The sequence below is a fragment of the Proteiniphilum sp. genome (assembly GCF_034331125.1).
Classification (GTDB): domain Bacteria; phylum Bacteroidota; class Bacteroidia; order Bacteroidales; family Dysgonomonadaceae; genus Proteiniphilum; species Proteiniphilum saccharofermentans.
On the sequence record NZ_JAXQGC010000058.1, the window covers coordinates 131,344 to 310,795 of the forward strand.

Here is a 179,452-nt window from a genome sequence, read left to right on the forward strand (position 1 = left end):
GGGTGACGGTAAAGAGTTAATAAAAGAGGCATTGCAACGCATTCCGCAGAATTATCCCGATAATCCTCATATGATGGTTGCTTTCTATCGTGAATCAGTTAAGAAGGGATCGAATTATATCTCGCTGGTGGAGACGGTACTGGATATATATAAAGCTACCTATAGTTCATATAGTAATGATCAGGCCAAGATATATATTGGACGCAAGGCCACCGATATCTCTCCCCGCGACACCGTCCTTCTGAAATTTCAGGGAGGTATCAGCGATGCGTTGATGCTTGATATTGCTAAAAACCCGGAGATCGTTTTCGGAACAGATGCATCAGAGTATCAATTTCATATCGAGGGACTGATTAATATCAACGACAAACCACACTATATCATTTCATTTGCACCCCATCCGGGAATAAAAGAAATCCTGTTCAGGGGAAATATTTATCTGGATGCTGCATCCCTCGCCTTCGCCCGTATGGAATTTAATATGAATGTGGAAGACCGCAAAGATGCAGCTAATATATTTATCAGACGAAAACCATCCAAGATGAGGGTGGAAGTAAGCAAGGCACAATATGTAGTGGATTTTACTGAAAATAACGGAAAGTGGTTCTTTAATTATAGCAGTACTGAAGTTTCATTCCGCGTGCGATGGACAAACCGATTCTTCGGCCTGTTTGCCACTACCTACACTATCGGCTCGGAAATGGCTATTACCGACAGATATGACAACAATGTGGTGAAATTCCCCCGTAACGAACGGATCAGGTCTACTGATGTAATCGCTGAAAAGGTGGAACATTTTCTTGATCCTGACTTCTGGGGCGAATATAACGTAATTGAACCAAATCAGGAAATAATGGATGCCGTGAAACGATTGAGCGGGAAATTACGGCGAAGAGCGGAATGATCCCGATAAATCGGGACAGGTAGTGATGATTTGATGATATAGTGATTGCAACTAAAGAAAATTGCAAAACTGTTTGGAATTAGCAAATTTAGGTGTACCTTTGCAACCCAAAAGTTTTATACAATTATATTATTTACAAATCAGTATGTATTTAGATTCTGCTAAAAAGAAGGAAATCTTCGCCAAATACGGGAAGTCCAACACTGATACTGGCTCATCAGAAGCGCAGATAGCATTGTTCTCCTACCGTATTTCGCATTTGACTGAGCATCTCAAGTCAAACAAAAAAGATTATAGCACAGAAAGAGCATTGAAAATTTTAGTCGGTAAACGTCGTCGTTTACTCGATTATCTGATCGACACAGATATCGAAAGATATCGTTCCATTATCAAGGAACTGGGGATCAGAAAATAATTTTCTCAAAAAAGGACGAAAAGAGGATGGAACAATTGTTTTTTATCCTCTTTTTTTATCCTTGATCTTTTGCATTAAAGAAAATTAAACATCTACTCAATGATACAAGCGACCAGAGAACAATATATAACGAATAGAATAACAATTATTTACATATATGCCCTCTATGGGAGACAGATGACAGCGCTTAAAAATATGTTACAGAAATATGTCTTATAACATATTTTTTTATTTTGCAGATTCAAAATAGCGCTCTATCTTTGTATCGATAACCTAAAACAATCTTTTTTACCTTAATGCTGATATCACGTTAACCGATACAAAAGAGGCCTTCTCGATCGAGGGGGCCTCTTTTTTTTAAAATTTTTGGTTATATAAAAAAATATCTATATTTGAGGCATAAATGAGGTGTTTTTCGATTTTTGAACTTTTTCGTTAAGCCAAATGAGCAGAGTCAAGCTTGCTTGAACTATGCCATGGCGAGAATTGAAAATCGAGGAGCGCAGGCGACTCAAATAGTCTAACTTTAGTGAACGTTTTTCTAATAACCTTCCATTATGCTAAAAATACTTATTCTTATTGATTATTCCAGCGAATTCAGTCGCCGGCTGCTCAGAGGGTTGATCCAATATTCCAAGGAACACGGTCCCTGGATCTTTTATCGCCTACCCTCCTACTATAAAACACTGTACGGCAAAGAGGGCATCGTAGAGTGGGCCAAAGAATGGGAAGCCGACGCTATTGTGGCACGATGGGATCATGACGGAACAAATCTGCTGGAGTCATTGAACATCCCTATCCTGCTTCAAAATTACAAAGAGCGAAGTTCCTATTTCTCCAATCTGACCGGAGATTATTTCGGTACCGGAGAGATGGCGGCACAATTTTTCATCAAAAGGCGCTACCGGAATTTTGCATTCTATGGAAATAAGGGTGTGGTTTGGTCACGTGAAAGAGCAGAAGGATTCAGATCTCAAATAGAAAAAGCAGGTGGAAATTATCACTACTTCGAAAGCGAAAATCTGAACGGGGAGGAATGGAGTACAAGCCATATACAACTCGATGAATGGCTCTTGTCGTTACCTAAACCCGTGGGGTTGTTTGCCTGCGACGATAATTTCGCACTGAGGGTATCACAGATATGCAAGATCAACAATATCAGGATTCCTGAAGATATCGCTTTATTGGGAGTAGATAATGACGAACTGATCTGCAATCTGTCCGATCCTCCTATCTCATCTATTGTTACGGATGTGGAAAAGGGCGGATACGAAGCAGGCAGGCTAATCGACAGAATGAGTAACGGAGAAATCAAAGACCCGTTCAATATTATCATCCGGCCGACAAGGTTTGAGCTTCGGAAATCTACGGAGAAGTACGATATCGCGAATGAGTATATTTCTCAGGTAGTGAAATTCATTGAAGATAACTTTATTTCCGATATCAATATTGAGGAGCTCACGGAATTGGTTCCGCTATCCCGGCGTAATCTGGAAGTGAAATTCAAAGATGAAATGGGAACCTCTATTTATCAGTTTATCCTAAGTTGCAGGATCGATTATTTTGCACATTTATTGGTTACCACTGAAAGAACCCTATTCGACATGGCATTGGAGTCAGGGTTCAACGACTGTAAGAATATCGCAAGAATATTTAAAAAGATGAAAGGCTGTACTCCCATCGAATATCGTAAGAAATACAGTGATTCCCGCACCGCATAACGTTATTTGAAAACACAATTACGTTTTTAAAGCATTTCTATACCATATAAAAAAATAATTTTGTGCTTTAAGTACAAGAGGAAGTCCTACTTCCTATTTCTTCAAACTTATAACAATATGAGTAACAATCCTCAAATCAATCATGTACAAGACAGAAGCACTACCATCAAATCGATGATAATACTGGCGCTGCTGTTTTTTATTTTCGGATTGGTATCATGGGTAAACACCATCTTAATACCCTATTTCCAGCTAACTCTTCAATTATCGAATTTCCAGTCCTACCTGGTGACATTTGCCTTTTATATTGCCTATTTGATTATGGCAATCCCTTCTTCTTTTTTATTAAATAAGGTAGGGTACAAAAAAGGGATGATGTTTGGATTATGGTGTATGTCGATAGGAGCTTTGCTTTTTGTTCCGGCTGCTTACTGGCGTATCTATCAAATATTCCTGTTGGGATTATTCCTGTTGGGAGTGGGACTGGCTATTCTCCAGTCTGCGGCTAACCCCTATGTAACTATTGTAGGCCCCATAGAAAGCGCCGCCAAACGGATGAGCATTGTAGGAACCGGTAATAAACTGGCAGGAGTGATTGCAAATCTGATATTTGCAGCCGTCGTTATCAGGGAATCCGACAAAGTACTGATGCGGGATATTGAAGCGGGAAATTACACCGGGGAGGCTTTAGAAACGGCTTTAGATACCCTAATAAAGGGGGTAATGACACCCTACCTCATTTTGGCTATTGCCCTGTTTATCTTCGGTATAATTGTCCGTTATTCGCCTTTACCTGATCTGGATCCCTCAATAGTAAATAAACGATCCGAGCAAGATGAAAATTCACGTAAATCCATCTTACAATATCCTGCACTCATATTAGGAGTGGTTGCCATGTTCTTTCATATAGGAACCCAGATGATCGCATTGGGAACCAGTATTAAATATGCGGGAACTATGGGTGAGAGCCTTGCGGGGCCTGCCCAAAACATACCCTCTTACACTATGTTGCTGACTTTTATCGGTTATTTTTCAGGAATCATGCTTATACCAAAATATCTGAAGCAACGGAATGCCCTCCTGATTTGTGCCTCTATCAATTTACTGCTATCTGTGATGATGATAACCACGTCGGGAACGGTACGGTTTCTTGGGATCACTTCCGATATCTCCCTTTGGTACTTAGTGATGATGGGACTTCCGAATGCCCTGCTATATGCCGGCATCTGGCCGTTGGCAATTAACGGATTAGGAAAATACACTAATCTGGGTTCCGCATTCCTCGTAATGGCTTTAAGCGGTAGCGCTATCATGCCCATCGTTTATAATGCTTTTGTAGAATTAAATGCATCTTTATCTCCCTTTGAGGCAATGAAACAGGCTTATTGGATCCTGATTCCCTGCTTTGCCTATATTGTTTGGTACGCTGCCAGTGGACACAAAATCAAATCATGGAGAAAATAATGTGGAATGATAGAAAGGTGAAAAGGTTTTCCAAATCCCAAATCAAACATCCCAAATTCTTTAGTTTTTAGTTTTTCACTTTTAGTTTTTAGTTTCTATGAATAATCGAATCATCATAAAAAACGGAAAGGTCATTTTCCCTGATAGGATAGAAGAGAATCTGGCTATTGTATGTGAGAACGGAAAAATAATTGACATCGTAAGCACGGAAGCAGTTGTTTTCGGTAACGAAGATATGGTCATTGATGCCCAAAACAAATATGTATCGTCCGGATTCATCGATATCCACACCCACGGTGGTGGCGGACACGACTTTATGGATGGAACCGTCGAGGCATACCTTGGAGCGGCAGAAATGCATGCCAAACATGGAACAACAGCACTGCTGCCTACCACTCTTACCAGTACATTTGAAGAACTGCTGAAAACTTTTGCCACCTATAAAGAAGCGGTAAAACAGAACAATAAGGGAGCCCTATTTCTCGGCCTGCATCTTGAAGGTCCTTATTTCGCATATAACCAACGGGGGGCACAGGATCCCAAATATCTCAGAAATCCCGAACCGGAAGAATACAATAAGATATTGGAAGCATCGGACGATATCGTTCGATGGAGTCTCGCACCGGAACTGCCCGGTGCATTAGAGTTCGGGAAAGTGCTCGCAGAAAAGAATATACTTACTTCTATTGCACATAGCGATGCCATCTACGAAGAGGTAGTGGATGCTTACAATGCCGGATTCAACCATATCACCCATCTCTATTCGGCAATGTCGACCGTCACCCGTCGGAATGCTTTCCGGTATGCCGGGATTGTTGAAGCAGCCTATCTGATCGATAACATGAATGTGGAAATTATTGCCGATGGAGTACATTTGCCCAAATCTCTCCTTCAGTTCGTATATAAATTCAAAGGTCCTGACAAAACTGCACTCGTTACCGATTCAATGAGGGGAGCAGGTATGCCCGATGGAGAATCCATATTGGGTAGTCTCGACAAAGGGCAAAAGGTAATCATTGAAGATGGTGTGGCCAAACTGCCAGATCGTACAGCTTTTGCAGGAAGTGTTGCTACTACCGACCGGTTAGTCAGAACCATGGTAAACATAGCTGAAGTCCCTTTGGTGGAAGCGGTAAAGATGATAACCTTAACCCCGGCCCGCATGATGAAGATAGATCAGCAGAAAGGATCTATTCAGAAGGGTAAAGATGCCGATTTTGTTATTTTTGATAATAATATTAATGTTTCATACACAATCTTGGAAGGAAATGTCATATACCGAAATTAACACGAATGTAATCACATTCACTAAAGGAATGTTGGAAGTAAAAATCTTCCATACGCGAGAGGAAATGGGTAAGGAAGCGGCGGCTAATGTATCGGAGACCATCCGGCAATTACTCGGAGAAAAAGAGGAGATCAATATGATCTTTGCGGCCGCACCGTCACAAAGTGATTTTATGAAAGAATTGATTGCCGATAAGCAAATCCGCTGGGAAAAGATCAATGCTTTTCATATGGACGAGTATATAGGATTGGAAAAAGATGCACCGCAAGGATTCGGAAATTTCCTGAAAGAGCGTATTTTCGATAAAGTCCCGTTTAAAAGCATCCATTATATAAACGGCAGGGCTGAAGATCCTTACGCTGAATGCGAAAGATATGCGGGGTTGCTGAATCAGTACCCGGTAGATATTGTTTGTCTCGGGATTGGGGAGAACGGACACATTGCATTCAACGACCCTCCTGTAGCTGATTTCAATGATCCGAAACAAGTAAAAGCAGTAGAACTGGATATGGCTTGCAGGCAACAGCAAGTAAATGAGAATCTGTTTTCCGGTATAGACATGGTACCGACCCATGCTATTACAGTCACCATCCCTGCCCTGTTGAAAGCCAAATATATGTTCTGCATGGTACCGGCTAAAAACAAGGCTGAGGCGGTCTACCGCACATTAAATGAAGAGATCAGCGAGAAATGTCCGGCTACTATCTTGAGGACAAAAGAAGATGCTTTCCTCTACCTGGATAAAGCAAGTGCATCACTTTTAAATTAAAAAACAATAGATACTGTGTCTTGAATCTTGGTTCTTGATTCTAAAAATTCAATCATTATGAGACTAAAAATTATTTTATCAACTATTTTGTCGGGACTTTTATTGATAGCCCAGGCACAGATAAAGGTAGGAATTATCGGATTGGATACCTCCCACGCCATCGCATTCACTAAAGAGTTGAACGGAAAAGATAAAAAGGAGCAATATAAAGATTTCAGGATTGTGGCCGCCTATCCCTATGGATCAAAAACAATCAAATCGAGTTACGATCGAATCCCCGGCTATATAGAGCAGGTAAAGGAGATGGGAGTGGAGATTGTACCTTCCATTGCCGAACTTTTGGAGAAAGTTGATTGTGTATTATTGGAAACCAATGATGGTAATTTGCATCTAGAACAGGCTTACGAAGTATTCAAGGCCGGGAAGCCCATGTTTATAGATAAACCCCTTGGGGCCACACTCGCTCAAGCCATCGCGATTTACCAACTCTCCAAAGAATACAAAGTTCCTATTTTCTCTTCCTCCGCTGTTCGTTTTACCCCTCAAAATCAAACACTACGCAACGGAGAATTGGGAAAGATACTTGGAGCAGACACCTATTCACCCGCAACAAGAGAATTGACCCATCCCGATTTCGGATGGTATGGCATTCATGGAATAGAAGGATTATTCACTATTCTGGGGACAGGTTGTGTATCGGTAAATCGTATGTCGGCTGAAGGTACAGATGTGGTGGTCGGTTTATGGAACGATGGCCGTATCGGCACATTCAGAGGTCGTCGTACCGGAAAGCATGTTTACGGGGGTACTGTTTTTACCGATAACGGAACAGCTCCTGCCGGAGGATTTGAAGGCTACGGGGTTCTTTTAGACGAAATAGTGAAATTTTTCAAAACCGGAATTCCTCCTGTAACAGAAGAAGAAACATTGGAGATATTTACTTTTATGGAAGCTTCTAATGAAAGTAAACGCAAAGGAGGAAAAATTATTCTGATGGAAGAAACTTATCGTAAAGGCTTAAAAGAAGCCTATCAATTACTTCAGGAATTAAAATAACTTGCAGTAATGAAACAATATCTTAAAATTGTCGCAATAGGTATGATGTTACTATCTTGTGTGCAAAAAAATAACAACGCAACCAAAGAAGAGACAATATTCACAGGGGAAATGGGAGAAATACAATTAATTGTGGTTGCCCCCGGTCATTTTCATGCTAATTTACTCCAAAAAAGCAGCATGCCACAAGTAAACGATTCGGTATTTGTATATGCACCTGCAGAAGATGCAGGAATAAAACAATATCTTTCGGCCATAGAATCGTTCAACCAAAGAGATAAAGACCCTACGAACTGGCAAACTATTGTCTATACGGATGACGATTTCCTGAGTAAAATGGTGACTGACAAGAAAGGGAATGTAGTTATACTTGCCGGTAACAACAAAGAGAAGACCGGATATATTTTCAGTGCCGTAGATGCCGGATTAAATGTGCTTTCTGATAAACCCATGGCAATTAAGCGGGAAGATTTCCATTTGCTCCAAGAAGCGTATGCCAATGCCGAAGCGCACAATGTGCTATTATACGATATGATGACCGAGCGTTATGATCTGCTGAATATCATAGAGAAGGAGCTCATCAATGATCAAGATTTCTTTGGAGAGCTGCAAACAGGCACACCGGAAGATCCTACTGTATATATGGAAAGCGTACATCATTTTTATAAAGAAGTATCCGGAGCACCGCTAATCCGTCCGGCATGGTATTACGATGTGGAACAACAGGGAGAGGGCATTGCTGATGTGACCACACACCTGATCGACTTGCTGTTCTGGAAATGTTTTCCCAATCAATCCATAGAGTATATCCGGGATATCGGGAACATCTCATCCACCCACTGGCCCACCGAAATTACATTGGCACAATTTACAAAATCAACCGGGGAAACCTCTTTTCCCGATTATCTGCAAAAATACCTTGACAACTCCATATTGAAGGTTTATGCCAATGGTACGATCAATTTTGATGTGAAAAATCGGGCGATAGGCTTAAAAGTCATCTGGAACTGGCAGGCGCCGGAAGGTGGCGGCGATACTTTCAGGTCAGTTGTACAAGGAACAAAAGCCATTCTGAAAACGGTACAGGACAAGGAACATAATTTTATAAAGCAGTTGTACGTACAGAAGCCCGAAGGATTAGACGAAAACAAATTTTCCGACAGCATGAAAAAAGCGATCAAAAAAATCCAGACAACTTATCCTTTCGTATCTGTTTCACCCACATCTACTAAAGGAGAGTATCTTATCAATATCCCTGAGGTAAACAGAGAGGGGCATGAATCGCATTTCAAACAGGTTGCAGAAAGTTTTTTCAACTTCCTGGTAAACCGGGATATGCCGGAATGGGAAAGAGCCAATACATTGGCAAAATATTATATCACAACAAAAGCTGTAGAAATTGCAAAAGAAAGGAATTGACAACGGCGGAATTTATTATCCTTCATCAATGATGTTCCATGGCTCATTAAAAAATATAATGGGAACACGCTTTGATTTGCTAATTATAGATCAAGACAGATTGAAGTGCCAAGAAGCCTGGAACTATATAAATTCCGAACTTCAACGACTTGATCAGCTCTTTAATCGCTTTGACAGTGCAAGCGAGACTTCAAAGATCAAATAGGGAAGGTTACAAGACGACACCATTGTATTTGGTGCTTTTGATGAATCTAGATGGAGTAATGAGAAATATATTTTTCCTCTACTTCCTGTAAGATATTCAGATTATTCTTACGGTGCAGATCTGCATGATATTGTTTGTCGTAATGTTAATACATCGGGGAACCATCATGTGCTGATTATTCTTCCCTCAAGGACAAAGATATATAATATTTTCTGCTCTAATATTTCCGATAATCCGAAAGGTGGAAAAAGGAAGATAATACGGATCTACGGAAACGGACAATATGGACAAGGGTTTAAGGCTGGAAATATGTATAATATTTACATGAATGATATTCGTTCACATAAGGCTGATATTGCATTAGAACTTCTTGCTCCTGTATATGATTCGCACTTCAATAAAATCGTTCAACTCAATTATACGGGATTGGATGTTAAAATGGATTCAATTTGCATAAACACGAAATTTACAAATATCCACAAAACACAATCAGTGAAGTAAGTTAAATGTAATTCATTGATAATTAATATAATGATTATTTATAATTGACTTTGGCAGAAATATCCAAAGTAATAAGTATTGTTTAATTTTGTCAGCATCAAAGAATATGAAAGGGAAACTTATAATTGGGCTGGCCAGTTCAAGAAAATCACATTATTTCGCACAGAAGAAGGAAACGGAAGAAAGAAAAACGCCGGAGGAAGCATATATCATATTTTACATACTTCCCCGGCGGAATAAAAAGAGAATTTTCAAAAAACGGTTTATAATTTCATTTCCCAGCCTTTTTGGTATTTCCTACTCCAGAGTTTACCTGCTGCACGGTTGTTGATGACATGTCCGTTCACAGGATCTGTCCTGAACGTGGTCTTTGTGCGCTGGGCAATATTACCTAAATGGGCTAGGGTCGTGCTTATACATCCCACATTGATATCAGCATTCAAAGAGGCTCCTTTTCTGATACCATCCAGGAAGTTTGAAAAATGGAATGAATCAAGTTGTTGAGTGGGATTCGAGATGTCTCCGGCTTTAAACGACATTTCACTGGTTACTTCTTTTACCAGTTTATTCTTCAGATCGTATACCTTATAGGCATTTCCTCCACCAATAACTAATGTACCAGTCTCTCCGTAAAACGCACAACCTACCGAAGATTCTTCAATATTTCGACTATTGCAACTTCGTCCTTCCCATGTAATCAATTTGTCATCTCCATATTCAAGATTAACCACTTGGGTATCGGGGAACTGCCAGTCATCCTGATAAGCATATCTTCCTCCCGAAGAATTTACATAAGTGGGATAAGTAAGATCCATACCCCATCTGAGAATATCTAGAAAGTGTACTCCATTATTTCCTGCTTCACCTGTTCCCCAATTATAAAACCAATGCCAATGGTAATGTAGATAATTGTCTTTGTACTCAGATACTCTCGGTGCTGGACCTTGCCATAATTCCCAATCCAGCCAATCGGGTATAGCAGTAACTTTACCTGTTCCTATGGAAGGTCTGTTATTTACATACCAAGCTTTACCAAAATAAACCTTTCCGATAACCCCCTCCTTTATTTCCTGTACTGCTTTAATTACATTGGGCCATGATCTGCGCTGCATACCTGTTCCTGCAACTACATTGTATTTTTTTACCGCCTCCATCAATATTTCGTCCTCAGCAGGATTGTGACTGGTTGGCTTTTCCAGATATACATGTTTTCCTGCTTTCATAGCCATAAGTGCACCGGGTGCATGCCAGTGCTCGGGTGTTGCAATAATAACGGCATCAAGATCTTTCTTCTCCAATAATTTTCTGATGTCCTTCTCCCCTATTGGTGTATTACCTGCAATTTTTACCACGCTGGAGATACATTTTTCCATGGCACGCTTGTCTACATCGCATACATACGCTATCTCGCAGCCTTTCTCCTTTGCAAATCCTCCAGCCAATGCATTCCCCCGTGAATTCACTCCAACAGCACCCATTCTAATTCTTTCATTGGCGCCGACAATATTGTTATAACTTTTTGCACTGAAGCCAGGTAATACACCTCCGACAGATATGGCAGCAGTGCCGATCGCGACATTCTTGATAAATTCTCTTCTTGTTGTCATAGTATTTATAGTTTATTGAAATACAAATTTATAGAATTTAACCCTGTATTACTTTCCATTTACGACCAAGTATCATCAAAAAACGCAAAACACTTTCTGATTACATCTTTGATTAGTGTTTTTTGATATAGGCATCTAATCCAAAGGGGTAACTCCTTTCTTCAAAATAATATTCCCATATTTTGCAATTTCACCTGTAATAACCACAGCAAATGCCGACTTTGTCCGTTCGTAGAAGGCAAAACGATCAATGCGTTCTATGGGTGCTGCATCGGGATTAGTGATACGGATACTTTCCAGATACGCTTTTTCAACACTGGGATCGAGCGTATCCCCCTCTACTGCATCCATCATCACTAACGGATGTGGGACATAAGTATCTAATTCAAATAAAGGTAGGATTGCAGCTAATATGTCGGGAATGCGAAGTCCATCGGCTCGCAATACCCTACTGTTGAACGATTCTCCGGGAAAATGTGCATCGGCGAGAACGATTTCATCGCCATGCCCCATACGTGATAGAACGGCCAACAACTCGGGACTGATCAGAGGTGAAATTCCTTTTAGCATAGTTATCTCTCTTTTTAGTGAATCATTAATTAACTAATACCATAACTATCACTCTTTTACAAATACCCAATACCCTCTATCACGAATGTATAAAGTGAGTAATGGGCATAAAAAATAAAAGGTAACGTGTGATTTATATGCATAACAAAAAAGCGGCATCTTCTTTTCAAAGATAACCGCCTTATTACCAAGTGACCCCGGAGAGGCTCGAACTCTCGACCCAATGATTAAGAGTCATTTGCTCTACCAACTGAGCTACGGAGTCATTTTTGGGAGGACAAAGGTAGGGATTTTTTCTTTTGAATAAACAACCTTTGCCTGAAATTTTGCAAATTCTTTCCTTAGGGACTGCTCCACAGGATGATTCATCTTTACAGTACAATCCCTAAAAAAGGAACAAATGCGTCAATTTGTTCCTTTTTTATTCTACAATCAACCAAGATATTAGAGGTTGGATAATTCTGATCCGGCTTTGAATTTAGCTGTTTTTTTCGCCGGAATATTGATTGATTTTTTAGTACGGGGATTGATACCTTTCCTGGCACTTCTTTCAGAAACAGAGAATGTTCCGAAACCTACCAATACTACTTTACCTCCACCTTTTACTTCTGCAGAGATAGTTTCGAGGGTAGCATCCAACGCTTTTTTGGCGTCCACTTTGCTAAGGCCCGATTTATCGGCGATAGCGCTAATTAGTTCTGATTTGTTCATAAGAAAACGTAAATAAAGAATTAAACATACATTAAGTCAAGGCTGAGCCTCATTTTGGCGTCAAATATAAGCGATAAATCGAAAACAATCAAGAAAAAAGATAAAAAGTATTTGTTTTTGGTAAAAAAAATCCTTTTATGGGGCAAAAATCCGCATTCTCAACGAAATAATACGTAATTTTGCGCTTCAACAATTAATTGTCAAGAATGGATAATACAAGGAATAGCTTTGCCGGGGTACTTCCCACGGTTACAAAAAATATTATTATAATAAACGGGATTATTTGGCTAGCCCAATTCGTATTGTTTAGAAGAGCTGACATCGACCTGTCGCAACAATTTGGATTGCATTTTGTGGCTTCCGATCATTTCAGGATCTATCAGTTGGTAACCTATATGTTCCTGCACGATCCCCACTCCATTTCCCATGTCTTTTTTAATATGTTTGCCGTTTTTATGTTCGGCAGAACGCTGGAGCAGGTATGGGGTTCAAAGCGCTTCCTGTCCTACTACCTGGTTACCGGTATCGGTGCAGGATTAATACAGATGCTTGTCCTCTTTTTAAGAGTGCAAACGGTCGTACCCGTAGAGATGTTTTCAATGGTAAACAGTGTCACCGTAGGTGCCTCGGGAGCTGTTTTCGGCATATTATTGGCATTCGGCGTGTTATTTCCCAATTCACAACTATTCATCATCCCCTTTCCCTTTCCTATTAAAGCAAAATGGTTTGTGATAGGGTACGGACTGTTGGAACTGGCATTCGGCGTTGCCAATCGTACCGGCGACAATGTGGCCCATTTTGCCCATCTGGGGGGAATGCTCTTCGGAATTTTCATGATTTTGTATTGGAAAAAAAAGGACCGGAAATATGGCAGATTTTATTGAAAGATTGAAACATAGGTATAAGACGGGCAGCGTAATGACGAGGCTTATCTTTATCAACGTATTCGTTTTTATTGTACTAAAGATCATAAATGTCATTTTCACCCTGTTCAACATTTATGCTGTCGACCTAATTACCTTTCTTGGAGTCCCGTCCCATATTCCTCTATTAATGAACAGGATATGGACACTTATCACCTATATGTTCGTGCATGAAGGTTTTCTTCATCTGCTCTTTAATATGCTCTGGCTCTATTGGTTCGGCCAGATCTTCATGCAGTATTTTACCGGACGGACACTGGGTAGCCTCTATGTTTTAGGAGGATTGGCCGGCGCACTGCTCTACGTAATAGCATTCAATACGATCCCTTATTATACGGGAATGGAGAGAGGATGGATGATAGGGGCATCAGCGGCTGTAATGGCTATCGTAATGGGTGCTGCTTTTTATCGTCCCGATGTACAATTAAATCTTCTGTTCTTAGGACCTGTAAAAATTGTCTATATTGCTATCTTTGCATTTGTGCTCGACTTCCTTTCATTGGGAAATCCCATGAATCCTGGCGGACACGTGGCACATATAGGCGGAGCATTGCTTGGTTATTTATTCGCCATCCAATATAAGAAAGGAAAAGATATTACCCGCTGGATAGGTGGAGTAATAGATTGGTTTGTCGGTCTGTTCAAACCACGTAGGCAGGCACCAAGAATGAAGGTGAAGCATGCCCGTCATGAAACCGATTGGGAATACAATCAACGTAAACATACAGAGCAGGAGGAAATTGATGCTATACTGGATAAATTAAAACAATCGGGTTACAGCAGTTTATCATCAGAAGAAAAAAGGAAACTTTTTGATGCGAGTAAGAAATAAAAAAACGGGCTTTAGAGATATGATTAAATGGGCCATCTTTGCTACCAACGTAGCGGCCATTATTCTACTTTTCTGCTCATTCCTTTCATGGTGGGTTTCTCCCCTGAAAACCAACCTATTTTCATACATAGGATTGGGATTTGGCTTCATTCTACTTGCCAATATCGGCTATCTGGTCTTCTGGATAGTTTTTTCAAAATGGAAACTCGCTTTAATCTCATTATTTGCAATTCTTTTCTGTTATAAGCCCGTGACTACATTCTTTCCAATTCACTTTATCAGCAAGATGGAGCCGGAAGGAAGTATCAAAGTATTGACTTATAATGTACAAGGTTTTCCTCATGAGAGAAATAAAGATGCGTCAAAACATCCTATACTCGATTATATTGCAGATACAGACGCCGACATAGTCTGCCTGCAGGAATACTTTGTAAGTAAAACAGGACAGTCTATCTTTTCCCAACGCGATGTGAACAAAATTCTCAATCAGTATCCCTATCGTTCAATCACAGGTTTGGAATCTTCGGGAAAATATCATACCTTCGGGCTGGCATGTTTCTCAAAATATCCGATTGAGAATACGCATGAAGTGGTATTTGAGTCCTCCTACAACGGAGCAGCGGTTTATACTATCAATATAGATGGCGAAAGATATACTGTAGCCAATGTTCATTTGGAGTCGAACAGTATCAAGCCGGAAGATAAAAAACTATATAGCGATTTTCTTCAGAATACCGATTCGGTACGGCTTGAACAAGTGACTAGTAATATACGTACCCGGTTGGGAAGAGCTTACCGTATCCGGGCGAAGCAGGTTGAAAAAGTAAGACAATATATCGACAGACAGAATACCCGTGGTACTATCATCTGCGGTGATTTCAACGACACTCCCATATCGTACACCTATCACAGGATGAAGAGAGGTTTAAAGGATGCATACGTCTCCACCGCTTTCGGGCCGGGCATTACCTATCACGAAGATCTCTTCCTTTTCCGTATCGATCATATTATGCACAGCGACAATATAAAAGCCTATCGGGCAAGAAGGGATAAAATAAAATATTCGGATCATTATCCACTTAGAACCTATCTGAAATTGGAGTGAAAAGGAGGAAAAGTGGGAAGGTAGGAAGGAAAATGGATTTGTTGATTTCAAGATTTGACTACATCGATTGTTAATCCATTATTTCACAATTTCAAGATTAAAGAGTAATTGGTAATTAGTAATCAGTAATTGGTAATTAATCACTTTCAACATCCCAACTCTCAAATCAGAATTAATTATGTACAAGATAAGTAAAGAATTTTCTTTTTCGGCGGCGCATTCCCTTTTCGGATTGCCCGACGATCACCCTTGCAGCCGCCTGCACGGGCACAATTATGTGGTGACAGTCCATCTCCGATCAAAAGAGTTAAACAGGCAAGGCTTTGTCCGCGATTATACCGAATTGAAAATAGTTAAGGAGTATATCGATACCCGGTTAGACCACCGGAATCTCAATGACATTCTCTCGCCGCTCAATTCATCTGCCGAGAACCTGGCAAAAATGTTGTACGACGTCTTCAAACCCCGGATCCCGGAGCTTTACGCCGTAGAAGTAAGTGAGACTCCCAAAACATCAGCGATCTATGAACCTGAATGTGAATGAAATATTTTATTCGCTCCAGGGTGAAGGCGGACGCTCGGGACAGCCGTCCATCTTTATCCGGTTGGCGAAGTGCAACCTGACATGCAGTTTCTGTGATACCGATTTCGAACGGGGCGTGAAGATGACAACAGATGAGGTGCTGCGGGAAATTGAACCGTATGGATGTAAATGGATTATCTGGACAGGCGGCGAACCTACTCTTCAACTCAATGATGCTGTGGTAACTTTCTTTAAGGAAAAAGGATATCTACAGGCTATAGAAACCAATGGAACAAGAAGGGTACCTCAGGGTATCGATTATATTACCTGCAGCCCGAAACAACAATTCGAAAAGGTCAGGGAGTTAATCCCTGAAGTGGATGAATTACGTTTTCCCATCCAGAAAGGGGATCCGTTACCGGATGTCACTATCCTCCCCAAAGCAAAACATCATTTTTTAAGTCCCATTTTCGACAATCATAATATCATTCAGGAGAATATAGATTATTGCGTTTCGCTCGTGAAGGAAAACCCGGTGTGGGCACTCAGCCTCCAGATACATAAACTTATCGGTATCCGTTAATATGAATAAATTTCAGGTAACTATACTAGGCTGCGGTTCTGCTCTACCTACCACAATGCACAATCCGCCGTCGCAATTAGTGGATCTGAATGAAAAACTGTTCATGATTGATTGCGGTGAGGGAACACAGCTTCAGATGAGGAAGTTCAAGGCCCGGATCAGTAAACTTCACAGCCTGTTCATTTCTCACCTGCATGGCGATCATATTTTCGGATTACCCGGACTACTCTCCACGCTCAGCATGTTGGGGAGGACAGGCGATCTGCATATCTACGCACATAAAGAGATTAACCTATTGATAAAGCCGTTTTTGATCTATATGGGAAAACATATGTCATTCAGGATAAAACTGTTTCCACTAAATCCTGAACGGCAGGAACTCCTGTTCGAAAACAAGTCGATCAGAATATTTTCTTTCCCGTTAAAACACCGCATTGCTACAAACGGGTTTCTTTTCGAGGAGAAAGAATCACCCCGGCATATTATCCGCGAGATGATCGATCTTTACCAAATCCCCCTGAAACAAATCCCGGAAATTAAAGAGGGTGCCGATTTTATCACGTCTGACGGCACTATCATCCGAAACGACATACTTACATCGCCAGGTAATCCTCCACGCAGATACGCTTATTGTTCCGATACCGCCTATGCACCCGAAATCGTCCCCTATATAAAAAATGTGGATCTGTTATATCACGAAGCCACCTTTGCCGAAAGTGAACTGATACGTGCCGGAGAAACTTATCACTCAACGGCACGCCAGGCAGCAGAAATAGCGAGAGCAGCCAATGCAAGGCAATTGGTGATCGGCCATTATTCTTCCCGCTATAATGAACTGGGAACCCTTTTAAAAGAGGCTGTCGCTGTATTCCCTAACACTGAGCTTGCCGCTGAAGGAAAAGTTTTTGAATTATAATAATTTATTTTTATAAATTTGTATCATAACATCCCAGGAACAGTGTAAAACCAGCATATATATCATTTTGTTTTAATCGGCCAATTATATGCATAAATTTAATAGCATAATTTCAGTTCTGTTTTTCCTGCTACTTTTACTTTCTTGCCAGGATAATACCGAAAAAAGATATACTATAGGTTTCTCCCAATGTATGATGGACGATGTATGGAGGCAGGCCATGATGGTGGAAATGAACATCGAGGTATCGAATTATGAAAATATTGATATCATTGTCATGGATGCGGAGGAGAATAATCAGAAGCAGATCCGCCAGATCAGGGAATTGATCAACAGGAAGGTAGATGTGCTTATTATCTCACCCAATGAATCCGACAGCCTTACTCCGATTGCCGTAGAAGCGTACCGGGCGGGTATCCCCACGATTATCGCCGACAGGAAAATAAATTCCGACGAATATACCTCTTACGTTGGTGGCGATAGTTATGAGATTGGGAAGATGGCAGGACAACATGCCAGTTCCCTGTTACCTGACAGTGCTACCATCCTTGAAATATGGGGGACAAAAACTACTTCTCCCGCCATAGAGCGTCATCAGGGTTTTATTGATGGGTTGGACAAGTCGAAGGGTTTCAACATCATATCGATAGAAGGGAAATGGCGGCGTGAGATTGCCCGTGATGAAACTGAAAAACTGCCGAGCTATGAAAACATCGATCTTGTGTATGCCCATAATGATGTAATGGCGATAGGTGCCAGAGAAGCAATTATCAAAAGGGATTCATCCCTTATACCGAAAATAAAAATAATGGGAGTTGACGGGGCTTTCGGTAAGGATGCGGGATTAGAAGCCGTTGCCGATGGTCGGATCGACGCATCGTTCCTCTATCCCACCGGTGGAGATGAAGTCATCAAGGTAGCTATGAAGATACTCACAGGACAACCTGTAGAAAAACAATATATCCTCGAAGGCACGAGAATTATAGACAAGCCTACGGCGCAGACCCTCTTATTACAATCCGACCAACTCATTAATTATCAAAACAGAATAGAGCAACAAAGGAAAAACCTTGAATCTATTGTAAACGAATTCAGTATACTTCGGCATTCTTTAATTCTTATTCTTTTGCTGGCTGGATTGCTCTTCCTTTTTTCGATCTATATCTTTTATATCAACAGGAAGATAAAGCGCAGGAATAGTCAGCTCCGGTTGAAAAACGATGAGATAGAGCATCAGAAACAGCAATTGATTATTCTTAATGAAAAAATTAAAGAGGTAAACGATCAGAAAGTGCGATTTTTTATGAACGTGTCGCACGAGGTAAGAACCCCACTCACGCTGATCGTCAGCCCCCTGGAGAAATGGATCAAAAACGTGCAGGACCCGGCTTTACTTGCCGATCTGACACGCATGAAAAAAAATACCGACAGACTGACCCGGATCATTAACCAATTGCTCGACTTTCAGAAAATTGAAAGTGATAAAACACAACTCAACGTTAGTAACAAAGATATCGTCTCGTTCACCTCAACCGTAAAATCACTTTTCGACGAACTGGCCGAAACCAGAAACATCCACTATTCATTCACTTCAAACAAACCTTCTGCCCAATTATGGTTCGATGCCGATAAGATGGAAAAGATACTGGTGAATCTATTGTCAAATGCTTTTAAATTTACGCATGATAACGGAACAATAGCTGTGGATATGCACTGTTACAACGAAAAGATATCCATATCCGTCAGTGACAATGGGACCGGAATAAGCAAGGATAAACTGCCGCTTGTTTTCGATCGTTTCTATACCGATAGTAGCGACAATAAGACGGGTACCGGCATAGGGCTCCACCTTACGCAGGAATTTGTGAAAATGCACGGTGGTAAAATTAGTGTGGAAAGCGATCCCGGAAAAAAAACGGTATTCACTATTGAAATCCCTGCCGGTAAACACCATCTGCCTGAATACAGCTTAATGGAAAACCAAAACGAGATTTTGGAATCTGGGGCAGAATCAATTATCGATGCTGAAAAGACAAGGGAGATAACAGGAAGGAAGTATAATTACACGGTCCTTATTGTGGAGGATGACCAAGGAATCAGGGAATACCTCTCGGAAGAACTGTCGGAAAACTTTCATGTACTGACAGCAGAAAACGGACTGGAAGCATTGCAGCTTATGGAAAAGCAGACAAACATAACCCTTGTTCTGAGTGATGTGTTGATGCCATGGATGAATGGTTTCGAGCTATGTAAAAAAATCAAGGCTTCACCTGTACTGTCGGATATCCCGGTCATCCTTCTTACAGCATTAGGAGAAATAGACCAGCGAATGTATGGTATTGCCGAAGGAGCCGACGATTATATCCGCAAGCCATTCCATATAGAATATGTAAAGGTAAAAATCATACGGTTACTCGAAGAACGCCGTCGTCTGCAAAGGAAGTTTATGCAGACGATGCAAACAGGCGGCATTCCGATAATCGAGAACGACAAGAAAATTGACAGCAGCGATGAAATCTTTATCTCCCAATTTATCTCGCTACTGGAAACGTCGTATGCAAAAACCGACATATCAGTAGAAAAGCTAAGTGAAGAACTGAATATTTCGCGCGTTCATCTATACCGGAAAATAAAGGAGATATCCGGACTGACTCCTGTTGATTATCTGCGCAACTTCAGGCTGAGCAAAGCTGTGGAACTACTTGACAAACGCCGTTTTTCCGTCAGCGAGGTCGCCTATCAGACCGGCTTTTCCTCTCCGGCATATTTCTCGAAATGTTTCAAAGACGTTTTTAACATGACTCCTTCCGAATACATGGAAAAAAAGTAACCGCACTTGCGGAATTCATACCACACACACTCCTAAATCCTGAAAACAGCCCCGGGAACAACCTCTATTCCTTATCATTTTTGTTACATTTCTGTATCATCATTGAAATCCAGGCTGTTTATTTACTCTTCGTTTACAAATTTGACAGCCTTCGTTACATTTTTTATTGGCAAATCCAGGCTCCGCATCTATCATTGTACCCGGAAATAAAACCTGTTTTCAACAATAATTATTTGTGAGCATAACAGCATAACATTGTGAAGTAAGGAGAACTGTTTTTATTACCATTTTAATATATCAGGGGAATCATCATCCGGCGAATACTGTTTTCTTTACGATGAAACACATTCTGCATTTAAGCCCTCCCCTATAAAACGGAAGAATCTATTTCTTTATTCAGAACGAATGTATAGGAATAAAAGCATAGTCTATATATATAATTTTAATTTTAAAACCAGAGATGAAGAAGATGTTAGAAAAACTATCGATTTTATTGATTTTCCTGGCTCTCCCCTTTTTATCATGGGGACAAGAAATTACGATCCGGGGAAACATAGTATCCGCTACCGATTCGGAGCCTGTTATCGGGGCAAATGTCCTTATAAAAGGAAAAAACGTGGGAACCGTAACCGATATAGATGGTAACTTTAGTCTGGAAGCGGGTCGAACCGATGTATTGGTTATTTCCTACATTGGTTTTGAAACATTAGAAATACCTATTGACGGGCAAACGGTATTGAATATCACAATGACCGAAGATATGCAGTTGCTCGATGAAGTAGTAGCGGTAGGATATATCACGCAGCGTAAGGCTGATTTAACGGGAGCCGTTTCGGTGGTAAGCGTGGAAGATATATTGTCCGTTGCAGAGAACAATCCGATGAAAGCACTTCAGGGACGTGTCCCCGGTATGACCATCAGCGCCGATGGCAATCCGAGCGGAGCAGCTACCGTGCGTGTTCGCGGCATCAGCTCCCTCAACAGCGACCAGAATCCCCTTTATATTATTGATGGTGTACCCACGCAAGGCGGTATGCACGAGCTTAATTCAAACGATATTGAAAGTATTCAGGTTCTTCGCGACGCTTCCTCTGCAAGTATCTACGGCTCACGTGCCGCCAACGGGGTTATCATTATTACTACCAAAAAGGGACAGGCCGGAAGAATCCAACTGACTTTCGATGCTTTTCTCACGAGCACTTATTTTAATAACCGCATGGAGGTGCTCAATGCGCGCGAATACGGACAGGCTTTGTGGCAGGCATCGGTAAACGGAGGCGGTAATCCGAACAGCAACAATATCGGTTACAGCTTCGATTGGGGTTACGATACCAACGGACACCCCCAACTCAATAATATTTATCTGGCTAAATATGTTGATAATGACCGGACAATGCTTGCTTCTGACACCGATTGGTTTAATGAAATATCCAAAACCGGGTTGATCCAATCGTATAACATGTCTCTTAGTTCGGCTACCGAAAAAAGCAGTTCCTTTTTGTCCCTGGGGTATTTTTACAACGACGGAACGCTTAAGCATACCGACTTCAACCGTATTTCGGCACGTATCAATACCGATTATAAATTGTTTGACGGCAGGTTGGTTATCGGTGAAAATTTCACATTGAACAGGACAAGTGAAGTACAGGCGCCGGGCGATGTCCTCGACCTTTCTTTAAAGGCATTACCCATGATACCGGTACACACGATAGACGGTGAAGGCTGGGGTGGACCCTCCAGAGGCATGAACGACCGCCATAATCCTATGCGCCTGCTTTATGACAATCGGAATAATGCCTACGCTTATTGGCGTTTGTTCGGAAATACATATGCCGATCTGGAAATAATCAGGGATTTACACCTTCGCACAAGCTATGGCATTGATTACGGCAATTTCTATAAACGTCATATGGTACATTCCTACCGCTCGGGCTTCATGAACAGCGACAATACGGCGGTAAATATGGAACAGGGCCATTGGATGAGATGGACATGGTCGAATACCGCCACTTATCAGAAAACAATTGACAGTCACAGGTTCGATGTGTTGGCAGGTGTGGAAATGAACCGGCAAAGCGACATAAACTTTAACGCTTATACTTCGGGAGAAGGTGCTTTTGCCATCGAAACACCCGAATATATGTGGCCCGGCGTAAGTACCGGAACCGCATCTGTTGGCGGTGGCTCAACAGGGTTTTCCCTGCTTTCCTATTTCGGAAAAGCCAACTATTCCTATAACGACCGTTACCTTGCCTCGTTTACTATCCGGCAGGATGGCTCTTCCCGCTTCGGAAGAAATAACCGTTTTGCCACTTTTCCTGCCGTAACAGCCGGTTGGAGGATTTCGGAAGAAAATTTTATGGAAAATACCAAAGATTACATTTCCGACCTGAAATTACGCTTCGGCTGGGGACAGACAGGAAACCAGGGTATCGATAATCTTGCGACTTACGCGCTCTTCGTTCCTGAATACGGTATCGGAGACCCGACCTGGAATATCATAGATGGTACGGCATACGACCTTGCGGGATCGGGTTCGGGCAATCTGCCTTCAGGATACCGGAAAATCCAGACCGAAAACGATGACCTGAAATGGGAAACTACCGAACAGACCAATATCGGGCTGGATTTCTTACTCTTCAACCAAAGCCTTTACGGTTCTATCGATTGGTATATCAAGGCTACTAAAGATATGTTGATCAATCCCGCTTATATCGGTATTGTGGGTGAAGGAGGCTATCGTTGGGCCAACGGCGCTTCGATGGAAAACCGGGGGTTTGATTTTTCCGCAGGTTACAAAAACAGCACTCCGTTCGGGTTGGAATACGACATTACCGGAGTTATTTCGACATATAAAAACAAGGTCACTTATCTGCCCGAATCTGTAGAGAACTCTTATGGCGGTCGGCCAGGTGACAACATTATCGGTCGTCCTTTAGGCTCTTTCTACGGTTATGTTGCCGATGGTATCTTCCAAAACCAGGAAGAAGTGGATGCACATGTGAATCAGACCGGCAAAGGTATCGGACGCATACGCTACAAAAACGTAAATGACGAAGATAATGAGATCAACGATTTAGACCGTACATGGATAGGCAGTCCGCATCCCGATTTTTCATATAGTCTGAATATAGCCCTTCAGTACAAGGGTTTCGACCTCACCGCTTATTTCCAGGGTGTACAGGGTATTGATGTGCATAACTGGCTCAAAGCACAGACGGATTTCTGGAGTGTGGATGATGTCAATTCCAACAAGGGAAGGCGTCTGCTGGATGCCTGGACGCCGCAAAACACAGGGTCGACTATCCCTGCTTTGCAAACGATCAATACTAACGACGAAGGGCGTTTTTCGACTTATTTCATCGAAGACGGTTCCTACATGAAATTACGCAATTTATCCCTGGGCTATACGCTACCGGCAACTGTTGTTTCAAAAATGAAAATGAGCCGTTTGCGCTTTTATGTCAGCGGACAGAATCTGTTTACCGTGAAATCGAAAGACTTTACGGGGGTAGATCCCGAAAACGCAGGGTGGGGTTATCCTATTCCTACCACATGGACTGTGGGATTGAACGTAATATTTTAATTTTTATCGTTACACATGTTAAATCATTATTATAATATGCAATTAAATAAAATCATCTCAATAGTTGTAGTCATCGTTCTTATGTCGGGATGTGCCGATTTTCTGAATGAAACTCCCAAGGGCGTATTGAGCTCCGATCAGGTAAACGACCCGGAAAGATTATTGACAGCCGCCTATTCGGCTTTGGGTAACGACCATTACGATGTCCCTCTCAGTCTGTGGCCATACGGGACAGTCCGCTCGGACGATGCTTATAAAGGAGGTTCCGGCCCACAGGACATACAGGTGTTCCACTTTTTTGAAGTGTCGAACAATATAATGCCGAATTTTGGCGAAGTGGATCGCTTATGGTTTCAGTGCTATATCGCCATTTCACGCGCCAATAACGCTATTCGCGCCATACAGGAAGCCGAAAACCTCGATAACAAAGAGGAGAAATTGGGTGAAGCGCGTTTCCTGCGCGGACACTTTTACTTTTTGTTAAAAATACTGTTCAAGTATGTGCCTTATGTGGACGAAAATACACCGGTGGATGAGTATGAGACCATTTCCAACAGGGCATTGACCAACGATGGGTTGTGGCAGAAAATAGCCGATGACTTCCAGTATGCCGTCGATCACCTACCGGATGTCCAAGCTGAAACAGGACGTGCCAGTAAACCAGCCGCAGCAGCCTATCTGGCTAAAACCTACCTGTATAAAGCTTATCGGCAAGATGATCCTGAAAAGCATGCTGTAACCGGTATCGATCAGGCGGATCTGCAAAAAGTACTGGACAATACGGAGATCGTGCTTTCGTCGGGTTATACACTGGAGCCTGATTTTGCATTCAATTTCCTGCCGGGAAGTTATGAGAATGGCCCCGAAGCGCTGTTTTCGGTTCAATACTCTAAAGACGACGGAACAAGATTTGGACGCCTGAATTTTTCCGACTTGCTTTCGGTACCGATGGGACTGGGCTGCTGCGATTTCAATAAACCAAGCCAAAGTCTCGTGAATGCTTTCCGTACGACAGGAAACGGACTGCCGCTCGAAAACTACAATACACTGGATCAGTACAGTACGCAGGAACAGTACGATCCACGGCTCTTTCATACCGTAGCTATTCCCGGTCTTCCATACAAATACAATTCCGATCGTATTTATGAGGAAAGTTGGAACCGGAACCCTGCAGATTATTATTTTTATGCTTCGCTGAAAGAAAATGTAGATCCCGATTGCGATTGTTTTATACCGATGGTACCTTTTTACGCCAATTCAAAGAACCGTATACTGATCCGCTTTGCCGATGTACTGCTGATGCGTGCCGAAGCGCTGATTGAACTACACCGGTCATCGGAAGCGTTGCCGTTGATCAACCAGGTGCGCACGCGGGCAAGAAACAGCACGGCTTTTGTTGATTACGCGACAGACAGAATGAATATCGACACATACAGGGACGGTATAAACTGCACATGGGACGAACCTTTTGCCCGTCAGGCTTTACGTTGGGAGCGCCGCCTGGAATTGGCAATGGAAAACGGCCGTTTCTTCGATCTTGTACGCTGGGGAATTGCCGAACAAGCCATGAATCAGTATTATAACGCGGAAAGAACACGCAGACCCTATTATTCTTCCGCCCAGTTTAATGCGGATCAACATGAATACCTACCCATCCCCGAGGCACAAATCAGGTTGAGTAAGTTCATGTACGAACAGAATCCGGGATACTAAAATAAAATAGTTTCCCATATCACACGAAAAATTAAATTTGAATCGTATGAAGACATTAAAAAACATAAGTTTAACGCTCATCATATTCTTAGGCGGCATTTTCACTGCCTGCAATGACGACAAAGGTGATTCACTCGACCTGACGGCTGATGTGGATATCCTCTCATTCAAAGTCAATAATGTGGAAGGGATCATCAATAACGACAATGGAACGATTACCGTTCTGGTGCCTTCAGGTACTGACCTGTCGGCTGTGGCTCCTGTCATCACATTACCCGCGAACGCAACAGTATCACCGGCTTCCGGTGAAGCGCAGAACTTCACTTTTTCAGCAAATACCCCCATAGAATACCGGGTATTCAATGGCAATCTGTACAATACGTATCGGGTAACGGTGATGGAAATCAAAGCAGAGATCACTTCTTTCCGTATCGGAAACCGGAACGGTATCATCAATCAGGACGACAACAGTATCGTGATTTATCTTCCGGAAGGGACGGACGTGACTGAACTAAGCCCTGTGATAGAGTACACAGACGGCGCCGTGATATCGCCTGAGCCGGGTAGTTTTATTGATTTCACTTCGCCTGTCACCTACACACTTGCTTACCAGGGAGAAACATTCACCTATTCCGTGACCGTGATCCCGGGAGAAGAACCCAAACTGCCATTGCTTATTTACAACGGCGAAAATATAATCCCGCATTGGGACGGCTTAGTGGTTACCATAGACAGTCCTTATCCTAACCCAAATACCGGCGGTATCAATAATACACCTTTCTGCGCCTCTTTTGTACGGGATGCAGTTACCGGGGAAGGCTGGCATGGAGGAGCTTTGTGGAATGACAATAAAGTAAACATCGACCCTGCCGAATACGACCGTTTCTCGGTTATGATACTGAAAGAGGTCGCAGGAGATGTGCAACTCGAAATTCAGTCCGATGGTGAAGCCAACAAAGACTGGCTGAGGGCCTGGTATTCCGAAGATCATCTTGGCGAATGGCAGGAATTGGTGTTCAATATCCCGGAGAATCGTACGGCGATAATTAACAATATCCTGGTGATGCCGCATGAACATCCTAATGGTGAGCCTGTAGCTTTCACGACACATCGTATGTATTGGGACGAATTGAAAGCGATCCCTAAAAATTAAGTAAAATATGTATTTTTGTACGTGGCAGGGCAATAATGTCCTCCACGTACTCAACATAAAACAGGTATATGAAACGACAAATGTATTTACTTCCGGTTTTACTCTTCTCACACTTGTTGGCAGGATGTAATGGCGGTAATGACATAATTCCTGAACCTGAGCCCGGTGAGCCGACCGTAGATATGTCCACCACGTGCAGGAACCCACAGGAATCCGGCACGTATCAAACATTCTACAAGCCGGAGCAGGGTTATGTAGGCGACCCCATGCCGTATTACAACGCCGATGAAAAAAGGTTCTACCTGTTTTACCTTTACGAAAATGCCAACAACCATCCCGTCTATCTGACAAGAACTGCAGATTACGCCACTTTCGACGGTTTTATACAGGCGCTACCGGCAGGCGCCACAGGCAGTCAGGAGGAATGGATAGGAACCGGTAGTTTTATCAAAGCGGAAAATACCTATTATGGCTATTATACCGGACACAACAGCAATCTTGACCCTGCCGAGAAAGTGATGCTTGCCACATCTGCCGATTTACTGAACTGGACGAAGCAACCTTCGGCCACCTTTCAGGCGCCAAACGGATTTGACCGGAATAATTTCCGTGACCCGCATGTGTACTGGGATGAGACCCGCGAAAAATATGTAATGCTTGTTACTACACGCAAAGAGGGAAAAGGGGCGCTTGCACGCTATACATCATCCGACCTGATAAACTGGTCATTGATTGAACCTTTAATGGCAACGACTTCCGATAATCCGGCGATATATGAAATTCAAACGGATTCCGAAATTCTGGAATGTCCCGACATTTTCAGAATAGGCGATAAATGGTACCTGGTCTTTTCACGCATCAACCGCGATGAACATCGTAAGACATTTTACCGTATAGCCAACTCACCCGACGGGCCGTGGAGGAGAAGCGAAGACGCTTCAGGACGCCACGAGACTTTTGACGGATTATACCTTTATGCCGCAAAAACGGCGGGTGACGGTACAAACCGCTACTTGTCGGGTTGGTGCTCAACCGGAGGAACGGTAAACAACAACAATGAACTGGATTGGGCGGGATCATTGATAACACATAAGATTGTGCAACAGGCAAACGGACATCTATATCCGGTAATACCCGAGGCTGTAGATGCAAAATTCAATCGGAAAGTCGAATTCGAAAAAATAAAATCAGAAGGAAATGTATCAGGCAATAACGGCTCATACAACATTACCGCTCAAGCCTCCGGGAGAAGCTACGCACTGTTCAACAGGAATAACGGCCCGGTTAAAATCTCGATGAAAATTGACGCATCGGAATCGGATCATTTCGGGTTTTCTTTCGGAGTGTGCGATGATTTATCGGAAGTATATTCAGTCTCCTTCGATCTGACGCCGAACAATCGCTGGAACATGCCTTCCCTGTTTATGTACAACGAAACAGGTTCAAACAGGAAAGAGCTGAATTTTACCCCACTTGTCGTTCCGCAGAATAAGGTTTTTGACGTAAAGATTATTATCGAAAAGTCAATAGCCGTAGTATATGTGAATAACAATACTGCATTTACAAACCGTATTTACAAGATGAATCAAAATCCCTGGACAATCTTCTCAGACAACGGAACTATTAAAGTTACGGAAATAACAATCCGGGAAACACCCTGATTATACTTTACAAGAATCAAAAAGATCACATAGATAGAAAGTTATGAAGAAAATTTTACATTTATTATTAGGATGCAGTGCATTCCTGTTATGTGCTTGCTCCGCGGGAAATACAATAAATTTTGACGTAACCGGAAATTATATCCTGATACCTGTTGAGGACAACGCTCCGGAGTCGGTCGTACAACTCTCAGTGGATGGTGAAAAGATAGGTGAACCGATGTATATCCGTGTTTCGCAGACGAAAACAGACTACTGGATACCCATCGACGTATCGAAATACAAAGACCGGAAAGTCACGCTCACGTTTGAGCACGTAAATAAAACGGATATCGGTTTTTCCCGCATAAAGCAATCCGACAGCTTCGAGTTCGATTACAATGAAACCTATCGTCCGCTTTATCACTTTACACCAAAATACGGCTGGATGAACGATCCCAACGGAATGGTGTATCACAACGGCGAATATCATCTGTTTTACCAATACAACCCTTACGGGTCGCGCTGGGCAAACATGCACTGGGGACATGCCGTATCGAAAGACCTGGTTTCATGGGAGCATCTGCCGTTCGCATTGGCACCCGATTCTCTCGGCTCAATTTTCTCGGGAAGCGCGGTAATTGACAAAGACAATACAGCCGGTTTCGGCAATGACGCGATGATCGCCATCTATACTTCGGCAGGAAAAATTCAGACCCAATCAATCGCTTACAGCCTCGACAATGGACGTACATTTACCACATACGAGGAAAATCCCGTGTTGAGCGATTTGAGCTATCCCGATTTCCGTGACCCGAAAGTATTTTGGCACAACGCTACGAACCAATGGATAATGGCGCTGGCAACCGGACAGACTATCTCTTTCTACGGCTCGGATAACCTGAAAGAATGGGATAAACTCAGCGAATTCGGTGAAGGCATAGGCGCACACGGCGGTGTGTGGGAGTGTCCCGACCTGTTCCCTCTCACATATAACGGACAGACCAAATGGGTACTTTTTGTGAGTATCAATCCCGGCGGACCCAATGGCGGAAGCGCCACACAGTATTTCATCGGTGATTTCGATGGAAAAACTTTTAAACCCGACGCACTCCCTTATCCTCTCTGGCTGGATTACGGACGTGATAACTATGCAGGCGTAACCTGGAGCAATATTCCCGAATCTGACGGACGCAAATTGTTTATCGGATGGATGAATAACTGGGACTATGCCAACCATATCCCGCCGGTTCATTTCAAGGGAGCCAGTACGCTGCCCCGCGAGCTGAAGCTGGCACATAACGGTGAACACCTTGTTGTAGCCAACCCACCGGCAGAAGAGGTGAATGCTTTACGTGGAAATACAAAGAAGATAGATGCATTCACAGTCAACAAATCGCATACGATAGACAATCTGACGGAAGGAAACACGGGTTCCTTTGAGATAGAGATGGATATTGAGGCCGGCAGTGCCTCTGTCTTCAGCTTTATATTAGCCAACGGGAAGGGCGAAAGGACAGTGTTCAGTTTCGATCCCGAAAAGGGCGTATTCGGCATCGACCGGTCGAAAAGCGGAATTGTTGATTTTTCTGATAACTTTGCATCGGAAACCATCAAAGCGCCTCTTGTAAAGAAAAAGAGCTACCAAATCAGGATTTTTGTTGACAGAGCATCGGTGGAATGTTTTGTAAACGACGGTGAGTTGGTGCAGACCAACAGCATCTTCCCTACAGAACCCTATAACTCCCTTTCTTTCGAAAGCGATGAAGAAGTGACAATCAGTAGTATAAATGTGTATCCGATTCGGAGTAAGTGAAAAACTAAAAGTGAAAAAGTGAAAGGTGAAAAACCAGGAGTGAAGAGTGATAATGTGGAAATGTGAAAAGGATAATTAAAGTCTGACATCCCGGATCCCTCTAAAATCAAAAGAGAATTGAAATTGATTATGAAACAGGCAAGGAAAAATAAAGTAATAGTATGAACACGATAAAACAAGAAAAAGTATTTCTAAGAGTGGTTCCCGTCATGCTGGCGTTTTTCGCCATGGGATTTGTCGATCTGGTGGGCATTGCGACTAATTACGTGAAAGCCGATTTCGATCTGTCGGACACGGTAGCTAACCTTTTTCCCTCAATGGTTTTTTTCTGGTTCCTTATCTTCTCCGTTCCCACGGGGATGCTGATGAATAAGATAGGACGAAGAAAAACGGTGCTGTTGAGTTTGGTAGTAACGGCTGCAGCCTTGCTGATCCCGGTTGTGAGTTACAGTTTTGTATCGATGCTCATATCTTTTTCCTTGCTTGGTATAGGAAACACGCTGATGCAGGTGTCTATCAACCCCTTGTTATCGAATATAGTGAAAGGGGATAAGCTGGCAAGTTCGCTCACACTGGGACAATTCGTGAAGGCAATAGCGTCATTCACCGCTCCGCTGATAGCTGCCTGGGCTGCTGCAAGTCTGGGCGACTGGAAGCTTCTTTTCCCTATTTTTATGGCGGTAGCAGTACTGGCCACACTTTGGCTGGGTATTACGCAGATAAAAGAAGAAGAGACAGGTGGTAAAACGTCTACTTTCTTGCAGTGCTTCGCTTTGTTGGGTGATAAAACAATACTACTTTCGTTTCTGGGAATCATGTGCCACGTAGGTATCGATGTGGGCGTGAACGTAACCGCTCCGAAGATACTCATGGAGCGGTTAGGGATGCCGCTTGCCGATGCCGGATTCGCCACCAGTCTTTATTTTCTGTTCCGCACTATCGGATGTTTTACCGGCGCCTTTGTACTGGCACGTTACTCAGCAAAAAAATTCTTTGCCATAAGCGTTGCGTTGATGGTGCTTTCAATGGCCGGACTTTTCATATTCAACAATCTTACGTTCATTTACATCTCCATTGCCCTGGTAGGATTGGGTAATTCCAATATCTTCCCGATAATCCTGTCGAAAGCGATGTTGTATATGCCCGAAAAGAAAAACGAAGTATCGGGCCTGATGATCATGGGGCTTTTCGGCGGAACGGTTTTCCCTTTACTGATGGGGTTGCTTTCCGACACGATGGCTTCACAGACGGGAGCACTCATTGTCCTGACAGTGGGTGTGGTTTACCTGATATTCCTCACATTCAAACTTAAAAAAGGATAAGCTCCGATGTGATAATGTGATGATGTGCTAATTTGTTGATTAATTATTCAGTTACCAAATTATCAAACCTAAAAAAATCGTATGAATTCTTTGACTCTAAAAATAGCAGCCGTATGTGTTTTTCTCTTTGCAGGGCTTTCCCTGTCGGCAGAAGAAATAAAAATCAAGATCGATAAGCAGTATCTGAACCTGCCTGTTTCGCATGATCAGGATCGGAGTAAAATGACCTTCAAAGTAGATGGGGAACCGGACTTGTCGGTAGTGATACGCCTTGCCGCCGGTAATGCGGACTACTGGGTATTTAAAGATGTTTCTCATTTGAAAGGTAAAACTTTAACAATCAGTTACGATGGGAACAGTGAGGGGTTAAACAAGATATTCCAGGATGATGTGATCGTAGGGCAGGACAATCTGTATAAAGAAAAGAATCGTCCTCAATTCCATTTCACAACTCGCCGCGGGTGGATCAATGATCCGAATGGTCTTATATACTATGACGGAGAATATCATTTGTTTTATCAGCACAATCCGTACGAGCGCGAGTGGGAAAATATGCACTGGGGACATGCTGTCAGCAAAGACCTTGTACATTGGGAAGAACTGCCCAGCGCCCTGTATCCTGATCATTTGGGAGGAATGTTTTCCGGTTCTGCGGTAATGGATTATGACAACACAGCCGGATATAACAAAGGCAAAACACCGGCTATGATAGCAATTTATACCGCTGCCGGAGCGGATAAGCAGGTACAGTGTATTGCTTATAGTCTCGACAAAGGACGTACTTTCACTAAATATGAGGCAAACCCCGTAATAGACTCCAGGCATATATGGAACAGTAAGGATACACGTGACCCTAAAGTATTTTGGTATACACCCGGCAAACATTGGGTAATGGTTCTTAATGAACGTGACGGACATTCTATCTATACCTCATCTAACCTGAAAGACTGGAAATATGAAAGCCATGTCACAGGATTCTGGGAATGTCCGGAGTTATTCGAACTTCCTGTCGACGGAAATCCCAATAACACCAAATGGGTGATGTATGGAGCTTCGGGAACATACATGCTCGGATCATTCGACGGAAAAGTATTTACACCTGAAAAGGGTAAATATCAGTACACGACAGGTGCTATTTATGCAGCCCAAACTTTCACTAATATGCCTGACAGCAGGCGCATACAAGTGGGATGGGGACGCATCAGTCACCCGGAGATGCCTTTCAACGGAATGATGTTGCTGCCTACCGAGCTGACACTGCGTACGACAAAAGATGGCCCTCGTCTGTTTAATCTACCCGTAAAAGAAACAGAAACGCTTTTTACTCCTGTCCGTGATTGGCAAAATCTTACCTCTGACAAAGCTAATGATCTGTTGAAAGAGTTTTATAATACAGATTGTCTGCGTATTAAAACTAGAATTAAATTATCACATGCTACAGATGCAGGCTTTAATCTGTTTGGCCAACGCATTGTGGGATATGATATGAATTCTAACACGATCAACGGTGTATTTTATTCTCCTGAGGATATGACCAGCATGGAACTTTCTGCCGATATATATATCGATCGTACTTCAATAGAAGTATTTATCGATGATGGGGCATATTCCTACTCCATGGAGAGAAAACCCGATACAAATAACAAAGAGGGATTCCATTTTTGGGGAAATAACATTGAAGTGAAAGATTTACAGGTTTTTTCTGTAAAGTCGGTATGGAACTAAAATAAACCCCGGATAGGAAAGATTGTTTGGGATTACCGGCAATTTTGATACTTAACATTGTCGGTATTTATCAGAAATATTAAAATGATTATAAACGCAATAAAGCAAGAAACGGTAGAATAAAAATAAAATAATCATATGAACAAAATAATAGTTGGACTTGGGGAAATACTCTGGGATGTATTTCCTGAACGGAAGATATTGGGCGGAGCACCCGCTAATTTCGCGTATCATGTGTCGCAGTTCGGCTTTAACGGTTACGCTCTCAGCGCTGTGGGAAATGATCTCTTAGGAAAGGAAATACTCAATTCCCTGGAAGAGAAAAATCTCAACTATCTGATTGAAACTACCGATTATCCGACGGGAACAGTACAGGTTACGCTTAGTGGCGCAGGTATTCCTCAGTATGAGATCTGCGAGAACGTGGCATGGGATAATATCCCGTTTACCAAACGTACCGAGAATCTGGCAAAGAGGACTTCCGCGGTTTGCTTCGGTTCTCTGGCTCAACGCAACAAAACATCGCGGGAGACGATAAAAAAATTCCTGAAAAGCGTTCCTGCGGACTGTATAAAAATTTTCGATATCAATCTGCGTCAACATTTTTACTCGAAAAACATCATCGAGGAATCCTTAAAGATATCGAATGTGTTAAAGATAAACGACGACGAGATAAAGGTTTTAGCCGATCTGTACGGATGGAAGGAGGCGGACGAACAGAAAATATGCGTGCAGTTACTAAAGAAGTTTGCACTCAATATTGTAATCCTCACCAAAGGTACCGAGGGCAGCTTTGTTTTCAACGGTGAAGGAACATCCTATCAACCCACGCCTAAAGTACATGTGGCCGATACGGTAGGTGCGGGAGACTCATTCACGGCAGCATTTGTAGCTGCATTTATGAATGGGAAACCAATCACAGAAGCTCACCAGTTCGCTGTTGAAGTGTCGGCGTATGTATGCCAGCAACACGGAGCCATGCCTAAATTGGCCGATGCCCATATTGAATTATTTCGGTAAATTTAACCGTCTAAGAAAAACAGAGACATCTAAAAACTTGCGTATTACAAAATAAACAGATCAAAACATGTAAAGTTTTACATTTTTTTATACTTTTGCAGTACAAATGGGACCTCTTATGAAGAGATGTTATTCCTTCCTTTTGATGATATACCTGATCTCGGGAGCCGGTTTACCCTTGTTTGCACAGGGAGATTCGGGCGGGGCTGGTATGGAGGGACTGCAAAACAGACTTGTCTCCCCGGATACTGTGAATATGCAAAACAGAGAAGGATTTCAACATACCGAAAAACTTCAGAATACTACGCAAATACAAAAACGACAGGGATCTCAAAATTGGGAAGATCCACAAGATAAAACTACCATCAAACTGACAGGGAGCCAGCTTATCATTGAGAATCTTCCAGAAGATGGAGTACTCGAAATATACAATATCATGGGAGCAAAAGTATATAATCGTCGCGTAAAAGCAGGTACTAATCAATACATTTTATCCCTTCCGAAAGGTTATTACATCATAAAAATCGACAAATTCACCCGGAAAATCGCTATCAAATAAATTTTCACTATCGTTAAATCTCTTCATTTTGCTACATTTACATGCTTTTTTATATCTTTGCGGTTTAGATATAGTAAAAGTGTTTTTAGGTTTTGTTCTTTACTCTTTAAAAAACGTATAATCATATGAAGATCGCTATTGTAGGTACCAGCGGAGCTGTAGGTCAGGAATTACTCCGCGTACTGGATGAAAGAAATTTCCCGTTGGACGAACTCCTGTTATTCGGTTCGTCGAGAAGTGCCGGAACAACATATAACTTCAGAGGTAAACAGGTCGAAGTGAAAGAATTGCAACACAACGACGATTTTAAAGAGGTTGATATTGCATTCGTCTCTGCAGGTGGAGGTACTTCACTGGAATTTGCCGAAACCATCACCAAGCACGGAGCTATCATGATCGACAACTCCAGCGCATTCCGTATGCAGGATGATGTACCTTTGGTCGTTCCGGAAGTTAATGCGGAAGATGCGCTGAACAGCCCTCGCGGTATCATCGCCAATCCCAACTGTACTACCGCACAATTGGTAGTAGCACTACAGGCAATTGAAGAGATCGCTCATATCAAAAGGGCGCACGTAGCTACTTACCAGGCCGCTTCGGGAGCCGGTGCGGCAGCCATGCAGGAACTGGAAGACCAGTACAAGCAATTAGCGAACGGTGAAGAACCGACTGTTTCCAAGTTCGCCTATCAGCTTGCATACAATCTGATCCCTCAGGTAGATGTCTTTACCGATAACGGATATACAAAAGAGGAGATGAAGATGTACAATGAAACACGCAAGATCATGCACTCCAATATAGAGGTAAGTGCAACTTGTGTACGGGTACCTGTAATGCGTGCGCATTCGGAAGCCATCTGGATCGAAACCGAACGTCCTATTTCTGTAGAGGAAGCACGGGAAGCATTCAGCAAAGCCAAAGGGGTAGAGGTGATCGATAACCCGGCTGCCAAAGAATATCCTATGCCGTTGGGACTTTCAGGAAAAGATCCTGTCTATGTAGGACGTATCCGTAAGGATCTTGCCAATGAAAATGGATTGACTTTCTGGACTGTATCGGATCAGATCCGTAAAGGAGCCGCACTCAATGCCGTTCAGATCGCGGAATACCTCATCAGCCAGAGATAATACAAAGATAAAAGCAGGAAAAATTTATATTGAATAAAGGCCGGTAATTGTTACCGGTCTTTTTTGTACCCATGAAAACAGGTTTTTACACTGCCCACTCGGGCTCCGGAGTCTGTAGAAAGGATAAGCAATCTTTTCAAATGACAAGCGTTCTCACGAAAAAGAAGATAATCAAACCGACTGTCACCAATTTGAGCACGAGCCCTGTAATATAACCGACAAAGGCGCCGGTAGCCTGTTTAACAGCGTGTATAAATTGTGTTCCGGAAAGCAGCCCTCCGGCGAAAGCGCCCACAAACGGGCCAAAAATAATACCCCACGGCCCCAGGAAGAAACCTACCAGCAGACCGATAGTAGCGCCCCAGACCACCTGTTTATTACCTCCCATCTTTTTTGTACCCCAGACCGGCAGAATATTGTCAATAATAGTGACCACGACTGTCAATACTCCCAGGACAATAATGGCTGTCCAAGAGATATCATCTTGTGTAGAGGGAATGAACTTCAATGCCAGCAATCCTCCCCAACTCAAAGGAGGGCCGGGAAGTATCGGTGCAACAGTCCCTACAGCTCCTACGAGCAACAGTAGACCGGCCAGGATAATCCAAATCGTATCTCCCATCTCTATTGATGTATATGTGATCCGCCTTCCTGATGATCATGCTCCAGCAGCACACGGTGAGGCAGAGATCCATGACCGAGTATCTCGATGGGACACGACTCATAAGCATTCAGCAGCCATTCCTGAGATATATCGGTACCCGGATGATAATGCAATCCCTGATTCACACAGGCGATATTCTTCACAAGAGAGATAATCGTCCCTACATCATGCGAAACCAATACAATCGCAATCTCTTTATTGATATCGCCCAGCAATTTATAAAAATTGGTCTCAAACAGCTTATCCACATAGGTACTCGGCTCATCCAGAATGATCAGTTTCGGATTGTCGACAATGGCCCTTCCCAGCAACACACGTTGTAACTGTCCCCCCGAAAGATCTCCAATCGCACGCGACAGCAATTCTTCTATTCCAAGCCTCTCTGCCACCTCTTTTACCTTTTGCCTGTCCGCAGAAGAATATCTCTTGAAAATATTGTTTCCCGGCGTTAAACCTGACAGGATCACCTCCGATACGGAGATGGGAAACTTTTTATCAATCCGGTTTATCTGAGGGAGATAACCAATATTAATTGAGGCTGTTTTTTTACCCTTATCGTAGAAAGTGACGGAACCCGACTGAGGTTTTATCAATCCGAGAATAGTTCTCAAAAGGGTAGTCTTCCCTCCTCCATTCGGTCCGATAATACCGAGGAAATCATCCTGATAGATAGTTAGGTTGATATCCTTTAGCACATTCGGTTTGTTCTCGTAACCAACTGTAAGGTTTGTTATGTCGATCAGTTTACTCATCCGTCTCACGGGCTAAAATGGTGGCAATCCTCAGCAATTCTTCATCCCACTCATACCTGAGCGGATCAATCTCAAACACCTCCGCACCAATCTCCTGTGCAATTACGGATGCATTCTTCGTGTCAAAACCACGCTCTATAAAAATAGTATTGATCTTTTCCTTTCGGGCGACGTCTACAATTTCTTTAATCTGCGAAGGAGAAGGGCTTTTCCCCTCGAACTCAATACTTATCTGATGCAGGCCATAATCGCGTGCAAAATAGCCCAATGCGGGATGATAAATGATAAATGACTTTGAGGGGGCATCTTTCAGCAAATCACGGATCAGGCTGTCTGTCCGTTCTATTTTTACCGACAATGTATCAAAATTGGTCCGGAATGTCTCTTCATTATCAGGATCTAATTTCACGACCGCTTCCAGCATATTCCGGACCAAAACCTTTACGACCCGGGGTGACGACCATACATGCGGATCTACACCACTATGGGCATGCACATGTGCTGTGATGTCTCCATGATGGTGATCATGATCGTGTGCGTGGTCATGTTCCTGATCATGGCTGTGGTCATACCCTTCCATCCTCTCAATACCTTCCGAACAATTTACGATAGCTACATTCGGGTTATTTTCCGCGAGGCGTTTGCTCCAGGCATTCTCAAAACCGAGATCACCCACCATAAAATAGATATCGCTCTTCGCCATATCAACCATTACTGAAGGGGCCGGCTCATATGTCTCAGGGCTTGATCCGGGAGGCACGAGCGTATTGATTGCAAATGCATTGCCTACGATCTGATCGAGGAAGTAACGTTGAGGTTCAATAGTCACCGTCAGCATCCGCTTTCCTTCATTATTATTCCTGGTTCCGGAACCGCATGCCAAAGTCAGTGCCGATAGCAAGATGATATACAGATATTTTTGCATGTGATAATTTTATACTACAAATATAATGAAAGCCGAGAGAAAAGCCAAGCTTGCTTGAGCTTGTCCGAGGCGCATCTTATATTCTACAAAAGTACATGAAATTTTTCTATTTTTGTTTGTCATTCCAACAGAAAGCCCGATAGTTATGCAACATATATTAAAAACAACGGAAGACGGATCGCACACACTATATGTTCCGGAATTGGATGAACATTACCACTCCACACACGGCGCCATTCAGGAGTCGCTTCATGTCTATCTGGAAGCGGGATTGCACCATTGCGATAAATCGGAGATCAACTTATTGGAAATCGGTTTCGGTACGGGGTTGAATGCATTTCTCACCTTGCTCGATACTGAGAAATCGGGTAAAACAGTAAAATATACTACTCTTGAACGATATCCGGTATCGAACACCGAGGCGAAGATGTTCAACTATAGTAAATTGCTGGATCCCTCGCAGGAAGTGAAGTTTATACAACTTCACTCTTCTCCCTGGGAAGAGTGGGTAGAGATAACTCCCGACTTTCATCTGAAGAAGTTGCAAATGGATATCAAAGGATTGGACAAGTTTCAACAGGGAACAGCTTTCGATGTGATTTACTACGATGCCTTTGCCCCTGAAAAACAACCCGGCATGTGGACACAAGAGATATTCAGCCAATTGTATACCCTCAGCAATCAGGGAGCGGTGCTCACTACCTACTGTGCAAAAGGTGCCGTAAGAAGGATACTCCAATCTGCCGGTTACCGGGTGGAACGTCTTCCCGGTCCACCCGGCAAGCGGGAAATTCTGCGGGCGGTAAAATAAAGATTTGATAATCCGTATAAAAATCTATATCTTTGCAGCACAAATCAATAAGTAAGCTCCAATGAAACGAGCATAACAATCATTGTTACATAAGAAGATGATTAAATGCGAGTTCCATATGACACCATTGAGAATAAATAATTTAGTCATATGAAATAAATAATTTCTTTCAAACTTTTATAGAGACAAACCGTAAAACGGTTTGTTGGGTTATTCATCTACTAAGAGAACGTTTTCGTTAAGCTAAATGAGCAAAGTTAAACTTGTTTGAATGTTTTCGATAAGCGATGGGTAGAAGACAAATTTATTTGTATTATGCCGTCGCGAGAAAACATCTAAGTTTACCTGAACTTTGCCATAGCGAGAATTGAAAATCGAGGAGCGAAGGCGACTCAAAACGACTAATTTTAATGAAAGAAATTATGCTTACTATTCAAGACCTATCCTATACTCATCCCGACAAAACTCTGCTGTTCAGTAATATCAATCTAACGGTTAATCCCAATGAGAAAATCGCATTGATTGGAAACAACGGTGCGGGTAAAACCACATTGCTAAGAATCATTGCAGGAGAATTGCAACCCTCGGACGGAATACTGAAAACAGATACGAATCCCTATTATATCCCTCAAATTTTCGGGCAGTATGATCACCTGACAGTTGCCGAAGCATTGCAAATAGATCAAAAGTTAAAAGCTTTATATGAAATCCTGAACGGAAATATTTCAGAAAAAAACTATGATCTGCTTAACGACGACTGGACAATCGAGGAACGTTGTTCTGACGCATTGAACGATTGGCAATTGAGTGGTCTGGATCTATCACAAAAAATCGAAACACTAAGCGGAGGACAAAAGACAAAAATATTCTTGGCGGGTATCTCGATTCATCTGCCTGAACTGGTATTATTGGACGAACCGAGCAATCATCTGGACATTTCAGGAAGACAATGCCTGTATGATTTTATAGAAAACACAAAGTGTACGTTACTCGTCGTCAGCCACGACCGGAAACTACTCAACCATTTAAATATGGTGTGTGAACTGACCAAGCATGGAATAACCGTTTATGGTGGTAATTATGACTTTTACAAAGAACAAAAACAGATAAAACTCGATGCTTTGTCACAGGACATTCAAAGCAAGGAAAAAGCATTGAAAAAAGCCAAAGAAAAAGAACGTGAGACGATCGAACGTCGACAAAAACTGGATGCGCGTGCAAAAAAGGATCTGTCAAAAGCAGGACTACCCAAAATAGTAGCCAATACGTGGAGAAACAGTGCAGAAAAAAGTACTGCCAAAATAGAAGGTACCCATTCTGAGAAAACAGGAAATATCTCACAGGAATTGCAGGAGTTGCGTTCTTCCCTGCCGGAGGCCGACAAAATGAAATTCGGATTTGACCATTCAGGTCTGCATCAAGGGAAAATACTTTTTACTGCCACCGATATCAATTTCAGCTATGGGAACGATAAGTATGTATGGAACGAACCTTTAAGTCTCCGGATTACGAGCGGTGAACGGATAGCCATAAAAGGAACAAATGGATCGGGGAAAACAACTTTAGTCAATATAATTCTTGGAAACCTTATACCTCAAACCGGTATTGCAATTGTTACAGAAAGCAGGTCTGTTTATATTGATCAGGATTATTCACTGATAAACAATAAACTAACAATTTACGAACAGGCAGCATATTTTAATACTTCTGCTTTGCAAGAACACGAAGTAAAGATCAGGCTCCACCGTTTTTTGTTCACTAAAGATGCTTGGGACAAGCCTTGCGCTACATTAAGTGGAGGTGAGAGAATGCGATTAATGATATGCTGTCTAAATATTGCTGACAAATCTCCGGATATAATTGTCCTGGACGAGCCGACCAACAACCTCGATATTCAGAATATCGAGATACTGACCAACGCCATTGATGAATATCAGGGAACATTACTCGTAATCTCCCACGATGAAACATTTCTTGAACAAATAAACATTGCAAGAGTAATCAGCGTTAATTAAGAAATGAATTAAAAGAGACTGATCTGGTGTAAATTGATAAATCGGTGATAACCTTTTCAAAAAACATAAAAAATGATATATCTACTCCAGGAATCATTCATTATTTTAATATAAATAACTATTATGGCAAAAGAAATTAGAACAGAAATAATTATTCGGGCGACATCCGAAAAAATATGGGATATCCTCACCGATTTTGAAAATTATCCAAATTGGAACCCATTTATCACCTTTATAAAGGGGAAAGTTGAAGAAGGGAGTCCCGAAAAAACGATAAACGGGTTTCACGAAATGAACAAAAAACTGAAAGAACTCGCAGAGAAAGAATAATATAATTGCAAACAAACGGCATCTCAAATACAAATGTAATATTATTCCCACTTCGTCATACACAGCATTGTAGATATGCTATCGAAAGATGAAGTTCGCCTTCCGACGATATTGCTGGTTTCGGCTGAAAAATAGAGATTGTTTTACGCCTTGATATTACAACGATGAGAGAAACCAAGATAGATAAAATAAAAAAGTACCATTTACATAAAAACGAACTGGATAAATTACAGTTCGAAATATATCCGTTGGAGAACTATCTTCATCGTAATGAAGAAAACACACAAAAACCCCATGTCCATAGTTTTTATCAGATTCTTTGGTTTATATCGGGAGAAGGAAAACATTATGTCGATTTTAACGGATATGATGTAGAGGCTAATACCCTATTTTTTATCAAAAGAACTTCTGATCAGAGATGAAGACGTACAGGTTCTCCATGGCTTTGAAAGTGCAGAGGATGCAAATGCTTATCTGAAGACTGATCTGTTTACTAATGATGTGGTTACGGCACTTTCCCCTTTATTTGACAAAACGCCCGAAATCAAGATTTATACAATAGCATAGTCTTTGTAAACCAGAGATTTCAAAATAGACACTAAACATGGGAAGATAGGATCTTGAAATCCGATATCTTCCCTTTTTCTTATCCTCGACCAAAAACCATATATTTATCGGTAATATAAAAGAATCTTGTAATAAGGCCAATCCGGAATAAATTGACACAAGGTTTTACGACGAAGAAACTTTTGCTATTTTTGTTCTGACAGTGAACATGAAAGTGCTAACTCTTTGCAATCCTTGGTAAATAAAAAAACCTCAATGGATAACAAGCAAGGACAAAGACTTGACGTTCCAGGATCAAAAATAGATATCATTAACATGGCAAGAATATTTATTATGGGCTCATCGGACGGACCTGGCTTATTGACAGCCCAAATGCTTATATATCAGGAGCATCAGGTCGTACTGCATGCACGCAACGAAAAGCGAAAAGAAGATACTGTCGCCCGACAATGGCCAGATGTTTATGTAAATGGTCTTAATCCTGGCTGGGTATAATCTTTCACTCCAGGAAGAATTTATATCGCTATGCAGGGAAATTACCGGCATTTTGTTTCCGAAATAATGGTGACAAAACCAGAATCATAACACTATACCATCGACCGGCCTCGAATTAATCCTTTAGAAATAGCAATTAATACAGATAATATCTATTTTTGTATCAGGCACAAGTTGATTATATCCGGAAAGTAAACTCTTAAAGCAATAACATATGCGAACATTTTCAGTAAAAGCATTTGGGACAGAAGCCCCCGAAGCAGATTTACAACAGATGAGCATCGACCGCCGAGAACCAACGGTAAAAGATGTGGAGATCGATATTCTATTTTGCGGCGTATGTCATTCCGACCTACATACCGCAAGGAACGAGTGGCATGGGACGATATATCCTAATATACCGGGACATGAGATTGTGGGACGAATCACAAAAGTCGGCGACGGCGTAACCAAATTCAAAGTGGGAGATCTTGCTGCCGTCGGTTGTATGGTAGACAGTTGTCGGGAATGCGAGCAATGCAAGCATGGGAACGAACAATATTGTGAAAACGGAAATATTCAGACATATAACAGTCACGACAAACATCTCAACCGGCAGACGTTCGGAGGCTACTCTGAGCGAGTGGTAGTAGACGAAGATTTCGTTTTACATATCCCAGAAAACCTGGATCTGGCTGCTACTGCACCATTGCTCTGCGCGGGAGTAACCACTTGGTCACCCTTGAAACATTGGAAGATAGGCCCCGGGCACAAAGTTGGTATTGTTGGTATTGGCGGATTGGGACATATGGGCGTAAAGCTGGCGAAAGCAATGGGAGCCCATGTAGTAGTTATCACCACCTCCCCGTCAAAAGTAGCCGACGCCAAACGGTTGGGAGCAGACAAAGTCATCCTATCGACAGACAAGGAGCAGATGAGAGCTAACTACAACACGCTGCACTTTATATTGGACTGCGTTTCGGCTCAACACGACGTGAATGCCTATCTGCGTCTGCTTAAAGTAGACGGCACACTGGCATTGGTCGGAGCTCCCGAACATCCGCTACCCATCGCGGCTTTCAGCCTGATCCCTGCACGCAAGAACTTTGCCGGATCGACCATCGGAAGCATCAAAGAGACACAGGAAATGCTCGATTTTTGCGGCAAACATAATATTACTGCCGACGTCGAATTGATCAATATACAAGATATCAATACCGCCTATGAACGGCTGTTGAAAGGCGATGTGAAATATCGTTTTGTGATTGATATGACCTCTTTGAAGAGTTAAGTCAGACTGATCCTATTTGGAAAGCTAAGTCGGGCTCATCCGGCTTAGCCTCCAATTTACCTATAGGGTTTATCATAAGAAGATAACTATGAACGGAAAACGACTATGAGCTCACTTTTCATCAAAAACATGGTGTGTAACCGCTGTATCATGGTGGTTCAGCAAGAGTTGGAAAAACTGGGGTTAGACGTGAAAAGAATCACGCTGGGCGAAGTGACGCTCGGTAAAGAACTTACATCCGAAGAAAGGAAACAGATAGAATCCGTATTAATCCCGTTAGGCTTTGAGGTGATTGATGACAAAAAAAGCAGGATCATCGAAAAAATCAAAAATATCATTATCAACCTTGTACATCATCATGATAACGATACCAGAACGAACCTGTCCGAACTATTGAGTAGAGAATTGCATCACGATTACAATTATCTGTCCAACCTCTTTTCGGAAGTGGAAGGCACGACTATCGAGAAATATTTTATTGCCCAGAAGATTGAAAAGGTAAAAGAGCTGTTAGTGTATGATGAATTGTCGTTGAGCGAAATTGCTTATCGTCTCAACTATTCGAGTGTAGCTTACCTTAGTAATCAGTTCAAAAAAGTAACCGGACTCACGCCAAGTCATTTCAAACAGATCAGGGAAGACAAAAGAAAACCGCTGGATAAAGTGTGATTATGCCGGCAATACAGGTGTTGCTAAAACTTCGCCAAACACGGAAATAAAATATCACCAAACACGGAATCAAAACTAAGCTAAACACGGAAGTTTAATTATAAAAAAAGGGATAATTCTTTTGGACTATAGGTACAAATAAAAATCGCACTTCCATATGACACACGATCATCTTACGGTGAAAACACCGTTTATTCTCCGCAAAAAATACGGAGAATAATACACCTAATCTACGCGCATTCTACGGAGAATAAACCACATCCGTAAATCTTACAAATCAAATCCATAAAACTACAACAGGATAATCTATTTTTATTGCCAACTTTGCATTGTCAACAAAAAAACGAGGAACTATTTCGACAAGTGGGTGCAATGTGAATTGATTTACTTTGCCAAACGGAAAATTAACAATCGAGGAGCAAGCGACTCAAATAGTCTAATTAAAATTGAACAATTATGGCAACAGACAATACACAAACAATATTTCTTTCGCTGGAAAATGTAGAGAGCGAACACTGCGCACTGATTGTGGATAAGGGATTGTCGCAAGTCAAAGGTGTGGAAGCGCACAAAGTGGAGATCAATAATCGCAGGGCGGCTATTACTGTAAATAACAACGAAACCGTGGCCGAGGCGGTAAAAGCAATCAAAAATCTTGGTTATGGTGTTACCACCGTAAAACACACCTTTCCGGTATTGGGCATGTCTTGTGCTTCCTGCGCTAGCAGTGCCCAAACTATCGTAGAGCATGAACCGGGAGTGGTCAACGCATCCGTAAACTTCGGTACGGGAAACCTTACTGTTGAGTACTTACCCAACATGACCGATGCTGCAAGACTGCAAAAAGCGGTTCAATCTGTCGGTTATGACCTGTTGATAGAAGATGAAACCACGCAGCAGGAAACATTGGAAAATATCCACGCCGAGAAATTCCAAAAGCTCAAAAAGAAAACTATTTGGGCGGTTATACTGGCCTTACCCGTGGTAGCCATCGGCATGTTCTATATGGATATGCCCTATGCCAATGAGATCATGTGGCTTTTCGCCACTCCTGTAGTATTCTGGCTGGGAAAGGATTTTTATATCAACGCGTGGAAGCAAGCCAAACACCGCTCTGCCAATATGGATACCCTGGTCGCATTGAGTACCGGTATTGCATACCTGTTCAGCGTCTTCAACATGTTATTCCCCGATTTCTGGCATCAGAGGGGATTGCATGCACATGTATATTTTGAAGCCGCAGCGGTTATTATCGCCTTTATCCTGTTAGGGCGATTATTAGAAGAAAAAGCCAAGGGTAATACTTCCACAGCAATCAAAAAACTGATGGGTCTGCAACCCAAAACCGTAACAGTAATACGACCCGACGGAATCGAAGAACAGGTCGCTATAGAAAACGTGAATGTAGACGATATCATCGTTGTCAAACCGGGAGAAAAGATTGCGGTGGACGGTATAGTAACGTCCGGTAATTCCTATGTAGATGAAAGCATGCTTAGCGGTGAGCCTGTACCTGTACTGAAAGAAGAAAACGAAAAAGTATTTGCAGGTACAATCAACCAAAAAGGAAGTTTCCGGTTCAAAGCGGTAAAAGTCGGCAAGGAGACAATGCTTGCCCAGATCATCAAAATGGTGCAGGATGCGCAAGGAAGTAAAGCTCCCGTACAAAAACTGGTCGACAAGATTGCCGGTATTTTCGTTCCCATAGTCATTGGCATTGCCATTCTCTCATTTATCCTATGGGTGCTTTTAGGCGGCGACAACAGTGTAGTACAGGGATTACTGGCTGCCGTTACGGTATTGGTAATTGCCTGTCCATGTGCATTGGGACTGGCTACCCCTACCGCTATTATGGTGGGTGTAGGCAAAGGTGCTGAAAATGGCATTTTGATCAAAGATGCTGAAAGCCTTGAGTTAGCGAAGAAAGTAAATACCGTTGTATTGGATAAAACCGGTACGATCACCGAAGGCAGGCCGCAGGTAACGGATATCCAATGGCTGAATAATAATGATTCCACCAAAGATATCCTGTTCAGCATCGAAAAACAATCGGAACATCCATTGGCTGAAGCGGTGATAAAACATTTGGAAGGTGTAGCGATCACTCCCTTGACAAAGTTCGACAGTATCACCGGAAAAGGAGCAAAAGCCGATCATAACGATGAAACCTATTTCACCGGCAACAAGAAACTATTGACGGAGAACAATATCACTATCTCAGATGATTTATTGAAATATGCCGATGAATGGGGAAATCAGGCCAAGACCGTTATCTGGTTCTCAAATAGCAAGCAAGCACTTTCGGTAATTGCGATTTCCGACAAGGTCAAAGAGACATCGATCGAAGCTATCCGGCAGATGCGGGATATGGGCATCGACCTCTATATGCTGACCGGAGACAATGAAACCACGGCCAAAGCTATTGCACAACAGACAGGCATTCATCATTACAAGGCAGAAGTATTGCCTCAGCACAAAGCCGATTTTATCAAGGAACTGCAGCAGCAAGGCAAGGTAGTAGCTATGGTCGGAGATGGTATCAACGACAGTACGGCACTTGCTACTTCGGATGTAAGTATCGCCATGGGGAAAGGAAGTGATATCGCGATGGACGTAGCCAAGATGACCATCATTTCATCCGACCTCACCAAGATACCGCAGGCAATACGACTGTCCAAACAAACTGTAGCGACCATTAAACAAAACCTGTTTTGGGCATTTATCTATAATACGATTGGTATCCCGATTGCAGCAGGCATCCTCTACCCCATCAATGGCTTCCTGTTAAATCCTATGATTGCAGGAGCGGCCATGGCATTGAGTAGTGTCAGTGTGGTAACCAACAGCCTGAGGTTGAAATGGAAAAAGATCAATTCATAACTTATAACTCATAGTTAGAAAAATGGAAAATAAAAAACTTCAATTCAAGACAAACATCAATTGCGGGGGATGTGTTTCCAGAGTAAAACCCGGTCTGGATAGTACGGAAGGTATCCGTGAGTGGAATGTGGACATCGATAATCAGGACAAGATCCTGACCGTACAATCCGAAGGTATCACAGCAGACGAGGTAATCGCCATCGTCCAAAGCAAAGGATTTAAGGCAGAAGCTTTAGATTAAGCTGAATAAGCAACCGATAAACTTGTTTGATTTCGATGTGGTCTTCCGGATTTCATCCAAATCAAGCAAGTTTTTATTTTAATTGATATCCTTTCCGGGATAACCGGCAACACCTATTATCATTTCAAAACTACAGGATGGGAACCATCTCCAGAATAAGTTCCTAATAGACTAGAAATATTATACCATACTTGCAAAAACACGAATTATTCAAATTTATTGAAGTTATAATTACAATAATGACTATATTTTCGGTGTATTGAAATCATAATTACAAAAAACATGAGGAAAAATCAGAGAGTCAATATTTCTCACAATCAGATTTCGGAATATATTCTACGTTTTTTTCTTTGTGGCTTTATAATTCTTACATCTTTTTCAAGACCTTCTCAAACGTATTCAGATTACGGGAAGTGAAAGTATCTTTTAAGTTTTTCCGTCCTAATATTTTCCCGAATTCAGACTCCAATGTGTTTCCTTTCGGTACTCTCCAATAGAAATTGTTTGCTGCTATCAAACCCCTTTCTTCTTCCGTTTTTTTCGACTTTTCAAATTCTTCCATCAGCGTTTTTTCAATGCCTGCAATGCCTGCAAAACCATAAATGTGAAAATCGGGATTGGCATCAAATGGATTTTCAGTAAAAATAGTTTCAACCTCGGTTTTGTCTTTTATGAAAAGAAAAGCATCGTAATTGAAGTGTGTGGACATAGCTTTTTCCAGCAGTGCTTTTAACTCATCTTTTTTCTTATCGGATGAGAACAGGATATTGCCTGATGCCAGGACGGACGACACGTTTTCCATGCCCGTTTTTTCAAATACGGAACAGACTTCTGCCATTTTCATATTCGTTCCTTTTACGTTTACCCCACGCAAAAAGGCACAGAAAGTGGGTTTGTTTTCATCCGATTGGCTGTCATTGTAATTTTGAATATCCGTGCTCATCATTCTCATTTCTCGCAGACTTCTTTCAGTTTTTGCAATGCTTTCGGGTAGTTTTGGTTGAAATAATCTGCATAGCTTTCGACAACATCAATATCAACGGTAAGGATCGTGATGCCGTTGTTTTCCTCAAAAGTGTAATTCTCAAGACCGCCTGTCCATTGCTCTACCTGTTCGCCCGAAGTGATTTCTTTATCCCCGTCCAGTATTCCCGTGGAGCGGATAGAAACGAATTTGTTGGGATTGTTTTCGACAACTTCGGCTATCATTCCGCCTTTTTTACCGTTTTCGTCCGTACCGATGAACAGGATTTTCGAGCCTTTTTCCCAAGTTCCCTCAAAGGTCGAACCGGGGTGAAACAGCGATGTCCAGTGCTCGTAGGTCGTTTTATCGTCCAGCCCGAGCATCGTGCGGTACACCTTTTCGGCAGGGGCTTTTATCTCGGTTTTGAACTGTACCCTTTTCCTGGCAGCGGCAGTGGGAGAGGGCTGTTTTTCCACGATCTCTTTCAGGTTTCGTAAACCTTTGTCGAAGTCCTTGTCCATATTCATAAAGAGGTTCATCAGGTTGAATGGGTAGGGCGATTTTCCCGAAATCCCCCATTTTACGAGGGTTTCGTTGGGCGATTTTTCCCCGACCGTGATGTAGGATTTGTTGGGTTCGTCGCCGAAATCGTAAAAAAACAAATCACTTTCCATTCTTTCGTTTTCCACGATGCGGGTAATGACCTGTGCCCCTTTTCCGAGGGTTTCGCTGTCCCAGCTGTACCTGAAACCGACCGTGCCATCCGTTCCCTCTGCAGTTTTCGTCATATTCGGGTCAGAAAGCTGCCACACCCCGAAATTGTCCTGATTTTTGACGTACCTGATGTATTCAAACACTTCTTTTTGGGGCTTGTTGATAACGATTTCGCCACTGCTTTTGTATTTTTTCGGTACAAAAAGTGCCACAATAAGCGGTATCACGATGAGAATCAGTATTACGATGAGAATTTTTTTTAGCGTTTTCATATTTCAATTTGTTTGATGGTAAATGCTTTTTGTGCAGAAAATTGATATTTAATGTTCGATAACGTCGTATTTACACCAGTTATTCCATGTTGGGATGCAATATCCCTCTATTTTCAAAGAACAGTTCTTATGGTTGTATCGTTCAAAGAAACGAAATAAATTTACCCTTTTCACTCCCTCGTATTTCCAAATACAGGTCAAAAAAGGAATACAGGTTTTATTATTTGACAGGTGCTGTTCTCATATTTGCTATCATTTATAATCAGCTATCTTCGGGGTGTAGATATTATTGGTAAGTATTCAAAGTGAAGTTTATAGCTATTGAAATCTTGATCGGTTACTTGGAGAAAAGAAAATAAACCTGTAATTTTGTTGCAAAATAGATTGGGTTGAAGAAGAAGATTGCCATATCATCCATTGTAGTAGCGATACTTATCGTGCTGGTGGCGGGAGCGATACCGCATCATCATCACGATAACGAGGCAATCTGTTTTCATATGACGCATCATCAGGATCATCAGGATGCTTCGGAAGATGGTGAACACTCGGCTCAAAGCGGCCATAGCTGCCATCACGATCCGACCTGCATCGCTGAAACCACCTATTATACAAATCCCGGCAAGATAAAAATCAAGGCGCCTTCATTTGATAATGGCGATAATCCGGGGCATATTCAGCTTTTCCCTTTGCTTTATCTTGTCTCAGACTTCCTGATAAACCCCGCTTATAATACCTACACAAAACCGAAACAGGGGGAATACTTACTATTTTATACTTCCGCCGAAGTAAGCCGGTTCCACGGCTTGCGTGCTCCGCCTTTCATCCTTTCCTGAATTAACCTGCTGTATTTCATTATACAGGATGGATAGCTATACCCGACTCGAAATAGCTGTCTCTACATTATTTTCTATTCATTATCATGTCACGGAGCAATAAATTTTATCAAAAATGAAGACTTATATTGTAGGCTTATTGATCGCAATGGCCTTGCTTATTTCGGGTTGCCTTTCCGGAAATAAGAACGAATCATCTTCGGATGCAAAAGATGCGCACGAACATCTGCATGACCATGACAACAGTCACTCACACGATCATGACCATGACCACGATCACGACCACTCTTCCGATGGAACACACAGCCACTCAACTAGCGATGGGCACGTCCATTCGACAGGTACGGGACATGACCATGATCATTCATCCGGGGATACGGATGAGATCCACTTCACCCGGCAACAGGCCGAAGTGGTCGGTTTGGAAGTAGAACAAGTAGCACCCGCCCCTTTCAGCTATGTGATCAAGACCAGCGGACAAATTCAGGCGGCACAGGGCGATGAAGTGATTATCGTGGCGACTTCCAACGGAATTGTGTCGTTTACCAATCCCTCTCTCACCGACGGCGGCGCTGTCAAGACCGGCCAGTCCATCGTGACAATATCCGCCAGAAATCTTCTCGAAGGGGATCCATCAACCAGAGCCAAAATTGAATTCGAAACTGCCGAAAAGGAATTCCAACGGGCGGAACTGCTGGTCAAAGACCAAATCATTTCTACCAAAGAATTTGAGCAGGCCCGCCTCCGCTACGAAACCGCCAAGACAGCCTATAATGCACAGGCATCCAATATGACAGCCAACGGTGTGAAGGTCACCTCCCCCATCAACGGATATATGAAGAATAGAATGGTGGCACAGGGAGAATATGTATCAGTAGGGCAACCTATCGCGACCGTCTCCCAAAACAGACGGTTACTATTACGGGCCGAACTGTCGGAAAAACATTACAAGACGGTCAAGAACATTACCTCTGCCAATTTTAAACCGGCTTACGACAATCAGGTTTACAAACTTTCCGATTTGAACGGTCGGCTGTTGTCATTCGGCAGATCAGCGGACGGACAATCATTTTTTATTCCTGTCACATTTGAATTCGATAACGTAGGCGATATTCTGCCGGGCGCTTTCACCGAAATTTTTCTGTTGGCCAATCCGCAAAACGATGTAATATCGGTACCTGCATCATCCCTCACTGAAGAGCAGGGGCTTTATTTTGTCTATCTGCAACTGGATGAAGAGCATTACAAAAAACAGGAGGTTACTCCGGGACAAAGCGACGGAGAGAGAGTACAAATCCTTTCAGGCCTGGCATCGGGAGACAAGGTGGTTGCCAAAGGTGTATATCAGGTGAAGCTGGCGGCTATTTCGTCCGCGATGCCGGAAGGTCATACCCACAATCACTAACCGCAAAGACGAAATGCTATGCTGAATAAAATAATAAGATTTTCGTTGAACAACCGGATGGTTGTGCTGGTCGCCGCGGTTTTGCTTATGGTCGCAGGATTATACACGGCCGGCAATATGGAGGTGGATGTATTTCCCGATTTGAATGCACCAACCGTCGTGGTGATGACCGAAGCACAGGGAATGGCTCCCGAAGAGGTAGAGCGGCTGGTGACTTTCCCGGTTGAAACTGCATTGAACGGTGCAGCCGACGTACGCCGTGTCCGTTCCTCTTCCACTACAGGATTTTCCATTGTATGGGTCGAATTCGACTGGGGAACGGATATTTACCTCGCGCGGCAAATTGTATCAGAAAAGCTCTCTGCCGTAAGCGATGCGCTTCCGGATTATGTCGGGAATCCTACCTTAGGGCCTCAGTCCTCCATTCTGGGTGAACTGATTACCATCGGGTTGACTTCCGACTCTACTTCGCTCCGGGATCTGCGTACATTGGCCGATTGGACAATTCGACCACGTCTGTTATCAACCGGCGGAGTGGCACAAGTTACCGTTATCGGCGGTGAAATCAAAGAATACCAGATATTGTTGAGTCCTGAAAGGATGAAGCATTATAACGTCAGTCTGGATGAAGTGATTAATGTGGTAAAAGAGATGAACCAGAATGCTTCGGGAGGAGTATTGTATGAATACGGGAACGAGTATATCATCCGCGGTATTCTTTCCACGAATCAGATAGATGCATTGGGGAAATCAGTGGTAAAAAGTGTGAACGATGTGCCCATCCTGATTGAAAATATAGCCGATGTGACGATAGGCGACAAGACCCCAAAGTTGGGAGTAGCCTCTGAAAAAGGGAAACCTGCCGTTCTGGTAACGGTCACCAAACAGCCTGCCACAAGTACGATCGAACTGACAGAAAAGATAGATCAATCGTTAGCGGATATTCAACGAACTCTTCCGACCGACGTGAAAGTGAGCACCGATATTTATCGTCAGTCGCGCTTTATAGAGGGCTCCATCAGCAATATCCAAAGGGCATTACTGGAAGGAGGAATTTTTGTAGTGATCATCCTCTTCATTTTCCTGATGAATGTACGGACAACGGTTATTTCACTTGTCACCATTCCTCTTTCACTGGTATCAGCCATTTTAGCTTTGCAGTTTATGGGTCTGACCATTAACACCATGAGTTTGGGTGGTATGGCCATCGCAATCGGCTCATTGGTGGATGACGCGATTGTGGATGTGGAAAATGTATTCAAACGACTGCGGGAAAACCGGCTAAAACCGGTAGAGGAGCGAAGAAGCGTGATAGCGGTTGTATATGATGCGTCGAAAGAGGTACGTATGCCTATTCTCTACTCCACTTTTATCATCATCGCCAGTTTTGTCCCTCTGTTTTTCCTCTCGGGAATGGAAGGACGTATGCTGGTACCCCTCGGGATTGCATTTATCGCGGCACTCTCTGCATCCACTATTGTGGCACTGACATTGACGCCCGTGTTGTGTAGTTACTTGTTGGGAAAATCGAGAAAGGGAGATGATACTCCTGAAAAAGAGGCTTTCGTCGCCAGAAAACTAAAGGGGATTTATCAGCATGCATTGAGATGGTCATTTAACCATAAAAAATGGGTGCTGGGCGGAACCGGCGTCGTCGTACTGGTAGCGATTATCCTGTTCTTCACACTCGGCCGCAGCTTTCTTCCACCGTTCAACGAAGGGTCATTCACCATCAGTGTCAGCACCATGCCCGGTATATCCCTGGAAGAATCAGATAAATTAGGAAGAATAGCGGAAGAGCTGCTGCTTTCGATACCGGAGATACAAACGACAGGGCGCAAGACCGGACGTGCCGAACTGGATGAACACGCTTTAGGTGTAAACCTGTCGGAGATTGAAGCGCCATTTATTTTGGGTAAGCGCTCCAAGGACGAGCTATTGGAAGAAGTACGAGAGAAAATGAAATTACTTCCCGGCGTAAATATCGAAATAGGGCAACCCATATCGCACCGTATTGACCATATGCTTTCGGGAACCAGGGCAAATATCGCCATCAAACTGTTCGGCACAGACCTTAACCGGATGTACGGCATCGGCAACCGGATCAAAGCATCTATCGAGGATGTGGAAGGGATTGCCGACCTGAACGTGGAGCAACAGATCGAACGTCCACAGTTGAAAATAGAACCCAAACGGGAGCTATTGGCAAAATATGGTATCCCGTTACCTGAATTTGGAGAAATCATCAACGTGATGCTGGCCGGCGAAGTCGTTTCGCAGGTCTATGAAGGGAACAATTCGTTCGACCTCACATTGAAAGTGAACGATGAAAGCCGCTCGACCATGGAGCGGATCAGGAATATGATCGTGGATGCCAATGGACGGAAAGTACCGCTGGAGAATATTGCCGAAGTCACCTCTTCCACCGGTCCCAATACCATTAACCGTGAGAACGTAGCCCGTAAGCTGGTCGTTTCGGCAAATGTCGCCGGACGTGATTTAAGGGGAGTTGTCAACGATATCCAAAAAATAGTCCGCGACGAAATCGACTTGCCCGAAGGGTATCATATCGAATATGGCGGACAATTCGAAAGTGAACAGGCAGCATCCCGCATGTTGTTTATCACCTCCATCTTCTCCATTATGGTGATCTTCCTTTTACTCTTTGCCCAATTCAAGAGTGTAAAACAATCGACGGTGATACTGCTGAATCTCCCGTTGGCATTGATAGGGGGTGTATTCGTTATATTCTTCACCAACGGGGAGCTAAGTATTCCCGCTATCATCGGCTTTATCTCGCTCTTTGGGATTGCCACCCGCAACGGGATGTTGCTTATCACCCGGTATAACGATTTACAAAGTGAAGGACATTCAAAATTCGAAAGTGTGATGCAAGGCTCATTAGATCGTTTGAACCCTATCCTGATGACTGCATTGACATCCGCTTTGGCACTGATACCCCTTGTGCTGGGTGGAGATTTGCCCGGTAACGAAATACAAAGCCCCATGGCGAAGGTTATTTTGGGAGGATTACTCACTTCCACCTTTTTGAACGGTTTTATCATTCCTATCATGTATCTGATAACCGGAAGGAAAGTAGTTGAAACAGAGGTTTTACAAGATAAAGAGAATTAACAGTCCCCACAAAATATCGTCAGTCGGATGATTTAGTGGCAATCGGAAATCTTGTAAAAATTGGATAAGATAAAAAACAGAGAAAACAACTAACAGAATTCAAATGAAGACAATCATAGCAACCCTGTTGATACTGTTTACAGGTATCACCCTGAATGCGCAGACAACGATCAATTCCGTATTGGCCTCGATAGAGGAAAACAATACCACATTAAAGTCGCTTCGTGAAAGTGCGGAAGCACAAAAACTGGAAAATAAAACGGGTATATATCTTGAAAATCCGGAAGCCGGGTTCAATTATCTTTGGGGAAATCCTGCAGACATTGGCAACCGCACCGATTTCAGCATTATGCAAACATTCGACATAGCCACTATCACGGGCATGAAAAGCAAAGCAGCCAATAAGCAGAATGTATTGGTCGAATGGCAGTACAAAGCCGACCGTATGAACATCCTTTTGGAAGCAAAACAGTACTGTATCGACCTGATCTACTACAACGCGCTGAAAAAAGAGCTGGATCAGCGCTTACAACATGCCGAAACAATTGCCGCAGGTTACGAAGACCGCCTGAACTCAGGTGATGTCAGCCGTCTGGAATATAATAAGGTACAACTCAACCTTACCAGCGTGCAAGGGGAAATATCTCGTATCGAGGTTGAACGCAATGCATTGCTGGAACAATTGAAAAGGCTGAATGGAGGAACAGACATCCTGCTGGAAGATTGGCAGTACGATGACATCTTGCTTCCACTGCATTTTGACGACTGGTTTGCACAAGCAGCACAACAAAATCCGGTTTTAGCCTATGCCAGACAGGAAATAGAAATAAGCAGGCAACAACTCTCGCTGAGCAAAACAATGAACTTGCCCACCCTCTCTGCCGGATATATGAGTGAAAAAGTGGTGGGAGAACGCTTTCAGGGTCTTTCCCTTGGCATCACCATTCCTTTGTGGGAAAACAAGAACAGGGTAAAACAAGCCAAAGCATCGGTAAAAGCAGCCGAGTCGCGGGAAACAGACAGCCGCCAACAATTTTACAATCAACTGCAGATACTCTATAATCGTACTGCAGGCTTGAAAATAGCGGCTGAAAAATACCGCCAATCGTTGGTAACGGCAAACAATACCGGGCTCTTGAAAAAAGCCCTGGATGCAGGAGAAATATCGCTGTTGGAGTATATGGTAGAGATCGGCTTATATTACGAAACAATCAACCGTGCATTAGAAGCTGAAAGGGATTACCAAAAAGCATTCGCGGAATTATCGGCAGTAGAACTTTAATCGTAGCAGAAAAGGAAACACCAATTATCCGGATATCAGGCATATCATCCAGAAGATTGTAAGGCTAAGGGAACCGTTATTCATTTTTAATTTGGCGATTCCCCTTTTTCATACTATTTTCGCATAATAAAAACGTTCCCGAACTACATCTTTTGGGGCTATAATCAACGTTTTCGTTAAGCTAAATGAGCAAAGCCAAACTTGTTTGAGTTTTGCCATAGCGAGAAAACGACTAATGCAATTGAACGAAAAAATCATGCAACTAACGGCGAAATTAATTCAACTTCTTCCGCTTCAATCCGGAACCGGAAGGAACGGCGAATGGAAAAAACAGGATATTATTGTAGAGACACAGGATCAATATCCCAAAAAGATATGCATTTCTTTATGGGGAAATAAATTCCAGCATGTTTCACTCAATTCGGGTGAACTCTACACCATTGATTTTGATGTGGAAAGCAGGGAATTCAACGGAAGATGGTATACCGATGTGAAAGCATGGAGAATAGAGGCACAAAATACCCAAAACAACACTCCACCTTTCTCTCCAAAAGACGAATATGATGAAATACCCCCACCGGAAAACCCGTTCAATGGCGCGAATGAAGGAGTGGATGATCTACCGTTTTAAATTAATCTGCGAGGGCATTCCGTACAACAAAGTTGGCAGCAAACAAAACGGCGCTCCCGATCCATCACCAAAAGATGAATATGAAAAGGTACCGCCCTAAAATCCATTCAGTGGAGCGAATGATGGGACTTAAACGATTTTTTATCTGTGCGGCCGAAGGGACTCGAACCCCCACGCCTCTCGGCACTAGATCCTAAGTCTAGCGCGGCTACCAATTACGCCACGGCCGCAGGTGTGAAATGTGGCGCAAAGATACGATTTATTTTTCTATCGATCCTCCTTCTCGCAAAATTTTATTGCAATTGTGTATATCTTCTTGGGATATCTCAATTCAATTTTTTTATTCTCCGACGTTCTTCATTGATAGAGGAGCGTGATTGATATCTACTTCGTTCAGCATTGAAACGATACACAATACGGTAGGACCATCTGCATATTCTTACCTATCCAAATTTTGAAAGATCCTCCCCTTTCACCACAGCTTCAATTACCCTCGGGAAATGGGCATATTCCAATGCATGCACCTTTTGAGCGACATCTTCAGGCGTATCTTCAGGCAACACTTCACAGGTAACCTGAAAAATAATGTCCCCCTCATCGTAATTTTCATCTATATAATGGATAGTGATGCCTGACTCCTTTTCACCCGCTTCCACCACAGCCTGGTGTACCCTGCCGCCATACATCCCCTTACCTCCGAATTTGGGCAACAGCGCCGGATGAATATTGATAATCCGGCCGGGATAGGTATCAAGCAACGACTGTGACACTTTCAATAAAAATCCGGCCAATACAATATAATCGATATCATACGAACGAAGCATATCTATTATGGCCGACCCCTCATCGAACTCAGCCTTACTGAATGTAAAAGAGGGGATACCCAGCCGGTCGGCACGTTCATGTACATAAGCATCTCTTTTATTGGAAATGATAAGTGGGACCGATATATCTTCATGTCCGGAAAAATAGCGGACAATATTCTCCGCATTACTGCCACTTCCCGATGCAAACAGGGCGATACGAGTCATAAAAACGGTTGTTTCCTGCACAAAAAAACATAATTTGTGCACTTTTCTTGATTTTAATAGACAAAAATTTGCTCTGTTAGAGAAAATTTGTGTTACTTTGCATCGCAAATTTAAGAATAAATTTTTTTATTTATTAATTAATATCGAAAGTTATGTCTGAAGTAGCACAAAGGGTGAAATCGATTATTGTCGATAAATTGGGTGTTGAAGAAGTTGAGGTTACTGAAACCGCAAGCTTCACCAATGATTTGGGAGCTGACTCTCTTGATACGGTTGAATTGATCATGGAATTCGAAAAAGAATTCAACATTTCAATTCCGGACGATCAAGCTGAAAAGATCTCTACTGTTGGTGACGCAATTTCTTACGTAGAACAACACGCAAAATAATCCATTTTTATGGAGTTAAAGAGAGTAGTAGTAACAGGCCTGGGTGCGATTACCCCCCTTGGCAATGACGTGAAAACCACGTGGGAAAATGCTTTGGCGGGTAAAAGCGGAGCCGGGCCTATTACTCATTTTGATGCATCGCTTTTCAAAACGCAGTTTGCCTGCGAAGTAAAAGATTTCGATCCGAGCGATCTTTTTGATCGTAAAGAAGCCAGAAAATATGACCGGTATGCCCAGTTAGCCATCCACGCAGCCAAAGAAGCGATGGCGGATTCAGGGCTCGATCTCGAAAATGAGAATGTAGACCGTATCGGGGTTATTTTTTCTGCCGGGATCGGAGGAATAAGAACATTCGAAGAGGAAGTTGGGAGTTATTATACCAACATGGACAAAGGGCCACGTTTCAATCCCTTTTTCATTCCGAAAATGATAGCGGATATCGCCGCCGGGCATATCTCTATGATTTATGGACTGAGGGGTCCTAACTATGCGACCGTGTCGGCTTGCGCTTCCTCTACCAATGCAATTGTCGACGCATTCAATCTTATTCGCCTGGGTAAAGCTAATGTCATTGTAACAGGTGGTGCCGAAGCGACGATCAGTCCCTCGGCAGTGGGAGGATTCAACGCCATGCACGCGTTGTCCACCCGCAACGACTCACCGTTGACGGCATCACGTCCTTTCAGCGCCAGCCGCGACGGGTTCGTGATTGGAGAAGGCGGATCGACACTCATCCTCGAAGAGTTAGGCCATGCACTGGCACGTGGGGCTACTATCTATGCAGAAGTAGTCGGTGGAGGCATGTCGGCCGACGCACACCATATCACTGCTTCCCATCCCGACGGATTGGGTGCTAAATTAGTGATGCGGAATGCTTTGGAAGATGCCGAAATGAACCCGGATGAGATCGATTACATTAACGTACACGGCACATCCACTCCTGTAGGCGATATCTCGGAAGTGAAGGCAATCCTCGATGTATTTGGTGAACACAGTTACAACCTGAATATCAGTTCGACCAAATCGATGACCGGCCACCTTTTGGGAGGTGCAGGTGCTATCGAAGCAATGTTCACTATCTTGGCAATCAGGGATCAAATTGTTCCTCCCACCATCAACCATGACGAGGGAGACAATGATCCGGAAATTGACTACAACCTGAATTTTACATTCAACAAAGCTCAAAAAAGGAAGATAAGAGCTGCGTTATCTAACACTTTTGGCTTTGGGGGACACAACGCAAGTGTAATTCTCAAGCAATTCAACAAATAGTGTGTTAAGAAGACTCGTAAAGAGGGTAAAGGCTCTCCCGCACAGAGGGAAAGAGCCTTATCTCTCGTTTTATAACGTATTGGGCTTCTATCCCGACAGGATAGACCTCTATAAAGAAGCCATGACTCACCGTTCTTCGTCCATCCGGTCGGAGAAAGGGCGATGGGTGAATAATGAACGTCTCGAATTTTTGGGGGACGCCATTCTCGATGCCATCGTCGCAGATATCCTTTATAAAGATTTCGAACACAAAAAGGAGGGGTTTCTCACCAGTACACGTTCACGTATAGTACAGAGGGAAACACTCAACAAGCTGGCTATAGATCTTGGACTGGACAAACTTATTGTCTCATCGACCCGTAACCTGGCACATAATACCAATATATATGGTGATGCTTTAGAAGCTCTTATCGGTGCTATATACCTCGATCAGGGGTACCGGGTAGCCAAGAAATTCGTATTTGAAACACTCATCAAACAGCACCTGAATATCGATAAGGTATTGAAAAGTGAAGTCGATTTTAAATCCAGGCTGATTGAGTGGGGACAAAAGAACAGGGTGGAAGTCAACTTTGAAGTGACTGAATCTACCTATGATGCACAAAATAACCCCGTCTTCTTTTCCCGTGTGAAAGTAGGAGGGGCAGAAATTGGTTCCGGAAAGGGATACTCAAAGAAAGAATCTCACCAGATGGCAGCAAAAGTAGCTATCAAAAAGTTACGTGAAAACAACGAACTGCAAGAGGCGCTCGTTGAAACAACAAGAAATGAATCACCCGCCTCCACTACAGAGAACGAGTGATCAGGACTATTTTCACTTACCAGACACCAAAAGAAATACCCATTCGTTTTCCCTGCAGCACAAGTTGGTTATCGGGGGTAACCAACCGGAGTTTACCGGCTACATCAGACAGGGGTACTGCGGTGATTTCTGATCCTATTTTGGCAACCATCCTTCCAAATTTTCCTTCATGGATCAGCTCTGCCGCATGTCCACCCAGCAATGTGCCAAGATTTCTGTCGTAGGGCGACGGAGATCCTCCCCGTTGAATATAACCGAGTACCGTTTCACGGGTTTCATAACCGGTCTGGCTTTCGATCTCACGGGCAAAATAAGTGGCAGGCCGCTCTTTGGTAGGCACCTCTACGCCTTCAGCCACAGCTACAATAGAGTAAGCTTTCCCCATTTCCATCCGCTGGTTGATCTTATCAATAACCACTTTCATATTATATCCTAGCTCCGGCAACAGGATGATATCAGCTCCTCCGGCCATCCCGGCATGAAGCGTGATCCATCCCGCATGGTGTCCCATCAGTTCAATCACCATCACACGACGATGTGAACTGGCAGTAGAGTGTAGCCTGTCGATAGCATCGGTAGCGATATTCACAGCCGTATCGAACCCAAAAGTCACATCTGTACCATATACGTCATTGTCAATAGTTTTAGGTATTCCTACCGCATTCAATCCCAGTTCAGAAAGCATCCAGGTGGTACGTTGTGTGCCATTTCCTCCTATACAGACTAAACAATCAAGCCCCAGCTCATTATAGGCATTTTTGATCTGCTCCCTGTCTTTCTCGTCGGGGGAAGTAATCATTTTACGGAATACTTTCTCGCGTGCCGTACCCAGAATTGTCCCTCCCATATTCAGAATTCCCGAAAGAGACTGATCGGTAAGTTCCACAATGTCTTTGTACAGCAGTCCGGAAAAACCGTTCTGGATACCAATTATCTGCATGCCATAATTATTGATGGCTGTTTTTCCAACGCCACGTATGGTCGCGTTAATTCCCGGGGCATCACCGCCGGAAGTAAGAATACCTACCTTCATCTGAATTATGAATTAAATTTCTAATGACTAATGACCTATCAATCCCAAATCTTGAATCTTTGAATCTTGAATCTGAAATCCTACAAAGAAAACAAAAAAGAGAGAAAAAATGCAGTTTCAATAAAAATATTTTCCGGCAAAAGACTACGGGTATTGTCAGAGGTGGCTATTTTTCATACATTTGGCATAAATGATGGTCGCAGCCCGATCCGAAGCACCCGGACCTCCCAGGATCTGGCGCATCTCTTCGTAGTTGCTGAGCATATTTTGCCGGTAGCTTTGCACATGGAGTATCTGTTTCAGCTCCTTACGAATATTATCTATTGTGAAGAAGCGGGCAAACAGTTCTTTTACAACCTCCCGATTGCATATTAGGTTTACTAAGGAAATATAAGGCGTATGAAGAATGTTTTTAAAGACCCAATAAGTGGTCTTCGGCATAGGTGTTTTGTAGCAAACCACTTGAGGAACATTAAGCAGGGCTGTCTCCAGGGTAGCTGTACCGGAAGTCACTAACGCAGCATCCGACTGTGCCAGAATACGGTAGGTTTGATTAAAAAGTACCTTTGCAGGAGGAAAGGAGCTGATAAAATTGCCATAGAAAGCCGGATCGATACCCGGTGCGCCTGCCACGATCAACTGATAACCGTCCGAATAACCTTTGACCGCTTCCAGCATCGAAGGAAGATTATTAGTGATCTCCTGCTTACGGCTTCCGGCAAGAAGTGCGATCACCGGCTTATTATCCAGATCGTTTGCTTCCACAAACTGGCTGAAAGTTTCCTCTTTATGATCCCGTTGGACAATAGCATCCACTGTGGGATTTCCTACATAATGCACTTTATATTGATGTTCCCTGAAGAAATCCACTTCAAAGGGGAGGATTGACAGCATTTCGTCCACATATTTTTTGAACGATTTTACCCGGTATTTTTTCCATGCCCACACTTTGGGCGAGATATAATAGTAAACAGGGATATTGAGTTTAGTTTTTACATACTTGGCAATCTTGAGGTTAAAACCGGGATAATCGACCAGGATCACCGCGTCGGGATGATAAGCGGCAATATCTTTTTTACAGAACGCAAGGTTCCGCAGGATAGTACGTGCATTTAGCACCACAGGAACAATACCCATAAAGGCCATGTCACGGTAATGCCTTACCAACGTTCCGCCAACTGACTGCATCAGGTCACCCCCAAAGAAACGAAAGTCTGCCTCTTTATCATGTTTCCATAGCGACTGCATCAGGTTGGATGCATGTAAATCGCCCGATGCCTCTCCTGCTATAAGATAATACTTCATCTTAATAAGATTGATTTAGATTGAATGAGGTTGAATGAGGTTGAATGAGGTTGAATGAGGTTGAATGAGGTTGAATGAGGTTGAGGGAGAATAAAGATTTTAGAATTAATTCGTGGGATCATCAAACTTCCTATCTTCTTAGTTCTGATTTCTAACTTTGTCAAATCTTGAAATTATGAAATCGTCAAATCAGTAAATCCCATTGATACTCCACTCTTTCAACTGGGGCAGAAAGTCATAAGCTGTCATATCGATCTTTACCGGTACAACCGCGGCATATCCATTTGCCAAGGCCCACTCATCGCTGTTGTCATTCTCCTCTTCCCAGTTTTCAAAATTACCGGTCATCCAGAAGACATCTCTACCTGATCCATCCTTGGATCGGTGATACTCATTCACCCACTTGCCATGTGTCTGCGTTGTTATCCTGATCCCTTTCACCTCTCCGGCCGGTACATTCACATTCAGGCAAATTCCCCGGGGAAGCCCTTCATCAATTACTATTGATGCCAGTTTCCTGGTGATCTCTTTTGTGAAAGAGAAATCGGCATCAGGTGTAAAATCACACAACGAAAAACCGATAGAAGGCACATCGAAGACACAGCCTTCGATAGCAGCTCCCATAGTACCGGAATAAATAACACTGATCCCGGCATTAGAGCCATGATTGATCCCCGAAACCAATAAATCGGGCTTGCGATCCACAAACTCGTTCAATGCCAGTTTCACACAATCGACCGGCGTGCCGTTACAGGTATAAACGGTCAGATTTTCCTCTTCCCTATGCAATCTTACCCGAAGTGGCTGGCTGGTGGAAATGGCACTCGACATACCCGAACGGTGCGAATCGGGTGCGAATACAATTACTTCTCCTAAATCTCTCACCGCTTCCGTCAATGAAGCGATTCCTTTCGCCTGATACCCATCGTCATTAGTGACCAGGATCAAGGGTTTTCTATTCATCATTCTGTTTCTTTCTCGTTTTTAAGAATTACAAATATAATGAAAGCCGAATGGTAAGCCAAAATTGTTTGAGTTTACCTGAGGCACATCTTATATTCTACAAATATAGTGAAAGCCGAGGGATAAGCCAATTTTTTTTATACCTTTGGCGATTCACAAAACAATTAGTATGAGATGGGACTGACACCCGGTGCCTATGTGCACCGGCGGGTAATTCCATAGGGTTCCCGAACATATCCACAAAAAAACAATGACAATCGTTATGAAGAGATTTGCCACACTTCTTTATCTGTTTCTGGCTGCTTCCCTGATATTTGCACAGGAAGTAAGGCCTGTAAAAAATGTAATTATGATGATCCCCGACGGCACATCCGTAGGGGTCTATTCTGCTGCACGATGGTTCAAGTACTACAATGGTATGGAGGATAAACTGAACATCGATCCTTATTTCACAGGCACCGTCACCACCTTTTCATCTAACGCCCCGATCGGTGACTCTGCTCCCACCGGCTCATGCTACGCAACCGGGGTATTACAACAAACCGGTAACGTGGCTATTCATCCTGAAGTTTCCGATAACGACCTGTTTCCCGTAGATGCATCACGTACTTATCAACCTGCCGCCACAATCCTCGAAGCATCAAAGATTGAGAAAAAGAAAGCAGTAGGATTAGTGGTTACCTGTGAGTTTCCCCACGCCACACCGGCCGACTTCTCAGCACATCATTATAACAGAGGCAACTACAAGGCCCTTGCCCCGCAAATGGCCTATCAGAACATAGACGTGGTGTTCGCCGGCGGTAACAGTATTCTTACCGATGACATTAAAAAACATTTCGTAAATAACGGAACCACTCTCATTCAAAACGATAAAGAAGCATTACTCAATTATAATGGCAATGGGAAGGTTTGGGCGCTATTTGGCGAACGGGGTCTCCCTTACAATATCGACAGGAATCCCGACAAGGTACCTTCACTCGCAGAGATGACTGAAAAGGCTTTAGAAATACTATCGAAGAATGAAAACGGCTTCTTCATGATGGTAGAAGGGAGCCAGGTCGACTGGGCAGCACATGCCAATGATGCAGCCACAATGATCGACGAATATCTTGCTTTTGACGAGGCAGTAGGCAAGGCGATGGCATTTGCCGAAAAAGACGGAAATACAGTAGTCGTGGTTGCCGCAGACCATGGAAATAGCGGTTTCACCATCGGAACAAGGGATTGTCCGGGATACGATAAACTCTCCATAGAGCAACTTTTCGGCACAGTCTCTAAATACCAGTTGAGCGCCAATGGATTGGAATCGATATTGGTCAATACAAAACCCGAAGGGATTAAAGCGGTATTCAAACAATATACCGATATCGATATCACTGATGAAGAACTTGAAACACTACTTGCTTCCAAGAATTATAAAGAAGCAGACTATATGAAAGTCGGGACCAGCAATAACCTGGCACACAACATTGTAAACATATTGAATTCCCGGACCTGTTTTGGTTTCACTACGGGAGGACACACCGGCGAAGAAGTGCTTCTTGCTTCTTACCACCCACAGGGCGATGTGCTCAAGGGACATGTGAAAAATACAGAGTTGAATCAATACCTGCAGAAAGTAACCGGATTGGAGATATCGCTACAGGAATTATCCGACAAGATTTTCGCCAAACATAACGAGGTCTTTGCGGGATTACAATATTCAATTGATAAGAAAGATCCGGACTTTCCGGTACTCCGGGTAAAGAAAGGAAAGAACAGCCTTGAGGTGAAAGCATTCTCATCCGTGGCTACATTGAATGGGAAACCATTCGACATCGGATCTGTAACAGTCTATATCGATAAGAACGATACGTTCTATTTGCCGGTGGCTCTTGCGGAGAAATTATAAATCTTTGGGTCTTACTATAAAACAAAAAAAATCCACTTTATAGGTGGATTTTTTTTGTTTTTTGACAGAAATCATTCTTCTTTCCGGAGTACAATATCTCCCTGAAATGATATCTGCTGTCTATCCGTATCGTTCACACTGAGGCGTGCCATTCCGTTGTCCCATATATCAAAGCGGAATGTAACGGGACGATCCAGGTCACGGAATGTGATCACCACATCCCAATTCCTTTTCTTGTTTCCTTTATCTGCTTTATACTCAAAGTCCGTACTCGTGAAACGATATCCACCTTCTCTCGGATCCATAGGCGCACGGTAGGCGCGGCCATAATAAGGCAGATAGGCTATCACCGTATCTGGCGACACTTTCACATCATAATAGGGTGAAAGATAAATCGACTTGTAACCGGTAGGATAGGCGTAGGTAGCTTTAAATGTAAAATCGGGCACTTTCACCGCATTCCCCACATCGGCTGCCAGTTTCTCTTTCTCAACCGCCGTTTGGGCACTTCCACATGCACAAAAAGATAGAACTGAAAGAAGTCCTGCAATACTAAATAATGATAACTTTTTCATATATATCCTCCTTCATAAATAAAATCCTTTATATAGCAGAAATCACATATCACCAGTGACATAATCATATAATAAACAAAGGAAAATAGTTTTTTGTTTTATAGAAGGGTACCCATCGAAGGGAGAAGATGCGAGAGATATAACAACAGCATCAGCGACAACATACCATATGCCACATAAATATGGTTTTTCGAAATCGTTATTGAGTAGAAATATGCGTTCAGATAAGAGACCAGTGTGAGGGAAAGCGACAAGAAGAAAAAAGTTTCCTGCCAGTACACCATCTGAAGAAGCAATAGAAAAACAATCAGGAAGACCACAAACTGCATTAATGAAAGAGTGAGCGCCTTATCACGACTATATATCCTGATACTGAAAATCATATTGGATATAAAAAACAATCCGACAAACAATACTCCACCCCATTCCAGAATAGAAAACCGGGGGATTTCGGGTATTGAAAAGGAGACAAACTGCAGAAACGGCCTGACGAAACGGGGAATATCATCAAGTAGCCAATAAACAGAGAACAACGTTACGTACACAAGGAAAACACCGAACCAGGACGAAACAAACGAACGAAACTGAGGTCCCCGCATCGACCGCTCTCCGATCCACCATAAGGGAAATAACACAAAGGCATAGATCTGAAACAGTGAAGCCATTGCGATGAGTATGGATGCGCGAAACGAACAAAGATATGGATCCGGTTTCTGATACGACTCCAAAAGTGGGAAGAATGCCAGAAGGACAAAAATAACAGCAATATAATCGCCCGACATCACCAAAAAATAGGGATGAAGGCTTAATAAGAATACCGGTGCGGTAAAAGGCAGGTTTGACCGCGAACGAATAAGATTGAACCTACCGTTTAACAGGGATAGGATCCATGCGATCAAAAAAACAGCCAGCGTAGAAGCAATCAGTGAAACCTGCGGACGGGCAAAGAGATGTGCTATTGGTTCCCACGCATAATTGTCACCGGGAGAGGCAATCCGGGGTAAACCCTGCGTATAGAACAGGGCAGCCCGCATACCTATCATTCCGAAAGCGGCAAGCAGAGGAACAAAACGCCCCTCCACAAAAGCTGCACGGAATGACCTGACGACAGAATGCATGGGCACATTAGATTTTATATACTGAGATCAAAGCCTATATCTTTCCTGAAGTAGCCATTCTCAAAATGGATCTTCGCTATATTCTTATAAGATGTCCCTAAGGCTTCATCCATGGTTTTCCCGTATGAAGTAACGGAAAGCACACGTCCTCCCGACGTAACAATTTTATCCCCCACATTCTTTGTACCGGCATGGAAAACAATGCTATCCTCTACATCATTCAGTCCTTCAATGATTTTTCCATTTTCATAACTTCCTGGATATCCTCCGGAAACCATCATCACTGTCACAGCGTAACGGTCGTCTATTTCCAATACTTTCTCATCTAATGTTTCGGTAGCTACGGCAGTAAATAATTCCAGAAGATCCGACTTGATCAGAGGTACCACCACTTCCGTCTCCGGATCACCCATTCGAACATTGTACTCAATCACTTTTGGCTCCCCTTCAACATTGATCAGGCCCAGGAAAATAAATCCTTTGTAATCTATCTTTTCTTTTTGCAATCCTTCGATAGTAGGCTCCACGATCCGTCTCCTCACTTTTTCCATAAATAGGTCATCAGCAAAAGATACAGGTGACACAGCCCCCATACCTCCGGTATTCAGCCCGGTATCACCCTCACCGATCCGTTTGTAGTCTTTTGCTACCGGAAGAATTTTATACGATCTTCCATCTGTCAATACGAAAACTGAACACTCAATCCCCGACAGGAACTCCTCTATTACCACACTTTTACTAGCCGCGCCGAATTTCCCATTGAGCATCTCCCAAAGCGACTGCTTCGCCTCATTCAGGTCGTTCAGGATCAGGACTCCTTTCCCTGCCGCCAGGCCATCCGCTTTCAACACATAGGGTGAAGGGAGCGAATCGAGAAAAGCATTCCCTTCCGTCACATTCTCAAGAGTAACTGTCTTGAAACGTGCAGTAGGGATATTATAAGTGGTCATAAATCTTTTGGCAAAATCCTTGCTCCCTTCTAATTGAGCACCTTCCCTGGAGGGACCAATCACAGCAATATGACAGATATCTTCGTCCTCATGGAAGTAGTCATAAACCCCTTCCACTAAAGGGACTTCCGGACCAACCACAATCATATCGATATCATTATCAAGTGAAAACTGTCTCATCGCACCGAAATCCGTCACATCAATGGCGACATTTGTCCCTAACGTTGCGGTACCCGCATTGCCGGGAGCAATATACAGATTATTCAGGAGTCTGCTCTTTTGAATTTTCCAGGCCAACGCATGCTCGCGTCCACCGGAACCAAGAAGAAGGACGTTCATATAATTTTCAATTACAAATTAGCAATTACTAATTACCAATTATTAATTACCACTTACAGTATTCTTATTGGCATATTGACACATCGGCACATTAGTCACATTGAATATGCAAAGCTACTAAAAAAATTGAAACTGTAATGTAACGAAATTTGAAATTTGGATGGATAGAGGTGGGAATAAACGGGAATAGACGACCTCTTCCAAAACCGATTCCAATAAGCAAAATTGATTTTGTCCTACGACAATGAGGGAAAATCGTCGGGAGGTTGCTATCTTTGTAACTTCAAGCAACAAACAACGTTCAACGGAGTGAAACGTAGTTAAATATCATAAACATGAGCATAAACCGGATATCAGCCCTTTTTGGTATTCGCTATCCTATCATCCAGGCAGGAATGGTATGGTGCAGCGGCTGGAAATTAGCGGCTGCAGTCAGCAATGCCGGAGGGCTGGGACTGATTGGGGCGGGATCGATGCATCCCGGGACATTACGAGAACATGTCCAAAAGTGCAAGGCGGCCACAGGACAACCGTTCGGGGTGAACGTACCATTGATGTACCCTCAAATCGAAGAGATCATGCAGATTATCCTCGAAGAGAAAGTACCTGTCGTTTTCACTTCGGCCGGCAATCCTAAAACTTGGACAGCGACACTCAAATCGGCAGGAATAAAAGTAGCGCATGTGGTGTCGAGTTCCAGGTTTGCCATTAAATGTGCGGAAGCCGGTGTCGACGCTGTCGTCGCCGAAGGATTTGAAGCCGGCGGGCATAACGGTCGCGAAGAAACTACCACTTTTGCGTTGATACCACAGGTGAGAAAGGCTATAGATCTGCCGTTGATTGCTGCCGGGGGGATCGGCTCGGGCGAAGCGATGGCTGCAGCGTTTGCCCTGGGCGCGGAAGGAGTACAGGTAGGTACACGGTTCGCGTTGACCAATGAAAGTTCTGCCAGTGAAGCATTCAAACAACGGTGCATCTCCCTGAATGAAGGAGATACGGTATTATCACTCAAGAAACTGAGTCCCACACGACTGGTAAGAAATGAGTTCTACCAACAGGTACAGCAACTGGAAGACCGGGGCGCTACCCCCGAAGAATTGCGCGAACTATTAGGCAAAGGGCGTTCAAAAAGGGGTATCTTTGAAGGAGACCTCACAGAAGGTGAACTGGAGATCGGACAGATCGCCTCACATATAAAAGAGATCATCCCTGCAGGGCAGGTTGTCAATGAAATGATCGGGCAATACAACCGCACTATTCATCGGCTATCTCAATTAGTAATTGATAATTGACAATTGGCACATCAGTAACATTGGCACATTCGTAAGTATGCAGTATGAACTTTTTCCATCGGAACGATTCTCTTTTTTCAGCCTGAGCAGCGGTAGTTGCGGCAACAGCTACTATCTGGGGAATTCCCGCTACGGCATCCTGATCGACGCCGGCATCGGTCCGCGTGTCATCAAGAAGCGGCTTGCCCACTATGGGATCGACTTCTCTTCGATCATGGCAATCCTGGTCACACACGACCACTACGACCATATCAAATCGGTAGGCTATCTGGGAGAAAAACTGCATATCCCGGTCTATGCCACCCGTGAAGTACACAAGGCGATTATAAATCATCCCCTTGTCCGCAACAGCCTTAACGGGTCAACCATATATATTGAAAAAGGAACCCCATTTCAAATTAAAGATTTCCAAATCACAGCCTTCAATGTACCCCACGATAGTGTGGATAACTCCGGCTATTTTATCCGGTTCGGCAACCACCGGTTTACTCTCGCCACCGATGTGGGTACCATTACCGACGAAGTAGCTTATTATATTTGCAAAGCCAATCATCTCGTCATTGAGAGCAATTATGATGAAGAGATGTTGAATAACGGTCGCTACCCCTACCCGCTGAAACAACGCATCACCTCCGGATCAGGGCACCTGAGCAACCGGCAAACGGCCGAGTTCCTGGCCGATAACTATTCGTCTGATCTCCGGAATATCTGGCTTTGCCACCTCAGTGGTGACAATAACAACCCGGAACTGGCCTACCAGACTGTAGAAGCACATCTGAGCCGCAAAGGGATCAAGGTGGGAAAACAGGTCTCGCTACAGGTATTACAGCGGAATATATTGTCCTCTAAAACCGATTTTTAAATCCGCACACCAATGTCCCTATCGCCTATACTTTTGTTCACATACAACCGTCCCTCCCATACACTACAGACATTGAAGGCACTACAGGATAACGCCCTTTGTAGTAAAAGTGAACTATTTATATTTTCGGATGGCTACAAGAATGAAACAGATAAAAAAGATGTGGAGGCGGTACGGGAAATCATTCGCCCTATTGAAGGATTCAAGGCAGTTCACCTTATCGAGAATACCCACAATGTTGGACTGGCAAAGAATATTATCGACGGTGTAACCAAGGTGATTGAGGAGTATGGCAAAGTGATCGTGATTGAAGATGACCTGTCAACATCCCCCTATTTTCTCACATTCATGAACGAAGCCTTGGATATGTTCGAGAACGAAAACAGAATCGGACATATACATGGATATTGCTATCCTCTTCCGGAATTGCCGGAAACCTTTTTGATAAAGTGGACAGGAAGTTGGGGCTGGGCTACCTGGAAAAGGGCATGGAAAGAATTCAACCCTGACGGAGAAGCACTATTAAACGAAATAAAAAGTCGCAATCTATCCAGATTGTTTGACTTCAATGGCAAATACCCCTATACCCGGATGTTACAAAGACAAGTAAATGGGAAAAACAATTCATGGGCCATTCGCTGGAATGCTTCCTTGTTTCTGAAAGATATGCTTTCGGTCAATGCCGGAAGATCGTTGGTAAGAAATATCGGATTCGACGGGAGTGGCATACACAGTGGTCTTCAGGATATTTATACTACTCAGCTATATACCGATAGACTAACCATCAATATTCCGGTAATAGAAGAAAATAAGGCAGCACGAAAATCAATAGAAAGATATCATAACAAGACCTATTCGTTTTGGGCAAAAGTAAGACGAAGAATCAAAAGACATTTAAAAATTTGACAGAACCTGCACATCGTCCTACACCAATTTCCGGCTGCATTGCCCTTCCATAGAAGAAAACTTGTTTCGGGAAAGAATACAATATCTTTTTTGAAGAGTTAGGGGCTCAGGCATTAAAAAAAACTCTACTCTATACAGCATATAAAACTGTTTCATTAACAGGGTGGTGTTGCCTGATATAAAGATTGTATTTGGGGTTTAGTTTATGGATATACAGTGGCAATTCCCATAAATCTGCAGGTTTATGGTATATGCAAATTGCTAATTTAGGATTGTATTTTATAATTGTATCCTGCATCCCTTCAAGAGCTGACATTTCTGCACCCTCAACATCCAATTTAATATATGTGATTTCACTACGTTCCTGTTCGGAAAAATAATTGTCTAATGCCACAAGTTTTACTAACTCTTTACCTTTACCAATGCGGGAGCCACTGCCTGAATCTTCAAAAAAAGTTTCTTCACAGGAAGAATACAACCCCAAATTATGCAAAATTACTTTATCGGATAAATTTGTTATGTTTTTTCTGATTTGCTCACAATTACGTTTAATAGGTTCAAATATATGTACTTTATTAAAATATCCGGTAGTCTGTTCGATAAAATTCAAAGCTGTATCGCCAACAAACCCACCACCATCTATAAAAACCTCTTCTGTTGAAAGTTTGATAATATCTTTGGGAAAATACTGTGACGGATCAAAACACACAGTATCTCCAGAACTCAACAACAACTCTTTGGTATTATTGGTATCGTAAAACGGCTTGAGATATTTATAATTTCGCGTCATTCTGCATTTAATGGCCGCATTTAATACATCTCTCGACAAATCATCTGCCAAAACAGATTTCAAATGATCAATCTCATTTTTGTGTTTTTTACATTCTATTTGATATGGGATCCCATAACGAAAATACTTATATCCTAGTTTTTTTCCGATTTCTTCAAGCAATGTTTTCATTGAACAAATATTATTTTAAATTAATTCTATGTCCGGTGGTTTGTGATTAAACTCTCGGAATTTTTATATTTATTTGATTTTCAATATCCATTTGACACTTTTTTCTTTTTTCTTGCCGCAAACCATTGTTCAATTTCTTCTGTCATCTCCAATCTGAATAACTTACATAACCCAATATAGAATAACATAATCAACACCGGGTTTATAACAACAAAAAGAATATCGTTCCCAATATTCCGAGTGGAAAAATAGGAAACTCCCGTACTGATTACAGCCATAAAGAAATAGGGAAATGTATCCTTCACAAAGTCAAGAAGTGAATATTGAATGACCTTTCCCGAAAAAAATACCGACAAAATTAACGTCACAATCATATATACAACCCAACTGATAGCCAGCCCCATAATACCTTTCGAAAAAAAGAGAAGAATTAACAGGAGCAATAGAACTCCTTTTACAACTTCAAGCCCCAGAAAAAAAGCAGATCGTTCTTTTGCGATGAATAACTCGTTAAAAATAATGGTAAAAGGCAGTAGCATTCCGGCCAATGTCAATATCTGAAAATAAGGCACTGAAGCCAACCACTTCTCCTTAAACAAGATATAAAAAGCGGGCTCGGCAATCAGTATCATTAAGAAAGCTATTGGGAATGAGAGAAAAGCAATCGATTTGATCAGCTTTCTCACTACCCTCTTCAAGCGTTCCGTCTGATCGTTGATCTCCGACAAGATTACCATGCCTACCGACCGGAAAGTATTGGAAAGCGTCAGAAAAGGAATTTCCTGGTATTTCTTTGCCTGATTGAAGAATGCCACCTGGTTCATCGGGTAGAATACGGCAATAAGGCTTGGATAGATGTTATTCACCGTGGTGGAAATCATCGACGACAACAGTAATTTATAACTGAATCCGAAAAAGGATCTTAACCGGCCAAGACTGAATTCCGCAACCGGCCTCCATGGTGAATACAGCCACATAAATATCGTCCTGAAAAATGCATATAAAACGATTTGGGCAACCAATGCCCAAACACCATGTCCGGTAAGAGCCAGAACAATGGCAACCACATCTGCTATAAACAAAGCCAGTATATTGGCTTTCGTAAGTCTTTTAAAATCGGCATTTTTAGTCAGAACTACTAAAGGTATCAACCCGAAAGCATTGAAGATAAGAGCCAAGAACATGCCTCTCGCAACCGGAATCAGCGCAGGAGCATTGAACAGGCCGGCAATCAAGGGGCTAAGAAAGAAAAGGAGCAGATATATAAAAACACCCAGTCCTACGTTAAAATAAAAAATGGAGCTGTATTCCGTCGGGGAAACCTCTTTCCGGTTCAACAATGATCTACCGAAACCGCTGTCGACAAGAATAGTGGAGAACGCTGTAAATACAGCCAGCGACCCGATCAATCCGTAAGCATCCGGCACCACGATATTCATCAGCACCAGCATACTCACAAAGTTGAGTATCTGCTGCCCGAACTTATCAATAAAGCTCCAGAAAAGCGAACGGGTTGTTTTTTTCTTCAGTGCGGAATCAGCCATTTACGATATAGATTAATAAACAGGGTAGTCCAATTACATTCAGACGATCTCAAATCATCCTGCAAAAATACGCAACTTTTTGTTACGGGAAGTATCGGTTTTACTAAACATCATTGGATATTATCCATAGAGTAGATCTTTTTGGGCTATCTCGGTAAATATATCCAAGAGGATAATTATAAATTCACTATTTTTGTAATCTTACGTTTGAATATCCGGAAATGAAAGTACTTTTTATCAGTACATACGATATACAGGGAGGAGCGGCCATAGCCGCAACCCGGTTATTACATGCAGTGCGCCATGCAGGATGCGATGCCTCGATGGTGGTGCGTGCCAAACTGGGAAGTGACACGGCGGTATTTACTGCGGGAAGCAAAAAGAGGAATACGTTCCGGTTCTATTGGGAACGTGGTGTTATTTATCTTTACAATCGCCTGTCAAGAGAGAACCTATTCGATGTCTCAATCGCTAATATGGGAGTATCGATTACAAAACTTCCCGAATTCAAAGAGGCTGACGTTATCCATCTACATTGGATAAACCAGGGGATGCTCTCCATCAAAGAGATAGGAAAAATCCTCTCCTCCGGGAAAAAAGTGGTATGGACAATGCACGATATGTGGCCGTTTACCGGCATCTGCCACCATGCCGGCGCCTGTGACGCCTATACCTTCGGGTGCGGGCATTGTCCTTATCTGAAGGCACCCTCCCGAAACGACCTCTCACATATTATTTTCAAACGGAAGCATTCTACCTACTTAACCGGCAATATCACTTTTACAGCATGTAGCCACTGGTTACGGGAGTTGGCCGGACAGAGCCCCCTTACATGGGGGCAGAGGGTCACTTCTATCCCCAATCCTATTGATACCGCCACCTACCGTCCAATGGATAAAAGCGAAATACGTAAAAAACTGAATTTGCCACTTGATAAAAAGATTATCCTGTTCGCGGCAGTGAAGGCAGCCGACAAGCGTAAAGGGATGGACTATCTGGTGGAGGCAGCCGGATTGATGGCACACCATTCGGAAAACCTGCTTTTTCTTATTGCAGGAGGCGGGGGGGAAGAGATAGAAAAACAACTTGCCCTGCCGGCAAGGAGCATGGGATATATTTCTCCCCGACAGATGCCGGAACTCTATAATGCCGTCGACCTGTTCGTCACTCCCTCCCTCTATGAGAACTTGCCCAATACCATTATGGAGGCAATGGCCTGCGGCACGCCTTGTGTAGGTTTTCATATCGGGGGAATTCCGGAAATGATCGATCACCGGAAGAACGGATACGTGGCCAAATACAGAAACGCACGGGATTTGGCAAACGGACTGATCTGGACATTGTTTGAGGCCGATTTCGAAACGCTCTCCATCAACGCCCGGGGGAAAGTGACAGAGGAATACTCACAGGAGAAAGTCGCACAACAATACAAGGAAATTTACGAGTATGAAGGAGAATAACAGTATAACCGATAAAGAATACTGGGACAAGTATTGGAAGAATTACCAATACGACAAGATACCAAAAAAAGTGGTGTTCGAAAGGTTCATGCCGAAGCTGACAAGGGGAATAAACTTTATCGAGATTGGCGGCTTTCCGGGGGTAAATGCTGCCTATTTCTACCGTCGAGGCATCCGGGACGTAACCATACTCGATTTCCATATCAATAAAGAGATCGTCCGCAATTTCGAGAAAATCAACGATTTGCCGGAAGGAACCATCCAATGCATCGACAACGATTTCTTTGCATTTTCATCAGAAAAAAAATATGATGTGGTTTTTTCGTCGGGTTTTATCGAACACTTCGAAGATACACGGGATGCAATTACCCGACATATTGACCTCCTTTCGGAAAAAGGGCAGTTGTTGATTATCATCCCCAACTTCCTGGGTCTGAACGGAGAACTCCAGCGACGGTTCGACAGGGAAAACCTGGACTCCCACAATCTGCAATCGATGAAAATATCCTACCTGAAAGAAATCATGCAGTCATTCAATCTTTATGATGTTTCTGTAGGTTATCTCGGAAAACCAATGGTCTGGCTCGAACCAAAACCGGAAAATCAAAAGAGGAGAAAATGGGTTAAGATGTTGAGCTATGCCCTCAAACTATTCCCTGTAAAAGGGAAATTATTATCTTCGTACATTGCCATATACGCCCGAAAATAATGAAACTATCCGTCATCACCGTCACCTGGAACGCCGAGAAAACGGTTGAACGCACACTGAAAAGCGTGCAGGAACAGACATATTCCCATATGGAGCACTTGATTGTGGATGGAGCATCGGTCGACGGAACATTAAAGATAATACAGGAATATTCAGAGGGAGATTTGAACATACAAAAGGAGGGGAGTATTCTAAACCGGACAAGTGTACAAAAGAGGTTAAAATGGGTCAGTGAACCCGACCAGGGTCTGTACGACGCCATGAACAAAGCCATCGGGATGGCCTCGGGCGATTATCTTTGCTTCCTGAATGCGGGCGATACCTTCTATGCACCGGATACAGTGGAAAGAATGATGCAGTCATTCGACAGGAACAAGCTACCGGATATCCTCTATGGAGAGACAGCCATTGTGGATGATAAAGGCAGCTTTCTCCATATGCGCCGGCTGAAAGCACCCGGCAGGCTCACATGGAAGAGTTTTAAACAGGGAATGCTGGTCTGTCATCAGGCTTTTATTGTGAAACGGGAATTGACGGAGCCTTATGACCTCTCTTACCGCTTCTCTTCCGATTTCGACTGGTGTATCCGCATGATGAAAAAAGCCACCTCTATCCACAACACCCGTCTCACACTGGTTAACTACCTGAACGAAGGGATGACCACGGCCAATCACAAAGCGTCTTTGAAAGAACGTTACCGTATTATGGCAAAATATTACGGACATATCTCCACCTTTTTCCATCACGTCTGGTTTGTGATTCGTGCAGTGCTAAAATAGACAATTTTATTCTTTATGCAACGACGAAAACTAAAGATAGAAGAACTCAGCCGCATCTCCGTCGAGGAATTTCGGGAAGCAGAGAAGATACCACTGGCTGTCGTGCTCGACAATGTACGGAGCCGGCATAACATAGGGTCGGTATTCCGTACCGGGGACGCCTTCCGGATAAAAGAGATTTTACTCTGTGGCATCACCGGCACACCACCCGACGCGGAAATTCACAAAACAGCTCTTGGTGCTGAAGATTCGGTACAATGGCGTTACTTCGAGGAGCCTCTTTCGGCTGTAGAAGCATTGAAAGCAGAGGGATATATCGTCTTCTCCATTGAGCAGGCTGAAAACAGCATCTCGCTGGAGAATATTGAATTGGATAAAGAAAAAAAATATGCGGTGATCTTCGGTCATGAAGTGCATGGTGTCGCACAAGAGGTAATTGATGCATCGGACGGATGCATTGAGATCCCCCAATACGGCACCAAACATTCCCTCAACGTATCAGTGACTGCAGGAATTGTGATATGGGATTTCTTTCAGCGACTAAGGATATAGCAGAAAGTGGAAACAATAGCGGCCCCACTTAGAGGAATTGTTTTAACTCTACACCCTCACCATCAAATTCCGCATAGGAAAAAAGAGTGATCCAGTCGCCCAGCATGATCACGCGGCTCTGCTCAGCAATAGGCAGATCGACCAGAATGTGACGGTGCCCAAATATAAAGTAGTTGATTTCGGGCATCTCTTTTAGCTTATCTTTCGCAAAACGGATCAAGTGCTCCCGCTCCTCTCCCAGATAGGGCGTCATCCCCCCACTCTCACGGCTGCTGTTCGACCATGTGTGCGCCAATGGGATGGTCCATCTGGGATGAATGCCTGAAAAACATTTCTGAAGGAATTTACTGTGAAATAGTTTCCGGAGAAGATGGAACGAACGGGAGTCATCACCCAAACCGTCACCGTGGGCAAGGAAAAATTTTTTCCCTTCTATTTCGGTGATATAGGGTTCCAAATGCAGGATCATCCCACACTCTTTGGAAAGGTAGTCTGTCAGCCACAGGTCATGATTGCCCGCAAAGAAATGGATTTCTATCCCCGAATCGGTCATCTCGCCCAGCTTACCCAGCAAACGTGTAAAACCCTTTGGCACCACATACCGGTATTCATACCAGTAGTCAAAGATATCTCCCATCAGAAAAATCACAGCAGCATCATCCCTCACGCTATCGAGCCAGCGGCATAGTTTTCGTTCCGTCTCAATGGAGTCGGCATGCGATTTGGATCCTAGATGGGCATCGGCAAGAAAATAGATTTTATCTCTCACGGTCAATTATTCAACAATCCCTTTAACCTGTCCTACATCATTCCCAGCTCCAACAATGCTTCCTCGCTCATCATCGACCGATCCCACGGGGGATCGAAAGTGAGATTCAGATCCACTTTATTCACCTCGGGGATCGATTCCACCTTCAATTGCACATCCATCAGGATATAATCGGCTGCGGGACAACTGGGAGAGGTAAAGGTCATCTCAATGGTCACATTATTCTCTTCATCAATATCCACATCATAAATCATTCCCAAGTCATAAATATTCACAGGGATTTCGGGGTCATACACCGTACGGAGCATCACCACTATTTTATCTTGCAAAGCTTGTAATTCTTCGTTCATAATCTCATTTTTTTATTAAACCGATTGCCCGGCATATTGTTTAGTTGCTTCAGATAATTCCTTCATCTGCAAAACTGAAATAACTATCACCACAGACGATAATATGGTCGAGCAGAGAGATATCCATCCACTGGGCAGCCTCTTTTAATTTTTTGGTTAGATGCGTATCCTGGGGGCTTGGCCGGCATTGTCCTGAGGGATGATTGTGTCCAAGAATAATCCCGGATGCATACCGGCTGAGCGCCTCCCTCAGCACCAACCGTATATCTACTACCGTTCCCGAGATGCCGCCACGGCTCACCTGAATAGAACTCAACACCTTATTCGACCGGTCGGTCAGCAATGCCCATGTCTCCTCATGGTTCAAGTCGGAAAGCAGGGGATAGAAATGCTCATAGGCAACCCTCGACGAAGTGATTTTCTTCTTTTGGGGCGTTTCAACGGCCTTTCTCCGTCGTCCCAACTCAAGTGCGGCTATTAAAGTAACCGCTTTGGCCTGACCAATTCCCCGGAAATTATTCATCAGATCTGACACACTCATCCGCGCCAACTGGTTCAAGTCATTACCGGCTTCCGACAAAATATGCTGCGCCAGCTCCACAGCACTTTGTTTATCGTTGCCCGAGCCGATAAGGATTGCCAGAAGTTCCGAATCGGAAAGTACTGAAACTCCTTTCAGCAGTAATTTTTCACGGGGACGGTCTTCCTCCGCCCATTGCTTGATACTTAACTTGCTCATAACGGCTAATTTCCAGAGTAAACAGAGCAAATATACAAAGAAAATCCCGATTAGTTCCTCACTATTAACTTTTAGTTTTTAGTTTATCTCACAAACACCCAGGTATCCTCTTTCGAAAGAGCCGGATAGAAAAAATATCCCTCATAATCGAAACCCTTCACCTCCTCCGGATCAATCAACCTGTTTTTAATGATAAAACGGGACATCAAACCGCGTGCTTTCTTGGAATGCACCACAATCTGCTTCAATGTGTCATTTTCCTGCTGCAGAAACTGGATATCAATGATTTTCGTCCCTTTCGGCAACTTGTTTTTCCTGACTACCTTGGCGTACTCTTTGGATGCTACATTGATGATGGTTTTATCTCCTTTCCGGAGTTTTTTCGAGAGATACTCATTCACCATATCCTGCCAGAAATCGTAGAGTGTCTTATATCCTTGCGGCACAATTTTTCTCTGCATCTCGAGTCTGTAAGGTCTAATTGCATCCAGCGGACGGACAATACCGTATAATCCGGAGATGATATTGAGATGCCGCTGCGCGAAATCGAAATCTTCCGCAGAAAAATCATGGGCATTCAAACCCTTATAAGCAATACCGTTATACGCGAGTGCGGCCGATTGTTTCGGAGTAGACCGGAGATCAAACGTCTGGAAATATTCATATACTTCATGCGCCATTTTGGCGTTGATCTCCATTTCCGTTGCAATCTCCCTTTCCGACAGTCGCCGGCATACAGCTATCAATTCTTTGGTTCTTTCCGGGAATAGCGGTCTTGACGATTTGATGTCTCCCCCTTTACCGGAAAAGTCCATTAACTTGGCAGGTGAAAGAATGATTTGCATATTATTCAGATTATCAAACAATATATATTATACCCAAAATTACAAACAGCTTTGTTACAAACAATGTTGTTACAGCATAAAAGCCAGTACAGAAAATTCATTTCAAGAATTATCAACCTTTCACAGCCCTGTTCAGGAATGCATTGAGTGGATATTGTATTTTGCAGAGTTCCACAAGCCGGTCGATTACCCCATCTTGCAGGAAAAACTCATTTTCGAGAGGATAATGAGTGATAAAGTGTTTATTTTTCAATAGTTCGATTTCCTTAAAATCTTTCGGATAACCCTTTGGAGGATTTTTAAGCCTATCTTCAACAGACAGTTCGGGGAAAGTTTTTTTGAACTTCCGATTATCAAGAATACTCCGTATCTCCTCAGGCTGATGATAAATTTCGTTTCTGATGGATTCCAAAGCAGCCGGGTCGGGACTATAAATACCACCGGCAAAGAATGATTCGTCCGGTTGAATATGGATATAGTAGCCTGCAAACCGGGTTTTCTTTCCCCCGTTTGCTATAAAGGCACTGAGATGGGTTTTATAAGGTGTTTTATCGTGAGAGAAACGGGTATCGCGATAAATACGAAAAACAGACTCATTGGCCGTAACCGATCCGATATCCGGATCGAGTTGGGCAAGCGGCACAATGAGCCTGTTAATAAAGTTTTCAAAATCGGCCCGGATTTCATCATACTCGAATTTATGCTCATGGAACCAGTTGCGGTCGTTATTTATCTGCAACCGGACAAGAAAATCGAATGTATAGCAGAAATCCATAAGCCTGAAGCTATTACAACTACCCTCTGATACGCTCAACGTATGAACCATCACGGGTATCTACCTTGATCTTTTCACCTGTATTAATAAAGAGAGGCACACGTACTTCTGCCCCTGTCTCCACAGTAGCGGGTTTCAACGTGTTAGTAGCGGTATCGCCTTTGATGCCCGGCTCGGTATAAGTCACCTCAAGCACCACATGTGCAGGCATCTCCGCCGTAAGGATAGTCCCACTTTCAGCATGGATCTGTACTTCCACCACATCACCCTCTTTCAGGAACCGCACTCCTTCGATCTGCTCTTCCGGAATGGGGATCTGTTCGAAAGTTTCGGTATTCATAAAGTTATACCCCATATCATCGCGGTAAAGATACTGGAACGGGCGACGTTCAATACGCACCTCATCCACCTTTACTCCCGAGTTGAATGTCTTTTCGAGCACACGACCCGTAGTTACATTTTTCAGTTTAGTACGGACAAAAGCTGCACCTTTACCCGGTTTCACATGAAGAAACTCTACGATAAAATAATACTGGCCATCCAGATCGATGCACATTCCGTTCCTGAAATCAGCAGTTGTTGCCATAAGATATTTATTGTTACTATTTTATATTGATTTAGGCCGCAAAAGTAGTCATTTCAGTCGACATACACAAACGATCCCGGTTAAAGCACGTTCATTCCATCGAGTACCATCTTCGCAATAAACAGCACGAAGATTACCCACATGGTGACTGATATATGTCTGAACTTTCCACTCAATGCTTTCAGGAAGACAAAAGAGAGCATACCGAAGACAATTCCCTGAGCAATACTGAAAGCAAACGGCATCATCACAATGGTGAGAAATGCGGGTAATGCTTCGGTCATATCGTCGAAATTAATCTTCACTACAGAAGTGATCATAAACAGTCCTACCAGAATCAAGGCGGGAGCAGTAGCTGCAGCCGGTACCATCAGGAAGAGCGGGGCAAAGAATAGTGCCAGGGCAAACATGGATGCCGTAGAAAGAGCGGTCAGCCCCGTGCGCCCACCGACAGCTACTCCCGAAGCACTTTCCACATAAGAAGTAACCGTACTGGTACCCAGTACAGCGCCGAAGGTAGTGCCGAGTGCATCGGCAAAGAGAGCGCGCTTAAGCTGAGGAAAGTCACCGTTTTCATCAGTAATGCCTATCTTAGAAGCTACCCCTAACAAAGTACCGATAGTATCAAAAAGGTTCACGAACAGGAAAGTGAATACCACTATCAGCATATCGAAAGTAAAAATTTTCGACCATTCGAATTGTACGAAAATGGGCGAAATATCGGGAGGAAGCGCAACCACGCTTCCTTCAGGAAAGTGTACCAGCCCGAGGATAACTGCGAAAATAGTAGCGGCCGCAATTCCGATAAGAAAAGCTCCGTGCACTTTTTTGTAAAAGAGTACCGCAGTGAGGATAAGTCCTAACAAAGCTACCCATACGTGAGGATTAGACATGGCACCCAATGTGACCATCGTATTTTCATCCTTCACAATCAATCCCGCATTTTGCAGACCGAGCAAAGTGATAAAGAGCCCGATACCCACCGGGATAGCATTCTTAATAGTACCCGGAATACTCTTCACTATCAGTTCACGGATATTGAACAGGGTGAGAAGTACGAAGATAATACCCTGAATAAAGACAGCCGTCAAGGCCATTTGCCAGGTATATCCCAATCCTATCACCACTGAAAATGCAAAAAAGGAGTTCAACCCCATGCCCGGCGCCTGTGCCACCGGCAGATTAGGGATAAACGCCATAAAAAGTGTACCTAATACAGTTGCAAGTGCTGTTGCGGTAAAAAGTGCTGACCTGTCCATTCCCGTCGCTCCCAGGATATTGGGGTTCACCACCAGGATATAGGACATGGTAAGAAAAGTAATGACTCCCGCCACGAGTTCCGTCCGTACAGTTGTCTTATGTTGCTTCAGTTTGAATAATTTTTCCAGCATGATTTTATGGGATTTAGATTAAAAATTCCATTTGGTAGCTATCGTAGGGATAGCATAAAAGCTATTTGTCCCGATAACAAAATTATAACTCACCTCTACCTCACTTCCAATAGCAAATTGGGGTGTAATATTGTACCATATCTGGGGTTCGCTTAGCAAAACCATCTTCTTCCCCTTTTCGTCTCCTTCTCCGGTACGATTCTTGTTTTCACTCCAGATATCCAGGAAACCGGCCAGTGAAAGCTTGCCACCGGCAAGGGTAGAGCTCCATGTAAGTGTCCACTGCGCATCATGGCTTAACTCCTGGAAAGCATTCAGTTTATAAGCCACGTAAGTACTCATGAAAAAATTACCCAGTTGGAACGGATAACCAAATCCACCCAGATAAGAACTTGGAATGGAAAAACCAACGCCATCCAGCCCTCTTACTAATCCCAATCCGCCATTGTATTCAATATGGGGCAGTAAAGGAAAATCGCCAATCTTAAATTCGCGGGCTATCTCGGCATAAGCAAGTCCGGGATTACGTTTGTCGAAATTGAAATCGAAATCCACGAACATGAAAGTACTTCCCCACTGGTCGGGTTTAAACATCTCAAAGGTAGCGGTAAGATAATTGACAGGAGCACCTATCTTATCTCCATACAATGAATGACGGGAATCGAAGTGCAGTTGCAGGTTCTGCGCTTGAATAGTCCCTGCAGCACATAAAATAGCAAGGGATAGAACAATGTTTCGTACCATAAAGACTTTTTGTTTTAATATTTAAGTGAATCCAAAGAAGCCGCAAAAATATTAAAAATATACAAAACAGCCTCATAAATGTGACTCTTTTTCAAGATTTGACTCCGTCGATTTTCCATTTTCAATTCTCTATTTCCAATTCATTTCAGTCCACTCATCCACTTAGCCGCCTAACCACTCAGGCACCTTTCCGCTTTCCCACTTTTCCACATTCCCACTTTACTTTTACATATTATTCTATTATAATTTGTATTTTTGCCTCTCTTAAAAAAAACATCATTCATTATGAGCGAAGAAAAGGAAAAGAGGTTGATGATCTACAACACACTCAGTAGGACGAAAGAACCATTTGAACCGCTGCATCCCCCTCTTGTGGGTATGTATGTTTGCGGACCTACTGTCTACAGCGATATACATCTCGGGAATTGCCGCACTTTCATCTCTTTTGATATGATATACAGGTATCTGCTCCATCTCGGATACAAGGTACGCTATGTGCGTAACATCACCGATGCCGGCCATTTGGAGGGCGACCGGGATGAGGGTGATGATAAATTTGCCAAAAGGGCCAAACTGGAGCAGTTGGAACCGATGGAGATCGTACAGAAATACACTATTGGCTTCCATGACGTAATGGCACTCTTCAACACACTTCCTCCCAGCATAGAGCCGGCTGCCACCGGGCATATAATAGAGCAGATAGAGATGATCAAAAAGATCATGGCCGCGGGGTTCGCTTATGAGGTAAACGGTTCTGTCTATTTCGATGTGGAGAAATACAGCAAAGAGCATGATTACGGCCAACTCACTAACCGAAAGATGGAAGACCTGCTGGAAGGGACACGGGAACTAGGCGGACAGGACGAGAAGCGGGGCAGACTCGACTTTGCCCTTTGGATCAAGGCAAAACCGGAAACCCTGATGCAGTGGCCCTCCCCCTGGGGATGGGGATTTCCCGGCTGGCATATAGAGTGTTCGGCAATGAGTACAAAGTATCTGGGCACTACTTTCGATATACATGGGGGAGGGATGGATCTCCAGGCAACCCACCACACCAACGAGATCGCCCAATCAGAAGCTTGCAACCACACCGCACCCGCCAAATACTGGGTGCATACAAATATGCTCACTGTGAACGGTGCCCGCATGTCCAAAACAGCCGGGAACGGCTTCTTACCCAAAGAACTGTTCACAGGAGACCATCCCTTATTAGAAAGAGGATACTCTCCAATGACAGTACGCTTCTTCATGGCGCAATCACACTACAGAAGTACGCTCGACTTCTCCAACGAAGCGCTACAGGCAGCAGAAAAAGGATACAAAAAACTGATGGAAAGCCTGTCGGTATTAGAGAAATTATCTCCGTCCGCTTCCTCTTCGGTAGATGTCGCTGCACTGGAGGAAAAATGTTATGCCGCCATGAACGATGATTTTAACAGTCCTGTACTGATCGCAAATCTGTTTGAAGGGGTACGTATCATCAATTCGGCTAACGACAAAAAAGAAACCCTTACCGCTGCCGACCTGAAGGCATTGAGAAAACTGATGCATACCTTTATTTTCGAAGTATTGGGATTGCTCGACGAGTCAAAAAGCATGGCCGGCAGTGACGTGATAGAGGGATTGATGAATTTGATTATCGACATCCGTAAAACGGCACGGGAAAATAAAGACTGGAGTACATCAGATAAAATCCGGGATGAACTGAAAGCGATCGGTGTAGAGATAAAGGACACCAAAGAGGGGGTAGAATGGAGAATTTAAAAGACCATCATCAGAATTAACGAAAGCAACTATATTATGTCTGATAAACGAGCAACATTTGTATCAAAAATCGGAGTAATCGCCACAGCCGCAGGATCAGCCGTAGGTTTAGGTAATATCTGGCGTTTTCCCAGCCAGACGGCTGATGGTGGAGGGGCCATTTTTATCCTGGTATACATTGGTTGTATCTTGTTTTTCGGCATACCGCTTATGGTAAGCGAATTCATGGTCGGCAGGACCTCCCGGGCCAATACCGCCGGTGCTTATCACAAACTGGCTCCCGGCACCCAATGGAAATGGGTCGGCAGGCTGGGTGTACTCACCGGATTTGTCATCATGGGATTTTATATGGTGGTGTGCGGCTGGACACTTGTCTATATCTTCCAATCGGTCTCGGGATATCTCTTTGGGGTGGATAATCTTTCGGCCAACTTCATAGAATTGCAAAGTAATCCCGCCAAACAAATCATCTGGATGATTATCTTTACACTTCTCACTGCATTCTTTATCCTTTCCGGCGTGAAGAAAGGGATTGAGCAATCTGCCAAGATTTTAATGCCATTACTCTTCCTGTTACTTATTATACTGGCCATCCGTTCGGTTACCCTTGACGGTGCTATAGCAGGACTCAATTTCCTTTTCAAGCCCGACCTGGCGCATGTAAAATCGACCGTTTTCCTCGATGCCATGGGACAGGCTTTCTTCTCCCTCTCCCTCGGCATGGGTTGTATGATCACTTACGGATCCTACTTCAATGATAAGACTCCACTTGTAAAAACAGCAGTACAGGTTTCCGTTCTCGACTCACTGGTGGCCATTCTCGCCGGTGTGGTCATCTTTCCCGCGGCATTCGCGTTGACAACCAATCCCGGCACCATTGTCGACGAACTGGTAGCCGGCGGTCCGGGATTACTCTTTATCACATTACCCGAATTGTTCAACCAGATGGCGGGTTCTATGATTTGGAGCACCCTTTTCTTTTGCCTGTTGGCACTCGCAGCCCTTACATCCACTATTTCCCTGATGGAGGTAGTCACGGTATATATCCACGAAGAATATCACATTTCACGTAGAAAAAGTACACTATTGGTCACTGCAGGTGTAATCATTTTAGGCATCTTCGCCTCGTTCTCCTCATCGTTTTTCAATTTCCTCGATGTTGCTTCTGCCAAATTCATGCTGCCGATAGGCGGTTTCTTCATTTCTCTTTTCGTAGGATGGTATCTCAACCGCAGACTTGTATATGCACAACTCACCAATGAAAGGACGCTCAAATTTGGCATAGGATTTCTCAGAACCTATATATTCCTGTTACGCTATGTAGTCCCTACTGCCATGCTGGCTATTTTTATCTACGGATTGGCCGCATAACGCGGTAGTTGAAAGAGAAAAAAGTTTAAATCAATTAAAACAAAGTAAAAGCGGAAATAAACCGCTCAACCTTCGGTTTAAAGTATTATTTTTGTATCAATATTTCACCCGCAAATGCCGTTACAATATAAAATATACCCACCCGATGCCCTGCGCACAACCGTGCAGCTTCCCGCATCCAAGAGTATGAGCAATAGGGCACTTATTCTGAATGCCTTGAGTTTGAGTCCTTACCCGATCAGGAATCTGTCGGACTGTGAAGATACACAAGTGCTCATAGACGCATTCAATTCCAAATCCAACCAGTTCGATATAAAGGCTGCCGGTACCGCCATGCGTTTTCTGACAGCTTTTCTGGCAGGAATGGAAGGCGAATGGATCATCAAAGGCTCGAAGCGGATGCATGAAAGGCCCATTTATCCGCTGGTGGAGACACTTATAGCCTTAGGAGCCGAAATTGATTATTTGGAAAAAGAGGGATATCCACCCTTGAAAATAAAAGGTAAAAGGCTAAAAGGAGGCGAAGTCTACCTGTCGGGCAATATCAGCTCGCAATTTATATCTGCCTTACTGATGATAGCGCCCGGAATGGAAAACGGACTGGTGATGCATATCGAAAATGAAATCGTATCGAAGCCCTATATACACCTCACTGTCAGCATGATGGAGAAATGCGGGGTACAGACTAAGTGGGACGGTAACGACATCGTCGTGAAACCGCAGGTGTACAACTCTGTAGAGTTTGTGGTGGAACCGGACTGGACTGCCGCCTCTTACTGGTATGAGATGGTATCCCTTATCCCCGGGGCGGAAGTAACGTTAAAAGGCTTAGGAAGAAACAGCCTTCAGGGCGATTCCAACGTGACCAACCTGTTCAGCGATTTGGGGGTTACAACAGAATTCGTCCCGGAAGGCATTATCATCCGAAATACAAAAAAGGGAACCAAAAAATTTTTCCACGATTTTGTAAATGAGCCGGATCTGGCACAAACTTTTGCCGCCACTTGTTGTTTTAAAGGCATACCGTTTCTTTTCTCCGGGATTCAAAGCCTGAAGATAAAGGAAACTGACAGGGTGGCCGCACTGATCAACGAATTGAAGAAGTCGGGCTACCTGCTTAAGGAGAATGAAATCGGGATGCTGGAGTGGGACGGAGAACGGTGTCTGCCGGAAAAAGAACCGGCCATCGACACTTATGACGATCACCGGATGGCCATGTCACTGGCTCCCGGAGCCATTGTGTCCGGATCACTCATTATCAATGATCCTAAAGTAGTATCCAAATCCTACCCTGATTTTTGGAACGACCTGAAACAGGCGGGATTTACAATTGAAGAAAGGTAATTATTATGCAAAGTTTACTCCTTTTCACAGGCATTATACTCTTTTTCGTTGTGGCACTCACAATCTCCAACTACCTGCAACGCAGGAAAGGGAACAATAAGGAGCGTGAGGCAACTCCCCCTTCCATAAATCTGGGAGATAGCGGCTGTTGCGGTGCACATGAAACATGTGAGCGGGATAGTCTGATCGCTGCTTTTGCAGAGAAACCGGAATATTTCGACGATGAAGAGCTCGACCGGTATGCTCACCGCGATTCTGACGGCTATGCAGCCAATGAAATAGATGAATTCCGGGAAGTCTTTTATTCCGTACTCGACGAAGAAAAGCCACGCTGGATCAGGAGTCTCCAAATGAGGGATATTTCCCTTCCTGACCAGTTGAAAGACGAAGTGCTGATGTTCGTCAATGAATTGAGGGCACAAAAAATGCACGCCTGCTGACCGGATGAATATCATTGAACTCCTGGATTATGCTTTCTTTCGCAATGCTCTGCTAGGCAGTTTTTTTGCAAGTATTGCCTGTGGTATCATAGGCACTTACGTAGTCACCAAAAGATTGGTATTCATCAGCGGCGGTATAACCCACGCCTCGTTAGGAGGATTGGGGATAGGGTTCTATTTCAGCCTCTCTCCCATTTTGTCGGCTATGGTTTTCTCCATATTCTCGGCATTCGGCATCCAATGGTTATCACAGAAACAGGGTGTACGTGAAGATTCGGCCATTGCCGTCTTCTGGTCATTGGGGATGGCCATCGGGATAGTGCTCACCTTCCTCACACCCGGCTATGCGCCCAACCTGTCGGAGTACCTTTTCGGGAATATCCTTACCATCACTCGTAGTGATATTACCGCCCTGCTCGTCCTATCGTTGATCCTCCTGCTTTTCTTTATCCTGTTCTATCATGCTATTGTTTCCGTATCGTTCGATACCGAATTTGCACAAACCCGACGCTTACCCACACAGTTTATCGAATATGCGATGATGCTTTTCATTGCCGTTACCATCGTATTAAGCATCCGGTTGGTGGGAATCGTACTGCTGATGTCCCTGATCACAGTGCCGCAGATGACAGCCAACCTCTTCACGGTGAACTATTCAAAAATAATTTCTCTCTCAATCCTGTTAAGCTTTACAGGTTGTGTAACAGGATTGTTACTCTCCTATTATCTGAATGTACCTTCCGGCGCATTTATCATTTTTGTGCTTATCATGATGTTTTTTATTGCCAAGGCAATAAAAGTTGTTACCGGTAAAACATTAAAGACTGCGCCACAAGAGATACCGTAGAGACAAAAACTCTGTTTATTCCAATAGGGTTGGTATTCCATTTAGTTTCAAACACACGATAGGACAATAAAATTCTATTTTTCGAGTTAATTAAAAGAGATAATTACCCGGAAAGGAGATCACCAGTGTTGTCAACAGAAAGAATAAGGAGGAAAGAAAAAACAGGGCATATACTATGGATATTGGCCTGTATCACTCTTTTTACGGGATGTACCACCAGAAGAAATACGACAGCCACACGTGCCTATCATGAACTCACCACACGCTACAATATCTATTTCAATGCCGAAGAGGCTTACCACGAGATTTTAAAAGGGAGAGCGGAGAATTTTCATGAAAACTATGGGGAATTGCTTCCCTTCTACCCTTCACTCCCTAATGCAGAAAAATCGTCCTCCGAAGGGATTTTCGATCCGGTGATCGAAAAAACCGAAAAAGCCATCCGTGAACACTCCATCACGGCAAAGCCGCGTCGCGATCCTGCTAAAGCCCACTCTCAGGAATACCGGCAATGGCTACGGCAGGAGGAATTCAATCCATTCCTGAAAAATGTATGGATGCTACGGGGAAAAGCCCTTTTGCAGAATGGTGATTATGACGAGGCGCTGACGGTCTTCTCCGGGATGCTGCGCCAGTTCGGTCACGATCCCGACGTGGAGGATGAAACGGAGATATGGATGCTTCGGATATATACGGAAACGGAAAGAACATACGAAGCAGAACAGACAATCTATGCATTAAGAAATAAAAAATTATCCGCAGATATGGACAGATTGTTTGCCGAACATTACACTTATTTTTTGATACGGAAAAAGGAGTTTCCGGAAGCGATCCCTCAATTACAAAAAACCATAGCACAGGAATCCGACCATCTCAGGAAAAAAAGATTACAATTCCTGCTTGGGCAAATCTATGCAATGACCGGGAAAAAGGACAAAGCCCATCGTGCCTTTGAAGAGGTGAAAGGACTTCGTACCCCCTCCGAACTTGTATCAAACGCTACTCTCTGGCAATCAGCTATAGCAAATGACTCTCTGCCACAGGTTTTTCGCCCTTCCGGACCTGATAATAAAGCAGCACAAAAGGAGATGACTACGGTTATGGTTGCAACCGATTCAATTGCCGGAAATACACAGCACAGCCAAAATACCCACGGACGGTTGTCAGAAGGAAGAACTTTAGCGGAAAATGCCGCTTTACACAGGCAATGGCGATCCCGAAACGGATTATGGCAATCAACTCCAATCGGCTCCACTGAGAGTAAGAACGGGCAAGTCATCCCTTTCAATCCCGATAAAAATGGGCTGCATTACCTTTTGCTTACCTTTGCACCTGGTTCGGTCGATAAAAACCAACTTCTCTTCACAATAGCCGATTTCAATTTTTCTCATTTCAAACTCCGCAGATTTAACTTCTCCTATATATATCTGCCGGGGGTAGAAGCACTTCAGATCGAATCTTTCCGGTCTTTTGAAGAGGTATCCCGATACTCAGAGATAATACTTTCCGACTCTCTTTTCCTATCTGCCATTAGGGAAACTACTCCCGTCATCATCTCCGAAGAGAACACGAGACTCATACAATCAGGGAAAAAATTGGATGAATACAATACTTTCTATAAGAAAAATATGGCAACGGCTGCTGTGTCTTTCCAATCAATAATAAAAGATGAAAAGGTAGAAATTGAAGAAAAAAGGGATAAAGAATCGGAAAAGATTGTATCTTTGGAGACATCTCCGGTCACTATTCCGGAACAAAAAGAGATATCCTCTCAACCGCAACCGGTGTATCAGACTGAACGGATAACATCCGGGGAGAAAACTGTCAGGACAGAACCAGCCCGTCAGATTGAACGGGAAACACCCGAATCGCTGAAACGAAAACTCGAAGAAAATGCTGCCAAAGCATTACAACAACAGCAGGGAACAGCACCCCGCAAAAACAGGGAACAATTGATAAAAGAGCGGGAACGGCAACGTGAAGCCAGGGTCCGGCAAAGAGAACAGGAATTAAAAGAGAGACAGCGGAAGCGCGAAGCAGCGCTGAAACAACGCGAGAGGGAAAGGGCTCAAAAAATAAGAAAGTAACAATGAGGGAAATAGTTTTCGCCACCAACAACCAACATAAACTCGACGAGATCCGGAAAATTACAGGAGGACGGTTACGTATCCTCAGCCTCGCCGATATCGACTGTCATGAAGAGATCGAAGAAACAGGCAGTACCCTGGAGGAAAACGCACTGATCAAAGCCGGATTTGTCAGGGAGAAATATGGTTACGACTGCTTTGCCGACGATACCGGGCTGGAAGTGGGAGCACTGGATGGTGCACCCGGTGTCTACTCGTCACGGTACGCGGGAAATGGTTGCAACCCGGCAGACAATATGGATAAATTACTTTCGGCTTTAAAGGGGGCAGAAAATCGGTCAGCACAATTCCGTACTGTGATTGCATTAGTCATCAACGGAAAAGAGCATCTTTTTGATGGAGTGATCAAAGGGAAGATCATCGAAGAAAAACGGGGTACGACCGGTTTCGGATACGATCCCATTTTCATGCCTGACGGGTATGATAAAACCTTTGCTGAATTGGGCAACGAAGTAAAGAACAGTATTAGCCACCGCGCATTGGCTATGGAGAAACTGGTCGGTTTTCTGTTGAAAAATTGAATTGGCTTCATCATCAAATTGTCACTACTTGTCCCGACTTGTCGGGATCGTTAAATCATCAAATTGTCAAATTTTTCACTTTTAACTTTTCACTTTTAACTTAACAACCTATGTCAACCAACATTCGTACAGGCATTATCGGCTACGGACTTTCCGGCCGGGTATTTCATGCTCCTTTTATCGATGTAGTAGAAGGATTTGAGCTCACGAAGATCAGCACATCCGATCCCGAGAAAGAAGCGCTTATTGAAGAACGATACCCTATTACCGCAGTGGTTCCCGACGGGAAAGGGATCATCGACGACCCCGAGATTGACCTCGTTATTGTTACTTCACCCAATACCGACCATTTCCGCTGGGCACGGGAAGCTCTGCTGGCAGGTAAGCATGTAGTGGTAGAGAAACCCTTCACTGTAGATGTAGAGGAAGCCGCCGAACTGATCGAGATCTCCAGACGGCAGCAAAAAATCCTCACTGTCTATCACAACCGTCGTTTCACAAGTGATACCAAAACAGTGAAAAAACTGCTCGATAGTGGTCTCCTCGGTGAAATTGTTGATTACGAAACTCACTTCGACCGCTACCGTACCGAACCCCGCCCGAGAGGTGCATGGCGGGAAGAACCACTACCCGGATCAGGGATTTTCTATGATCTAGGTTCGCACCTTATAGATCAGGCACTCTGGTTTTTCGGTATGCCGGAAGCGGTAACGGCCGAGATCAATTCACAACGCCCCTGGGCAAAAGCCGACGACCATTTCGATGTACGCCTCCACTACCCCACCTTTACAGCCACACTGAAATCGGGAATGATCTGCCGTATTCCCGGAGCTACCTATATGCTTCACGGTACCAATGGCTCGTTTGTGAAATATGGGCTTGACGTGCAGGAGGCAACACTCGACGGAGGCGCCAAACCCGAAGGAAAAGACTGGGGACGCGAACCCGAAAACATCTGGGGTACTATCAATGCCGAGTATAAAGGAGTAAAGATCCAGGGAAAACTGGAAAGTGAACATGGAGATTACCGTGATTATTTCATCAACCTGCGTGACGCTATCAACGGAAAAGTACCTCTTGCCGTCAAGCCTGAAGAAGCCCTCAATGTGATGCGGATCATTGAACTCGCTTTCCAAAGTAGCCGCGAAAAAAGAACTATAACGATTGTATGACAAATCGAACAGAGATTTAACTTTTGTTAGGTAACATTGAAGGATAGTTTTTCATCTATTATAAAAATTACCGCTGCGGCAATCTGTCCGGCGGTAATTTTTATCTTACGAGCCTCTTCAAAATTCATTTTTAACATTCTCCCATTTTTACTATTTTTGTAATTGGGTTCATTGTTGGTTGCGAATGAGAGTTTTAGAAAAAAAGTTTTCCGGATATTTCCATACTTATTACCGTCAGCTTTGCCTGCACGCCTTGCATTTTACGAGTAACGCCGAGGAAGCCGAGGATGTGGTGCAGGAAACATTCGCGAGTCTCTGGGATAAAAGGGAACAGATAGAATCGATCAGGTCGGTGAAATCATACCTCTATACAGCCGTCCGGAATAACTGCCTGACACGTATTCGTGATGCAAAACCTACTACTTCACTCGATATGGTTACCTCCTATGAGGAACTTCCTGAAGAGGATCAGATAAGGCGCGCCGAAATGGAAGCCCGCATCTGGAAAATGATCGATGAACTGCCGGAGCGCCGTCGCGAGATCTTCCTGATGGCAAAACGCGATGGGATAAATTACAAAGAAATTGCCGAACAAACCGGATTATCGGTAAAAACCGTGGAGAACCACGTATTTCGCGCCATGCAATCGCTCCGGAACAAAGACTTCAATGCGTATCTTTTCTTTTTTGCGTAAAATTCTTCACTTTCGAGTGAGGGATTTTTAGCTTTCGTGCATCATATAATAAGAATACTACTTTAATATTTATTTACCCGAATTCCTGACTAAAAAAGGCATGAGGGAAACAAAAAATTAAGATTATGAAAACAAAAAAGTATCTCTTATTAACTAGTACCCTTTGTATTGGGTTAGCATTTGCATTTGTTATTACAAGTTGCAATAGAGATGAAGCTATTGTGGAACAAGCCGGTAATGAAGGGCTTGTGGAGATTATGGGTGTTAGTGTAGAATTGAAAAATAATACATTAACACTGAATAGCGAGAGTGAATTGCAAGACTTAGTATTTAAGTTGAAAGCCTATCAATCTGTTTCAACAAGACAGGGTAGTGATGAAGTTTTCAATAATGACGTAAATAAGACATTATGTATTGATGGTTTTAAATCGCTTTATGATATTTTTGTAGATGCGATGAGAGATGCAGAGTCATACTATGATAGAGAAGGCGGCTACGAGGAATTTAAGAAAAAATATGCTTCTCTTTATTTCCCTGAATATGGGGATGACTATTCTGCTTACCTTCCCGTAAGCGATCCAGCTTTATCTAAATTCCTTAATAGTGATGGAGAAATAATTATAGATGGAGAAACAGTCAACATGAAAAACATTTCTACTTATGAACAGTTAAGAGAGCTTGGTCTAACACCACCAGAGGAAGTCGTGATTATATCAGACGAGGGTTCCCCTTCAAATACTCGAGCAGGAGATGTTTTCTTCCCTGGTGCACCATTTCAGTTGTTACCAGACAAAACATTTCAAATGAACAATAGGCGCATATGGGTTACCCTGGATGATGTGACTGTAGATAATAATGCTAGAACGAAAGCTGGTTTTGATATCTGTTTCAGGAAAAAAGGATTTCTTGGAGCGTGGTATAACCTTTGGGCGCTTACAAAAACTTATGCCCATATTGGTCCTCAGGGACTGAGGGTTGTCGACAATAAAACGATAGACGGTTATTCCTCGCATGATCACTCATTTTTCTTAGTAAACGGCACGGAAATATCCACCCCAACTACTACACCAGGCTATTATCAGAAAGATGTTTATGGAGAGGCCCAGATTTATTACGATGCTTTGAGAGCATATACTTTTATAGTGCCATTGCATTATAGATTTTTCAGATGGTGGTAATTACAAAAGTAAAAATTAAGGTATGTTTTATTGATATATTAATAATGAAGAATAAATTATGAGGGAAACAATTTTACTAAGTTTATCTGTTTTATTCCTATTTTCTTCCCCCGCCATAATGGCACAGGACAAAAAAATAGGATTGCAACTGGAAGCAGGATATGGAATAATAAGCAACAAAGACAATGCCAGTGCGTATCAATTTTTTCTTTCACCTTATTATCGAGTTAATGACAATTTCTCAATGGGGATTGGAGCAGGTCTTATGCAACACAAAAGTACTTTTCCGGAAAGGAGTTATCCGGTATATGTTCATTCTAAATATAGATTGAATACGAACTCGAATTTAAAGCCATTTTTTAATTTAAAAATTGGATATGGCTTTGGCTCAACAGATATGGGAATAGCCGGCATAGATGTCAATGACCTTCAGTACTCCGGTGAAATTAAGTACAGTGCTGATTTTTTCATTTCGCCGTCAATAGGAATAAGCTATGATGTAGTAAAGCAACGTTCTCTTTTTCTTGCTATTTCGTATGATTTGTTGAAAGTGAAGACTAAGAATATGATTCGTCAAGAAAATGCCGTCGTAGATTTAAAACAGTATACTGAAAAAAACAGTTCAATAATTGGATTGAGAGTGGGATACGAGTTTTAGAATTATTATCACCCCTGAATCTTGTACGACAAGTATCATTAAAAAATAGTATTAATTTTGTTGACCAAGATTCGGGGGTAATTTATCTCTAAATATAAGATCGTTATGCGACGGTTAGAAATCGATAAAACAGAAGAATCCGTACGTTTTGTAGCCCGGTACTATCAACCCGGCAGGTTCGATAGCCATAAAGCTTGGCTTCAAATGGGGGAACGTTTAGGCATCACTCCGAAACGGCGGTCACCTATTATGATGTGGCGTGTTGCGGCAGTAGCAATAGTTGTTATCACGGCAGGAATTTTGTATCTCACCGCCGAAAGGGGTGATACGCTCATTGCCGGATACGATCACACTGAATTCACACTTCCGGACAACTCCCGTATTGAGATGCAGGAAGGGGCAAAACTAAAATATGACAGACATTTCGATAAAACCGAACGACGGGTTTCGATGCATGGAGAAATAACGTTCGTTGTTGCCCACAATGAGGCAAAACCATTCATCGTTTCCACACCTACGGCGCAAATAGAAGTACTCGGCACGGAATTTACCGTCACAGCCGATGACGACGATACCCGCCTCAGCGTAGCATCGGGGAAAGTACGGTTCACGCCCGGCAATCCGGTCATCCCCCTTCTGTGTACTGCCGGTATGACCGTGCATTACAGTGCCAGGACCGAAACCGTAAATGTCACTTCCCCCGGCAGCAGGATGGAAATCAACGGTAAGACCCGATCGCTCACTTTCAACAATACAGGACTGAAAGAAATAGTGATGGTGCTGTCACACTTCTATAAGGTACAAATTGAACTACCCGAAAGCGAGTCGGACTTGACATTCAGCTCCTCTTTTACACAAGAAAGCATTATCGAAATTATTAACATCATCAATTTCACACTCGATACGCATATTATACTTGTGGAATAGGGTTCCGGTTCCATATACCTTGATGTAAGAATTTAATAATATGAAACGCTACACTATCTTTCTTTTATTGATTATTTGGTTGAAAACACCGCTTTTCGCCCAGCAAAGGATTACCCTGGATGTACAGAACCAGCCGGTTACCGAGGCGCTTCGGCAAATCGAAAAACAGTCGGGCTACACTTTTTCGTACAGTCCTTCTCTATTGAAAGACTTCCCTAAGGTCACCATCCGGATCACAGATGAACCTCTCGAAGAAGCACTGCAGGCACTTTTCGGAAAGACCAATATCCGTTTTGTCATACAGGGGAAATATATTATCCTGAAAAAACGCCCGAAAGAGGTCACTGTCAGCGGATTTATTTACGACCGGGAATCGCACGAATCGCTGATTGCCGCCAATATTTATGATATGGTTTCGGGACAGGGAGCCGTCAGCAATAATTTCGGATTTTACAGCCTCTCTGTTCCGTCAGGCGAGATAGAGCTCCGTCCAAGTTACGTGGGATATACCTCCGAAAGCTATCCCTTTACGGTAACGAAAGACACGGCGATCCATTTTTTTCTGCAACCGTCCCCACTACTGAAAGAAGTGGTGGTGGACGGCAACCTGAAGAATCCGGTACAACACGTAGAGACAGGTAAGATAAGCCTTAATTCTGCGACACTGAAAGCGATCCCGGCATTTATGGGGGAAAGCGATGTGATCAAGGCTTTACAACAGATGCCCGGAGTGGCGGTGGGTACCGACGGTATGGCCGGATTGTATGTACGGGGAGGAAATGCCGATGAGAACCTCTACCTTGTGGACGGGAATCCCCTCTACCACGTTCACCACCTGCTGGGACTTTTTTCCACGTTCAACCCCGAAGCGGTGAAAACGATGGATTTCTACAAGGGCAGTTTTCCCGCCCGGTACGGAGGCCGCCTCTCATCAGTAGTGGATGTGCGGATGAACGACGGTGACATGAAAAAACTATCCGGAACCTCTTCCATCGGAATCATTTCATCCCATTTGAATCTTCAGGGACCTATCATTAAAGATAAAACGTCGTTCTCGTTCTCGCTCCGCCGCACCTATCTTGACCTGCTTGCCCGTCCGGCAATGTATTTCATCAACAGGAAAAATAAAAGGGAAAATCAGGATAACTATGACAAGGTAGATTTTGCCTATTATTTTTATGATCTCAATGCCAAGATCAATTATAAATTTTCGGATAAAAGCCGCATCTATCTGAGTCTGTACGACGGAAAAGATAAAATTTTCTTCAATAGCAGCGAAATCTCCAAATATTACAACTATAACCCTGTTTATGCTTCCGGCGTAAATGACCCTGACAATGACATCCAATATGAGTATCACAGAAATTCCGATGAAACTTCAAAAATCGACATAGGTTGGGGAACCCGCATGGCCTCCCTCTACTGGGCGTATGCCGTCAACAACAAACTGTTTTCAAATGCCACGCTGGTGTATAGCCGCTATCGGTCGGATATTTCGCTCTCCTATGAAAACAAAGCATCTTATTCCTCAAAAAATCCGGAAACCCAGGAAGAAGAATCGGGTAATACCTATCAATTCTTTAAACCGGTATACAGGTCCGGTATCAAAGATATGGGGTATCGGCTCGATTTTGATTATGCATACAACAATAATCACCTGATCCGCTTCGGGACAGCGTTGCTCCAGCACAATTTCCGTCCGGAGGAAAGCAGGATCTTCCAGATAGAAGAAAATGGGGAAAGAAGCAGGAACGACACCATCACGTATGCCGACGATCGGGTCAGGGTGCAGGAACTATCCTTGTATGCCGAGGATGAGATGGATTTTGGGAAGCGGCTAAAAGTAAACGCTGGCGTGCATTTGTCGGGATTTTTTGTGCAGGGAAAATCCTACCTGAGCGCCCAGCCCCGTCTGTCGGCCCGTTATCTTTTGTCGGAAGACCTCTCACTGAAAGCCTCCTACGGAAGGATAAACCAGTACGTGCACCTGTTGCAAAGCAGCTACATAAGTTCTCCCAACGATTTATGGGTGCCGATCACTAAAAATGTGAAGCCGTTGTCGTCTTATCAGTTTTCGGCCGGGGTCTATGGGAAATACCGCGGTTTTGACCTTTCGGCGGAAACATACTATAAAAGATCGACCAACCAGGTAGAATATAAAGACGGTGCCAGCCTACTTGCCAGCAACACAAACTGGGAAGACCGCATTGCCCAAGGGATCGGAACATCTTATGGGCTGGAATTAATGGCAAAAAGAAGTTTTGGGAACACATCGGGATGGGTTGGCTACACACTGTCGTGGACAAAACGGCAGTTTCCCAACGGGGAGATCAACCAGGGAAAGGTCTATCCAGCGAAGTACGATAATCGTCATAAGATCAATACCGTACTTTTACATCAATTCAACCGTAAGTTCGACCTGAATATTTCATGGATCTACGCCACCGGAAACTGGACCACCCTCCCGATAGAAGAATATATTGATATGGACGGCAGTAAAAAGCAATACGTTCATCAGCGGAACAATTACAAGATGCCCAATTACCAGCGGCTCGACCTGAGTTTCAACTACTATCGCCACAAGAAGAACGGCAGGATGGGTATCTGGAATTTTAGTATCTACAACGTATATGTGCATCATAACTCATTTCTGGTATTGCCTGCCGAAAACTTTGCCCATAACCCCGACACCGCGGACGGCTCCCCGCAAAAGAGTTACCCGGCATACCAGAGTTATTGCATGTTCCCCATTATCCCTTCGTTTTCTTATACTTATAAATTCTGATGAAACCCAACAACAGATATTTTACCATTTTGCTGGCCGGCATGTTACTCGCCCTATCCGCATGCGAGAAAGAGATCAGACTCAACCTAGGTGATCACGTGCCCAAGATCGTGATGAACGGGATCATCTCACCCGATTCGCTCATCGAGATAAGTGTCAGCAAGAGTTTTTTATATACCGATACGCTTTCGGACAGAAGCCTGTTGAAAAATGCCGCGTTAACCTTATTCATCAATGGCGAAGAACGGGAAACGATGCGGATGGTACGGGTAGATACCGTAAGCGGCCACGACAGGCTCTTCGAGTACTCCGCACTGGTAAGTGTATACCGTTCCACTGTATATCCCCAGGCAGGGGACCGGGTGCGCGTAGAAGCATCCGCCGGAGGGCTTCAACCCGCTTGGGCGGAAACCACCGTACCAGTGCCGCCGCAGATCCACCGGATTGACACAACGATCTTCTTCACGTCCAAACAGATCATCAACAACGGCTACTCTTCGGGAGAAGGCTTATACCAAAACATGCGTATCAAGATGGCGGTTACTGCCGGCTCTTCCGGTGCTGACCAGCGTTTCCGGCTTCGACTCAGGTTGATGGCCGAAAAGATCGGGGAGTATCCCGACCTGCCGGACCGTTACCTCTATATATACACAAACGATGATCCGGTGTTCGAGGAAGCTTACCGGAACAGCCTCCTAGAGGATCTGATATCGGAAGGCACTTCCATCGAAGGGATGAGGCATTTCGATTCGGCACTTTTCTCCAGTAAGTTATTTCGTGATAACAGCCATACACTCGATTTTTCAATCACTGATTATTACTATCTCCATACCACTTACGAGGAAAAAGAAGTCGATTCCGGATGGGGTTACCCGATCTATGTGCCTATCAAAACAGAGGTATTCAATCCCCCTATTGAAGTGTTGTTTACGGCCATATCGCCGGAATTGTATCACTATTACCTGACAGGAGATTACGATCCCACCAGCGATGAAGAGTCGTTCAAACTGATTTCCGAACCGGAGATCACGTTCAGCAACGTGCACAACGGCATCGGAGTTGTCGGCGCGGTATCGGCCGCGAAAGCGCAAATCAATATACCCCCGCTCCCCGGAGGAAAGAATGCGGATCCGGGGTATTGACCCGGATATTATATATGCGTGGAAGAGTAGGTATTATCCGCTCCCAATCTTTCACCGAAAGGGAGATTGTGATTCCGGAATATAATCTCCGTTGAGTTTTACTTATAAAAAAAGATACTTGCTCCCGCGATACTGATCACTGCGCCGATTACCTGACGGGCGGTGATCTTCTCTTTAAACATAAAGGCAGTGGGTATAATGATGAAAATAGGTACTAGTGCCATCAACGTGGAGGCAATCCCCGTTTCGGTATGCTGTACGGCGTAGAGCGACAAAGCCACACCGATAAAAGGGCCGAAAATAGTTCCCACAGTGATTGACCTCATGGATGTCCCATCATTCACCGTACGGAAGACCCTTCTCCACCGATTCAGGAAAGTAACCAAAAGGACAAAAGAGAAAAAACCGAATATCGCACGGATTTGGGTAGCAGCCACGGCGTCGTAATCGCCCATCCCTTTCTTACTGAGGATCAATCCTAAGGCTTGCCCTGCTGCCCCTCCCAGTGCATAAAGAAAACCGCGCAAGGGTACATTCAGTTTCAACCCTTTCCCTGCTACAGCGATCATGATCCCCGAGACACTTACTACGATACCCAGAATGCTTTTCGCCGAAAGGATCTCATCCAGAAAGAACCATCCGACCACGGCCGTGATCATGGGGGCAAGGCTCATCACAAGCTGGGATGTACGGGAACCGATAATAGTATAGGATTTGAAGAGGAAGAGGTCACCCAGGAAAAAACCGATAATGCCGGAAATGCCGAGCCATACCCAATTGTAGAGCGTAGCATCCTTTGGAAAAAACATGCCGCGGGTAAAAAGAGTAGTAATCCCAAGGAAGAGTATCCCAAGGAAAAGACGAAGGATGTTCACCGACAAAGAACCTACCCGTCGGCCCGCCTTTTCGAAAAAGATAGCACTCAGCGTCCAGCATACAGCCGTCAACAATGAGGCCATTTCACCAATGTGCGATTGGAAAAGCATAGAGAGATTGGCCGATCTCCTCTTTTCGGGATAAACGGCTCACAAAGGTAAATGAAACGGAAATAACTGCAAAATCACTTAACGGATTGTTTCCACTAATCTTGCTACGGCTTCGTCGATTGTTTTGTCACTGCCCAACAGTGAAATGAATTTGCTTCCGATGATCGCTCCCGAGGCTTCACGACAGGCGGCATTGAATGTATCCTTGTTGGAGATACCAAATCCTATCAGGCGGGGATTTTTGAGTTGCATCGCGTTCACACGACGGAAATAGGCCAGGCTCTCATCCCCGAAACTATTTTTGGCGCCTGTCACCGAAGCAGTCGAGACCATATAGATAAAGCCGGAAGTATGCTCATCTATCAACCTGATCCGTTCTTCCGATGTTTCGGGAGTGATCAGCATAATAATATGCAACCCGTATTTTTCAGCTATCGGCTTATAGGCATCCATATATTCGGCAAACGGCAGATCGGGAATGATCAACCCGTCGATACCGCACTTCGCCGCTTCCGCGCAATAATTATCGAATCCGAACTGCATGATCGGGTTCAGGTAACCCATCAGCACAAGCGGGATCGATACCTCTTCCCGAATAGCGGTCAGCTGCCCGAAAAGGTGTTTCACACTCATCCCATTGTCCAATGCCCGGGCACCGGAAACCTGGATTACCGGCCCGTCGGCCATAGGATCGCTGAATGGTACGCCGATCTCTATCAAATCCACACCCCGGTTTTCCAGCGCTTTGATCACCGGTACGGTGTCATCGAGTTGAGGATATCCGGCAGTAAAGTAAACCGACAGGATACCGCTCTTTTTTTCTTCAAACAATCGATCTATTCTGTTCATTATCTGATTTTCTATTTGATTTTATCTTTTTCTTTGCAACTCCTAAAAAGCATTGACTTCGCTTTATCCCTTTACAGCCCACCAAACTTAAAAGAAGTATGTTTCCGGCTTTATTACTCAGTGAATTATTATCCTATCAACTAACGAAATGCACTTATAAATTTCTGTAATAACTGTGTATTTTTGACAGCAGGCGAGGTTTCAAATCCGCTGTTCAGATCAATACCAACACATTTCGGATGTGAGAATCGTTTTACTTCCTCCACATCTTCCGGCGAAATACCTCCGCTTAACAGAAAAGGCGTACCTCCCTGGTAATCCGAAAGTATCTCCCATCCAAATTTTCTTCCTGAACCGCCATAAAGATCCGTATGCGTATCAAAAAGGAAATAGTCACAACAGTCTTCATACCGTTCCGTCAATTCAGAAGGGAAAGGTTTCTCCGTGGTGATACCGAATGCCTTGATAACGAGAAAATCTTTTTCTTGGAGCGCTTTGCAAAGCTCGGGAGACTCGTCCCCATGTAATTGAAGGATATCCAATCTGTTTTTTTCAGCCAACGTAAGGAGCCGATCGGTATCTTCATTCACAAAGACACCGACCTTTTTTACGCTCTCCGGCAGGTAGGCCAACGTCTTCCCCACATAGCGCGGCGATTTCGGATAGAAAATAAATCCCATCCAATCCGCACCCAACTGTTCCACCTCACGCACGTTCGCTTCCTCTCGCATGCCGCATACTTTGATTATCATATTGTTATTCAATTACTAATTACCAATTACTAACTAGCCAAATCATCACATTAGTCATTACTTCCCGATTTATCGGGATTAGCATATTTAACTACGTTTCACTCCGTTGAACGTTGTTTGTCATATTCGCCTCATTGGTCCTGCCGAATAACTTGTTCGATAAACTCCTTCAGACTTTGCCCGGGATTACCGCTTTTCATAAAATACTCCCCGATCAGGAATCCCCGATAACCTGTCTCCCGTAATTCCCTCACAATCCGCGTATCCGATATACCGCTTTCCGAAATCCATACTGCCTCCCTGGGCAAAAGATCAGCCATCCTGAACGACTTCTGCAAATCGGTCACAAAACTTCCCAGGTTACGGTTGTTGATACCGACAAGTCTGTTGAGCGGCCCGATATGGTCGACTTCCCCCTCATCATGCAGTTCCAAAAGCACTTCCAGTTGCAGTTGATTCGCCAGTTCCGTAAATCGTTTACATTCTTCCCGTGTAATAGCCGCAGCAATCAGCAGTACTGCACTCGCCCCGGAAAGTTTAGCCTCGAACAACTGGTATTCATCCACAATAAACTCTTTCCGCATCACCGGTATCTCCACACCCCCGGTGGCTTGTCGCAGGTCGTCCATTGTTCCGCCAAAATATTTCTCATCCGTCAGTACCGACAGCGCTGAAGCGCCTGCCGATGCATATGCCTTTGCCACTTCGTTCACATCAGCTGTTTGAAACAGCCATCCTTTACTTGGTGAACGTCGTTTGAACTCAGCAATAATCCCTGACTTTGAGTTTTCCAAAGCTGCTTTTAACGAGTAAAATGGGATACTACTCCTCGCCAACTCTTTTTCCAATTCAGAAAGGGGCAGTCTTTCTTTTTGCTCCGCAACTTCTTCTTTTTTGTGAGCAATAATTTCACTTAATATATCTTTCATAATTTAATATGCCAATGTACCAATTAAAATGTCCAACTCTTTTTTATCCTAACCTTCTCTAATCTCCCCGGTCTCCCAGCTTCCCAATCTTCCTGGTCATCCATTGATCTCAATAAACTTCTCCAACGCTTTCAACGCCTTTTTCCCGTACAACGAATCCCGGGCGATTCCAAGGCATTCGTCAATCGGTTTCTCTTGCTCGATTGTCTGGATACCAAAGGCGGCATTAATCAGCACCGCATTCATTTGTGCATCCGTAGCAGTGGCATGCAACACATTCCGGAATATCTGCGAAGCCTCTTCAAGCGTATTGCCACCATACAATTCTTCCTGCGCAACCCGCCGATAACCGAGTTCCTCGGGAATATAAAGTTGTTCTCCTTTATTGGTAATCACCTTGAACTGACTTGTAAGAGATATCTCATCATAACCGTCCATACTGTGTACGATACAGAATTTCTTCTTTTCCTCCTGATAGATATAGCCGTATAACCGTGACATACCCAGGTTATAGACCCCCAGCATCTGGAATTCGGGTTGCACGGGATTTACCAATGGACCCAATACATTGAAGAAGGTACGTACTCCCAGGCTTTTCCTTACAGGGGCGACTGCTTTTAGTGCCGGACTGAACAGCGGAGCATGCAGATAAGCTATATGGCAATTATCGAGGCTTTCACGCAACTTTTCACTATCAGTAGCGAATTTCACACCCTGTTGCTCGATCACATTACTGGCCCCACTGATAGAAGTCGCACCGTAATTACCATGTTTCACCACGTTGTACCCTGCCCCGGCAACCACAAAACAGGCGGCTGTAGAGATATTGAAAGTGTTCTTCCCATCTCCTCCCGTTCCGACGATGTCGAGTGCCCCGTAATCAGACAAATCTACTCCCACCCGCATATCGAGCAGTGCATCACGGAAGCCCAGTATTTCATCCACCGAGATATTCCGCATCAGGAAAGAGGTGATAAGCGAAGCGATCTGCGTGTCGGGTACATCACCTTTTACAATTGAGAACAACACCTCTTTGGCCTCTTCGCGCGAGAGGTAGTGGTAATCGAATAGTTTATATAATATTTCTTTCATTTCTTTAGAATAAAGCATTCCAGAACGTTTTCACCATTCAAAAAATGCGTTGAAACTTTTATTTCTTAAGAGACTGTTTGAGATTTGGGATTTGAGAATTCAACAATTCAACGGTCTAATATCGATTTATTTGTAATTTGTAATTAAAAAAACATCTCAGCTTCCAATAAAATTCCTTATAATGTGAATCCCTTCCGGGGTGAGTATCGATTCGGGATGGAACTGCACACCATGCAAATCAAGCCGCTTATGCTTCATCGCCATAATACTGCCCGCCTCATCCAATGCGGTGATCTCTAATTCTGGAGGAAAATTCTCTCCCGATACGATCCATGAGTGATAGCGTCCCACAAGGATCTCCTCCGGCAAGCCGTGAAAGAGATAATCATTTCCGGTGATCTTTGCCCTTGTCTGTACACCATGAAAGACAAACGGAATATTTTCCAATGTAGCGCCGAAAACCACTCCGATAGCCTGATGGCCGAGACATACACCTAATATGCTCTTCGTTTCGGCATATTGTTCAATCAATGGCAGTAACAAACCCGCCTCTTCAGGGATACCGGGGCCAGGGGAAAGGATAATCTTGTCATACTGTGCTACCGATGAAAGATCGATCTTGTCGTTACGCACCACATCCACATCATTATAACCTAATGATTTTACTGCATGGAGCAGGTTGTAGGTGAACGAATCGTAGTTATCGAGAATAAGTATCTTACTCATTGCAAAAAAGTTTAGGCGTTATACAATGTGACCGCCATATCGATGGCTTTTTTCAGTGCTCCCAGCTTACTATTCACTTCGCGTAACTCATATTCGTCACTACTTTGTGAAACAACACCCGCACCGGCCTGATACCATAACTCGTTGTTTCTGCTTACAAAAGTACGGATAGTGATAGCCTGGTTCAGATCACCATTCAGTCCGACGAAACCGATACATCCACCGTAAGCGCCACGGTTGTGCGACTCAATCCCGGAGATAAGCTGCATGGCACGTATCTTGGGCGCTCCCGAGAGTGTTCCGGCCGGAAAAGTATCAAAAAAGGCTTTGATAGGATCAGCATCCTCGTTAAGCTGACCACTCACGCGTGATACTAAGTGTATTACATGCGAATAGAATTGTGGTTCCTTGAAAAAATCGACCTGCACATCGTAGGCATTCCTACTCAGATCGTTACGCGCCAGATCGACGAGCATCACATGTTCGGCATTTTCTTTCGGGTCATTCAACAGAAAATCCACCGATTTCATATCTTCCTGATAATTGCCGGTCCGCTTTGTAGTTCCCGCAATCGGGTCGATACTGATACGTGATCCGCGGATCTTGCAATGTGTCTCGGGCGATGATCCGAAGATACGGAATCCGCCGAAATCAAAATAGAAGAGATAGGGCGAAGGATTGATGGAACGCAGTGCCCGGTATACCTTGAAGTCGTCACCCGAAAAAGGTTGTATGAATCTCCTTGAAAGTACTATCTGGAAAATATCGCCGCGAAGGCAATGCTCTACTCCGCTGCGTACATACTGCTTGTATTCCTCGTCGGTAATAGTACTCCGCTCCGCTCCTTCTGTAAAGAAGTTGTAGGTGGCAAAATTGCGCTGATTGATCAGCGACTCCACCTTGAAGAGGTTGCTTATTTCCCCTTCTTCCAATAATTCTATCAGGGTAATTTCATCGGTAAAATGGTTGAATACCAACAGGTACTTATAGAGGATATAAAGCATATCAGGGGCATCATTCCTTGCCTCTTTACTTTCACGGACAGGGATATTCTCGGTATATTTCACGCAATTGAATGTAGTATAGCCGAACAGTCCGCACTGCTCTTTATTGTCGCCCGCCACCTCAAAGCGGTCAATAAAATTGCTTAGCGCATCAGAGATGGTAAAATCGCCTGACAGCGGCTTTTGCTCCTCTTTATCGTCCGGAGACAGGAATGTACATATCCCTCTGTTCACCTCTACCCGTGCGATTGGCTTCAATGCGATATAGGATACGCTGTTCTCATTGGCGTGAAAATCAGAACTCTCCAGAAGCGCCGACTGGGGGTAAGCATCTCTTACTTTGAGGTAAATACTGACCGGCGTATGCAGGTCACCCATTATCTTCTTACTATTGGTTTGGAATTTTAATTTCATAAATTTTTTAGACATAAGAGCCAAGAATCAAGACACAAGACTTTTGATTTAGGATATGCCTCATACCGATCCATTGGTAATTAATAATTAGTAATTGGTAATTAAAAACACTTCTAACTTCCAACTTCAGTACTTAAAATAAGTCTCCAGATCTTTTTCTCCTCTTCCCGAGAGTGTCAACACCACAATATCGGCGGGAGAGAATGTAACCTTTTCGAGTGCCGCCAACGCATGGGCTGATTCCAGCGCGGGAATAATCCCTTCGTTCCGGGTAAGATCAAAAGCAGCCTGGAGTGCTTCATCGTCGTTGATGGCCAACACCTGTGCACGCCCTGTCGATGCAAGATGGGCATGTATAGGCCCGATACCGGGATAATCCAGTCCGGCAGAGATTGAATAAGGTTCAGTAATCTGTCCGTCTTCGGTCTGCATCAGAAGTGTCCTGCAACCATGAAGCACGCCCACACTTCCCAGATAGATGGTCGCTGCCGATTCGCCGCTGTCAACTCCCCTTCCACCTGCTTCCGCCAGCACAATACGTACCCTCTCGTCATTGAGATAATGATAGATAGTTCCTGCCGCATTGCTTCCTCCGCCGACACAGGCAAAGAGATAATCGGGATAATCGCGGCCCTCTTCCCGGGCAAGTTGTTCTTTTATCTCACGACTAATGACCGACTGTAGCCTTGCAACCAGATCCGGATACGGATCCGGGCCTATCGTCGATCCAATGATATAATGGGTATCACCCGGATGGGTACACCAGTCACGTATCGCTTCATTAGTGGCATCTTTTAACGTCATATTACCTGAAGTGACCGGCACAACTGTCGCCCTCAGCATCTCCATCTTTTTCACGTTCACCTGCTGGCGCTCCACATCGGTCTTGCCCATATAGACAGTACAGGGCATTTGCATCAGTGCGCAGACAGTCGCTGTAGCTACACCATGTTGTCCTGCTCCCGTCTCAGCAATAATACGTGTTTTACCCATTTCACGGGCAATCAATATCTGTCCGACCGTATTGTTGATCTTGTGCGCTCCTGTATGGTTGAGATCTTCACGCTTCAGATATATTTTGCAGCCATACCGCCCGGAAAGTTGTTTCGAATGGTATAGCGGAGAGGGACGTCCCACGTAATCACGGAGCAACTGTGCATAATCCTGCCGGAAGCGTTCGCTTTCCATAATGCGGAGGTACGACTCTTTCAAATCGGTCACACATTTGTGCAGGATCTCGGGGATGTACGCTCCGCCGAACTCACCGTAATACCCCTTTTCGTCAATTGCATAATTTTGCATATATCAAATTGTTTAATTATTTTCCAAACTGCTATCCGGTTGGTGATCGTATAATGGGACTTATTCCGCCTCCCCATTCATTTCACTATGAAAACCGGCTCTATTATGAAAAAAGCCTGTCGCAGGATTGCGACAGGCTTTTTATATTTCTGATTCACTATAAACGCATGATGCTCTTCCTTACGACTTTGAGAGTTGTAAGTAGCGCCACCAATATCCGTTTAATAATGAATTGTTCATTTTCCTATGAATTTTGTTTGCAAAGAAAAGTGTTTTATGATTATGATGCAATTATTTTTTCGTTTTTAACATTAATCATAGGCTAAACAACCATACAATATTCACAATCAACACGTATCTTATTGCAACTAAAAAATAATATTTTAGTTGCAATAAATATTATTTTTATATCTTTGTGAAGTGAGTAGAAAAGAAAAAATAGTGAAACGTCTTTTAGCTTCACCCAAAGATTTTTCTTTTGATGAAGCGGTCACCTTATTGAAATTAATGGGATTTGATGAGGTGAAGACAGGAAAAACAAGTGGTTCAAGAGTGAGATTTCGGAATGGGTTATTAGGCAAAGAATTTAAAATGCACAAGCCTCATCCCGATAAAACTTTAAAACAATATCAGTTGAACGATATAAAAACTTTACTTCGAGACTGTAACTTAATTAATTAAAAAATGAAAGCAATAAATATTGACACATTGGAATATAAAGGATACACCGGTACGGTAGAGTTTAGCGTACCGGATAAATGTTTTCACGGACGAGTATTGGGTATAACTCACTTGTTTACTTACGAAGGCAACACTTTTGATGAACTGGAAGAAGACTTCAAGGGATGTATAGATGATTATCTATTCGATTGCGAACAAGAGGGAGTGAAACCGCAAAAACCGTTTAGCGGAACACTGAATATCCGTATAGGATCAGAATTACACAAAAACATCGCCCTTGAAGCAAGAAAAAAAGGAGAAACCCTGAATAGTTTTATAAAAAAAGCCTTACAAAAAGTGATGTTGTAATTTTCCACTTGAGGAATGAGAGCGGACTAAAGACTATTTCATTTCAGCTAAAACCAATTTAATCCAGTTCGAAAGTGAATTCGTCATGAGGTTCGGTTCTCCACGCATATTTCTGGGTAGTAGGAGAGATCGCGAACAAAGGTGAGAATGTTTTTACCTTCACGGTTTTTCCATCCGGCAGAAATTCGAGGATACGCAGCCAGCCGTCGCCACCGTTACCATGCCACCCTCCACCAAGGGCCTGGGCATTGAACACCATCTGGCTTACCTTTTTTCCTCCGGCATTTTCATCTACCCTGAAAGCGATGTGGCCTTTCGGATCGTCGGGAATTCCAATATGACCGGCAAAAACCATCTGGATATTCTTCGAGGGTTGCACTAATTTCTGCCATATGGCTTCTCCGTAGTTAGGATCGGGAATCTTATAATTCTCATGTACGATATGATTGTTGTTACTATCCATATAGGAATGCGTGAGAAGGATCACGGTATGATCCGTATACTGCTCTTTTTCAATTACACCTTTCGCCCATTCCAACGCTTCGTCACGCGGTGCAAATTCCAGTACGAGTACCAGAAACTTCCTTCCATGCGGACTGACAAACTCGTAAGCTGCATTTGCCAGTGTAGGTCTCCCTTCAGCATTCATTCCCACCTCACGGAGCATCTTCTGATTCAACCGGTTCTTATTAGGCGGAAAATATTTGTCGAAATGAGTATAACGGTTTTCCGCATTCACAATACCATAATCATGATTACCGATGGTCAGGATATAGGGCAGTTGTCCGTCTAAACGCCCGAAAGCCGAAGATACGGCTCCCCATTGGGATACACTGGCTTGGTTGGCTTTTTTCCCGTCGGGGTTGAACAGATCGTTCTGTTCAACCAGATCTCCGGTACACAATACCATTTCTATGTTCAATGGCTCTATATTATTCGTCACCCAAGCCAGCATCAGATCTAAAATAGGCTGATTGTAATCGAATTTCATATAGGTCTGCACATCGGGAAGAAGGACAAGGCTCCATGAATCTTCATCGCTCAGCGACGGTTTTACATAATCGTCTTGCTGAGCCGGAAGTGTATAACATAATACGGAGGCGACTAAAAGGAGTAACAATGATTTTCTACGCATGATTATTCAGTTTATTAATTAAATGAAACATTTGATAGGGAGCACACTCTATATTTTACAAATATAATGAAAGATGGGAGAAAAGCCAAAACACATCTTATATCCAGAAAATATAGCACAATTAAGCAACAATAATTTCAAAGTTTGCGGAAAACAAAGATTTCTTGTAATTTCGCTGTATATTTCAAATTCAAGATTTCAAATTCAAGATTCAAGATTTCAGGACCAAGAACCAAGACTTTGTAAGTGAAAAATGAATTTTCTTATTCTTCACTTCTTGGACTTCTCCACTTCCGACTTCTTATTCTAACTTCTAATTTCTGAGTTTTAACTTCTAACTTCTATCAATTTATGCATTTTACATCTTTCCGGAAACCCTGTTATCTTCTCTTTTTTATCTTTATAAGTACGGTGGTATTTGCCCAGAAGAAACCTCTTGACCATTCGGTATATGACGACTGGAAAAGTCTACAGAATATATCCCTGAGTGACGACGGACGTTTTGCCGCCACCATTATCAGTCCGCAGGAAGGAGACAGCGTTCTTTTTCTTCACGACCTGAACAGCAGCCGGTCGCTGACAGTGAAAGGGGTAAACAGGTTCACACTTTCACCCGATGGAAGATATACAGTAGGATTGATAAAAGCACCTTTTGCCGAAAGACGGGATGCACGCATAAAAAAGAAAAAAGCGGACGAAATGCCGGAAGACTCGCTGGTTATAATCCGTAATAATTCTTTCGATATTGAAAAAATAACCGGAGTAAAATCGTTCAAAACCTCAGAAAAGGAAATTTCACATATTGCTTACATTATTACCCAGAAAGCCGACACGACCGACAAAAAGAATAAATCGACCAAACCGAAAGAACTGCTGGTAATCCGGAATATATCTACCCAGCATGAAGATACTATTCCAAACGCAAAAGAACACCTGTTCAGCAAATTCGGCAACTCACTGGCAATTATCATTGAACCGGATAAAAAAGACTCGACCGATACACCCGGCGTCCTGTTTTATGATCTGAAGAAAAATATTTCAACACGTATATCCAACGAAAGAGCGGAATATAAATCGCTCGCCTTTGATGAGAACGGAGAACAACTCCTCTATCTGGCGACAAAAGACACCTCGAAAATCGATCAAAAAGTGTTCGATGTCCGCTATTTCCGGAATGGAAACGATTCTGCAGTTGTCCTTGCGGACAGAAACGCTTCAGGGCTTCCCGAAAAATGGATTTTCTCTGAATTCTCTGCTCCCCGATTCAGCAAAAACGGAGAACGGGTGATCCTCGGCGCAGCCCCACAGCAGGCACCCAAAGATACCACTATCGTAGAATTCGAAACGGCGGCACTCGACATCTGGCACTGGCAGGAACCACTGATCCAACCTCAACAGTTGGTGGAATTAAAAAACAAGCAACGTCAAACTTATACGGGAATAATCCTGCCCCATCAACCCAATCGGTTTATCCCCATCGCCAATGAAGAAATGCCTTTCTGTAATATTTCGGATGAGGGAAACGGCCGTTTTGCATTGCTCTGGTCTAATGAACCTTACCAACTCGAAAGCCAGTGGGATATCTCTTCCAAAAACGATACCTGGGTGTGGGACTCCCGCACAGGACAACTACAAACCGTGGCCACCCCCCTGCCGGGAAGGCCCATGATCTCGCCACAGGGAAATTTTGTCTACTGGTGGGATGCTGCCGAACGTCAGTGGTTCGTATATGATAACCGGGATAGATCTACCAGGAATATTACCGGGGATATTCCCGTCAACTTCTGGGATGAGAAGAACGATGTGCCTTCCATGCCCGGTTCCTACGGAATTGCAGCATGGATGGAAAACGATGAGTATATCCTGATCAACGACGCGTTCGACATCTGGAAAATAGACCCCAAAGGAGAGAAAAAACCGGAGAACTTCACCGGTCATGCAGGACGGAACGATTCCATCAGGTTGCGGTACGTCAATACCGACCCGGAAAAGCGGTTTATCAAACCCAACGACCTGCTTCTCCTCTCGGCATTCGATCACATAACCAAACAATCGGGTTATTATACCCTCGCACAAAAAGGGCGCAATCCACTAAAAAAAAGAACAATGGATGCATTTTCGTTTTCATCCGTCACGAAAGCGAAAGACAAAGAGGTGTATGCGTTCCAGAAGAGTAATTTCCATACTTCGCCCGACCTGCACGTCACTCATAATCTCTGGCAATCGACCGAAAAGCTGACCGATATTAATCCGCAAATGCGGGATTATAACTGGGGAACAGCCGAACTCTTCTCCTGGACCTCATTTACAGGCAAACCTCATCAAGGGATCGTATACAAACCGGAAAACTTCGATCCCGCAAAGAAATATCCGGTAATGATCTATTTTTATGAGCAGCATTCCGATAACCTTTACAGCTACTTTGCCCCGGCACCCAGTCGATCCACGATTAATATTCCTTTTTTCGTAAGTCGCGGATACGTTGTTTTCACACCCGATATCCACTACACGACAGGTCAGCCGGGAATGGATGCATACAATTCGGTAGTTGCCGGTGCTGAGGCGCTGGCCGAAAACAGTTGGGTGGACAAAGAGAATATGGCCATACAAGGGCAAAGCTGGGGTGGGTACCAGGTCGCTTATTTAGTGACAAGAACCGATATGTTCAAAGCAGCCGGAGCAGGCGCCCCGGTAGCAAATATGACCAGTGCCTACGGTGGGATCCGCTGGGAATCAGGTCGCAGTCGCCAGTTCCAGTATGAGCAAACCCAATCACGTATCGGAGTGCCTATGAGCGATTCACTCCATCTCTATATCGAGAACTCACCTGTTTTTTATGCCGAAAAGGTCAACACTCCCTTACTGATCATGCATAACGACAAAGACGGAGCAGTCCCCTGGTACCAGGGTATCGAATACTTCATGGCATTGCGCCGCCTGGGAAAACCCGCCTGGATGCTGCAATACAATAACGAAGCGCACAATCTGAAGGAACGTCGCAATGCGAAAGATCTCTCTATCCGTCTGCAGCAGTTCTTCGACCATTATCTGAAAGGTGATCCGGCGCCTGTCTGGATGACAAAAGGTGTTCCCGCTACGGAGAAGGGTAAAACGTGGGGGTATGAGGTTGAAAAGTGAAGAATGAAGAATGAAGAATGAAGAGTGAAGAATGTGACAAGGAGATGGGAGGACGAGGAGATTGAGGAACTGGGAGAATTGGGAGAGGTGTCAATTAAAAAATATTGATAACTGCTGAAAAAGATGTTTGATGAAGTAAAGGAACTGCATGCGCTAAAAGGTGGATCCGACAAAGCTTTCGAGACTATCTACAGACGATATTCCGGAAAGCTTTATAACTTCATTATGACAATTTCTCACGGTGACCGTTATATGGCGGAGGAGGTCGTGCAATCCACCTTCATCAAATTATGGGAAGTGCGGGAACAGATCGAACCGGAAAGGTCGATCCTTTCATATCTCTCAACCATCGCGAAAAATATGCTGATGAATAAATACCAGCGCCAAACAGTAGAATTTCTCTATCAGCAACTGCTATTGAAAGAACAGCCCGCCTATGATACCGCTACCGAAAAAGAAACCGACCGCAAATGGCTCGAGGATTATGTGGATGAGCTAATCGAACAATTGCCCCCGTCACGCAAAAAAATCTTTATTTTGAGCAGGAAAAAAGAGTTATCGACAAAAGAGATCGCGGAAATCATGCAGATATCCGTAAGTACCGTCGAAACACAACTTTCGCTGGCGACAAAATTCATCCGGAAACAGTTCGAAAAAAATTACGACAAACTATTCCTCTTATCGATGCTCTTCATCAATTTAACATAATTAATGATTGACGGATTAGTGGAAAACCGACTATAAACTGTATTTATAAACAGACAGACAAAAGAGATAATGAGAAAGAATCAACATATAGAGCTTTTTGAAAGATACCTGCATAACGAGGCTTCGGAAGCGGAAGAGCAACTACTTGCCGAAATGCTCCGGCATGACCGGCAGATCCATTCTATTCTGGAAGATGGTTTGAGAAATGCCGATCCCGGGATGGACGAAGAAACGTCGAACCGTATGTATGAGCACATCCGCACCTTTATCCCTGTCAAAAAGAAACCACTCTTCGCCCAACCAATATGGAGAAGATCGCTGCGGTGGGCTGCTATTTTTGTCCTACCTCTTATCTCTGCGTTCTCTGTATATTTCCTGATGAACGGCAATATCGCAGGAAACGGAACTCCTGTAACCGTTACTGCCGGCAAGGGCGAAAAAGCGGAAATAACGCTCGCCGATGGCAGCCGGGTTTGGCTCAACTCCGGATCTTCACTCACCTATAATGAAACGTTCAGCCGCAAAGAACGTAATGTATATCTCACCGGTGAAGCCTATTTTGAAGTGACAAAAGATAAAAAACACCCGTTTACCGTCAAAACGAATGAAATGGACATTCAGGCATTGGGAACGGCTTTTAATGTAAGCGCCTATGATACCGAACAGTTCTTCTCATCAGTCTTACTTGAAGGAAAGGTGAAAGTATCAGCCTACGGACAAGAATATATATTGGAAGAGAATGAACGGGCAATATACGATAAAACTAATCACACTCTCACGACCGACAAAGTCTATGCTTCCGATTTCGTGGAATGGAAAAACGGCAACCTCTATTTCCAGAACCGCTCGTTTGAAGAAATAGCCAATACCCTTGCCCGTGTGTTCAACGTAGAAATTGGTTTCGTATCGGAAGAATTACGTCCCATACGATTCTCCGGCACATTGGGAGGAAGCAGTATCCGCAATACTTTGGATATCCTCTCGTTAACCTCCCCCATGCGTTACGAGATGAACGGGACTGTTATTGAACTATATTACGAGAAGTAATAATGCCCATGGGTGCCCCGCAAAATATCTAGAGTTCTCTGCTTTAGTTGTAATAACACGACTTTCAAAATTTAAGTTGAATATAATTACCAGAGTTTTTATCGTTAAAAAAACCTAACAAACGCTAATCGGTTAGCGGTTTTATTTCACTCTTTTGTATTCTAAGTAGCAGGGTAAAGAATTGGTCATCCATTTTTATCCGGCTACCTAAAACAATATTTATTAAATCTATTTATTTATGGGGAAAAGACGATTTTTGAAGAAATATCCTTTTGCAAAGCTCTCCATGCTTTTGCTCTTATGGATAGTAGCAGGTCAGCTATTCGCACAAATTACCGTGAATGTGCAGAATAGACCACTGCGTGAGGCATTAAAAGAGATTGAAAAAGTAAGCAGTTACAAATTTTTTTACAATGAATCCCTTGCCGGGCTGGAAAAGCAGATCAACCTTCAGCTCACCAATTCAAGTATCGATGCCGCTATGCAACAATTACTATCGGGCACCGATATCGAATACAGGCAAAATGAAAACAACATCATTGTATTGGTAAAAAAGGGTGACGGAAGTAGCCAAGACCTGCCATCCGCCACAACACAGCAAAACAGGGTGACTGTAAAAGGAAGGATCATGGATGAGATCGGTGAGCCAATTATCGGTGCCAATATCATTGAGGAGGGTGTCCCCGGTAACGGGACTGTCAGCGACTATGACGGAGGTTTCTCGTTGAATGTCACACGTAATGCCAAGCTGAAAATCAGCTATCTCGGATATGGCGATGTTATCCTCAACACAAGCGACAGAACCACTTTCGATGTGGTGATGCAGGAAAATACAGCCATGCTCAGCGAAGTGGTGGTCACCGCACTCGGTATCAAACGTGAGGAGAAAGCGCTGGGATATTCTGTCCAGTCGGTTGCCGGAGACGGTTTACAGACGGTAAAGGGTGTCGATGTGGGAACTTCATTGACCGGTAAGGTAGCCGGCCTGCTTGTCCGCAACAGCACCGAATTTGCGGAAGCTCCCTCTATCCAGATCCGTGGGGAAGAGCCGCTCCTCGTTATTGACGGTGTACCCTACGCCAATATGACATTACGTGACGTGCCTTCGGACGACATAGAGAGCCTCAGCGTATTAAAAGGAGCCACCGCCTCTGCCCTATATGGTTACAGAGGATCAAGCGGAGCTATCATGGTAACCACTAAAAAAGGATTATCCGCCACAGGCCTTTCTGTCCAGGTCAATTCAGGCACAATGTTCGCTGCAGGCCATTTGGCTATTCCCGAGTTACAATCCGATTTTGGCCGTGTCGTTCGGACCAATGCAGAGGGAAAAGCGGAATATGTCCGTACCGGCGACGGTTCGTGGGGCGCACCTTTAGACGGACGGGAGGTCATCCAATGGGATCCCGTATCGAAAACAATGAGACCGATGCCCTATCTTCCTATCGGAAAGGATAACTTCAGGAATTTCCTTGAAACAGGGTATATCCTGAATAACAACGTCAGCATCGCGCAACAGGGTGAATACGGAAGTTTCCGCACATCTGCCACATGGATCAACAATAAGGGACAATATCCTAATTCAATCTATAACAAACTGACATTCGGTTTGGGCGGTGACATGAAAATCGACAAGTTCCTCCTGGCAGCATCGATGACCTACAATAAGCAGTCCACACCCAACACCGGATTCAGTGGATATACGGGTTATGATCCCATGTACTCGCTCCTCATTTGGTCTGCTCCCGATTGGGACTTAAGGCAATACAAAGACTATTGGCTCATTCCCAATGAGGTGCAAAACAACAGTTACACGGCCGGCAATAACAATCCCTATTTCGACAGATACGAAAGGACGCGCAGCAGCAACAGGGACATCTTTAACGGGTCTGTTTCCATCGACTACAACTTTAACGATTGGCTCAAAGCAACAGCACGGACCGGGTTCGATATATACAGCGATAAAAAGGAAATAACCGTTTCAAAAGGGTCATTTCAGGGTGCGGGGAGTGCGACAGTGTTAAACGGTGGAACCGAGATTTGGGGAGAGTCCCAGAGAGGATCATTCAATACCGGTCTCGGAAGAGGATATAGTGTGAATAACGACCTGTTGATATCGGCCGATAAATCGCTCGGTGATTTCCGCCTTGAAAGTTTTATCGGGGGAACTATCTATTACAGACAGGATGACGGTATTGAAGCCCGCACCCAGGGAGGATTGACCATCCCCGCTTTCTATTCGTTGAAAGCATCCGTCAATCCGGCGGCTGTGAGATCTGTCATTTACAGGCAACAGGTAAACAGTTTATACGGAAGAGTAGGTTTCTCATGGAAGAGTATGGTGTATGCGGAAGCAACATTGCGTAACGACTGGAGTTCGACACTCTCCGAATCGACCCGTTCATACCTCTATCCTTCGGTTTCGGGTAGCTTCATCGCTTCGGAACTGCTGGCTGATTACAACTGGCTTTCATTATGGAAATTAAGGGGATCGTGGACTTCATCCAAAACACCGGCCGGAATATATGCCATCAATTCGGTCTACTCCATCACATCCAATGCGTGGGGTGATTTAAGTTCCGCCGCCTTCCCGACATCGATAAAAGGAACAGATGTACGTCCCGAATCAGCATCAACATTTGAAGTGGGAACCGCCATCAACATCTTCAACAACAGGGCCTCACTCGACGTCTCTTACTATCAGAAGAGAATGTATGATTTCCTCCGGTCGGCAGCCATCAGTCCTGCTTCGGGTTATACATCCAATTTTATCAATATTGACGAAGAGATTACCCGGAAAGGTGTGGAGATCGCGGCCAATGTGACTCCCGTAAAAACAAAAGACCTTCAATGGGATGTAGCACTGAACTGGTCTAAATATGCCCGATATTATACACAGATCGACTCGGTGCATTCCACCGACAAACCGTGGGTGGCCGTAGGAAAAAGGGCGGATCATTATATATTGAACGACTACCAGAGAGATCCGCAAGGAAACATCATCCACAACAACGGTTTACCGTTATATAACTCCTTCACATCACTGTATGGCTATGCCGATCCCGATTGGATTTGGGGCATAGGAACCTCTCTCCGGTACAAGGATTTCACCCTCGGAATCGCACTTGACGGACGTGTGGGCGGAATCGCGCAGACTACCACTGAAATGTATATGTGGAGGGCCGGTTCACATCCCAATTCTGTGGTACCGGAAAGGTTCCTCGATGCAAACAATCCCGGGACCGGTAATTATACCGGACAGGGAGTAAAGGTCGTATCCGGGGAAGCGACTTATGATACTTACGGAAATATCACCAGCGATACAAGGGTCTATGCTCCCAATGATGTGGCGGTAACCTATCAAAGTTACCTGAACGCCTACCATAAGGGTACGGCCTGGGGCGGCTCCCCCTCTCCGGTGGATGCCTATTCGACCACCTTCTTCAAGTTAAGGGAAATCTCTTTGACATACGACTTACCAAGAAATGTAAGCAGTAAGTTCAGGGCAAAAAGTGCGTCCATATCGGCTATCGGGCAAAATGTATTTCTGTGGGCCAAGCAGTTCAAATACTCCGATCCCGATGGCGGTTATGAGAACTTCAGCGATCCCTCGATCCGTTACTTAGGATTCAACTTAAAAGTGGTATTTTAATAAGCAATAAACCATATTTTAAAGAAACAGTATATGAAACGATTCAATAAATATATAACCCGCACGGGGGTTTCTATTTTGTCATTATTACTGCTTTTCGGCTGTAACAATTTTGACGAAATAAATACTAATCCCGATGACACGACCACAGTCAGTGCTTCGCTATTGGCCACCAACGTGATATTGCGTTATACCAGGTTTTCCGGAAGAGACGCCAAAGTAATGATTGGAGATAACGCGCTTCCCAAATACGTGGGATACGCCAATGAAGGGCAAATGGATCAGCAGTACAACAAAATCGGAGGAGGTGATTTTGGCCCGATGACCATACTGCCCAATATTGAAAAGATGATTGAATATGCAGAAGGAGGTATCATGGAGGATTCCTACAAGGGCCTCGGCGCTTTCGCCAAAGCATATACCTTCTACCGGCTTACCATGGAAATGGGAGATATCCCTTATAGTGACGCCGGACAAGGGGCACAAGGTATTTACAAAGTAAAATATGATCCGCAGGAGCAGGTATTGAAAGGCGTGTTGGACGAACTCCGGGCGGCAGATCAATATTTTGCGAACGGAACCATTTTTCAGGGAGATCCCACTCCTTACAACGGTAATCCGGTCAAATGGAGGAAAGCGGTCAACTCTTTTGCACTTAAAGTATTGATGTCTGTAAGCGACAAGGAGTCCATAGGCGGTATCAATGTGAGTTCCCGGTTCGCAGAAATTGTTTCAGCAGGAAATCTTATGGATGCTTCCACCGGATTTTACGGGCTTGCCTACTCTTCCCAAAACAGGCATCCTCTTTCCGGTACGAACGATCTTTTTACCAGCCGGACTATCCTCAGCTCCCTGATGATAGACAACCTGAAGCTACTGAATGACAGAAGGATGTATTATTTCGCCGAGCCGGCAGGAGCACTTATTGCAGATGGATATGGAGCATCCGATCCGGCAGCATACAGGGGTGTCGACGTAGAGATCGCGTATGCCCAAATGAATGCAGGGCACAGCGCCAACCTCTACTCACTGATCAATAAAAGATACCTGCAAGAAGAAGCTTCCGAACCATTGAGGCTTATCACTTTTGCCGAACAGGAGTTGATCCTGGCAGAAGCCGTGCTGAAAGGATGGATATCCGGAGATGCCAAAGCCTATTATGAATCGGGAGTGAAAGCTGCATTGACCGATGTAATGACACAAGCCAACGGCAACGCTGCACATGGCATGCCAATCACGCAGGAATATATCGACGCCTATTTCACCGGTGAAGCGGCGTTCAAATCTACGCTCGATGATCAATTGAAACAGATCTGGATGCAACGTTATATCCTCCAGTTCATGCAAGATCCGAAAAGCAGCTATTTTGAATACCGCCGCAATCAATACCCGGAATTCCCCGTCAATCCGGAAACCAGCCTGAATGAGAACAACAAAAATGGCATTCCCATGCGTTGGCTCTACCCGGCAAGTGAAGCAAGTCATAACAGGGAAAATCTGGAAGAGGCATTGAACCGTCAATACGACGGATATGATGAAATAAACAAAATCATGTGGATTTTGAAATAAACATTTAACTTTGATCGCTTGTTTTAAGAATTGTTCCTGAGCAATTTCAGGGATAACTTCAAAACAAGCGATTTTTTCACCATTATATGATAACCATTATACGATATTTAATGACAAACAAATTACTCTCTTTTATCCTTTTGGCTCCCTTTTTTATTGCCTGCGCCAATAAAAAAGTCGATACGCCCGATTACCAGACTATTATCACCCCTACCGGGACATGGGAACTGGTCTGGAATGATGAATTCAATTACACGGGACTATCCGACTCCACGAAATGGAGCTACGACACCGAAGGCAACAAATGGGATTGGGGCAACAACGAGTTGCAGCACTATACTGCTTACGATTCCCTCAATGCCTATGTGCATGATGGCCTGCTGACCATCACAGCCCGCATCGACAGCATGGGTGGTAAACGCTACACCTCTGCACGTCTTATCACCAAAGGGAAAGGAGATTGGCTTTACGGCCGTTTCGAGATCAGGGCAAAACTTCCCACCGGAGTGGGTACATGGCCTGCTATCTGGATGCTTCCCACCGATAATGTATATGGTGGATGGCCCGACAGCGGTGAAATAGATATTATGGAAAATGTGGGCTATGACCCCGATACTATTGTCAGTACGGCACATACCAAAAGTTACAACCATGTGCTGGGGACTCAAACAAGCGGATACATAGAGGTTCCCACCTGTCATTCCGCTTTTCACACCTATATCCTTGAATGGGAAGAGGACGAGTACCGTGTCTATGTAGATGACCAGCCGCAACATTACACCTTCAGGAACGAAGGCACCGGATTTGCCGAATGGCCTTTCGACCAGCGGTTTCATCTCCTGCTGAATCTTGCAATCGGAGGTAATTGGGGCGGACGGATGGGAGTCGATGACTCACTTTTCCCCCATCATTTTCAGATTGATTATGTAAGAGTATATCAAAAAGTCATTCCATGATACTGGGGGGGCGGTTAAAACCCTCTCTGCCGCATTGCTTCGAAGGTAAGCACGGCAGTAGATACCGAGACATTAAGTGAATCGATTTTCCCACGCATGGGAATCTTGATTCGCTTTGTTGCATTTTTAAGCCAGAAATCGGATAAACCCTCGGCTTCAGTGCCCATCACGATGGCCGAAGGATGTGTAAAGTCTGTTTGCTGATAGAACTCCGCGGCCTGCAGTTCCGCTGCAAATGAACGGATCTTATTAGCCTGCAGCCATACAAACGCCTCTTCGGAAGAGCAAATGGCCGTCTGTACGGTGAAAATCCCTCCCACACTCGAACGCACTACATTGGGATTATAGAGGTCGGTCTGCGGGTCACACACGATCACCGCATCCACCGCGGCAGCATCGGCAGTCCGGAGGATAGCACCTAGGTTACCCGGTTTCTCCACCGATTCAAGGAGTATAAGGAAAGGGTTGTGGGAAAGTATCAGGTCGCCCAGCCCATGCTGTTTCGGTTTGGCCAGCGCCACTATGCCGTCGGAATTCTCTCGGTAGGCAATCTTGGCAAAAACCGGCAGTGATATATCGAACACAATCTCTCCGGAAAGGGAATTGAGCAGGTCGGGGTATTTCGTCTTTTCGAACATCTCCCGGCAAACATACACTGCTTCGGGCCGGTAACCGCTCTGCAATGCCAGCGACAGTTCCCGTGCTCCTTCGATCATGAAAAGCTGCTGTTCTTTCCTTTCCTTACTTTTCGACAGCTTTACAATATTCTTTATTGCCGGATTCTGTAAGCTTGTAATCATCCCCTGTCCCCCACACTATTATTTTATCGCGCGAAGCGCATCATCATCAAAGAGTCTCCTTTTTCAACAGGAAAGTATCAATCACCTCTCGAAACGATTTTTTGGGAAGTGCACCCATGCCTATCTGCGGATCCTGATCCATGGGAATAAACAGGAACATTGGAATACTTCTCGCACCGAACATACCCGCCAGTTCTCTCTCCTTGTCGACATTGATCTTATAGACATAGATATCATCACCATACTCCGCCGCCAGTTCTGTCAGTATCGGTGATACTATTCTGCAGGGACCACACCAGTCGGCATAAAAATCGACTATCGCCGGCTTATCACCCTTATAACTCCACGCCTCCGGATTACTTTCGTAATCGAACACCTTCTCCAGGAAAGTCGCTTTTGTCAACTCTATCGGCTTGACCGTTTCTTTCTCTTTCGGTTCACTTGCGGAGACAGAAACTATCACCATCAACGCTGCAAAAAGTATTGTTATTTTCTTCATTTTTGTTCTATTCCTTATGATTTAATCTTATTTATACCCACTAACCACCCAGGCACTTACGCACCTTTCCACCTATCATATCAACAACAACGTATGGACTAAAGTTTTATCTCAACGTTTAAAACTGAGTACGGTCTTTATACCTGACCGCATTTTTGCTCGGCACGCCGAATTCTTTGGCGGTAATTTCATCGAGCACTACTTTCCATATCTTTACATTCCTGACGGCAGGGGCGGAATAGCTGAATTCCCTGTCGGAGTACTGACGCATGATGCTATTCAACGCCTTCACCTTTTCATCATAATCCTCTTCAAAAACCACCTTCCCGTAACAGATCACACTCTCCGCACGCATCCGGTAGCTACAGGCCACTTCTTCGTCCTGCCACACCAGACCGGGGTCGGTACAAAAAGTAATGCAGACCTGCGGATTTTTCTCTAAAATGGAGATGGAACGCCCTTCCTGTGCGGAATGCAGATATATCACCCCCTTCTCATACCCGAAATTCATCGGTAACACATAAGGTCTTCCGTTCTCATCCGCCATTCCCACGTAACAGAGCCGGCATGCACGGATTACTTTTTCAATGTGTTCCTCTTTCTCTAAAGGATAAGTTCTCATATAGCTTATAATTCTTTGCTCGATGTGGACGGCCCATCTACGGTAAGCACTCCATTCTCGTCGATATTCATCTCGTCGATAAAGACCACTCTCTCATCACCTGTCTTTTGGGTACGTCCGTGATAAACGCAATACATCTTCTTGTTGTCTTTCGACCAGACTATCATATTATGTCCGGTACCGGTCACATCTCCGCCACTGGCTACATTTTTCTCCAACACGGGATTATTTTCTGCCTTGACAAACGGTCCTAACGGATTATCGGCCACGGCGTAACCCACCGCATAGTTTTCTCCTCCGAAGAAATTGGCAGAGTACATCATATAGATCTTACCATTATGCTCAAAAGCAAACGATCCTTCAGTCCAGCGGCGATTGACCTCTCCCGACGTCACGGAACGGCTCTCCCACTCCGTCTGCGGGTCATCCATAGTGAACGGAGGTTGCAGAAGCAATACCGGCTCGCCTATAACGGAAGTAAAATCGTTGGATATCTCCACGCCGTAGACCCAGCTCTCCTCGATCTCGTCAAAGAGGTTCTGCCCACGCGCCCATGCAGCCACTTCACTCTCAACCGGATTCTTATAGCAGCAACGCGAATAATAGAGATAAGTCCTGCCACCGTGTTGCAGGATATTGGCATCGATAATAGGATATCCCGGATCGAACAGGGGGTTGTCGGATATCTCGGTAAAAGGGCCTGTAGGTTGGTCGGCCACCGCCACCCCGATACGGAAATTCTCCAGCTCATCGGTAGGATTCACTTTCCAGTCGGCGCTGAAGAACATATAATAACGTCCGTCGATTTCATATACTTCGGGTGCCCAATAGTTCTTTACTGTCCATGAACCGGGCTGGTCGCCCGAATAGACCTGTCCTTCGAAATGCCAGTCGACAAGGTTATCCGAACTATAGGCACCGAACCCTTTCCCCGCACCGCCCGTCCCGTACATATAATACTTCCCGTCGGAAGCGGAGAGGATAAACGGATCACCAAAAGCCACCGGTAACGGGTTCGAATAGGTGATGGTACCGGAAGAGGTTTTACCCGTATTACGGCAACCTACCAGCGTGCCGGCAAATATACCGGTCAACAGCAAAACAGCAGTTATTCCTTTGCACAGTTTCATATCATTATTCCATTTTTATATTTTCGGGACCTGTTTACCCCGGTCCCGCCTTCCAGGCGATTACTTCTCCGCTTGCACCAATCTCTCGCCAAACCGGTTTATACTCCATCTGCGTAGCAAAGATAAAATAAAAAAAGGAGAACCTGGTCAGGTTCTCCCTATCTATTCCATTCCGGATCAACCCGGCATGAAGAGTGTGTTACTATTTCACTTTATCCACGATAGCCTTGAATGCTTCGGGATGATTCATTGCCAAATCGGCAAGTACCTTGCGGTTGATTTCAATTTCATTCTTGTGCAGCGCACCCATCAGGCGTGAATAAGACATACCGTGTTCACGGGCGGCGGCGTTGATACGTTGGATCCACAAAGCGCGGAAGTTACGTTTTTTGTTTTTGCGGTCACGATAGGCATAGGTAAGACCTTTTTCCCACGTGTTCTTGGCTACTGTCCACACATTCTTGCGGGCGCCGATATAGCCTCTTGTTAATTTCAGAACTTTTTTTCTGCGGTTGCGTGATGCAACATGATTGACTGATCTTGGCATAATGTTACTTGTTTTGAATGATAGCGTCCCTGTCGTACAGGGCTCTTGGCGGCATACATCCTGTTACTAAATCTCTTTTTTGGAAACTTACCCGTGCGGATTATTTCAATCCCAACAGAATTTTAACGCTGTTTACGTCAGACTTGTGAACCAGACCTGTTTGCGTAAGATTTCTCTTTTGCTTTTTAGTCTTTTTGGTCAAAATGTGACTTTTGTAAGCATGTTTCCGCTTGATTTTTCCTGTTCCGGTAAGGGCGAACCTCTTTTTGGCACCGGAATTAGTCTTCATTTTTGGCATTTTGCTCTTTTTGAATTTGTTATTATTATTGTCCCTTTTACCTGTTATCCGGTAAAAAAGTTTGCAAAAGTAATGATTTTATTCTCGTTACGCAAGTAATTTTGGTGATTTTTTATTCTTATGACCTCGATACCTGAAATCCTTTTTTTGACAACTCCATATCTACGAACCGGGATTTCTCGTTCAGCGGGTTTTCATTCAGCACTTTTCTGATGCGCAGTACCGCCTCCTCATCCTTCGCCACCATATAGAGATATCCTCCACCTCCGGCACCCGGCAGCTTGTACCCCAGCGTATAATCCTTCACCATATCGATGATCCTCTCCACTTCCGGCGGATTTGTACCTCTGTCGATCGTTTTCTTCTGTTCCCAGGTTTTCATGATCAACTGTCCGTACCGTTCAAAATCTCCCCGCTGAATAGAGTTTGCCATATCTAACGCATGCACTTTCATTTCATGTAGTATCGACAGGTGCCGTGCCGAATTAAGGAACATTCCCCTTACAATCTCACCCAGAATATTCTTTGCCACACGGGTAATTCCGGTATAGTACAACAGGTGAAAAGGTTTATAAGCCTGGTCTGTAAAGAGAAAATCGGGAAGCCAGCTGATTTGGGGTGTCTGCAGGAAACCACGATCCGACTCCAGTAACTTTACTCCATGGAAGATACCTCCATACTGATCCTGCCATCCGCCTCCACTGGTCAATAGCTGCTCCAGTATTAATGTGTTCGTACTGATATCCTGCTTGTTCCATTGCAATCCGCAGAAATCATTCAGGGCACCCAGCACAGTAGACGCCAGGATAGAACTTGTGCCCAGTCCCGAGCCCGCCGGTATGGCAGCCAGTAACGTCAATTCTATACCTGCTCCGAATGCCTGCAGTTGTTCCGTCAACGTATTCCATCGTTCCGCCGAGAATTCCGGTAGGAACCCACATAAGGCCAGTGCGGCTTTCGGGATAGAGAAAGGAGAACCCAACTGATGGAATGCCCTCAGCCCATCAAAAGATTCCACCACTTCCGTTGCCCCCAGATCAATAGAGCGCAATACGATCCGGTATTCCTTAGATGGCTTCACATATACCTGCAAAGGAGGCTGCCCGTTCAGTTCTATCGCCACATTGACCACATTTCCGCCCGAGTAGAGCGAGAAGGGTGGAGTATCTGTCCATCCTCCCGCCAGGTCGATCCTCACCGGGCTTCTGCCCCATATGATCTGGTCAGGAAATGCCGACAATCCGGGTGAACGTTTTTTGTTGGACAAAGCCTCAATCATCCCGTTGCGCAAAAGGGAGAAAGCCTCCTTCTCCTCTTTGTCCGCAGCCCCGGTCTCTCCAAGGAACGCCAAAAGTCGCGACCTGAACATCCGGTTATGGATATGCTGCATCTCATCAGCCTCCGGCGGCAACAAATCGGGCAGCTCCAGTCCCATATGATGATACTCATTGGCCACATCACTCAGGTCTAATTGATAGAAGACACTCTTTTCGTAGTTCTTCTCCAACATCTTGTAATTCTTACGCCGGAAAATCTCACGTTGGGCATATAACCTGGCAATGGAAGCCCTTTCCATCAACTCGTCTGCCGAAAGGCGTTCAGACTCCATCCAGAGCCTCTTTCCCTCTCCGGAAAGATCGTCGCCGATCATCCATTTCAGCACTGTCTCCATCTCATCCAATTGTTCGAGGCATGGAAACAATTTACAGCGCTGGATATCCTCTGCATCACCCCCCAACACATCGGTGTTCAGGCCCCTCTGCTGTAGCCATTCAACCACCGGTTGTCCCATCCAACACGTTTGCGGATCATCGACTTTTCCTCCGGACCGGTCGTCCATTCCGTAGGGACGTATGGCATATGAGCGGGCGTCAACAGGTACCAAATCAATACATATACCTTCCGGCACATCTAATTGCCAATTGTTTTCCGGCACCCCGGTAATCACGCTATCCGCCTCGACAGTCCACCTGTTACCGAGACAGGAGCTCTCGATCCAGATATTCCGGTTTTTCTCGTTGAAATGAAAATCGATGATGGCATTCTGGGTGAAGATGGCAGGATTAGGTTTAATCTTCCGGTGCATGATCAACCGCTGGTCGAACACCTTATTTTGCAGCGCGAGGGTGGATGAGATCATCTCACGTGTGGTACCGTAATGGTAGAACTCACCTCCCTGCAAGGGAAGTATTTTCACGGAGAGCCGGTTGATTTCTCTGTCAATTTTCTTCGGATCAGTCCCTAATGCCAGGCCAAAGTCGCTATACAGGTCGTAGAACTCCAAAGAGCCCTCTTTCCCGTATGAACGCTCCCTCAGTAGTTGTACTGCCCTGTCGCTCAGCAGCCACATGCCGATATCCATCAGCATCAAATGGGATCGGGATAATTCCTCCAATTCCTGCAACGAAGGCTTCTGCATCACCCTGTCCAGCACCTCGGGCATATCCCTGCGTGCGGCAAATACCCCGTGACGGGTTGCCTGTGACGAATCCACCCATAGGCCGTAGCACACCACATCCGCTTCCGGTATCTCTTGCAAGGGTTCTTCAGAACGGATCAACACATCCCCGCTTGCAATAAAAGTCCGCAGCGAGTCCGGTGCCTGTTTCAGTATCTGTTCATACAGAGGCAGCTGCAATGAAATAAGATCCTGGCGCAACCGTTGTCCCCGTGCCCAGCGAAATACCGGTATCGGCAATCCGGTCTTGCCCGTCACCGCGTAGGAAGGGAGACGCCTGCTCTGTCCACCCGCGTGGATCAGGATCCGTTTTTCGTTGGAAAGCCATGTTTCGAAGTCCGCACCCGGGTTTTCATTCCGGTAACATTCCTCCAGAAGCCAGGTTGTACCGCTTCCCGAACCTAATCGTTTCCCTTTCGGGTCGGAGGTGCAGAACCACTCTTTCCCGCTCCTTTGATGAAGCGCGTGATAATTCTTTGTGGCGTTATGTGGCAGTGAAAGGAGTTTCTTCATTTCAAAAAAATCAGATAGATACAGTATAAGTCGTTCTCTGCAAAAATAATAAAAACCTTTAGATAATATCTGATTTCTTTGAGCACCATTAAAATTATAATAACTCAAAGCGTTTTGATATTCACGGTACGCCTGCTTTTCATTGGTACTCGTAATAATGGGCAAAACATACGGTGTATGGATTGTCTTTTCCTGGTAGCGGTCTATGATCTCCTGTAGACAAGGTTCCACCTTGATACTTAGCCGTATTCCGGTTTTTCTCCGGATGTAAGTCGCAACTCCATGCTGGATATCGGATTTTTGCAAATAGGCCATATCCACGAACGCCATTCCCCGCAAATAGAGACTGACTAAAAAGAGATCGCGGGCATAAGCCAAAACCGGGATTTCTGTCAGATCCAGTTTTTTTTAACTGTTTGATGATTTGTTTGCCCACCGCCCGTTTACGAGTGGTATCTATGCCCGTGTATACTTTCCGGAAAGGATTCCCGGCCGGGACCAATCCGTCGGACACAGCCGAATTATAAACCGCACGCAGGACACGCATATAAAATGAGCTGCTGTTCCGTTTTATTTTACGCTGACGGAGCCATTGTTCATATTCACTGATGAGTATTTCGGTACATGCGGGAAATGGTAAATATTGTTTGCCCAAGAATGCCGCAAAACTACGATATGCCCGCCGGTAATTAAGTGCCGTTCCATGAGCATTTTCCTCTTCTAATCTGCCTATACGTTTTTCCATGTATAAAAAAAAATCTTCTTCGGCAGGTATAAGCGCACGGAACGCAAAAGCGATATCGGCTACATCATAAGGAACGCCGACGGCCTCTTTCCGGGAAATGATGTCATGAAGAACGGCCAGATCGGCATTTATTGCCCTTTGTGCGGCCAACAGAAAAGAGACTTTTTCTCCGTTAATACGGACACGTGCATTCTGTGTATCCCATTCATGAGAATATAGTTTTATGGAAGATGTCAGTTGAACATGCTGTCTGCGATGAATAACCTGATAATAAATCGACCCGGCTTTGCCCGGTACGGTCGATACTCTTAATTTTACACGAATTGTTGCCATAGTACAATATTTTTTAATCCAAAAAATATACATGCAACAATCATACAAAACCTCTCTATAAAAGGTCACAAAGGGGTATTTTCGTCCGAAAAGGCAAAAGAGATGTCAACAGGGCATAATAAGAAATACAGATAAATCTGTTTTCCGACTGTGTTGCTTACCGAAATAGTTAGTACATTTGCCTATCCGGCCAATGACATTGATAACAATAATATGTTTATATACCTAACTCATTGAAAATATTTACTATGAACAGAAGAAATTTTATCAGGGGCGCATCTATACTCTCCACGCTGACTGTTTTAAAGCCTGAAATAGTTTTTGCCACAAACAACAATTCCACAGTAAGGATCGGATTAGTGGGATGCGGCAACCGTGCTGCAGGTATTCTTGGAAGTATGTCGGAAAATGCCAATATCCGTGTCGTTGCGTTGGCCGATCTTTTTGAAGACAAATTAGAGCAAGGTATTGCTTTTGCCAATACGCTCAATCAGAAAAGGAATTATGCTCCAGTCGGGAAAAACAACACCTACTCCGGCCATGACGCGTACCTCAGATTATTGGAGAACAAGGATGTGGATGCAGTCATTATCGCCTCCCCGGGTTATTCACATCCACAGATGCTGGAAGATACGGTTGCCGCCGGGAAACATGTCTATTGTGAGAAACCGATGGCCATAGATGCCGACGGCTGCCAACAGATTATAAAAACAGCACGGAATATAGGGAATCGTCTTTCGGCATTCGACGGCTTCCAGGTCAAGTTCGCCACCCCCTATGCCGAGATGGGCAAAAGAATAAAAAGAGGGGATATCGGGGAGATCGTCACGGTACAGTTATATTATTTTTCATCGGGAGCGCCCATCATTCCACATGAAGGGATGCCATACGACGAAATGCGTATCCGTAACCACTATCATTTCCATGAAATATCAGGCGGCTGCTATCTGGACCAGGCTATCCACATGATCGACACCTGTAACTGGATATTAGGTACTACCCCAATGTATGCCATAGGAGACGGTACCAAAAAGGGCGGACCCGATTTCGGGAATGCATGGACGAATTACCAGGTAATCTATAAATATCCGGGCGACATAAACGTGTCCGTACATTCTGCAAAATTCGGAAAAGTCTTCGGGGATGTATGTGCCCGGTTCATCGGCACGGAAGGTATCGCAGAAGCCCACTACAGTGGCGGCGTTTTCATTAATGGCACACACAAATGGGATTCGGGGATCGTACGTTCTGCAGCAGAGCTCACACCGGAATCGATCGCCCAAGGAGCGAGCTCCTCTTCACTCGACGATGCTGATCCCAATAAGGGAAAAGCATTTATCGACAGTATTACCACCGGGAAATATCTCAACCAGTTGGAATCGGGTTGTAACTCCACCCTCACGGCTATCCTGGGAAGAGAAGCTGCTTCGAAACAAGAGAAAGTGACATGGGATGAACTGGTTTACACCCCACATAGAATTGACCCGAATCTGGACTTAAAACAGTTTACAGGAAAGTGAACGTGAGAAAAATATTGGCAGGAAAACGGTAAAAGCAAGGAGGAAGAACAGTCATTATTCCTCCCCTTTGTTTTCTTTTTTGGCACCGGGTGCCGCCTTTTTAGGAGAGAGCATGATTGACATACGCTTACCTTCCATGATAGGCATATATTCTACCTTGGCATACTCTTCCAGATCGTTGGCGAAACGTAGTAACAATACTTCTCCCTGCTCTTTGAACAGGATAGAGCGCCCTTTAAAAAATACAAATGCCTTCACTTTTGAACCTTCGTTCAGAAAGTTCATGGCGTGTTTCAGTTTAAAGTTGTAGTCGTGATCATCGGTCTGGGGGCCGAAACGGATCTCTTTCACCGTCACCTTTACCGATTTAGCCTTCTGTTCCTTTAACTTTTTCTTTTGCTGGTATACAAATTTCTGGTAATCGATTACCCTGCAGACAGGCGGCTTTGCCGTAGGAGCTATTTCGACAAGGTCTAACTCCTGCTGTTCCGCAATTCTTAAAGCCTCCCTCGTGGGATAGATGCCTTCCTGCACATTGTCTCCTACTAACCGGACTTCCGGTACCCGGATACGCTCATTGATCCGATGTTGCTCTTTTGAGTCTTTTCTCATTCAAAAATTTTAAAAATTAAAAATGAATAATTAAGAATGAATAGTTAAGAGTCGGAATTTTAATTCTTAACTTTTAATTCTTAATTTCCACGATTCATCATTTCTTCCACTTCACGGGAAATTTCTTCGGCAAATGTACTCAATTTTACCGAACCTTTGTCTTCCCCACCCTGTTTTCTTACCGAAACTTCTTCATTTTCCACCTCTTTCTCGCCTACAATCAGCAAATAAGGGATACGCTTTAATTCATTGTCACGAATCTTACGCCCCACCTTTTCGTTACGGTCGTCTACCTCGGCACGGATATCGAATTTCTTCAACTCCTTCACCACGTCGAAGGCATAATCGTTGAATTTCTCGCTGACCGGGAGCACTACTACCTGGGTAGGAGTGAGCCACAGCGGGAACTTGCCGGCAGTATGCTCGATCAATACCGCCACAAAACGTTCCATCGATCCAAACGGTGCACGGTGGATCATCACGGGGCGATGCTTTTGGTTGTCGGCGCCGGTATATTCCAGTTCGAACCGCTCCGGCAGGTTATAATCCACCTGAATGGTACCTAACTGCCAACGGCGCCCCAACGCGTCTTTCACCATAAAATCGAGTTTGGGGCCGTAGAAGGCAGCCTCACCCAATTCCACTTTTGTTTTCAATCCTTTCTCTTCACATGCTTCTATAATGGCCCGTTCTGCTTTTTCCCAGTTTTCATCCGAACCGATATATTTTTCCTTATCGCCGGGGTCACGAAGCGATATCTGCGCTTCGAAGTTAGCGAAGTCCAATGCGTTGAAGATAATGAAGATGATATCCATCACTTTCAGGAATTCATCTTTCACCTGATCGGGCGTACAGAAGATATGCGCATCATCCTGCGTAAAGCCCCGCACGCGGGTCAGCCCGTGCAATTCACCGCTCTGCTCGTAGCGATACACCGTCCCGAATTCCGCCAACCGCAACGGCAGGTCTTTATAGGAACGGGGAAAAGCTTTATATATCTCGCAGTGATGCGGACAGTTCATCGGTTTCAACAGGAATTCCTCTCCCTCTTCAGGAGTTTTGATCGGCTGGAACGAATCCTTACCATACTTGGCGTAGTGCCCTGATGTCACATAAAGTTGTTTATGTCCGATATGAGGTGTGATCACCTGCTCGTAATCGAACTCGCGTTGTATTTTCTTCAGGAAATCTTCCAGGCGGAGGCGCAACTGCGTGCCTTTAGGCAACCACAAAGGAAGACCTGCACCCACGGTCTGTGAGAAATGGAATAATTGGAGTTCCTTGCCAATTTTACGGTGATCCCGTTTCTTGGCTTCTTCCAGCATCACCAGATATTCATCCAGCATTTTTTTCTTGGGGAAGGTAATGCCATAGAGCCGTGTCAACTGGGGACGTTTCTCATCGCCACGCCAGTAAGCGCCAGCAGCAGACAATATCTTTACCGCCTTGATATAGGAGGTATTGGGAAGGTGAGGCCCACGACACAAGTCGGTAAAACTTCCCTGGGTATATGTGGTGATCGTACCGTCTTCCAGTTCGTTGATCAGCTCTACCTTGTAATTTTCATCCCGGTCGGAAAACATACTGACAGCATCGGTTTTGGAGATACTCTTTCGTACGATATCTTCCCTGGCGGCGATCAGTTCCATCATCTTCTTCTCGATGGCCGGAAAGTCGGACTCTTTGATACTCACTCCTTCACCCGGATCCACATCGTAGTAAAACCCGTTTTCTATGGCGGGGCCTATACCGAATTTTATGCCGGGATAGAGTATCTGCAGTGCTTCCGCCATCAGGTGGGCAGACGAGTGCCAATAGGCATGTTTACCCTCTTCGTCTTCCCATTTCAGTAACCGGACAGAGGCGTCGTGTCCAATCGGTCTTGTCAGATCCCATGTCTCACCATCCACACTTGCTGCCAGCACCTCCTGCGCCAGTCGCGGACTGATGCTGTTGGCTATCTCCATTCCTGTCACTCCTTTTTCATATTCCCTGACAGATCCGTCGGGAAAAGTAATCTTTATCATAATTTATGCTCTATTAGCTGAATAAAAACGTGTATTCTCACGTTTAAGAATACAAAAATAGTGATTTTTGTTGTAGTAAACCACATTTACAAATTTACAAATGCAGGATTTTGCCTGTTAACCCACAAAGAAAAGCGGGCATGTTATTGCATCCGTTTAATGATACTATACGATTGCACAATCCCCAGTTCACCGGCTTTACGAAGATCATCAAGCCCGTCACGTGTTTCACCAATGGACAGACGCGATATACCCCGGTTGAAGTAGGCTTCAGCAAATTGAGGTTCCAGTTCAATCGCTTTGGTGTAGTCAGCAATAGCTGCACGGTAGTCTTTCTCAAGACTGAAAATCTCGGCACGGTTGTAATAAGCATACATAAAATTGGGATTCAGGCGGATAATCGCCTCATACTCCCTGAGGATCTCCTCATATTCAATCGATTTGGTAGAGATATCCGGTAATCTGGGTTTACCGGATATACCACTGCTGCCGGCAGATCCGGGGAGATCAATCCCTGTACTTCTGTCCATCATGATCGGATCGCTTTGCAGGCGGTCATATTCCACCTGCTTGGAACGGATTACAGCCCATGCAAAATGGGCGACCAACATTTTTGGGTTCAGCTCAATAGCCCGCCTCATATCTTTCAAGGCATTCTCATAATCCTGCACCAACATAAAATCCATTCCCCGCCCGAAATAGAGCGAAGCATCGCCCGGCTCCCTGTCGATCCTGGCGGAATAGTTATCGATTGAACGGAAGTGCGTCTGTACCTGAAGTTCATTCAACGGCGCATCCCTGTTTGTCATCTTCAGCAACCAACTTAATCCAAGCTCACTATTTGCCTGATCCATTGTTTCGGAGTAATATACGGGACGACGTACTTCAAAATCACGTTCATAATAAGTCAGCACGAACCGCGGTTCCGGCTCGATAGGAGCACTGATATTTTGCACTCTTCCCCTGCTCTGACGCTGGTATTTTGTGTTTTCCGATTCTCCCTTGTCGGCTACCACCAAGAGATTGAACTTCTCAATATCGCGGTCGGCCTGCTCACGGGTATCTTTACTTTCCGACCTTTCCCTTGCCTGTTTGAAAGGTTCAGGATCCGCGGTTGCCACCTTACGGGCTTTAGACTCTTCGGCCCTCGCAATCATATAATCTTGCTCAGATCCCCGCAAGTCATTCAGCTCACGCTTCAACTGCGAACGCATATAATAACCGGTAAAGAAATCGGGATGCTCTTCCAGCACGACATTGAGGTCGCTCAAGGCGCCGGCCTTATCACCCACCTCGTTGTGCAGCATCGCCCTGTTCAGGTAAGCGATAGTATTTTCCGGATCCAGCTCGATCACCTTGTCGAAATCACGTATCGCCCTGTTATTATCGGCAACCTGTGCACGCAGAAGACCTCTGTTAAAACGGGCAATAAGGTTGTTTTCATCCATTTCTATCACCCTGTCGTAATCAGCCATCGCTCCACGCAGATCATTCAGATGATACTTCACCAATCCCCGGTTGATATAATTTCCTTCAAAATAGGGATCTAACCTGATCGCTTCATCCAGATCGGCAAGAGAACTATTATAGTCTCCCTGTTGAAAATGAAGCAATCCACGGGCTGCAAAGGTCTGTGCAGTATATGGATCCTTCTCTATCGCTGTATTCAGGTCGGCCATCGCCTTCGTGGTATCCTCCATCTGGATATACATGTGTGAACGGGCAAGGTATCCTGGGGTATAATCCGGGAAACGTCGTAAAAGCACATCAAAAAACTTCTCTGCAATATCATATTGCTTCAGTTCAATATTAACGATACCCATATTGACCAGTGTAAGCCTGTCTTCGGGATAAAATTCAAGGCTTCTCTGGTAATCCGTGGCAGCTTCCTCATATTTTTCCTGATTCTGGCGTGCAGCACCCCGCAACTGATAAGCAGCCGTATAGTAGGGATTACGCACCAGGCAGTTACTTGCATCTTCTTCCGCTCCCTGGAAATCGTCGAGCATAAACTTAGCTACTGCCCTGAAATAGTAGGGGTCAGCCAGATAAGGCTTGGCCGTGATCACCTGGTTAAAATACTGTATTGCCAGCACGTAATCTTCAAAATATAACGCATTCTTCCCGATCATCATCACACGGTCGGTATTGACCTGCGCAGATGTAGTGAGTGATGTGAGTAAAATAAAGGCAGCAATGATCGTTTTCTTCATCTTTAATCTTTTCAATGTGCGAATATATAGATTTTTCCGCATTTTTTGTCCCGATTCGCCTATTTGAGTGTTTCTTTTTCAATTCGTTTAATGGAACTTATCCCATTTTGCATAACGAATGCTGTCTGTCTTACGATATACACTCTATAATCCTGCTTCCACTCTCCGTTTCCCGTATCGATAGCTTGACGGTATTCTCCGGTAATATTTGTTCCACCAGTTCCGGCCATTCGATAAAGCAGGTATGCCCGCTGTAGAGATAATCTTCATAACCGAAATCAAACACCTCCTCAAGTTTGTGGATACGATAAAAGTCAAAATGGTAAATCGGTTCTTCGTCCCCCCCTTTGTATTCATTGATAATGGCAAATGTAGGACTGGCAACAGTTTCTGTTACTCCAAGTTCTTTGCAGACAGCCTTGATGAAAGTAGTTTTTCCAGCCCCCATGCCTCCGTAAAAGGCAAAAACAGTGCGATCGCCCATTTGATCGATGAATCCCCGTGCTGCCGGTTGAAGTGCCTCTAAATTTTTTATTTCGATTTGCATCAGTTTAATGTGCTAATGTGAATAATATGCTAATGTGCCAATGAGAATAATGAGACTAATTAGTAATTTATCTTGAATTTTGAATCTTGAATCTTGAATCCAACGTTATAACCGGAATCATCATCTCCTCCATAGAGATACCCCCATGCTGAAAACTATTTTCATAATAGGACTGATAGTGATTATAGTTATTAGGATAGACAAAAAAATCATCATTCACTGCAAAAATATAACGAGTGCTCACATTTGGGGATGGCAATCCGGTATTCTCGGGACGAATAATATCAAATAGTACCTTGGGATCGTATCCCAGATTCTTTCCTAATTTATAACGGAGGTTTACTCCGGTCTCCCTGTCTCCGACCACCTTCATCCCTTTTTTCACCCTTATAGAGCCATGATCGGTAGTGAGCACCACTTTATAGCCTCTCTCTGCTATTTTTCCCAACAGAGCCGGTAAAGGAGAATGCAGGAACCAGGACCTGGTAAGTGAACGGTAAGCCGATTCATCGGCCGCAAGTTCCCTGATCATCCTCGACTCTGTACGCGCATGAGAAAGCAGGTCGATAAAATTGAATACCAATAGGTTCAGGTCATATTTCTCCAGCTCCGGAAATCGGGTGACCAACTTTTCACCTTCCAGATTCCTGTTGATCTTATGATAGGAGAAGTGGCAACTTCTCCCCTGTCGCTCCAGATGTGTCTTAACAAATAATTCTTCATGAAGATTCTTCCCTTCATCCTCCGATTCATTTACCCAAAAATCGGGAAACATTTCCGACAACTGTCTCGGCATTAATCCCGAAAAAACAGCATTTCTTGCATAAGGCGTGGCTGTAGGTAGAATAGAAAAATAGATATCCTCCCTACAGGTAAAAAACTCGCCTGCAATATCTTTCACAGCTTGCCATTGATCGAATCGGAAATTATCGATCAGTATAAAAAAGAGCTTCTCTCCCTTATCTATAGTGGGGAATACAAACCGCTCAAACAGGTCGGGGCTCATCACAGGACGGTCAGGATGATCACGGCCGTCTATAATCCACCTTTCGTAGCTTCTCCGGATAAATTTTGCAAATAGACGATTTGCCTCTGCTTTCTGTGCTGCCAGCATCTCACGCATCGGGCTCTGTGTCTGATCCAGCTTCAATTCCCAAAACACCAGTTTTTTATACACAGATATCCAATCGTTCGCCGTCCTGCAATCCTCTATTTCGGCAATCAGAAGGTTAAACAGATCCCGGTATTCCTGTGTAACCACTTCCGTCATACGTTCACCCTGTTCAAGTATTTTCTTTATACTCATCAGCACCTGACTGGGATTGACCGGTTTGATGAGGTAATCAGTGATCTTTTTTCCGATAGCGCGATTCATTATACCTTCATCCTCGCTTTTGGTAACCATCACCACCGGCATTTCAGGATAGGATGAATGAAGTTCCGCAAGGGTTTCCAGTCCTGACAAGCCAGGCATCTGTTCATCCAGGAAAACAATATCAAACCGTTGTGAACGGCATAGTTCAATCGCATCACGGCCGTTATTGACACACTGCATCCCATATCCCTTCTCTTCCAGAAAAAGAATATATGGTTTCAGGAGATCTACCTCATCATCTACCCAGAGCAATCGTGCTTTGACCATCCGTTTGAGTCCTCTTAATCTACTTGTTATCGAAGATTGAACTATTTCGTTAAGCTAAATGAGTATAGATAAGCTCGCTTATTTTTGCTATAGCAAGAATTGAAAATCGAGGAGCCTGCGACTCAAATAGTCTAATGAAATTGAACAAATGTATCTATTTCCACGGTAACTCACAATTTTTTTACTTTTTTTGGGACTCCATCCTGACTATACGGAATTTTATAGATCATCATTCTATTTATCGTATGAAAAAGCTTATATTTGTAGCTATTGAACTATTAGAGCAGAAATAAGACTTGCTTTGGTTTACCGAACGCAGATGAGGATCAATTTTAATAAACTATATAATTTAAATTTATGCAGATGCAAACAACAAGACTATCAATTGTTATCCTACTGGCCTTTTTGGCAGTAAGTTGCGGACAACAGTCCGGTGAGATTTTCAATGGTAAAGACCTGTCGAACTGGAATTTTGTCGTCGAAAACAATGCGATACCGGGAGACCAGGTATACACGGTGAAAGAAGGAGTGATCTCGATAAAAGGCGAGCCGCTCGGTTATATGTATACAAAAGAGAAGTACCGCAATTTCACGCTCGAGTTGGAATACCGTTGGGCGGGAGAAGCAAGCAACAGCGGAGTTTTTATTCTGATTGAAGATCCTGCGAATCCATTCCCCAGGGGGATAGAATGCCAGTTGATGGCCGGAAAGGCTGGTGATTTCGTATTACTGAATGGCTCCGACCTGAACGAGTACACGCTACCCGAAGGAGTAACGGAGCGACCAAAATTTCCTGTGATCGAGAAACTACATCCTTCGAGCGAAAAACCTGACGGAGAGTGGAACAAAGTACAGGTTACAGTAATAGACGGTGCCATCTCGGTCTATATCAACGATGTATTACAAAACGAAGCGACCAGCAAGGTGAAAGAGGGACACATAGGTCTCCAGAGCGAAGGTAAAGAGGTACAATTTCGTAATCTGGTGCTCAGGGAAGCATAAGAGAGTGAAAAGGTGAAAAGGTGAAAAGGTGGAAAGGTGGAAAAGAAGTGAAGAAGAAAAAAGACAGAATAGAATAAGAATAAAAAATAATTAACCACTTATAATCATGAATTTATCAGCTGCAACAAGACAGTATATTGACCTGGAAGAGAAGTACGGGGCACACAATTATCATCCTCTGCCGGTAGTACTATCCCGTGGGAAAGGGTGTTATGTCTGGGATGTGGATGGAAAGAGATATTTCGATTTTCTATCGGCTTATTCCGCGGTAAATCAGGGACACTGTCACCCTAAGATTGTAAGGGCCCTGAAGGAGCAGGCAGAGAAACTTTGCCTTACTTCCCGCGCCTTTTACAACGATACACTGGGGCCATACGAAAAGTTTATTCATGATTATTTCGGTTATGATAAGGTATTACCGATGAATAGTGGCGCCGAAGCGGTGGAAACGGCATTGAAACTGGCCAGGAAATGGGGTTATCTTAAAAAGGGAATTCCTGAAACGGAAGCAGTCATTATAGCATGTGAGGGCAATTTTCACGGTAGGACTATCTCTATTGTCTCCGTCTCCACCGATCCCGACGCCCGTGCCGATTATGGACCTTATACTCCTGGATTCGAGGTCATTCCTTACAACGATCCGAAGGCCCTGGCCTCTGCTTTAAAGGAGAAAGCAGATTCTATTGCCGGATTCCTGGTGGAGCCTATCCAGGGGGAAGCAGGCGTGAATGTACCGGACGACGGTTATCTGAGGAGTTGTTACGAACTCTGTAAAAAGCATAATGTGCTCTTCATTGCCGATGAAGTGCAGACCGGTATTGCCCGAACCGGTCGGAAACTCTGTTGCGATCATGAAGGGATCCGCCCCGATATAGTAATCCTGGGAAAAGCCGTCTCTGGTGGCGTACTACCCGTCTCAGCAGTGTTGGCCGACGACGAAATCATGCTTACCATCCAACCCGGCCAGCATGGCTCCACTTTCGGAGGGTTCCCTCTCGCCTGCAAGGTAGCAACCGCAGCATTGGAAGTAGTGGAAGAGGAAAAACTGGCTGAAAAAGCCGGATACCTGGGCCAGATCTTCCGTGAAGAGATGGAGAAGATAGGAAGTCCGTTCATCAGGCAAGTGAGAGGAAAAGGGTTGCTCAATGCAGTCGTCATAGAACCGTATAACGGCAAACAGGCGTGGGATGTCTGTCTGAAGATGGCTGAAAACGGGCTGCTGGCGAAACCGACCCATGATCATATTATCCGCTTTGCTCCACCATTAGTAATCACTGAAGAGGAACTGAAGGAGGCGATCGATATTATTAAGGAATCAATCAGATCACTGGAAACCAATTGATAAATGATTAGTTAATGTGATGATTAGAACTAAGAAGTTAGAAAGAAATGGAGAAGTCCAAGAAGTGGAGAAACCGGTAGGGCGGTGGATAAAGTGAAGAGTGAAAAACTAAAAGTGGAAAGGTGGAAAGGTAATTTAATTGAAAATTAGTAATTCTCACATCCCAAATCTCACATCCTACATCCCAAATCCCAAATTAGTCTTGGTTCTTGGCTCTAAAAATTAATTTTTATGCAGACAACATCCAAAATACTGATGGTTCGTCCCTTCAGGTTTGCCTTTAACGAAGAGACAGCACAGAACAACTACTTCCAACAGGCGGGGGAGTCCGGTTCTGTAGCCGTTAAAGCGCTTGAAGAATTTGATGCTTTCGTGAGCCAGCTCCATGGCAAAGATGTAGATGTGACGGTTGTACAGGACACACCCGAGCCATGGACTCCCGATTCGGTTTTCCCAAATAACTGGTTTTCGTCGCATATCTCCGGAGAATTGGTGCTCTACCCCATGTTCGCTGAGAACCGTAGACAGGAAAGAAAACGGGAGGTGTTGGACTTACTGACCCGAAAAATGAATCACCGCAAAGTGATTGATCTTACACACTGGGAAAAGGAGGACGAATTTCTGGAAGGTACAGGAAGTATGGTGTTCGACCGGGACAAACGAATTGCATATTGTTGCCGTTCACCACGCACTTCGGAGAAAGTGTTGGCGGACTTTTGCGCACGATTGAATTATGACGCCGTAGTATTCAATGCAACCGACAAAAACGGGAACCTTATTTATCATACCAACGTGATGATGGCAGTGGGCAACCAGGTAGCGATTGTCTGCCTCGAGTCGATCAAAGATGATAATGAACGACAGAAAGTGGTTTCCAGACTGATCTCTGGGGGAAAGATCATTGTCGATATCTCTTTGGATCAGGTAGTCCGGTTCGCGGGAAATATGCTTGAAGTAAAGAGCCGGAACGGCCAACCAATTATGGTGATGTCGGCTTCCGCCCGCAATGCCCTGACGGCATTACAGGAAACGATCATATCGACCTACAACACCATCTTGTCTGCTCCATTGTCGACCATCGAGACAAATGGAGGAGGATCGGCACGATGTATGATAGCCGAAATTTTTTATTAAAACAGAAGCTTTTACATTTTTTTTATTTACTTTGCAGAATGAATAATTTCGTCAAGCATATACAAATGCCATTCGCCAGTTAGCGGATGACGATGTCAGGCTTGTAAACGAGTTCATAATCCAGCATTTTTCAACCCAATTAATCAAAAACTATGTCATTCAGATCAGAACTAAAAGAATTCTTAATGCGCGGCAGCGTGGTAGACATGGCCGTGGGTATCGTGATCGGCGGCGCTTTCGGGAAGATCGTTACATCTTTCGTGAACGACATCCTTATGCCACCACTCGCATTGATCTCAGACCAGGGACAATTCGTAGACCTTAAACTTGTTTTAAGACAGGCAGTAATGGACGGCACAGAAGTGGTTACACCTGCCGTTACCTGGAATTACGGCGCTTTCATTCAGACGATCGTCGACTTCCTGATCATCGGTGCGGCCATTTTCATGGTGATCAAAGCAATGAATTCTCTGAAGCGAAAGAAAGAGGAAGTCCCTGCACCTCCTCCCGAACCGACCAAGGAAGAGACATTATTGACGGAAATCCGTGACTTGTTAAAGAACAAGTAGTTAAAAAGCATACCATGTTATCCGGAGCGAAGCGGGCCAATAAATTTACCAAAACTGAAAATCCGCAACGCCCCGGGACAGGGTAGCTGATAATCCGCAAAAGAATTACTGGATCTCCGGAAGGTATTTCCAGTAACGTTTTGGCATGTGCTGCCGTTGCAGTTTAAGATTGATACGCTCCTTAATTGTGATACTCTGAAAATATTCTTTCCACATTTTTTGAAAAAAAGCCTCTTCGTCAGAGAGCTTCTCATTGTCGAGTTTGCCTGATTTTAGTTCCACAAGGTCTTTTTGAGAGAAGGTTATCTCCTGCACTGTATGCGTATCATAGTATAGGCCTGTATTTCGCACGGTATCGTAAATAATCCAGGGTTGGCCGGCATAGCGCGATTTAAAATGCGGCACGATCAATGAAAGTACATTGTAACGTGGCGAGACCGGAGCAAACCAGATACCGTCGGCTGTCTCCTGAAAACGGACGAACTGGATCAGTTTATGGGCATCAGTACCCACTTTCCCGGCAATATCCTTGATTCGAAGTACGTCATCATCGCCAAAATTCATCTCAATACCCTGTGGATGATCGATATTTTTACGGATATACCGGAACAGCAGCATTGCTGTATCCGGTAGTTCCGACAACCAGACACTCAACAGCATATTTTGTGCGAATTTCGATATTTTTTTCTCCAGTCCTTTCCAGACCCGCTTCGATTTCTCTTTTTCGGTATCTACATAGTACTGTTCATCTATAAACAAAGGCTTCTGGTCGGATTCGGAGAGGATCAGATCGGGAAATTTCTTCTGCTCATACGCGAAAAACACGCACGAAAGCAATCCGTCGAAAGTATGGTCATATATAAAAAGGATCATTTCATTTTGGCATATTGGCACACTATCAACCTACTCTCCCCAATCGATTGAATACTGCAACAGTTCCGCGGACATTTTCTTCTGCTTTTGGGAAACCTGACGACGTACATACTGCGGCGTAAGTTCGTTGACGGTCTGCATCGGTAGTTCACGACACACTATAAAATAGCGGGCTCGTTTCATTACTACACCGATTTTCTTCAGTTGCTCTGAAGTCAGCCTGCCATACCGGCGCGAGGTGACGATCAGTTTAGCCGACTTGACACCGATGCCCGGCACGCGAAGGATCACCTCATAAGGAGCTGTGTTCACATCAATCGGGAAAAATTCGGGATGACGTAACGCCCAACCCATTTTGGTATCCACATCCAGATCCAGATCGGGATGGGTATCATCCACCAGTTCCGCAGCCTTGAACTCATAGAACCGCATCAGCCAATCGGCCTGATACAATCGGTTCTCACGTACCAGCGGGGGTTTGGCCAGCGCAGGCAGGCGGCTATCCCCGGAATTCACAGGAATATAACCCGAATAATAGACCCGCTTGAAAGAAGGACGTTTGTAGAGAGCTGAAGCCAATGTGAGTATCTGTTTATCATTGTCGGGCGTAGCGCCGATGATCACCTGGGTACTCTGTCCTGCCGGCACGAACTTAGGTGCCGAACGGAATTTTTTGCGATCCTCGGCACTTTCCAGCATCCCCTGCTGGATAAACCGCATGGGAGCGAATACGCTTGGGTAATCTTTTTCGGGCGCAAGCAATTTCAGGTTCTGCTCCGACGGAATTTCGAGGTTCACGCTCATACGGTCGACCAGCACTCCCGCCTGTGCGATCAACTCGCTACTTGCACCGGGAATGGTTTTCATATGGATATACCCGTTGAAACGATGTACTTCACGCAGGAGTTTCACCACACGCACCATCCGCTCCATCGTATAATCGGGATTGCGCATCACACCGGAACTGAGGAAAAGTCCTTCGATATAATTCCTACGATAAAATTCAATAGTCAATCCTGCCAATTCTTCTGCTGTAAAAGCCGCACGTTTCACATCGTTGCTCCGTCGATTGCCGCAATAGGCGCAATCATAAATACAATGATTGGTAAGCAGTATCTTAAATAACGATATACAACGCCCATCAGGAGTGAAGCTGTGGCAGATGCCCCATCCTGCTGCCGTACCTATCCCTCCCTTCACATTGTTACGCGAGGTGCCGCTGGATGCGCAAGATACGTCATACTTGGCAGCATCGGCAAGGATCTTCAGTTTTTCGAGCGTCTTTTCGTTCATTTTGTATACAACAGATTTTGGCATTTTTCTCAGAAAATGCTCTCCGGGATCGGGAATTGACAAAGTAAAACGGGTACCGCTACTTCTTACCCGATTGCAAAGAAAAGAAATAGAAACCAGATTGACGAATTTAAAATCTTAAAAAACATATCATTGTCAATAAGTTATTAACATATTGACTCCCAGGTAAAATAAGTATTTTGTAAAAATATTTTCCTATTTTTGTAACCGATCCATTAGAGTTGCAGTCCTATGAATGAAAGCAAATTATTATTCACTTTTAAAATGTAACAATTATGTGGGCAGATTTAATACCGGCTCTTGCCATTACGTGCACTATAGGTCTTCCGGTTGTAGCCGGATGGGTATTAGGATTACAGTGGATCAAAAGCCGCAACGCCGAGCGAATGGGGCTTATTAACCAGGGAATTATTCCACCGGACAGTCCGAGAAAAAAATCGGATCCTAACCGGTTGGTATCACTAAGAAACGGGATTGTACTAATCGCGCTTGGAATTGGGATCATGGTAGGATTTCTTTGTTCAGAATATCTCGTTATCGGTCGGGGCAATGAGTTTTGGATGACCGGAGCAAGTATTGTCTTCTTTCTCGGTATTGGCTATCTGGTCTATTTTCTGGTGGTACAAAAAATACCGGTCAGCCGGTTAAAGGAGGAAGCTGAACAGGAATAACCGTTTACGATGAACGAGAATCAACGTGTGCAACAAGTGCTTTCGGGCAATTCTTCCGCATTCGCATATTTTGTCGAGACTTATCAGGACATGGCGATTACCATTGCTCACCGGATATGCGGCAATATGCAGGATGCGGAAGATGTCGTGCAGGAGAGTTATGTAAAGGCATACAAGAATCTTCATAGCTTCCGTTCGGAGAGTAAATTCTCTACATGGCTTTACCGCATTGTCTACAATACGGCAGTCACCCAGACAAAAACACAGATATGGACGGATAGCGGGGAGATGCAAGCGGAAAGTACCCTCTTTCCGGTTGACAACAGCCTGCAGGTCGATATGGAAGAAACGGAACGCAAGGAGATGGTAGCCAATATTCTGCAAAAAATGCCTAAAGGAGACGCACTACTGCTTACGCTCTATTATATGGAAGAGAATCCTGTCAAAGAGATCGCCAAAATTACCGGGCTGAATGATTCCAATGTAAAAGTGAAATTGTTCAGGGCAAGGAAAATATTTAAGGAGTTATGGGTAAAACGCTATAAAGAAGCACTATTCATGGAGGAGACATGATGGAAGAAAAGAAACATACACAAAATGAGGAGCATCTTATCCGTGGGATGATGCAGGGTGCAAAACTAAAAGCATCCGATAATCTGAAATATCGGATCATGCAACAGATAGAGACCGAGCAGGCACTCACTCCATCGAAAATAAGCGACCGGAAAGAATCCGGCAATATACTGAAAGAATTCGGATCGATCTTCGGCACGATGTATGGCGTGTTGGCAGTGATGATTGCAGCAACATACTTCCTCTTCGGCCAGGAATACCTGTTCAGTCCCCAATTCCTAGGTACAGTGATCCTGGTTGCGTCCGTTTTCAGCCTGTTATGGTTGATTTCACGCCTTGATTCACATCTACAGAGAAAGAAAAAAATAGAGAACAAGTAAATCGGCCTGCATTCAATCAACCGCACTTAAATAGCATACAGGTAAAATTATTGCTTCATTAAAATTTCACGTGCTTTTTGCAGCATCTCGGGCGATTCTGCAGGCGGGTAACGCAGGTCGAGTGACCTGAACAGCTCAAGGATGATATCACCCACCGCCACACGTGCAAAGAATTTCTTATCGGCAGGAATCACATACCATGGTGCATAGGGCTTCGAGGTCTTCTCCAGCATCTCCTCAAATGCTTTTTCGTAATCATCCCACTGCTCACGAGCCTGCAAATCAGCCGTACTGAACTTCCAGTTTTTGTCGGGTTCATCAATACGGGAAATAAAACGCTCTTTCTGCTCCTCTTTCGATACGTTTAAAAAGAATTTAAGGATACGCATACCGTTGCGGTAAAGGTGTCGCTCTATCGCATTAATATCTTCGTATCGGGCATTCCAAAACTGTTGATCGATATTTTCTACCGAACCATATCCGGGGATACGTTCGTTAAGTATCCATTGCGGATTGACTTTTGTCGCCAGCACATTCTCATAATGCGAACGGTTGAAGATCTCTATCATCCCACGCTGGGGTAAAGCGATATAGTGACGCCAGAAATAGTCGTGTTCCAATTCGTTCTTGGTGGGTGTTTTAAAGCTGTGTACCCGACACCCTTGCGGATTGATACCCGACATCACGTGACGGATCACTCCATCTTTCCCGGCAGCATCCCGCGCCTGAAGGATGATCAACAACGAATACCGGTCGTCGGCATAGAACATCTCCTGGAATTTCTTCAACTCTTTGATGTTCCGCTTAATCTCCTCTTTGGCGGTCTTCTTGGTATATCCTCCATCTTCGCAGGTAGGGAAATCTTTCAGGGTGACTTCATCTCCCTCCTGCACACGGAACTTACTGTAATCGAAATTCATACCGCAATATTATTTGTTTTGCCCCACGTTACCGCCTACCCCTTTCAGTAGTCCCTGATAACGGTTATCATCGGAGATAATCTTCAATCCTTCCATAAAGATATCGTTTTCTTCATTGATGATCCTGAAAAATGCGGAAGAGTCATATAGATCCCTGGCCATCAATGCTTTTAATTGCTTAAAAATCAACGGGCGGGAAGAGGCGAATTGTTCTTCATCCCACTCGATATTCTCTTCGGAAGCTAGTTTCATCAATTTTGGAATCACACCTTCCGTTATCATATATTCTGCTTTAAACTTATTTATATCAGGATATTTCTGTAGTAACTCCCGGCGATGGTTGTCCACTTCCGCTATAGCGACCTTGTTGATCACACCCAATCCGTTTAATCTGCCGTGCAGCACAGTGCCGGCCGTCGTATCGATCGGTACAAAATAATCGGGCATAATACCACCTCCGCCATATACCGTGCGTTTATTCACCAATGTCGTGTACTTGAGGGAATCGGGGAAATGGATACTGTCGGCCTGGAACAGTTCACCGTGATTGTAACGATTCACAAAATCCATATTATATGCATCCTGGTCTCCATTCTCGTACGGTTTCTGGATGCTTCTGCCGGTCGGCGTGTAATACCTGGCCACGGTCAACCGGATCATGGTCCCGTCGGGAAGTGGTAACTGGCGTTGTATCAATCCTTTTCCAAACGTCCTTCTCCCGACTATCACACCTCTGTCCCAATCCTGAATGGCGCCGGCCAGGATCTCACTTGCGGATGCCGAGGCCTCATTGACCAATATCACCAGCTTTCCCCCTTTCAGTTCATCATCACCCGTGGCATTCATTGTATAGCGCGGCTGATTCTTTCCTTCGGTATAGACAATCAGTTTGCCGTCTCCCAAAAATTCATCCACTATATCATTGGCTGTCTGGAGTATCCCCCCTCCATTATCAGTCAGATCCAGGATGAGGTGGTCCATACCCTGCGCCCTCAACTCCTGCTCTGCCTGCCGGAACTCATCACCCGAAGTGATGCCGAAGCGACTCAGACGGATATACCCTATATCATCGGCCACCATATAGGAAGCATCGATACTGGTGATAGGGATCCTATCCCGGACAATCCGGAAAGGCATCAATTCCGGCACACCTCTGCGGAGCACTTTTACATTCACTTCAGTCCCTTTAGGGCCCCGAAGCATAGACACGACATCCTGGTTATTCTTCTTCACCCCGGCAATAAGCGTATCATTCACATAAATGATCTTATCTCCCGGCATAATACCGACCTTCTGCGACGGGCCACCGGAGATAACCTCCATTACATAGAGCGTATCGGTCAGCATATTGAACGATATACCAATCCCATCAAAGTTCCCCTGTAAAGGCTCATTCATGGCCTTCACCTCCTCCTTATTGAGATAGGTGGAATGCGGATCCAGTTCTTTCAACATGCCGCGTATGGCCGCTTCGGTCAGCCCTGAGGCATCCACATCGTCCACATACAGCCCCTGAATAAGTTGGAGGGTTCTCTCTAACTTGACACCTTCGGGTGACGGTCTGAATTGGGCATAAACACATCCGGTTAAAAACAGTGTACCTAAAACAATCGGTATTATTCTTTTTAGCATTTTTATTTTTTTGAGAGGTTTTATTCTTTTAATTCGATTCATCAGACAATCTCTATCCTTGTTTTCATTTAACGAAATAGTCCATTAAAATAACTCCATCCCTTCCGGGATAAAGCCACTCACATCGTACCCGTAACGCAGCAATTCCCTTACATGGGATGAACTGACATGGGTCAAGGCAGGTTCCGTAAATAGTACAAACGTCTCAATTCCCGAAATAGTTCGGTTCATGTCGGCTATCGTTTTTTCATATTCGAAATCTATTACCGACCTGATACCCCGTAAAATATATTGTGCACCCACCTTTTGTGCAAATTCTATGGTGAGGGAGTCGTAACTCTCCACCCTTACCCGCGGTTCGTTTTCGTATAATCCACGGATCATCCTGAGTCGTTGATCCAGGGGGAAAAATGACTTTTTCGCTTCATTAATCCCTATGGCGATCACAATTTCATCTACCAGCGATAATCCCCTTCTTACGAGCGACTCATGACCTATGGTGAAAGGGTCGAACGTACCGGGAAACAAGGCGATTCTATATTTAGCAACATCCATCTGAGACATATTTATTGGGGATGTGGGATTTGAGATGTGGGATGTGGAAATTGATTAATTACCAATTACTAATTACTAATTACAAATCAACCAATCACCTAACCACCTTTCCACCTTAATCAAGCGACCTCATCTTCTTCAACAACCAGATTTTCAATAATAAAAGATTGGCGTTCAGGAGTATTTTTGCCCATATAGAATTCGAGCAATTCTTTCAGAAGGTCTTCTTTACGCATGGTTACCCTATCCAGTCGGATATCCTCACCGATAAAGTTACGGAATTCGTCGGGCGATATTTCACCCAGCCCTTTGAATCGGGTTATTTCGGGGTTGGGTCCCAGCTCTTCAATAGCACTGAGGCGCTCTTCCTCCGTATAACAATAAAGAGTTTTCTTTTTGTTACGCACCCTGAAAAGAGGTGTTTGCAAAATATAGACATGCCCCTTTTTGATCAGGTCGGGGAAGAACTGCAGGAAGAAGGTAAGCAGCAGCAGGCGGATATGCATCCCGTCGGTATCGGCATCGGTAGCAATGATCACTTTATTGTACCGCAAGCCGTCCATATTTTCCTCAATATTGAGTGCCGCTTGCAGGAGGTTGAATTCCTCATTCTCATACACGATCTTCTTTGTCAACCCGAAGCAGTTCAGGGGTTTTCCCCTTAGGCTGAATACCGCCTGCAGGTTGGGGTCACGGCTTTTAGTGATGGAGCCGCTGGCTGAGTCCCCCTCAGTAATGAAGATGCAAGTCTTATCCCTGTCATCCCCTTTGGCATCGTTGTAATGGATACGGCAATCTCTCAGTTTCTTATTGTGCAGATTGGCTTTTTTCGCCCGCTCGCGAGCCAGTTTGGTCACACCTGCTATGGCTTTACGCTCTTTCTCCGAATCAAGTATCTTTTTCTGTAGTACCTCTACAGTATCAGCATTCTTATGCAGATAATTATCCAGTTCTTTTTTGAGGAAGTCGTTAATATGTTTGCTCACTGAGATACCATTGGGTGTCATCTCCTTGGAGCCGAGTTTCGTTTTTGTCTGCGACTCGAACACCGGCTCTTCCACCTTGATACTGATGGCTGCTACCATACCGTTACGAATATCAGAGTACTCAAAGTTACGGTTGTAGAACTCTTTGATCACACGTGCAGTCGCCTCCCGGAAAGCAGCAAGATGGGTTCCTCCCTGAGTAGTATGCTGTCCGTTGACAAACGAATAATACTCTTCACCGTACTGGTTGGTATGGGTAATTGCCACCTCTATATCTTCACCGAAAAGATGGATAATAGGGTAAAGTTCTTCGGAGGTAAGGTTTTCGTTCAGCAAATCTTCCAACCCGTTTTTCGAGCTGAATTTTTTATCGTTGAAAACAATGGTCAGGCCGATATTCAAAAAAACATAATTCTTCAGTAACGGCTCAATATGTTCGTCGCGGTAATGATACTCTCCAAATATTTCCACGTCAGGGGTAAAACTCACATAAGTCCCGTTTGGATTTGTGGTCGGCACAATCTCCCTGTCATTCGAGAGCACACCCTGCACAAACTCCACCGCCTTCATTTGACCCTCCCGGAAACATTCCATTGCAAAAGAAGAAGAGAGCGCATTTACAGCTTTAATACCCACACCATTCAATCCCACAGACTTTTTAAATGCCTTGGAATCATATTTGGCGCCGGTATTCATTTTGGAGCAGACATCCTTCACCTTTCCCAATGGTACCCCGCGGCCATAATCACGTACTGTCACGCTTTCATTCTCGATGGTCACCTCGATCGTTTTTCCGTATCCCATCATGAACTCATCAATGGCGTTGTCCAATACTTCCTTCAGCAATACATAGATACCATCATCGGACGAAGTACCATCCCCCAGCTTTCCGATGTACATTCCGGGACGCCGGCGGATATGTTCCTGCCACTCTAATGTGACAATATTCTCTTCCTGATAGTTATTTTCAATTACTTGTATTTCTTTTTCTGTTTCGTTCACTTTTCTATTTCCTCTTTCATAAAATTAGGCGTTTTGAGTCGCCTTCGCTCCTTTATAAATTTTTTATAAATGCTCTCCGCCTTTTGTGTTGCTTTGTTTCCAGACTATTCCACATGGAATGCACTTTACTGTTTATTTCCAGTTCGGGGTTACTCTCGGCATATTCAAATCCCAATCGGTTGGCTGCCGGGATAAACTCGTTGAACATTAGCGCATTCAGCCCTTTACCCTGATATTCGGGATCTACCGCCACCATTAACAAGTCGAGCACGTTGGTATCTTTTCCTTTTAACGCTTTGTAGAGGTGATACCAGCCGGTAGGCACAAATCGGCCTCTGGCTTTTTGTAATGCCTTGGCAATACTGGGAAGGCCTATGCCCACCCCTACCAGTTTATTGTCTTCCTGGCGAATCACCAATGTGAGGAATTCCAAACGAAGCATCGGGATATACATATCGACGTAATAATCAATCTGCCGGTCGGTCAACTCCACATATCCATAAAGATCTTTATAGGCACGGTTGATCAACTTAAAGATATCCCTCGCGTAGGGCAAAACATCCTTCTTACTCTCGAGATGCTTCACATCAAGCCCGAAACGTTTTTTTACGATCTCCGAGGCGCGCAGGAACCGCTCCGGCATCTCTTTGGGAATGGTGATAAGAAATTCAACCCAATCCTGATCCTTCACATACCCTATACGCTCCATATGACCTATATAGTAGGGATAATTGTATATGGTAGAGAGGGTACTTATCTGGTCGAATCCCTCTACCAACATCCCTTCGTGGTCGAGATCTGTAAAGCCGAGCGGCCCGTGTATCTTGTCCATCCCCCTCGACCGGGCCCAACTCTCAGCCGCACCGAAAAGGGCATCCACCACCTCACTATCATCAATAAAATCCACAAACCCGAATCGCGCATTCCGTTCGTTCCATCTCTCATTCGCCTTATGATTGATGATAACAGCAATTCGGCCTACGATCTTATCATCGCGATATGCAAGGAAATAGATCGCATCACAATGATCGAATGCCGGATTTTTACTCCAGTTGAGTGTGGCTCTCTCATCGTAGATCAACGGAGGAACAAAATATTCATTCCCTTCATAGAGATCGATACCGAATTGGATGAATTTCTTCAAATCATCTTTCGTTCTGACTTTATTGATTATAACTGACATGTTTTGCTTTCTGTAAATATGATTTTTACACCGATGGCAAAGATAGTGATTTTTTTATTGAAAGATCAACAGGATTTTTATTCTTTCAACTTCTCCTTATATATCTGCCATCTGTCTATTACATCACGTACATAATTGATCGTTTCATCTGCCCTGAAATAACCGTTCTTACAAACCGGATCGCTGTAATACTGCTCTAAACGTTTCAATTGCAGATAACGTTCCACATTCCCTTCCCAAACCTCTTTATCACCACCGTATTTTTCGGTGAGCGCCAATGCATCGAATACATGGCCGAGGCCTCCGTTATAAGCAGCTAAAGCCATTTTTATTCTCTCATCAGGGTTATTTATAAAACGGAAAATGTGAAGCAGATTTTTCAGGTATTCCGTACCTGCACTTATGTTTTTCTCAGGATCAAAAAGTTGCTCTCCTTCTGCACCCAATGAAGCGGCAGTAGCCGGCATTAATCCCATCAGTCCTGTAGCACCCGCCCATGATTGTCCTTCCGTCTCGAATCTGGACTCCTGATAGGAAACCGAAGCAAGCAGCCGCCAGTCGATTCCCGACTCTTTCCCATATCGTTTGAAATAGGAATCAAAAGGGGAAATAACCCCATGGCCGGAAATCTCCCGGAAAGAGGGTCTTAAGAAGACGGAATATCCTTTTGTTTCTTCAAAATAGCGTTTGATGATCCGTAGAAAAGCAGTCCCGGAAGAGCGGCTCTTCATCCAGCTGTCCAGCGAATCAGCAAGCAGAGGGGTATCTTTTCTTACCACCCACGAAGAGCGCTGGTCGAAGCTGACCGGAAGATCCACATTCAAGTTTCCGAAATAGGTGTGATTGAGCATGGCCAGGTCATCGTCAGCCACTGTATAGGCGATCTCTCCCCGCGAAACCATCCGGATCAGATCTTCCACAACAATAGTGTCACTGTCTACCCTATCGATCAGAACACCTCCTCCCAGTTCGTCATTAAGGTTATTTATCCTGTCCAGGTATTTCGACTTATCGATCACTGTCACCCGCTTACCGATCAAACCTGTTACATCGGTCAGCAGAGTATCGCCCTGTCCCGCACGTTGTACCAGCACCTGATGCGATATCTGCTGGAGCCCGCAATAAAGTACCGAGTCTTTCAAAGCATTTGTGACCGGCATACTGTAGGCAATCAGATCGGCCTCCTTATTCTGTAGCATTTGCAACATAGCACCTGTATTTCCGGCGACTATGATCTCCGGGACTAACCCGTGATATTTGCAGAAATCACGAATCATATCGTAATGGTATCCCATGGGTTGATCCCGGTATATGAAATAGGAAGTGGATGTATTCAGAGTCAGTATGCGTAATGTATCCGACTCTACAATCTGAGGAAAATCGTACGTCCTCTCCTGTCTGCCCAAGTTTCCGCATGACAGGCACAGGATAACGGGAAACAGTAAAAACAATAGAGCTTTGCTCATATCCTGTTTAAGTTAAAAACCGGGGCAAATATAGTGAAAGCCGGGAGAAAAGCCAAGCTTGCTTAGGTTTTTCCGAGGCGCATCCTATATTATGGAAATTTAGTGAAAGCCGAGAGAAAAAACAAGCCGCCCTTGTAGAGGCAGCTTGTCCCGAAATTAAGAAAGATCAAATGACGGGTGGTTTTATTCATACGCTATTTCACCGTGTTCGGAGATATCGAGCCCGACAGATTCGCTTTCCTCACTCGCCCTGATGCCGACTATACTATCCACAATCTTGAATAATATCCATGTCATGACCGCACTGAATGCAATCGTAGCAACAGTCGCCACGACCTGTATCCATAACTGGTTCCAATCACCGTAGAGCGCTCCCTGTGCTCCCCCTTCACCAGTAATCGCCTGTGTGGCAAAAATTCCGATCAGAAGGGAACCAACGATTCCCCCGATACCATGTACTCCGAAAGCATCCAATGAATCATCGTAACCTAACTTGGGTTTCACATATGCCACCATAAAGAAGCAAACCAAACCGGCCACCAGACCAATGACAAAAGCGCCCAATACGCCGGAAGAGCCGGCAGCAGGCGTAATGGCGACCAGACCGGCAATAACGCCCGTACAAAAACCAACCACAGTCGGCTTCTTGTTGATAACCCAGTCGAGTACCGCCCATGTCAGCGCCGCAGTTGCTGCGGCTATGTTGGTAACCAGTAAAGCACTTGCAGACAAGCCGTCTGCTGCCAGGCCGCTTCCGCCGTTAAATCCCAGCCATCCCAACCACAGCAAAGCCGTACCGACCACCACGAACGGCACATTATGCGGAGTGATGGGGGCGGCTCCTTTTACATTCCATCCCTTCCTTTTACCGAGCAGGACAGCCATCACCAATGCTGATATTCCTGCATTGATATGCACCACAGTCCCTCCTGCAAAATCGATGGCACCCATTTCACCTATCCAGCCGCCGCCCCAGACCCAGTGGGCCAGCGGATTGTAAACCACCAGCGCCCATAACACGGAGAACAGCAGGAAGCCGCTGAATTTGATACGTTCGGCAAATGCACCGATGATCAATGCAGGCGTAATAACGGCAAACATTCCCTGAAACGACACAAACAAAAGTTCAGGAATAGCATAACCGTCAAGCAGGTCATTGATCCCTACGCCTTGCAGGAATATTTTATCGAAACCACCCACAACAGCATTCAAACCTCCCTCCAGCGAAGTAAAGGCCAGGCTATAACCAATCGCTACCCACTCTATAATGATTACAGCGGTCAGAATAAGACACTGCATCAATACACTCAATACATTCTTCCGGCGTACCAGACCTCCGTAGAACAGGGCCAGCCCGGGAATGGTCATCATCATTACAAGAATAGTGGCTACTATAATCCAGGCAGTATCACCGCTGTTCAGGACAGGTACCGCATCGTCCTGTGCAAAAGCAATAGCAGGTATGGCAAATAATGCGCAAAACATCATTATATATTTTATTATTTTATGCTTCATAATCTGTAAAAGTTATTTTTTAATCATTCTATCTTTTGGGAGTTTTAAGCATCCTTTTGCTCTTTGTCATACAATGACTCATCGCCACGGTCACCTGTACGGATCCGGATGGATTGCTCAATGGTTGACACGAAAATCCGGCCGTCTCCACTTTCACCCGTATAAGCGGATCGTAAAATAGCGTCGATAGATTTTTGCACATTTACTTCCCTGACCACGAAAGAGAGATAAATACGCTCGATGGCATTGACATCGTAAGCGATCCCCCGGAAAATAAGACCCTGTTTTGCTGTTCCCTGACCTTTTACTCCCCACCATGAAAGGAAGTCTATGTCAGCCTCATGCAAGGCAGCCCGAACCTCGTCGAACTTTGACTTGCGGATAATTGCTTCAATTTTCTTCATAAATGTTTGTTATAATTAATATATTTAGTGTAAAGAATAGATTTTATCAAAAACTCATACCGAAGACCAGGAAGACATCCTTCGTATCAGGATTCAGAATTGCCTGGGTAAAAACCGGAAGTGAAAATGAATCGGTGATGGTTATCTCTTTGCTTGCTTTTATCGACGCATTGATCAATGCGAACCCATCTGAATAAGCGCCTTCCCAGGGAGTTGCACCCAATATCAAATCCACATTGACACTCCCGACCGGAAGGGAGTAGGATGCTTCGAAATAGCTGGAATAATCATCATCCCCCGCAAAATTGGTATTCCATGCTAATGAAAGGGGAAAAGATTCTCCGAATGAGTAACCCAATGTGGCTTCAAAAACATGCTCCGAATAATCAAAATAACCGCTGCCTTCACCGTCCGGAAGATTCCGGGGAAAGAAATAATCGATCACCAATACCGAAAAATTGCCAATGGAGTAACCGGCATACAGGTCAAACTCCCTCCAGCTACTTTCAAAACTGGTCGAACCCCATGCCCCAATTGAAAAATTGCCTGCCGAAAGCGAAATACCCGGTTGTACCGCGGCCGGACCACAATACTGGCCACGCCAGATATACGAACTTACAATATCGGCCCCGGCTGAAACTGTCACTTCCTGCCCTCTGATCCCACTTACAGCGCTTGATACTGCGAACATCACAATGAATAATTTCATTTTCTTCATCCTTTTAGCTTTTTTAAATGAATAACCGTCAATCTTTAATCTATAAGTAACCAAAACCTAAAACAAACAATCTTTTTGAAATCAAATACGAGGAAATAAAATCTTTTTGACAATATTAAAGCGCAAAGATAATCAAAAAGATTATAAAACAAATAAAAATAAAACATTTTGACTAAAATATATCAAAAAATATAGCTATTAGTGCAAAAACAAAGGGATATTATCATCAAAAAGACAATTTATCAATTCATAATCAAATGTTTAGGAAATAAGGAAAAAGATCGCTATTTTTGCAGGGAATAGGACATGAGAGTAATGACAATGAGTGTGTCATTGAGAGTGAGCCATTGAATTGAGAAGTAAAATATTGAAAATAAGATTAATATGTTACAATCAAAAATCAAATCCGATGAAACCCTGTCCCTTGATCCTTTTATTAGCTCTAATACTGGGTGCCACAGGTATAGCACAGCCACAGCAGCCCGGGGATTGGCGTAAACTTGTGGAACAACTGGCCGAGGAGGGCATGAATGAAACTGCCATCGAGAACATGTATGAAGAACTATTGCAACTCGAAAACAATCCCATAAACCTGAACACGGCCACCCGTGAGCAACTGGAAAATTTCCCACTGCTCTCCATGGAAGAGGCAGACGCCATTTTCCGTTTTTTAGAAAAAAACCGTCCCGTTTATACCTTGTTCGAATTGAGGAACGTGGCACTTCTTGATATCAGGACCGTAGAGATGATCCTACCCTTTTTCTATGTAGGTGAAACGGAAGGTAAAGCAGCCCGCCCACAGGTGTCCGATGTCCTGAAAAACGGCCGTCACGAACTCCAGTCCCGTTTTGACAAAACGCTGACGCAACGGGCCGGCTACGGTGAGTTTCCGGACAGCATCCTTGAACGGTATCCCAACCGTAAATATCGCGGTGAAGATTTTTACACCTCCCTCCGTTATTCTTTCCGTTACCGGAACAAGGTGCAGATGGGGATTACAGCCGAAAAAGACGCGGGAGAGCCTTTTTTCAAACCGGATCATCCGAAAGGATATGACCATTATGGCTTTCACCTGATTATAAACGATATAGGATGGCTGAAAACAGTCGCGGCAGGAGATTACCGGCTCTCTTTCGGCCAGGGCCTGGTGCTGAACAACGATTTCATGATCAGCAAGTCATGGAGCACCGGCAATATTGCCCGGCGGACCCTACAACCCAAACGCCACTTCTCCACCGCCGAAGACGGTTATTTCAGGGGAATTGCCGCGGTGGCGGAATTCGGGAATTTCGCCGTCACCGGTTTTTATTCCAATAAAAAGATCGACGCCAACCTGTCGGACGATGGTCACATCACTTCGTTCAAGGTAGACGGGCTGCATCGCACCCCGCTTGAAATCGAGAAGAAGAGGAATACGCGGGAGCAGGTGACGGGAGGCAACATCAACTTCCGAAAAGACCGCTTGCAGATAGGTATCAGCGGTGTATATTACCAATATGACAGGATGTACAATCCCACACTCCGGGATTACAACTTTTACTCTCTGAGAGATTTTTCCAACTTCAACGCGAGCATCGATTACTCCTATCAACTCCCCGGATTGATATTCGCAGGTGAGACATCCTTTGCAAGGAATGGAGCGGTCGCCACATTGAACACCCTGCAATACCGCTTCTCCGGCAACCTGTCGTTTTCACTGTTACACAGGCACTATCCTATTTCTTACAATGCCTTTTATGCACAGGCATTCTCGGAAGGGAGCGACGTGCAAAACGAGCGAGGATTGTATATCGGCACTGAATTCCGCCCTTTCCCAAAATTCTCGGTAACCGCCTATGCCGATTTTGTCCGCTTCCCATGGCTGAAATATAATATAGATACGCCATCGAATGCAGTCGATCTTTACCTTCTGGGAACCTACACTTTCTCGCGTCAGTCGTTTCTGGAAGGGCGATACAAGTACAAACAAAAGGAGAAGAATACCGCCTGGCCGGATGAGAAAAGCCGGTCGGTTCTCCCCTACGCCACCCATAAATTCCGTCTCAGGTACTCCCGCGATCTGCGGAGCGGGTGGAATTTCCGCACTACCGCCGACATGGCGCGTTACAAGGAGAAGCATTTCCCGGCCGAGAACGGATTTATGCTCTCGCAAAATATCGGTTACCGGGGAAAAGGCGCGCTAACCGGAGATGCCTACCTGGCATGGTTCAACGCCGACACTTACGAGGCACGGCTCTATTCCTACGAACGGAACCTGCTGAACAGCTTTTATATGCCCTCGTTTTACGGGAAGGGTTGCCGACTGGCATTCTCCGCAAAATACGCAATCACGGATAACCTCTCTTTCTCCGTGAAATTCGGACATACCCGTTACTTCAACCGCGACACCATTGGCAGCGGCACCGAACTGATCGACGGAAAACGCCGTTCCGATCTTTTTAGTTATTTAAGATGGGTGTTTTAGGGATTGGCCCTGTTCATTTACCTTAACGAAATAGTTTGTACATTTGTAGGCAAAATCAGACAAGGCATGCCCACACCCCTTCTTCAAATTGACCGGCTGACCAAAAGTTTCGGCGACTTAGTATTATTCAACGACATTTCTTTCGGCATCGCCGAAGGGGATAAGATAGGATTGATCGCCCCCAACGGATCGGGTAAGACCACCCTGTTGAATATCCTTGCCGGGAAAGAACCGTACGACGATGGGAGGGTGGTATTCCGCAACGATATCCGGCTGGCCTACCTGGAACAATCGCCTGCTTTCGATCCTGAAAAGACGGTGTTAGAGACCTGCTTCAGCACCGACAATGAGACAGTGAAGCTGATCGCCCGTTATGAAGAGGTGATCTCCTCCGGAAACCAGGAAGGATTAGACCATTTGCTTGCCGGAATGGACCTGCATAACGCCTGGGATTACGAGCAGCGCATCAAACAGATACTGACGCAATTAAAGATTACCGATTTTCAACAGAAGATAGGGGAACTCTCGGGCGGACAAGTGAAACGGGTGGCGCTGGCCAATGTGCTGATCAGTGAACCGGAACTGCTGATCATGGACGAGCCGACCAACCACCTCGACCTGGAGATGGTGGAGTGGCTGGAAGAGCATCTTACCCGCAACAATATCAGCCTGCTGATGGTCACCCACGACCGCTATTTCCTCGACCGGGTCTGCAACCAGATAGTAGAGATTGATGATAAACGGATTTTTTCTTATAAGGGCAATTATTCCTATTATCTGGAAAAAAGGGATGAGCGGGTCACGACACAAAATGCCGAAACCGAAAAGGCCAGGAATCTGCTGAGGAAAGAGTTGGACTGGATGCGGCGGCAACCACAGGCCAGGGGCACCAAAGCCAAATCGCGTATCGATGCATTTTATTCGCTCGAAGAGAAAGCCCAGCAGAAAAAGGATGGGCAAAATATCCGCCTGGCCGCAAAGGGCAGCTATATCGGGAAAAAGATCTTCGAGGCAAAAGAGGTCAGCAAGCGGTTCGGCAACGTCAGGATTACCGAAAAATTCAACTATATCTTCACCCGTTATGAAAAGATGGGTGTCGTGGGAAATAACGGTACAGGAAAATCCACATTTGTGAAGATGCTGCTGGGAGTGGAAGAACCCGACAGCGGCGGTTTTGATATCGGCGAAACGGTCAATTTCGGCTATTACAGCCAGGATGGATTGCAATTCGACGAACAGACAAAAGTGATCGATGTGGTACAGGCTATTGCCGAAGTGATCGACCTGGGTGACGGCCACCGCCTGACCGCCTCCCAATTCCTGCAACACTTCCTCTTCCCGCCCGAGAAACAACATAATTATGTATATAAACTCAGCGGGGGTGAAAAACGACGACTCTACCTCTGTACGGTACTGATCAAAAATCCCAATTTTTTAGTACTGGACGAGCCGACCAATGACCTTGACATTCTTACGCTGAATATATTAGAAGAGTATCTTGCAGGCTTCAAGGGATGCCTTATCGTAGTGTCGCATGACCGCTATTTTATGGATAAGGTGGTAGATCACCTGCTGGTATTCCATGGCAACGCACAGATTCAGGACTTTCCGGGGAACTATACGCAATACCGGGAATGGAAAGTGGCAGAAGAGAAAAAAACAGCAAAAGAGGAAAAAACGGCTGGCGGCGGCCCCAAAACCTCCACTTCAGTACCGGAAACGCCACCCCACCGGAAAAGGCCTGAAGAGAAGAAAAAACTTTCGTTTAAGGAAAAACAGGAGTTCGAATCACTCGAACAGGAGATAGAACAAATGGAAGCGGAAAAAGAACGTATCACCAACGAACTCTCCTCCGGAAACCTGTCCACAGAAAAACTGATGGCCAAATCGAACCGCCTGTCCGAACTGATCGATCTTATTGATGAGAAAACAATGCGCTGGCTCGAACTCAGCGATCGCGATCAATAATACCGATAGTTTTTCACCTTTAAGATAACGCTATATTGTTTCATTGGTATTACTTTTGTGCGCGATTTGAAAACAAAAATGGAGTACAACGAACTATTTGCCCGTACAGAACTGCTGATCGGCAGGGAAGCAATGCAGTCGCTCGCCACAAAAAAAGTAATACTTTTCGGGGTGGGCGGTGTAGGCAGTTGGTGTGCCGAAGGATTGATCCGGAGCGGAATAATGCACCTTACTATTGTCGACTCAGATAAAGTGGCCGTTGCCAACAGCAATCGTCAACTACCTGCTACTACCCAAACAATTGGACAGTTGAAAGTGGAGGTACTTAAAAAGCGGCTACAGGAAATCAACCCCTTCGCCACTATCAATGCAATCCCGGAAATTTACAGTGCCGGCTCATCCTCTTCATTTCAATTGGAACAGTATGATTATGTGATCGACGCTATCGACTCACTCGCACACAAGACGCATCTGCTCACCGCAGCATCGGAAAGCGGAGCCACTGTCTTCTCCTCTATGGGTGCAGCACTCAAGATAGATCCGCAACAAATCAGGGTAGCGGAGTTCTGGAAAGTACGTGGATGCAAGCTGGCATCGGCATTACGTGACCGCCTGCGGAAAGGAGCAAAACTACAAAAACCGATCTTGTGTGTCTACAGCGAGGAACGACTCTCCAACATAGGCACAGAAGCCCTGCCCGATGCCGATGAGAAAGGCAGTTTCCGTAAAGCGCAGACCAACGGCACCATGGTGCAGGTGACCGCCGTCTTCGGCTTCACCCTCTCAGGCCTGGTAATTCAGGATATCATGAAGAACGGGAATTCCGGTAACCAATCACCATTCCTTTAACTTTCGATGGCAATGGATTGAATGATCCTATCCGCAACCTGCTTCGCTACCTCATCTTTTCTTTTCATAAAAAAGGAGACTTGCCATGCATTAAGCTCCGACATAAGAATGATTACAACACAAATAAGATTTCATACGATTGATATTGTGTATAAATCCAGTGGCGGAATTAATTATTATTTCCGAAATATTGAAAATATTCCTTAATCAATAATCTAAAAAATATGGATGAGAAATTGAAGTACCTATCAATGGAGTTTACAGGCAGATAGAAGCAACGGTTTTCCATTATTTTTTACTACTTTTGTGTCTCTAAAACAGCAATATCAAGATATGCATATCGAGAATAATCTTCAGGATGTCATTATCCGCGCAATAAAAGAACTTTATCACGAAGACGTGGAAACGTCGCAAATCACGCTTCAAAAAACAAAGAAAGAGTTTAAAGGGCACTACACGCTCGTCACCTTCCCTTTGCTAAAAATCTCCCGGAAGAAACCGGAAGAGACGGCACAGGAAATAGGTTCCTGGTTAACGGAAAACGCAGATATCGTCTCCGGATTCAATGTAATCAAAGGATTTCTGAATCTGGAAATTACGGCAGAAGCCTGGCTCCGGTTATTGGAACAGATCGACGGAGAACCTGATTACGGTTTCACACCTGTAGCGGATGATGCACCACTCTATATGATAGAGTACTCTTCCCCCAACACCAATAAACCATTGCACCTGGGGCATGTGCGAAACAACCTCCTGGGACATTCGTTGTGCGAAGTATTGGCAGCTAACGGAAAACGGGTGGTAAAAACCAATATCGTGAACGACCGGGGTATCCATATCTGCAAATCGATGCTGGCCTGGCAGAAGTGGGGCAACGGCGAAACGCCCGAATCTTCCGGTAAAAAGGGGGATCACCTGATCGGCGACTATTATGTGTTGTTCGATAAAAAATATAAAGAGGAATTGGGTTCATTACAGGAAAAAGGCATGTCGAAAGAGGATGCCGAGGAACAGTCGCAACTGATGGCGGAAGCCCGCGAAATGTTACGCAAATGGGAAGCCGGGGACGAAGAGACCGTCAACCTGTGGAAGCGGATGAACGAGTGGGTATATGCAGGATTTGACGAAACCTACCGCCGAATGGGAGTATCATTCGATAAAATCTACTATGAATCGGAGACTTATCTTGCCGGAAAAGAAGAGGTACTGCGAGGTCTGAATCAAGGACTTTTCTACCGGAAAGAAGATGGATCGGTGTGGGCCGATCTCACTCCCTACGGGCTGGATCACAAGCTGCTACTACGTGCCGACGGGACATCGGTCTATATGACGCAGGATATCGGTACAGCCAAATTACGGTTTGACGACTATCCCATCGACACCATGATCTATGTGGTGGGGAATGAACAGAACTATCATTTCCAGGTACTTTCCATCCTGCTCGACATGCTTGGATTTGAATTTGGCAAGGGACTCGTGCACTTCTCTTACGGCATGGTGGAACTACCCGAAGGAAAAATGAAATCGCGTGAAGGGACAGTGGTCGATGCCGACGACCTGATGACCGAAATGGTGGAAACTGCCCGTGAGACATCGAAAGAATTGGGTAAACTGGATGGTATATCTACCGAAGAAGCGGATAAAATCGCAGAGATGGTCGGTATGGGCGCCCTCAAATACTTTATACTGAAAGTAGACCCGAAGAAAAACATGACCTTTAATCCGAAAGAATCGATCGATTTTAACGGGAACACAGGGCCATTCATTCAATACACGCACGCACGTATACAATCCGTCCTGCGCAAAGCCAGTGAACAGGGCATCACTATTCCTGAAAGACTGGAGAACACCCTCACCCTTTCCGGGAAAGAAGAAGGGCTGGTACAGTTACTCGCGGAATTCGATGCGGTGGTGAAACAGGCAGGCACCGAATACAATGTCTCTCTCATCGGGAACTATGTGTACGAACTGGCAAAAGAATTCAACCAGTTCTACCACGATTTCTCCATCCTTCGTGAAGAGAACAGCTCATTACGTGATTTCCGGTTGTTATTGTCAAAAAATATAGCCCTGACCATCAAAAAAGGAATGAAATTATTTGGCATAGATGTACCCGAGCGGATGTAATACTAACTGAAGAATTGATGCAGTCGGAAGTCCGGGATCTGCCATATCGGAAGCGCTATGAGCAAAACAAAGATTAATAGAAGCATACTCCTTCTTACCATTCTGTTTTTCTGGAACACAGGAGGCGTGCGGTCACAACTCTATCCCGATTCGGTTTACTCCGACCGGCCAACTCTTATTCACCGGTTAGAAATAGGAGGCCGTCCGGGTTACATCATTCCCACCAACAAATTCCTGAGGGGAGAGAATGAGCAATCCCGACCGATCAGGTATGCCTTTTCCTCTCACCTGAAATATGCTTTTCAGTTCCATCCCGACAGCCGTACCGGACAGATCTACCGCGGTGCTTATCAAGGAATCGGGTTTGCCTATTATAACTTTGAAAATTCCCGTGAGATCGGGAACCCGAAAGCGGCCTATCTGTTTCAGGGAGCTACCCTTGCTGAGATCACCCCTCGCCTGTCGTTCGATTATGAATGGAATTTCGGGCTGTCGACCGGATGGAATCCTTACGACTATGACAAAAATCCTTACAACGGAATGGTCGGATCAAAGGTCAATGCCTATATGAACGTAAACTTTTATTTCAGGTATCTTCTTTCCCGGTATTTCGATCTTATTTACGGCGTCACTTTCACTCATTTCTCTAACGGAAATACCAAATTCCCTAATGCAGGATTGAATGCGACAGATATAAAAGCGGGTATCACCTATAATATCAACCGACAGGTAAACTACCTCTCACAAGGCTTGCCCGGTTATACCTCTCTTATAAGGGATTTCCCCCGCCATATCAGTTACGACGTAGTATTATTCGGCTCCTGGCGGCGCAAAGGGGTCGTCTTCGATGGGGAACCAATGGCTTCGCCTGACAAGTATACCGTGCTTGGATTCAACATCAATCCCATGTACAACCTGGGATACAAACTGCGAGTAGGAGCATCGTTGGACGGGGTATATGACAGCAGCGCCAACATATATACCGAAAATTACATCATCTCCTACGGCGACCCAAATCCCGGATATACATTTTATAAACCTGCGGCAAATAAACAACTGGCGCTGGGACTTTCCGCACGGGCAGAATATGTGATGCCCTATTTCGATGTGGGAGTGGGTATCGGGGCCAACCTGTTGCACGGCGGTGGTGACCTTAAAGGGTTTTATCAAATATTGGCTTTAAAAATAAAAGTCACGCGTCACTCGTTCATTCATATCGGGTATAACCTGCAGAATTTTGATACGCCTAACTACCTGATGTTAGGCCTTGGCCTGCGGCTAAATAACCAACATCCGCGGCATTAAATGAAGTGGAAAAGTGATTTGAATTAGCAATTACCAATTACTAATTACCAATGGATCAATGCGACATAAGTCCGAGATCCCAAATTTTTCATTTTTCACTTTTAGTTTAAGAAGTCTTGATTCATGACTCTAAGAGTCTTAATTCTAAATAAAATGAAACTAAAAAAACTGATCACATCTTTTTTCCTGACAGGCAGTATAGTATTGGCCTGGGGGCAGAATCCCGCATTAAAGACGCACTATAATTCTCCCGCTACAAATTGGGAAAATGAAGCTCTGCCGATTGGCAACGGCCACATAGGTGCAATGGTCTTCGGGGGTGTCGACGAAGATGTTATTCTTGTGAATGAAAAAACATTATGGTCAGGCGGACCGGGTAAAAATCCCGGTTACAACGGCGGGCACCGGAGAACGCCTGCTGAAAACCATCGCACTTTGCAACATATCAGAAATACTTTGCAGGAGAAAATGACGGATTTCACAGCTACACAGTCCGCAGGAATAGATGCAAACGGAAAAGTTATCGCACATGATTATGCTCCTGAAGACGACGAGTTGAAAAGCCATATCCTAGACCTGACAGGGAACAGAGACGATTTTGGATCCTATCAGCAATTGAGCAACATCCATATTGGCTCGAATCCGGCGACATCTGCCGGTTATTCGCGGTACGCGCGCGAACTGGATATCGATAATGCGGTTGCTAAAACGACGTATCTCCAAAATGGAATAAATTACACACGTGAATATTTCGTCAGCCATCCCGACAATATAATTGTCATTCGCCTTACGGCTGATAAAAGAGGTTCACTTTCACATACATTTTATTTCACATCACCGCAGGAAAGCATCCATATGAACGTGACAGATAACATAATTACTATGGAAGGGAGGCCGGCTGACCATGGTGACGACGGCTTGAAGTTTGTCCAGCAAATGATAATCATCCCTACGGGTGGAGCGATAAGTAATGACGGTAACCAAATCAAGGTGGAGAATGCCGACGAAATATTGCTGATCTCCTCGGCCGCAACCAATTACCATCAGTCGATGAACGCTGATTTCAATTATTTTTCCGGCATTAATCCCCGCAACACAGTTGAAAACACAATACATAAAGCAGCTCAAAAAACCTATACCCAATTGTTGGATACACATATTCGGGATTATAAATCACTGTACGGCAGGATGAGTATTTCATTGGGCAATGCGGCTAACATCAATAATAAGACTACTGATGAGTTATTAAAAGGATATAAAGACGGTACCAATACACCCGCAGAAAATTTATACCTCGAGCAGTTGTATTATCAATTTGGACGCTATCTATTGATTTCATCTTCCCGAAAAGGCTCATTGCCCGCCAATCTTCAGGGGATCTGGGCAAAAGGATTAACCCCTCCATGGAATGCCGACTATCATACCAACATTAATGTCCAGATGAATTATTGGCTGGCCCAACAAACCAATCTGTCCGACTGCCATATACCGGTCATTGAATATACCAAAAGCCTTGTTTCGCGGGGAAGACTTACCGCGCAACATTATTATTGTAAACAAGACGGAAGTCCGGTGAGAGGCTGGGTCATTCATCATGAAAATAATATCTGGGGTAATACCGCCCCCGGAAACTGGTACACAGCATTTTACTTTCCGGCTGCCGCTGCCTGGATGTGCCAGGATATCTGGGAGTATTATCAGTTCAATCAGGACATAGAATTCCTGAGGGACTACTACCCGATCATGACAGATGCCGCATTATTCTGGGTAGATAATCTCTGGTGCGATTCCCGCGACGGAACTCTTGTCGCGAATCCCTCTTATTCACCTGAACATGGCCCCTATTCGCTTGGCGCATCAGCCGATCAGGCCATTATATGGGAACTGTTCGATATGGTAATCAAGGCAAGCGATACATTAAAATATGATACTCCGGAATTACAGGAGATAAAGAAGGCAAAGGATCAGTTGGCCGGACCCCGGATCGGTCTTGCCGGACAACTGATGGAATGGAAAGATGAGTTGCTGATGGACATTACGGGCGACAATGGGCATCGGCACGTCAACCATTTACACTGGTTGCATCCGGGAAGCAGGATCGTATCAGGCAGAAGTGCGGAGGAGGACCTATATGCAAAAGCGATGCAAACCACACTGAATACGCGTGGCGATGGGGGTACAGGCTGGAGTAAAGCGTGGAAAATAAATTTCTGGGCGCGACTGCATGACGGTAACCGTGCTCATAAACTGGTGCAGGAAATATTGAAAGAATCTACACTGACAAATCTGTTCGATACCCACCCGCCCTTCCAGATCGACGGGAACTTTGGTGCTACTTCAGGAATGACCGAGATGCTCGTGCAAAGTCACGGTGGTTATATCGAATTATTGCCTTCACTCCCTGATGCCTGGACCAGCGGCAGCTTTAAAGGGATCAAAGCCCGGGGAAATTTTGAAATAGAAGCAGAATGGAATGATGGAAAAATCACATCATTGAAGATCACCTCTGAGTCGGGAAACGATTGCGTGGTGAAATACAACGGGAAAACATTTTCTTTCCCAACCACCGCGGGAACTACCTATGATTTGAGCAATAAAACAAAATTTTAATCATATGAAACGAGCATGTAAACTATTCTTTTTTATTTTTATTGTGATTGCATTGTCGCCCGGATGTTCTTCGAACACACAATTTGCTGCAAAACCGCAGGAATTGGTCGATTACGTCAATCCCTATATGGGTAATATCAGTCATCTGCTTGTACCCACGTATCCAACAGTTCACCTTCCTAACAGCATGTTACGTGTATATCCCGAACGGGGTGATTATACCGGCGACTTGTTGAACGGTTTACCGATCGCGGTTACAAGCCATCGTGGAAGTTCGGCATTCAATTTAAGTACTTTCCAGGGAACCGAGTCGGAGTTGAAACCGGTTATTCCTTACAGTTATGACAGGGAAAAAATTACTCCATACGATTATTATGTCTACCTCGATGAAGAAGAAACAAGCGTCTATTATGCCGTCTCCAATCAATCAGGTATCTATGCACTGAATTTCGACCGCACAGATCCTTTGTTTGTGATTCTCAATTCCAGAAGAGGTGAGTTGAAATGGGACGGAAAAGCATTCTCGGGTTATCAGCAACTTCAAAACAACACCCGGATTTTCGTCTATATGGAGCCCGATGTGCAACCTCAAAGTGTAAAGAACGAAACAGCATCGGGCACAAATGCCCATATTGTATTATCTTACCCGCCGAACACCATGCGGTTAAATTTACGTTACGGAATTTCGTTTATCGATGCCGAACAGGCAAAGAAAAACCTTGCCCGGGAAATACCGGATTTCGATGCAAAAGCCGTAGCGGAAAAAGGACGAAAAGTGTGGAACGAAATATTGGGAAAAATTAAAGTGGACGGGGGTTCGGAAAACGACAGGGCAGTTTTCTACACCTCACTGTACCGAACCTACGAGCGGCCGGTTTGTATATCGGAAGACGGACGTTATTTCAGCGCTTTCGACGGAAATATCCATAATGACAACGGAACACCTTTTTATACCGATGATTGGATCTGGGACACTTACCGTGCCACACACCCGCTTCGTGTCTTGATAGAGGCCGATATGGAAAGCGATATCCTCAACTCTTTCCTACGGATGGCGGAACAAATGCCTGAATTTTGGTGGCCTACTTTCCCCGAAATTACGGGCGATAGCCGCCGGATGAACTCCAATCACGGCATTGCCACTGTAATTGACGGATATATAAAGGGACTGGAAAATATCGACCTCGCAAAAAAATATCCGGCTATGCGAAACGCCATAATGAAAAAAACGTTGGCTCCCTGGTCGGCAAAGCCGTCAGGCGAATTGGACCGGTTTTATCACGAGAACGGGTATATTCCCGCACTAAGAGAGGGAGAGAAGGAAACGATCCCCGAAGTGCATGGTTTTGAAAAGCGCCAACCTGTAGCCGTAACGCTCGGAACAGCCTACGACCAATGGTGTCTGGCACAAATTGCCAAAGAATTAGGAGAAATGGAAGATTATGCTTATTTCCTGCAAAAGTCATATAACTATCGCAATTTGTATAATGCAGAAACGGGTTTCTTTCACCCGAAAGATAAACAGGGCAACTTCATTGAACCTTTCGATTACAAATTTTCAGGTGGAATGGGGGCACGTGAATATTATGGAGAAAACAACGCCTGGACCTATCGTTGGGATGTGCAACACAATGTGGCCGACCTGATCCATCTGATGGGAGGACGTGAAAAATTTATTCAGAATCTCGATCAAACGTTCCGTGAACCGCTTGGAAGAAGTAAGTATGAATTCTATGCCCAGTTGCCCGACCAAACAGGAAATGTAGGACAATTTTCAATGGCAAACGAACCGTCGCTACACATCCCCTATCTTTATAACTATGCAGGAGAACCCTGGAAAACGCAAAAGCGCATTCGCAAACTGGTAACTGAATGGTTCAGGAACGACCTGATGGGTGTTCCGGGTGATGAAGACGGCGGAGGGATGTCGGCTTTTGTGGTGTTTTCACAAATGGGATTCTATCCGGTAACGCCGGGTAGTCCGACTTACAATATCGGAAGCCCGTTTTTTGACGAAGTAACCATGCAGTTGGGCAATGGCAAAACATTGCGTATCGTTGCCCAAAACAATAGCGAGAATAACAAATACATTCAATCGGCACGGCTGAATGGGAAAGAATGGACAAAACCCTGGTTTAGTCACGAAGACATCAGGAACGGCGGGACATTAGAGCTTGTGATGGGCGATAAAGCCAACCGATCATGGGGCACAGCCCCGCAGGATGCACCACCCTCGGAAGGAATTAAAAACAACTAAAACAGGGTAAAGATGAGAAAAACAGTGGAGGTAAAGGGGAGCACTGCACTATTCAAGGAGTCGGATAATCTGCCGTAGGTAAAGTGGCAAAATTTGCCGGCATATAAATTTACAAATTGTATAAGCATATGATAAAAAATCAATACAGTTAAAATTATTTAATAACAGGATATCAATCCGATAAAAAAGAGTACCTTTATTTCATTCAATCCAAGGCAATGTCCAGGACAGTTATTGTTGCCGGAAAACAACTGACTATTAACCCTATAATTCAGATAAAAATGCCTCGATTAGTAACACTCTACTCTCTTCAATGGGGAGATCTATCATTGGAAAACGTATGTGCCAAAGCGAAAGAATTTGGCTACGACGGGCTTGAATTAGGATTGCCTGACCATTTGGATGTACGACAAACCGATCCGGAATATTACAAAGGCATCAAAGATCTTTTGGGAAAGAATGGGTTACAGCTACACACAATTTCTTCCCATCTGGTAGGACAAGCGGTATGTGACCGGATCGATGAACGGCACAAAGGAATTTTACCCGCTTACATCTGGGGTGACGGTGATCCCGAAGGTGTCCGCCAACGTGCTGCCGAAGAGTTGATATTAACGGCAAAAGCGGCCCGGTCATTAGGTGTAAACACGGTGGTAGGATTTACAGGAAGTCCAATCTGGCATTTGCTTTATTCATTTCCGCCTGTTACCGGATCTATGATTGATGACGGCTATAAAGAATTTGCCCGCCGTTTTATCCCCATTCTCGATGAATTTGAAAAACTGGATGTCCGTTTTGCATTGGAAGTCCACCCTACCGAAATTGCATTTGATACATTTTCAGCCCGTAAGGCATTGGAAGCTGTGGATCATCACCCTGCTTTCGGCTTCAATTACGATCCGAGCCATATGGGATACCAGGGTGTGGATTACGTGGACTTTATTTACCAGTTCCCCGATCGTATCTTCCACGTCCATATGAAGGATGTGTACTGGAGTGATACTCCCAAACAAGTAGGCGTGTTCGGCGGGCATGTACCTTTCGGCGATCCCCGGCGTTACTGGAATTTCAGAAGTGTGGGTAGAGGCAAGATCAACTTCGAAGAAATTATCCGTGCACTCAATGCTATCGGTTATCAAGGACCACTTTCAATAGAATGGGAAGATAGTGCCATGGATCGTGAACACGGTGCGCGTGAGTCCTGCGAATTTATCAAACGGATCGATTTCCAGATGTCAAAACATGCTTTTGACGCATTTTTTGCAAAATAACCATCAGCTATATCATTGTATATGAAGAGGAGAAAATTTTTAACAAACGCAACAGTACAAATTGCTAATTACCAATGGATCAATATGACATAAGTTTGAGATCCCAAATTTTTCACTTTCACTTTTTAATTTTTAATTTAATAAGTCTTGGTTCTTGTGTCTAAAATAAAAAATCGTATGCAAAATCAATCAAAAAAAGTAACACGAAGAGAATTCCTGGGTTTATCCGCATTGGGATTAACAAGTCTGACCATATTACCGAGTTGGACAATGAATGGGGTTAGAATAGCACCGAGTGACAGGGTGGTTTTGGGCTTCATTGGTTTGGGGAGGCAAGGTATAGGCGACTTCCACGCCTTCACCCACTGTCCCGGCGTACAGGTGGTTGCCGGTTGTGATGTGGATTCTATCAAAAACGATCGTTTCAAACAAGCTGTCACGGCATGGCAAAAATCCAAAGGCATGCCCGAAAGATGCGATACATACGAATTCTATGAACAACTCCTCGAACGTAAAGATATTGATGCTATTGCCATCGCCACTCCCGACCATTGGCATGCACTGAATGTAATCCACTCTTGTCAGGCCGGCAAAGATGTTTATTGTCAAAAACCATTGTCGTACAATATTTCCGAGAGTTTAGCTGTAGTCAAAGCAGTTCGTCACAATAACCGCATTGTACAGATAGGCAGCCAACAGCGATCAAGCAAAGAATTTCAAACAGCTATCTCCATGGTAAGAAACGGAAGTCTCGGATATGTAAAAGAAGTACATGTGAGAGTCGGTGAACCGCCTGCACCTTTTAACCTGCCGGAGGAACCGGTACCGTCTAACCTGAACTTCAACCAGTGGCTTGGCCCGTTAAACTTTCCGGTAGTGCATTACAATCACAAAATGTGTCCGCCTATCACTTACCCTGAACTCAAAGAAACGGGCGACTGGGCAGTATGGCGTTACTACAGGGAGACTGGCAACGGATTCATCGGTGACTGGGGCGCTCACCATTTCGACATTGCACAGGCAGCATTGGGCATGGATGGATTAACTCCCGTGGAATACATACCTGCCGGATATAATGGAACGAAATACGCCACAATGAAATATACCAACGGACAGGTAGTAACCGAACAACCTTTCCGTGAGGACAAACCGGATGATAAAGGTATCAATTTCATCGGCGAAAAAGCGTGGTTGAAAGTGGCAAGAGGCTATATTGAATGTTCTGATCCGAACCTTCTGCAAAAATCGGAACAGACTTTTGCCGCCGGAGAATACGAAGTGAGTGCCCCGCATATGCAGGACTTTATCCACAGTGTGAGGTCCCGGAAAGAACCTATCGCACCTGTTGAAGCAGGCGCTTCTACCAATATCTTCTTCTGTAATGTGAATATCGCCCATGAACTCGGACGCCCGGTAAAATGGGATCCGGTAACCAGGAGATATTTCGATGATAAAGAGGCGGAAGCCCATCGTTTATATTACTACGAATATAGGAATCCTTATAAACTACCCTACCGGGATAGGATGATTTGATAATGAGTTAATGTGATAATTGGAACCCTAAAAAATGAATCGTATGCAATCTTACAGGAAAATAATCATCGCTTTTGTAGCAGTAATGCTTTGCGTAGCCAATATCAAGGCAACCAATAACCTGAAAATAGCCGAAAACTCGTTGCACGGTAAAAAAGTGTTGTACGTTTACGGCGGCTGGGAAGGCCACGAACCCGAAAAGTGCCGGGATATATTCGTACCCTGGTTAAAATCGGAAGGTGCGGAAGTTTTTATATTCGATCAACTCTCCTGCTATGAAGACTCTGCATTAATGGCCAATATCGATTTGATCATACAACATTATACACAGGGAGAAATATCCGGTTCACAAGACAAAGCATTGCGTAATGCTGTGAAACGGGGAGTAGGGTTAGCGGGCTGGCACGGCGGGACAGGAGACTCTTTCCGGAACAACGTTGATTTTCAATATATGATTGGTGGACAATGGGTTGCCCACCCGGGAAATATCATATCATACACGGTGAATATCACCGACAAAGAAGATCCTGTTACCAAAGGATTAAACGATTTTGACATGAAATCGGAACAATATTACATGCATATCGACCCGAACATAAAAGTGTTGGCAACGACCATATTCTCGGGAGAGCACGACTATTGGATTGAAGGAGCCGTAATGCCCGTAGTGTGGAAAAAACAGTACGGCAAGGGACGTGTTTTCTATTCTTCACTGGGACACGTCGCCAGCGATTTTGATGTACCCGAAGCACTCGAGATCATGAAACGCGGTATCAGATGGGCGGCAGAAAGCTTAGAAAAAGAGCCCGAAAAATTGGTTTCACCGATTTATAAATAAAGTGGTTTTTTCCATTTTCTGTACTTCTCCGGTCATTTTGTAGGGTAAAGGGTAAACATTTCCCTTACTATCTCCACCACCCCATTGCTGGGGAGTATTTTCAGTCGGTGCTACCACTGTCCATTGCTTTTTATCGGCCCGGATACTACCAGTGTCATAATTATGGTCGGATGTGGCAACCTTATGATTCTCCCATTCTACGCCGTTCCAGTAAAAAATTACCTGCCATTCTTTCAGACCATTATCCGGGCCGGGGTGGTGTCCCTTTCCCGATACATAAAAAACTAAAAAAATAAAGATACACCCAGTAAATAGTATTTATTCATATACGTTCATCATCTGACAAATCACAAGACAACCAAACTAATCAGTAGTCCAATCCTACTTGAGGTATTTCGCCAGGAATCCCAGCATGGTACTGTAAAAGTCCATACGATTCTCTTCACGATAGAAGCCGTGCCCTTCGTTGTATTTCACCATATAGGGAATTTCCAGACCTTTCGCGCGTAGTGCCGTCACAATCTGATCCGACTCGTTGATGTTCACGCGGGGGTCGTTAGCACCCTGTACCACATAGACCGGCTTGGAGATCTTATCGATTTGATACACCGGTGAAGCTTCACGGGCAATAACTTTCTCTTCGGGATCATCCAGGTCATACCATATCTGCTTCACCATTTCAGTCAGGGGTTTCCAGTATTCCGGGAACGACGAAAAGAAAGTTTCGATATTGGACACGCCCACATAATCTACGCCACAGGTATAGAGATCGGGCGTTTTTACAAGTCCCATCAGTGTAGCATAGCCACCATGGCTACCGCCATAGATCGCAATTTTACTTTCATCTGCCCAACCCTGCGCAATGGCATAACGTACACCATCTTCCACATCATCCATCACTTTCCTGCCAATCTGCTTGAAACCGGCACGCAGAAACTCTTTACCATATCCGCCCGAGATACGGAAGTTCACTTGCAGGGTAGCATAGCCGCGGCTGGCAAACAATTGCGTTTCGGGATTAAATCCCCACGAGTCGCGGATTCCCTGCGGACCGCCATGCGGATTCACAATCATAGGTACTCTTTTGCCTGCCAGTGCTTCTTTCGGGAGTGTGATATATCCGTGGATCGTCAGTCCGTCACGGCTCTTAAAGGTGATAGGACGCATTTCCGCCATATCCTCTTCCTTCAGTTGCGGCATCAGGTCGTATAACAGGGTAAACTGTTTTGTTTTTACGTCGTACTCATAGTACTTTCCATACAACTTATCGCTTTGCAGGATGATCAGGAATGTGTTTTCATCGTCGTCATAATCAGCAATACCATATATCTTTCCGGGGAAGTTCTTGTTCACTCCGGCATCGATTTCCTTGTAGAGGTCACTCACCGGGATAACTTCCGATTTTTCTCCCTCGTAGCTGAAATAATCAATTTCGTAGTTGCGTTTACGAGAGAGCCCCATACCGGCTACATCATATTGAGGGTTTGAAAATACTTCTTTTATTTCACGGTTGTTTTTCAGGTCGTAGAGAACGATACGGGTTTTATCTCCGTCGAGGTTGGTAACCACATAGGCATCATCGGGATCGGACGTATTGTAATTAAAGGCGATGATCGAGAAGCTGTCGTCCCAGTTCATTTTTTTCTTCAACTCGAAATCTCCTGTTTCCGTATTTTTATAATAAAACTCCATTTCCACTCCGTTTACCATTTTGGTATAGGCACGCAAATTGCCCTCTTTGTCAAAATCATATCCCTGGATAGGATTAGCGACATCACTGTTTTCGTAGAGTTTTTCCAATTCACCCGTTACCACATTCAGTTTATAAGGCTCGAATATCTGCGGATTATCTTTATTCATCGAAATGATAATGTAATCTTTCTGATCTTTCAGGAGAGAGATGATTCCCGCCCTTACACCTTCAAAGGGAGTAAGATCACGGCTATTTCCCCCATCGATATTTGTCGCGTAAATATGGTAGTTTTCATTTCCCCCGTTGTCCATCGCATAAAACAAACGATCGTCGTTAATCCATCCGTATCCTTTGATCGGTTCCTCTTTTTCTTCGATGGCACGAATCACCTCTCCGGAGGCAAGATTTTTTATATAAACATGGTTTTTAAGTCCATCCTTTTCTTTGTACGACAGATACTTTCCGTTTGGTGATAACTGGAATGCCGATGCATTGGGCCGGGCAAAGTAATCGGCCACACTGTATTTATAATCTCCCTTATCGAAGTCGACCAGTTTACGCAATGCTTCTTCATTCGTCACCAGATCGGGATTCCCGGGAAGTTTACTTTCAAACCGTCTTAAAGTAAGCGGGAGAGTCATTCCGGCCTGCTCGTAGTTTCCGGTAATACTGTCTCCCTGCAGTTCTCCATTATAAACGATCTGCGCCGCAGTCACTCCCAGTTTGAGCCGATTATCCAACAGTTCTGCCACATCTACCGGTATGCCGGCCGCCCCCTGCATAGGGACGTCCATTGTACCGGATAAATTCCCGTCTTCCCCGGTAAGGTGGAAAATCAGTTCCAGATCTATCCCTTGCACCGAAAGGGTGCCTTTCCAGTCACCTGCAATAGTTTGTGCATTCAGACTCATAGTTGTTACAATCACGGCGATCAATGCGCCAATTCTTTTTATTATGTTCATATAATTAATTTTAATACAAGTAAAACAAACAGAATATAAAGTTGTTGAAAAGAATCTCATATTCCGGTACAAATGTAAAATGATCTATTTGTACCGGCAAATAATTTTACTCTTTCTTCACCATTTTTATTCCGCATCAAAAGAGAGCTTTCCATCCCTATGAGCTGTGAGGATGGATTTTCTTTCTTCACAGGGTTTTCCATCATGATTAGCTGCTCATATTCTGTTTATTAATCCAAATTTAAATGATGAACAAAGGGGATTTTGAACAAACGCCCGTTTTCCTTGGGACAAGCGATCCCGATTTCCACGTACCTGTGGAACGTGTGTACGCTTCCGCCAATATCCTGCGGGAAATGGATGCCTCTGTCACCGAAAAAGTATATGCCAACCGTGGACATACCATTTCCGAAGACGAAATTGAACTGGTAAACCGGATTATCTTTTGATATGAAAGTAACCCGCATTTATACCGATACTAACGGAGACTCCCGGTTTGAGGATATCGAAATAGACTTGTTCGACCGTGGTGAAATTGGACGCCTGTCTGAAAATATCGAAGTGAAATCTCTGCAATTCAGAACAGTCCCACCCGATTACGACTATGATTTCCATCACGCTCCGCAACGCCAGTATATTGTTTTGTTAGACGGCGGAGTGGAAATCGAAACATCATTGGGAGAGGTACGTCAATTTCAAACTGGCGAAATTCTTTTGGTGGAAGATACAACCGGTAAAGGACACCGTACTAAAAATTTAGAGAAAAAGGAACGTAGATCAATTTTTATCCACTTAGCCTGAAACGAGTATGATAACCGTTCTCACCCGGGAACGTTTTCGGTAAGCGAATACAGAAGAAAAACTTGTTTTCCTCTGTTGAGGTAGAATTGAAAATCGAGAAGCGAAGGCGACTCAAAACGACTAACTTCAGTGAACATGACAATATGGGAGTTCCATACGACCTTACTATTAAAAATAAATATTGTCGTATGGAGAACTGTTTTCCTGAGTATTCAAATTCTTAAAGAAACGATGTCACCCTGCGTAAGAATTACTTTGTAAACTGAACTGTTCTCCCCTCTGCAGCACTTTGTTTCGCCGCGTCCAATATTTTCACGACAATCAGGTTGTTTTCCAAAGAAGAAAGGTCTGTGACTTTCACTTTGACATCTCCCCTGATCACATTTGCGAAATAGTTAAATGGCTCTTTTGCTTCCAAAGGAGATTCGGTTACTTTTTCTTCGCGCTTTGGAGTAGAACGCGCTAAACGGTATTCCAGATCATGGCTATTGAGCACACTTACATACCCATCCTCTCCGTAAATAGAGAGGTCTTTCCTGTCTATAGGCCAGTTCCACGATCCTTGAATCACGGCCTGTGCGTGCGGATAAGTCAGAATAATGGTTGCCTGGTCATCTACTTCGGGATAAACCTCCGGCTTGATCGTCTGTAGTATTGCCGTAACAGTTTCAGGTTCCTCATTCTGCATAATCCAGGTCATCAGGTTGGCTCCGTAACAGCCAAAATCGGTTACCGCCCCTCCTCCATTCTGGACAGGATCAGTAAGCCACTCCAAAAATTCGGGAGAGCATCCGATCTCCACAGGCCCTTTATGTCCGTCATTGATAATGACTTTATTAATATCTCCGATTTCCTGCTTCAGGACAGCCATTTCGAAAGCCTTGTAATGAGCTGGATACCATGTTGTCTCGTAGTTGGTCAAAAGGTGAATATTATTTTCCCGGGCCAGTTTTTTCATTTCTTCAGCGTGTTCGGTACTCACTGCCAGCGGTTTCTCTACCATTACATGGATTCCTCTCGGTGCACATACCTCTACGGTGCTTAAATGATCATAAATCGAATTAAAAGCGACCACTCCTTCCGGTTGGGTCTCTTCAACCATTGTAGCCAGGTCATCGTACACTATGCCCATATCAAATCCATACTGAACCGAAAGGGCCTGTGCTCTTTTCTTATTGGATTCAGCAATACCGACAATAAGGATATCGGTACGTTCCTTATATCGATTCAAAAGGCCGTGTACATGATCATGCGACAGGCCGTCAATTCCGATCCGAACAGGATTACTCGATGGCGGCGTATCAATGAGTTGCTTAACAAATAGGCCGGCAAAAATGATAAGGCTTATTAATAAAATAGGAAATTTCATATAATACACCTTTAGACGTTTCATAAAATTGTGAAATATTGATCAGCTCGGAAAGCAATTTCCCGACCTTTTGAGTGCTTACACACAGGCAAATGTAATAAAAATTATTTCACGCAACCTATAACTGAGGCAATATATTACAATATCTTACGTTTTTGTCCTAAATATACAACATAAGAGGTATTTACATGCAATTTCCAATAAAAGAATATCCATTAAAGTCACACGCATTCTTAATCTGCAGAACAAATATGACCATCGAAGTCATTCTACCACATACCAGTTGTACCCGTCTGCAGGAATGGAAATTTTTAAAGTGACAGAATAATCTCTGTTCAATTTATATTTTTTCCCTTTTGATACACCTTTTTCCTTTATGACGGCACTCTCCGTCAAGCCTGTATAATACAACGGGATGGAGATTTCTTTTTCGACAGGCTCATTTAAAGGATTATAAACCAAGACAAACGCTTTTTCCTTCAAAGCAGGATTCACATGCATGATTCCGTCCCAGTCTCGTCCGTCAGGCCGTCTTAACCCAACTTTCACTTACATTTCCACGCAATCCTGTCCAGAATGAGTCAGGACGATC

Annotated in this window: 153 protein-coding genes and 2 tRNA genes (1 of these 155 cut by a window edge); 92 read left to right on the top strand and 63 right to left on the bottom strand. The window is 44.3% G+C overall.

Annotated features, from left to right (window positions below; all coding sequences use genetic code 11):
- The 8 genes from U2P89_RS14270 to U2P89_RS14305 form a co-directional block, all read left to right on the top strand.
- A protein-coding gene (locus U2P89_RS14270; RefSeq protein ID WP_313381634.1) for a carboxypeptidase-like regulatory domain-containing protein crosses the window boundary here: on the top strand, positions 1 to 904 show its 3' portion. 365 nt of this gene lie to the left of the window's left edge; the window shows 904 of its 1,269 coding nt (coding positions 366-1,269); its start codon lies off the left edge, out of view; the stop codon is at positions 902 to 904.
- 145 nt (positions 905 to 1,049) lie between these two features.
- On the top strand, positions 1,050 to 1,319 hold the full coding sequence (gene rpsO / locus U2P89_RS14275) for a 30S ribosomal protein S15 (protein ID WP_076928515.1): 270 nt from the start codon (positions 1,050 to 1,052) through the stop codon (positions 1,317 to 1,319).
- Between the two features lie 557 nt (positions 1,320 to 1,876).
- Entirely contained in the window at positions 1,877 to 3,040 is a 1,164-nt protein-coding gene (locus tag U2P89_RS14280; RefSeq protein ID WP_322191707.1) for a XylR family transcriptional regulator, read from the top strand.
- Between the two features lie 117 nt (positions 3,041 to 3,157).
- Positions 3,158 to 4,504 carry an MFS transporter gene (locus U2P89_RS14285; protein ID WP_092027845.1) on the top strand — a complete coding sequence of 449 codons (1,347 nt, stop codon included), beginning with the start codon at positions 3,158 to 3,160 and terminating at the stop codon, positions 4,502 to 4,504.
- 97 nt (positions 4,505 to 4,601) lie between these two features.
- On the top strand, positions 4,602 to 5,792 hold the full coding sequence (gene nagA, locus U2P89_RS14290; protein ID WP_076928507.1) for an N-acetylglucosamine-6-phosphate deacetylase: 1,191 nt from the start codon (positions 4,602 to 4,604) through the stop codon (positions 5,790 to 5,792).
- Positions 5,773 to 6,561 carry a glucosamine-6-phosphate deaminase gene (locus U2P89_RS14295; protein ID WP_322191708.1) on the top strand — a complete coding sequence of 263 codons (789 nt, stop codon included), beginning with the start codon at positions 5,773 to 5,775 and terminating at the stop codon, positions 6,559 to 6,561. Before nagA ends, U2P89_RS14295 begins: the two co-directional genes overlap by 20 nt.
- Positions 6,562 to 6,618: 57 nt before the next feature.
- Entirely contained in the window at positions 6,619 to 7,617 is a 999-nt protein-coding gene (locus tag U2P89_RS14300) for a Gfo/Idh/MocA family protein (protein WP_322191709.1), read from the top strand.
- A 9-nt stretch (positions 7,618 to 7,626) separates the two neighbouring features.
- Positions 7,627 to 9,036, top strand: a complete 1,410-nt coding sequence (locus U2P89_RS14305) for a putative oxidoreductase C-terminal domain-containing protein (protein ID WP_322191710.1) — start codon at positions 7,627 to 7,629, stop codon at positions 9,034 to 9,036.
- Positions 9,037 to 10,005: 969 nt separating this feature from the next.
- On the opposite strand, the gene U2P89_RS14310 is transcribed toward U2P89_RS14305, so the two are convergent.
- The 4 genes from U2P89_RS14310 to U2P89_RS14325 form a co-directional block, all read right to left on the bottom strand.
- Positions 10,006 to 11,349 (bottom strand): Gfo/Idh/MocA family oxidoreductase, encoded by a 1,344-nt coding sequence (locus tag U2P89_RS14310; RefSeq protein WP_322191711.1) that lies wholly within the window; start codon positions 11,347 to 11,349, stop codon positions 10,006 to 10,008.
- Between the two features lie 135 nt (positions 11,350 to 11,484).
- The gene (gene fucU, locus U2P89_RS14315; protein WP_322191712.1) at positions 11,485 to 11,919 is read right to left on the bottom strand and encodes an L-fucose mutarotase; all 435 of its coding nucleotides are present in this window, start codon (positions 11,917 to 11,919) and stop codon (positions 11,485 to 11,487) included.
- Positions 11,920 to 12,111: 192 nt separating this feature from the next.
- Positions 12,112 to 12,184 (bottom strand) — tRNA-Lys (locus tag U2P89_RS14320).
- 179 nt (positions 12,185 to 12,363) lie between these two features.
- Positions 12,364 to 12,630 carry an HU family DNA-binding protein gene (locus U2P89_RS14325; RefSeq protein ID WP_091904879.1) on the bottom strand — a complete coding sequence of 89 codons (267 nt, stop codon included), beginning with the start codon at positions 12,628 to 12,630 and terminating at the stop codon, positions 12,364 to 12,366.
- Positions 12,631 to 12,836: 206 nt separating this feature from the next.
- On the opposite strand from U2P89_RS14325, the gene U2P89_RS14330 reads away from it, so the two are divergent.
- The 17 genes from U2P89_RS14330 to U2P89_RS14410 all read left to right on the top strand — a co-directional run bounded on the left by U2P89_RS14330 (position 12,837) and on the right by U2P89_RS14410 (position 36,003).
- A complete protein-coding gene (locus U2P89_RS14330; RefSeq protein ID WP_076928485.1) occupies positions 12,837 to 13,514 on the top strand; it encodes a rhomboid family intramembrane serine protease in 678 nt (225 codons plus the stop codon).
- A complete protein-coding gene (locus U2P89_RS14335) occupies positions 13,498 to 14,385 on the top strand; it encodes a rhomboid family intramembrane serine protease (protein ID WP_322191713.1) in 888 nt (295 codons plus the stop codon). Before U2P89_RS14330 ends, U2P89_RS14335 begins: the two co-directional genes overlap by 17 nt.
- A gap of 19 nt (positions 14,386 to 14,404) precedes the next feature.
- Positions 14,405 to 15,490, top strand: coding sequence for an endonuclease/exonuclease/phosphatase family protein (locus U2P89_RS14340; RefSeq protein ID WP_322191714.1), 1,086 nt, complete (start codon positions 14,405 to 14,407; stop codon positions 15,488 to 15,490).
- A gap of 178 nt (positions 15,491 to 15,668) precedes the next feature.
- On the top strand, positions 15,669 to 16,034 hold the full coding sequence (locus U2P89_RS14345; RefSeq protein WP_076928482.1) for a 6-pyruvoyl trahydropterin synthase family protein: 366 nt from the start codon (positions 15,669 to 15,671) through the stop codon (positions 16,032 to 16,034).
- Complete coding sequence (locus U2P89_RS14350) at positions 16,015 to 16,596, top strand: 7-carboxy-7-deazaguanine synthase QueE (RefSeq protein ID WP_322191715.1); 582 nt, start codon at positions 16,015 to 16,017, stop codon at positions 16,594 to 16,596. The genes U2P89_RS14345 and U2P89_RS14350 overlap by 20 nt, the downstream gene beginning before the upstream one ends.
- 1 nt (position 16,597) lies before the next feature.
- Positions 16,598 to 17,512 carry a ribonuclease Z gene (locus U2P89_RS14355; protein WP_322191716.1) on the top strand — a complete coding sequence of 305 codons (915 nt, stop codon included), beginning with the start codon at positions 16,598 to 16,600 and terminating at the stop codon, positions 17,510 to 17,512.
- Between the two features lie 88 nt (positions 17,513 to 17,600).
- Positions 17,601 to 20,342 carry a substrate-binding domain-containing protein gene (locus tag U2P89_RS14360; protein WP_416188645.1) on the top strand — a complete coding sequence of 914 codons (2,742 nt, stop codon included), beginning with the start codon at positions 17,601 to 17,603 and terminating at the stop codon, positions 20,340 to 20,342.
- A 460-nt stretch (positions 20,343 to 20,802) separates the two neighbouring features.
- A complete protein-coding gene (locus U2P89_RS14365) occupies positions 20,803 to 23,928 on the top strand; it encodes a TonB-dependent receptor (protein WP_322191718.1) in 3,126 nt (1,041 codons plus the stop codon).
- Between the two features lie 36 nt (positions 23,929 to 23,964).
- The gene (locus U2P89_RS14370; RefSeq protein WP_322191719.1) at positions 23,965 to 25,641 is read left to right on the top strand and encodes a RagB/SusD family nutrient uptake outer membrane protein; all 1,677 of its coding nucleotides are present in this window, start codon (positions 23,965 to 23,967) and stop codon (positions 25,639 to 25,641) included.
- A gap of 46 nt (positions 25,642 to 25,687) precedes the next feature.
- A complete protein-coding gene (locus U2P89_RS14375) occupies positions 25,688 to 26,794 on the top strand; it encodes a hypothetical protein (RefSeq protein WP_322191720.1) in 1,107 nt (368 codons plus the stop codon).
- Between the two features lie 68 nt (positions 26,795 to 26,862).
- Entirely contained in the window at positions 26,863 to 28,455 is a 1,593-nt protein-coding gene (locus U2P89_RS14380) for a glycoside hydrolase family 32 protein (RefSeq protein WP_322191721.1), read from the top strand.
- A 43-nt stretch (positions 28,456 to 28,498) separates the two neighbouring features.
- Entirely contained in the window at positions 28,499 to 30,250 is a 1,752-nt protein-coding gene (locus tag U2P89_RS14385) for a GH32 C-terminal domain-containing protein (RefSeq protein WP_019540150.1), read from the top strand.
- Between the two features lie 161 nt (positions 30,251 to 30,411).
- Complete coding sequence (locus U2P89_RS14390) at positions 30,412 to 31,572, top strand: MFS transporter (RefSeq protein ID WP_322191722.1); 1,161 nt, start codon at positions 30,412 to 30,414, stop codon at positions 31,570 to 31,572.
- An 81-nt stretch (positions 31,573 to 31,653) separates the two neighbouring features.
- The gene (locus U2P89_RS14395) at positions 31,654 to 33,297 is read left to right on the top strand and encodes a GH32 C-terminal domain-containing protein (protein ID WP_322191723.1); all 1,644 of its coding nucleotides are present in this window, start codon (positions 31,654 to 31,656) and stop codon (positions 33,295 to 33,297) included.
- A gap of 138 nt (positions 33,298 to 33,435) precedes the next feature.
- On the top strand, positions 33,436 to 34,317 hold the full coding sequence (locus U2P89_RS14400; protein WP_322191724.1) for a carbohydrate kinase: 882 nt from the start codon (positions 33,436 to 33,438) through the stop codon (positions 34,315 to 34,317).
- Between the two features lie 118 nt (positions 34,318 to 34,435).
- Positions 34,436 to 34,876, top strand: a complete 441-nt coding sequence (locus U2P89_RS14405; protein ID WP_322191725.1) for a T9SS type A sorting domain-containing protein — start codon at positions 34,436 to 34,438, stop codon at positions 34,874 to 34,876.
- 125 nt (positions 34,877 to 35,001) lie between these two features.
- On the top strand, positions 35,002 to 36,003 hold the full coding sequence (locus tag U2P89_RS14410) for an aspartate-semialdehyde dehydrogenase (protein WP_322191726.1): 1,002 nt from the start codon (positions 35,002 to 35,004) through the stop codon (positions 36,001 to 36,003).
- A gap of 136 nt (positions 36,004 to 36,139) precedes the next feature.
- Here the strand turns inward: U2P89_RS14410 and U2P89_RS14415 are convergent, their stop codons facing one another.
- From U2P89_RS14415 to U2P89_RS14425, 3 genes are read right to left on the bottom strand one after another with little or no spacing between them, the layout of a single operon-like run.
- Positions 36,140 to 36,625: a DUF456 domain-containing protein gene (locus tag U2P89_RS14415; protein ID WP_019540144.1), complete on the bottom strand. Its 486-nt coding sequence runs from the start codon at positions 36,623 to 36,625 to the stop codon at positions 36,140 to 36,142.
- 2 nt (positions 36,626 to 36,627) lie between these two features.
- Positions 36,628 to 37,419, bottom strand: a complete 792-nt coding sequence (locus U2P89_RS14420; protein WP_322191727.1) for a metal ABC transporter ATP-binding protein — start codon at positions 37,417 to 37,419, stop codon at positions 36,628 to 36,630.
- Positions 37,412 to 38,344, bottom strand: a complete 933-nt coding sequence (locus tag U2P89_RS14425) for a metal ABC transporter solute-binding protein, Zn/Mn family (protein WP_322191728.1) — start codon at positions 38,342 to 38,344, stop codon at positions 37,412 to 37,414. Before U2P89_RS14425 ends, U2P89_RS14420 begins: the two co-directional genes overlap by 8 nt.
- Positions 38,345 to 38,489: 145 nt before the next feature.
- On the opposite strand from U2P89_RS14425, the gene mnmD reads away from it, so the two are divergent.
- From mnmD to U2P89_RS14470, 9 genes are all read left to right on the top strand, one after another.
- On the top strand, positions 38,490 to 39,155 hold the full coding sequence (gene mnmD, locus U2P89_RS14430) for a tRNA (5-methylaminomethyl-2-thiouridine)(34)-methyltransferase MnmD (RefSeq protein WP_322191729.1): 666 nt from the start codon (positions 38,490 to 38,492) through the stop codon (positions 39,153 to 39,155).
- A gap of 410 nt (positions 39,156 to 39,565) precedes the next feature.
- Complete coding sequence (abc-f, locus tag U2P89_RS14435; protein WP_322191731.1) at positions 39,566 to 41,170, top strand: ribosomal protection-like ABC-F family protein; 1,605 nt, start codon at positions 39,566 to 39,568, stop codon at positions 41,168 to 41,170.
- Between the two features lie 123 nt (positions 41,171 to 41,293).
- Positions 41,294 to 41,500: an SRPBCC family protein gene (locus U2P89_RS14440; protein WP_322191732.1), complete on the top strand. Its 207-nt coding sequence runs from the start codon at positions 41,294 to 41,296 to the stop codon at positions 41,498 to 41,500.
- A gap of 164 nt (positions 41,501 to 41,664) precedes the next feature.
- The gene (locus U2P89_RS14445) at positions 41,665 to 41,922 is read left to right on the top strand and encodes an AraC family ligand binding domain-containing protein (RefSeq protein WP_322191733.1); all 258 of its coding nucleotides are present in this window, start codon (positions 41,665 to 41,667) and stop codon (positions 41,920 to 41,922) included.
- Positions 41,923 to 42,322: 400 nt separating this feature from the next.
- Positions 42,323 to 42,562, top strand: a complete 240-nt coding sequence (locus tag U2P89_RS14450) for a hypothetical protein (RefSeq protein WP_322191734.1) — start codon at positions 42,323 to 42,325, stop codon at positions 42,560 to 42,562.
- A gap of 214 nt (positions 42,563 to 42,776) precedes the next feature.
- Positions 42,777 to 43,832, top strand: coding sequence for an NAD(P)-dependent alcohol dehydrogenase (locus tag U2P89_RS14455; RefSeq protein ID WP_322191735.1), 1,056 nt, complete (start codon positions 42,777 to 42,779; stop codon positions 43,830 to 43,832).
- Positions 43,833 to 43,937: 105 nt separating this feature from the next.
- Positions 43,938 to 44,501 carry an AraC family transcriptional regulator gene (locus U2P89_RS14460; protein WP_322191736.1) on the top strand — a complete coding sequence of 188 codons (564 nt, stop codon included), beginning with the start codon at positions 43,938 to 43,940 and terminating at the stop codon, positions 44,499 to 44,501.
- A 456-nt stretch (positions 44,502 to 44,957) separates the two neighbouring features.
- Entirely contained in the window at positions 44,958 to 47,381 is a 2,424-nt protein-coding gene (locus U2P89_RS14465) for a heavy metal translocating P-type ATPase (protein ID WP_322191737.1), read from the top strand.
- 22 nt (positions 47,382 to 47,403) lie between these two features.
- Positions 47,404 to 47,622, top strand: a complete 219-nt coding sequence (locus tag U2P89_RS14470; RefSeq protein ID WP_313380786.1) for a heavy-metal-associated domain-containing protein — start codon at positions 47,404 to 47,406, stop codon at positions 47,620 to 47,622.
- Between the two features lie 367 nt (positions 47,623 to 47,989).
- On the opposite strand, the gene U2P89_RS14475 is transcribed toward U2P89_RS14470, so the two are convergent.
- The gene (locus U2P89_RS14475) at positions 47,990 to 48,568 is read right to left on the bottom strand and encodes a DUF1697 domain-containing protein (protein ID WP_322191738.1); all 579 of its coding nucleotides are present in this window, start codon (positions 48,566 to 48,568) and stop codon (positions 47,990 to 47,992) included.
- Positions 48,569 to 48,570: 2 nt separating this feature from the next.
- A complete protein-coding gene (locus tag U2P89_RS14480) occupies positions 48,571 to 49,572 on the bottom strand; it encodes a hypothetical protein (protein WP_313380785.1) in 1,002 nt (333 codons plus the stop codon).
- Positions 49,573 to 49,961: 389 nt separating this feature from the next.
- On the opposite strand from U2P89_RS14480, the gene U2P89_RS14485 reads away from it, so the two are divergent.
- The 5 genes from U2P89_RS14485 to U2P89_RS14505 all read left to right on the top strand — a co-directional run bounded on the left by U2P89_RS14485 (position 49,962) and on the right by U2P89_RS14505 (position 56,858).
- A complete protein-coding gene (locus tag U2P89_RS14485; protein WP_322191739.1) occupies positions 49,962 to 50,405 on the top strand; it encodes a DUF6769 family protein in 444 nt (147 codons plus the stop codon).
- A 115-nt stretch (positions 50,406 to 50,520) separates the two neighbouring features.
- Positions 50,521 to 51,810 carry an efflux RND transporter periplasmic adaptor subunit gene (locus U2P89_RS14490; protein ID WP_322191740.1) on the top strand — a complete coding sequence of 430 codons (1,290 nt, stop codon included), beginning with the start codon at positions 50,521 to 50,523 and terminating at the stop codon, positions 51,808 to 51,810.
- Positions 51,811 to 51,828: 18 nt separating this feature from the next.
- Positions 51,829 to 54,945, top strand: a complete 3,117-nt coding sequence (locus U2P89_RS14495; protein WP_322191741.1) for an efflux RND transporter permease subunit — start codon at positions 51,829 to 51,831, stop codon at positions 54,943 to 54,945.
- A 103-nt stretch (positions 54,946 to 55,048) separates the two neighbouring features.
- Entirely contained in the window at positions 55,049 to 56,227 is a 1,179-nt protein-coding gene (locus tag U2P89_RS14500; protein ID WP_322191742.1) for a TolC family protein, read from the top strand.
- A 256-nt stretch (positions 56,228 to 56,483) separates the two neighbouring features.
- On the top strand, positions 56,484 to 56,858 hold the full coding sequence (locus tag U2P89_RS14505) for a DUF3127 domain-containing protein (RefSeq protein ID WP_092025882.1): 375 nt from the start codon (positions 56,484 to 56,486) through the stop codon (positions 56,856 to 56,858).
- A gap of 148 nt (positions 56,859 to 57,006) precedes the next feature.
- Here U2P89_RS14505 and U2P89_RS14510 read toward each other — a convergent pair.
- A tRNA-Leu gene (locus U2P89_RS14510) sits at positions 57,007 to 57,088 on the bottom strand.
- A 213-nt stretch (positions 57,089 to 57,301) separates the two neighbouring features.
- Complete coding sequence (gene purN / locus U2P89_RS14515) at positions 57,302 to 57,889, bottom strand: phosphoribosylglycinamide formyltransferase (RefSeq protein ID WP_322191743.1); 588 nt, start codon at positions 57,887 to 57,889, stop codon at positions 57,302 to 57,304.
- Between the two features lie 152 nt (positions 57,890 to 58,041).
- On the opposite strand from purN, the gene U2P89_RS14520 reads away from it, so the two are divergent.
- From U2P89_RS14520 to rnc, 3 genes are read left to right on the top strand one after another with little or no spacing between them, the layout of a single operon-like run.
- Complete coding sequence (locus U2P89_RS14520; protein WP_019539373.1) at positions 58,042 to 58,278, top strand: acyl carrier protein; 237 nt, start codon at positions 58,042 to 58,044, stop codon at positions 58,276 to 58,278.
- 9 nt (positions 58,279 to 58,287) lie between these two features.
- On the top strand, positions 58,288 to 59,550 hold the full coding sequence (fabF, locus tag U2P89_RS14525; RefSeq protein WP_091904779.1) for a beta-ketoacyl-ACP synthase II: 1,263 nt from the start codon (positions 58,288 to 58,290) through the stop codon (positions 59,548 to 59,550).
- Position 59,551: 1 nt separating this feature from the next.
- Positions 59,552 to 60,352 carry a ribonuclease III gene (gene rnc, locus U2P89_RS14530; protein WP_091904775.1) on the top strand — a complete coding sequence of 267 codons (801 nt, stop codon included), beginning with the start codon at positions 59,552 to 59,554 and terminating at the stop codon, positions 60,350 to 60,352.
- Positions 60,353 to 60,368: 16 nt separating this feature from the next.
- On the opposite strand, the gene U2P89_RS14535 is transcribed toward rnc, so the two are convergent.
- The 3 genes from U2P89_RS14535 to surE form a co-directional block, all read right to left on the bottom strand.
- A complete protein-coding gene (locus U2P89_RS14535) occupies positions 60,369 to 61,385 on the bottom strand; it encodes an ATP-dependent 6-phosphofructokinase (RefSeq protein ID WP_091904771.1) in 1,017 nt (338 codons plus the stop codon).
- 156 nt (positions 61,386 to 61,541) lie between these two features.
- Positions 61,542 to 62,690, bottom strand: coding sequence for a lipid-A-disaccharide synthase (locus U2P89_RS14540; RefSeq protein WP_322191744.1), 1,149 nt, complete (start codon positions 62,688 to 62,690; stop codon positions 61,542 to 61,544).
- A gap of 189 nt (positions 62,691 to 62,879) precedes the next feature.
- Positions 62,880 to 63,656, bottom strand: coding sequence for a 5'/3'-nucleotidase SurE (surE, locus tag U2P89_RS14545; protein WP_091904765.1), 777 nt, complete (start codon positions 63,654 to 63,656; stop codon positions 62,880 to 62,882).
- Positions 63,657 to 63,915: 259 nt separating this feature from the next.
- Here surE and U2P89_RS14550 point away from each other — a divergent pair, with 259 nt between their 5' ends.
- Positions 63,916 to 65,544: an alkaline phosphatase gene (locus U2P89_RS14550; RefSeq protein ID WP_322191745.1), complete on the top strand. Its 1,629-nt coding sequence runs from the start codon at positions 63,916 to 63,918 to the stop codon at positions 65,542 to 65,544.
- Between the two features lie 71 nt (positions 65,545 to 65,615).
- Here the strand turns inward: U2P89_RS14550 and U2P89_RS14555 are convergent, their stop codons facing one another.
- From U2P89_RS14555 to purD, 3 genes are all read right to left on the bottom strand, one after another.
- A complete protein-coding gene (locus tag U2P89_RS14555) occupies positions 65,616 to 66,119 on the bottom strand; it encodes a DUF4251 domain-containing protein (protein WP_322191746.1) in 504 nt (167 codons plus the stop codon).
- A 98-nt stretch (positions 66,120 to 66,217) separates the two neighbouring features.
- The gene (locus U2P89_RS14560; RefSeq protein WP_313380765.1) at positions 66,218 to 67,237 is read right to left on the bottom strand and encodes a hypothetical protein; all 1,020 of its coding nucleotides are present in this window, start codon (positions 67,235 to 67,237) and stop codon (positions 66,218 to 66,220) included.
- A 14-nt stretch (positions 67,238 to 67,251) separates the two neighbouring features.
- Positions 67,252 to 68,526, bottom strand: a complete 1,275-nt coding sequence (gene purD, locus U2P89_RS14565; RefSeq protein ID WP_313380763.1) for a phosphoribosylamine--glycine ligase — start codon at positions 68,524 to 68,526, stop codon at positions 67,252 to 67,254.
- A gap of 341 nt (positions 68,527 to 68,867) precedes the next feature.
- Here purD and U2P89_RS14570 point away from each other — a divergent pair, with 341 nt between their 5' ends.
- From U2P89_RS14570 to U2P89_RS14580, 3 genes are read left to right on the top strand one after another with little or no spacing between them, the layout of a single operon-like run.
- Complete coding sequence (locus tag U2P89_RS14570) at positions 68,868 to 69,818, top strand: NAD(P)H-dependent flavin oxidoreductase (protein ID WP_416188646.1); 951 nt, start codon at positions 68,868 to 68,870, stop codon at positions 69,816 to 69,818.
- Positions 69,819 to 69,855: 37 nt separating this feature from the next.
- Entirely contained in the window at positions 69,856 to 70,680 is an 825-nt protein-coding gene (locus tag U2P89_RS14575) for an MBL fold metallo-hydrolase (RefSeq protein ID WP_322191748.1), read from the top strand.
- A 12-nt stretch (positions 70,681 to 70,692) separates the two neighbouring features.
- Positions 70,693 to 71,586 (top strand): glycosyltransferase, encoded by an 894-nt coding sequence (locus U2P89_RS14580; protein ID WP_076928439.1) that lies wholly within the window; start codon positions 70,693 to 70,695, stop codon positions 71,584 to 71,586.
- Between the two features lie 130 nt (positions 71,587 to 71,716).
- Here the strand turns inward: U2P89_RS14580 and U2P89_RS14585 are convergent, their stop codons facing one another.
- Positions 71,717 to 72,547 (bottom strand): FkbM family methyltransferase, encoded by an 831-nt coding sequence (locus U2P89_RS14585; RefSeq protein WP_322191749.1) that lies wholly within the window; start codon positions 72,545 to 72,547, stop codon positions 71,717 to 71,719.
- Between the two features lie 80 nt (positions 72,548 to 72,627).
- Positions 72,628 to 74,091: a lipopolysaccharide biosynthesis protein gene (locus U2P89_RS14590; protein WP_091904741.1), complete on the bottom strand. Its 1,464-nt coding sequence runs from the start codon at positions 74,089 to 74,091 to the stop codon at positions 72,628 to 72,630.
- 221 nt (positions 74,092 to 74,312) lie between these two features.
- On the opposite strand from U2P89_RS14590, the gene U2P89_RS14595 reads away from it, so the two are divergent.
- Genes U2P89_RS14595 through U2P89_RS14610 form a run of 4 tightly spaced genes read left to right on the top strand, consistent with a single transcriptional unit; the run spans position 74,313 to position 77,591 of the window.
- Positions 74,313 to 75,551 (top strand): glycosyltransferase family 4 protein, encoded by a 1,239-nt coding sequence (locus U2P89_RS14595; RefSeq protein ID WP_091904738.1) that lies wholly within the window; start codon positions 74,313 to 74,315, stop codon positions 75,549 to 75,551.
- Entirely contained in the window at positions 75,538 to 76,260 is a 723-nt protein-coding gene (locus U2P89_RS14600; protein WP_091904735.1) for a class I SAM-dependent methyltransferase, read from the top strand. The genes U2P89_RS14595 and U2P89_RS14600 overlap by 14 nt, the downstream gene beginning before the upstream one ends.
- Positions 76,260 to 77,039, top strand: a complete 780-nt coding sequence (locus U2P89_RS14605; protein ID WP_322191750.1) for a glycosyltransferase family 2 protein — start codon at positions 76,260 to 76,262, stop codon at positions 77,037 to 77,039. The genes U2P89_RS14600 and U2P89_RS14605 overlap by 1 nt, the downstream gene beginning before the upstream one ends.
- A 15-nt stretch (positions 77,040 to 77,054) precedes the next feature.
- The gene (locus tag U2P89_RS14610; protein ID WP_091904729.1) at positions 77,055 to 77,591 is read left to right on the top strand and encodes an RNA methyltransferase; all 537 of its coding nucleotides are present in this window, start codon (positions 77,055 to 77,057) and stop codon (positions 77,589 to 77,591) included.
- Positions 77,592 to 77,619: 28 nt separating this feature from the next.
- Here the strand turns inward: U2P89_RS14610 and U2P89_RS14615 are convergent, their stop codons facing one another.
- From U2P89_RS14615 to U2P89_RS14650, 8 genes are all read right to left on the bottom strand, one after another.
- A complete protein-coding gene (locus tag U2P89_RS14615) occupies positions 77,620 to 78,366 on the bottom strand; it encodes a UDP-2,3-diacylglucosamine diphosphatase (RefSeq protein ID WP_322191751.1) in 747 nt (248 codons plus the stop codon).
- 26 nt (positions 78,367 to 78,392) lie between these two features.
- Positions 78,393 to 78,710, bottom strand: a complete 318-nt coding sequence (locus U2P89_RS14620; protein WP_091904723.1) for a metal-sulfur cluster assembly factor — start codon at positions 78,708 to 78,710, stop codon at positions 78,393 to 78,395.
- A 49-nt stretch (positions 78,711 to 78,759) separates the two neighbouring features.
- The gene (radC, locus tag U2P89_RS14625; protein WP_091904720.1) at positions 78,760 to 79,449 is read right to left on the bottom strand and encodes a RadC family protein; all 690 of its coding nucleotides are present in this window, start codon (positions 79,447 to 79,449) and stop codon (positions 78,760 to 78,762) included.
- 83 nt (positions 79,450 to 79,532) lie between these two features.
- Entirely contained in the window at positions 79,533 to 80,294 is a 762-nt protein-coding gene (locus U2P89_RS14630; protein ID WP_322191752.1) for a YaaA family protein, read from the bottom strand.
- A gap of 112 nt (positions 80,295 to 80,406) precedes the next feature.
- The gene (locus tag U2P89_RS14635) at positions 80,407 to 81,069 is read right to left on the bottom strand and encodes a DUF2461 domain-containing protein (protein WP_322191753.1); all 663 of its coding nucleotides are present in this window, start codon (positions 81,067 to 81,069) and stop codon (positions 80,407 to 80,409) included.
- 19 nt (positions 81,070 to 81,088) lie between these two features.
- On the bottom strand, positions 81,089 to 81,655 hold the full coding sequence (efp, locus tag U2P89_RS14640) for an elongation factor P (RefSeq protein WP_322191754.1): 567 nt from the start codon (positions 81,653 to 81,655) through the stop codon (positions 81,089 to 81,091).
- Positions 81,656 to 81,735: 80 nt separating this feature from the next.
- Complete coding sequence (locus tag U2P89_RS14645) at positions 81,736 to 83,046, bottom strand: NCS2 family permease (protein WP_322191755.1); 1,311 nt, start codon at positions 83,044 to 83,046, stop codon at positions 81,736 to 81,738.
- 18 nt (positions 83,047 to 83,064) lie between these two features.
- Complete coding sequence (locus U2P89_RS14650) at positions 83,065 to 83,790, bottom strand: DUF5020 family protein (RefSeq protein ID WP_091904705.1); 726 nt, start codon at positions 83,788 to 83,790, stop codon at positions 83,065 to 83,067.
- 285 nt (positions 83,791 to 84,075) lie between these two features.
- On the opposite strand from U2P89_RS14650, the gene cysS reads away from it, so the two are divergent.
- From cysS to U2P89_RS14720, 14 genes are all read left to right on the top strand, one after another.
- Positions 84,076 to 85,554, top strand: coding sequence for a cysteine--tRNA ligase (gene cysS / locus U2P89_RS14655; protein WP_091904702.1), 1,479 nt, complete (start codon positions 84,076 to 84,078; stop codon positions 85,552 to 85,554).
- A 33-nt stretch (positions 85,555 to 85,587) separates the two neighbouring features.
- Positions 85,588 to 86,925, top strand: coding sequence for a sodium-dependent transporter (locus U2P89_RS14660; RefSeq protein WP_092025942.1), 1,338 nt, complete (start codon positions 85,588 to 85,590; stop codon positions 86,923 to 86,925).
- A 114-nt stretch (positions 86,926 to 87,039) separates the two neighbouring features.
- The gene (locus tag U2P89_RS14665) at positions 87,040 to 88,269 is read left to right on the top strand and encodes a 3-phosphoshikimate 1-carboxyvinyltransferase (protein ID WP_322191756.1); all 1,230 of its coding nucleotides are present in this window, start codon (positions 87,040 to 87,042) and stop codon (positions 88,267 to 88,269) included.
- A 5-nt stretch (positions 88,270 to 88,274) separates the two neighbouring features.
- A complete protein-coding gene (locus tag U2P89_RS14670; RefSeq protein WP_019539418.1) occupies positions 88,275 to 88,709 on the top strand; it encodes a hypothetical protein in 435 nt (144 codons plus the stop codon).
- Between the two features lie 13 nt (positions 88,710 to 88,722).
- Positions 88,723 to 89,556, top strand: a complete 834-nt coding sequence (locus U2P89_RS14675) for a metal ABC transporter permease (RefSeq protein WP_076931964.1) — start codon at positions 88,723 to 88,725, stop codon at positions 89,554 to 89,556.
- Between the two features lie 125 nt (positions 89,557 to 89,681).
- On the top strand, positions 89,682 to 91,643 hold the full coding sequence (locus U2P89_RS14680) for a tetratricopeptide repeat protein (RefSeq protein ID WP_322191757.1): 1,962 nt from the start codon (positions 89,682 to 89,684) through the stop codon (positions 91,641 to 91,643).
- Positions 91,644 to 91,645: 2 nt separating this feature from the next.
- The gene (locus tag U2P89_RS14685; RefSeq protein ID WP_322191758.1) at positions 91,646 to 92,224 is read left to right on the top strand and encodes a non-canonical purine NTP diphosphatase; all 579 of its coding nucleotides are present in this window, start codon (positions 91,646 to 91,648) and stop codon (positions 92,222 to 92,224) included.
- A gap of 110 nt (positions 92,225 to 92,334) precedes the next feature.
- A complete protein-coding gene (locus tag U2P89_RS14690) occupies positions 92,335 to 93,396 on the top strand; it encodes an oxidoreductase (RefSeq protein ID WP_322191759.1) in 1,062 nt (353 codons plus the stop codon).
- 184 nt (positions 93,397 to 93,580) lie between these two features.
- Positions 93,581 to 94,090, top strand: coding sequence for an RNA polymerase sigma-70 factor (locus U2P89_RS14695; protein ID WP_322191760.1), 510 nt, complete (start codon positions 93,581 to 93,583; stop codon positions 94,088 to 94,090).
- A 125-nt stretch (positions 94,091 to 94,215) separates the two neighbouring features.
- Entirely contained in the window at positions 94,216 to 95,268 is a 1,053-nt protein-coding gene (locus U2P89_RS14700) for a hypothetical protein (RefSeq protein ID WP_322191761.1), read from the top strand.
- 58 nt (positions 95,269 to 95,326) lie between these two features.
- Positions 95,327 to 95,926 carry an outer membrane beta-barrel protein gene (locus U2P89_RS14705; RefSeq protein WP_019539431.1) on the top strand — a complete coding sequence of 200 codons (600 nt, stop codon included), beginning with the start codon at positions 95,327 to 95,329 and terminating at the stop codon, positions 95,924 to 95,926.
- A 105-nt stretch (positions 95,927 to 96,031) separates the two neighbouring features.
- A complete protein-coding gene (locus tag U2P89_RS14710) occupies positions 96,032 to 96,853 on the top strand; it encodes a FecR family protein (RefSeq protein ID WP_076928420.1) in 822 nt (273 codons plus the stop codon).
- Positions 96,854 to 96,893: 40 nt separating this feature from the next.
- The gene (locus U2P89_RS14715; protein WP_322191762.1) at positions 96,894 to 99,638 is read left to right on the top strand and encodes a TonB-dependent receptor; all 2,745 of its coding nucleotides are present in this window, start codon (positions 96,894 to 96,896) and stop codon (positions 99,636 to 99,638) included.
- Positions 99,638 to 100,780, top strand: a complete 1,143-nt coding sequence (locus tag U2P89_RS14720) for a DUF4249 domain-containing protein (protein WP_076928418.1) — start codon at positions 99,638 to 99,640, stop codon at positions 100,778 to 100,780. The genes U2P89_RS14715 and U2P89_RS14720 overlap by 1 nt, the downstream gene beginning before the upstream one ends.
- Positions 100,781 to 100,878: 98 nt before the next feature.
- Here U2P89_RS14720 and U2P89_RS14725 read toward each other — a convergent pair whose 3' ends face one another.
- The 8 genes from U2P89_RS14725 to trpB form a co-directional block, all read right to left on the bottom strand.
- Positions 100,879 to 101,739 (bottom strand): DMT family transporter, encoded by an 861-nt coding sequence (locus U2P89_RS14725; RefSeq protein ID WP_232001495.1) that lies wholly within the window; start codon positions 101,737 to 101,739, stop codon positions 100,879 to 100,881.
- A gap of 105 nt (positions 101,740 to 101,844) precedes the next feature.
- Positions 101,845 to 102,615, bottom strand: a complete 771-nt coding sequence (gene trpA, locus U2P89_RS14730; RefSeq protein WP_322191763.1) for a tryptophan synthase subunit alpha — start codon at positions 102,613 to 102,615, stop codon at positions 101,845 to 101,847.
- Between the two features lie 140 nt (positions 102,616 to 102,755).
- Positions 102,756 to 103,367, bottom strand: coding sequence for a phosphoribosylanthranilate isomerase (locus U2P89_RS14735; RefSeq protein ID WP_322191764.1), 612 nt, complete (start codon positions 103,365 to 103,367; stop codon positions 102,756 to 102,758).
- A gap of 131 nt (positions 103,368 to 103,498) precedes the next feature.
- Positions 103,499 to 104,296 carry an indole-3-glycerol phosphate synthase TrpC gene (gene trpC, locus U2P89_RS14740; RefSeq protein WP_322191765.1) on the bottom strand — a complete coding sequence of 266 codons (798 nt, stop codon included), beginning with the start codon at positions 104,294 to 104,296 and terminating at the stop codon, positions 103,499 to 103,501.
- Between the two features lie 96 nt (positions 104,297 to 104,392).
- Complete coding sequence (gene trpD / locus U2P89_RS14745) at positions 104,393 to 105,388, bottom strand: anthranilate phosphoribosyltransferase (protein ID WP_322191766.1); 996 nt, start codon at positions 105,386 to 105,388, stop codon at positions 104,393 to 104,395.
- A 156-nt stretch (positions 105,389 to 105,544) separates the two neighbouring features.
- Positions 105,545 to 106,114, bottom strand: coding sequence for an anthranilate synthase component II (locus U2P89_RS14750; protein ID WP_019539440.1), 570 nt, complete (start codon positions 106,112 to 106,114; stop codon positions 105,545 to 105,547).
- 11 nt (positions 106,115 to 106,125) lie between these two features.
- Positions 106,126 to 107,532: an anthranilate synthase component I family protein gene (locus U2P89_RS14755; protein ID WP_091904651.1), complete on the bottom strand. Its 1,407-nt coding sequence runs from the start codon at positions 107,530 to 107,532 to the stop codon at positions 106,126 to 106,128.
- Between the two features lie 126 nt (positions 107,533 to 107,658).
- Positions 107,659 to 108,834 carry a tryptophan synthase subunit beta gene (gene trpB, locus U2P89_RS14760; protein ID WP_322191767.1) on the bottom strand — a complete coding sequence of 392 codons (1,176 nt, stop codon included), beginning with the start codon at positions 108,832 to 108,834 and terminating at the stop codon, positions 107,659 to 107,661.
- Between the two features lie 420 nt (positions 108,835 to 109,254).
- Between trpB and U2P89_RS14765 the strand changes: the two genes are divergently transcribed.
- Positions 109,255 to 109,515 (top strand): type II toxin-antitoxin system HicA family toxin, encoded by a 261-nt coding sequence (locus U2P89_RS14765; protein ID WP_091904645.1) that lies wholly within the window; start codon positions 109,255 to 109,257, stop codon positions 109,513 to 109,515.
- A 3-nt stretch (positions 109,516 to 109,518) separates the two neighbouring features.
- On the top strand, positions 109,519 to 109,863 hold the full coding sequence (locus U2P89_RS14770; RefSeq protein WP_313380727.1) for a type II toxin-antitoxin system HicB family antitoxin: 345 nt from the start codon (positions 109,519 to 109,521) through the stop codon (positions 109,861 to 109,863).
- Positions 109,864 to 109,921: 58 nt separating this feature from the next.
- Here the strand turns inward: U2P89_RS14770 and U2P89_RS14775 are convergent, their stop codons facing one another.
- On the bottom strand, positions 109,922 to 110,998 hold the full coding sequence (locus U2P89_RS14775; protein WP_322191768.1) for a metallophosphoesterase: 1,077 nt from the start codon (positions 110,996 to 110,998) through the stop codon (positions 109,922 to 109,924).
- Between the two features lie 351 nt (positions 110,999 to 111,349).
- On the opposite strand from U2P89_RS14775, the gene U2P89_RS14780 reads away from it, so the two are divergent.
- From U2P89_RS14780 to U2P89_RS14805, 6 genes are all read left to right on the top strand, one after another.
- Positions 111,350 to 114,136, top strand: a complete 2,787-nt coding sequence (locus U2P89_RS14780; RefSeq protein WP_322191769.1) for an alpha/beta hydrolase family protein — start codon at positions 111,350 to 111,352, stop codon at positions 114,134 to 114,136.
- 123 nt (positions 114,137 to 114,259) lie between these two features.
- Positions 114,260 to 114,844 carry an RNA polymerase sigma-70 factor gene (locus tag U2P89_RS14785; protein ID WP_322191770.1) on the top strand — a complete coding sequence of 195 codons (585 nt, stop codon included), beginning with the start codon at positions 114,260 to 114,262 and terminating at the stop codon, positions 114,842 to 114,844.
- Between the two features lie 69 nt (positions 114,845 to 114,913).
- The gene (locus U2P89_RS14790; protein ID WP_076928407.1) at positions 114,914 to 115,891 is read left to right on the top strand and encodes a FecR family protein; all 978 of its coding nucleotides are present in this window, start codon (positions 114,914 to 114,916) and stop codon (positions 115,889 to 115,891) included.
- A 238-nt stretch (positions 115,892 to 116,129) separates the two neighbouring features.
- Positions 116,130 to 119,543 (top strand): SusC/RagA family TonB-linked outer membrane protein, encoded by a 3,414-nt coding sequence (locus U2P89_RS14795; protein WP_322191771.1) that lies wholly within the window; start codon positions 116,130 to 116,132, stop codon positions 119,541 to 119,543.
- 33 nt (positions 119,544 to 119,576) lie between these two features.
- On the top strand, positions 119,577 to 121,112 hold the full coding sequence (locus tag U2P89_RS14800; RefSeq protein WP_322191772.1) for a SusD/RagB family nutrient-binding outer membrane lipoprotein: 1,536 nt from the start codon (positions 119,577 to 119,579) through the stop codon (positions 121,110 to 121,112).
- Positions 121,113 to 121,222: 110 nt separating this feature from the next.
- The gene (locus U2P89_RS14805) at positions 121,223 to 122,068 is read left to right on the top strand and encodes a glycoside hydrolase family 16 protein (RefSeq protein ID WP_313380717.1); all 846 of its coding nucleotides are present in this window, start codon (positions 121,223 to 121,225) and stop codon (positions 122,066 to 122,068) included.
- A 14-nt stretch (positions 122,069 to 122,082) separates the two neighbouring features.
- Here the strand turns inward: U2P89_RS14805 and U2P89_RS14810 are convergent, their stop codons facing one another.
- From U2P89_RS14810 to U2P89_RS14845, 8 genes are all read right to left on the bottom strand, one after another.
- Positions 122,083 to 122,868, bottom strand: coding sequence for an RNA methyltransferase (locus U2P89_RS14810; RefSeq protein WP_322191773.1), 786 nt, complete (start codon positions 122,866 to 122,868; stop codon positions 122,083 to 122,085).
- A 46-nt stretch (positions 122,869 to 122,914) separates the two neighbouring features.
- Positions 122,915 to 123,367: a thioredoxin family protein gene (locus U2P89_RS14815; protein WP_091904621.1), complete on the bottom strand. Its 453-nt coding sequence runs from the start codon at positions 123,365 to 123,367 to the stop codon at positions 122,915 to 122,917.
- A gap of 118 nt (positions 123,368 to 123,485) precedes the next feature.
- Positions 123,486 to 123,989, bottom strand: coding sequence for a pyridoxamine 5'-phosphate oxidase family protein (locus U2P89_RS14820; RefSeq protein WP_091904618.1), 504 nt, complete (start codon positions 123,987 to 123,989; stop codon positions 123,486 to 123,488).
- A 5-nt stretch (positions 123,990 to 123,994) separates the two neighbouring features.
- A complete protein-coding gene (locus U2P89_RS14825; RefSeq protein WP_322191774.1) occupies positions 123,995 to 125,119 on the bottom strand; it encodes a glycoside hydrolase family 43 protein in 1,125 nt (374 codons plus the stop codon).
- A 202-nt stretch (positions 125,120 to 125,321) separates the two neighbouring features.
- Positions 125,322 to 125,666 (bottom strand): 50S ribosomal protein L20, encoded by a 345-nt coding sequence (rplT, locus tag U2P89_RS14830; protein WP_076928400.1) that lies wholly within the window; start codon positions 125,664 to 125,666, stop codon positions 125,322 to 125,324.
- Between the two features lie 100 nt (positions 125,667 to 125,766).
- Positions 125,767 to 125,964: a 50S ribosomal protein L35 gene (gene rpmI, locus U2P89_RS14835; protein WP_076928399.1), complete on the bottom strand. Its 198-nt coding sequence runs from the start codon at positions 125,962 to 125,964 to the stop codon at positions 125,767 to 125,769.
- A gap of 118 nt (positions 125,965 to 126,082) precedes the next feature.
- Positions 126,083 to 129,004: a bifunctional fucokinase/fucose-1-phosphate guanylyltransferase gene (locus U2P89_RS14840; RefSeq protein ID WP_416188647.1), complete on the bottom strand. Its 2,922-nt coding sequence runs from the start codon at positions 129,002 to 129,004 to the stop codon at positions 126,083 to 126,085.
- 70 nt (positions 129,005 to 129,074) lie between these two features.
- A complete protein-coding gene (locus U2P89_RS14845) occupies positions 129,075 to 130,013 on the bottom strand; it encodes a phage integrase SAM-like domain-containing protein (RefSeq protein ID WP_322191776.1) in 939 nt (312 codons plus the stop codon).
- Positions 130,014 to 130,261: 248 nt separating this feature from the next.
- Here U2P89_RS14845 and U2P89_RS14850 point away from each other — a divergent pair, with 248 nt between their 5' ends.
- On the top strand, positions 130,262 to 131,533 hold the full coding sequence (locus tag U2P89_RS14850) for a Gfo/Idh/MocA family oxidoreductase (protein ID WP_322191777.1): 1,272 nt from the start codon (positions 130,262 to 130,264) through the stop codon (positions 131,531 to 131,533).
- A gap of 54 nt (positions 131,534 to 131,587) precedes the next feature.
- Here U2P89_RS14850 and infC read toward each other — a convergent pair whose 3' ends face one another.
- The 5 genes from infC to U2P89_RS14875 all read right to left on the bottom strand — a co-directional run bounded on the left by infC (position 131,588) and on the right by U2P89_RS14875 (position 138,574).
- The gene (gene infC, locus U2P89_RS14855) at positions 131,588 to 132,145 is read right to left on the bottom strand and encodes a translation initiation factor IF-3 (protein ID WP_076928389.1); all 558 of its coding nucleotides are present in this window, start codon (positions 132,143 to 132,145) and stop codon (positions 131,588 to 131,590) included.
- A gap of 80 nt (positions 132,146 to 132,225) precedes the next feature.
- The gene (thrS, locus tag U2P89_RS14860) at positions 132,226 to 134,172 is read right to left on the bottom strand and encodes a threonine--tRNA ligase (RefSeq protein ID WP_322191778.1); all 1,947 of its coding nucleotides are present in this window, start codon (positions 134,170 to 134,172) and stop codon (positions 132,226 to 132,228) included.
- Between the two features lie 143 nt (positions 134,173 to 134,315).
- Positions 134,316 to 136,385, bottom strand: a complete 2,070-nt coding sequence (locus U2P89_RS14865) for a tetratricopeptide repeat protein (protein ID WP_322191779.1) — start codon at positions 136,383 to 136,385, stop codon at positions 134,316 to 134,318.
- A gap of 130 nt (positions 136,386 to 136,515) precedes the next feature.
- Complete coding sequence (tsaE, locus tag U2P89_RS14870; RefSeq protein ID WP_091904604.1) at positions 136,516 to 136,932, bottom strand: tRNA (adenosine(37)-N6)-threonylcarbamoyltransferase complex ATPase subunit type 1 TsaE; 417 nt, start codon at positions 136,930 to 136,932, stop codon at positions 136,516 to 136,518.
- A 67-nt stretch (positions 136,933 to 136,999) separates the two neighbouring features.
- Positions 137,000 to 138,574, bottom strand: coding sequence for a PglZ domain-containing protein (locus U2P89_RS14875; RefSeq protein WP_091904601.1), 1,575 nt, complete (start codon positions 138,572 to 138,574; stop codon positions 137,000 to 137,002).
- Positions 138,575 to 138,937: 363 nt separating this feature from the next.
- Here U2P89_RS14875 and U2P89_RS14880 point away from each other — a divergent pair, with 363 nt between their 5' ends.
- From U2P89_RS14880 to mscL, 4 genes are all read left to right on the top strand, one after another.
- A complete protein-coding gene (locus tag U2P89_RS14880) occupies positions 138,938 to 139,576 on the top strand; it encodes a 3-keto-disaccharide hydrolase (RefSeq protein WP_026327394.1) in 639 nt (212 codons plus the stop codon).
- A 106-nt stretch (positions 139,577 to 139,682) separates the two neighbouring features.
- Positions 139,683 to 140,918: an ornithine--oxo-acid transaminase gene (gene rocD / locus U2P89_RS14885; RefSeq protein ID WP_322191780.1), complete on the top strand. Its 1,236-nt coding sequence runs from the start codon at positions 139,683 to 139,685 to the stop codon at positions 140,916 to 140,918.
- Positions 140,919 to 141,149: 231 nt separating this feature from the next.
- Entirely contained in the window at positions 141,150 to 142,052 is a 903-nt protein-coding gene (ctlX, locus tag U2P89_RS14890; protein WP_322191781.1) for a citrulline utilization hydrolase CtlX, read from the top strand.
- Positions 142,053 to 142,204: 152 nt separating this feature from the next.
- Entirely contained in the window at positions 142,205 to 142,621 is a 417-nt protein-coding gene (mscL, locus tag U2P89_RS14895; protein WP_322191782.1) for a large-conductance mechanosensitive channel protein MscL, read from the top strand.
- A gap of 105 nt (positions 142,622 to 142,726) precedes the next feature.
- Here the strand turns inward: mscL and U2P89_RS14900 are convergent, their stop codons facing one another.
- Positions 142,727 to 143,494 carry a TIGR03915 family putative DNA repair protein gene (locus U2P89_RS14900; RefSeq protein ID WP_322191783.1) on the bottom strand — a complete coding sequence of 256 codons (768 nt, stop codon included), beginning with the start codon at positions 143,492 to 143,494 and terminating at the stop codon, positions 142,727 to 142,729.
- A 30-nt stretch (positions 143,495 to 143,524) separates the two neighbouring features.
- The gene (locus tag U2P89_RS14905) at positions 143,525 to 144,787 is read right to left on the bottom strand and encodes a putative DNA modification/repair radical SAM protein (protein WP_322191784.1); all 1,263 of its coding nucleotides are present in this window, start codon (positions 144,785 to 144,787) and stop codon (positions 143,525 to 143,527) included.
- 296 nt (positions 144,788 to 145,083) lie between these two features.
- Between U2P89_RS14905 and U2P89_RS14910 the strand changes: the two genes are divergently transcribed.
- Genes U2P89_RS14910 through U2P89_RS14920 form a run of 3 tightly spaced genes read left to right on the top strand, consistent with a single transcriptional unit; the run spans position 145,084 to position 146,432 of the window.
- Positions 145,084 to 145,479, top strand: coding sequence for a DUF6249 domain-containing protein (locus tag U2P89_RS14910; RefSeq protein ID WP_019540000.1), 396 nt, complete (start codon positions 145,084 to 145,086; stop codon positions 145,477 to 145,479).
- A gap of 9 nt (positions 145,480 to 145,488) precedes the next feature.
- Complete coding sequence (locus tag U2P89_RS14915) at positions 145,489 to 146,052, top strand: sigma-70 family RNA polymerase sigma factor (protein WP_322191785.1); 564 nt, start codon at positions 145,489 to 145,491, stop codon at positions 146,050 to 146,052.
- Complete coding sequence (locus U2P89_RS14920) at positions 146,049 to 146,432, top strand: hypothetical protein (protein WP_019540002.1); 384 nt, start codon at positions 146,049 to 146,051, stop codon at positions 146,430 to 146,432. Before U2P89_RS14915 ends, U2P89_RS14920 begins: the two co-directional genes overlap by 4 nt.
- Positions 146,433 to 146,479: 47 nt before the next feature.
- On the opposite strand, the gene U2P89_RS14925 is transcribed toward U2P89_RS14920, so the two are convergent.
- The 9 genes from U2P89_RS14925 to U2P89_RS14965 all read right to left on the bottom strand — a co-directional run bounded on the left by U2P89_RS14925 (position 146,480) and on the right by U2P89_RS14965 (position 156,813).
- Positions 146,480 to 147,352 (bottom strand): polyphosphate kinase 2 family protein, encoded by an 873-nt coding sequence (locus tag U2P89_RS14925; protein WP_092026291.1) that lies wholly within the window; start codon positions 147,350 to 147,352, stop codon positions 146,480 to 146,482.
- Positions 147,353 to 147,361: 9 nt separating this feature from the next.
- Entirely contained in the window at positions 147,362 to 148,984 is a 1,623-nt protein-coding gene (locus tag U2P89_RS14930) for a S41 family peptidase (protein WP_322191786.1), read from the bottom strand.
- Between the two features lie 84 nt (positions 148,985 to 149,068).
- Positions 149,069 to 149,548: a pantetheine-phosphate adenylyltransferase gene (gene coaD, locus U2P89_RS14935; RefSeq protein ID WP_019540005.1), complete on the bottom strand. Its 480-nt coding sequence runs from the start codon at positions 149,546 to 149,548 to the stop codon at positions 149,069 to 149,071.
- A 110-nt stretch (positions 149,549 to 149,658) separates the two neighbouring features.
- A complete protein-coding gene (locus tag U2P89_RS14940; protein ID WP_322191787.1) occupies positions 149,659 to 151,527 on the bottom strand; it encodes a DNA topoisomerase IV subunit B in 1,869 nt (622 codons plus the stop codon).
- Between the two features lie 52 nt (positions 151,528 to 151,579).
- On the bottom strand, positions 151,580 to 152,710 hold the full coding sequence (locus U2P89_RS14945; RefSeq protein WP_019540007.1) for a GNAT family N-acetyltransferase: 1,131 nt from the start codon (positions 152,708 to 152,710) through the stop codon (positions 151,580 to 151,582).
- 77 nt (positions 152,711 to 152,787) lie between these two features.
- Positions 152,788 to 154,176: a transglycosylase SLT domain-containing protein gene (locus tag U2P89_RS14950; RefSeq protein ID WP_322191788.1), complete on the bottom strand. Its 1,389-nt coding sequence runs from the start codon at positions 154,174 to 154,176 to the stop codon at positions 152,788 to 152,790.
- Between the two features lie 183 nt (positions 154,177 to 154,359).
- Entirely contained in the window at positions 154,360 to 155,691 is a 1,332-nt protein-coding gene (locus U2P89_RS14955) for an ammonium transporter (protein WP_322191789.1), read from the bottom strand.
- Positions 155,692 to 155,735: 44 nt separating this feature from the next.
- Complete coding sequence (locus U2P89_RS14960) at positions 155,736 to 156,095, bottom strand: P-II family nitrogen regulator (RefSeq protein ID WP_019540010.1); 360 nt, start codon at positions 156,093 to 156,095, stop codon at positions 155,736 to 155,738.
- A 46-nt stretch (positions 156,096 to 156,141) separates the two neighbouring features.
- Positions 156,142 to 156,813 (bottom strand): TorF family putative porin, encoded by a 672-nt coding sequence (locus U2P89_RS14965; protein ID WP_322191790.1) that lies wholly within the window; start codon positions 156,811 to 156,813, stop codon positions 156,142 to 156,144.
- A 409-nt stretch (positions 156,814 to 157,222) separates the two neighbouring features.
- On the opposite strand from U2P89_RS14965, the gene U2P89_RS14970 reads away from it, so the two are divergent.
- The 10 genes from U2P89_RS14970 to U2P89_RS15015 all read left to right on the top strand — a co-directional run bounded on the left by U2P89_RS14970 (position 157,223) and on the right by U2P89_RS15015 (position 174,035).
- Positions 157,223 to 159,277 carry a helix-hairpin-helix domain-containing protein gene (locus U2P89_RS14970; RefSeq protein WP_322191791.1) on the top strand — a complete coding sequence of 685 codons (2,055 nt, stop codon included), beginning with the start codon at positions 157,223 to 157,225 and terminating at the stop codon, positions 159,275 to 159,277.
- Positions 159,278 to 159,343: 66 nt separating this feature from the next.
- Positions 159,344 to 161,245: an ABC-F family ATP-binding cassette domain-containing protein gene (locus U2P89_RS14975; protein ID WP_322191792.1), complete on the top strand. Its 1,902-nt coding sequence runs from the start codon at positions 159,344 to 159,346 to the stop codon at positions 161,243 to 161,245.
- A gap of 78 nt (positions 161,246 to 161,323) precedes the next feature.
- The gene (locus tag U2P89_RS14980) at positions 161,324 to 162,094 is read left to right on the top strand and encodes a ThiF family adenylyltransferase (protein WP_076928363.1); all 771 of its coding nucleotides are present in this window, start codon (positions 161,324 to 161,326) and stop codon (positions 162,092 to 162,094) included.
- 333 nt (positions 162,095 to 162,427) lie between these two features.
- Positions 162,428 to 164,221: an arginine--tRNA ligase gene (gene argS, locus U2P89_RS14985; protein WP_322191793.1), complete on the top strand. Its 1,794-nt coding sequence runs from the start codon at positions 162,428 to 162,430 to the stop codon at positions 164,219 to 164,221.
- Between the two features lie 57 nt (positions 164,222 to 164,278).
- Positions 164,279 to 165,526 (top strand): acyloxyacyl hydrolase, encoded by a 1,248-nt coding sequence (locus U2P89_RS14990; RefSeq protein WP_322191794.1) that lies wholly within the window; start codon positions 164,279 to 164,281, stop codon positions 165,524 to 165,526.
- Between the two features lie 153 nt (positions 165,527 to 165,679).
- Complete coding sequence (locus U2P89_RS14995) at positions 165,680 to 168,136, top strand: glycosyl hydrolase family 95 catalytic domain-containing protein (RefSeq protein ID WP_322191795.1); 2,457 nt, start codon at positions 165,680 to 165,682, stop codon at positions 168,134 to 168,136.
- 4 nt (positions 168,137 to 168,140) lie between these two features.
- Positions 168,141 to 170,393: a GH92 family glycosyl hydrolase gene (locus tag U2P89_RS15000; RefSeq protein ID WP_076928359.1), complete on the top strand. Its 2,253-nt coding sequence runs from the start codon at positions 168,141 to 168,143 to the stop codon at positions 170,391 to 170,393.
- A gap of 281 nt (positions 170,394 to 170,674) precedes the next feature.
- Positions 170,675 to 171,664: a sugar phosphate isomerase/epimerase family protein gene (locus U2P89_RS15005; protein ID WP_076931959.1), complete on the top strand. Its 990-nt coding sequence runs from the start codon at positions 170,675 to 170,677 to the stop codon at positions 171,662 to 171,664.
- A 177-nt stretch (positions 171,665 to 171,841) separates the two neighbouring features.
- On the top strand, positions 171,842 to 173,197 hold the full coding sequence (locus U2P89_RS15010) for a Gfo/Idh/MocA family oxidoreductase (protein WP_322191796.1): 1,356 nt from the start codon (positions 171,842 to 171,844) through the stop codon (positions 173,195 to 173,197).
- Between the two features lie 43 nt (positions 173,198 to 173,240).
- Positions 173,241 to 174,035, top strand: a complete 795-nt coding sequence (locus U2P89_RS15015) for a ThuA domain-containing protein (protein WP_083710869.1) — start codon at positions 173,241 to 173,243, stop codon at positions 174,033 to 174,035.
- A 381-nt stretch (positions 174,036 to 174,416) separates the two neighbouring features.
- Here the strand turns inward: U2P89_RS15015 and U2P89_RS15020 are convergent, their stop codons facing one another.
- Positions 174,417 to 176,690 carry a S9 family peptidase gene (locus tag U2P89_RS15020; RefSeq protein WP_322191797.1) on the bottom strand — a complete coding sequence of 758 codons (2,274 nt, stop codon included), beginning with the start codon at positions 176,688 to 176,690 and terminating at the stop codon, positions 174,417 to 174,419.
- Positions 176,691 to 176,935: 245 nt separating this feature from the next.
- Here U2P89_RS15020 and U2P89_RS15025 point away from each other — a divergent pair, with 245 nt between their 5' ends.
- The gene (locus tag U2P89_RS15025; RefSeq protein ID WP_175456786.1) at positions 176,936 to 177,139 is read left to right on the top strand and encodes a hypothetical protein; all 204 of its coding nucleotides are present in this window, start codon (positions 176,936 to 176,938) and stop codon (positions 177,137 to 177,139) included.
- 1 nt (position 177,140) lies between these two features.
- Positions 177,141 to 177,491, top strand: a complete 351-nt coding sequence (locus U2P89_RS15030) for a hypothetical protein (RefSeq protein ID WP_322191798.1) — start codon at positions 177,141 to 177,143, stop codon at positions 177,489 to 177,491.
- Between the two features lie 250 nt (positions 177,492 to 177,741).
- Here the strand turns inward: U2P89_RS15030 and U2P89_RS15035 are convergent, their stop codons facing one another.
- Entirely contained in the window at positions 177,742 to 178,860 is a 1,119-nt protein-coding gene (locus tag U2P89_RS15035) for a Gfo/Idh/MocA family protein (protein ID WP_076928355.1), read from the bottom strand.
- 264 nt (positions 178,861 to 179,124) lie between these two features.
- Complete coding sequence (locus tag U2P89_RS15040) at positions 179,125 to 179,409, bottom strand: hypothetical protein (RefSeq protein ID WP_154670937.1); 285 nt, start codon at positions 179,407 to 179,409, stop codon at positions 179,125 to 179,127.
- Positions 179,410 to 179,452: the final 43 nt, after the last annotated feature.

What these genes read in the sequence shown, in the direction of transcription:
- U2P89_RS14560 (WP_313380765.1), bottom strand. Translation starts at nt 67,237, where the DNA reads ATGCATTCTGTCGTCAGGTCATTCCGTGCAGCTTTTGTGGAGGGGCGT.
- U2P89_RS14735 (WP_322191764.1), bottom strand. Translation starts at nt 103,367, where the DNA reads ATGATAATCAAAGTATGCGGCATGCGAGAGGAAGCGAACGTGCGTGAG.
- U2P89_RS14825 (WP_322191774.1), bottom strand. Translation starts at nt 125,119, where the DNA reads ATGAAACTGTGCAAAGGAATAACTGCTGTTTTGCTGTTGACCGGTATA.
- U2P89_RS14850 (WP_322191777.1), top strand. Translation starts at nt 130,262, where the DNA reads ATGAACAGAAGAAATTTTATCAGGGGCGCATCTATACTCTCCACGCTG.
- U2P89_RS14705 (WP_019539431.1), top strand. Translation starts at nt 95,327, where the DNA reads ATGAGGGAAACAATTTTACTAAGTTTATCTGTTTTATTCCTATTTTCT.
- abc-f (WP_322191731.1), top strand. Translation starts at nt 39,566, where the DNA reads ATGAAAGAAATTATGCTTACTATTCAAGACCTATCCTATACTCATCCC.
- efp (WP_322191754.1), bottom strand. Translation starts at nt 81,655, where the DNA reads ATGGCAACAACTGCTGATTTCAGGAACGGAATGTGCATCGATCTGGAT.
- U2P89_RS14910 (WP_019540000.1), top strand. Translation starts at nt 145,084, where the DNA reads ATGTGGGCAGATTTAATACCGGCTCTTGCCATTACGTGCACTATAGGT.
- U2P89_RS14365 (WP_322191718.1), top strand. Translation starts at nt 20,803, where the DNA reads ATGAAGAAGATGTTAGAAAAACTATCGATTTTATTGATTTTCCTGGCT.
- U2P89_RS15005 (WP_076931959.1), top strand. Translation starts at nt 170,675, where the DNA reads ATGCCTCGATTAGTAACACTCTACTCTCTTCAATGGGGAGATCTATCA.
- U2P89_RS14505 (WP_092025882.1), top strand. Translation starts at nt 56,484, where the DNA reads ATGCAACTAACGGCGAAATTAATTCAACTTCTTCCGCTTCAATCCGGA.
- U2P89_RS14595 (WP_091904738.1), top strand. Translation starts at nt 74,313, where the DNA reads ATGAAAGTACTTTTTATCAGTACATACGATATACAGGGAGGAGCGGCC.
- fabF (WP_091904779.1), top strand. Translation starts at nt 58,288, where the DNA reads ATGGAGTTAAAGAGAGTAGTAGTAACAGGCCTGGGTGCGATTACCCCC.
- fucU (WP_322191712.1), bottom strand. Translation starts at nt 11,919, where the DNA reads ATGCTAAAAGGAATTTCACCTCTGATCAGTCCCGAGTTGTTGGCCGTT.
- U2P89_RS14780 (WP_322191769.1), top strand. Translation starts at nt 111,350, where the DNA reads ATGCATTTTACATCTTTCCGGAAACCCTGTTATCTTCTCTTTTTTATC.
- U2P89_RS14715 (WP_322191762.1), top strand. Translation starts at nt 96,894, where the DNA reads ATGAAACGCTACACTATCTTTCTTTTATTGATTATTTGGTTGAAAACA.
- U2P89_RS14725 (WP_232001495.1), bottom strand. Translation starts at nt 101,739, where the DNA reads ATGGCCTCATTGTTGACGGCTGTATGCTGGACGCTGAGTGCTATCTTT.
- U2P89_RS14420 (WP_322191727.1), bottom strand. Translation starts at nt 37,419, where the DNA reads ATGAGTAAACTGATCGACATAACAAACCTTACAGTTGGTTACGAGAAC.
- U2P89_RS14815 (WP_091904621.1), bottom strand. Translation starts at nt 123,367, where the DNA reads ATGAAGAAAATAACAATACTTTTTGCAGCGTTGATGGTGATAGTTTCT.
- coaD (WP_019540005.1), bottom strand. Translation starts at nt 149,548, where the DNA reads ATGTCTCAGATGGATGTTGCTAAATATAGAATCGCCTTGTTTCCCGGT.
- U2P89_RS14755 (WP_091904651.1), bottom strand. Translation starts at nt 107,532, where the DNA reads ATGAAATTAAAATTCCAAACCAATAGTAAGAAGATAATGGGTGACCTG.
- radC (WP_091904720.1), bottom strand. Translation starts at nt 79,449, where the DNA reads ATGAGCAAGTTAAGTATCAAGCAATGGGCGGAGGAAGACCGTCCCCGT.
- U2P89_RS15000 (WP_076928359.1), top strand. Translation starts at nt 168,141, where the DNA reads ATGAAACGAGCATGTAAACTATTCTTTTTTATTTTTATTGTGATTGCA.
- U2P89_RS14750 (WP_019539440.1), bottom strand. Translation starts at nt 106,114, where the DNA reads ATGAGTAAGATACTTATTCTCGATAACTACGATTCGTTCACCTACAAC.
- U2P89_RS14335 (WP_322191713.1), top strand. Translation starts at nt 13,498, where the DNA reads ATGGCAGATTTTATTGAAAGATTGAAACATAGGTATAAGACGGGCAGC.
- U2P89_RS14965 (WP_322191790.1), bottom strand. Translation starts at nt 156,813, where the DNA reads ATGAAGAAAATGAAATTATTCATTGTGATGTTCGCAGTATCAAGCGCT.
- rpmI (WP_076928399.1), bottom strand. Translation starts at nt 125,964, where the DNA reads ATGCCAAAAATGAAGACTAATTCCGGTGCCAAAAAGAGGTTCGCCCTT.
- trpC (WP_322191765.1), bottom strand. Translation starts at nt 104,296, where the DNA reads ATGAAAGATATATTAAGTGAAATTATTGCTCACAAAAAAGAAGAAGTT.
- infC (WP_076928389.1), bottom strand. Translation starts at nt 132,145, where the DNA reads ATGAGAAAAGACTCAAAAGAGCAACATCGGATCAATGAGCGTATCCGG.
- U2P89_RS14455 (WP_322191735.1), top strand. Translation starts at nt 42,777, where the DNA reads ATGCGAACATTTTCAGTAAAAGCATTTGGGACAGAAGCCCCCGAAGCA.
- U2P89_RS14460 (WP_322191736.1), top strand. Translation starts at nt 43,938, where the DNA reads ATGAGCTCACTTTTCATCAAAAACATGGTGTGTAACCGCTGTATCATG.
- tsaE (WP_091904604.1), bottom strand. Translation starts at nt 136,932, where the DNA reads ATGCAAATCGAAATAAAAAATTTAGAGGCACTTCAACCGGCAGCACGG.
- U2P89_RS14635 (WP_322191753.1), bottom strand. Translation starts at nt 81,069, where the DNA reads ATGGATTTCTGCTATACATTCGATTTTCTTGTCCGGTTGCAGATAAAT.
- U2P89_RS14955 (WP_322191789.1), bottom strand. Translation starts at nt 155,691, where the DNA reads ATGAAGCATAAAATAATAAAATATATAATGATGTTTTGCGCATTATTT.
- U2P89_RS14650 (WP_091904705.1), bottom strand. Translation starts at nt 83,790, where the DNA reads ATGGTACGAAACATTGTTCTATCCCTTGCTATTTTATGTGCTGCAGGG.
- U2P89_RS14810 (WP_322191773.1), bottom strand. Translation starts at nt 122,868, where the DNA reads ATGATTACAAGCTTACAGAATCCGGCAATAAAGAATATTGTAAAGCTG.
- U2P89_RS14395 (WP_322191723.1), top strand. Translation starts at nt 31,654, where the DNA reads ATGAATTCTTTGACTCTAAAAATAGCAGCCGTATGTGTTTTTCTCTTT.
- U2P89_RS14550 (WP_322191745.1), top strand. Translation starts at nt 63,916, where the DNA reads ATGAAGAGATTTGCCACACTTCTTTATCTGTTTCTGGCTGCTTCCCTG.
- U2P89_RS14915 (WP_322191785.1), top strand. Translation starts at nt 145,489, where the DNA reads ATGAACGAGAATCAACGTGTGCAACAAGTGCTTTCGGGCAATTCTTCC.
- U2P89_RS14575 (WP_322191748.1), top strand. Translation starts at nt 69,856, where the DNA reads ATGCAGTATGAACTTTTTCCATCGGAACGATTCTCTTTTTTCAGCCTG.
- U2P89_RS15025 (WP_175456786.1), top strand. Translation starts at nt 176,936, where the DNA reads ATGATGAACAAAGGGGATTTTGAACAAACGCCCGTTTTCCTTGGGACA.
- U2P89_RS14440 (WP_322191732.1), top strand. Translation starts at nt 41,294, where the DNA reads ATGGCAAAAGAAATTAGAACAGAAATAATTATTCGGGCGACATCCGAA.
- U2P89_RS14355 (WP_322191716.1), top strand. Translation starts at nt 16,598, where the DNA reads ATGAATAAATTTCAGGTAACTATACTAGGCTGCGGTTCTGCTCTACCT.
- U2P89_RS14375 (WP_322191720.1), top strand. Translation starts at nt 25,688, where the DNA reads ATGAAGACATTAAAAAACATAAGTTTAACGCTCATCATATTCTTAGGC.
- U2P89_RS14945 (WP_019540007.1), bottom strand. Translation starts at nt 152,710, where the DNA reads ATGTCAGTTATAATCAATAAAGTCAGAACGAAAGATGATTTGAAGAAA.
- mscL (WP_322191782.1), top strand. Translation starts at nt 142,205, where the DNA reads ATGTCATTCAGATCAGAACTAAAAGAATTCTTAATGCGCGGCAGCGTG.
- U2P89_RS14995 (WP_322191795.1), top strand. Translation starts at nt 165,680, where the DNA reads ATGAAACTAAAAAAACTGATCACATCTTTTTTCCTGACAGGCAGTATA.
- purN (WP_322191743.1), bottom strand. Translation starts at nt 57,889, where the DNA reads ATGACTCGTATCGCCCTGTTTGCATCGGGAAGTGGCAGTAATGCGGAG.
- U2P89_RS14500 (WP_322191742.1), top strand. Translation starts at nt 55,049, where the DNA reads ATGAAGACAATCATAGCAACCCTGTTGATACTGTTTACAGGTATCACC.
- U2P89_RS14875 (WP_091904601.1), bottom strand. Translation starts at nt 138,574, where the DNA reads ATGGTCAAAGCACGATTGCTCTGGGTAGATGATGAGGTAGATCTCCTG.
- U2P89_RS14785 (WP_322191770.1), top strand. Translation starts at nt 114,260, where the DNA reads ATGTTTGATGAAGTAAAGGAACTGCATGCGCTAAAAGGTGGATCCGAC.
- U2P89_RS14970 (WP_322191791.1), top strand. Translation starts at nt 157,223, where the DNA reads ATGAAACCCTGTCCCTTGATCCTTTTATTAGCTCTAATACTGGGTGCC.
- U2P89_RS14410 (WP_322191726.1), top strand. Translation starts at nt 35,002, where the DNA reads ATGAAGATCGCTATTGTAGGTACCAGCGGAGCTGTAGGTCAGGAATTA.
- U2P89_RS14930 (WP_322191786.1), bottom strand. Translation starts at nt 148,984, where the DNA reads ATGCTAAAAAGAATAATACCGATTGTTTTAGGTACACTGTTTTTAACC.
- U2P89_RS14670 (WP_019539418.1), top strand. Translation starts at nt 88,275, where the DNA reads ATGCAAAGTTTACTCCTTTTCACAGGCATTATACTCTTTTTCGTTGTG.
- U2P89_RS14580 (WP_076928439.1), top strand. Translation starts at nt 70,693, where the DNA reads ATGTCCCTATCGCCTATACTTTTGTTCACATACAACCGTCCCTCCCAT.
- U2P89_RS14520 (WP_019539373.1), top strand. Translation starts at nt 58,042, where the DNA reads ATGTCTGAAGTAGCACAAAGGGTGAAATCGATTATTGTCGATAAATTG.
- U2P89_RS14310 (WP_322191711.1), bottom strand. Translation starts at nt 11,349, where the DNA reads ATGACAACAAGAAGAGAATTTATCAAGAATGTCGCGATCGGCACTGCT.
- U2P89_RS14585 (WP_322191749.1), bottom strand. Translation starts at nt 72,547, where the DNA reads ATGAAAACATTGCTTGAAGAAATCGGAAAAAAACTAGGATATAAGTAT.
- U2P89_RS14665 (WP_322191756.1), top strand. Translation starts at nt 87,040, where the DNA reads ATGCCGTTACAATATAAAATATACCCACCCGATGCCCTGCGCACAACC.
- U2P89_RS14605 (WP_322191750.1), top strand. Translation starts at nt 76,260, where the DNA reads ATGAAACTATCCGTCATCACCGTCACCTGGAACGCCGAGAAAACGGTT.
- U2P89_RS14480 (WP_313380785.1), bottom strand. Translation starts at nt 49,572, where the DNA reads ATGAAAACGCTAAAAAAAATTCTCATCGTAATACTGATTCTCATCGTG.
- U2P89_RS14700 (WP_322191761.1), top strand. Translation starts at nt 94,216, where the DNA reads ATGAAAACAAAAAAGTATCTCTTATTAACTAGTACCCTTTGTATTGGG.
- U2P89_RS14900 (WP_322191783.1), bottom strand. Translation starts at nt 143,494, where the DNA reads ATGATCCTTTTTATATATGACCATACTTTCGACGGATTGCTTTCGTGC.
- trpB (WP_322191767.1), bottom strand. Translation starts at nt 108,834, where the DNA reads ATGCAAAATTATGCAATTGACGAAAAGGGGTATTACGGTGAGTTCGGC.
- U2P89_RS14295 (WP_322191708.1), top strand. Translation starts at nt 5,773, where the DNA reads ATGTCATATACCGAAATTAACACGAATGTAATCACATTCACTAAAGGA.
- U2P89_RS14620 (WP_091904723.1), bottom strand. Translation starts at nt 78,710, where the DNA reads ATGAACGAAGAATTACAAGCTTTGCAAGATAAAATAGTGGTGATGCTC.
- U2P89_RS14805 (WP_313380717.1), top strand. Translation starts at nt 121,223, where the DNA reads ATGACAAACAAATTACTCTCTTTTATCCTTTTGGCTCCCTTTTTTATT.
- U2P89_RS14415 (WP_019540144.1), bottom strand. Translation starts at nt 36,625, where the DNA reads ATGGGAGATACGATTTGGATTATCCTGGCCGGTCTACTGTTGCTCGTA.
- U2P89_RS14535 (WP_091904771.1), bottom strand. Translation starts at nt 61,385, where the DNA reads ATGAAGGTAGGTATTCTTACTTCCGGCGGTGATGCCCCGGGAATTAAC.
- U2P89_RS14925 (WP_092026291.1), bottom strand. Translation starts at nt 147,352, where the DNA reads ATGAATTTCGATTACAGTAAGTTCCGTGTGCAGGAGGGAGATGAAGTC.
- U2P89_RS14795 (WP_322191771.1), top strand. Translation starts at nt 116,130, where the DNA reads ATGGGGAAAAGACGATTTTTGAAGAAATATCCTTTTGCAAAGCTCTCC.
- U2P89_RS14400 (WP_322191724.1), top strand. Translation starts at nt 33,436, where the DNA reads ATGAACAAAATAATAGTTGGACTTGGGGAAATACTCTGGGATGTATTT.
- U2P89_RS14845 (WP_322191776.1), bottom strand. Translation starts at nt 130,013, where the DNA reads ATGGCAACAATTCGTGTAAAATTAAGAGTATCGACCGTACCGGGCAAA.
- U2P89_RS14770 (WP_313380727.1), top strand. Translation starts at nt 109,519, where the DNA reads ATGAAAGCAATAAATATTGACACATTGGAATATAAAGGATACACCGGT.
- U2P89_RS14345 (WP_076928482.1), top strand. Translation starts at nt 15,669, where the DNA reads ATGTACAAGATAAGTAAAGAATTTTCTTTTTCGGCGGCGCATTCCCTT.
- argS (WP_322191793.1), top strand. Translation starts at nt 162,428, where the DNA reads ATGCATATCGAGAATAATCTTCAGGATGTCATTATCCGCGCAATAAAA.
- U2P89_RS14600 (WP_091904735.1), top strand. Translation starts at nt 75,538, where the DNA reads ATGAAGGAGAATAACAGTATAACCGATAAAGAATACTGGGACAAGTAT.
- U2P89_RS14340 (WP_322191714.1), top strand. Translation starts at nt 14,405, where the DNA reads ATGATTAAATGGGCCATCTTTGCTACCAACGTAGCGGCCATTATTCTA.
- mnmD (WP_322191729.1), top strand. Translation starts at nt 38,490, where the DNA reads ATGCAACATATATTAAAAACAACGGAAGACGGATCGCACACACTATAT.
- U2P89_RS14630 (WP_322191752.1), bottom strand. Translation starts at nt 80,294, where the DNA reads ATGCAAATCATTCTTTCACCTGCCAAGTTAATGGACTTTTCCGGTAAA.
- U2P89_RS14610 (WP_091904729.1), top strand. Translation starts at nt 77,055, where the DNA reads ATGCAACGACGAAAACTAAAGATAGAAGAACTCAGCCGCATCTCCGTC.
- nagA (WP_076928507.1), top strand. Translation starts at nt 4,602, where the DNA reads ATGAATAATCGAATCATCATAAAAAACGGAAAGGTCATTTTCCCTGAT.
- U2P89_RS14385 (WP_019540150.1), top strand. Translation starts at nt 28,499, where the DNA reads ATGAAGAAAATTTTACATTTATTATTAGGATGCAGTGCATTCCTGTTA.
- U2P89_RS14555 (WP_322191746.1), bottom strand. Translation starts at nt 66,119, where the DNA reads ATGAAAAAGTTATCATTATTTAGTATTGCAGGACTTCTTTCAGTTCTA.
- U2P89_RS14405 (WP_322191725.1), top strand. Translation starts at nt 34,436, where the DNA reads ATGAAGAGATGTTATTCCTTCCTTTTGATGATATACCTGATCTCGGGA.
- U2P89_RS14425 (WP_322191728.1), bottom strand. Translation starts at nt 38,344, where the DNA reads ATGCAAAAATATCTGTATATCATCTTGCTATCGGCACTGACTTTGGCA.
- U2P89_RS14390 (WP_322191722.1), top strand. Translation starts at nt 30,412, where the DNA reads ATGAACACGATAAAACAAGAAAAAGTATTTCTAAGAGTGGTTCCCGTC.
- ctlX (WP_322191781.1), top strand. Translation starts at nt 141,150, where the DNA reads ATGCAGACAACATCCAAAATACTGATGGTTCGTCCCTTCAGGTTTGCC.
- U2P89_RS14350 (WP_322191715.1), top strand. Translation starts at nt 16,015, where the DNA reads ATGAACCTGAATGTGAATGAAATATTTTATTCGCTCCAGGGTGAAGGC.
- U2P89_RS14775 (WP_322191768.1), bottom strand. Translation starts at nt 110,998, where the DNA reads ATGCGTAGAAAATCATTGTTACTCCTTTTAGTCGCCTCCGTATTATGT.
- U2P89_RS14495 (WP_322191741.1), top strand. Translation starts at nt 51,829, where the DNA reads ATGCTGAATAAAATAATAAGATTTTCGTTGAACAACCGGATGGTTGTG.
- U2P89_RS14305 (WP_322191710.1), top strand. Translation starts at nt 7,627, where the DNA reads ATGAAACAATATCTTAAAATTGTCGCAATAGGTATGATGTTACTATCT.
- U2P89_RS14470 (WP_313380786.1), top strand. Translation starts at nt 47,404, where the DNA reads ATGGAAAATAAAAAACTTCAATTCAAGACAAACATCAATTGCGGGGGA.
- rocD (WP_322191780.1), top strand. Translation starts at nt 139,683, where the DNA reads ATGAATTTATCAGCTGCAACAAGACAGTATATTGACCTGGAAGAGAAG.
- U2P89_RS14920 (WP_019540002.1), top strand. Translation starts at nt 146,049, where the DNA reads ATGATGGAAGAAAAGAAACATACACAAAATGAGGAGCATCTTATCCGT.
- U2P89_RS14800 (WP_322191772.1), top strand. Translation starts at nt 119,577, where the DNA reads ATGAAACGATTCAATAAATATATAACCCGCACGGGGGTTTCTATTTTG.
- rplT (WP_076928400.1), bottom strand. Translation starts at nt 125,666, where the DNA reads ATGCCAAGATCAGTCAATCATGTTGCATCACGCAACCGCAGAAAAAAA.
- U2P89_RS14880 (WP_026327394.1), top strand. Translation starts at nt 138,938, where the DNA reads ATGCAAACAACAAGACTATCAATTGTTATCCTACTGGCCTTTTTGGCA.
- U2P89_RS14960 (WP_019540010.1), bottom strand. Translation starts at nt 156,095, where the DNA reads ATGAAGAAAATTGAAGCAATTATCCGCAAGTCAAAGTTCGACGAGGTT.
- U2P89_RS14475 (WP_322191738.1), bottom strand. Translation starts at nt 48,568, where the DNA reads ATGATGAGCACGGATATTCAAAATTACAATGACAGCCAATCGGATGAA.
- U2P89_RS14540 (WP_322191744.1), bottom strand. Translation starts at nt 62,690, where the DNA reads ATGAAGTATTATCTTATAGCAGGAGAGGCATCGGGCGATTTACATGCA.
- U2P89_RS14285 (WP_092027845.1), top strand. Translation starts at nt 3,158, where the DNA reads ATGAGTAACAATCCTCAAATCAATCATGTACAAGACAGAAGCACTACC.
- U2P89_RS14710 (WP_076928420.1), top strand. Translation starts at nt 96,032, where the DNA reads ATGCGACGGTTAGAAATCGATAAAACAGAAGAATCCGTACGTTTTGTA.
- U2P89_RS15020 (WP_322191797.1), bottom strand. Translation starts at nt 176,690, where the DNA reads ATGAACATAATAAAAAGAATTGGCGCATTGATCGCCGTGATTGTAACA.
- U2P89_RS14370 (WP_322191719.1), top strand. Translation starts at nt 23,965, where the DNA reads ATGCAATTAAATAAAATCATCTCAATAGTTGTAGTCATCGTTCTTATG.
- U2P89_RS14865 (WP_322191779.1), bottom strand. Translation starts at nt 136,385, where the DNA reads ATGAAGAAAACGATCATTGCTGCCTTTATTTTACTCACATCACTCACT.
- U2P89_RS15035 (WP_076928355.1), bottom strand. Translation starts at nt 178,860, where the DNA reads ATGAAATTTCCTATTTTATTAATAAGCCTTATCATTTTTGCCGGCCTA.
- surE (WP_091904765.1), bottom strand. Translation starts at nt 63,656, where the DNA reads ATGATGAATAGAAAACCCTTGATCCTGGTCACTAATGACGATGGGTAT.
- U2P89_RS14685 (WP_322191758.1), top strand. Translation starts at nt 91,646, where the DNA reads ATGAGGGAAATAGTTTTCGCCACCAACAACCAACATAAACTCGACGAG.
- trpA (WP_322191763.1), bottom strand. Translation starts at nt 102,615, where the DNA reads ATGAACAGAATAGATCGATTGTTTGAAGAAAAAAAGAGCGGTATCCTG.
- U2P89_RS14325 (WP_091904879.1), bottom strand. Translation starts at nt 12,630, where the DNA reads ATGAACAAATCAGAACTAATTAGCGCTATCGCCGATAAATCGGGCCTT.
- U2P89_RS14820 (WP_091904618.1), bottom strand. Translation starts at nt 123,989, where the DNA reads ATGAGAACTTATCCTTTAGAGAAAGAGGAACACATTGAAAAAGTAATC.
- U2P89_RS14990 (WP_322191794.1), top strand. Translation starts at nt 164,279, where the DNA reads ATGAGCAAAACAAAGATTAATAGAAGCATACTCCTTCTTACCATTCTG.
- U2P89_RS14980 (WP_076928363.1), top strand. Translation starts at nt 161,324, where the DNA reads ATGGAGTACAACGAACTATTTGCCCGTACAGAACTGCTGATCGGCAGG.
- U2P89_RS14720 (WP_076928418.1), top strand. Translation starts at nt 99,638, where the DNA reads ATGAAACCCAACAACAGATATTTTACCATTTTGCTGGCCGGCATGTTA.
- U2P89_RS14465 (WP_322191737.1), top strand. Translation starts at nt 44,958, where the DNA reads ATGGCAACAGACAATACACAAACAATATTTCTTTCGCTGGAAAATGTA.
- U2P89_RS14645 (WP_322191755.1), bottom strand. Translation starts at nt 83,046, where the DNA reads ATGCTGGAAAAATTATTCAAACTGAAGCAACATAAGACAACTGTACGG.
- U2P89_RS14975 (WP_322191792.1), top strand. Translation starts at nt 159,344, where the DNA reads ATGCCCACACCCCTTCTTCAAATTGACCGGCTGACCAAAAGTTTCGGC.
- U2P89_RS14450 (WP_322191734.1), top strand. Translation starts at nt 42,323, where the DNA reads ATGGATAACAAGCAAGGACAAAGACTTGACGTTCCAGGATCAAAAATA.
- U2P89_RS14490 (WP_322191740.1), top strand. Translation starts at nt 50,521, where the DNA reads ATGAAGACTTATATTGTAGGCTTATTGATCGCAATGGCCTTGCTTATT.
- trpD (WP_322191766.1), bottom strand. Translation starts at nt 105,388, where the DNA reads ATGAAAGAAATATTATATAAACTATTCGATTACCACTACCTCTCGCGC.
- U2P89_RS14690 (WP_322191759.1), top strand. Translation starts at nt 92,335, where the DNA reads ATGTCAACCAACATTCGTACAGGCATTATCGGCTACGGACTTTCCGGC.
- U2P89_RS14790 (WP_076928407.1), top strand. Translation starts at nt 114,914, where the DNA reads ATGAGAAAGAATCAACATATAGAGCTTTTTGAAAGATACCTGCATAAC.
- U2P89_RS15015 (WP_083710869.1), top strand. Translation starts at nt 173,241, where the DNA reads ATGCAATCTTACAGGAAAATAATCATCGCTTTTGTAGCAGTAATGCTT.
- U2P89_RS14590 (WP_091904741.1), bottom strand. Translation starts at nt 74,091, where the DNA reads ATGGCTGATTCCGCACTGAAGAAAAAAACAACCCGTTCGCTTTTCTGG.
- rpsO (WP_076928515.1), top strand. Translation starts at nt 1,050, where the DNA reads ATGTATTTAGATTCTGCTAAAAAGAAGGAAATCTTCGCCAAATACGGG.
- U2P89_RS14360 (WP_416188645.1), top strand. Translation starts at nt 17,601, where the DNA reads ATGCATAAATTTAATAGCATAATTTCAGTTCTGTTTTTCCTGCTACTT.
- U2P89_RS14905 (WP_322191784.1), bottom strand. Translation starts at nt 144,787, where the DNA reads ATGAACGAAAAGACGCTCGAAAAACTGAAGATCCTTGCCGATGCTGCC.
- thrS (WP_322191778.1), bottom strand. Translation starts at nt 134,172, where the DNA reads ATGATAAAGATTACTTTTCCCGACGGATCTGTCAGGGAATATGAAAAA.
- U2P89_RS14300 (WP_322191709.1), top strand. Translation starts at nt 6,619, where the DNA reads ATGAGACTAAAAATTATTTTATCAACTATTTTGTCGGGACTTTTATTG.
- cysS (WP_091904702.1), top strand. Translation starts at nt 84,076, where the DNA reads ATGAGCGAAGAAAAGGAAAAGAGGTTGATGATCTACAACACACTCAGT.
- U2P89_RS14380 (WP_322191721.1), top strand. Translation starts at nt 26,863, where the DNA reads ATGAAACGACAAATGTATTTACTTCCGGTTTTACTCTTCTCACACTTG.
- U2P89_RS14695 (WP_322191760.1), top strand. Translation starts at nt 93,581, where the DNA reads ATGAGAGTTTTAGAAAAAAAGTTTTCCGGATATTTCCATACTTATTAC.
- U2P89_RS15030 (WP_322191798.1), top strand. Translation starts at nt 177,141, where the DNA reads ATGAAAGTAACCCGCATTTATACCGATACTAACGGAGACTCCCGGTTT.
- U2P89_RS15010 (WP_322191796.1), top strand. Translation starts at nt 171,842, where the DNA reads ATGCAAAATCAATCAAAAAAAGTAACACGAAGAGAATTCCTGGGTTTA.
- purD (WP_313380763.1), bottom strand. Translation starts at nt 68,526, where the DNA reads ATGAACGTCCTTCTTCTTGGTTCCGGTGGACGCGAGCATGCGTTGGCC.
- U2P89_RS14330 (WP_076928485.1), top strand. Translation starts at nt 12,837, where the DNA reads ATGGATAATACAAGGAATAGCTTTGCCGGGGTACTTCCCACGGTTACA.
- U2P89_RS14445 (WP_322191733.1), top strand. Translation starts at nt 41,665, where the DNA reads ATGAGAGAAACCAAGATAGATAAAATAAAAAAGTACCATTTACATAAA.
- U2P89_RS14950 (WP_322191788.1), bottom strand. Translation starts at nt 154,176, where the DNA reads ATGAGCAAAGCTCTATTGTTTTTACTGTTTCCCGTTATCCTGTGCCTG.
- U2P89_RS14280 (WP_322191707.1), top strand. Translation starts at nt 1,877, where the DNA reads ATGCTAAAAATACTTATTCTTATTGATTATTCCAGCGAATTCAGTCGC.